Raw genomic sequence first — 230,686 nt, forward strand, 5'->3', positions numbered from 1 at the left:
CGGCTTTGCGTAGGTACGCATCCAGTTATACAAGGCTTTGGTGCTTATACCTAAACGCTCTGCGACATCTGCAACGGCATAACCGTGAACAGTAATTTGATTAACGGCTTCTTGTTTGAACTCTGCTGAATAGCGTGTGCCTTTAGCCATGGTTTTACCTTCTATAGTTAAGTTACATTTTTACCATAAAAAGTGTCGGGTATTCTCAGGCCTTACCATATAGAGGTACGTACTAACCTTAAACTGTCGTTCCTTACAGTGATTCGATCTGCTCGGAGCTGGAGAGCTGAATACCAAAGGGCAACCAAGAGGCCTGTTGTTGTAATTAGGAATAAAGAGATCTATGAAGCATTTAAACTTGGCGGCAAACCTAATGAAAAACTTCAAGAAGTTCTAAAAGCCTATTACAGCTAGTTTATTATGAAAGGAACGCACTATTTCTCTAAAGCTACCAGTTTAGTGGCATAGTTAATTTGGCCACCTAACAAGAGATGTTATGATTAACGAGACAGCTCATTTTTGGACAAAAAATTTGCCAGCGACTTTCCTAAATTAGCGATTCAAGCATAACTAAAGGTATGGGAAGTCGCTTAATTTGATACCTAATTTTGATGGTCTAGAACACTCCAAAAATTACGTAGTCTCTAAATTTAGTAGATTATTCAGACCATAGTTCTTGTAAATCAACATCTTCACTGTCTAGTTGCTTTTCTTCTCATCGACTTGCAACAATATTTGTAAGTCGAAAGCTGTAACCTTTATGACACAACTACCTGTAGGTAAATTAGAAATCATGCTTCTAGACATACTATCAAGAGTGCTAATCGTGTATTTGAGAAACAATAAATGTACTATAATTTTATGTCAAAAGAAGCCGAGTTTTTTTCTACCAAGCTATACTCCCCACTCAACATACTGAATAGCTTATTCCCACTCGGCACAAAACAAATTGGACCAGATTTTACATTTTTTGAGTTCCAGATTGGAGAGAAAGCAATAAATTCGTTGTCAAATACAGCCATAATTGTGGATGGCAGGGAATGGATATCTTTAAATTTTGACGCAGTAGAATACGTTCTGATACTTAACCTCGACATATCAAACTCTCCATCATCTGTTTTAGCTTTAAAATAATTAATCACTCCCTCTAGATTTGAATCAATGTTAGTCTGATAACTTTTGTGCCCAATAGAACTTCCTCTTTGATTTACTAATGGACTCTCATGTTCAAGAATTAGTATCTCAACATTAAACTTTGTGAACTTATGTTCATTCAGTGCAGAAAAAACATTTCGAATCATGACCTGCTCTGCACCGATAAATAAGAACTTAATTGTCTTAATTTCTGATGTATCCATATCATACACCATCTTTTCGATACCTAATGATGCCTTGTCGTATACAGTGACATAACTATTGAAACCAACCTGATTTTGAAGAACTCGCTGGAAGTTGTTTTCTAGTGACACTCTTTCCTTCTTTCGAACCATAAGCTCAATCATCATGGATACAGCGATGATGGCGAGAAGAGACGGTAGTCCATTTTCAATAATACTTTTTAGTACATCATCCCATGGCGTTTTCAAATAGAATACATTTGCTAAAAATAGGACTAAAGCAAGCCCAAAAGCCACAATTAGTGGTAGAAACTTCTTCAATTTACTCGTCTTTTCTCTCATAAACTATCCTTGTATATTTAAATCGCTAACATTTTATTAGTGTGCATGCACATTTACCTTGTTGGACCAGTAAAAACGCGCACAGTTAACTACCTGTATGCAAAGAACTTATCAGTATCCTTCTAAGTATACCATCTGGAAAAAAAATGCACATGCGCGTTGTCCAAACCTACTATTTCAAACCGCCACAAACTAATATATAGAGAATTAAACAAATAAATGATGAGCGCCAGCGTAAACGCGCAAAAAACTTCCACAGTATTCCGCGATATCAGCGGATTTCAAATAATTCTGTATAAATAAACACGATTCTGCCTCAAAACGAGTTAGGGTCGTTGCTCGTAATAATTCTGTGCAATCTGATTTGAACTAGTTTAACTAATGACTAAATGACGCTTGTAACCCCGCATTAGTTTTCCTTCTTCAGCACCACTTAAAAGTGGACTTTCGGATTAATAACAATTCCCTCGTGACTGTTAGATGCTCTTGAACTCAAATGTTTGTTGAGGTCGAAAGCTGCAGTGTGAAGTGTCAAATTGGGTATAAGCTATTACATTAAAAGCCATGCTGTGTGTTTAACACTGGAAATTTATCGATATCGACCGCGAACCTAACGTGGTCGAATAATTAGTACAGTTTGATTTTCTACCCTCTTTTGCCTATGCACAGCGGATTTCGTTAGATGAAGCAAACAGGCGCTTTCGTTATGTTCGAACTACGCTCTCGAAGCGGTTTCTGAGGTCGCTCCTCTGTGACTAAAAACACGGATTACATTTCGGTTGGCCCTAGCAGGGATCTGTTTTGCCATAGCTTGCATGCAGGCTGTTTGGAATAAGAATCGCTTGGCCATCATCTCATCAAGGAAGCTCCTCCATACAGGAGGAGACCGATTATCGATGTCGATAAGGCAGCATTGCTTTTGTCTGACTTATCGCAGCGTGAGTATTAAGCGTAGCTGTATTCATTCAAGCCACAGCGGGTGGATACAACTCAATAACTTGTAGGATTATTTAATTTTGTATATATTTTAGGTGTAATGTAATGAATTTAATAAAAATCTCGCGCAGAGTGGGTTCTAGGAAAAATTCTCATTTTAGTGAATCACCAAAGCTAGTCCGAATCTCACATTAAGTGAGTAACTCATTGAATCTCAAACAAAGAAAATCTCACCTTTGACGGTGTTTACCATATTGGTAAACGTCATTTGCGCCCTTGTTCTTCGTGCTAATTTGTAAGCTGTTTAAGACCAATACAAAACTAATTGTTTTAAATACTGCAGACAAAACGGTTTAGTCTCTAGCTAAAACACTAGCCGCTCAAAATGAGCGGCTAGTTTAAACACAGCAATAATCAATTGACTAAAACTAGCTGTTAGCTAGCAGCATTAGCTGAATGACCAGGGCGTTTAAGCCAAACACCGAGTAAAATGAAAGCCAGCAATACCAACGTTGTTGGCTCTGGTACTTGGGCTATCGCGGGTTGCCTTACCAGTAACGAACCAAGCATAGAACTGCTGTTGCTTTTAGAGCGAACCCGGTTGTTACTATTTAAACCTGCATCTACCCCGGAGAGGTCATCAAAATAACCTAAGGGAGTCCAAGCTTGCATGTAAACGCCATATCCAGTGTGGATATTACGGGTTACCATAGAATCATAAAATCCATCTGCAATGCCTACTTCTCCAATGCAGCTTAATCGAAGTTCATCCGAACACTCTAGATCTTCACCAAACAAAAACTGTGATACATCATAGTTAAGCCAAACGTCGTTAGTTAATTTAAGATCTACTCGATTATGGCCAAGTGTAGTATCTATGCCTAGGCCGCCTAGTTGGTCAATAAACCAGGTTGCACCTGCAAAATTGTCGTTAGAAAAACCAAGGTAGTTGCCACCCCACAACGAGTTAAGTAAGGTGGCCGTTTCTGCACGAGTGGCGTAGCGCCAATCATCTTGTTGCCATTGATTGCCAAAGCGATCAACCCATCCGCCATCGGCCTCAACGTATAAACGAGAATAACTTTGCGAGTAAGTAAGCGGCATCCATTCTAGCCCTTGCAGTGCGACTTGCTTACCATTGTTTAAGGTGTAATCTCCACTAATAAAGGTGGCGTTTGCAGTAAACGAGCTTGCTATTAAAACCAATGCAGACAGCATTTTAATAGATTTCATGCGATTCCCTTTTGATGCAAAATTGACTGGCACATGCCAGTTGACACAATTGTCAATTTGAAGCGGGATGCAATACAACGACCAATAGTTAAGGCTATGAAAACACGCCAGTTTAAAAAACGCCTTAAGCAGAGTTGTAAGGTAAGCTGACACAATACCCAAGCAAGTGCCCTTTTCTACTGGGCTAGCTAACTGCACTGCGTTTGATTTACAACAATACGATGTGGTTCATCTTTGGTTCGATAATTGTAGAACAGCGAAATTCCCCCGACTGGATGGTCGAGAAGCAATCTAAGTCAAAGGTCGTTTCATTTAAATAGGAAAAATCAACTCATGCCAGTAAATGATATTATCGGCATTAATTGTCGATATTTTCTGACATCGATAATGCCCCTTCTATCAAAGCCATTATTCTACTGAAATCTCGGTTGGCATTGTAATTTGATGTTTTAATGTTTTTGGTGTTGCTAAAAAGGGTTAGTAGTTCTGTACGCAAACCCTTCAATTTCACTCTCTTTAAGTCAGTATCAGCATCAGATTTGACGATAGGCGCAACTTGAGACTCTATACGCTTATACATTTCTCGCGTGTAACGCACTGCCGAATTGTTGAAATCATCCTTTTCATTCGATAATACGCTATATACATGGTCATACCCTGGACTCGCAACATCTTCAATGATAGCTCTAATTTGTTTCATTTCTGCTCGTATCACATCTAATGATAACTGGTCACGGCTATTTTCGATGTCAGGAAGTTGAGCTGGAGAATTAAGGGCGAGCAGCTTGACGATTGAGTTAACATTGCCGGGAGTCCCTTCAGCTATAAACGTAGCCTCTAAAGATTCTTTTAGGCTTTTTTGAGTAGCCAACACATCGTGGTACTTCATTTCTTTGCAGTATTCTAAGTACCTAAGAGGTGCAATATCAAAAATCTTTGGAGTACCCAATTCCTGAATCAATACAACCGGCTTGTCAAAGGCCTGCCTAATCCCCAACTCAAATAAAACATTTGGGTTTCGACTACTTAAGTCACAAATAGCCATGGGAGCCTCTATCAGCTGTTTCAATATCTCCAAATGGATAAGGTTGGTCTGCTTTACTTCATCTGCCCTTATAGGTTTGAACCCTGCGTTTATGCAGGCAGGTGAAATAATGTTGTCATATACATGTTTAAAGTGCCCGTCTGGATGACTTTCCACATCAGCGATGGGCATTATGATGAAACATTCTTTTTTATTATCGGTCATTTTTTGGATTTATCGCCTTTAAGAGCAGTGAGTTATAATTAAGAGCAGTGTAGTTGGCGCGTCACCAGTACTCTGTCAATAACCTCTAAAAAGAAGTTAAAATTAAAATGTCATGGTAAAAGCTGGCGGATAATCCTAAACCCATTTCAGCACCAAATTTTTTGTTAGCAACTTTTATTGTCTGGCCCGCAATTCTTGCTACGACAAACTCGGCAGTAAGATTGGACTATCTGCTTACCTCTATCTTTCATATTGCGAAAACCAAACAATTCTTCTATTTGCTTAAGATCTCCGTCAGCAATCTTTTTACAGCATGGGCATTCAGCATATAAAGTTGATGGCATATCGCATTCCTATTCAGGCTATAAGTAAAGTAACAATAATATCAGGATAAAGTTTCATCACCACAAGCCCGATCAATTTTTAAGCTAAAATGAACAAGCCCGCCTATGCGGGCTTTCTTACTTAAACAACCTATACGCTTTCTTGTAGCTGGATATGCGCTTGATGGTGAGTTTCTTCTCGGTGGTCTTGGCTTTCACCTTAAGCTCAAGCCTTAGCTTGAGCTTTTTAGTTTCAACTAGTCAACAACTAGCTAGCTTACTAACAAACACCCATTAGTTTATTAGCTTTCGCAAACACTCGCGCGCCTTTAACCCAAGTGGAGGAAATAGATAACGGTGAGCCATCTACGTCGCTAAGCAGAATAAAATCGGCATCGTAGCCTAGTTCTATCTTACCTTTGGTATCCCCTAGCCCTGCGGCTTTAGCTGGGTTTTCACTAACTAACTTCCAAGCATTGTACAAGGATAAGTTGTTGGTTTTTACTGCAGTAAAAGGTGCACTAAATAGGCTTGGATAGTGGTAGTCGCTACACAGTATGTCTACCACGCCATGCTCGATTGCTTCTTTAACGCTAATCGCCCCTACGTGAGAGCCACCGCGTACTAGATTGGGAGAACCCATTAGTACTGCGGCTCCCCCTTTTTGGCATTCTCTAGCGGCCAGTTCCGACATTGGGAACTCGGCAATAGAGACGCCTAAAGAAATAGACTTGGCTACTTCTTCTAAGGTTTCGTCATCGTGGGAGGCTAGCGAAATGCCTTGCTTGGCTGCTATTTCTGCTAAGGCTTGCGCCTGTTGCTCGCCTAATTCTCGATGTTGTTGAAGGTTTAACAAAAACTGATTAATGTCTTCTACCGACATGGACACACGCCTGCGCATACCCGCGAGGTAACGCTGAATTTTGCGCTCGTTGTTTAGTGGTGGTAAGTGGTCATTTAGCGACAAAAGATGAATACGGCCACTTAAGATCCAATCAACTAACTCTTCGTGCTTTTCTACGTTTACCTTCTCGTGGCGAATGTGGATGCGCGCTTGGCAGCTAAAGCGAGGCATTAAAGTCTCGAGTGTTTGCAGTAACTCCCGCACCGTATCGCGACTGCGAGGGCCTGGCTCAAAACCATCGGTAATGCTGTAATAAAAGGTGGTTATTCCACTTGCCACAAGGCTTGCGTCGTTAGCGGCTAAAGCTAGCTCTAAGGGGAAATGAGTTCCTGCTCTTGGCGCAATGTGGCGTTCAAAGGCGTCACCGTGTAAATCGATAACGCCGGGTAACAGGTATTGGCCATGTGCATCGATGTGTGTGGTGTGAGTATTTGCCGCCACTTGCCCTATTGCGCTTATCTTTCCATTTTGAATAGATACACAGGTAGGATCGCTCCAACCTTGTTCGCTTAACAACATGACGTTTTCGATAACTACGTTTTTATCATCCATTACTTTTTTCTATCTCAATTTCATTTACTTAGGGTCGCCAAGGCTTAGTTGCTTGGCGCTATGTATTTATTTACTTTGACGTAATAGTCGATTGCGGGTTGAGGAAGAAAACTGCTCTACGGCAAACACCAATACAAAAATCATTAACACGATCATTGCTGCTTGGTCGTAGCGAAACATTTCCATGGAAACCGCTAGCTCGGCGCCTATCCCGCCCGCGCCAACTAGGCCTAAAACCACCGACGAGCGCACCGCCTTTTCTAAAGAAAACAGACTAATGTTTATAAAACTAGGCATTGCGCCCGGTATTAAAACAACGGCGATTCGGTCGATGGGATTTGCGCCAATTGACGCTAATGCTTCAGATGGACCAGGGTCTACTTCTTCCATCGACTCGGCAAAAAAGCGGGCGCAAAAACCAATAGTGTCGACAATAATGGTTAAGGTGCCAGCGAATGGGCCTAAGCCTACAGAGGCAACAAAAAACAGAGCCCATGCTAAATCTGGAACGGTTCGAAAAAAGCTGACTACCGAGCGAGTAACATGGCGCACAATAGGATGCGGCGAAGCATTGCGCGCTGCCAAAATGGCAATAGGAATACTAAGCGCAATACCTATTACCGTACCTACAAGTGCCATTTGAAAGGTAACTAAAATGGCATTTGCCATTGGCCATGCACGATCGGTGGCCGGCGGGATCATTTCACCACCAATTGTTGCCATGTTAGGTAAGCCGGACAATAACTCGCTTATCGACAAGCCAGCATTAGAGGTAGACCACAGAAAGAACAGCACAAATAAAGCAAATAACACCTGGGTTATTATGCTGGGCCGTTCAAACCGCATCGGCGTGTCTGAGGTAGTTTGGCCATCAATTACGTTATTCATTAAGCCATTTTCTTTTTGCTTATCCATAAAATGCTCGCAAACTTTGTAGACTTTGCGTGTGGGTTGCACTGTCTAAAGACAACTTTCGCTCTTGCAAACCAAGAACTCGGTCGGCGTATTTAAGGGCATGTTCGATATTGTGGGAGACAAAAAACAAGGTTAGGCCTTGGTTTTTCACCAAGCCGTTAAACAGCTCCATGATCTCTTGCGCCGACTGAGGATCTAAGCTGGCGGTGGGTTCGTCGGCAAACAAAATAGAGGGTTGCTGCATTAACGCCCGTGCAACTGCTACGCGTTGAGATTGCCCGCCAGACAGTTGGTCGCAGCGTTTATTTGCAAGGTGAGCTAAACCAACTTGCTTAAGGCAATCCATTGCACGCTCTCGCGCTTCTTGTTTAGCTAGGCCTTGTAGCCAGTTTCTGGGGCCTTGGCTATAGGCTAAGTTGCCATGCAGCACATTACTTAAAGCAGACAAGCGAGGCACCAAACAGTGTTTTTGAAACACAAAACCCACTTTGTTTCTGGCTTTACTTAGGTGGCGACCTGACTTTTTATCTATGGTTTCGCCATCAAGAACAATTGAACCAGCATCGGGTTCGATTAATCTTAAACAACAGCGCAATAAGGTACTTTTGCCTGCCCCGTTGGAGCCGATAAGCGCAACCGACTGTGAAGCAAAAATGGAAAAGCTAACATCGGAAAAAATCGGAGTGCTACTGTTATCAAAGCTTTTGGTAAGCCCGCTCACTTGGAGCAGGCGCGAAATTGCCGATACACTAGCATCGGCTAGTGTAGTCGGCTCAGCGGCGTAATTGCTCATATAGACTAATCGCCAATAAAGTCTGAGTATTCTGGGTAACCGGCAGTGGCGTACATTGCTCGTACATAGTTGTAATCACTGTCTTTAATGCCAGTTAAAAAGCGCATGCCCGCGTACTTTTGGTTGTCTTCACCGGTTAAGATTGCCGCAACCAGTTCTTCTGAGTGTTCTACAAATGCCTTTTTCATGGTTTCTAGCATTTTGTCGTCTACATGGCTGCCGGCCATTAATACGTCGTTTGGTAAATCTGGCCCACGTGCAACAACGCGAAACTCTCCAGGTTGTAAGCCACCTTTTTCAATCTCTTTGTTACGTAGCGAGATAAACTTTAAGTGGTTGATTCCAATAGCCGCTACGTCACCCTTCTTCAATGACTCCCACAAAACTGGAACCTTGGTGTTAATCACATCTACGTCGTTTGCTGGGTTTAGGCCGGCATCTGCAAGTGCTTGGATAGGACCAAGGTGTTTAGAGGTAGAACCCACCGAACCTAAACCAATTTTGGTTCCTTTTAGAGACTCTGCGTTAGTGTATGGGCTGTCGGCCATAGTAATGATTACTGCAAAGTAATCTGGGCGAGAGAAACCGGCTACAATTTTAGCCTTTGAACGTTTTTGCATAACCACGTATTCGGCTGGGCCGGTAAGTACAAAGTCAACTTTATTGAAACGTAGCGCCTCTACCGCTGCCGTACGGTTAGTAACAGGTAAAAACTCGATGTCGTAACCTGTGGCTTTAGACAACGTTTCTTTAAAAGCTCCAAACTCACGCTGAAGCTCTTCAAGACCTACTAAATCTGTTACCGCTAGCTTTACTGTTTCTGCATTTGCTTGTGAGGCACACGCAAGAACTAAAGCGGCTACCATGCCTATTTTCTTAATCCAATTAAACATTTTAGTTCACCAAACTTTTTGTAATTTACAGGAATGTAAATCCCATAATTAACTTGAACTATTATGTTTTGATGCTTAAATAGTGAACAATTTATGACCTGTTGATTCAATTGATATTAAAATGAGAGAAGAACTTAGCGGGGATTAAATAGATTTGAGCTAGTTACTTTAGAGATTTTAATTAGGTCTATATCAAGCTTTCGTTTAATTATGCTTTAGGTCAATTAAAAGGCTTAAGCGCTATCATAACTTATATAATCGCCCTCACTACTGCTGAACGTAATTAGATTAAGCAGCTAAACGCTTAGCGCTAATACTTTATTGCTGGTGTTTAAATCTAAACAGTCGCAAGCAACATAGGGCGAGTAACGCCCTAGTTTGTTGCGACTGTATCAAAGGACATTTAGCAATTAGTAAGCATAACTAAAGCTTAATACGTGAATGCGGTTTTCTGTTACTCGGCCGTCAAAGTAAGAATACCTGCTAGTTTGTTCACTCATTGAATAATTTACCTCATGATTGCCGAGGTGACGGTATTCATAAGCGACGCCAAAGCGATGCCCATTATGTCTGGTTTTCTCTGCACCAATGCCTGCAGACCAGTTTTGAGAAATAGTTAGTTCTGGCACCATATCTTCTGTATCAAACATGGGTGAGTCATAACGCACTCCCGCTTGGTAAACCCAATCATTAGCTTGATAGGCCAAAGCTGTACCTACACTAAAAACGTTGTTTGCACCAAGTTCAGCGCTATTAAAGTCAGACCACATTTCAACGCCTGTCATAGCTTTAACAGTGAACTGATTACTTAAAGAATGGGAAATACCAAGATCTAAACGGCTAGGCCAAACAACACCAACATCAAGCGGGATGCTTTGGTCATTAGATACATCTAGATCAAGATGAGTATCTTGATGATCTACCCGATGTTTATAGTTTGCAGATATTAAGGTTTGCGGGTTTAGCTGATACATACCTGAGAATATAAAGCTGGCTGCAGTACTGGACACATCACCGTTCGCGTTTATATCGCCCAAATTCAAATCAACACTTGTCATTAGATGTTGCACAACTAATGCCCCACCCAAATGAAGCCTATCGTTTACTCGATATGCCGCAGCAAGATGCAAGTTTAGCGCTTCTTGGGACTCTAGGTTTATTATGCTTAAACCTGTTCGGCCGTTTTGATAGCCCATGCCCAAACCGCCATCGCCATGTAACGAGGCCGCAATTACCCATTGCTCATCTAAACGAGTTGCATAAGCCAAACTTGGCACAAAGGACTTATTCTCACCGTAAGTTGACAGCTGAAGCTCTGTGTTTGGGAATTGCCCAACATGTTTAGAATAAGCATCGAGATACTGTATGCCTAAAGAAAAGCTACTGTCTTCGATGTAAGACAAACCCGCTGGGCTGGTAATAGCCGCGCTTGCATCTTTGTTGTTGGTGGGGTTGCTAACGCCCGCCGAAGAGACACTGTCGAAGGTAGCTACTTCGTGCAGCAATATACCTCCGGCCATGGCGTGTGAGGCAAACATGCTAGATATGGCCAAAGCCAATAGATTTTTGTTCATTGAAAACCAAAATAAAAAATTTTGGCTAGTGTAATAAACCTAAAGTTTTAACCTTGCACTGTGAGTGCATAAATCGAAATTGCTTAATTAAGCTTATGCCTATGTAGCGTTAGTAGTTTGGCTAAGTCATTCGAACAAATTGCATGACATTTAATTGACTTAAAACATATTTAATTTGGATGGCACTTTATGTATTGCAGAATGGCCTAGAATTTCTTTAGGCCTAGTTTTACTGAACACTCTTTTCAGCAGCCTCTTACAACGTAATAGATATTTTTAGTAAGCCCTAAAAAGGACACTGTTATGAAAGAGCTTATCGTTTTAGCCGTACATGGAATGGGACAACGAAAACCTAACTTTGCCGATGGCTTAGAAGAAAAACTCACTGAGTATCTTGGCAACGATGTAATGAATAAAGTGTCGTTGCAGCGAGTAAAATATTACTCGGCATTACAAGCGCCACAAGACCAATTGATTAACGATATTTGGCAAACCTACCACAATCGATTTAGTACCCTATCAAACCTTGGTCGACGATTTTTTATGAACTCTTTTTCAGATGCTACAAGTTTGGAAGTAGCAGGACGCAGGCAAACCGACGACTACATGGAGATTATAAAAGCGGTACAAGCTGCCTTTTTTAAGGGTATGAACGAATGTGGTTTTAACACAAATGTTCCCGTAGTGATTATTTGCCATAGCCTTGGGGCACAAGTTATTTCTAACTACTTTTGGGATGCCCTAAATAGAAACGATGCCAAGGTATGGGACAAAAATCACAACGATTTTTTACAAAACATCGACGACGATAAGTTAGCCTATCTAAAGGGGAACCGAGTAAAACTGCTATTCACAACAGGATGCAATATTCCCCTATTTTTAGGCGGCTTACAAACACGAGAGTGTTTTACCAAGCCGAGCATCGAGTTTAGTTGGTTAAACTATTTTGATGGAGACGATTGGCTAGGCTGGCCGCTAAAAGAGCTTGGCCCCAGCTACCAATTTGTTATTGACCAATGCGTGAGTGTCGGCGGCCCCATTAGCGGCAATACACCGTGGAGCCATACTTTGTATTGGACAGATAAAGACGTTTATCGCGCCTTTGGCGATAGGATTAAAGGCTTTCTTGGAGCTTGAACATAGATTTACGAGGCTGCCATGTTTAACAGCCGTGCACTGTTTACGTATGTGCACGGCTTAACGACTAAAGCACTTGGGTTTTGCCATTGCTATCGTAAGAAATAACTGGCGTTAATAAGGGTTTATCCCTACCTAAGTATTTCGCCAATACAATTAGCAAAATAATTGTAGTTTTAGGAATTGCTTCGCTAAACAAACCGCTAAACCAACCTTGTACTTTAATGAATGACTTCATGGTAGCAATGAGCTCATCATTGGCTTGATTAACTAGCTTTATATAGGCTTTTGTGTCGTTCGTCTGAAGGTTTTCTATTTGCTGGCTTAGCTTCCGATAGATACCAATAAATGTTGATAAACGATGAGCATTAGCCAGTATGACTTTTACACGTTGCTGCAGTTGTTTGAAGGAAGATTGCGCGCTGCTGGGCGCAGAACTGGTTAAACTGGCATCGAGAAAAGCGTTTAGTTGGGCTTTACTCTGCTCTGCAACTTTACTTTCGTGGGCTATTTGCCCTCTTTCGTTGCCCGACAAGGTCATATTACAAAGTAACTCGATGGCACTGGCTTCAATGTCAGTTTCATTAGTTGCTGCCAGCGCATGGATATCGCTGGCATCTAAATTTAACTGGCATTCGATGATTGAACGAGACAAGCTCTGGCTTTGGTAAAGCAGATTAAATTGCTGTAAAGCTAATAAGTAACTAGTTTGGTCTATTAGTGGAAACGCAGTATTGCTTAACGGCGCTAAAAACTGTTCCATTTCTTTTGGGGTCATTACGCCTTTGTCTTCAAAGCTTAAACCAATACCGATGTTGGGGCTGGCGCCAAACTTTAAGGCTGCGAGTACATCGAATGCACTTACAAACTCTGCAGTCCTACTTTCTTTAAGCGTTTTTGATTGGTGTCTTATTACGCTTTCGCCATTTAATTCCAGTAGCTGACCGGTGTGGTCTACTTTTGCACTGGCGAATTTCTTGATAAGGCTTTGCTGAGAAAACTGGAAGTTGTCTCCTAGGTTAAGTTTAAGGCCAATTTCTTTTTTGATTTTGCTACTGCTAACTAACCAGCCTGATAAATCACTAACCTGACCATCACGCTCCATTAATTGCAGTGAGTCTAGATTTATAGGTTTGCCTAGAAGTAGATCTTGATACAAATCTTGGCATTCTGTAGCGCTGGCTTCTACTAGCTTAAAACTTAACATGGCTTGTTTGCCACTATCTTTACTACTAGAGCCGTAAACCGATAAGCCTAATTGTAATTCACCAGCCTTTTTAATGGCTTGGCTAAAGGTAGTACGTGCTTTGTTGTATTGTTCTAACCATCGAGTTACGCAGTCAGTTAAAGTTGAAGCTAACTGTTGCTTGTTTAAGTGATCTTTTAACTCTGTTTTAGCCTCTTTTAGTTGGTTAAGTGGGGTTAGTAAGGGCGCGACTTTACCCTGAGATTTGTCGGCAATATCGGCTATTTCTTCTACCAGCTTTTGTTTGCCTTTGATGCAGTTTTTTGTAAGTAAATCATCTAGTTTTAAGCGCTTTGATAAAGCAGGCGTTAGAAAGGTATTGTGTTGCAGGTACTCAGTTATTTTTTTCGAGGTTTCATCGGGTTTGCTCAACCACTCTAAAGGTTGGGTGGTTAGGGCTAGCTCCAACTTATCTTTTACCCTTGCTCCTAGCTGGTTTGCTAATCCATCACTGTCACCATCGGCCAACAATAAGGCGATGTCTTTCCAATCTTCTTCGCTAATTGCTTGAGCAAAATGCTCATCAATGTTTTTTAATAACCAGGTGCCAGGTTCTTTAAAACGTTCTAACAAAGTTTGTAGCTGTGCAGCCTCGCCCTCTAGTTTCTCTAGCGGCGCTGCTAAGTAGGTTTCTGCAACTTTGTCTAGGCCATGCAGTTCTATTAATGCATCTAAGCTAAGCCCAGCTTGTTTGGTGCTGTTGGTTAGTTGATAAAGTGCTATTTGAACGCCAATATCAGCCGGTTTTATTACCAACTTAAAGTCTCCGCTAAACGCGTAACTGGCTTTGAATGAAGCACCAGCACTAGCGTTAACTTTTACATCTAGTAATTTGTTGTTGCCAGATACACTCCAAACATGGCCCAACGTTGCTGTGGCGGAGGCAGATAGCGCTCTACTTTGTTGAATAACTACGCCCTGAATTGCATGGCTAGAATACTGCGCATTAATAACATTAGATAAGGACTCTAGAGAAAACAGCGGTAGCGCTTCTTTAGTTAATTGCCCTAGAAAGCGGATTAACTTTTGATCGTGGGCAACTGCACAAACTACTTTTACCTGCCATTTAAGTTGGCCTTCTGCGTTACTAGAGATGTTAAGCAATTTAACCGGCAGGTTTATGCTTACACCACTTTCTATTTGCAGCTGCTGGTCAATGGCAATCGTGGCCATATTGGCTTGCTTAAAATCGCTATATTGTTCTGCATCGCTCGGTAGCACTATATCGATAATTAAGTGCCCCCCTACTCGGCCTTTTATGGATAGCGCAGAGCCAAGGGGGACTTGCCATTCTTCAAGGTCTAAGGTTAGTGAAGGATCTGCCGAAACTTGATCGATAAAAGCAAAAAGGTTTTTTAGCTCAGCAGCATCAACACCAATCTTACTAAGAAGCTTTTTCGCACCTTTGTCTAATGCTTGCCAAGCTTTGGCGGTGCCTTGCTCAACAACGATACCTTCTACTTGGTCAACTTTCTCTACTAACTTGCCAAGCGCTTTATTGATGTCTAAATCTGTCATTTTGAATCCCTTCGATAAATAGACTATTTCGACCAATGCTGTTTATAAAAACAATAATAAGTTTAGTCCAGTTACTGTGTTTAAGTATTTGAATATTTTGCAAGATTAGGGAGGTTGTGCCGCTAAATCGTCACCTTATCCATCGTGTTTAACCATAGGTGTTGCTCGTTATCCGTAGCTTCACAAAAAGATAAATGAGTTTTGAGTCAACAAGGAATCGTGAAGGGCTTCACTTTCCTCACACTCTCTATCGATATACTTATCATTAAGGTTTTATACCTTACATGTACTTTTTCATTAGAAAAAAGACACTAAATCAATAGCTAAAGTGGGAAAATTGAATGAAGACTTTACCAATTATGGGCAAAGGCTTAGTAAGTCTTGCGTCTGTATTAATATTGAATGGCTGCTTGTCTGATGACGAAACGTTAAATTGCCCTGATACTCAAACGCCAAACGCGGAAGGTACAGCTTGCGTAAGCCTAGCCCCCTACTCCGTGCCCTTATATCTGAAAGGAAGTTTTAGTGGTTGGTCAGCTGAAGAGCAATTCCAACTTGTTTATGACAGCGACATATACCGTTTAGACAACACAGAGTTTGCTGCTGGAGTACACGAGTTTAAAGTGGCTGACGAAAACTGGACCTTGGAAACAACCTTTACCGCTGACATTGATCAGCTTACTCAACTTAGTGCTGATACAGAATATCCCCTTGTTACCGGCGAAGCTGCTGCCAATATGGCTTTGGTGTTAAATAGCGCAGGCATATACGATTTTGTACTTAAAGTAGGTGATGATTTAAGCAGTCCGGTATTTAGCTATAGCGAAGATATTCCGCCTTTAGCACAAAAGATCTATGTGCGTGGCGGCTTTAACGGCTGGACTAGCGACGATGAACTTAAATACTTAGGCGATAATAAATACCAGCTTACTAAACAAATTTCTCCGGGTAATCACGAATTCAAAATTGCCTATGCCGACTGGTCTAGTGAATGGGTGCTGGACGCTGATAACGCGGTTGTAGCGACGCTAGATGAGAGTTATACCCTTAGTGATGGCGGGCCTAACAGCAGCTTTTTTGTAACCAAAACCGGCTTTTACCAATTTAATATTGATGCTAGCCAACCCTCTGCTTTGATATTTACAGTTACCGAAACCGATGGCAGTGGTGATGTATCGATTGATCCTCATTTAGACCATGAGTTAAGCACTGAATTGGTTTATGACAATGTATTAGATGATGATACAAGCAAAGCTAAGTTCTCGGTTAAAACTGCCAGTGAAGAGCTCCGAGAATACGCCCAATCTACCACTCAAGACTTACGAGACCCAGGTAACAACTACGTTGTTTATAAAGAACTAGCTGACCATGCAAAGACACGCACAGGTAATATTGCCTTTGATGCCCTGTTTGCTTTGGCTATCGACGAGACAGTTCAAAATAGTGTTAGTGAGATTGTGGACGACAACTATAACGGTGGCGAAGCCATTGACTGTAATTGCTTTGAAACAGGTGCTAAATGGCATTATGTTTGGACACGAGACTTATCCTACGCAGCTAACCTAGGTTTAGCTTTAGTAGACCCGCAGCGAGTTCAAAATTCATTAGAATTTAAGCTTTCTCCTTATCGTGAAGGACTTAGTAAACCTAGTTTTGCTAAAGGATCTAATGATGGATTACAAATAGTCCAAGACACTGGCACCGGTGGCAGTTGGCCTATTAGTACCGATAGAGTAGCTTGGGCCTTAGGGGCCGAAAAACTGTTACACAATTTAACTGGAGATGCCCGTAGCACTTTTGTTGCTAAAGCTTATTCGGCCTTAGTAAATACCTTAGAAAATGACCGAGTAGCAGCATTTGATGAGCAAGATGGTTTGTACCGTGGTGAGCAGTCGTTCTTAGATTGGCGTGAACAAAGCTATGCAAGTTGGATAGTAAACGACATCGCTAGCTTGGGTAGCAGCAAGGCTTTATCTACCAACGTGTTGCATTATAAAGCAATGCGACTGACAGAATCTTTAGCGAACGAGCTAGGCAACAGCGCAGAAGCAGTAAAGTATCAATCTTGGGCCAATGCGTTAAAAATCGCCATCAACCAAGAATTTTGGCTAGCAGACAAAGGCTTGTACAGCAGTATTATTGCTGGACATCAAGATACTGCGCCGCTATATAAGTTTGATTGGTTAGGACAAGCATTAGCTGTAGAAAGCGGCATTGCCGACGAAACACGCGCTGCAAGTGTTGTGGCCAATTATCCGCATGGTGATTTAGGCGCACCGGTTATTTTCCCCCAACAACCAAATATCGCGATTTACCATAACCGAGCGGTTTGGCCATTTGTAACGGCTTATGGCTTAAAGGCAGCAATTGCAACTGATAATGTTGCGGTTGCTGACGCCGCTTACGATACCTTAATACGAGCAGCCTCACTCAACATTTCTAACATGGAAAACCTTGAGTGGTTAAGCTTAAAACCCAACTTATTGGATATTAATAATCCAAGTTTGTCTGGTCCGGTGATTAACTCCACCCGGCAGCTTTGGTCGGTTGGTGCATACCTAGGAATGGTAATAGACAGTGTATTTGGCGTGCATACTAGTGAAGACGGTTTAACCCTTAAACCCTTTATCACCAGTAAACTACGAAGAGATATGTTTGCCGACAGCAGTACCATTAATTTAGAAGGGCTAACCCTTCGTGGCCATACCATTAATCTGCAAATCAACTTGCCAACAGCAAGCCAAGATAGCGGCTATTACCCTGTGCAAACTGTCAGCTTAAACGGGGTAAACTCGGGTACGACGATAGATTGGAGTGCATTGGCAGACATCAATAACATCGTGATCAACCTTGCTGATCTTGATGCCGGGAGTAGCGATATCACAATGGTTAGCGCTGAGCCTTTAGATAGTGTAAACCCAGCAATATTCGCACCTATAGAGCCAATGATTGAACGGGTATTTTTAGATGATGGTTTGTTGGCTGTGGAGATCAGCGATAATCAAAACAATACTGCAAGCACTTACCGTATTTACCGAAATGGAGAAATGATAGCCAGTAACCAAGTCTTAGGAGAATACAAAGATAGTGTTTCCCCGCAGCAAGGTGTAGCAGCTTGTTATAGTGCCGAGGCTGTATTTACCAGCTCTGGCACTGTATCGCATCGCAGCGCGCCACTATGTTACGCAGCAAGCCAAGAGATTAACGTAGATGACGCCAGGCTGGTTAGCAACGTTGAAGTAAGCCCAGCTGATACAGAAATTACCCAGGCTTATTTAAGCCAATGGGGAAAGACTAACGACAGCTTAGCCCTTAGTAACCTGCAAGTTGCTGTAAATGGCCACTACAATATTCAGCTTAAGTATCACAATGACCACAATGCAATTAACTTAGGTGTGACCAATGCGGTGAAGTGGATGGTTATTACAAATAGCGATGCAGACATTGTTGCGCAAGGCGTTGTACAAATGCCACATGCCCGCACCGTTAATAACACTAAACCGTTAGTCTACTCTACACCTCTAGTTGCGGATCTTGAGGCTGGAACTTACAGCTTATCAGTGCACGATTTTTACAACATGAGCTACTTAAATGCCAATAGTACCTTTACCGATACGCGTGACAGTGCAACTAATTTGGTTGATATAGCTGCTATTAAGATAGAACCTACCTTTAACTAAACCATCTTAGCCAGCAGCTCTACTGCTGGCTTTTCTTTCCCCCATGAATCTTGCAAATGCACTGGCCAGGCGCTTCATCTCCTAATATCAACTAGAAGGCAACTTGCCACTAATTAAGCACTTAGAGTGTTTGAGTGAACTTTCCTAATGGCTTATTCGTTACACCTTACACGTGTACAAGACTCAACAACCAAGTTATTTACGGTGAGTGGCGTAAAGTTGCAGCACAACATAGGGGCGAATCGATGAATAAGTCACAGCTTCCACAAAAGGTTTGCCCGGTATGTATGCGTTTGTTTAGCTGGCGAAAAAAATGGCAACGCGATTGGGCTCAGGTTAAGTATTGTTCTAAACGCTGTGCTGGCAACAAACATCAAACTAAAAACGAGTACATCCATGACTTTACAGGCTAAAAAAAGCTATAAAACCTTACGTTTAATATTAGGAGACCAACTAAATGCCAGCCATAGTTGGTTTAAACAGCAAGATGAGCAAACGCTCTACCTAATTGCAGAGTTACACCAAGAAGCCTGCTATACAGTGCACCATAGACAAAAGATAGCCGCCTTTTTTGCCGCAATGCAGCAGTTTGCATTTGCTTTGCAGACCGCTGGTCATCAAGTTGCTCATTTAACTTTGGACGATACTAAGCCCTTTAAAGATTTGCCTGCACTACTAGACCACCTAATAGAAAGCTACAGTATTCAACGTTTTGAATATCAACTGCCTGACGAATATAGGTTAAGAGAACAGCTAGCAAACTTTAGTGAGTCTCAACCTTTAAGTTCTATTGCTTACAGCACTGAACACTTTTACTTGCCGGATGAGGAAATTGACAAATATTTTCAAGCGAGTAAAAGTCATCGTTTGGAAAACTTTTATCGAAAGTTGCGACGTCGTTTTGATGTACTGATGGACGAGGATGTACCGCTTGGCGGTAAATGGAATTATGACGCGAATAATCGAAATAAACTCAAAGCCGACGATTTAGCTCATGTTCCTGCGCCTTTGCTATTTTCAAATGACGTTACCAGCATTCTTGAAAGAATTGATAAACATAAGATAAGTACAATAGGGCACGCTGATACCCAACTACTTTGGCCAGTTAACCGAAAACAAGCGACTCAATTGCTAAGTTTTTTCTGCGAGCAGTGTTTACCTCGTTTTGGACAATTCCAAGACTCAATGACTGGTAAGTTGTCTCTGTTAGACAAAGATAATGGATGGAGCTTGTACCATTCGCGGATTTCTTTTGCCTTAAACGCAAAAATAATTAGTCCTCAATACGTAGTAAAAACGGCAATCGAAGCGTTTGAACGAAGCGAAGGCAGGATTGATATCAGCCAGATTGAAGGCTTTGTTCGTCAAATTATCGGCTGGCGCGAATTTATACGAGGTGTGTATTGGGCAAACATGCCCGAGTACGCATCGCTAAATGCTTTAGAGGCTAAACGACAGTTACCAAGTTGGTTTTGGACTGGCGACACTAAAATGAATTGTTTGCGGCATGCTATCAAGCAATCGCTAGACTACTCTTACGCCCACCATATACAACGCTTAATGGTTACAGGAAATTTTTGTTTATTGGCTGGCATTGACCCTACCCTTGTCGACGATTGGTATTTAGGGATCTATATCGACGCTATTGAATGGGTCGAAATGCCCAACACTCGTGGGATGAGTCAGTTTGCAGATGGTGGCATTGTTGGCTCTAAAGCCTATGCTGCGAGTGGTAACTATATTAACAAAATGAGTGATTACTGCTCCAACTGCATTTACAAGGTGAATAAAACCACTGAAGACGAAGCTTGCCCCTTAAACTCTTTGTATTGGCACTTTATGGACAAACATCAGCACAAGATGGGAAACAATCCAAGAACCAAAATGGTGTTTAGTTCCTGGCTTAAAAAGTCCGAACAGCAACGCGTAGCAGTGATTAACAAAGCTAAGCATTGCTTAGATGATATCGAAAACCTTTAAACTCATCGTTGTTGAGTTTAGCCAAGTCTAAGCTCGGGTATTCGATGAATGAGAAATTCAAATTTTGAACCGCGTACACGGCATCGATGCATTAATTCTGTTGGTCATTACATCGCTAATTAACAAACTAAATTATAGGTAGCTTGAACACCGGACTTTGTCAAACTGTTAACATTGACAGTAACCAAATCGACGAGTAAGTGCTTTAATTTACTTAACTAATCGTTACAACGACTAGTTCTCGCGTTCTGTTCAACTTGAGAGTGGTTGGCTATGGCCACTCCCAACCCTAAACATTTGGTTGAATATGTTTTGCCTTTGTATTGCCACTTTTATTAAGTGGCTTTTTTTTGATCTTATTTCTGTGATGCCCTCATTACGCCCCTGCAACTTCCGTTTTAGTTTATTTGTGTAAAATATTACTGTATAAGCCTGCTCTAATTATTTTTATTAGGGGGTACATTCATGTCTAAGTTCTTTTTTAAGGGTCGTATCGAGAAAAAACCAAAACATGAAAGCTTCGGCTTTAACACAAAGCGTGATGTAAAAATTGGAACTGAAGAAAACCCTTTGCCGTTGTTGGTAAGCACTGAAGACCGAAAAGAAGAACTTCAACTGCGTGCTGCTGAGTATGGGATTGCGGTAAACGTTACGGTAGATTCCAAAGCTGAAGAAAACACTGAGCAGTTAGAGCTATTGATCGCCAAGCCAGCAACCAAGGTAGTAGAAAAAACGCCTAAACGTAATGACCCGTGTAGTTGTGGAAGTGGTAAAAAGTTTAAAAAGTGTTGCGGCTAAGAAGGAAGCTTAAACTTCCTTCATTCAAAAACTACTTTAAGTTCTTCCAGTGAATCTCAATTTCGTTTTCATCACTGGTTACATACGCAGATTCTTCGGTAATAGTGACTGACATATCCATGGTGCGTTGAGTAAAGCTGGCTAATGTAACCATTTCATCCCAACTCAACTGCCATACTTCTGCGTCCAACAGGTTTATTTTATTCTCTGTTTGTTGCCACCAGGTATCGGATTTTGAATTAAAGCTATACACCTTGGCGCGTTTAGCCGATCTGCTTGCTTTCTTAATTCGCTCTGGGCTTGGTTCGCCAACATCAATCCACAGTAGGGTGTCACCTTCTAAAGATTTTTGCCAAATGTCGGGTTGCTCTACTTCACTAAGTCCTTTGGTAAACTCTAACTCTGCTTCTGCATTCAAACAAAAAGCCATTGTACGCGCCATCATCCGCTCTAGGGTTTCTGAAGGATGCTGAGCAATAGTGAGGTTAATGGTGTCGTAGTAATTGCGGTTTAAATCCGATAGAGATATTCGCAATTTATAAATAGTAGGTTTAAGTGCCAAAAGAAGGCCCTTCTCAAAAGTTATGCTAAGCAGTGAACTTAGCTGAATAATGCTGTGAGAATGCGCCTTTTAAGGATAAAACTCAATAAAAAACTTAGTCGGGGTAAGCGTTTCTTATTTCGAGGAATTCATCAAAGTCATTTACAAGAATATCAACCAGTTGCGGGTCAAAATGCTTGCCTTTTTGCTCGATAATGAATTGCTTGATTTCGTCATTACTCCACGGCTCTTTGTAAGAGCGTTTAGAGCCTAAGGCATCAAATACATCAGTGATGGCCATGATACGACCAACCAGAGGAATATCTTCTCCAGCCAGCTGACGGGGATATCCGCTACCGTCCCATTTCTCATGGTGACATAAAGAGATCTCTGCACCTAAACGCGCAATAATTTTATTTGAATCGGCCAATAAGTCATAACCCACTTGCGCGTGAGTTTGCATAATCTTCCATTCTTCGGCATCTAACTTGCCGGGCTTATGTAAGATCGACTCAGGAATCGCAATTTTGCCGAGATCATGTAGCGGCGCCGCGTGTTTAAACGCTTCTACAAACTCGGGGTCAAAATCGAGCTTTTTAGCCATTAACTCACAAATTAACGATACTCGTTTTACATGAGAACCGGTTTCTTTACTGCGTTGCTCAATGGCATCACCAATAATGAATATCAGCTCTTTTTGAGTATCTTGAATTTCTTCTTTAATGGTGAGGTTTTCGAAAGTAAGTGCAATGTTGGTGGCGAAAACTTCAAGTAAGCCTTTTTCGATATCGTCTAAGGGGTTTTCATGTTGCACATACAATAGGCTAACGCTGCGGCTATCTGTTGGATAAAAGCCTACATAACAATTTTCGGTAACCAACGTTTTCTTCTCGTCCAACGCACGCTTGAGTAATTGTTTTACATCTTCGGGGATTTTACTTTGGTCGAAATTATATTCGTTATGCTCATTGGTAACAAAGTCACCAGTAGCAGCTAGCACGTTAAAAGATTGATGGCGCAGTACATCTTCGGTAAGCGTTGTAATATACATGGCTGAGCTTTCTAATTGGAAAAGCTCTACTAGTTGTTTTAGCACCGCTGAACCAAAGTGGTACAAGGTTTTACTTTTAAGTACCAAGGATGTGGATTCTATTACCTGCATCAAGCCTTGACGGTGACGCTCAATAAACAAAATATCTCGGTAGGAGCGAATGGCCGAATAGGTAATGGTTTTTAACTTAGTGGCTGTTAACTCGGTTTTACTTTTGTAATCGTTGATATCGTAGTCTTTGATCACCGATTCTTCTGGTGCTTGGCCTGGTTGTCCAGTTCGCAAAATTAGACGTGTTGCATGATTTTCTTTTATTTCTCGAATCCACCTAACCAGTTCTAAACCTGCATGGTCGGTTTCCATTACTACGTCTACAAGTGCGATGGCAATATCGTTATGTTCTTCAAACATTCGTTGCGCTTCTTCAGCACTGTATGCTGATAAAAACTCGAGCTTATAACCATCAATCTCCACATCAGACAATACTAATCGTGTTACAGAATGAATTTCGGCTTCATCATCTATGACCAGTAACTTCCATGTTGGTCTGGTAACTTCTTCTGAAGGCTCGTCGATATCATCGATGAAAAGAAAGTCACTCATGCCCTGCTCCATTATTCTTAGTTACACTAAAATTAGAACAGCAACTGCATAATATCAAAGACTATTATGCAGTTGCTGAAGAAAACTTAGAAGCTAAGCGCGTTATTGCTTCGTTATTGCTTCGTTATTGATTCAAAAACTAGTAATAGTTCGATAAAATCGATTCAAACTCAATCACTTGAAATCTATGGAAAGTAGACTTACAAGCCAAAACATACTGCCTCCTGTAATCATTTTATCGATAGCGACTGCATTGCTTATTTGGCATTCATCTTTATCGGCGAATACTCAAGATATTATTTATTGGATGCCTTACGGTTTAGCTGCAATTACCGCAATGTTAGCGCTGCAATTTAACCGCCGACAACTTATTGCTGTGGTCATTGTAAACACCTTTAGCTACTGGATTATCGCCAGTTACCTTCAGCAACCACTAAGTATTCCGGAAGCAAAATTTGCTTTTACAGTGGTGTGTTTGTTCATCCCAATTAACTTGGTGTTGAATCAGTTCATTAATGAAAATGGCAGTACTACTCCGAGAGCAATCGCCATTTATGTATTTTTGTTAGTACAGATGGCGAGTATATCGCTAGCTCTTAACTTTTTTGTTGCCGACACTTCAGAGTTTATTACCGAATGGTTTGAGCCTAGACCTAGAGAAGGTTTAGTCATGAGCTTAGCTGCACTGGGCTTGTCTGTGGTTTGTATCGTGGCGGCTTTTTTTCGCTGGGCGTATAAGTCTACCAGTTTAACCATCGGGTTATTTTTTAGCTTTGTCGCAAGCCTATTCCCACTGATGTTTTTAGACCGTGAAGCTATCTCTTCGGTATTTTTCACCGCGTCTATGCTTATCATGCTTTATGCGGGATTTAGAGCTTCTCATGAACTGGCTTACCGCGATGAGTTAACCGGCTTACTTGGTAGACGGATGCTTTTTGAAAAACTTGCTGGTATGTCAAAAAATTACAGCCTAGCAATGGTAGACATTGATCACTTTAAAAAGTTTAACGACACTTATGGTCACGACGTTGGAGATGACGTGTTAGCTATGGTGGCATCTAAACTTGATCAAATTGAAGGTGGTGGCCAAGTATTTCGCTACGGCGGTGAAGAATTCACCGTACTATTTAAGGGTAAGAAGCTTGATCATGCTATTGCGTTTTTAGATGACATTCGTGAAATTATCTCGGAAACCCCATTTGCAATTAGAGATAAAACCAGCCGAGATAAGGGTGACAAAACCGCTCGAAACGAAGAAGCCAAACCTAAAAATACTGTTCAAATTACTGTAAGTATTGGTGTAGCAGAAAAAGCAAATCATCACGCCAATGCCGAAGAAGTGATAAAGGAAGCTGACAACGCGCTTTATAAAGCGAAGAACAAAGGCAGGAATATTGTTGTTGGTTAAACTAGAAACCAAAAAAGCTAAATAAAAAGGGTTAAACGATAAACGTTTAACCCTTTTTTTGTATCTAAACCAGTGCTTATACTACTGCGGCAATAGCAGCACAAAGCGCTTCCATGTTGTCTTTAGTCATACCAGCTACGCTAATACGACCAGAACCAACGATGTATACGCCATGTTCTTCTTTTAGGGTTTGTACTTGCTCTTTCGATAACCCGGAGAATGAGAACATACCGTTTTGGCGTTGAATAAAGCTGTAATCACCAGTTGCGCCTTTAGCGGCTAAAGTTGCTACGAACAAATCGCGCATTTCTTTAATACGGTCACGCATTTCAGCTACTTCTGCTACCCATTGCGCTTTTAACTCAGCATCTTGTAAAATCGTGGTTACTACCGCAGCACCATGTGATGGTGGGTTTGAGTAGTTCGCACGAATACCAGCTTTAACTTGGCTAAAAGCTGTTGCACCTTGCTCTTTATCAGCCGCAACTAAGGTAAATGCACCAACACGTTCGTTGTATAAACCAAAGTTCTTAGAGAAAGAACTAGCTACAAGTAGCTCTTTAATCTGTTTAGCGAAGATACGTAAACCTGCTGCATCTTCTTCAACGCCAGTCGCAAAACCTTGGTAAGCAAAATCAAACAAAGGCAGTGCTTTTTTAGCTGCAGTTAAGCTGGCTAGCTGTTCCCATTGTGCTTGAGTAGGGTCGATACCCGTTGGGTTGTGACAACAACCGTGGAATAGCACCAAGTCACCTTCAGCAACTTGCTCTAAAGACGTCACCATTGCGTCAAAGTCGAGGTCTTTAGTATCAGCATTGTAGTAGTCGTATGCTTTAACTTCTAAGCCAAGCGCTTTAAATATGTTGCCGTGGTTAGCCCACGTTGGGTTGCTTACCCAAACAGTGCGCACACCCAAATGGTTGTAAGCAAATTCAGCCGCGTTATGCAGAGCGCCGGTTCCACCAGGAGATTGAGCGGTAAATCCGCGTTGGCTAGCTACGATTTCACTGTCTTCACCAAAAAGTAACTTTTGAACTTCTTTACCGTAAGCCGGGTTACCTTCAATACTAAGGTAAGATTTGGTGGCTTCGTTTTCTAAAAGACGTTTTTCGGCGATTTTAACGGTAGCTAAAACCGGGGTTTGACCTGCTTCATTCTTGTAAATGCCAACACCAAGATTGATTTTGTTAGGACGGGCGTCAGCTTTAAAAGCTTCAGTTAATCCTAAGATTGGATCTGCGGGGGCTGCGGATACGCGCTCAAACATATTTTCCTCACTGCTAATTACATACCTGTATGGTGCGAAGATTACCTTAAGTCGCTAAACCTGTCTTTAGTCACAGAAAAAAATTTCGGGAAAATTTTGATTTAACGCATTAATTTGGATTAAGCCGCTATTTTTGGTAATTTTTAAGGTCTGTGATTCCACCGAAGAGTGCAATCAATTAAGATGCCTGTAAGGCTTATGAGAGAAACCACTATATGGATTTAAGTTTAGGTTTTATCGTAAAAAAATGGTTAGGCTCGCTACTGATGCCGCTTAACATTTCGTTGTTCTTTTTGTTGCTCTCTTTTTATTTCGGCATAACAAAACGTCCCTACCGCGCTGCAGCGACTTTAGTCCCTGCTTTGGCAATATTGTTGGTTACCAGCAACCCTTGGTGGGTAAATCAACAGTTGCTAGAAAATGAACGAGTATTAAAGGCGCCAAGTCAGCTTGTCGATAGTTTCGACTTTGTAGTGGTACTAGGCGGTGGTCATATTAGTGATCCAATGCTCTCGCCTACTGAGCAGCTTAGTCGCTCATCGTTTGCGCGTATCACAAAAGGGATTGAGTTAAGTTTAGTTAATCCCCAGAGCCGTTTAATTGTATCGGGCTATGGCGGTAGCGATCCAAACAGCAATGCTGAGCTTATGGAAAAAGTAGCAAGGCAAGCTAACATTCCTCCTGCCAACATTATTACCATTCCTAAAGCTAAAGATACCGAGCAAGAAGCTGCCGTGATTGCTACCTACATAGGACAACGCCCTACCGCGTTGGTGACTAGCGCTACTCATATGAAGCGTGCACTGCAACATTTCAACAAGTACTCAAGCAATATTAGCCCTGTACCTACTGATTACCTTGGAAAAGAAGTTCAAGGAGAACAAAGGCTTTATGAGTTTTTGCCCGATGCGCGCTTTATTCATAGGTACGATGCTTTATGGCACGAAAAACTTGGGATTTGGTGGCAAAAAATACGTACTTATTTTTCTTAATCGTTTGTTTTAGATCAGCAATTTACAGTTTTAGGCAGATAATTTCGCGGAAACACTACGTTTTTGTAATTTATTCACTATAATCGAGCCAATTTATTTAAAGGAGAGACGCACAATGAGAACACCTCTTGTAATGGGTAACTGGAAACTAAACGGTACTAAAGATTCTGTTACCGCATTAGTAAATGGCTTAATCGAACCAGCTAAAGCAGCTACTAACGTGCAAACTGCAATTTGCCCACCAGTAGTATTTTTAGGTCAAGTTGAAGCCTTAGTGGGTGATGCTCCAATCGCTTACGGTGCACAAGATGCAAGCGTAAACACCTCTGGTGCATTCACTGGTGAAAACTCTCCAGTAATGTTGAAAGAATTTGGTTGTACTTACAACCTAGTGGGCCACAGCGAGCGTCGTCAGTACCACAACGAAACTGATGCTGTAGTTGCTGCTAAATTCAAAGCGATTCAAGAAAATCAACTAGTACCTGTACTATGTATTGGTGAAACTCTTGAAGAAAACGAAGCAGGTAAAACAGAAGCTGTAGTTGAAACTCAACTTAAAGCTGTTATCGACCTTTGTGGTGTTGAAGCATTAGAAAATGCTGTTATCGCGTACGAGCCTGTTTGGGCTATCGGTACTGGTAAATCTGCTACTTCTGAGCAAGCTCAAGCTATTCACGCTCACATTCGTAGCTGGTTAGCAGCGCAAAGCGCAACTGTTGCTGAAAAAGTTCAAATTCTTTACGGTGGTAGTGTTAAAGCTGCTACGGCTAAAGAGCTTTTCTCTCAACCAGACATTGATGGCGCGCTAGTTGGCGGTGCTTCTCTAATGGCTGAAGAGTTTGGCTCGATTATCGCTGCAGCAAACTAAGATTAGTTCTATTAAAAAGCCGCTGTATATACAGCGGCTTTTTTTTATGCCTTTTGCAGCTAACTCATTTTTACCAGTTGCTCTTGCAGTTCATTTATTTCATCTCTTACCGCTGCAGCCTGTTCAAATTCTAACTCTTTTGCATGATTGATCATTTGCTTTTCTAGTTGCGCAATATTCTTCAACATTATTTCAGGCGTAAGTGCTGCGTACTTAGCTTTGGGCTCTGCCGCTTGAAGTACTTTACTCTTCCCAAAATTACTAATATCAACTACTTTCTTGTTGAGTTTTTGCGGAACTATACCGTTATCAAGGTTGAACTGATGCTGGATTTCTCTGCGTCGATTATTTTCACCAATTGCCCGTTCCATAGAGCCTGTGATCTTGTCGCCATAAAGAATCGCTTTACCTTGAGGATGACGCGCAGCCCGGCCAATGGTTTGAATTAAAGAGCGCTCTGAGCGAAGGAACCCTTCTTTGTCGGCATCGAGTATGGCTACCAGCGATACTTCAGGCATATCTAGGCCTTCTCGTAACAAGTTAATACCCACAAGCACGTCAAATACTCCCATACGCAAATCACGGATGATCTCTACCCTTTCTACGGTATCAATATCCGAGTGCAAATAACGCACTTTAACTTGATGCTCAGTGAGGTATTCGCTTAAATCTTCGGCCATTCTTTTGGTAAGCGTGGTCACCAATACCCGTTCATCGATTGCCGTGCGTATACGAATTTCTGACAACAAATCGTCGACTTGAGTATTTACTGGGCGAACCTCTATTTCTGGGTCTAATAAACCTGTTGGCCTAACTACTTGTTCAACAAACTCTTGGTTAGTTTTTTCTAACTCATAATTACTTGGCGTAGCTGATACAAATATGGTTTGTGGTGCGATTTGCTCAAACTCTTCAAACTTAAGAGGCCGATTATCCAAGGCAGAAGGTAAACGGAATCCGTAGTTAACCAAATTTTCTTTGCGCGAGCGGTCACCTTTATACATCGCGCCAATTTGAGGCACAGTTACGTGTGACTCATCAATGATAAGGATACCGTCGGCAGGTAAGTAATCTAATAATGTTGGTGGTGGCTCGCCTGGGGCGCGAGTTGATAAGTATCGAGAATAATTTTCGATACCTGAGCAATACCCTAGTTCGTTCATCATTTCGATATCGAACAATGTACGCTGGGAAATTCGCTGCTCTTCAATTAACTTGTTAGCATCTAACAGCTGCTTTTTGCGCTCGTTTAACTCTTCTTTTATTGAGGAGATAGCATTAAGAATAGTTTCTCGCGGCGTTACATAGTGGGTCTTAGGGAAAATAGTCACCCTTGCCATTACCGCCTCTTCTGCTCCAGTAAGTGGATCAAAGCTGCTAAGCCGTTCTACTTCGCCATCAAACAATTCAATTCTTACTGCATTCTTATCAGACTCTGCTGGAAATACGTCAATCACGTCTCCACGAACTCTGAAGGTAGAACGTTGGAAGGCAGCATCATTACGCGAATATTGTAATTCTGCCAGTCGGCGAAGAATGGCGCGTTGGTCAATCATATCGCCGACACTTAGGTGCAACATCATTTGTAAATAGGACTGAGGATCACCTAAACCGTAAATGGCCGATACCGAAGCTACCAATACTACGTCTCGTCGCTCCAATAAGGCCTTAGTCGCAGACAGCCGCATTTGTTCTATGTGAGAGTTAACTGATGCATCTTTCTCTATGAATGTGTCAGTGGTCGGCACATAGGCTTCAGGTTGATAGTAGTCATAGTAAGAAACAAAAAACTCTACCGCATTATTAGGGAAGAACTCTTTCATTTCGCTATAAAGCTGAGCGGCTAAGGTTTTGTTTGGCGCTAAAACTATAGTTGGCCGATTTTGCTCTGCGATCACATTCGCTACTGTAAATGTTTTTCCAGAACCGGTAACCCCTAGTAGCGTTTGATGAGCTAGCCCATCTTCTAAGCCTTCTATTAGACTTGAAATAGCCGTTGGCTGATCTCCAGCCGGTTTGTATTCCGATACTAGATCAAATGGTTTTTTCACTGCTCTACTACCAATCATCTGAAAGTTTTATCATTGGTCCATTCTACGCAAAACCTAGCGATAACAAAAAGGCGTATTAGTCTTGTACAGAAAATTAGCGTTGTTTAGCAGAGAATATCGCAAACAGAAAATCGATAGCAGATAACCCTAAATTGTGCACAGTAAGAAGATTGTAACGAAAAGTAATGCACAACACTTTTTTTGTAAAAGCAACAACTTTTTTTATAGGTTAAAAATTGTGCTTTTACACCAATAATTAAATAAGCCATTGAATAATAATGATTAAATGAAAAACAGATGTAGATCAAATTTAGGCTCGTGCTAGGTATCTAGTAGGCTGTAGCCCATAAGCGACTTTTAATGCACACAGTTATCCACAAAATCAGTGGATAAGTCACGCTAACTACCAGCACCAAAGGCTTTTACATATTGTGCATAATTATTAGGCAATCAAGCTTAGCTATAAAAAAATTTGTTTTTATGAATATTAATTATCTGCGCATTTTTTATACCAGCTGAACAAGTTTCGATCTGTAGTTTGCAACAACTGGATGTAAGTTGAGCAAACAAACAGAAATTGTCATTTTTGACGTAGAATTAGTTGACACTTATAGGGGCAATTATTACTATGCGCCCCGCACTTAAGCAAAGCGATTCCCCAATAGCTCAGTTGGTAGAGCGGTGGACTGTTAATCCATGTGTCGTTGGTTCAAGCCCAACTTGGGGAGCCAAATCTCCTTTGCTAAGTGATAAATCAAGATTCCCCAATAGCTCAGTTGGTAGAGCGGTGGACTGTTAATCCATGTGTCGTTGGTTCAAGCCCAACTTGGGGAGCCAATCTTGATTACAATAGGTCGATACCTTATATGATTCCCCAATAGCTCAGTTGGTAGAGCGGTGGACTGTTAATCCATGTGTCGTTGGTTCAAGCCCAACTTGGGGAGCCAATCATATAACTAGATATACCTTACGATTCCCCAATAGCTCAGTTGGTAGAGCGGTGGACTGTTAATCCATGTGTCGTTGGTTCAAGCCCAACTTGGGGAGCCACTCCTTTTATCTAGTAAGCCTTATAATTCCCCAGTAGCTCAGTTGGTAGAGCGGTGGACTGTTAATCCATGTGTCGTTGGTTCAAGCCCAACCTGGGGAGCCACATTTTTATCACTTCCTGTTATACCCTTTCCGATATTTGTTAATCACTAAATATATTACTTAATCCTAAGCATCTGATAGATAAGTCTAATGTTTGCATGTATCATTATTAGAGATCGCTGATTTATTAAACAGGTAGGATATGAAAGGCCTTAGAACATTTTTTGTTGTAAATGCTTTTTTATTTATCGCGCTATGGATTGCGCTGGTGGGTGTACATGTACAGTTGTTTAAACTTGATCTGGCCCGTGAAAATCAGCAGATAAACACCCTGCTCTCTCTGCAATTGACCAGAATTGACCAGCTCAATCAAGAGTATCTAGCGACTTTACGCGACCAACACCAACTTAGTTTTATCTCTACACAGTTAGCTGTTGATAATACTTTGGCATTGGTTGGTGCGCCGCAGCATTGGTTAGTTGACTTAGCCGAACCTAGTAAAACGTCAATGCAAACCATTGCAGTAGATAAGTTCCAAGTAAACTTTAAACCCTCATTTGAATTTGTTAGTGACGGATACTTGCGCCTCTACCTAACCATCGCAGCGCTTTGTGCAATGGGCTACATGTTAACCAGCCTTCTTTATATACGAGCTATGTCTCGGGTTAAAAGTAAGCTCAAAAAGCTGGTTAATGCGGATCGATTAGTTGATGAAAAGCCGGTGCTTGGTGCAGTTGGCGAGTTAATTAAGGATCAGAAACAGCAGTTTACTCAGCAAATCCGCCAACAAAAACATGCAATTCAACAACTAGAGAAGCAAGTTGCCCTAGACCCATTAACTGGCCAATTTAATCGACACTCGTTCCGCCAAAAAATGCAGGAAATGTTAAAGACAACACCCAAAGATACGGTTTTGTTTTTGGTTAGAGCTTCGCAACTTGAAGAAATCAATAAAGCACGTGGCCACCAAGCTGGCGATGACTATATTAGAGATATCGCAAAAATCATCGATGTTAATCGCAAAGATTATTCATCAAGCAGCTTATTTAGACTTTTGGGAGCCGAGTTTGCCCTGGTATTGCCTAAATTCCCGGCCAGCCGAGTTAGCCAAGTCGCTCAGGGACTAAAAAGCTCTCTAAACGAGTACAGCAACGGTAAGCAAATGCAAAGTGCAGCCTATACCGGCGTAACCGAGCTTAAAAGTGGTGACTCCATTGAACGAGTAATTGCTCGTGCTGATGCGGCCCTAGCTATTGCCCAAAGCCTATCTCCCAATGGTTGGGAAATAGTGCTCGAAGATGACGAAACGTTAGAAAGTAGTGAACTACAATGGCACTCAACTATTAGCTCGCTTATTAACAAAAATAACTTCCGCCTAGCTTCACAAGCCATTCAGTCGTTACATCGCACCATGCCGGCGTACCATGAAGTATTTATTCGCTTTTTAAGTGACAACAACCAGCAGCTTCCTACCGAAACAACCATGGTAATGGCACAGCGCCTGGGCATGATATTAGAGCTAGAAAAAGCAACAATTGGCTACATCTTGCATACCATCTCTGGACAAAACGCTGAATACCGCTGGGGGATAAACCTAAGTAAACTTATCTTAACTGACCCAGATTTTTGTTCTTGGCTAACCCAACAGCTACTTACCTACCCTAATTTAAAATCTCGGGTTGTTTTCGAGTTAGAAGAAGAAATTTTGGATATGCACTTGAGCAACGCCAGAAAGCTGTTTGAAGTACTTCGCCGAAACAGTTGCCACACTGCAATTTCAGATTTTGGTAACGGTATTGGCTCGTTTAAATTGTTTAAAGAGCTCAAGCCTAACTATGTGAAGATAAGTAGCGATTTAGTGCAAGCACTAGAAAGTGACAAAGCTAATCAGCAATTCGTGAGTATGCTGGTAGAGGTATCGCATCGTTTAGGTTGCCAAGTAATTGCTCAAGGTGTTGAAACCTTAGAGCAAAAACAGCTACTTGAATCTATGTATGTCGATAGCTTGCAGGGCTACTTAATCTCTCGCCCTGAGCTTATTGCTTAACTACTGCAGAGGTTGGCAGTGAATAATTTGATTACTACTGCCTCGCCATTGTAATTTAGGATCGGCCAGCTCTTGTTCAAATTTACCGTCAATTAAGGTATCAACTTGTTTAACAATTGCCTGCTGTTGCGGGTTTAATTCTTGAAGTTTATAGCCTGTCCACATCCAAATATCTTTGCCTTCGCACTCTTTTCTTACGCGCTCAACTAATCGTTGTACTGCGTCTAAGTTATTTGGATGCAATGGATCTCCACCGCTCAAGCTAAGCCCTTTACGTCGAATCCTAGAATCGTTCAAATCATCTATAATCTGTTGTTCTAAGTCATCGGTATACAGGTGGCCTGAATCACAGCGCCAAGATTTCTGGTTATAACAACCTCGACATTGGTGCTCGCAACCAGCAACAAACAAGGTACAGCGCGTACCTTGCCCGTTAACTACGTCGACCGAATGGTAACTCAAATAGTTCATTTACAGATGTTTCACTCGGCGTTTAACTTCTTCTTGCTTACCATAGTTAAATGGTCGAGCATCAGGGCTACCTAAATAGCCACATACTCGTCGAGTAACAGACACCTTACTAGACTCGGTATTACCACAAGAAGGACACTCAAAGCCTTTACTGGTGCAGTTAAACTCGCCAGTGAAGTCACATTCGTAACATTCGTCAATAGGCGTATTTGTACCGTAATACGGAACGCGACTATAGCTATAATCCCAAACATCTTCTAAGGCTTCAGTATTGTGCTGCATGTTTGGGTATTCACCGTAACAAATAAAGCCGCCGCTAGTTACTGAAGGGTAAGGCTGTTCAAAATCTATTTTGTCGAAGGGGTTTACCTTCTTTTCTACATCTAAGTGGAAACTATTGGTGTAATAACCTTTATCTGTTACACCCTCGATTACACCAAACTTTTTGGCGTCTAAACGGCAGAAGCGATCACATAGGTTTTCACTTGGGGTGCTGTATAAACTAAAGGCGTAACCACTTTCTTTTTCCCAACGTAAAGTGGCTTGTTTTAACGCAGTAACAATACCAATAGCTTTTTGTTGTAACTGTTTATTGTCGTAAACGTGTTCACCGTTTCCGTATAGCGCGTTCACAGTCTCATGCAAACCGATGTAACCCAAAGAAATTGACGCACGACCATTTTCGAAGATTTTAGATACGTCATCTTCGGCATTTAACCGAACGCCACAAGCGCCTTCCATGTATAGGATTGGAGCGACTTTGGCTTTAACGCCTTTAAGGCGAGAGATGCGGCTATCTAAACCATGTTTCGCAACACTTAAACGTTGTTCAAGTAGTTCGAAGAAACGTTGTTCATCACCTTTAGCTTCAATAGCAATGCGAGGTAAATTTAAGCTCACTACACCAAGGTTATTACGACCATCGTGAATGTCTTTACCTTCTTCTTGGTAGTGACCTAAGAAACTACGACAGCCCATAGGGGTTTTAAACGAACCTGTTACTTCAACAACTTTGTCGTAGTTTAAAATATCTGGGTACATGCGTTTTGATGCACATTCCAAAGCTAACTGCTTAATATCGTAACTTGGATCATCTTTCTTATGGTTTAAGCCGTCTTTAATGGCAAATACCAGCTTAGGGAATACTGCCGTTTTGGCATTTTTACCTAATCCGGCAATACGGTTCTCTAAGATTGAGCGCTGAATTAATCGCGAGGCCCAGCATGAGCCTAAGCCAAAACCAAAGGTAACAAATGGCGTTTGCCCATTCGCAGTGTGTAAGGTATTTACTTCATACTCTAAAGACTGGAATGCATCATGACATTCCTTTTCGGTTTGCGCTTTAGCGTAAGCTTCGGCGTCGGCTATTTGCCATTTTTTGGCAGTAGCTAAGTGTTTTTCATGGCTTTTAGTGACGTAAGGAGAAAGAATCTCGTCGATGCGGTTAATCGTCGTGCCACCATAAATATGGCTGGCTACTTGAGCGATGATCTGGGCTGTTACTGCAGTTGCTGTTGAAATTGATTTTGGGGTTTCAATTTCAGCGTTACCCATTTTAAATCCGCCGGTTAACATGCCTTCTAAGTCGATTAGCATGCAGTTAAACATTGGGAAAAATGGTGCGTAATCTAAATCGTGAAAATGAATTTCGCCAGTTTCGTGAGCTTTTACTACATCTCGCGGAAGCAAATGAGTTTTAGCGTAGTGTTTTGCCACAATACCCGCTAACAAATCGCGTTGAGTAGGAATAACCTTACTATCTTTATTCGCATTTTCGTTAAGTAACGCGGCATTGCTTTGTTCAACCAAACCACGGATCTCAGCATTTAACACGCTGCGCTTTTCACGAGCAACGTCGCGGTCGTGACGATATTCAATGTAAGCACGTGCTAAAGTCTTGTTATCACTTTCCATTAAGTAGTTTTCAACAGATGATTGAATATCGTTGATATCTACTTCAGGTAAGTTCAAAAACTGTTCTGTTACTTGTTGGGCAATTTGCAATGCAACTAGGTTGTCCTTAACACCTAAAGCTTCAGCTGCTTTTAGCACTGCATCAACAATCCGCTTTGCGTCGTAAGGTACACGGCTTCCGTCTCGTTTTATCACGACTGTTTTCACGATTTACGCTCCAATTTCACTCACTCATTAAATAAAAAACTGTGGAACCCGCGCCACTAAAGGCTTCTAACAAAGAAACGCTCAAAAAAGCATCCAATGTGATGGTTATCCATATATTGTGGTTAAGGATTTTAGATCCCACTAGATATAGTAGTCGAGAGATTTTAAGGATAAAGCAAATACAAATGATCGAGATCAATCGAAGGGTAAAAAGTAAATTTAACCGCTCAAAAATGATTCACAACTCACAGCAAATTTTTAGCGCCTTTTCCACATTGAAGTCACGGTTGTTATACGCACCACAAACAAGGATAATAGCGGCTCGTTCCGCTGCATCTTATTTAAATGACTGAATATTTGTTGTTATTAATCAGTACCGTACTGGTTAACAATTTTGTGCTGGTTAAGTTCTTGGGTTTATGCCCATTTATGGGTGTGTCCAGCAAAGTAGAAACCGCCATCGGCATGGCCTTAGCAACCACTTTTGTGCTTACCCTTGCGTCAATGAGCTCCTATTTAGTAGAACAATACATATTGTTGCCGCTAGATATTGTTTATCTGCGCACCATGAGTTTTATTTTGGTTATTGCCGTTGTGGTTCAGTTCACCGAGATGTTTGTGCAAAAAGCCAGCCCTGCACTGCACCGTGTATTAGGCATTTACCTGCCTCTTATCACCTCTAACTGTGCAGTATTAGGTGTGGCGCTACTAAACATTAATGAGCAGCATGATCTATTTGAATCAATTATCTATGGTTTTGGTGCAGCAGCTGGCTTCTCGCTAGTGTTAATTTTGTTCTCAGCAATGCGTGAACGCCTAGTGGTAGCAGATATCCCTCTACCTTTTAAAGGCGCGGCGATCGCCATGATCACAGCAGGGCTTATGTCTTTAGCCTTTGTCGGCTTTACTGGATTAATTAAGTAGTATGTTTAGATGTTAGAAGCACTTATTGCCATCACCCTTCTAGCCTTAGTATTTGGTGGAATACTGGGTTATGCAGCCATCAAATATAAAGTTGAAGGCAACCCCATTGCCGATCAAGTGGAAGCACTGCTACCTCAAACACAGTGCGGACAATGTGGTCATCCAGGTTGTCGGCCCTACGCTGAAGCCATCGCCAACGGCGAAGCAATAAACAAATGCCCACCAGGCGGAGAAGAGACTGTAGTAAAACTAGCGGAATTGCTAGGGGTTGAAGCGATCCCTCTGGATGAGTCAGCCGTAAAAGAAGATGACCGAAAGAAAGTGGCCTACATCGTCGAAGATGCGTGTATCGGTTGTACCAAATGCATTCAAGCTTGCCCTGTAGATGCCATTATGGGCGCAAATAAACATATGCATACGGTTATTACTAAAGAATGTACCGGATGCGAGCTATGTGTGGCCCCCTGCCCAACCGATTGTATTGAAATGCGCCCAATACCAACAACAACCAAAAACTGGGATTGGAAATTGAACCAAATAGATGTCGCAATCATCGAGGAACAAAAATAGATGGTGGCGTGGTTAGACAAAATTAAACAAGGTTTTACTTGGAACTACCAAGGTGGTGTCCACCCAGAAACCAATAAGCAGGATATCAACTGTGGTAAGCCTGAACTAATCAACTTGCCTAACGAGTTAAGCATACCTGTCCAACAGCATATTGGCAGCGCAGGCAAGCTACTAGTAGAAGTTGGCGATAAAGTGTTACGTGGACAAGCCTTAACCGAATCTCAATTCTTTCAAGCGCCACCAGTTCATGCGTCCCTTTCGGGTGAAATCATCGCGATTGAACCAAGAGTTTCTGCGCATGCTTCAGCCATTCCTGAATTAAGTGTCGTTATTCGCGTAGACAAAGAGCAACAAGACGCGCAATGGCCAAGCCCTCTGAGTGATGAAGAATTAAATCCCGAAGCGATTTGCCAACGCGTTCATTTATCGGGTATTTCCGGCATGGGCGGCGCTGGCTTCCCTACTGCTTTAAAAATTACTCCGCATAAACCTTTAGACGTACTGATTATAAATGGCGCAGAATGCGAGCCCTATATTTCGGCTGACGATTGCTTAATGCAGAACTATGCAGCGGAGATAATCGGTGGTGTCGCCTTACTACAAAAAGTACTCAAGCCAACGCTTACCATAGTTGCCGTCGAAGATGACAAACCCAAAGCCATTAAAGCGCTAGAAGCGGTTGGCAATCAAGATATCATCATTCGAAGCATCCCTACCAAATATCCCTCTGGTGGTGAAAAGCAACTTATCCAAGTTCTTACTGGAAAAGAAGTTAAAGCTAACCAGCTACCTATTGACCTAGGCATGCTGGTGCAAAATGTAGGCACTGCTTACGCAGTGTATCAAGCAGTAGAGCTAGGCGAACCGCTAATTTCTAGAGTAGTCACCCTTGCCGGAGATCTAGTCACCAGTCCTAGCAATTACTGGGTGCCGATTGGCACAGCAGTATGCGATGTGATCAACAAAAAGCTACAGGGTGAGCCTAACGCGCCAACCATTATGGGCGGTTCGATGATGGGCTTCATGCTACCCAGCAACCAAGCACCGGTGGTAAAAACAACTAACTGTCTGATTGTTAACAACCCCATGGCTGCTGAAAACGAATCACCGTGTATACGATGCGGTGAATGTGCTCAAGCCTGCCCAATGGGCTTATTACCTCAGCAGTTGTATTGGTACGCCAAAGGGGACGAATTAAATAAAGCGCGCGATTTTAACATAATGGACTGTATTGAATGTGGAGCCTGCGCCTTTGTTTGTCCAAGCGAAATCTCTTTGGTACAACACTACCGAACTGCAAAAGCTAAAATACGCAGCGAAGACATTGCACAAAAAGAAGCCGATATAGCCAAACAACGCTTCGATGCACGCCAAGCTCGTTTAGAAAAAGACAAATTAGAACGTAAAGCGAAACACCAACAAGCAGCTTTACGTAGACAAGCTCAAGCAGAAGACAGCGCTAAGCAAAATAAACCTGATCCTGTCGCAGCGGCCTTAGCAAGAGTCAAAAACAAACAAGCGGCTAGTCCAGCAGCAAAACAAGACGAGACTGGTGAATGGGTACCAGATAACCAAGCGGCTATCGCCGCTAGAGAAGCTCGTAAAGCTGAGCGAAGAGCTCAAAAAGAAGCTAATGAGACTAAAGCCAGCGCTAACCCGGCAGTCGCTGCGGCCATCGCACGGGCTAAAGCTAAAAAAGAAACAGATAACAGTGGGTCGATAAGCGAGTCTAAGCCTAGCGCAAACCCTGCAGTAGCAGCGGCTATCGCGCGTGCTAAAGCCAAAAAACGACAAAATCAAGATAACGAAACTACCGCTGAAGACAACACAGTTGAATCCAGTAATCCAGCTGTGGCTGCTGCCGTTGCTAGAGCTAAGGCGAAAAAAGCACAAGCTCAGCAACAATCGGAACCAACAACCGCCACTAATCCCGCCGTAGCCGCCGCTGTCGCACGGGCTAAAGCTAAAAAACTAGCTAGCCAAGAAGTAAGTGCGGTTCAAGCCAACAACAATCTAGATAAGCCTACGGCTAAATCGTCGGCAAATCCTGCTGTTGCCGCAGCAATAGCCAGAGCTAAAGCAAAAAAAGCCGCGCTAGCAGCCGACGCGTCTGTTGATGCTGGCAAGGCAAACGATCAGGATGATGAAGCTTTAAAGGCCCCTCTTGCTCGAGAGCAATCGGTTCAACAAAATACTCAAGATAGTACTACTAATAACAACAACGCTAAGGCTAAGGCCATCGCAGCAGCGGTTGCAAAAGCTAAGGCCAATAAGAAAGCGGAGGCCGTAGCTGAAGCTCCCGCAAGCCCAGAAAAGCCAGCCAAAAAAGTTAACCCTGCGGTCGCCGCAGCAGTTGCTCGCGCTAAAGCTAAAAAACTAGCAGAACAACAGCGCGAAGAGAAAGATACCAATGAATAGCACTAACATAAAAAGCTCACCTTTCGTTAGAAAGCCCTTAAAAACAAAAACATTGATGTTTTGGGTGATTCTTTGTCTTTTACCAGGTTTATTAGTTCAAAGCTTTCATTTTGGAATAGGCACCATAACCCAAGTATTGCTGGCATCTATGGTTGCGGTGCTAAGTGAAACCTTAGTGCTTATATTACGTAAGCGACCTGTTTGGCCAACCTTAAGTGATAACAGCGCGCTAGTTACTGGCATTTTGATTGGTTTGGCACTTCCAGCCTATGCTCCCTGGTGGATTGCGCTTATTGGCAGTTTCTTTGCAATTGTTGTAGTTAAGCATTTGTATGGGGGTCTTGGGCATAATATTTTTAACCCTGCTATGGCTGCCTACGTGCTTTTATTAGTGTCTTTCCCAGTAACGATGACAAGCTGGATGCCTCCACAAAGTCTGATAGTTGAAAACTTATCTAGCATCGATGGTTTATCGCTCATTTTTAGTGGGTTTACCGTAGACGGTTTTAGCATTAAACAAATTGCCAGCATCGATGGCCATACCATCGCCACACCGCTTGATGAGATGAAAACACAACTTACTTTAGGTTTTACATCCAATGAAATATCAAGCCATGAGATTTACAGTAGTTTTGCAGGGATTGGCTGGCAATGGATTAATTTAGCCTACTTAGCAGGAGGTCTTGCGCTTATCTACTTAAAGGTGATTCGCTGGCATATCCCCTTGGCATTTTTGACCGCCCTATTCGCTTTGAGCCTACTTTCTGCAGCCATCAATCCTGATCATTCAATTCCGGTGCTGCTGCAACTATTCTCCGGCGCTACCATGATTGGCGCATTTTTCATATTGACCGACCCGGTAAGCGCAGCAACGAGCAACCTAGGTAGGATTATTTACGCAAGCTTGGTTGCGTTATTGGTATTTGTTATTCGAAATTATGGCGGCTATCCAGACGCAATCGCCTTTGCTGTATTACTCGCTAATATGGCAGTGCCAATGATAGATCACTTCACCAAGCCCCGAGTTTATGGTTACGGCGAGGGAAATAGTAATGACAACTAAGCGCCAATCAATGACTAAAAACGCAGCGATGTTGGCCCTATTCGCCTTTGCATGCACCTTGTTAGTGGTTATCGTTAATTACTTTACAGAGCCAAGAATTGAACAACAGGTTAAAGCGCAACTGATTAGGTCAACTAATGAAGTCTTATCGGAAGAGGTAGCCAATAGTGCTTACCAGCAACGATGCATAGTAGTTAACGAGCCACAGTTTTTAGGTAACGATAAAGACCAAACCATCCGACTTATTGAATTAAACCAAGAAACAGCGGCTTACGTTTATCAAACCATTGCACCAGATGGTTACAGCGGAGAAATTCGCCTGCTAGTAGGTTTAAATGCAGACTCAACTATTAGCGGTGTGCGTGTTGTACAGCATAACGAAACACCAGGCTTAGGTGATAAAGTTGAAACTAGAAAATCAGATTGGATTTACCAGTTTAATGGACAACGTTTAATGGATGCCAAGGACCCTCGTTGGGCTGTAAAAAAAGACGGTGGTCAGTTTGACGCCTTTACTGGCGCTACTATCACGCCGCGTGCGGTTGTGAAAGCAGTAAAAAACGTGTTGATTTACCACGCCACAAATCAGCAAAGCATTAATGACAATGCGACAGATTGTTAAAGGAGTTATTTGATGAGCGAATATAAACAATTAGCTTGGCAAGGCCTTTGGAAAAACAATCCTGGTTTAGTTCAATTACTCGGCTTGTGCCCTCTTCTCGCGGTTACCTCGACGGTAACCAATGCTCTTGGTTTGGGTGTTGCCACCATGCTAGTACTGATAGCCTCAAACACCACAGTATCACTGATTCGTAAATGGGTGGCTAAAGAGATCCGCATTCCTGTATTTGTTATGGTTATTGCATCCTTTGTGACCTGCATACAACTGTTAATGAATGCCTATACCTACGGCTTGTACCAAAACCTAGGAATATTCATTCCTCTCATAGTGACCAACTGCATCATCATCGGTAGAGCCGAGGCATTTGCTGCACGTAACAGAGTTAAGCCAGCTGCGTTCGATGGATTAATGATGGGAATTGGTTTTGGTTTGGTACTTGTTGCAGTAGGCGCAATTAGAGAGCTTTTAGGAAATGGCAGCTTGTTTTACGGAATTGAACTGCTGTTAGGCGAATGGTCGTCTTTTTTATATGTTCAAATCGTAGATTTTAACGAACACTTTTTGGTTGCGATACTTCCGCCGGGTGCATTTTTGGTGATGGGATTTATCATCGCTCTTAAAAATGTCATAGATAACCGCGCTAAAACCAAACAAGCAGCGTCAGAAACCCTTTCAAACAATACTCAAAGCGCATGAATAAACAAAAAAGATTAGAAATTCTAACTCGACTTAGAGATAACAACCCACATCCAACTACAGAGCTAAACTTTTCTAGCCCTTTCGAGCTGCTTGCTGCTGTATTGTTATCTGCTCAGGCCACCGACGTATCGGTGAACAAAGCTACCGACAAGCTTTACCCAGTTGCTAATACCCCCCAAGCTATTTTTAACTTAGGGGTAGATGAGCTTAAAACTTACATAAAAACAATTGGCTTGTTTAACTCTAAAGCTGAGAACTTAATAAAAACCTGCAAGATCTTGATTGAACAACACGGTGGAGAGGTTCCAGAAAGCCGAGAAGCCTTAGAAGCATTGCCAGGCGTTGGCAGAAAAACAGCCAACGTAGTACTAAATACTGCCTTTGGCTGGCCAACTATCGCAGTAGATACACATATATTTCGGGTTTCTAACCGCACCAAATTCGCCATGGGGAAAAATGTTGATCTGGTCGAAGAGAAATTACTAAAGGTAGTGCCAAAGGAATTTAAAGTAGATGTGCACCACTGGCTAATTTTGCATGGCCGCTATACCTGTGTTGCACGAAAGCCTCGTTGCGGCTCGTGTATTATCGAAGACTTATGTGAATTTAAAGATAAAATCGATTAAGGAAAGAAGCTAGCTAATAGCTGCTATATATCAGTACCTTAGATAAATTGAGTAAAGCGAGTTTATTGGCATTTACAGCAATGCCAGCTGCGATTCTTAATAAAATGTAAATACTGATTCAATTGAATGCCCATTTATCAAAATAGCGAATCATAATAAGTTTGCTCTTAAGCAATTCGGGAACTCCGCTTGCAAAACCAGGAGAGCATAAATGAACAATGCAGCTGTAAACGTAAGCAGTCAATTAGAACAAGCCCAAGCTTTAACCCTACCCTCTAGACAACAAATGCTTGCACGTTCCCCTTCTGTAAACACCTTCTGGAATAGTAACCAACAACTACTAGTTAGTGCATGGAAAGAGTGGGAAACCTCAAGCAATGGCTCGTTACTTGAGGCTAGTGAAACTCTAATAGATGAAAAACTACAAAGCGCAGTAAACTCAGCTTGGGATGACCCATCAACGGAAAACCTAGTTAAAGATTTGTGGCAAGAAGCAGCCCCAGGTGTATACACCGCACAGTTTTTTAAGCCTGAAAAACTTATTGAATTACGCCACTACCTAGATGGCATAGCTACAGCAGGCATTCCTTTAAAGCCACCTTATGGAATAGTGCTAAATAGGCATGGGGCTATGCTTGACGAACGCTCTGAAGGCTACCTTGCTGCCCCTAGTTTTCAGGCGTTTTACCGCAAACTACTCGATAAGTATATGCGTCCAATCGCTCGCCTGTTGCTCCCTGAAGTATACGGATATGACAGCCAAACATTTGGTTTTTCTATTCAGTGGCAAGCAGGAATGGACACTTCATTAAGGCTTCATACCGACGCTTCATCGGTAACAATGAATATTAATATGAACTTGTCCGATGAAAAATTTACGGGCTCAGAAGTTGATTTTTATGATCCTAATACCGGAAGTATTAAAAGACTTTCTTTCGAACCGGGTACAGCAATGATTCATCGTAGCAACGTTGCGCATGTATCACAAGCAATACGAAGTGGTGAACGTACTAACATGGTGCTTTGGTTATATGGCGACCAAATGCAAACGCCGTATGCCAGCAAGCAACAAAATCCAGTTTCTGCTAGGGAGCGTTGGAGTATACCTTCAGGGGTGCGTGACAGAAGTGCGCTGTTCTAAAGATAAATGAAAAAGGTAGAGCAAGTTGCTCTACCTATGTTTTTATAGCAAGTCTTTGCCTAACGAGATAACCACTCTTCGGTTGCGTTCTCTGCCCATGGTGTTGTCGTTACGGGCAACGTGCCTGCGCTCACCATGTCCGGCTACCTCAATGACACTTTCATCTAACCCGCCAGACTTAAAGTAATCTTTAACCATGTTAGCGCGCTTTTCCGAAAGCTCTTGGTTAATCCACTTACCCCCATAACTGTCGGTGTAGGCATCAACCAACACTACATCTATCTCTGGGTCATGTTTTACGTAATCACCTATAAGTTGCAAACGTTTCTTGGAACGCGGGGTCAACTCATTGCTATTCGATTGATAGGTCAAAACTGTAAAGGCGATGTCGTCAAACGAGTACGGAAGTAAGCGCCCTACACATTTTAAAAAGTCGTTGTATTGGGTTTTAAAGTTGATCGAAGAGATGCCAACAGCTGTTGTATTGTTGCTAGCGTACCAGTCATTAAAGTAAAAAGTAGGTACGTTACCGTCTTCTAACTCACTCAGCATTTGCCACGCAGGCTGGGCATTTACGTAGCCATCAAATTGCTGATAAAAGGATAATTCGCTAATACGCTTAGAACTTGCACCTGGCTTCCATTTCGGCGGAACACTTCGTAATGAGACTTGGTGAGTTTCTGCGGAAATCCTGTACATATCCAAATAGAAATCTAGATTTACGTCTTTTGATGAGCGACTAATGAAACTCGCTACGCCAAAAGAGGGAATGAAATGATCCATTCTACATTCAATAGGCGTTTTATTTGACACAACCCAAGTTGAGTCGTCTAGCGATGCTGAATAATTGCGCACGTTTGCTTGAGCAGACATTGCGCTTAATGCCAAAGGCAGCAATAAGTAATGTTTCATTAGCAGAAATCCTCTCTTCTCCATAAATTATCGGCATCTAAGCGATAATCTTTAAAGCAAATTAGCGATTCTTTGCGGCTTTTGTAATAATGCGCGCTTCTAATATTAGTTACCCACATTATGACCATTACTGAACTCACGACCGAATTAATGTCTAGTCGATTTCGCGGCTACTATCCTGTAGTTATCGACATAGAAACAGCTGGCTTTAACGCTAAAACAGATGCGTTACTAGAAATTGCAGCTTGCTTGCTTAGCTTTAACGAACAAGGCGAACTTTATGTTCTAGAAAGCTTACAGTTTAACGTTGAGCCTTTTGAAGGCGCTAACCTAGAACAAGCCGCTTTAGAGTTTACCGGAATAGATCCTAATAACCCTTTGCGTGGCGCAGTAAGCGAAGACTTTGCGCTAAAAGAGATGTTTAAGCCAATACGTAAGGCATTAAAAGCTCATGGTTGTAACCGGGCTGTAATGGTGGCTCACAATGCTGCCTTTGATATGGGCTTTTTTAACGCAGCAGTAGAGCGTTGTAATATTAAGCGTAATCCTTTCCATCCTTTTGTGAGCTTTGATACTACCAGTATTAGTGCCCTAGCCTTAGGCCAAACTGTTTTAGCCAAGGCATGTAAAGAAGCTGGCTTAGAGTTCAGCAACGAAGAAGCACACTCAGCACTATACGACGCGCAAAAAACAGCAGAGCTGTTTTGCCTGATTGTTAACAAGTGGAAAAACCTAGGCGGTTGGCCCTTACCAAAACCAGATCAAGATGAGAACCAATAATCGATGATTGCTAATCCTGTTGTATTGTCGGTTTGCTTAATGTTGGTACTAAGTCTACTGCGTGTAAATGTAGTATTAGCTTTATCGATAAGTGGAATTATTGGCGGGCTTTTATCCGATTTAAGCTTGACGGAAACTATAGCCGCTTTTGAAGCCGGTTTAGGAGATGGCGCTAATATCGCTTTAAGTTATGCTCTGCTTGGTGCGTTTGCTGTAGCCATTGCCAGAAGCGGCTTAACCGATATGATTGCTAACAAGATTGTACGTTTAGTAAATTTGCATAAAGATCAGCACCTTTCTTTGGTGAAGTGGATGATGCTTGGCGCCATCATATTAATGGCAGTAAGCTCGCAAAACCTAGTTCCAGTACATATTGCCTTTATTCCAATATTAATTCCGCCCTTAATCGCTGTATTCAATCAACTAAACATGGATAGGCGAATCATTGCCTGCTGTATCACTTTTGGTTTAGTCACCACTTATATGTGGCTACCCTATGGCTTTGGCAGCATATTTTTAAACCAACTGTTACATGGCAATATTTTGTCGGCAGGCTTAACGATTGATAAAAGCCAGTTACCCATTGCTATGACAATACCAGCCCTAGGAATGGGGTTAGGTCTACTTACAGCCATATTTTTTTCTTATCGGCAGCCAAGAACTTACCAAACAACGATCAATACTAGTGAAAAACGCACAAGTCAAATACAGACTAGCCCCTTAAAAACCAGTTTGAATATCACCATTATAATCGTTGCCTTAGTGGTAAACGTTTATACTGAGTCGATCATTATGGGCGCTTTAACTGGCTTCCTGCTGCTCACTACCGCGTCAGGCTTAAAGCCCCAGAATAGCCAAGACTTGTTTGTTGAAGGCGTTAAATTAATGGCCTTAATTGGATTCATTATGATTGCAGCAAATGGTTTTGCTGGCGTAATGAAAGCTACTGGTGGTGTACCAGAACTAGTAAATAGTGCTCAAAGTATACTTGGTGATAACAAGGCCTTTGCTGCTGCAATGTTGTTGCTAATGGGATTACTAATTACTATGGGAATAGGTTCGTCATTTTCAACCATTCCCATTATTGCCGCTATATACGTTCCACTCGCTCTCTCGCTAGGTTTCTCCGAGTTAGCAACGGTTGCCTTGGTTGGAACATCTGCGGCGCTTGGAGATGCAGGCTCGCCAGCTTCAGACTCTACACTAGGCCCTACTGCCGGCTTAAATAGCGATGGCCAGCATGACCACATATGGGACACCGTTGTACCTACATTCTTGCACTTCAACCTACCACTGTTGGTTTTTGGTTGGATAGCAGCTATTGTTCTATAGAGCTAACAAACTGTTTTAATTACACATTGCACGTTAACACCGGAATACGAATTGACTGAATCAGCCCTAAGCATTGAAAAACTAAAACCTAACTTTTCGCTAGAGAACATAAACCCAACTAACGACATTCAGTGGTCGAGTTTATTACCTATAGCAAAAACTAGTTTTGACCACTTTACTCAAGCCAATAATCATCAACAAGTTATGGTTTGTCAGGCCCCTAGTTTCTTCAATTTGCATTCAGTACTCGCAGACTTTGCCAAAGACCTTAATATTGAGCAACAAGCTTACGTCTTAGTATTCAACCCTACCCAGCCACAGCGCCCTTATTGTGTTGAGCTTTCACAAAAAGCCCAACAAGCTTTTGAGCAAGCTATGTTGCAGATGGAAGATTTGCTAAACAAAGATTTTGGTTCAGAACTTTTAGCCAAAGAGATAGGTGAAGAATTAGCGTTTATGGAAGAGTCTCAATCCGACTCCCTTAGCAAAATTCTAAAAAGACTTAACCAAGCGCAGGTTCCTGAGCAAGTATTAAATCTTATCAAACAGCTATTTGAATACCTTGTTGAGTTGCCTTCTTTCACCTCGATTCAAAAGTTCTATAAAACTTGGCTTAGCAAGCCAACACTAAGTTATTGTCATGAATTTACTAGAGCAACTATTTTTGGCCAATATCTTGCCCAACCTACAGCTGATAGCACAGAGTTAGTGGAAGTAAATTTAGGGTCTATTCATCATTCAGCTTCCGGGATATTGGTGTTAAATGCCGAAGATATTCTTGCAGAAGCGAAGCTTTGGTTTGAACTAAAAGCTAGTTTAACTACCTCAATTTTTTCGTGGGATAAATTGCAAGGCGAAAAGCTAACTAGCCAACCTCAACATTTGTCGGTAACGACCAAGTTAGTACTTATTGGTAATGCCAATGCCATTGCCGATTTATATGAGCTCGACCCAAGTATAAAAAACCTAGGGCTATTAGAAACAGAACTGCCATTAGAAGTAGAAGCAAGCTCAACCAACATCAATTTGTATTTGAGCCACTTAAATGGTGAATTACATCAACGCGGCTTATCCAGCTTAACAACGGAACTTTACGAATGCGTTTTGAACTACGCAGCTAAACTTTGTGAGCATCAACAATATTTAAGTCTAGATGTACAAGAACTAATTGCCCTACTTCAGTCACTAGAGCTCAATCAGTTTGCAGCGAACAGTCAAGGCTTTACCCAAGCACTAAAACACTTAAACGATAACGTTAACAACCAACAAAAGTTTAGTGATCTATCCTATAGAGAAAGACAAACAAACATTTGTTTATGCGGTGAACAGGTTGGCCAAATAAATGGTTTATCGGTTATCGACTTCGCTGGCTTAGGTTTATCATTTGGTGAGCCCATCAGAATAACTGCAAATGTGTTTCAAGGTGACGGCGACTTTAACGATATAGAAAGAAAAGCAGAACTAGCAGGGAATGTTCACGCTAAATCAATGATGATCATTCATGGCTTTCTAAATCAATTGTTTGCCTCTGAGCATCATTTCCCTTATTCCGGCAACGTAGTATTTGAACAGTCTTATCATGAAATAGATGGTGACAGTGCTTCTCTCGCATCAGCCTTGGCTTTACTAAGCGCTATCTCAAAGCTTCCAATTCAGCAAAATACCGCAGTAACCGGCGCCTTAGATCAAAAAGGCAATGTATTAGCCGTAGGCGGCATAAACGAAAAGATCGAAGGTTATTTAAGGGTTACGCAACTTGTAAATACCAACCAGCCTATCCAGGTAGTAATACCGGAGGCTAACCTTAATCAACTGAATCTTTCGCAAGAGGTTTTAAACGCGGTTGAGCAAAAACAACTAAGCATTTTTGTTGTTTCTACCATTAGCCAAGCGGTGCCCTATTTGTTCAATCTGCCTGCTGGCGACCTACTCGATGAAGAAAGTGTTTACGGAAAAATCAACAAATTAATCAATCTACCAAACGATGAACCTGGTTTAATTCGCTGGCTTTTAAAGAAAGTATCTGACTTATTCAAGTTTTAGCGAAATTTTCGGACATCGGACTTGTTTAGCTTACACGTGTTAGCTAAAGTATCGGCAAATTTTTTAAAGGTATAATTCATGACTCAGGTTTCGCAAAAAGAACTAGGTAAAACTAGCTATGAACGCCAAGAATTGCTTGATTGCAGCCAAGGCCTTTTATTCGGTGAAGGAAACAGTAAGTTACCCGCACCAAACATGCTAATGATGGACCGCATTCTAAAAATCACCCACGAAGGTGGTGAGTTTGGCAACGGCGAAATCGTTGCTGAGTTAGATATTAACCCTGATTTATGGTTTTTTGATTGTCACTTCCCAGGTGACCCAGTAATGCCTGGCTGCTTAGGCTTAGACGCAATGTGGCAGCTTGTTGGATTTTTCTTAGGTTGGAGTGGCGGTCCGGGTAAGGGGCGAGCTTTGGGTGTTGGCGAAGTTAAATTCACTGGCCAAGTATTACCTACAGCTAAGAAAGTCACCTACCGCATTCAGATGAAGCGTGTAATTATGCGTAAATTAGTTATGGGTATTGCGGACGGCATTGTAGAGGTAGATGGTCGTCAGATTTACTCAGCAAATGATTTGAAAGTAGGTTTGTTTACCGACACATCAACTTTTTAGTATTCCTAATACGCTGATAGTAAAAAGCCCTATTTATAGGGCTTTTTTTATTTAGTTATTGTCTAATCCTGAAACGCGTTCTTCAACAGCCTCACGCCACCCACCGTACCAATGACCTCTTGCGTCTGCTCCACCATACGGACAGGTCTCTTTAGACCTTCCTGATAACCCTGCTTGATAACCTTTGGCATGCGCTCTTTCTAAACGATCGCGTTTTTGTCTTTTCATAGACTTCTTCCTCATCAAGATCAGAAAACAAATCAGGAGCCCACTTGGACTCCTGATCTACTATCGCTTATCGTTTTTAAAAAATCAAAAACTAAATTTTTAAGTATTCGCTAACTAATTGATATTTTTGTTGCACTAAAAAGACAATTTATCTTTTTATGAAACGCCTCACAAAAACAACAGGTAAGAGCAGTAAGCCTAACCACAAGCTAGAAGCCCCTTTACGCTCATACTTCACTTCTTCAATTTGTGGGCAAGTTGCTAAGTCATCGATATCTGTCACCGCAGGGTTTCTTACCAATTTAAGTAAAACCGCACGAGGATTTACTCCATTAATAAACTCTTCAGCACTTTCATAGTGATAACCGTTGGCAAATATTTCACCTTCATCATTAATATGAGTTGCAAACTCGAACCGGTACAGCGGTATCTGTGGCGTTCCGTCTTGCTCATAACAGGTTAATTGATTAAGCGTCCAGGTGTATGTCTTGTTACCTTCTAGGTAACGATTGTAATCTAATAAGATACCCGTTTGTCTACGTGTAGTACCATTATAAGCTGGCTGTTCTTCACTATCCCCATCTCGCCAACCTACGATTAAACCGCTATTATTGATATCGCTGAATTCGCTGTTAGCACCAGAAAATGGCTTGTTACGTAATGGCCAATTTACCTCTTGGTAGGTTGCTGAATTTTCATCACCATCATATACAAAACCTTCTACCGGACGGTTACGTGATTTAACTTCTACGTATCGCAAATTACCGACAATTAAGTTGGCGTCGTTTACTGAATTTGCCCAAGTATGGGATACGGAGTCTTCAAACTTGTCATTATCACCATCAATCCGAATATTTGGTATTTTATTTAGACTATAAGTACCATCACCATTGTCGGTATAGTAAGTAGCGCGGCCACGTGAACCGTTAGTGCTGTCATAGACATCATCTGAAGATATACCTACCAATATCTCGTTATTGGCATCTTTTACCAAGTTAAAATCTGGAGCATTGCCATAACGAGAACGAACGTAGCCTTCAACTAGTTGTTGCCCAACTACTTGCTCTCCATCTATTGCGTCTGTAATGTCCCATACCCATGCTTGAGTATCAAAACCTGAACAACGGTAGTAGTTTTCTCGGTTACCTGTTTGACACTCACCAAAGCTGTCGCTATTGGAATAACTGACACTACCTATGCCAATAACAAGGGTACGGCCATCTTTTTCGATAATTTGTAAGCCTGATGATAACCCACCTTTATCATCTTCTAGCTCGCCACTACTGTTAAAGGCTGTTGGTAGCAAAGTAACTTTAGCTTGGTCGCTTAAGCGCAAAGCAAACCCACGTTGAATAAAGTCCCTTGTATAATTTCCACCATCAGGATTGCTAAATGGCGCTGAGTCGTAGCCTACAGCCCAACCTAATTCACTATTGATATCATTCACTCGTGTATCAGTTGTGTAGTCACTGTTAGCAATATCATCGAAAATATAAAGTTTTTCGTTAATGGTATCCCAAGTAGGCAACGGCGGCAGGTTCTTGCCATCGGTATGCATCCCACTAATATTTCGATTGGCTAAGAAAGAGAGCACATTAGATTGGTACAAAACGGTTCTTTGTTCTCTTAAGCGTTTACGATAGGTATCGTAAAAACTATTATCTCCGTAGAAGAACAAGTCACATACTTCGCTAGCGTACTGGCAGCCATAGTCAAAAGTGGTTCTGTCGGAAAAGTCGTAAAAGCGAAAAGCACTTCTAAAAGTTTGAGCACTACCCGCTACATACTCCCCATCATTACTTGCGGCAGTAACAACTAGGTCACCATTAGCTTCGACAAGTCCGTTACTGGTTTCTAGTGGAATTTCTTCTATAAGATAATAGGATTCGGTTTGTGCTGCTTGAGCAAAGCTAGCAGACAATACTAAAGGCGCGAATGCCATTGCTAAAGAGCGTTTCATCATAGACTTCTTCATGAATTTTTTAGTTCTTCCAATTCTTCCCAGCGCATAAACAGGTCTTCTAAACTCTGCTCTGCTTTGGCTAAATCATTTAAAGTATTTTGAACGACGTCTTGTTCTAAATTAAAGAACTCAGGTTCATTTACTTTACTTTGTAATTCTTCTACTTGCGCCTCGGCAGCTTCCAATTTTTCGGGTAGCTGGTCAAGTTCCAGTTTCAATTTATATGACAACTTCTTCGATTGTTTTTGGGCTCGCTGACTAGAATCAGTTTTCTCAACAGCTTTTACAACAGGCGCTTTTTGCCGGTTTTCTATGTAATCTGCTACTTCAGAATATCCGCCTACATAGCTGTCTACATTACTGTTTCCATCAAAGAACCAAACATGACTTGCTGTATTGTCGATAAAGCTTCTGTCATGGCTAACCAATAACACTGTTCCTGGATATTGGCTTACCAACTCTTCTAGTAACTCCAGCGTTTCGACATCCAAATCGTTGGTTGGTTCATCTAAAACCAACAAATTGGCTGGTTTCAAGAATAATTTTGCCAACATGAGTCGATTTTTTTCGCCACCAGAAAGCGCTTTAACCGGAGTAAATGCGCGTTTAGGGTGAAATAAAAAGTCTTGTAGGTACCCCATCACATGGCGTTTATTACCGTTGATTTCAATTTCTTGTTTACCGCCAGCTAAATTATCTAGCAAGGTTTTTTCTGGGTCTAGCTCTTGGCGATACTGATCGAAATAAGCAACATTGAGATTAGTCCCTATTTTTAGCTTGCCTGAGCTTGGAGTTAACTGCTCAAGTAACAACTTGATAAGGGTTGATTTTCCACAGCCATTGCCTCCAACTAGCGCAATTTTGTCGCCTCGCATAACCAATAAGTCTAGCGGGGAGATAATAGGATAGGCATCGTCAGGGTAACCGAAACTTAGTTGCTCGGCTTCAAATACAATCTTTCCTGAACGCAAACCATCGTCGATTTGCATATTGGTAGTACCTTGGCGATTAACGCGTTCACTGCGTTCATTACGCATAGCTTTGAGCGCTCTAACTCGCCCTTCATTACGGGTTCTACGCGCTTTAATACCTTGACGAATCCAGGCCTCTTCTTCTGCCAAACGTTTGTCGAACAACGCATTTTGCTCTTCTTCAACACGTAGCCACTCTGCTTTACCATCTAAGTAGGCATCGTAGTTGCCGGGCCAGGAGGTAAGCACACCACGGTCTATGTCTACAATTCTGGTGGCGATTTTACGAATAAAAGCCCTATCGTGACTAATAAACACAATAGTGCCTTTAAAATTAAGCAAAAACTCTTCTAGCCATTTGATGGTATTAATATCCAAATGGTTAGTCGGTTCATCAAGCAGCAAAATATCTGGATCACCTGCCAACGCTTTTGCTAACGCAACTTTTCTTAGCCAACCACCGGAAAGGCCTTGCAAAGGAGCTTCTCCATCTAGCTTCATGGTTGTGAGAACTTGTTGAATTTCGTTATCAAATTTCCAGCCGTCTACAACATCTATCTCATGCTGTATTTGTTGCATACGTTTTAATTCGCGTTCACTGGAGTTTTCATTGATATTCGACGTTAAGTGGTGAAACTCGCTGAGCAATTTACCCATATGTGGTTTGCCTTCAGCGACGTAATCAAAAATACGTTGCTCACTCGCCTCAGGTGGATCTTGCTGTAATCGGGTGATGACAACGTCATTAACTAGTTGACGTTGGCCTGAGTCTAACTGAATAGCGCCTTCGATTACTTGCAACAAGGTACTCTTGCCAGCACCATTACGACCAACTAGACATACTCGTTCAGCTTTGTTTATTTGAACATTTGCTTTGTTTAACAGTGGCGTGTCGCCATATGCTAAAAAAGCGTCTTGTAAGTTTACTAACACGCACAACTCTCTATAAATTGTTCTAACTGGCTCGCGTCAAAAGGCCAGTTAATTCGTTGTTGACTGGGTTCGTGACACAACACAGGAATGCTATAACGGTATTGCTCGACTAAAGACTCGTCTTCGATTATGTCTTGTTCTTTTAGCTCATTAATATTGGGGTTAGCTAAAATTAACGCACGAGCATCCTCGCAAAGATGGCAACCATCAGTACTATATAAAACCCAAGTCATACCACTATTCCTTGTGTATCATCCAACAATTATGAATTTGTTTATTACGTTCAAAATCAGGCGATAAAGACTGACTTGAAATATTCTTAACTTTAAGCCCCAGCTTTGCTAAGGCTTCTATATCCATTTTGAATTGGCGTTTATTGTTTGAAAAAATCAACTGTCCACCCGGGTTAAGCAAGCGCGAAACCGAGCCTAGCAAATCAACGTGATCTTTTTGAATATCAAACACTTCATCCATCTTTTTTGAATTTGAAAAAGTAGGTGGATCAAGAAAAATCAAATCCCAACGTTGTGATATTTGTGTTTTTAGCCAAGCCATACAATCAGCACGAATAAACTCATGTTTGCTAATCGGAAGCTGGTTTAATCTAAAGTTGTCTTTTGCCCAGTTTAAATAGGTATTAGACATATCTACAGTTGTAACTTTAGAAGCCCCACCAAGTGCTGCATGAACCGAAGCTGAGCCGGTGTATGCGAAAAGATTGAGAACCTTTTTACTTTGGCTATGCTGTTGAATGTAATGCCGCATGTTCCGGTGATCTAAAAACAAACCAGTATCTAAATAATCGGTAAGATTAACGTAAAACTGAGCGCCATATTCTTGAACAACAAAGCGCTCTTTTTCGTCGCTATTACGTTCATATTGCTGGCGCCCTTTTTGTTGAGCACGTTGCTTAATTACTAACTTATCGTTAGCCACTAAGTCACTTTGTAAAAGCCCGGTTAGCAAATCCATTAAACGACGACGCGCTTTCGCGGGTTCAATACTCTTTGGAGCTCGATACTCTTGTACAATCACATAGTCGTCGTAGCAATCTACAGCCACATTGTATTCGGGTAAGTCTGCATCATATAAACGGTAACAAGTTATGTTGTCTCGCTTGATCCATTTCTGCAGCTTTTTCTTGTTTTTAAGCAATCGGTTTACAAAGTCTTCCGCATATTTACGTTGAGTCCCCTGCCCACCTTCGCCAATTTGGTAGATTTTCAGCACACAGTTAAGTGCACCATTTAAAAACTTATATTGCTTGTCACTACGCAGGCGCAGATAGTCGAGTAATTCTGGAGCAGCGGTAAACAGCGACAAACGCCAGCCAGGATAGTTTTCGCGTACGCTCGCACCAAAGGATAAGAATAAGCCGATAAGCTTAGTTAGCTCGCCGAGACGCTCACCATAAGGCGGATTGGACAAAATAAGTCCGGGCTCACTTGGCGCAGCCGGCAGATTCGCAGCATCATGAACATGTACTGAAATAATGTCACTAAGTCCAGCACGCTCGATGTTCGATTTAGCTAATGTAACCATGCGACGATCTATATCGTAGCCAATAAGACGCTGTTTACAATTTGCTAAGCCATATTGGGCTCTGGCTTTGGCATCGTTTCGAATGTCTTGCCAAGCAGAAGACGCAAAGTTGCGTAAGCGCTCAAACCCAAATTGTCGATTTAAACCAGGTGCGATGTCGGCGGCTTGCATAGCCGCTTCAATCAAAATTGTCCCGGAACCACACATTGGATCAATTAGATATTTTTCTTGCCAGTTACTACGAATCGCCAAGGCCGCAGCAAGGTTTTCTCTAACTGGTGCTTCACCTTGTTCTAAACGATAACCTCGTCGGTGGAGGGCTACGCCAGATAAATCAATTGAAATGGCTAAATGTTTACCCGCTAAACGAACCACTATTCGCGCGTCTTCGTCGGTTTTAGCCACATTGGGGCGAACGCCTTCCAGCTTATTAAATTGATCAACAATGGCATCTTTTACTTTAAGCGCACCAAACTGGCTATTGTCTATATAGTGGTTTGTTCCACTACAATGCACCGAGAACGTTTGATCTACACTAAAGTACTTATTCCAACGTACTGAATAGGCAGCTTCATATAGCTCATCAACGTTTTCTGCTTGAGTCTCTACTAAGCGCAACAATATGCGAGAGGCAACACGTGACCACATACAAATTTTGTAGGCGGTTGGCCAGTCACAACTAAAGCTAACACCGGCTACTGTTTGTTTGCAGTTTTCTGCACCCAGCGCGGTAATTTCATCTAAACATAAGCTTTCTAAACCTTTAGCGGTCGAAGCGAAAAAATCTGCCATTTCGATACTCTATTTATTTAACCCGTGGATTATACCTGTTTTGCTAAGGATCAGTAGTAAAAGCCTCATTCGGATAAATAATCGGCACTTGGATAATTAAAACAAATAATCTCTTGTATTATCACTACTCTGTGCGTACTATGCGCTCCGCAATAACGGACGCGGGATGGAGCAGTCTGGTAGCTCGTCGGGCTCATAACCCGAAGGTCGTTGGTTCAAATCCGGCTCCCGCAACCAATTCTTTATTTAAGAATTGCTTAGTTCGAATAGCTAAGCCAACTAACTATTCAAATCACTTAACTACTTTAGTTAAGACCGGACGCGGGATGGAGCAGTCTGGTAGCTCGTCGGGCTCATAACCCGAAGGTCGTTGGTTCAAATCCGGCTCCCGCAACCAATTCTTTACACTCTTCAAGCTAACAGCTGCTTAATCAGCAGCCAGCCCTTAGTTAAAATCCATACAAACCAATATTTTCTAGGTGAACCCTTGCCGGTTGTTTAAGCACGAACAGTGCTGCCTCGGCTAAATCACTTACTTGTAGCCACCCAGGCTTTATATCCGATTCACACTCAGGAGCAGGTACCTGTACCAAGCCTGGACACAAGCTATGTACTCTAATGCCGTGCTCTCTTACTTCTTCTTGTAATGCTGCTGCTAAACCGAGCACTGCGAATTTTGCTGCGCAGTAAGGTCCAGCATTGGCATAGCCATTTTTAGCTGCTTGCGAAGCAATATTAAGGATAAAGCCACCTTGATTAGATTTCATGCTTGGCAATACTGCTTGGCTCATTAAAAAAGTGCCTTTGGTACAAGTGTCTACAACCAAATCCCAGTCTTCTTCACTGCAGTGTTCAATAGTTTCGCCAACACCTAGTCCACTATTGTTTACCAAAATATCTACACGGCCAAACTGAGCTATTACGAAGTCTTTTAGCGCCTGTACTTGTTGTTTGATGCGGATGTCAGCAGCATAGCAATGAACGCTTAACTCATAATCATTTTTTAGCTTGCTTACCGTTTGCTCAAGTTTAGTTAAATCTCTCGAGCTAATGACAACTATAGCGCCCTGCTCCGCTAAGGCTTTTGCTATTGCCAAACCGATACCGCTGCCACCACCTGTTACTATTGCAACCTTTCCATTCACGCTTTCCATCTATTTACCTTTGTTCGGATTATTGAAGTGAGTATTCTGCAAGTTTACTGGACACAATCAACACTATAGTGCTAGTTTTATCGTACTTTGGTACGAAGCAAACAAGGGTATTCGATTGAACGATTTTTCCGATCGCCTAAAAGAATTAATGGGTGAACAAAGCGTTAGCGGCTTTGCCCGAAAAGTAGAACTAAACGAGAGCCTAATCAGGAAATACTTAAAAGGCTCAGAGCCAAGTCTGTCTAAAGCCAATCAAATTGCACAAAAAGCCAATTGTTCACTTGAATGGTTAGCTACCGGTGAAGGCTATCAATACCGAAAAGCAGAAGTAGTTGATATGGAAGCGCTTGAAAAAGCAGTTGAGCTTACCTTGGCGGCAGCTGAGCAGCACGATTTAAGCGTAGAAAATGAAAAAGTAATGAAGGTGATTGTGGCTACATATCAATACTTAAGAACAACACGTAAAAAAGATGGCTACTTTGATTTAGAAGAAGCAAAACCCTTTGTAAGATATGTGATGGGCTTATGTGGTTAAAAAAAGAAGGGTTGCCAAGGCAACTCTTCTTTTTGGTATTTACATTTAGAAGGTTTAAAACTCTTTGTAGTCGCGATACTTCACGTTAAAGAAGATAACGTACAATACCGGAACGATTAGCAAAGTAAGAACGGTCGCTACGCCTAAACCAAACATTACCACTGCAGCCATAGACTCGAAGAATACATCTGAGATCAACGGTGCTACGCCTAAAATGGTTGTTACTGCAGCCATACAAACCGGCCTAACCCTGCTTACGGTAGATTCAAATACAGCTTGGTAAACCTCTTTACCCGCAGCTATATCTGCACTGATTTGATCGAGTAATACAATGCCGTTTTTAAGCAGCATACCCGATAAACTTAACATTCCAAGCAGCGCCATAAAACCAAATGGCTTTCCTAGGAACAGCAAGCCAGAGGTAATTCCGATTAATGCTAAAGGTACACAACACCAAATCACTAATGGCTTTTTAACCGAATTAAACAGGAATACCGTAATCAAGAACATTATTAAATAGCCCATCGGTAAAGATGCAAATAAAGCTTCTTGTGCATCGCCCGAAGATTCGTATTCGCCGCCCCATTGCAACTCGTAACCAGGAGGTAAATCTAAAGCTTCTACCTGAGGTTTTACGATAGAAAACAATTCAGCTGGAAGGATGTCATATTCAAAGTCTGCGTCAGCAAATATGGTTAAGGTACGCTTTTTATCGCGGCGTTGAATAATAGGGTCTTCAAACTTAACGCTAAAGCCGTTCACAACTTGTTGAATAGGAATATAGCTATTTAAGGTTGGGCTCCAAATACGCAGGCTATCCAAAGAATCAATATCAACACGCTCTTCATCAGGCAAACGACCTACGATTGGCATTAAGTTTGTCCCTTCGCGGTATAGACCAAAGCTTAATCCGGCAAAAGCGAACTCCAGGGTTTGGTCAACATCAGACTTGTTGATACCTAAGCGCCTTGCCTGTGTTTCGTTAAAGTTAGGTTCTATGTATTTAACGCGGTCACGCCAGTCATGACGAACATTCACTGTGCCAGGAGTGTCATTGAAGATCTTCTGAATGTCTGCCGAAATTGAGCGCAATACATCAGGATCGGCCCCTAGTACGCGTGCTTCTATCTTGGCATCTGTTGAAGGTCCAATTTCTAAATTCTTGAACTTAAACTGCGCCTGAGGAAACTGCTGTTCAACCCCTTTACGTAGCGACGACATAGCTGCCGCTGCAGTTTCTGAAGTGGTTGTACGTACTGCTATTTGGGCAAATGCACCATAGTTTTTCTCTGGCGAGTAGGTCAACATAAAGCGTTGAAAGCCCTTGCCTACCGTCGATGACACAAATTCAACTGCGTTTGTATCTCGCGCCATTTGTTCCATCTCTGAAACCGCTTCTCGTGTTTCCCTAATGTCTGTACCTTCTGGCATCCAAACATCGATTAAGAATATCGGTGTAGAAGATGGCGGAAAGAATGATTGTTTTACATAACCAAAGCCCACAATGGACATAACAAAAAGTACAACAATTACAATTACGGTGGGCCATTTGAAGCGTAGACAAAAATCTAACAACACTTTGTAGGTATTAAAGAATGCGCCTTTGTAAGGGTCACTGTCTTCACCTTCAACTTGCTTATCGCCTTCTTTGCCAAAGAACAACTGGGCAAAAAATGGAGTAATAGTAATCGCGGTAATCCAAGACAAAAACAACGAGAACAACAACACGTAGAACAACGATGCCGCAAATTCACCGGTAGAATCTGGAGATAAACCAATTGGAGCAAAGGCGGTAATGGCGATAATCGTTGCGCCTAGCAACGGCCACATGGTTTGACCTACAATTTCTTGAGACGCCTTTAAGGTACTTAAACCTTTCTTACGCCCCATTAGTATGCCTTCGACAACAACAATGGCGTTGTCGACTAACATTCCAAGCGCGATGATTAATGCCCCAAGGGAAATCCGTTGTAGTTCAATCTCCGCTTGCTTCATTAAAATAAATGTTCCTAAGCAGGTTAAGAACAAAATTAGTCCAATCAGAATACCGCTTTTAAGCCCCATAAAGACTAAAAGCACAACCACCACAATCGCTACCGCTAAAATAAGGTTCCAAACAAAAGAGCTGACGGATTTATCAACTTCTTGAGGCTGGTTATACATTGAATCAATGGTCATACCGGCTGGACGTGCGTAGTCGATTTCTTGCAACTTAGCTTCAATCGCTTTACCTACTTCTACAACGTTAACTCCACTGGTAAACGACACGCCGATGTTGATGGCTTGGTTTTGATTAAAGCTAACCAAATTACTTGGAACTTCTTCGTAGCCACGGGTAATGGTAGCTACATCTTTTAAATAGATAAGCTTGTTACCTGTTGTTCCCGGAATAATCAGGTCACCGAGTTCTTCTACAGATTTAAACGAACCTGTTGGACGAAGGGTAAGCTGGTCTCCTGCAATTTTAATATTACCTGCTGAAGTAACCATGTTTTGTGAATTTAACAAACTAGTAATTAAAGCAGGATCAAGGTTAAAAGTTGCCATCTTTTGCACCGAGATTTCTATAAACACTTGCTCGGTTTGCGCGCCAGCTAAAGTTACTTTACCAACGCCAGGAACAAGTTCTATTTCTCGACGAACGTAATCAACATAATCTTGAATATCTTTGTAGGCGTAGTCTTCTCCAGACACCATATACATAATGCCGTATACATCACCAAAATCGTCATTAACTAATGGTGTAGATACGCCTGGCGGTAACTGAGGTGCCATATCACCTACTTTACGACGTAGCTCATCCCAGATTTGCGGTAGTTCGTCGGGACCATAAGTCCGCTTCATGGTAACCGTAATTTGCGACATACCTGGCGTGCTTAAAGACACGATGTCATCTACATAAGGTAACGCTTGGATGGCTTTTTCTACCGGGTAAGTCACTTCCTCTTCCACTTCAGTAGAGGTAGCCCCAGGATACATAGTAACAACCACAGCATCTTTAATAGTAAACGGTGGATCTTCTAACTGGCCTAAGCCGGTAAAGGACAAAATACCGCCAATGAGAAGGATAAGCGTAAACATCCAACTGATTATTGAGTTTTTTACGAAATAGCCTGCAATATTCATTGGTTATCCTTCTTTAACACTACTTTTTGACCTTCTACTAAACGATTTGCCCCTAAAGAAACAATGGTATCGCCATCTTCTAAGCCTTGTTCAATCTCTATCATATCGCCTGCTATGGTGCCGATAACGACCTCCTGCATTTCTACAGTTTGATCGTCTTTATAACGCCACACTACGGGACGTTGCTGACTAATCGTGGAACCATCGGGCATTATCACTGCCGCCAAAGGAACCAAGTGATCGCGATTATAGGTATAGGTCATATCTGCCAAATCAATAGAGACCTTAGCTTGCATACCTTCTAGCACTGCGTAATTGGGATCATAAGGAACCAGCATGGTGGCTATGTAACTCCTACTCGCGCTATTTTTCTCAAGGTTCAATTCGTAAGGTAAGCCTTTAAATTCTTTCTCGGGAAATGCTTCAAACCCTACGGCTATATCTATTTCAGAAATTCGCCTTTTACCAAGTTTTGCTACGGAAATAATCATATCCGGTAGTTCTACATCCACCTCAACGTAATCAACTTTATGCATACTGAGTACCGCTGAACCTGGCTGAACATTCACAAATGAATCTGCAAACACATCACCAACAACGCCATCAAACGGCGCTTTCAGCTCGGTGTAATCGAGCATCAGTTTGGCTTTTTTGTAATCTGCTGAGGCAACCAAGTATTCGGCGCGCATTTTGTCGTATTCGCTTTGTGATAATAGCTTTTGCTCAAGTAAGGCTTTTGCGCGTTCAAATTGTTGCTTAGTTAACGTTAATCTAGCTTGGCGGTCGTCAACCACAATTTGGTAATCGCGTTTGTCTAACTCTGCGAGTAAGTCACCTTTTTTGACTGGCTGTCCTTTTTTAACTGGAATGGTTTTAATTTCCCCGTCTACACGAAAAGACAAATCGACTAAATCATGCGCACGAGCAATACCATTAAAGTTTCGGTCTACCGAGTTTGAAGTTTCTGGTAGTTTGAATACATCGACAACTTGCGAAGATTCTTCTACTGCTTTGTCTGAACCACAACCCATTAACAGCGAGGCCAATAAACCACTTAAAAGTTTTTGTTTAAACTGCATTTTATAGTCCTCGTTCCTTAACCCACTTAACCGCAGGTTGCCCATCACTAAGCTCTGACGCGCCCGCAATAACAAGCCAATCACCATCATTTAAACCTGACGTAATAGCATCGTCTTCTAGCTCAACTTGGGTTTTAGTTACGGTTTGCTTTTGGTCATCCCAAACAAATACAAAGTTTTTACCATCTTCTTCAACTAAGCTGCCTGCTGGTGCGCGCACAAGTTTAGAGCGGCTCTGGCCTGTTGATTTAATTTGAACATTGGTTGCCATGCCAGGAAAAATATTAAGTTCTTCGGGAATAGGTAAAGTGACAACAATGGTATAACTACCTGTTGATGAGTCTGCGACTGTTGATAGCTCTTTTAACGCTGCTTGATACCACTGCTCTCGACCTTGGAACTGCACACTAATAATTGGTTGCGGCTCGCCTTTACGCCTAGCATCTTGAAAGTTTCCAATCAAACTTTCAGGTAGCTGAAAGTTTACGTCAACGGTGGACTCTGTTTGTAAACTTAGTACCTTTTGTTTTTCATAAACAAATTCAAATTGCTCAGCGTATTTGCTCGCTATTAAGCCATCGTAAGGCGCTAGAACTTGGGTATAGCTCAAATTAACTTCGGCTTTATCTAAAGCCGCTTGGCTGATGGTGTATTCACTTTTAGCTCGGTCGAAGTCGCTACGAGAAATAACACCCCGGTCAACCAGTTGATTTGCTCGGTCGAATAGAACCTTTGCGAGATAGTAATTCGCCTTAGCCACTTCTAACTCTTGGTTGTACATCGCAGGGTCTAATCTTGCTAAGGGCTGACCAGCTTTTACTGCATCGCCAGGCCTTACCAATATTTCGTCCAATCTGCCGGCGACTTGAAACGACAATATAGCTGTATCTGAGGCAAAGGTTTCTCCAGGTAACGTTCTTACCCGAGCGCCGTCGCCAATCTCTATTTGTTTTACCTTAACCGGTCTTAGATGGTTTACTGTTGATTCAATGGGGTCTTTATTACAGCCAACAAGCAAAAAACTGCTAAAAGCTATAACACTTAATACACTGGACGTTCTAAACGACATAGAGATCCCTAAGTTAATTTACCAATACTTATTCAACGTTAGACCTATAAAGGCTAATCATCAAAATATTTGAGCTAAATTAGACTACGAAATTCTATAAAGTTCAGATTGTTAGCAAATATCGTTATTTGCTTGTGGTGAGATCAATTTTTAGGCGAGAATTTCACTTAAATTGATTTAGATTTAACCATTACGGTAAGTCGAGAGCTACATACCAAATCAGATTTTTGGTGGATATCTATTTGCCATACATGCAAAGTTTTGCCTAGTTTTATTGGTGATGCAGTAGCGAGCACTTCACCGTGCCTAACAGCTTTTAAGTGATTGGCATTAATTTCGACGCCAACTACCATAGCGTCTTTGCCAACGACGCAATATGAAGCACAGCTGGCAAGGCTTTCTGCTAGCACCACGTTTGCGCCGCCATGCAATAAGCCCATTGGCTGTTTTACTTTGGCTGTAACAGGCATTTTAGCAACAAGATACTCTTCACCAATTTCAGTAAACTCGATATCAAGAAAGGCGAGCATATTGCCCTCGCCCATCTTATTCAATCCAGCCAAGCTCATTGGCATATTCCAAATACTCAAGGCAGTAAACTCAACAACACTTGTAACGGATGTTTTGGTTTTTCACCTTCTAAGCGTTTTACTTGGCTTCGGCAAGAATAGCCTGTAACCATACACCGCTCTGTTGGTAAGCTTGCCATTTTTTGCTTCCAGCTCAACTCATAAATAGCTTTCGAAGTGGCTAACTGCTTAGCATCATGTCCGTAAGTACCGGCCATACCGCAACAGCCTACAGCTACATCTTCTAACTTACCGCCAAAGCGATTGAACACTTGCTGCCACTGCTTAAATGCATCTGCTTTTAATGCTTTTTCAGTACAGTGACCGAATAGATACCAAGTATCCTTATCAGTCACTTGTTGGTTCTCAAATAAGCTTTCATCTAATGAATCGAGCCACTCTTGCACCACCAACACATTGAAATCACCTCTTGAATCGCCAAGCGCGTGTTGATACTCATCGCGGTAACAAAGTACTAAAGCAGGCTCGACCCCAACCATTTTTATACCTAGTTCGCTAACTTGGTTTAGAAACGCGGCACTTGTTTGCGCAGATTTATTAAACTTACCCAAAAAGCCTTTAATATGCTGCGGCTTACCATTAGGTTTAAACGGTAACAGCACAGGATTTAACCCTAACTTTTTCGCTAACTTAACAAAGTCTTCAACCAACTCTGCTTCGTAAAAACTGGTAAAAGGGTCTTGAACTACCAATACCGTTTTTTGTTTTTGTTCTTCGCTTAAACTTTGTAAAGCTTTGTAGTCATACTTGGTGGTCAAGCTTTCTGGCAACCGTTGCGCCAATGTAGGAAAGCTTAAAGTAGGAATATCGACCATGCCGATGGTTTTTTCTACCGCTATGCTTGCCCACTTCGGAGACATCGCGGCATTAAATAAACGCGGCGCTTTGGCCATTAAAGGCGCGTAACTCTCTACGTATGCCACAAAATAATCTTTAAGTGGTCGTAGGTAACGCCCATGGTAAACATTTAAAAAGCGAGAACGAAAAGTAGGGACATCTACTTTAATTGGACACCCTGTTGTACAAGCTTTGCACGCCAAACAAGTTTGCATCGCATCATATACTTCGTGGCTGTAGTCATACTCTCCTTTAGATTTAGCTATGCTATTTCTAATCTTGAGCAAAATACTGTCTGGAGAAATGAACCTAGAGTTTAGCTTTTGCTCTTGAGCTAGCGGATCAACTTTTAACGCTGCTAACTGGCGAAGCCATTCGCGCATTAAGCCAGCCCGGCCTTTTGGTGAGTATCTGCGGTCTCCGGTAGCTTTAAATGAAGGGCACATTGGACTGCTGGTATCATAGTTAAAGCAAAGTCCATTGCCATTACATTCCATGGCATTTTTAAAGCTGTCGCGTACCTCGATGGCTATTTCACGGTCATAAGCACCACGTTTTGTACCATCTACTGACACTAGTTGCTCTTCGCTATGTAAAGGCGTGCAAATCTTGCCCGGGTTTATTTGGTTGTAAGGATCGAAAGCAGCTTTAATTTTCCGAAGCTCAGTGAACAGTTCTTGACCAAAAAACTCAGGACCATATTCAGAACGGAAGCCCTTTCCGTGCTCGCCCCACATTAATCCTTTGTACTTGGCGGTAAGTGCTACCACTTGATCCGAGATCTCGCGCATAAGGATTTCTTGTTCAGGGTCGCACAAGTCTAAGGCTGGACGAACATGTAATACACCTGAGTCTACGTGGCCAAACATACCGTAATGCAAACCTTTACCATCAAGTAACTCTCTAAACTCTACGATAAAGTCAGCTAAGTTCTCTGGTGGTACACAGGTATCTTCGGCAAAGGCTACCGGCTTAGCACTACCTGCCGTATTGCCTAATAAACCAACTGCCTTCTTACGCATGTTGTAGATGGCATTAATGCTGGTTAAGTCATCACAACTTTGGAAACCAATAACACCTAGTTCGGTAACTCCCGTTTCCGATAAGATCTCAATAAGATTACTGATTTTTTGTTGTTGAATGGCTTCATCATTTTCGGCAAATTCAACAATGTTGATGCCCTGCATTTCTTGCTTGGGTACATCACTAATTAACTCTCTAACGCTGTCCCAAACAACGTCTTGTTGCGCGAGGCTAAGCACTTTTGAATCGATGGTTTCAACTGATAAGGCTTGCGCCGCAACTAGGCTAGGAGCATGGCGCAATGCCGACTGGAAAGAGTCGTATTTAACTGTGACTAAGGTTCTAAACTTGGGGATGGGGGTTAAGTCCAGTTTAGCCTCAGTGATAACCGCCAACGAACCTTCCGACCCACACAAGATACGGGTCAGATCCACACTATCTTCTTCAGGTAAATAGGCATTTTTTAGATCGTAGCCGGTTAAAAAGCGATTAAGTTTTGGGAACTTATCTTCGACAAGCGAGCGCATATCAACACAGGCGTGCTTAACTGCAGCATAAATATCAGTTAAGGACTCTCGCTGCTGATCTAAGTGATCAACCCTAACTGGGTCAGTGTCAATTTCTTCGCCACTAGCTAGTACGGCTTTTAAGCCAATAACATGATCGCTGGTTTTACCGTAAACCATCGAACCTTGACCAGAGGCATCGGTATTGATCATACCACCTAAGGTAGCGCGGTTACTGGTGGACAAATCAGGTGAAAAAAACAAACCATGCTCTTTTAACACGCTGTTGAGTTGGTCTTTTACGATGCCCGTTTCCACCCTAACCCAACGCTCTTCAACGTTAAGTTCAATGACATTATTCATAAACTTAGATAAATCGACAACGATACCTTCGGTTAAAGACTGGCCATTGGTTCCAGTACCGCCGCCCCGAGGGCTAAGTTTAATTGATTGGAAAGTTGAAGCGGACGCTAAACGGCAGATCTGCTTTATGTCGTTGCTTGTTTTTGGGAAAACGACTGCTTGTGGCAAATATTGATAAACAGAATTATCGGTAGCGACCGCTAAACGACTGGCATAAGAAGTTTGAATTTCACCAGAAAAAGCCGATTGTTCAAGCTTCGCTAGATAATCTAAATACAGAGCCTCAAGAGAATGCTGAGGGCTTAACTTAGGGATCATAAATCCGTTGTCCCACTCTAAGGTATTAAAAATTGGAAGGATTATATCACGGGATCTAGTGCTTCAATACGTCTTTGATTGTAACAATGTGTTGTACTGTATTTTGTTTACTAGCTAGCGTAAACGCAAAGTTAATGACCTGCATAACAGATTATAAGCTAGTGATGCATCGTGAAATTAGAATCACTAGCTTTATATTCTTATATCAGCCTATGTTTTTTTTCTGCTTGGACAATATCTGATTGAGTCATTCTTTTTACTAACAATACTGCTCGTTGACCAATTGCTACCTTGTCATTAGGAAATACAATGGCTTTAGGACCGTTACTAATAACTACTCGTTCACTACCCTCTTTGGCGAGCTCATAACCAGTTTGGTATTCAGTAAAGTTGGCTTGGCTTTGATTGAAGCTAAAGCAAAAATCGTCTTGATGCTTGTTAACCACATCACTCACTTCAAACAAGATAGCTTTGTTAGCTTCGAATTCTAATGAATTTAATTTGCTAGCACTAAGCAGTTGTTGCAGCGTAGAAACTAGTTGGTCTAGCTTACTTAAATCATTCTGACCAAAAGCATGAACTTTGCCTAGTTCAACGGTAAAAGCTACCGCATTGTATTTAGCACTTGAATGATAGCTAAATGTTGATGCTGGCTCGTTTGAAAAAAGTACACAGTCCACTCCACAAGATTGCAACAGCGCTAAACTCGATTTTTTCCATGGCTTACCTTGGGTAAAGGGATAAACGGCAAACTTTTCGTGTTTGGAACCTCTAATCGCAGTATGTAAATCTAAATGATAGGCGGGTAAATGCTGATAGCTTTGGTAGAAATTGTCTAAAAGTGTTTCTAATTGATTAGCCCGTTCTACTTCATAGCAGCGCTCGTAATTTTTATGCTTACCTATAAACAAACGATTTAAATTTACACTTAACTCTCTTTTAGCCTCGATCATCGCTGGAGGGTTACCAAGAATAACCAACAGAGGTTGGTCTAGTGTTATTTCCAAGGCAAAAATATCAGAAACTAGTCTATCTAAGCATTCAATGGGCGCGGTCTCGTTGCCATGTATTCCGGCAGACAACACAATTGCTCGACTAGATGTTGACTCTTTAGGTTCGAATTGCAGTACACCAGATGCTAACAACATCACCTTGGTATTATTGGCTAATTCAAAATCAAAGGGTTTGGCGTTTTGCGGAGAGTTTAAGGTGAACGCTAGCAGACCCTGTTGGATTAAAGCTGTTTTCGCCACATCTTGTCCTTAGATATCTTAGAAGTGGCCAATAGTATGCTAGTTTTTCACACATAAAAAAAGGGAGACATTGTCTCCCTTTTTTAGCTAAGAACTAAGGTTCTTAGTTAGGCATAACTTTTTCAAGTTTCCAGATACGATCTACGTAATCTTCAATAGAGCGGTCTGAGTTGAACTTACCTACTGAAGCAGAGTTGATGATAGCCATCTTAGCCCACTTCTTCTGGTCACGGTAAGCAACGTCTACTGCAGTGTACTGAGTAGTGAAAGACTCAAAGTCAGCCAATACTAGGTACGGGTCACCACCTTCTAGCAAGCTATGCTTGATTGAAGCTAGTTCACCAGGTGCGCCAGGAGTGAAGAAGTCTGTTTCTAACCAATCTAGAACAGCTTTCAGCTCAGGGTTACCGTAGTAGTAATCCCATGGGTTGTAACCAGCAGCCTTAAGGGCTTTAACTTCGTCACAATCCATACCGAAGATGAAGATGTTTTCGTCACCAACTTCTTCACGGATTTCTACGTTTGCGCCGTCCATAGTACCTAGTGTTAGGGCACCGTTTAGAGCAAACTTCATGTTACCAGTACCTGATGCTTCGTAACCTGCAGTAGAGATTTGCAGAGATACGTCACCGGCTGGGAATAGTTTCTCAGCTAGCGTTACACGGTAGTTAGGCATGAACACAACTTTAAGCTTGTCTTTAATACGTGGGTCGTTGTTCACTTTATCTGCAACTTTGTTGATTGCGTAGATAATGTCTTTAGCTAACTTGTAACCAGGAGCAGCTTTAGAACCGAAGATGAATACTTGTGGGCCCATATCGTAATCTGGGTTTTCAAGTAAACGACGGTAAAGTGCAAGGATGTGTAGAAGTGCTAAGTGCTGACGCTTGTACTCGTGTAGACGCTTAATTAGAACGTTGAACATTGCATCAGGGCTTACCTTGATACCACATAGCTCTTCGATCTTGTCAGCTAGTTCTACTTTCTTCTCGCGTTTTATCGCCATGAAGTTTTTCTGGAACTTAGCGTCGTCTGCAAATTTAGCAGCGCCTTTAAGCTCGTCTAGTTTTAGCGGCCAATCAGTACCAACGGTTTCGTTGTACATGTTAGCTAGCTGTTCGTTACATGCAAGCAACCAACGACGTGGAGTTACACCGTTTGTTACGTTAACGAAACGCTCAGGCCATAGTTCGTAGAACTCTGGGAATAAATCTTCTTTAACCAACTCTGAGTGCATTGCTGCAACACCGTTAGTTTTGAAACAAGTAACAACACATAAGAACGCCATGCGAACCATGCGAGTTTCACCTTCTTCAATAATAGAAAGGTGACGTTTCATTTCGTCGTTGCCAGGCCATTTAGCTTCAACTTCGTCTTCTAGGAAGCGACGGTTGATTTCGTAAATGATTTCTAGGTGACGTGGAAGTACTTTCTCGAACAAGTACACAGCCCATTTTTCTAGCGCTTCTGGCAATAGAGTGTGGTTAGTGTATGCGAAAGTTTCTTTACAGATAGCCCACGCGTCATCCCATACCAAGCCTTCTTCGTCGATAAGAATGCGCATCAACTCAGGAATAGCAACAGTTGGGTGAGTATCGTTCAACTGAATAACAGCTTGCTTAGAGAACTGAGAGAAATCACTGTGGTTACGCTTGTAACGACGAATGATGTCTTTTAGTGAACAAGCACAGAAGAAGTACTGTTGGATTAGACGAAGTTCTTTACCAGCTTCTGACTCATCGTTTGGATACAATACTTTAGATACAGCTTCAGCTTGAGATTTCTCAGATTGAGAATCGATGTAACCACCGGCATTGAAAACGTCCCAATCAAAGAAGTCAGCAGCTTTAGATTCCCACAAACGTAATACGTTTACAGTTTTAGCTTCGTAACCAACTACTGGGATATCCCATGGCACACCTTTGATTTGACGACCAGCATGCCAAACTTTGCGCATTTTGCCATCTTCGCCAAATACAGTTTCTACGTAACCGTATAGAGGAACTTCTTGAATTGATTCTGGACGGCAGATTTCCCAAGGGTTGCCGTATTCACGCCAGCTATCAGGACGTTCGATTTGACGACCGCCTTGAATTTCTTGACGGAATAGACCGTGCTCGTAGTGGATACCGTAACCTACCGCTGGGTAGTTAAGAGTAGCCAAAGAATCGATGAAACAAGCAGCTAGACGACCTAAACCACCGTTACCAAGCGCCATATCAGGCTCTTCGTCACAGATGTCGTTAACGTCTTTACCAAGATCTGCCAATGCATCACGTGCAGCGCCAAAAACGCCTACGTTGTGCATGTTGTTCACTGTTAAACGGCCCATCAAGAATTCAAGTGATAGGTAGTGAACTGCACGAGAATCTTTCTCAGCATTCGCTTTAGAGGTTTCAGTTAAGCGTTCGAAAACCAACTCGTTTACTGCTGCACAAGTGGCTTTCCACCAAGCTTGATTGTTAGCACGAGCTTCGTCAGTACCACAAGTACTACGAAGATGTTTAACGATAGCATCTTTAAACTGATCTTTTGATAACGCTACTGTGTTTGTTGCTTTTGCCTTTTTAGCGGCCATGTGAATTTCCTTTGTATCTAACCTTTGTGGTGACATCTTCCAACGTAGCATTCGATGGTTAACCGAACAACAAATGCTACAAAAGACTGTATGTGCTCAAAAATCCGAGCTCATGTTACCGATGCGGAACGATATTATATACGTTCTACATCACATTTAGGTAAAAAAGCCTCTCTCAAGACTAAATTTTTATGCATTTTTTGGAAAAAATGCTTTTTCACTCAAAGAACCGAAATGAAGTGTAAAGAAAACCCGCCAAAAGCCCAGCATTTGAAAATGCTTTCATAAGTAAATCGGAAGCAATCTTGATCGGAATCAATTAATACGGGGCTTTTGACTCAAATCGTTCAAATTATAGACCTATACCATTGTAATGCGCTTTTGTAACAAAACTATTACAGAACTTGCAATTTGAAGCAGTTGGCATACGTTTTCAGGCGGAATTTATGCACAAAAAAAGGGTATTTATTCAATACCCTTCAATCGGTGCTTATAGATTATAGACCAGCTTTTGCCAATGCTGCAGAAACAATGGTTTGAGCTTCTTGTTCAATTAAGGCTAGATGCTCTTCACCTTTGAAACTTTCCATGTAAATCTTATAGATAGCCTCAGTTCCCGACGGACGAGCAGCAAACCAACCATTCTCGGTAACCACTTTTAGTCCACCAATAGCGGCACCGTTACCTGGTGCAGCAGTTAACTTGGCGGTAATCGTTTCACCAGCTAGGGTTTCTGCTTCTACCATGGCTGGGTCTAGTGCGCTTAACACCGCTTTTTGTTCAATGCTGGCTGGTGCGTCGATACGTTTGTAGCAAGGCTCGCCAAACTGTTCAACAAACCCTTGATAGTGCTCGCCGGGATCTTTACCGGTAACAGCAATAATCTCTGCCGCGAGTAAGGCTAATATGATTCCGTCTTTGTCGGTACTCCAAACACCACCGTCTTTACGTAGGAATGAAGCGCCAGCACTTTCTTCACCACCGAAAGCAATGCTGCCATCGAATAAACCGTCTACAAACCATTTAAAACCAACTGGTACTTCTTTAAGTTCACGACCCAAGCTAGTTGCAACGCGGTCAACCATTGAGCTTGATACTAATGTTTTACCAATTGCAGCATCCGCTCCCCACTGGCTTCGATGCGAGTACAAATAGTTAATCGCTACAGCTAGGTAATGATTGGGGTTAAGTAAACCACTACTTTTAGTCACAATGCCATGGCGGTCGTAATCTGGATCATTAGCTACCGCTACATCGAACTTATCTTTTAGTGCGATAAGGCTTGCCATTGCATAGGGAGACGAGCAATCCATCCGAATTTTGCCGTCTTTATCCAAGGTCATAAACGAAAAGGTTGGATCAACACGGTCGTTAACTACTTCAATGTCTAAACCGTAGGTTTCAGCAATTACTGACCAATACGCGATACCACTACCGCCTAATGGATCAACGCCAATTTTTACTTTGGCTTTAGCAATCGCATCCATATCTAACACGTTTGCTAAGTCGTCAACATAAGGCTTAATGTAGTCAATAGCGACAATAGAAGGTTTTGCGATAGCATCGTCGTAACTAATGCGCTTAACTTCTTTTAAGCCATTAGCCAGAATTTCATTGGCACGGTCTTGAACTACCTTGGTTACATCACCATCAGCCGGACCACCGTTCGGTGGGTTGTATTTAAAGCCGCCATCTTCTGGTGGGTTGTGTGAAGGTGTAATTACTACACCGTCAGCTTGTTCTTTACCTAAACGGTTGTAAGCCAAAATGGCGTGAGAAATAACTGGCGTTGGCGTGTAACCCAGTCCTTCTTGATAGCGTACTTCCACTCCGTTTGCTGCAAATACCTCAATAGCTGAGCAAAAAGCTGGCTCTGATAACGCATGGGTATCTTTACCTATATATAAAGGACCAGTAGTTCCTTGAGCTAAACGATACTCTGCAATAGCTTGGCTTACTGCCAAAATATGGTTTTCGTTAAACGCTTTTTTGCTTGAGCTACCACGGTGGCCAGAAGTGCCGAATGCCACTTGCTGCTCTCGAACAGATACGTCAGGTTCTAATAGATAATAATCAGCCACTAAACGTGGAATGTTTGCAAGATGCTCAGCCTGAGCTGGCTTACCTGCTAAAGGGTGAATAGCCATTAATAGCTTCTCCGATGCTTAAGTTAAAGATAAAAAGTTAGACCGCTTCACATAAGCGTTCAATTTGAAATTCTTGTAAGCCCATTTCACTGGCAACGTGTTGGAGGATATGCCTTTTACGCGCAGTGTTGGTATTTGTGATCACCCAATAAGGACTGTTTGGAATAGCTTGAGGCTTGCTGGTTTTTCCAGAGGCCAATAATAAGTCTTTATCTTGCGAGAAGTATTCACGCTTACTTCCTTTTAATACACAAGCTTTAGCAAACCGCTCACCATCAATAGCATAAAGACCAGAAAGCAAAGATAAGAAACGTTTAGTAGAACTGCCCGCTTCCGATATTTCAGAAAAATTGAAATAATTTAGAGGGTCAATATCGGCCACATCAGTTTGCGCTAGCGAATCAGTGTTTACTGCTTCAACTACTAGCTCTTGCTCAACGTTGGCCTCTTCGTTACTTACAACTACATTTTCAGCCTGTGCTTGTTGTAATTCTTGGCCATCTACTTCCAGCAGTCGCCTAAGGATATCTGAGGCACTTTCACCAATGTGTTTAGTTTGGCTGGCAATGTATAAATACAAATCTTCTTCAATTTCTATCGTTTTCATCGTTTCTTTCTAGGATTGCAAAGCTCTTAACATAACTAATTATTATACATAGCAGCGTTAATAACTCACCAACAATCCGAGTTAGATCCTTCGAAAGGCTAATTAGTGAACAAAGAAATGCCTTTCAAATACTTGTAGTAATAGAGCTGCAAAGGCAGACTAACAATTTTGTGACATTTGCGGAGCAATATTGTTGGACCTACATTATAAAGAACAAGGGCAAGGCTACCCTATCCTGCTCATTCATGGGCTATTTGGCAGTTTGTCTAATTTAGGTTTATTAGCAAAGCACCTTACGGAACTATCATATCGAGTTATCAGTGTGGATACCTTGAATCACGGTTTGTCTCCTCGCTCAGATTCTATGGACTACCAACATCAAGCAAAAGCGATTAAAGCCTTATGTGACAAGCTTGATATTTCCCACTGCGCAATTGTTGGCCACTCCATGGGTGGCAAAATAGCTATGGCTACTGCGCAACTCTACCCTGATTTAGTTAACACTATTGTTGTTGCTGACATTGCTCCTGTAGCTTACCAACACAACCATGCTGCGGTTTTTTCAGGATTAAATAGCTTTGATCCTAAAGATATAAACTCGCGTTCTGAAGCAGAGCAACTGTTAGCGAAGCATATTCAAGAAGCCGGCGTACGCCAGTTTTTACTTAAGTCATTAACGAAGACAAACCAAGGCTGGCAATGGCTATTCGACGTAAAGCAACTAGCGCTCTGCTACAACAACATCATTGGTTGGAAAGAGTTTGGGCAATTTAAGCGTCCCTGTTTGTTTATAAAAGGCGAAAACTCAGACTATATTGTGAGTGAATATCAGCAAACTGTAGGTCAACAATTTCCTAAGGCCGAGCTCAAAATGATTGCTGGAACCGGACATTGGTTACACGCTGAAAAACCAGCTATTTTCAACCGTTTAACTGAGCAGTTTTTAGCCAAGCATATTTAACACCTTGTGACGCTTTATGGTATAGTGCGCGTCGAATTTTTATCTCAAGGATAGTGATGTTCGCAAAGCATATAGATCTTATAGAAAGCCTAGCGCTAAATATTGGCTTCGTTGTTCTATTTTTCTTTATCGGCATGGCTATTCAAGACGTATTAAAAAAAGGCAATGTACCTCCTTTCGGCCGCGCAATAGTATGGCTAGTATTGTTTTTGGGGTGTGCAGGCTTTATTGCAAAAGGGCTAATTCAGCTATCTTGGGAAGGCAGCGGCTTAGCTTAGACGGTTGTTTTATAATTAATGGCAAAACAAAATACAGATCGAACCACTATTGATCTATTCGCCAGTGAAAAAAGAGTTGGGCGACCAAGAACTAACCCTTTAGAGCGGAAAGATCAGTTAAAAACCAATAAGCGCAACCAGCTGAAACGCGATCGTGCAAATGGTCTTAAAAGAATCGAGTTGAAAGTAGAGCTAGCTCTCTTCGAACAGTTAAATCAATTGGCTACTGAGTCCGGCATAAGCCGCAGTGAGTTAATCGAAAAGATGCTAAACAAACAAGTTAGTCAATTTTCAACAAATCAATAGTTTGTATTACAGGTAACATTTATGGCGAGTGTAGGAATATTTTTTGGTAGCGACACCGGTAACACCGAAGCTGTTGCGCAAATGATTCAAAAAGAGCTAGGTAAAAAACTAGTTGAAGTAAAAGACATTGCCAAGTCTTCTAAAGAAGACATTGATGATTTTTCACTAATTCTATTGGGTATCCCCACCTGGTATTACGGTGAAGCTCAATGTGATTGGGATGACTTTTTCCCTGACCTAGAACAAATTGATTTTTCTGAGAAATTAGTAGCAATATTTGGTTGTGGTGACCAAGAAGACTACGCCGAGTACTTCTTAGACGCCATGGGCACTATCAACGACATTGTAGTAAATAAAGGCGCTACTGTTGTAGGTCATTGGCCAATAGAAGGCTACGACTTTGAAGAATCAAAAGCACTTGCAGATGACGCACACTTTGTAGGTTTAGGCATTGATGAAGATCGTCAGCCAGAGTTAACCCAAGAACGTGTAAAAGGCTGGTGTAAGCAAGTTTATGAAGAAATGTGCTTAGCTGAATTAGCTGACTAAAATTACTGGGCGAAAGCCCAGTTTTTGTATCTGGCCCTCGTATAGTTGGCCAAGTTTATGCTTAACTTGGTTCAGAGGGAGAGCAAATTGTTTAAATACTTATTATTAATTTTAATTGGGATATCTAGTGTAGCTAGAGCCGATGTTTGGTTTTATGAAGACCAACATGGTGTGATGCACTTTGCTCAAGAAAAGAAAGGCTCTAAATGGCGTTTATTAATGCGAACGCCTAAATCGCTAGATCCCCCAAAAGCTAAATCATTACCTCAACGTGCACCCAGTGAGCGCCCTTACCATCAATTAATTGTAGACAGCGCAAAACGTCATAAACTTGACCCTGCCTTGGTACACGCTGTTGTGGCAACTGAATCAAACTATAAACATGATGCAGTATCCCGTGCCGGTGCCATGGGTTTAATGCAGTTAATGCCGGCTACCGCTGAGCGTTTTTCTGTTACCGACCCTTTCATTCCAGAACAAAACATCGAAGCAGGTAGCCGCTATTTACGCTGGTTACTAGACGAGTTCGAATCACTGCAACTCGCGCTAGCGGCTTACAATTCAGGTGAAAATACAGTTAAACGTTATGGCTTTACTATTCCACCGTATAAAGAAACACAAAACTACGTGACCAAAGTTATAGAACGCTACAAGAAAAACTTAAGTCTGATTCAGTAATGCATTCAAGCGACTTGCTTCAACTCGGGGCGATACTGCCGTTTAAGTCGGATATATAGCTTACGTTTTATAACCGCAACAACTTTGCCCTTCTCGTCAAAAACCTCTGTTGACACTTCAGGCTCAAATTTCTCTCCAGAAGCTGCCGCGTTCAAAATGGTTTCAATGAATGCTTTATCTAATTGGAACTTTGCAAACACTTTTGTTCGGCCAGGCGTTACAAACTTAATCGAAGATTCACTGTCCCAAATATGGTATTTGTTGCCTAAAATTGCCATTAACATTAACGGATAAATAGGATCGGTCATCGCAAACATTGCTCCGCCAAATTGAGAGCGGTTAGCATTTTTATTCCACCATCGAAATGCTAATTGAACTTGGCAAAAGTGAAAATCCTTACTGAGCTGGGTGATCTTAATCCCAGAACCCCAAAATGGTGGCCAAAGATTAAGGACAGATCTCGCGACGGTTGCTCTTTTTAGTAAAATATCCATAAACTCAACTGGTCAGACATGTTAACGTTAGGTTAATAAATATTTAACTGTGCTACAAGTTTTCTTATCAAGCTTTCTGTTTGTCATGTAAATCCGTATACTACTGGGCAGTTATGGAATGAATAACAGCAAGGGAAAAAATTTCACCTATGTCTGATAATAATTTAGCTCTAAAAAAAGCGGGCCTTAAAGTGACCTTGCCAAGAATGAAAATTCTAGAGCTGCTGCAAACGCCTAATAACCAGCACATTAGTGCGGAAGACTTATACAAGCTCTTAATTGATCAAGGCGAAGAGATTGGGTTAGCAACAGTTTACCGCGTACTTAACCAGTTTGATGATGCTGGCATTGTTACTCGTCACCACTTTGAGGGCGGAAAGTCGGTATTTGAATTAAATAGCCAACATCACCACGATCACTTAGTGTGTTTAGACTGCGGCAAAGTGATTGAATTTAACGACGATATGATTGAACAAAGACAAAAAGATATCGCCGAAGAAAACAATATCAAACTGACTAACCATAGTTTGTACTTGTACGGCAACTGCACCAAAGCAGACTGCGAAAGCCGCGAAGATTAGTTTCTAAAAATACAGGTGATCTAATCACCTGTATTTACCTTCCCCTGTTTATTTAGCTGAATATCCCCAACGCGCTACTAAGTCATTTTCTATGCCTATATGGTCAAGAATCCGCGCAGTTACATGTTCTACTAAATCTTGAATGGTCTCTGGCTTATGATAAAAACCAGGATTAGCTGGCAGTATATCCACCCCCAACTTAGCTAACTTAAGCATGTTTTCTAAATGGATCGCCGAGAAAGGCATTTCTCTAGGCACCATTATCAACTTACCTTTCTCTTTGATTACAACATCGGCTGCTCGTTCAATAAGGTTATCTGAAAGCCCCATAGCAATAGAGGCTAACGTCCCCATACTACAAGGGCACACAACCATTGTTTTTGGAGCAGCAGATCCAGAAGCAACTGGTGAAAACCAATCATTTTTACCTGGTACAACAATTTGTCCGGGCTTAGCACTAAACCTCTCTTGCAAGAATGCTTGTGCTTTCTCTGGACTACTCGGCCACTGTTCATCTACTTCGGTAGCTAACACTACTTTTGCAGCACTAGAAACTAACAGGTGAATAGTAAACTGCTTTTTTAACAGTTGTTCTAATAAACACAGCGCATAAGGCGCGCCTGAAGCGCCAGTGATAGCTAAAGTAATCTCTTTATTATTCATGATTTTAATGATGATTATCTCGTTATTGAAAACTGTAACTCATTCGAGAAATCAAATTGTTTAACCTAGCAAACATACTTAAAGATGATTGTAGCGGTAATAAGTGTGCTAAGCGACTTGTTATGAACAATCAAGCATTTATAAATCTGTGACTATTTACTACAATTACTCAAAGGATTAATAAATCTAGGCCTATGTCTAAAACGGAAATACCCACTCAGTCCTTACAAGTCGGACATTACATCAGCCTTCCTCTAGGCTGGACAGCGCATCCATTCATGCGTAACAACTTTCTCATCAAAAATGATGAGCAGCTAACAGTTGTAAAATCCTTAGGGTTAGACCTCATAGAAGTAGTTCCTAGTAAGTCTAAAATAGCGACTCCTGAAGTTAACCTAAATGATGCTCTGGAAGAGGATAAAGCAGAAGTAGCAGAAGTAGACCCAGATCAAGCTTGGCTAGATGAGCTTAGGGATGGACAAAAACGGGCAAACAAAGCCTACTTACAAAATGCAGAAAACTTCCGTTTAGCCTTAACTAAGTTTACCAGCAAACCCGAAGAGGCTTATTACAGTATCTTTGAACAAGTGAACATTACATTACAAATGATGTTCAAATCATCGTCAGCTCATAGTGTTTATGTAAGCTTGGAGCCTAGTAGCGATGAAGACATTTTCTTTCATAGCGTAAATGTTGCTGTGCTCTCTATCTTAGTTGCCAAAAATCTTGGGTTTACCGAAAAAGAATGCCAACATTTGTGTATTGCAGCAATGATTCACGATATCGGTGAGTTGAAAGTACCTCAACAGATTCGTAGAAAACCAAACGAATGGACTCAAGCAGAGCAAAACTTCTATCAAACTCACCCCAAATTTAGCGCCGAGCTTATAAAAAAGGCCGGTTCTTTTCCTGAAGAAGTATTGCCAATAGTCGTTAATCACCATGAGCGCCTTGATGGTTCAGGCTACCCTCAGGGTTTAAAAGCTAAGGAACTAAGCAAAGCCACCCAACTTTTAGCGATTGTGGATGCGTTTGAACATTTGTGTGCCCCCTTGCCCAATCAAAAGCGTATGACTCCCCAAGAAGCCTTCGCTTCTCTCTACAAGAATGCCGAAACAAAATACAACAAGCTCTACTTAGAGCAACTGATGAATACATTGGGTATTTATCCGCCTGGCTCAATAGTGAGTTTATCGAATAACGGCTTCGCAATGGTGATGTCTAGTAATCCAAAAGAGAAGTTAAAACCAAGAGTATTGCTACTAGAGAAAGGTAAAAACTTTGCAAACGCAAATATTATGGATTTGACTAAAGAAGAACTGAAGATTAACAAAACCGTTAGATGGGAAGATGTGCCGGCAAGCTTAGTAAAAAACTTTGATCCTAAACTACGCTGTTGTTACTTTTTCGACCCTGAACAGTAAAACTTCATCAATTCTAAGCAATAAAAAAGCCCGATATTTCGGGCTTTTTTTGCATTTAAACGGTTGTTAACTATTGGTCTTCAGCATCCTTAACGCCTTTTACTTTTTCTCGTAAGCCTTGCAGCATTACATAGAAAACAGGCACTAAACAGGTACCAACAATAGTTGCAGCTATCATCCCCCCCATTACGGCGTAACCTAGAGAAATACGGCTAGCTGCACCAGCACCAGTCGCAATCACAAGAGGAATAACGCCAAGAATGAAAGAGAACGCAGTCATCAATACTGCTCGGAAGCGTAAGCGTGCAGCTTTAACAGCAGCGTCTCGAATGCTCATTCCGCCTTCACGTAATTGCTTAGCAAACTCCACAATAAGGATCGCGTTCTTACACGCCAAGCCTATCAACAATACTAAGCCTATTTGGGTATACAAGTTTACATCTGAACCCATGATCCAAATGTATACAAATGCACCTAAGATAGCGATTGGAACCGCCAGCATTACGGAAATAGGAACCGTCCAGCTTTCATACTGAGCAACTAAGAACAAGTAGGTAAATATTAGGGCCAAACTAAAAATAAATGGCGCTAAGTTACCTGCTTTAAGTTCTTGGTAAGTTTGACCCGACCACTCATAGGTATAACCTGCTGGGAAGGTGGTTTCAGCAATTCGTTTCACCGCATCAATGGCCTGGCCAGAACTAAACCCTGGTGCAGGGAAAGCGTTCATCTTAACGGCGCCATACAAGTTGAACTGATTGATATACTCAGGCCCTAACTTTGGCTCAACTTGAACTAAAGTGTTGAGAGGAACCATTTCATCAAACTTGTTTCGAATATAGAAACGAGCAATGTCTTGCTCTGAATTTCGAAATTCAGTTTCGGCTTGCATGTTTACCCGGAAAACTTTACCAAAGCGGTTGAAGTCATTCACATACATTGAACCTAACATAGTCTGTAAGGTCATGAAAATGCTGCTTAACTGCACTCCTTGAACCTTAGCTTTCTGTCGATCAACGTCTACGAACAATTGCGGTACATCTGCACGATAAGTACTAAATGCGGCAGCTAATTCAGGTGCACTACCCGCTTCAACAGCTGTAGCACGCATCACGCTTGCTAGACTAGCAGGGGTGCGACCTAGCGTGTCTTGAATAAAGAACTCTACACCCGCAACCGTACCAACCCCGGGGAGCGCAGGTAGCGAGAAGCCAACAGCTTGGGCTTCGTTGTAGCTGGCTAACACGCCATTGGCTCGCTGAACGATATTAGATTCGACTAAAGCTGGGTCTTTACGTTCATCCCAGTGAGATAGAATCACTACCATTAAGCCTGCATTTGAAGAAACAGCGCCAGAGATAATCGAATAGCCACTAGCTGAAATAACGTTAGTTACTCCTTCCAGTTCATTTAGCTCATCGACCATCCTTGAAACAACTTCTTTAGTACGGTTAATAGATGCACCATTTGGTAGCTGCACATCAATAAAGAAGGCTTTTTTATCTTCGGTTGGCACAAAGCCGGAAGGAAGTGAGGTAGCCAAGTAACCGGTAGCACCAATTAGCAACACATAAACGATGCCAACAATAGATAGCTTTCTTACCATGCCGGTAACAAAACCAGTGTATTTGCCGGTGGCTTTATCAAAGTGTTTGTTAAAAAAGGCATGAAAACCTTTTTCGTGTACTTTAGGTTTCTTCAATAAAGAAGCACATAAAGCAGGACTTAAGGTTAGTGCGTTAATTGACGAGATAAGCACCGAAATACAAATGGTGATAGAGAACTGAGCATACATTTGACCAGTAATACCAGGCATTACGGCGGTTGGTGCAAATACAGCTAGCAGCACCAAGGTCGTGGCAACAACTGGCCCAGTAACCTCTTGCATAGATTTAGTGGTCGCTTCAACAGCATTTAACCCTTCGTCTTGCATTAATCGCGTGGTGTTTTCTACCACAACAATGGCATCATCGACCACAATACCAATCGCAAGAATCAATGCGAATAAAGATACGGTGTTAATGCTCATGCCGGTTGCAAGCAAGAAAGCAAAAGTACCAACTAAAGATACCGGTATAGCAATAGCAGGAATCAAGGTTTGCCTTACATCTTGCAAGAAGATGTAAACAACAAAGATTACCAGAGCGATTGCGATAAGCAGTGTTTCAAGCATTTCGTCAATAGAAGTTTCAACGAACTCAGTAGTGTCGTACAACACTTTGTAGTCCATATCTTCTGGGAATTGTTCTTCTAAACGAGACAACTCCTCACGAACACCTTTTGCTACTTCTAACGCATTTGCGCCACTCGCTTGATAGATAAACAATAGCGCTGAGGCTTTGTTATCTAACATCGCTTCTGCGTCATAACTCGCAGCACCAAGCTCTATTCGTGAAATGTCCTTTAGATATACCGCACTGCCATCAGGGTTTGAACGAACAATGATTTCTTCAAACTCTTCAGGGTGACTTAAACGGCCTTTTGTAGACAAGGTGTACTGGAATTGTTGGTCGCGCGGAACTGGTGCAGCACCAATTCGACCTGCCGCAACTTGGATGTTTTGTTCTTGAATCGATGCAATAGCATCATCAACGGTAACACCTAAACTGGCCATGCGGTCTGGGTTTAACCAAATACGCATCGAATAGTCCATACCACCGATAATGCTTACTTTAGATACTCCGTTAACCCTAGCAAGGTTATCTTTAATATTGATCCCCATGTAGTTATTTAAGAACAGGTTATCTAGAGACTCATTAGGAGAAACAAGGTTAAGCATCATTAGAATACTTGGATCTTGTTTCTCTACTTTCACACCATTTCGTTGAACTTCGGAAGGGAGGCGAGGCATTGCTTGTTGGACACGGTTTTGTACGTTTACCTGTGCCATATCAACATTACTGCCCACTTCAAAAGTTACGTTGAGGCTATAACTACCATCATTCGCACCTTTTGATTCCATGTAGATCATGTTTTCTACACCGTTTACTTCGGCTTCAATAACCTTAGCTACGGTATCTGCAACGACCTCTGCACTGGCCCCTGGGTAACTAGTGGTTACCGAGACCATGGGCGGAGAAATATTCGGAAACTCTGCTACCGGCAATACCGGTATCGACAAAAAGCCAGCCAAGGTTAAAACAATTGAAATAACAAAGGCAAACTTGGGTCGATGAATAAAAAACTTACTAATCATCACCGACTCCTTAAGATTGGGTATCAGAGAATGGTTGAACAGTATCCATTTCGTGGTCTACTTCGGCGCCAACTCGGGCTTTTTGTAAACCTTCAGTGATAACCAAATCGCCTTTTTCTAAGCCTTTCTCTACTTCCCAGTCGATACCATAGCGCTGGCCAAGTTCAACATTTCGACGACCGACCATGTTCTTTTTATCAACCGTTAGCACATAACGACCTTGTTGGTCTTCTTGCACCGCACGTTGAGGGATTAACATCACCTCTTGCATCTCTGGCGATTCGATAATTACGGTGACATATAAGCCAGGAACGATGATGTGTTCTTTGTTCGGGAATTCGGCACGAATAGCTAAGGTACCTGTGGTGGCATCAACTCGGTTATCAACAAAATCCATTTTGCCGACTTCATCAAACATGGTGCCGTCAGGGAATTTAATTTTTACAGGGAAATCGCTAAGTTTAAAGGGAGTCGTAACAGACTTATGAGCACGTTGTGCCTCAATAAGCACTTTTTCCGGCAATTGGAAGTTAACCCAAACAGGCTCCATTTGAACAAGATCAGCTAGCTCGGTTTGATCAGGTGAAATCAAATCACCAGTAAAAACAGCCGCACGGCTAATACGGCCGGTAAACGGCGCATAAATTTTAGTGTAGCCAAGCTCAAGTTTTGCGTTATCTAATTCGGCATTCGCGCTTTGCAAGGATGCTGCAGTTTGCAATTTACGAGATAGTAAGTTGTCATAATCAGACTGGCTAATGAAGTTATCCTTAATAAGGCCTTCACCACGCTTAAAGTTTAAAACAGCTGTATCGTAGGCAGCTTTTGCTTGTGCAACTAGGGCTTTAGAAGCCTTAACTGCAGCATCATATTGCGCAGGGTCTATTTCAAACAATAAAGCGCCCTCCTCTACAATGCTACCTTCTTCGAAGTTGGTTTTTAACAAATTACCACGCACTTTAGATTTGATAGTGATATCTTGGGTTGCTTCAGTTCTGCCAACAAAATCATTACTTGGTGTTACTTCTTTCATTGCAACTTCAAGAACTTTCACATTGGCTTTAACAGCTGGGGGAGGTGGTGGTGCTGTGTCACACGCACTTAAAAACGAAAGTGAGGCAAGTGTTAGGCCCAAAGCCTTTGCCACACGAGCTACAACAGGTGTGCGGTTCATAAACATTCCTTGTATATTTTTGTGTACCGAGTAAACCATAACTAATCATAGTCCTAATGTGGAAGCATGAAAACTAAAGTACTTACTTTTAACCAACATTTTTCTAAATATTAAACAACAGCTTACTTTATGCTCAGAGTTGCTTTCCATTTCCTGAAAAAGCCTGATTTTGATACCATCTAAACCAAACTAAACTCTTTGGCTTAAACATGCAGTTTCAAAAGATTGACAAAACCATTTATCAACAACGTTCTCGCTATACCTATATCGGTATTTCTGGTTTGTTGATTTTGTTCACCTTGTTTTGGTCAAGCCTATTTATCGCGCTGTTTTCCAAGGGGCCCGATAATTTCTATCTCAACCTATTGGGCGTGGTAGCAGCAGTTGTTAGTATTGTCCCAGTGGTATTAACGCTGAAAGACAGAGAATGGTTTTATGAGGTCATGTATGTTTGGCGCTTAAAACAAGAACTCAACAAAATTAATCGCAAAATGGCAGCTTTAGTCAAAGCCATGAATAAAGGGGATGGAACGGCTTTTGAGATCGTTAAGTTTTCGTATTTGGGGAGTCGTCAAATTTGGGAGTTAGACGACAATACCCTTATGCTCAACGAGTTAACCATTTCTGAGAACAAACTTGAGCAGCAAGCAGCACAGTTTAATCTAAACATCGATGCCAACAACTACTCCACCAGCGCATTAGAAAAGTACTAAGTTCGCTTTACTGAACAATTTGAAAGCTAAAAATCAGGCTTTTAAATGAAGACAAGTATGACCGTCTACTAAGATCGGAGAAATGGCTTTATCTTCGGCAAAAGCCTTTTTAAGCGCCCCCTCAAGGACTAACTTGTCACCTATATTTGCCTGTTTATCAATTAGTTCTGCGGGATAAGCCCACAGATTGCAATTAACTACATGTTGTTGATCTGATTGATCAGTAGAAAGTTGCAACTTTAAATAGCTTTGATTGTTTATACTCTTTCGCAAAGAAGACTTTCCAACAATTTCACCAACCAAAGTAACTTTATTCCAATAGAGTTGAGAAGGTGCGCCAACAAAGCTCACTTGTTCAACCTCAATGGCACTAGAGATAGCTCCTTTACTGTCTTTTTGGTTCTTTAGGTGCCCATTGATCACCACACCATCGCCCGCTTTTGCATACTGTTTAATTCTTTCTGCCTGCTCTCCTCGAGCATTAAGCTGAAATACTTCTACTTGCTCCTTGCCACTTCCTTTAGGCTTTCGCTTGAACAACACTTCAAACTGGGTAATGGCAGTGCCATCACTAAAGTAGCGTAGGGTAATGTCCTTAGACACAACGTTGCCTAGAATCTCTACCGATGAGCGACAGATTACTTGCAAAAACTTTTCTCCACTTAAAGCCTTTAACGGCATTGTTTAGTAAACTTGTGCCACAGCAAAGTAGCAACAGAACGCCATTATGAAATACCCTTGCCGATTAGACAAATTCCTATCTAAAGCCGGGCACATATCACGAAGCGATGCTAAAAAGTATATCAAAAACAAACGTGTGACAGTGAATAGTCAAATTCAAACAAATGCACAATTTGCTATTGGTGAAAGTGACAAGGTTGGTTTAGATAGCAAAGAATTAAAGCTAATCGAACATCAGTATTTCATGTTAAATAAACCAATAGGCTATTTGAGCACTGAAGCTGAAGCTAACCACCCCAGCGCCATGTCCTTAATAGACTCTCCACTTAAAATACATGCTGCCGGACGCTTGGATGTAGACACATCAGGTTTATTGCTTTTGACCAGTGATGGCCAATGGTCACATAAAGTCACAAGCCCTAACAGCAAAAAGTTTAAGGATTACAGAGTTAGTCTTGCCGATGCGGTTAGCGACAATGACCTTCAGCTACTTGCAAAAGGCCTTTTGCTGCGAGGTGAAGATAAACCTACTCTCCCCGCCGTAACTAAACGTATCAATGAAAAGCAATTCATTCTGAGTATTAGTGAAGGGCGTTACCATCAGGTTAAGCGAATGTGCGCCGCGATAGGCAACAAAGTTATCGCCTTACACCGGGAGAAAATTGGTGACGTAATGCTAGATAATGAATTACAAGCTGGTGAGTATCGAGAGCTAGCTGAAACAGAAATAGCGAGCTTCAACTAATCCGTTTCCATCATAGATGCATACTCAACAACCTGGTTACGCCCGTTATTCTTAGCCGTGTATAGGGCCTTATCTGCCTGCTTGTATAGTTTAGCAAAGCTACTGTCTTTTTCGCTTTGAGTAATACCAAAACTACAAGTAAAACTAGGCACAGCTTTATCTTGATCGAAGGCCAGCCGCAGTCGTTCAGCCAAATTTATTGCCTGTGTAAGGTCGGTTTCGGGCAGCAACATAATAAACTCTTCTCCACCCCAACGGGCGAGTAAGTCAGTTTCTCGTTTTAACTTAGTAATCGTTTCAACTAAACGAATCAAACACAAATCACCGGTATCGTGGCCATATTGATCATTGAGCTGTTTGAAGTGGTCCACATCAATCATTAATATTGAAAACCGAGAACCATTGCGATCACTACGGCTCTGCTCTAGGAATACGCTGTCTTCAAAATGTCGACGATTTGCCGCACCGGTTAAAGGATCAGTATTGGCCAGCTGCATAAGCTTGTCTTCAAGCGTTTTTTGCGCGCTAATATCAATACTAGAGCAAACAAAGTTATGCAGTTTACCTTGCCAATAAACAGCCGTTACGGTCATTTGTTGAATAGTATTGAGGCCATTATTACCAAGTATAGAAACCTCTCCTAACCAACTGCCTTCTTCAGCAGCAATTTGAAGTACTTCATCAAATCCAGGATCAGATTGGCCAAAATCCGTAAGCTTAGTGCCAATCATTTGTTCCGCATCTACACCTACTTTTTTTGCTAAGTATTGATTCACCTGCATTACCTTCCCCGTTGGGTTAATAATAACTTGTGAAAACTCTCCTTCAAAAGCAGCTTCTCGCAGCGCGTTTAGTTCTTCAACAACTGCTTTTTCACGGCGAATCATCTCGGTTAAATAAGCGGCAAAGAAGCATCCAACAATTGATACCAAGTAGACAATTGCGATGAATATTAACCAGTGTCGGCTGTCTGTGGCTAAGTCTTTATAAGAGATATACAAGAAGGCGGTGTTAGGGTTCGAATCTTCGTATTCATCAAGTACTGAGGTAAACATTAAACCGCTGCCAACGTCATAGGGCGAAGCCGCGTCTCGATAAGGCTTGTCATCGAAATAGTCACTAAGTGACGAGTAATCTAGTTTGCCAACCAAATTCAGTAATTTTTTGGAGGTATCTTGGCTAAAGTCGCCTTCTATAACGATATCGTCGCTAGTTACAATAACTGCGCGCTCCACTAACATCGGGCGACCAACGAAGTGTACAGTTTGATTTATCGCCTGCTGATCGTACTCATTAACCATCCAACCCACCAGTTTTGACCACTTATCAAATACCGGTATATACAAAACATAGTAAGTTTGTTGGTTAGATTTGTCGTAGATAACCTTGGTAGATATAACTCCCTCGTCTCTCCATGAGAGGCCTTTAAAATAGTTTTTAATGATTGGGTTAATACCAGAGCTCCACTCTAAAGTGTGACCCTCTTTACTTTGGTTTAGAGCTAGGTCTACGCGCCCATCACGGTGAACGTAGTAAAAGTTGCCCTCCAAATTCACATCGCGAGCAATTCGCTGCCACTCGGTAGCGAGTGTGACCAGTGTTAACTCAGATTCATCATTAACGTAGTTAAGTAGGCCTAGCGTTCGGGTCAACAGAGACAGTCGTTGCGACAACAGGCTTATTAAATGCTTGTTAGCTGTCTTAAAACCACCAAAAGACAATTCAACTTCTTCAACTATTTGATGCTTTATGGTTTGGTAGCGGTGAGAAAGCACCGCAGCGAACAATAAGGTGACCAACAGCGCCCAAAAGCCTGCCTTTTTTTGCCAAGAAATGTTGTTTTTAAGAAAACGTGAATTCAATTGCGCACTTTAAAATCTATTTAGATACAAACTATTATTAAACAACTGAAGCGTTTTTGCTCTTTAAAACTGCTGTTAAAGTTAAAAAAGCAAAGGCTAAATCAAATAATGTGAAATTCAATATTCATACTTGAATGCTTGCCCTGCTGCTAGGATACTTAGCAAAAAACAAAAAGGTAAATACATGACTGATTTTCGCTTTCATCCACAAAGTCAGGTTATACAGCAGCAAGACAGCTATTTAATTACTCTCTATACCGCCATTAATCACAACTACCACAAAGTGTTTGTGCGAGTAGAACCAGACCACGAAGAATGGTTAATGGAAATGACTAAGCCGAGCATTGAAGGTAATTGGCTTAAGTGGCAAATCAACATTCCTGTTAGCCCGCACTCTCCGCTAACACTTTATTGCTTTAAGTTTTTAAGCAAAGATAACCAATGCTATTTGCATGCAGCGGGTGAATCTTCTCGTCTACCGCAAAAACATTTTCACTTTAGGATTAACAGCCAAGCTAAACCACCAGAGTGGGCGAAGCAGCAAGTTTTTTATCAGATATTCCCGGAACGCTTTGCTAATGGCAACCCAAGCCTAACGCCAAACAAAGACAATTACAGTTACCAAGAAGACGGTAGAAAAATTGTTCAAAAACAATGGGGAGAGCCGGTCGCTAAATCTCATTCAGGTACCGGCGCTACAGAGTTTTATGGCGGCGATTTAATTGGTATTGAACAGAAGCTAGATTACCTGCAAGAGCTGGGTATAACCGCGCTCTACCTTAACCCCATTTTTTGTTCTCCAAGTAACCATAAGTACGACTGTACCAACTACTTTAAGGTTGAACCCCACTTCGGTGGAGACGAGGCTTTAATAAGCCTATCAGAAAATATGAAAAGCCGTGGTATGAAGCTAATGCTAGATGCGGTAGTTAACCATACGTCTAATCAACATCACTGGATGGATTACTATCAGCAGCATCAAGGCGGCGCCTACCATAACCAAGATTCACTGTTTAAAGATTGGTATCACTTTGATGAAAGCGGCAACTATTGGTCATGGAAAGGCGTTGAAACCTTGCCCAAGCTAAACTTTGCCAACGTTGAGGTGCAACAAGCTATCTATGAAGGCGAGCAATCCGTACTAAAACACTGGTTAAAACCGCCCTTCTCTATTGACGCTTGGCGCTTTGATGTCATTCACATGCTTGGTGAACATAATAGCGCACAAAACAATGCCCATTACGTAGCTAAGTTTAGAGAGTCTATCAAGCAAACAAACAGCGAAGCCTACATGATAGGAGAACACTTTGCAGAAGCGACTCAATGGCTGCAAGGTGACCAAGAAGACGCAGCCATGAACTACTACGGTTTTAACCAACCCATAGTCGCGTTCTTGGCGGGAGTTGATGTTCCACGCTACGTGCCTCTTAAACTTAACGCAGCGGATTTAGCCACCTGGCTGGCCGAAGCGCGCGGTTCTATCCCCTTCGCCAATCAGTTAGCACAATACAACCTGTTGGATAGCCATGACACGCCGCGTTTTTCTCACTTAGTGAACGAAAGTGAAGAGCTTGCAAAAATTGCAGCTACCATGCTGCTTACATATATCGGTGTGCCATCAATTTACTACGGTGATGAAGTAGGCCTAACTGGCGCTAATGATCCAGACTGTCGCCGTTGTTTCCCTTGGGATGAGAAGCAATGGAAATACGCTTTGCTTAAGCATTACCAGCAACTAATTTCGCTGCGCAAACAGCGTAGTGAGTTACAGCAAGGTGACCTTATAAGCCTGCTTGAGAGTGACGACGTATGGGTGTTTATGCGTTGGCTTCCAGAGCAACATAGTATTGTGGTGATTAACCGAGGAGAGTCTCAAGAGCTAGAGTTAAACCTTGCCCACCTACAAGACAAGGTTCCTTACAAAGTATTTGATAGCAGCGAAGAGTTGGTCGCCGATTCAGATGGAAAATTGGCGCTTTCACTAGCTGCTCAATCTTCCATGGTATTAATTAGCCAATAGGCTTATTCCTCATACTGGCTATCTGTCAGTAATTTCGCATCTAAAGACTTGCTAGCGTTTACTTGCAAGTCTTTTAGTTGCTGAGCTTGCCTTACCAAGTTTCCTTTACCAGTGCTGAGTTTATTCATGGCATTTTGATAGCTATCGTTTGACCGTTGTAGTTGCTGGCCATGACTCTTTAAATCTTCCGTGAAGGCAACAAACTTATCGAATAACTTGCCTGCCCGTTGTGCGATCACTTGGGCATTTTGTTGTTGGTGCTCAGTTTTCCATAAGTTCTGAATTGTTCTAAGCGCCACCATCAAACTACTTGGACTTACCAGTAATATATTGGACTCTAGCGCAAAGTTAATTAGCGAAGGATCTTGTTCTAAGGCGCTAAGGTAAGCGCCTTCAATTGGGATGAATAACAATACATAATCTAAGGATGGTAGTTGATACAAAGTATGGTAATCCTTTTTGGATAAACCAATAATTTGCTGGCGTAAGCTTTTAGCATGCTCTTTTAACGCAGCTTGCTGAGCTTCACTATCTTCGCTGTTGTAATAACGCTCATAAGCAACTAGGTTTACTTTTGAGTCAACAATAACTGACTTATTGTCCGGCAGTTTCACTACAACATCGGGTTTAATGGTTTGACCATGTTGGTTAACCCCTACTACCTGAGTTTGATATTCGTGCCCTGCTCTAAGACCGGAAGACTGTAAAATTTGCTCTAGTATCAGCTCTCCCCAATCACCTTGTTGTTTATTATCGCCTTTTAACGCTTTAGTTAAGCGCACTGCGTCTTCACTAATCTGCTGATTAAGTGATTGCAAAGTAACAATTTGGTCTTTTAAAGAATGGCGCTGCTTGGCTTCGTTTTCGTAGCTTTGTTGGACCTGCTGCTTAAAACCATCCAGTTGCTGTTTTAAAGGCTGTAATACCGACTCAATACTCTGTTTACTTTGTTGTTGTAGTTCTAAGCCCTTCTCCGAAAATATTCGATTTGCTAACAGCTCAAACTGGTTGTTGACTCGCTCTTCGCTTTTTTCTAAATAGCTGATTCGTTCTTGTAGCGCAATGTCTTTTTGTTGCAATAAAGCACAGCGTTGCTGTTCACGTTGTAACAATTGCTGGCAGGTATCTAAGTCTTGTTTTAGCTCTCGCAGATGTTGCAGTTCGGTATGTAACTCGGCTAGTGAGATGTCTTTGTCGTGGTCTTGCTTCAGTAATTCTTGATTAGCTTGGTTTTGCTCTAGTAATTCAATTTCTAGTTGTTGTTTTACCAGCGCAAACTCATCGCTTTTTTTGGAAAAAGCTCTACCTTTTATGCTATTTACCAACAGGCTTACAATTAGCAAAAAAAGTAAGGAAAAAGTAATAGCAGCACTCATTTGGTTAAATTGAGAAAAAATAGTCTCTAAGTTCACAGTAAATCCATTGCGATTATGTTGAATTGCTCGTTATCATGCATCATACAGTATGCAGCTCGCCAATCTTAAAGCTGTAGTACATGTTTTAGCTTAAATTTAGGAAAATCATTAAGATGAGTATCTTTTCAGCTTTAAAGAAAATGTTCCAAGCTGCGCCAGTTACCCCCAAAAGCTATCCAGCGGAAGTTTACAATGAGTTCACCATTGCCCCTCAGCCACAATCTGCAAATGGGCAATACCGTGTGGCGGCTCAAATCAGTAAAACTGTAAATGGTGAATTGAAAGAGCACATGTTTATCCGCTCTGATACATGCGCTAGCTCAGACGACGCCGCCGAACTAGCCATGCACAAATGTAAAACGTTTATTGATCAAATGGGTGATCAAATTTTCGATTAAGCAACAGCGGTGCTAATCAAACAACCGGGTTAGCACCTGTTTTACCGCGTCAATATCAAACGGTTTGTCGACTAAAGCTGATACGCCGCTTTGCCTTACACCATCAAGCTTGGCGCAATTATTTTCAGACGTCACCATTAGAGCTGGGATCTCACAAAAGGTTGGATGTTGGCGCAACGCTTCAATTAATGCCGCCCCATCCATTATCGGCATGTTGTAATCAGTAATCACCAAATCTACTTGGTTGTTCACCATCAACGATAAAGCTTCCTGACCATTTTCTGCCAAAATCAGTTTAGTTAAACCAATGTTTTCTAATACTTTTGAAATATGACGGCGAGCCGTTTGGCTGTCATCTACAACCAGTACCGTTTTATCAGAAAAATCTAAGTTATCGATAACTTCACTATCTGGCTCTATATAACTAATGGTTGCTTGCAGCGCAGACAATAGGTGTGTGAATTCGAAAGGCTTAGGCAAAATAGCAATAACACCCGCTTGCTTAATTGCATCTAAGGTGTGGTGACAGGCTTCACTAGAAATCAGCATAAAGGCCACATCACGGCTTAAATCATTAGCTCGTAACTGTTGCACTAAATCGGTAGCAGTACCGTCGCTGAAATACATAGAGCTAACCACCAAATCTGGTGCAGTTTTAATTGCGAGGTCCAGGGCCTGTTGACAGTTCTCTGCCATTAAAAAATTATCAATACCCGCTTCATGCAATCGCGTACGAATGATGTTGCGTTGCATATTTGAAGGTTCTACTAATAAGATCGTAAGATCAGCTAACGACAGTGTATCCATAACATCCTGTTTCACTAACAATAGGAATGTCCATAGTACAGCTTTAAGCTATCCATTTTTATCGCTAATTTGCTAATCTAGCATTCTTACTTGAAAAACATGCTTTTAGTCACCAAATTAAGGCTAAACAACCAACGGAAAACGCTATGCAGCCCACAACGTCTGTTATCGATATTAGTTTTGAGAACGCCCAACAAGTGTTAATTGAAGGTTCAATGAACCTGCCAGTAGTGGTGCATTTTTGGTCGCCTTCTAGCCCTCAGTGCGAGCCACTGTTTTCTTTACTACAACAAATCCATCAACAAACTGGCGGAAGCTTTACTTTAGCTCGGGTTAATATGGATGAGTTAGCACCGCTTGCTCAGCAACTTGGTGTTGCACAAGCCCCAGCTGTAGTAATCCTAAAAGAAGGTCGCCCAGTTGATGGTTTTGCCGACATTCCTTCTCCAGAGCAAGTTACAGAAACCATTGTTCGTCATTTACCTGCACCCGAGGAGCAACTGTTAACTAAAGCTAAAGAGCTACTAGCAGAAGACCAATCGGTAGAAGCATTAAACGTGATACGTGAAGCTCATAACCTAGCCCCTCAACGTAACGACATTATCTTGGTATTGATTAGAGCCCTGCTTAATAACCAAATCGCTGACGAGGCCGAAACACTGTTAAACGGCTTGCCACTTGAAGACCAACAAGCCGATTTTCATGAGTTAAAAAGCCAGCTTGAGCTGTTAAAAGCAGCAGCCGAAAGCCCAGAAATTAAAGCGCTTGAAAGCAAACTGAACACAGCTGACGATAGCGCTGAGCTGCGCTTAAGCTTAGCCATTCAATATTCTCAAGCAGGTCGTAATCAAGAAGCTCTTGAACTGCTGCTAGCGATACTTCAAAAAGACTTAGAATGCCTAGACGGACAAATTAAAAAGAACTTCTTGGATATGTTAGCCACACTAAATGGCGACCCTTTATCATCTCAGTACCGCAGAAAGTACTTCAGCCTTTTGTACTAGCAGTAAAGCTAAAGCCTAATGCAAAAAAGCCAACATCGCTGATGTTGGCTTTTTTATTAAGTGCTATTTGGCTTACACTGCATCGACAGCTAACTTGTTAGCTTGCTCTGGGCTTTGTTGTTTTGCCAGCTCTAAGGTATTCGCATCTAAGCGATAGAAATGCATTACAAATACCAAGGAGATGAAAAACACGCCAGGGATAAAGGTGTACAGTAGGTTAATCCACGTAGTTGCCTGAGTTGATTGGAGCTCAGCACCACCAACATAGCCTGCACCAGCTAAAATCCACCCCACCATGGCGCCACCAATAGCGATGCCAGCTTTAATTGCAAACAGATTGGTAGAAAACACCATGCCGCTTAACGAACGACCGCTGCGTGATTTTTCATAATCAACCACATCGCTCATCATGCTCCATAGCAACGGTGTAGTGCTCATTTGCACAACGCTTAGCACTATCATTACAACAAACACTAACATCACATTGCTAGGATCGATAAAGAACATTGCAGCTGAGAGTATTCCAGAAATGCCAATCAGCACTTTATAGGTTTTAATCTTGTCAAAACGGCCAAGCACTGGCGAAGACGCCATTGCACCAACAATATTAGCCAGCATTCCTGCCACCATCATCATAGTGGCTAGATCGGCGCGCCCCATCACTGTGTTTACGTAGTACATGGTCGAAGCTGCTTTTAAAACAACGCCAGTGAGCAAAACAATATTTAGGATAAACAAAACCCGCCACTGGGTGTTTTTCCAAAGTAACTTCACATCACTAAAGGTAGAACCTTTTTTGCTTGGGCTCAGCTCAGCATTATGGTGCTCTTTGGTATTTGCGAAACAATAAAAGAACAACAACATTGCGCCAATACCCATCACAACCATCGCACCAAGATAGCCTTTTTGCTCATCACCTTGTCCGATGTATTGAACCAAGGGAAGAGCTACCAGAGCTACCACTAACCCCCCTGCGGTGCTTAAAGCAAAACGATAAGATTGCAAGGACACACGTTGTTTAGGATCATTGGTCATGGCATTTGCCATCGCACAATAAGGCACGTTAATGGCGGTATACATTAGTGTTAGCAGAATGTATGAAGCATAGGCATAAATAACCTTGCCAGTAGAACCCAAATCGGGAGTATAGAATGTCACCATACAGGCGATGCCAAACGGAATGGCCATCCATAAAATATAAGGTCTAAATTGACCATGCTTAGTCCGTGTTCTGTCTACTAACGAGCCCATTATTGGGTCGGTTATCGCATCGATAAAACGAACTAACAAAAACATGGTACCCATGTGTACCGGGGATAGGCCATATACGTCGGTGTAATAGTAAGCTAAGAAAAGCATCACCGTTTGCCAAACAAAATTACATCCCATGTCGCCCAAACCGTAGGCTACTTTTTCCTTAACCGTTAGGTTAATTGTGCTCATTTGATCTCCGAAATCATCTTATATTTTTCGGAAACAATTTTGGTTCAACAAGTTTATCCAGGCTATTATTTTATAGTTAACCTTATTTACGATATCCATCATATGCGACACAGCTCATAAGCAACATATATAACTAAATACTAAAACGTAATTTTGTAACAATTGGAATTAGTGAAATGTTAAACAACAATCAAACTTAGTGGGCTATTTGTAGACAATTAAACGTTAGTTTTTAACAGCGATTTAATGCTAACCAGGCTTTGTTTAGTGCTTGAAGGCAATGGAGTGAGTGGTTCTAGTGTTGATTCTAGATTTAGTACCTCTTGGTTAAGCTGTTCGATTAACTCATCATTGCTATTGCTAGCTGACTTATTGCCGTTAGCCATCGCACCACTAAAATAAGATACTAAAAACGGAACACAGTAGGTGAATAATAGCGCGCCCCACTTAGGGCTCGCACCGTTAACAATATCCCATTGGTTTATTAGGTTTAAGATCGAACCAACGATGACAGCAACAACTATAGCTCTTGCCATGATTTGTTTATTCATGATGATCCTTATCTATACATTGCAAACCAAACACATGGTTTATTCTAGGTAAAACTCGTAATAAACATCTAGTGCGCTATTTAAGCCAGAGAATGCCTCAATAAACAATTTGGGCAAGATCTCATATTTAATGGTTAGTTCGTTAACTGGGTCAAAAACTCCCATGCCATATCTTACTTGGACCCCAGGTAATACATAGGCACTCACTTCTACTTGAGTGGAGCTACCAGAACCAGCGGTACTTAGTGACAAATCATTTAAGCCAAGAGTATTACCTACATTACCCACTAGCCCTTCTGCTCTGCCGAGACCAGCACTAAGTAACATAGAAGACAAGGCATTGTCATCTTGCTCGCTATCACTTAATGCCCGCCCCCGTAGTAGGTAAGATAACATTTCATTTTGCGACATCGATGGCTCGGAAAACAAACTAACCTGAGGTGCATCGGCTAAACCAACAACTTGCACCCCAACGGTGACATCATCAGAAATGGTATCTGGATTACGTACTGCTTGAATATCAAGATAAGGTTGCTCTAAAGGACCAGTAAACATGATCCAACCTTTTTCGATAAGTAGATTTTGCCCGTAAGCTCTAAAGCGGCCATCGACCAACTCAATACGTCCATCTGCTAGCAAGGGCTCGCTAGGTTGTTGTTTTAAGTTTAAATGACCTTTTAAGTTAGTATTCAAGCCTAAGGCCTCTAGGGTAATCTCCTCGGCTAAAGTCACTGTTACATCAATCTTTGTACGCTGAGAAGCAACAGCTTCGCTTTGCTCTTCAATGACAATCGCATCCGAAGACTCTGAGACTGCTGACTCTGGCAAAGACTTAACTTTTATTGCGCCCTCTTCTACTGCTACCGTGCCGCCAATGTCGATAAGGTCATCGATTAACTTAATTTTAATATCAGGCGAAACAGCTAAGGTAGCATAAGGATCAACAATAACTGGAAGCAACTTGGCATTTATATCCAACTCACCCTCTAAGTTATTATTGGGCCACGCAAATTCGCCCTGCCATTGAGCAGTTCTTCCTTCACTATTAAATTTACCGGAGATATTGGCTTGCTGGTTGTCTAGCAAGATTTGCGTTTCTAGTTGCTCAATACTCAAGGGGACATCGGGACCAGATACATATCCTTCAGTTAGATTAATTTCTCCATCTAACTTAGGTGAAATTACCTGCCCTTTAACCACAACTTCACCGTCTATTCGACCCTCTAGGTTATCGAGAACAGTTACAAATGGAAGCAAAGGTGAGAGACGAATGTTGTCGATATCTAATTTGCCGTCTATTTGTCCTTCTTTATCAATTGAAGTTACTCCTGATGAACGTAAAGCACCTAACTCTTCTGACTTAAATAAGGCTTGCCACTGCAATGTCTCGCCTTCCAGATCAGCGTCTAGGCTTAATACTTGATAACTTAAGGTTACTTCATTGAGTTCGGTTTTTTGAATAACTGAACCAGGATTTAGATGTAAGTTTATTTTTGCTGTTTCTGGAACCCATTGACTAAACTGCGCGTTAACTTCTGCGGATGCTTGCCCCTGCAACTCGGTTCCTTCTGGCAGTAGGTGATTTAATACCAGAAAATCAAAGTCTTTTACCCGCAAGTCCATCTTACTATTGCCGTCAGTAGAAAATGGCGATAACAAACACAACTCACTGTCGTCGCGAGACCAGCAGTGCTCCCCAACACTTGCGACCGAGTCTTGATAAGCAAGATCGATTGGATTTGATAAGAACCAAGTGCCCAATTCTGCAGTTAAATCAGCTTTTAACAACTGACCTTGCCAAGAAGATAAGGTGCCTCCACCTGTTAAATCCAAATGTAGATTACGAGTAGATTGTTCAACCGCCAGATTAAGCGTTTGATTTTGATTTTTACTCACATACTTAAGCGTTGCTTCGTTTACTGTTTCACCAGCGACTTTAAGATTGGCTAGAGCAAGATTAAGCTGACCAGAAAAGCTTTCGTCTAAGCTCAGGTTTCCTTTACTGGTTACGGCATCAAGTGCTATTTGCTTGTTTGCAATCTGCTCGGCTTTAATTTGCCAATTGACTGTGGGCTGATTGAGCTCGCCCGTTACTTTAACTTGCGCTGTTGCTGCCCCACTTTCTAACCAAGGTAACTCTGCTAATTGAGTTGCTGTTAAATTGGCATTTACTGAAATGGTTTGTTCGTTTAACTGCACACTGCTATCAATTTGAGTATTTGCTAGAGCGATTAATGCATCAACTTGATTAGTTTGTTTTGCTAAGTCTCCACTTGCTGATGCCTGAATACTCAAAGGAAGCTTTAACCACTCACCTGTAATATCGGCGTTTTCTAGCGACCACACTTGGTCTTCGATGCTAGCAACAAGTTTTCCTTCTAAGTCCGGCAAAGCCATATCTTCGCCGAGATCTAGCCAATGACTAAGCTGCAAATTATCTATGTCTGCAATTAATTGGGCACTTAAGGTAGGCGCCCAAGCGGCAGCGCCGCTAAACTGAAATCCGCCAACCACCTTGCGGGTTGCCTCATTAAACTCAGTACCATTTATCTTTTTCTGATCGAGTAATTGATCTTCGCTGCTTTCATCTATGACTAGTTTCTCAAGTAATTCACCTTGAATGTCAAATGCTTGTAGCTCATTCAAGTCACCTTGTAATTGTGCGTTTAACCAAAGATCTTGAACACCGGTTAAGTCACTTTGCAGTTGTAATTGATAACCACTTAGGTCACCACTGGTGTTAAGACTTAGACTGGTCAACGTGAGCTGTTCATCAACCAAGGTAAACGCTTTGTTTAGGTCAGCTCTTAATTCAAAAGGCAGGTTTGTTTGTAGCCAAGCAATTTGGCTATCTAATTGGCTTTCAATCAATCCGGATGTGGTAATTTCAGCATTTAGCTCGTCACCATCGCCATTTAAGCGAAAGTTGGTGCGCAATTGTTGGTCAGCCAGTGGCATCTCCCAAGCGCCTTCTAGCAGAGATGCATACCGGTTTTGAAATGCCTGCTTACCACGAAGTTGCAGATTACCCCATGGGCTTTCTACGTATAAGTTCGCTAACTCTAGTTCTGCAAAACCCAAGACACCACGTAGTTTAGCTACAGGAAATTCTAGCTCTTGAGTATCAAGCTTTAGCTTACCTTCAGTTAATTGAAGATCGCCAACATCTACCCGATATGGCATGGTGATCTGTGGTACTTCGATGAGCAGTGGCAATAGTGGCTTAGATTCTTCACTGCTTGTCTTGGCTTGCTCTTCTTGCTCACTACCTGCTGGTAGCGCAACTTGCCAGTTGTTTAAATGCAACTGCTCTACTCGAATACTGTCTTCTGCCCAATGGGCTTGAATAAGCACTTTCTGCCAAGAAATATCTATCCCATCAATGATGATAGAAGCGTTACTCACATCAAGTAGATTAACCACAAATGGAAATGGAGGCTGCCAAGGGCCGGTGTTTTCATCTGGCTCAAGGGGTTCTGGCTCGCTTGTTGAAGCTTGGGCCAAGGCTTGCGTATCTATCTCAACAGTAAGCGTTGAGCTAACCAGCTTTTCGACACACAGTTTAGTTTGGCTAATACACACCCAGTCTAAAGCAAGTTCTAAATCATTTAACTCAACCAACAAGCCAGCTTGCTGCCAGCTCAGCTGTTGCGCCTTTATGCCCTTATACAAATTACCATCGGGCTCAATGATGCTTAGACCATCAACTAAGTCACTAAGCTTAGTTAATATCCATTGGGTACTTGGCGTAAACGATAACGCAAGTATCAAACAAAATAGCAAAGCGCTTATAGAAATTAGCGTGTATTTAACAGCCCGAAAAATCATAAATCAGGCCCTAGAGAAAAGTGAATACGCCACGGATCTGACTCATTTTGTAAGCCCTTCGCAACATCTAAACGTAGAGGGCCAATTAGCGTTAGCCAACGAATACCCATACCAACACCAACAGAAACGGGCTCAGAAAAATCATTAGTTGCGGTACCGGCATCTACGAAGGTAGCCCAGCGCCACTTTTCAGCAAATTGATAGTTATACTCCACACTGCCCACGGTGAGATATTTACCACCAATCAATTGGCCGTCGTCATTTTTTGGGCTAATGGTTTTATAATCATATCCTCGAATACTTTGGTCACCACCAGCAAAGAAACGCATAGATGCAGGTACATCGGTAATATCATCAACTAGAATGCCACCAAGATCGGCTCTAAGTAAGATGCGATGATTTTGGTAAGAGCGTAACCATTTACCCAAACCCGCTAAGCGCAACATTTCTACATCTGAACCCCAATAAGGATGACCCACTTCTAAGCTAGCTTGTAAGTTATCACCCCAATATGGGTCTAAACCACCACGGGTACGCAAACGAGCAAAGTTAGCACCGGGTAGCACCAAATCAGATACCGAATACTGATCAGCCTGGCGGTATTCTTCGTGTTGCCACTTTAAAAACAAAGAAGGCTTCCATTCGTTATCTAAACGCCATTGACGGGTGGTAGACAAAATAGTCTTTTCACTTTCGGTGTCATTGGTTTTTTCTCGAATATAACCGGTTTGAATATCCACGTAATCGTCAACTGGATTATCTATGGGGATCCGGTAAACAAACTGAGCGCTTTGCTTTGGCTCTGCGGCTTCAATCTCAAAAGTAATACTATGGCCATTTTCGTTCACCCACGGTCGGGTCCATTTTAACCTAACTCTAGGGCCAATATCGGTTGTGATACCACCACCCACCTCAAAGGTATCGCGCGGCTTTAATTGCAAACCAACCAGTAAATCAATTTCACCGTCATGTCGATTGCCAATATCCGGTCGTACAGAAATCACTTGGAAGTAGTCCGTTTCACCCAGTCGTTGGTTAAACTCGCCTACCTTTTGTGAATCGTAACGATCTTGCTTATTAAACTCAGCCAAATTAGCAAACATGGTTTGTGGTAATTCTGGATTTGTAAACACGATGTCGCCAAAACGGTAACGCTCGCCAGAGTCATAACTTAAATAAATGTCGGCGGTATTATTTACAATACTGATCTGAACTTCTGCTTTATGGTAAACCGCATCGAAGTAGCCATATCGAGAAGCTAGGCGGTCGAATTCTGATTTAAGGCTGTCGTAGGCTGCATGGGTAAAAACTTGTCCTTCTGCTAAGCCACTGCGAGCTATAGCGCCGGTATAACGACTGTCTTTAGTTGCTGCGCCAACAAAATCCAGTTCAAACTTGTTTACCCGCAGCCGCTCACCTAGCTCTACATCTACCAGGAACTTTTTTTCTGCGGTTTCTGTTATGGTAATTTCGCTTTGGTAATAGCCAAGGGCACGTAGAGCGCGTTTGGTTTGTTCACTACTGGCGCTGATAATACGGCGGGCACTACTGTTATCAGGAAAGGTTTGTGCTTCTAGGTAGACCTTTACATTATCTTTTGACTCCCCAGAAATGCCTTGGTAATCAAAATCTATCGCTGCTACCGAAGTGGTAAACAAAACAAGCAACACCGGCCACAAGCGAAAAAACAAATGCACTAATCCTTAGAAAATCCTTTAAGCGCTCAGTTTAATGTTTTTTTGTAAGTTTAAAACCAATTATCTGCTTAGGCTTTGTTAAATTGGTAAAAAATAACTAACTTGGAGATAAAATGACTAGAAACTGGCCAAAACCAATCATCGCCTTGGCTGGCTATAGTGGCAGCGGAAAAACCACCTTACTAAGCCAACTTATTCCTTTGCTAAAGGCACGGGGTTTAAGTGTTGCTGTTATAAAACATAGCCATCACGCAATAGAGTTAGATAAACCGGGTAAAGACAGCCATAAGTTTGCAGAGGCTGGCGCCGAACAGGTGATACTTTCCTGCCCTCATAAACGGTACCACTTTAGTCTTCAGCAGCAACATGACGACTTAAACGAACAGTTGTCTTGGATAAACTGGCAACTATGCGATTTAGTGATCGTTGAAGGCTATAGACATAGCGAAGTGGCAAAAATAGAAATTCATCGAAGCGATCTTGGTAAGCCTTTGCTGTTCCCAAATGACAAGCACGTCATCGCTGTGGCTAGCCCCGATAATCTTAATACAGACTTACCTTTGTTAGATTTAAATAAGCCTAAGCTAATCAGTGATTTCATATTAGCCTATACTAACAACGTAAAAATTGTGAAATAGAATCATAAGCTTATCGGTCTATAAACTATCACTACTGTTTAGAGAATAAAATATGAAACCAAATAAACTGATTGTTGTAGCAGTGCTTGCTGTTATTGTCGGTCTTATCCTATGGTTCGACTTAGGCCAATGGCTTAACTTCGAAACCATTAAGCAAAGCCAAGCTGATTTACAAAGCACTGTAGAAAATCACTTCTTAGTGTCTATTGTTGCTTATTTCTTTTTATATGTTTTTGTAACCGCATTTTCGATACCAGGCGCAGCCCTTCTTACTTTGCTGGCCGGCGCATTATTTGGTGTAGTGAACGGCGTAATAATGGTTTCTTTTGCCAGTACTATCGGCGCGAGCTTAGCGTTTATAGTAGCTCGCTACTTAGTTAGAGATAGCTTAGAACAGCGCTATGCCGACAAACTAAAGAGCATTAACAAAGGTATAGAAAAAGAAGGTGCTTTTTATCTTTTAAGTTTAAGGCTAATACCAGTCTTTCCTTTCTTTTTAATCAACCTTGTAATGGCATTAACCAAACTGCCTCTTAAAACCTTTTATTGGGTAAGCCAAATAGGCATGTTCCCCGCAACCGTAGTGTATGTAAACGCAGGCACCGAGTTAGCAAAGTTAGATAGCCTATCGGGAATATTGTCACCATCTCTACTTATCGCCTTCACCCTATTGGGTATTCTTCCTTACATAAGCAAGGCAATCTTAAATGGCATTAAACAACGCAAAGTCTACGCCCCCTACCAAAAGCCAAGTTCATTTGATAACAACATGTTGGTTATTGGAGCCGGTGCTGGTGGCTTAGTGAGTTCATACATCGCTGCGGCTGTTAAAGCAAAAGTCACCTTAGTTGAAAAGCACTTAATGGGCGGCGACTGTTTAAACACTGGTTGCGTACCCTCTAAAGCATTAATACGCAGCGCTAAGTTCGCCTATGAAGCGAGTAATGCAGAAAAATTTGGTTATGAGAAAGTTGATGCACAAGCAAATTTTGCCAAGGTAATGCAACGAGTACATGATGTTATTCAACAAGTTGAACCACATGACTCGGTAGAGCGTTATACCAAATTAGGAGTTAACTGCGTTCAAGGCACCGCAAAAATCATTAGCCCTTGGGAAGTAGAAATAGACGGTAAATCAGTGACTACCCAAAACATTGTAGTTGCTACTGGTGCTCGACCACTAGTCCCGGGCATCCCCGGTTTGCAAGAGGTCGAATATTTAACCTCTGATACGCTTTGGCAGCTTAAACAACTCCCAGAGAAGCTACTCGTGTTAGGTGGTGGTCCAATTGGCTGTGAATTAACCCAAAGTTTTGCCCGATTAGGTGCTGAAGTGACCCAAATAGAAATGGCCGACCACCTATTAATTCGAGAAGACCTAGAAGTTAGTAAGTTATTAGAAGAACAGTTTACCCACGAAGGCATCAATCTATTATTGGGTTGGAAAGCGGTTAGCTTTCATTATCAAAACGGCCAGCAAAGTGTAAAACTGATTAAAGGCGAGCAAGAAAAAGAAGTTGTTTTTGACAAAGTGATACTCGCATTAGGCCGTGTTGCAAATACTAAGGGCTTTGGATTAGAAGAGCTTGGTATTGAAAACTCAGAGCGCGGCACCATTGCGGTGAATGAACATTTGCAAACCAATTTCCCCAATATTTATGCTGTTGGCGATGTGGCTGGGCCTTATCAATTCACCCACTTTGCAGCTCATCAAGCTTGGTATGCCGCAGTAAACGCGCTATTTGGTCGATTCAAAAAATTTAAAGCCGATTACTCGGTAATTCCAGCAGCAACCTACACCTATCCCGAAGTTGCTCGTGTAGGTTTAAACGAGCAAGAAGCTAAGCAACAGGATATTGGTTACGAAGTGACTAAGTTTGAGCTAGAAGAACTAGACCGCGCAATTGCTGAAGGCGCAACTAAAGGCTTCATTAAAGTGCTTACCGTACCAGGAAAAGACAAAATACTTGGTGCAACCATTGTTGGTGAGCATGCTGGAGAATTATTAGCAGAGTTCACCTTAGCAATGAAGCATGGCTTAGGTTTAAACAAAATCTTAGGAACAATACATGCCTACCCAACCATGATGGAAGCAAACAAGTATGTAGCGGGTGAATGGAAGCGTAATCACGCTCCCGAGAAAATCCTATCCTATCTTGAGAAGTTCCACACTTGGACGAGAAAAGCGTAACTAATCTTATTGGTCAGGCTATTTCAGCCTGACCAATAAACAAACGTTCCTCAAAGATTTCAGGCTCAAGTGCTTCACTAAAATAGAACCCTTGGTAAACCGTACAACGACGGTACTTTAAGAACTCTAATTGATACTCAGTCTCCACACCTTCTGCAATAACTTCTAAGTCTAAGTTCTCAGCCATTGAGATAATGGTGGTAATAATGGCACATTCACTGCCACCACTTTGTAATTCGCTCACAAAGGATTTATCAATTTTTAAACAGTTAATTGGCAACTTGTTCAAATACGCCAGTGACGAATAGCCGGTACCAAAATCATCTACCGAGAAACGTACCCCAATATCACGCAGCGCTTGAATTTTCTCTACCGTGTCTTGCACGTTATCTACCAATACACCTTCTGTAATCTCTAACTCAATAAGTTTAGGGTCACAGCCAGCTTCTTGAATAATCGCTAGCGTTTCTTGCACAAAGGTATTGCGGTGGAACTGATTGGGGCTAACGTTTATTGATAAGGTTTTAAAGTTTTCTGGTAAACCTCGATCTTCCCAAGTCTTCAGGGTTTCACAGGCACTGCGCATAACCCATTGTCCTAGGGTGACAATTAAGCCTGTTTCCTCGGCAAGAGGAATAAACCGTCCAGGAGAAATCCACCCTAATTTGGTGTCGAACCAACGAAGCAGTGTTTCGGCGCCAACCATCTCAAAATTAGCGTTATAGCGAGGCTGAAAATATGCCACCATATCTTCGTTTTCTAGCGCTTCTCTCATCATTTTAGTTAACTGGTGACGCTCTTGAATTTCGTCTGCCATTTGATCAGAGAACACATGAACACTAGATCGTTCGTTATCTTTACCATGATAAAGTGCAATGTCTGCCTGGCGTAAAATCTCGGTAGCATTACTATCGTGATTAGGGAACAAGGCTACACCTGTGGTTAAGTTTAGCGATATTTGGTTACCTTTAATCACAAACTCTTTGTGAATAACCCGTCCTAAATGCTCTGCCATGTTGCTAGCAAGCTGCTTCGCTTCTTCGCGATCGGTAGATAAATTTGGCACTAATAAAGCGAATTCATCACCGCCAAGGCGGGCTACAGTTTCGGTACTGGTGCGCCCCTCACGCAAACGGTGAGCGATCAAACGAAGCAGTAAATCACCTGCAGCATGACCTAACATGTCATTTACGTTTTTAAAGTGGTCAATGTCGAGGTAAATCAACGCGCCAACTTTGTTAGATTTACGCCCTCTTTCGATTTCGAGGTCCAAGTTTTCAAGAAGCTTACGGCGATTAGACAATCGAGTAATGTCGTCATGAGAAGACTGAAAACGCACTAACTCTTGAGCTGAACGTACTTCGGAAATGTTTGTCTGAGTACTAATAACTCGTGAAGGTAGACCGCGTTCGCTACGCTCGACGACCATGCCTCGAGATAATACCCACAAATAGTGACCGTCTTTATGCTTAACCCGGTGCATTGACTCATACACTTTGTTTTTCTTTTTCAAATGCTTGCGCAATTCATTAAGGGTTTTGTCCAAGTCTTCCGGGTGGATCCTAGATTCCCACTCCTCAATCTTTTCACCTATTTCGCTATCTTGGTAACCCAACATCGCTTTCCACTGTGGCGAGTAATACACAGAGTTAGTGATTAAATTCCAGTCCCAAATGCCGTCACCAGAGCCACTTAGCGCAAATTGCCAGCGCTGTTCACTACGTTGCAGTTGGGCAAAGCTGCTATGAATACCATTGGCCATTTTACCAATTGCATGCTCTAAAGCACCGATTTCACCTTGGCTTTTGGCCGCAATATTGGCATTTCGATGAGTTTGAATTTGCTTAGTGCGCCCCACCAATTTGTTAATAGGTGCAACTAATAGTCGGTTAAGCATTAATACCAACAGCAGCATAGCCACCGACATGTAGATGAAGGTTTTAATCGCTTCATCGATAATCATCTCACGCTTTACTAACCAAGTATTTTGCAAGTTATAACTTACAAATATTGCGCCCTGCTCAGCTCTTCGCAGGCTGTCTTCTCGTGGTCCCATATCTAATGGTAGATACAAGTTTACTTGCCAATGTTCAGGTAATACTTGCGATACTGGTGAGCGCTTGTTCTTTACCTGATTAAATAGTTCGGTATTGAAATAATTAGCATTGTCTGCAGCAAACAGGCTCTTTTCTGCACGTTTATTAGATATTTGAACCAGACCTTGCGGATCAATAACCTGCAGTGAGTCCAATTGTTGATTTAAAGCTACAAGGGTTAGCTGTCGCTCAGCAATATCCCATTGATGACGAGATAAGCTGTCTGAAAGGCTTTGCTGAAGCTGATAGCCAATATGCAACAAACGCTGGCTAGCATGTTCAGCCATTTTATTACGTTGCTCATGCAGCGTACCTAACAATAATAAACTTTGAGCAATAACTAATAATACCAAGGCCAAAATAGGTATTACTACACTCAATGAAATCCGTTTAAACCTATACACCGTTCAACTCCAATAACCACTCGCTGGTAAAACTACGCGATAAATCAGGTGCTCGGTGGATCAATTCCAACTCAGCCATACGTTGCGCTTTTTCCTGCGCAAGCCCCAAAATAAAATTACCAGAGAAAAGTGCAATGCTTTGCTGAGCATTAAGCATTTGAATATTTCCGTAAGCTTGGCGAACTTCTTTACTGTAAAGCTGGGTTCGCTTAGCGATTAACTTGTAGCCTTCTCTTGAATGCTCCTCTAACCAAGTGTTGGCTTTATAGAAGTTTTTCAATAAATTTGAAATACCGTTTCGCTTTTTCTGTAAGACCTCAGTTCTTACCACCATTACGCGATAATACGGTTGGCCTTGTGCAGCGCTTTTATATAAAACGTTGGCAGATAGATTATCTACCAAACGGCTTTGAATTGGACCTGAGGTCATCACTGCACTTATTTCACCTTTGCGAAATAGTGCCAATTGCTCATCAAGTTTAGCTTCTACCAAGACAAAATCATCGGCGTTAACCTTGGTGTCTTGTAACCAGTCATCCATAACTAAAGAGGCTACCGATAGGCTCTCGTAGCCTATGCGTTCGCCTTTTAGTTGTTCGATATTCTTAATATCTTGGCGTGTGACTAATGCATCTCCACCGACACTTCTATCGATAATCGCAACTACAGTTAAATCTACTCGCTCGGATAATAAACTAATTGTTTCGGTTAGACTTAAGAAACCAGCATCCACCTGCCCACTTTTAAGAGCGTGCATGACATGGCTGGGAGTTGTTAGTTCATTTACGATATATGCATTAGAGCCTTCGAAAGAAAGCTGCTTAGACAGGAATATAGGTTCAAAGCCCAGCCAAGGAGACACGGCTACACGTAGAGCTTGGGTTTGGCTTTGACATGCGAGTAAGACACTACTAAAAAAAAGTAGTATTCCAATCTTACTTGCGTTGATTGATAAAAAGGTAAATTTCATATCCCTGATAGTTCTTAACTCTTCCTGAGCATACAACTAAAACTAGCCATCCATTCTGCTTGCGCCAGACGCAAAAAGAAAGCAAACAGTTTAAAAAATTATGAGGATATTACAAACTTAAAAGTTTACGCTCAAAAATTAAGCGCAAGATCAAAAAAGTGCCGACAAAGCGGCACTTTCATTAAAGTTTTTGGTCGATTGACCGAGCTTAACGTGCTCGTAATGCGGCAATGCGTTTTTCTAAAGGTGGGTGGCTTAAAAACAGCTCGCTCATTGCGCGTTTACCATTAATACCAAAGGCCATCATAGAGCCTTCCATTTCTGGCTCTCTACTTCCACCTAATCGCTGTAATGCATTAATCATTTTGTCTTTACCAACTAACTTGGCAGAGCCTTCATCAGCGCGGTACTCGCGTTGACGCGAAAACCACATAACAATAATGCTGGCCAAAATACCAAACACCATTTCAAGCACAAACACAGTTCCGATATAAGCAAAGGTGCCCATGCCTTGTCCGTTCTCATTATTGTTACTCATAGCAGAGCTAATAACGTTAGCGATGATTCGCGCTAAGAACATTACAAAGGTATTTACTACACCTTGAATTAGAGTAAGGGTAACCATGTCGCCATTAGCAATATGACTAACTTCGTGGGCTAGAACAGCTTCAACCTCATCGCGAGTCATGTTGTCTAACAAACCTGTGCTCACAGCCACTAAGGCATCATCTCGCTTAGCGCCAGTAGCAAATGCGTTCATATCTGGAGCATTGTAGATAGCAACTTCTGGCATACCAATACCTGCTGCTTTTGCCTGCCTTGCCACGGTATCAACCAACCATGCTTCGGTTTGGTTTCTCGGCGTTGTAATAACCTGAGCTCCGGTAGAACGCTTTGCCATCCACTTGGAAATAAGCAAAGAAATGATAGAGCCGCCGAAGCCAAAAATGGCACAGAAAATCAACAAGCCGCCCATGCTTTGGGTAGAGATCCCCAGAGCAGAAAACACTATGTTCATTACAATGCCTAGCACTAGAACAACAGCTAAGTTAGTGCCTAAAAACAACAATATACGTTTCATCGTCTTCCTCGATTATGATGGAATTACCCAATTACCATAATATATGGGGTTTAACTCACACTTTTCAATGGCTTAAATAGGGTAAATACGTTTAGATTTGGCTGACCAGAGCATCTATATCAAAGCATTCCGCTGCTAAGTTAGCGTTAAGGCTGGTGTTATAAGGAAGTTCAGCAATACAAGGAGCATCTATGGCACCTTGTAAATAGCTGATATTCAATTTTGATATATCTGAAGGCTCACTTAAATTATTAGCCACCCAAGCCACCACATTACAACCACTGGCGTTTATCGCTTCAGCGCTTAGCAAGGCATGGTTTAAACATCCAAGCTTCACTCCAACAACTAACACTACAGGTAAACCCTGCTCAGCTACCCAATCAGACATCATCAGCCCTTGTTCATTAAGTGGCACATGCCAACCCCCTGCTCCTTCAACCACAACAAAATCTGATTTACAAACTAAACGCTGTAACCCACTGGCCATTAACGCGCTATCAACTGGCTTTTTCTCAAGCTTTGCGGCGATATGGGGGGCTATAGCATGTTTTAGCATTACTGGATTTACTTCTGCATAGTCGAGTTCACTGGAGTTTACCTTCATTAATGCCAGCGCATCTTCATTGCCTTCTCCTGAATCAAACATTTCAGTTCCAGCTGCAATGGGCTTAAAACCATTAACAATTGAGAACTTGTTTTGTAGCGCTTTTACCAAGCCACAACTTACTACGGTTTTACCTACTTCCGTATCGGTGCCGGTGATAAAAACAGACTTAGTCATTAGTCAATACTCCATAACTCACTTTATAGGTGGCACTAATTTGCATGTTGTTGGTTGCTTGGCCGAACATTTCCTTATAGTTTCTAGCCATAGCCTTTAGTTGACCGCGATTTGTTGAATTTGGCTCTCCCCCAACCACATAGTTTGCGCCGATACCTTTTAAATCGGCCAACAACAAAAAGGCATGCTCGTACCAAAGAGTTCGTTGCTCATGATGAAACTTGGCATTGCTAAAACCGGCTTCGCTAGCCGCTTGTACAATATCATCCTGAGTTAGGAATCGGTTTACATGACGGTGGGAGTCGATGCTAGACCACGCTTGTTCAAGCTCCAATAAAGTACCTTGGCTGAGGGTAGAAAATAACAAAACGCCATTTGGCTTAAGTACTCTTCTAATTTCTTTTAATGCAACTGCAAGATCATTGCACCACTGCAAGGCTAAGCTTGAAAATACTAAATCTACACTATCGTCGGCTAAGCCTAAGTGTTCCGCATCACTAACCAACGCTGCACATGGCTGAGCATAGCGCTTTGCTTTAGTAGCCATTGCTAAAGACAAATCTAAGGCTACAACATGAGATGAATGAGCCTTTAGAGAACGAGAAAAATAGCCAGTGCCACAGCCTAAATCTATCGCTAGAGGATAAAGCTTATTAGGTAAGTAACTTAATAAGGTTTCGCCAATATTGCGTTGCAACTCGGCATAATCATTATAGGTATCAGCGGCTTTGGAGAAATGACGAGCAACCTGCTGTTTATCGATGACCATAGTTTTCTTTACTTACTTCATGAATCGCATTTATAAGATCAACAATATCTTGTGCTTGGTGATGACTACTTAAGGTTACCCGCAGCCTAGCGGTGTTTACCGGCACCGTAGGAGGACGAATTGCAGAGACCCAAAACCCTTTGCCTTGCAGCGACTCGGCCATCGCTAATGCTTTGTCGGCCTCACCGATAATAATCGGTTGAATAGCAGTATTTGAATCAGCAACTGCAATATTGTTTTCGATTGCTAACGATCTAAACAGTGCAATATTATCAGCTAACTGTTGCTGCAATTCTGGCTGCGTTTGCAGCACCCTAATAGCTTCGGTTACTGCGCAAGCTTGGGCTGCTGGCATCGCTGTTGAGTAGACATAGCTCTTGTCAAAATTAACCAAATATTCTTTAAGCGCTTGGTCACATAAAATAGTCGCACCAGAAACACCTAATGCTTTGCCAAAAGTTAGCATTTGAATTTGTACATCGCTAGGTGTCAGTTTTTGTTGGTCTGCAGAACCTCTTCCTTGATCACCTAGGCATCCCACACCGTGGGCATCATCAACCATTAACCATGCATTGTGTTGTTTACATAAATCACTGATGGGCTTTAAAGGTGCTTGATCACCGTCCATGCTAAAAACGCCTTCGGTGATCACTAAACAGTTTTCTCCTTGTTGACTTTCTAACCTTTTAGCAAGCTGACTTACTGAGTTATGTTGAAAACGGCTAAAGTTTGCGTCACACAATACGCCAGCTTCCATCAAGGAGGCATGGTTAAGTTTATCTTGGATCAGCACATCGTTTTTTTTGAGTAGTGCTTTAATAACACTCTGGTTAGCGGAAAAACCGCTGTTAAATAGCAATGCACTTTCACGCCCCTGCCATTCACAAAGTGTTTCTTCCAATTGGTAGTGCGCTTTTTGAAAACCGGTTACCAACGGTGAACCACCACTTCCCACACCATAACTCTCGGCACCTTTTATCCAAGCATCAATTACTCTTGGGTGGTGAGATAAACCGAGATAGTCATTACTTGAGAAATTCACAAACTGTTGGTTATCAATGTCAATCAAACGCCCTTGGGCGCTGGATTGACATCGGCGCTGGCGAAACAACTGTTGCTGTTTGCGCTTTTCTACTTGCTGTTTTACAAACTCAAATGCCATTTACGAGGCGTCGTAAAATTGTGAAGGGCTGTTTTTCTGCTGCTGTTTCACCAAGGTTTTGTAAAGATCTTCTTCTTGCTCTTCAGTACCATTTTTTAGCGCTGCTGGCTCGGGGCGAATACCTAGCTTTTTAAACAACTGCATGTCCTGGTTTTCATCAGGATTTGGCGTAGTAAGCAACTTACACCCGTAAAAAATAGAGTTAGCGCCAGCCATAAAACAGAGAGTTTGAACCTGTTCGTTCATTTCTTCACGTCCTGCCGATAAACGCACATGCGAGCGAGGCATCATGATACGAGCAACCGCTATGCAGCGAATAAACTCAAACTGATCCATATCATCAACATCTTCAAGTAAAGTACCCTTCACTTTTACCAGCATGTTAATGGGAACACTTTCTGGATGGCGAGGTAGATTAGCCAATTGAACCAATAAACCACTTCTGTCTGTAGCTGTCTCGCCCATGCCCATAATACCGCCCGAGCACACTTTCATACCTGCTGAGCGCACGTTATCTAGTGTATCTAAACGTTGGTCGTAAGTACGGGTGGTAATAATCTCTTGGTAATACTCGCGTGAAGTATCAAGGTTATGGTTGTAATAATCTAAACCTGCGTCGGCCAGTTCTTCAGCTTGCTGCTTCTCTAGCATGCCTAGGGTCATACAAGTTTCCATGCCCATTTCTTTCACGCCTTCCACCATTTTCACTAAGTACGGCATATCGCGCTGCTTAGGGTTTTTCCATGCTGCGCCCATACAAAAGCGAGTTGAACCGTTTGCTTTGGCTTTTTTGGCCTCGCTCAGTACATGTTCAACTTCTAATAGACGTTCTGTTTTAAGGTCAGTTTTATGGTGAGCACTTTGTGGGCAGTACTTACAATCCTCAGGACACGCGCCAGTTTTTATCGATAACAAGGTAGAAACTTGTACTTGGTTTGGATCAAAATTGGCGCGATGCGCACATTGAGCCTGAAACAATAAATCGTTAAATGGCAAAGCAAACAAATCGTTTACTTCCTGTACGGTCCAATCGTGGCGGAGTGCTTGAGTCATTTGAGAGGCTTTCTTTAGAAATAATAATCCGCTAGTCTAGCGACAGCCAAGCCGCTGTCAACTTTAAAAAACCAATAACTTTACCAATGGTTAAAAAATGAACATAGATTTAGATTACGACCAACAACATTTATGGCACCCTTATACGTCTTCTATTAAACCACTGCCCTGTTATCCAGTGAGCTCAGCTGATGGTTGCGAGATTGTTTTAGAAGATGGTACCCGACTCGTTGATGGCATGGCTTCTTGGTGGGCATGTATTCATGGTTATAAAGTGGCTGAGCTAGACCAGGCAGCCGCTCGCCAACTCGGCAACATGTCTCACGTAATGTTTGGCGGGCTCACTCACAAGCCAGCAGTAGAGCTGGCTAAAAAGCTAGTGGCGCTAACACCACCAAGTTTAGAGCAAGTGTTTATTAGTGATTCAGGCTCTGTTGCCGTTGAAGTTGCATTAAAAATGGCGCTGCAATTCTGGCACGCAAAAGGTGAAAAACGTGCCAAGTTTGCCACTATAAGAAACGGCTACCACGGCGACACCTTTGGCGCTATGTCGGTATGTGACCCAGATGGCGGTATGCACCAACTCTATCAAGGGTTCTTACCCGAGCATCTGTTTTGCGAAGCGCCGCAAACCCGTTTTGAGGAAACGTGGGATCCAGCAGACATCAAACCAATGCAGAAGATGCTCGAGCAACATCATCAGTCTATAGCGGCTGTGATTTTAGAACCGGTAGTTCAAGGTGCTGGCGGTATGCGTATTTACCACCCTCAATACCTTAAAGAACTACGAAAGCTGTGTGACCAATATCAGCTATTATTAATTGCCGATGAAATAGCTACTGGTTTTGGTCGCACCGGTAAATTATTCGCCTGTGAACACGCAGAGATAGAGCCAGACATACTTTGCCTAGGCAAAGGCTTAACGGGCGGCTACATGAGCCTTGCCGCGACCATCACCAGCAAATCTATTGCTAATACTATTTGTAGTGGAGAGGCTGGCGTATTCATGCATGGTCCAACGTTTATGGGTAACCCACTAGCATGCGCGGTGGCAAATGCCAGCATTGACCTGCTTATTGCATCAGGCTGGCAAACTAAGGTTGCGACGATTGAACAATCACTTAAGACACAACTTAAACAGTGCCTGAGCTTAGAATCCGTAATAGATGTTAGGGTATTAGGGGCCATTGGGGTGGTTGAGACAAAGCAGGCGGTGAATCTAGCAGACATTCAAGCGAAGTTTGTGGAACTTGGTGTATGGATAAGACCCTTTGGAAAACTAATTTACATCATGCCGCCCTATACCATTTCAGCAAGCCAGCTTCAAAAGTTAACTGATGCTATTTATAAGGTGCTGACTAGCCTCTAAAAAGCTTAAGGTAATAGAACAACAAAATAGCGATAACAATCACCGCTAACAGACCCATGTTCATTTTGAAATAGTCTGTTTTGCGGCGAGAGCGACTCCAGTTAACAAAAATGCCCGCTAAGGTAATGCCACAGCAGCCCCACAGCAAAAACACAAATACTTGCCTTAAATCTTCTATCCAGTGGTCTCTATATCCTTGCCCGTCGGTGGTTTGAAAAGCGCTGTAAGCTATCTCTGGTCTTGCATAATGATAAACCACCAAAGAACCAATAAACATTGTCCACGCTAACAATGAAATAATCACAAATAGCTTTTGAAGACCATCCGGCCCTTTTCGACGTTCTTTTCTATTTTGCCGCATTTACCCACTCACCTTTATTCCAACAAGCGTATTTCCTTAACATAAGTTATCGATTTCCGGAGTTTTATCAATTTTTACTTGAGTCTTTAGCCCTAAGAAGTAACATTGGTCACCTTACAATATTAGCACTATCAAATCGGAGCAGTTGTTTGCTATGACGCATTCTTCAGTGACAGACGTTTTGGGCGGAAAGTTCAGCGTTGGTCAACAAGTAACAATTAAGGGTTGGATCCGCACTCGTCGTGATTCAAAAGCAGGTCTTTCTTTCTTAGCCATTCACGACGGTTCATGTTTCGACGCCGTTCAAGCTGTGGCACCTAATACCCTAGCCAATTATGAGAATGATGTCGTTAAACTAACTGCCGGCTGTTCGGTTGTAGTAACTGGTGAAGTTGTTGAATCACCGGGTAAAGGCCAATCATTTGAAATTCAAGCTACAGAAGTTGAAGTGCTTGGTTGGGTAGAAAATCCAGACAGCTACCCAATGTCGGCAAAACGCCACAGCATCGAGTACTTACGTGAACACGCTCACTTACGCCCTCGTACAAATGTAATTGGCGCGGTAACCCGTGTACGTAACTGTTTATCACAAGCTATTCACCGCTTTTACCACGAACAAGGTTATGTTTGGGTAAGCACGCCAATTATTACCGGTAGTGATACCGAAGGCGCTGGTGAAATGTTCCGTGTATCTACACTAGACATGAACAACCTACCGCTAAGTGATAAAGGCGATATTGACTATCAACAAGACTTTTTTGGTAAAGAAACCTTCTTAACAGTATCTGGTCAGTTGAATGCTGAAACCTACGCTTGTGCCTTGTCTAAAGTGTATACCTTTGGTCCAACTTTCCGCGCCGAAAACTCAAACACTAGCCGTCACTTGGCTGAGTTTTGGATGGTTGAACCTGAAGTGGCCTTTGCTGACTTAGAAGACGTAGCAAAATTGGCAGAAGACATGTTGAAGTATGTATTCAAAGCGGTTCTTGATGAGCGTATGGACGACATGAACTTCTTTGCCCAACGTATCAACAAAGAAGCTATTAGCCGTTTAGAGAACTTTGTAAGTGCCGATTTTGCACAGGTAGACTATACCGATGCAATTCAAATCCTTAAGGATAGCGGCAAGAAGTTTGAGTACGACGTAGAATGGGGCATCGATATGTCTTCAGAGCACGAGCGTTACTTGGCAGAAGAACACTTTAAAGCGCCAGTGGTAGTTAAAAACTACCCTAAAGACATTAAGGCGTTTTACATGCGCCAGAATGACGACGGTAAAACTGTAGCAGCGATGGACGTTCTAGCACCAGGCATTGGCGAAATCATTGGCGGTAGCCAACGTGAAGAGCGTTTAGACGTGCTAGACGCCCGTTTACTAGAGCTAGACCTTAATAAAGATGACTACTCTTGGTACCGCGACCTGCGTCGTTACGGCACTGTACCGCACTCAGGCTTTGGTTTAGGTTTCGAGCGCTTAGTATCTTACGTAACTGGCGTAAGCAATATTCGTGACGTAATACCGTTCCCTCGCGCACCTAAAAATGCCGAATACTAATATTTAGTTAATCACTAAATATCGCTAAAAGCCTCAATCTATTTGAGGCTTTTTTATTTCTAGATCATCCTCACACTCGAACTCTTTGCTGCATATAGCTTAGCAATCAAAGCTATACAGCTTTGTATTCATCATCCATACTTAAGCCCATTACCACGGCGCGGCCGGGAAGTAGTTAAAAAGGATTTACATGAAAAAATTAAAAGTTGTAACCACTGAAGACGTATTACTTACCTTGTGTAACTCGGTAACCAATGTATTAAGCAAGGCTACCACCAGTGAAATTAAATATTCAGCCATGGTGCAAAAGATAAACAAGACTTGTTTAAAGCCTGATATTGGCTGTTTTGTTCTGTTTGATGGCGGTTTCTCTGGTTTAGTGGTTATTAACTTTACGGCCGATGCGGCCATGGAGATTTATCGCAATTACATGCTTCACATGGGGATCCCAGAATCGGAACTCGCACAACAACATACTGCCGACGAAGTGGGCAATGTGATGGGTGAATTAATGAATCAAATGGTGGGTTACTTTACGGGCGTTATCGGTAAAGAATTGCAAACCTCTCTCACTCAAAACCAACCCAAAATGCTGGCTTTAAACAAGCAAGTTTTAATCTCAATTGATACTAACTTGGACCGGCCTCAAGCTAGACGAGTAACCTTCACTACCGCTAAGAACAACATCTTCTATCTTGAACTAGCCATGGACAAAACTGAGTTCATTAAACTTCATGAGTTTGAAACAGAAGATGATGTTGATCCAGATGATCTTATCGAGCAAGCCGCTACACAGAAGAAAGCAGAGCAAGAGCCAAAAGACGTAGCACAAACCATTGATCAAGACTTACTTGACGAGCTAGGTATTTAAGCCAGTAACTGTTGAATATGCTCAAGGCTTGCTTGGGCATCTTTATAATTTAAACCTACTGAATGAAAGTGATTATCCTTCTCTAGCACTAAAGATGGGAAACCTTGAATAGGCAAGCTTCGAGCAAACTCAATTTCTTCGAGTAAATTGGCATTGAGTTTTTCACTGCTAATATCAGCCTTAAAGCTCTCTATTTCTATGTTTATTCCTTCAGCTAAATTAATTAATACAGATAGATCTGAAGGATTTTTTGCGTCTAAATAATAAGCCTGCTGAATAGCAATTATCATTGCTCTCTCAGCACCCTGTTGTTTTGCGGCAAGAACTGCTCGATTGGCTGGATATGTAGAACGCCTTGGGGTATTTAGTTCCCAAAACTGGTAATTGAATTGAGTCCCCAATTGATTGGCAATTTTCCGCCAAGTTTGCTGCAAAAAAGCCTGCATCTCTGTAGGCATTTCAAGATCTGAGTCGGGCGCTAAACCACCGAGTAAATACACCAACTCGATATTGCTAGGCAATATCTGCTCAAGTTCTAGCAATGTTGGCTTATAACCCCAGCACCAAGAGCACATAGGGTCATGAACGTAATACAGTCGGTTTTTAGCCATAAGTATTTACAACCACGTGACATAGTCTTTGAATGGTAATTCCCTTGGCTTCGCTACCTTAGTTTGTGGGCTACCTAGATAGAGAAAACCAACAATTGATTCATGTTCGGCTAAACCAAGTTCATGATTTACAATTGAGCTATACGCCATAGGCCCAGTTCGCCAAATACCATTATACCCTTGGGCATAGGCTGCCATTTGCATGGCATGCACAGCACAACCGGCCGACAGTACTTGTTCAATCTCAGGTACCTTTGAATGGGTTTTGGGTGAGGCAATGACAATAGTTATTAACGGAGCACGAAACGGCATGGTTTTCGCTTTTTCTGCATCGCCCTCTTCTGCTAGTGCTGCTTGTTCAAAAATTCCCGCAAGCTTTGATAGGCCTTCACCACTAACATGAATAAAACGCCAAGGACTTAAGCCTCCATGGTCAGGAGCTCTAAGGCCAGCGTTCCAAATGGTTTCCAGCTCTGCACCTTCTGGTGCTGGTGCAGCTAAACGCGCGCAAGAGTGACGATTTAGTAATAAATCTAAGGCTTTCATTGTTTTCCTTAACCACTTAAATATAGCGCCATTGTGCGCGAATTATGCTAAAAGTAAAGCCAAGTACCCGCAGGTTTAGGCGCTTTTGAAATGGTTTTAGAGCGGCATCAACATTTAAACAAAATACGTCAACAGCAACTCAAGCAGTTGCAAGATTGGGTAAAACAAAACCCCAAGCAAACAGCTGCTCTCGTTCAGCATTGGCTTAAGTTAAATAAGCGCCGCTAGTTCAGCACCTTGGCGAATAGCACGCTTGGCATCAAGCTCTGCTGCTACATCTGCTCCACCGATAAGGTGAGAGTTAACACCCAACGCTGTTAAATCATCATGCAAGGTTCTTAAGGGCTCTTGTCCAGCGCAAACCACCACATGGTCAACTTCAAGAATCGAGTCTTCACCGTTGACAGAAATATGTAGGCCTTGATCATCTACTTTTTTGTACTCAACGCCTGCTAGCATCTCTACTTGATTTTTCTTCAAGGTTTCTCGATGGATCCAGCCGGTAGTTTTACCCAAGTTTTTACCCACTTTACTGGCTTTACGTTGACATAAATACACCTTACGTAAAGCAGGATGATTGTTGTGCTCTTTTAATCCGCCGGCTTCTGCCATGCTGCTATCTATTCCCCAATTATCAAGCCAACGTCCAACATTGGTTGATAGCGAAGGCTTCTGCTCAACCAAAAACTCGGCAACATCGAAGCCTATTCCGCCTGCGCCAATAATCGCGACTCGCTCTCCTACTTCTTTATGGTCTCTTAATACATCCAAGTAGTTATAAACTTTATCGTGCTCAATGCCCTCTATCGGAGGGGTTCTTGGAGAAATACCGGTAGCTATTACGACTTCATCGGCGTTTAAGCCTGCTAACATTGGCGCATCAACCTTAGTTTCTAATTCAACCTTAATGTTTAGCTGTTTAATTCTATTGGCAAAATAGCGTAAGGTTTCGTAGAACTCTTCCTTGCCAGGAATCTGCTTGGCATAGTTAAATTGGCCACCTATCTGAGAACCTTGATCGTAGATGGTAACGGAATGACCACGCTCCGCAGCATAACAAGAAAATGCCAGTCCGGCAGGCCCTGCTCCCACAACAGCGATAGTTTTACTGCTTGAGTCTTTTTCGAAGGTAAGCTCTGTTTCATAACAGGCTTGCGGATTAACTAAGCAACTCGCTCGCTGTTGTTTAAAGACATGATCCAAACAAGCTTGGTTACAGCCAATACAGGTATTTATTAGAGCCGCTTGATTATTTTTGGCTTTTTCTACAAACATGGGATCAGCTAACAATGGCCTTGCCATGGAAACCATATCAGCTTGCCCTGACCGCAATATGTTCTCTGCTACATCGGGTGTATTAATTCGGTTTACTGCAACCATGGGGATACTAACGTGTTGCTTTATCTTTTCTGTTACCCAAGCAAAGGCTGCTCGTGGCACACTGGTGGCAATGGTTGGTACACGCGCTTCGTGCCAACCAATACCAGTATTTAGAATAGTTACCCCGGCTTGTTCAAGTGCTTTAGCTAGGGTGACAACTTCGTCATAAGTGCTGCCTTTTTCAACCAAATCTAACATCGACAGACGAAATACAATGATAAAATCGTCTCCAACGGCAGCGCGTGTTTTCTTAACAATTTCTAAGGGAAATTTAATACGATTTTGGTAACTGCCTCCCCAACCATCACTACGCTGGTTAGTGCGTGAGCAAATAAACTGATTAATTAGGTACCCTTCAGAGCCCATAATTTCGACACCATCGTAACCGGCTTTTTTAGCCAATTTTGCGCTGTTGGCAAAATCTTTAATGGTGTTTTTTATTTGCCGCTCGCTCATAGCTTTAGGTTTAAAGGGGGAAATGGGCGCTTTAAACTTACTAGCACTAACATTAAATGGATGGTAGCCGTATCGACCAGCATGCAATATTTGCAGGGCGATTTTTCCGCCCTCTTTATGCACCGCGTCGGTAATAGTGCGATGCTTTTTTACTTGCCAAGGAAAACTTAACTGGCAGCCGTTTGGCGCTAAGCGACCTCTAAAATTAGGGGCGATGCCACCGGTAACAATTAAACCTACTCCACCTTTTGCTCTTAGTGCATAAAAGGCGGCAAGTTTTTCGAAACCACCCTTCTCTTCTTCTAAACCAGTATGCATAGACCCCATTAAAACCCGGCTTTGCAATTGTGTAAAACCTAAGTCTAATGGCGCTAGTAAATGGGGGTACTTGGTCATCTGTGTAACCTCAATCCATGGTTAATGTTATGAAACTGTTAATAGAGTATACAAACCAAACCTTTGTTTCAAACATTTGTTTAAATATTTGCAGGTGCCTGTTTTATATGACTATGGTAACGTTTAGTTATTGTTGAGATTATTAAGTGACCCACAGTGTTTAAATTAATTAAGAACATATTTCGCTTTTTCTGGCGAACCTTAAACTTCATACGCTCTCTATTAGTTAATTTGTTTCTGTTGTTTATGGTTGTGATGGTCATCATTGCATTAAGCAGTGTTACTCAAGAACCCGTTGAACCGCCGAGTGCTGCACCTCTAAGGATTGTGTTAGATGGGCAGATAGTAGAACAGCGCCAACGTGTTAACCCGATGGCCGAGCTAAGTAACGAATTATTAGGTAATAACACAGAAAAAGAGATTGACCTGCACAATGTGGTTAAAGCTATTGATGAAGCCAGGATTGATAGCAACATTACCGGATTAGTGTTAGAGCTTGGTGCAATGCCAAATACCAGCCAAACTAAATTAGCAATTATTGGCAAAGCCTTAAAAAGATTTAAAGACAGCGACAAACCCATCATTGCTTATGCCGACTACTATGACCAGCACCAATACTATTTAGCCAGTTTTGCAGATCAGTTATTACTGAATCCAAAAGGCGCTGTGTTGATGCGTGGTATGAACTCACGTCGTTTGTTTTTTAAAGATGCCATCGACAAGTTAGATATCACCACCCACGTGTTTCGTGTAGGAACCCACAAATCGTTTGTTGAGCCTTACCTACGCAACGATATGTCTGATGAAGCAAAACAAGATTTAGCGCGTTGGATGGACCAATTGTGGTCAGCTTATCTAACTACCGTTGCTAACAACCGTCAACTATCGGTCAATCACCTTCTGCCTGAACCATCGGCTTTGCTAGCGCGATTAAAAACAGTAGATGGCAACGGGGCAAGATATGCTGAAAAATTTGGTTTAGTTGACCAGTTAACTACCCGCGCTCAGGCTAAACAAATATTAGTGGATACTTTTGGTGAAAATGACGAAGGTGATAGCTATCAAGCTCGCCATTATGCAGAATATCTGCAAAACGTTGCAGATGAACCTTCTAGTGAAAACAAAATCGCCCTCATAGTTGCCCAAGGCGCCATTGTTGGAGGCCGCGGACAAGAAAAGGTAATTGCAGCCGACACCGTATTAGCCCAGCTCAATCAAGTATTGGATGATGAGCAGATCAAAGCAGTAGTGATGCGCGTAGATAGCCCTGGTGGAAGCGCATTTGCCTCAGAGCTTATCCGTGAAAAATTACAGCAAATCCAAGAACAGGGAATTCCTGTAGTTGTTTCCATGGGCAGCGTAGCAGCTAGTGGTGGCTATTGGATATCATCAACTGCGGATCAAATTTTTGCTAGCCCCACAACCATTACTGGTTCTATAGGTATTTTTGGTATGTTTGCCACCTTAGAAAATGCCTTAGCCAAACTAGGCATAAGCAGCGATGGTTATGCAACCAGCCCACTGGCTGAGATTAGCCCGTTCCAGCCCTTACCAAAAGAGTTGGCCGAGATTATTCAACTTAATGTTGAACATGGATATCACGACTTTTTATCGCTAGTGTCTGCAGGACGAGACATTCCATTATCTGACATGGAAAAGATCGCCGAAGGACGAATTTGGACTGGCCAAGACGCGCTAAACAACGGCTTAGTTGACCAACTAGGGGATTTAAACGACGCAATTGATTACGCAGCGAGTATAAACGAGTTGGATTCTTACCAAGTAGAAACTTTAACCCCTCCGCTTAATCCAAGAGAGCGCTTAATTGCCCAATTCTTTGACAGTCAAATCAGTGCCGCGCTAGCTAATGCTGTTCCTAATTGGCAGTTGTTTAACCAAGTTGCTGAACAAGCGCCTGCAATAGACAAGTTTAGCGACCCACTTGGTCAATACAGCTTCTGTGCGGTATGTGAACAATTTTAAGCCAAACTAAATAAACAAAAACGGCTAATTACTTTAGACAAACATCAGACTATAATTTCACAAATTCTTTGAATTATAGTCTGATGAATCGAAAATCAATATATATTGCTTATACTGGCGGTACCATAGGCATGCAACGTAGCGAAAGAGGCTACGTGCCTGTTGCCGGTTTCATGCGCGATTGCCTAGAGGCGATGCCAGAGTTCAAACGCGATGAAATGCCCGAATTCACGGTACATGAGTTTTCTCCCCTAATAGATTCCGCAGATATGGATCCGCAGCATTGGCAATTAATTGCTGAGGATATACAAGCCAACTACGAAAAATACGATGGCTTTGTAGTGCTGCACGGCACCGACACTATGGCTTACACAGCATCAGCCCTATCCTTTATGCTGGAGAACTTAAGCAAACCGGTAATTGTTACTGGTTCGCAAATTCCACTTAGTGAATTGCGTTCAGATGGGCAAACCAACTTACTAAATGCCTTATACCTAGCGGCGTATTACCCAGTTCATGAAGTATGCTTATTCTTTAACAACAAGCTGTTAAGGGGAAACAGAAGCACTAAAGCGCATGCGGACGGTTTCGATGCCTTTATGTCGCCTAATTTCCCGCCGTTGTTAAAGGCTGGGATTGATATTGAAGTTATCACAGGGCAAGTTCGACCAACAGGGATTAGCGCTCTGCAAATAAGTCCCATTGTGCCGCAGCCTATAGGAGTGGTTAGCCTTTACCCTGGCATCTCAACTGAAGTTATTGGCAATTTGCTACTTCAACCTGTTAAGGCGTTAATACTGCTAAGTTACGGTGTAGGTAATGCTCCACAACATCAATCCATGTTAGAGCAATTACAAGAAGCCAGCGATAGAGGCATTATTGTTATTAACCTTAGCCAATGTTTAACCGGTAAAGTAAACATGGGCGGTTATGCTACTGGCAATGCGTTAGCGAAAGCTGGAGTGGTAAGTGGTGGCGATATGACTACCGAAGCAGCACTGGCCAAATTACATTACTTGCTAAGTAAGAACCTACCTAGCCAGCGAATTCGTGAGTTACTTTGCCAAGACATTCGAGGCGAAATCTCTATTTAACTGTCATTCTGAGGAACACTAATAATAGTTTGGTCCTCTTTGTACTGACGTTTCAACTCTTGTTTGGATTTCATGACTAACCCACCATCAGTTCCCACGGTAAAATGTTGGGGCTGATGGTTATGTTTAGACTGATACAAGATAACCATTTGCTGGGTATGATCTCGTTGCTCATCAGTTACTGGCTTGCCATCAGGCCAGCGACCAGTTTCAACCGCCGTTAGCATATTCTGGTAAATCTCAGGGCTAATTGCAGCTAACAATTTATCTACATCCATTTATCACTCCTATAATGTTATGGGAACACTAACAAACCGACACAACACTGCCAAGCTATATTCTGACCACTTAACTTAACTGGGCAAATTAGGAGAAGCTATATGGAAAATATTTGTGGTAATCTTACCCCAATAAAGCATTGTTTAAATTGAATTCAGGGAAATGATTTGTCTTTAGTAAAGCCATTTGGCTATAGCTTTTTTTTAGCACTACCTCTAGTACTAAGTGGTTGCGATTCGGGATTTGATTTATTCGGCTTTGGTAGCCGCTCTGTTAAAAGTATTTGTAAAAATAACCCAGAATTGTGCGAAGACTTAAATCGCGATGGCTGGTGTAAAAAAGAGCGCAATGGGGTAATCATTAGCCGCTTCAATGAAATGAATGAAGCGAGTGAAATAAACCAATACCAGCTCATTAAAAACTACCGAGACTATAATTTTTGCATAGAGCTAGCAGCCAGCATTGAACCTAAATACGACAAGTCTCGTAAAACTCAACGAGTAATCGGCCTACTAACTTCACTTGAAGAGCTCGAGCGCCTAGAAGCAGAAACTAAAGAGTCTAACTACCCATTTTTGTCTATGTATCACTGGACACAGTTTCGCGATCAAGCAGCTGGAGAACGCTTTCTTGCGCTTGAGGGAACAGATCAACTTAATCACCCCGATTTACAGTGGACATTAGCTATTTACTACAGTGGCAAAGACGCTAAAAAGACTATCAACATCCTGCAAAATTCCTTTAAGTTGTTTGGTGAGGAAGAAACAATACCTGCCAAATATGCAGAAGCGATTACCTCCCAATACATGACCCTAAAAGATTACCGACATGCCTATTTGTGGGCTCAAGTTGCGGCCTTATTCGAAGATCATAGCAAGCAAGACTACTCCGGTCTTAACCACAAGTTAAAGCTTTCAGAAGAACAGCAGAAAGTATTGAAGGAAGAAGCCGGTATCATCTTTAAGCAAATAGAAAAAAGACAATACCGTTTATAGTTGCGAGTTTACTCAGCAGTAAAATCTAGAGCGACTGAATTAATACAGTAGCGCTCTCCTGTCTCGGTAGGGCCATCGTTAAATACATGGCCCAAATGCGCATCACACTGGCTACAGCGCACTTCGATCCGCTCCATATTCTGACTTTGGTCTCTTACAAAAGTAACGACTCTACTCTCTGCAATCTTATCAAAACTCGGCCAGCCACAACCTGAATCAAACTTTGATTCAGAGTTAAATAGCGCCTGATTGCAGCAAATACAATGATAGACACCTTGCTGTTTATTGTGTAGCAAAGTCCCAGAAAATGGACGTTCTGTGGCTCCCTTTCGAGTTACTTGGTAAGCCATTTCACCTAACAAGGCATGCCATTCTTGCTCGTCTTTTACAATCTTACTCACGATTTTACTTGTTCCAACAATAACATTGATTTTGCTTTAAGTTTGACACTACTTACGCCCCGAAGTTTCTTTTCGAATATGGCTTGCTCATTTGCGGTATCCATTTGCTGACACCAAATTGATTTACCCTCGGCTGTTGGGATCACAAAGTCAATTTCATGAGAACTGGCATTTATAATCCATAACCAACGCTCTTTGGATTCTCGAAGGTTTCTTACTTCAACTGCCACAGCCCAACCGTGCGATTGATGCCAGTCTTCTTGGTGCATATTTTCACCATCGTGACGATACCAACGCACTCCATGTAATTGTGAATGGCATTTCTCGTAACTGTCATTTTCCAGCTGCAAATAATGAAAAACACGAGAACGTTTGCGCAGTGCCATAAGTTGCTGACAAAAGTTTAGGAACTGTTGTTGATCACGGTCCAAACTCCAATCAAACCAGCTTATTTCATTGTTTTGACAGTACGCGTTGTTATTGCCTTGCTGAGTTCGGCTAAGTTCATCACCACCAAGAAAATGCGGTACACCTTGAGATAACATTAGCGTTGCGAGTAAATTGCGCTTTTGTTTACGACGTAAGGCCAAAACCTTTTTGTCTTTAGTTCGCCCTTCTTCACCATAGTTGGCTGAAATATTATGGCCGTGGCCATCGCGGTTCTCTTCACCATTTGCATGGTTATGACGTTGCTCATAGCTAACTAAGTCTTCTAAAGTGAAACCATCGTGATAACAAATATAGTTAACGCTAGTATGAATACTTCTGCGGCTGGCTAAAAACAGATCACGCGACCCCATAATACGAGTCGCCATTTCGCCCAATAAGCCATGCTCACCTTTCCAGAAGCCACGGCTGGTATCCCTAAATCGATCATTACACTCCATCCAGCGTTCAGGGAAGTGACCTAATTGATAACCATTAGGGCCGATGTCCCAAGGTTCTGCGATCATCTTCGCCTGAGACAATATAGGATCTTGAGCCACCGCTTTAAAAAATGCAGCTTGACTGGTGTAATGGTTATTCTCGCGGCCAAGGCTAACTGCTAAATCGAAACGAAAGCCGTCTACCTGCATCTCATCAACCCAATAGCGCAAGCTATCAAGCACTAGTCTCAAACTAACCGGGTGATCTAAACTAACGCTGTTACCACAACCGGTATTGTTGGCGTAACGGCTATAGTCTGGGCTATCTCCAATCTGTTCAAATAGGTAGTAATGTTTGTTATCTAAACCTCTGTAACACAAGGTTGGGCCATCATCACCAGACTCTGCAGTGTGGTTAAACACCACATCCAAAATCACCTCAATCCCATTTCTATGCAGCTCACGCACCATGGTTTTGAACTCAATCAAGGCATTTGATTTAGCATAACGCGGCTCTGGCGCCATAAATAATATTGGGTTATACCCCCAATAGTTACTTAAACCTAAGCCTTTTAATCTGGGTTCAGACATAAACGCAGCTGTAGGTAACAACTGAACAGAGGTAATACCTAAATCTTTTAGGTGCTTAATACTAGCGCTATCAGATACACCTAAATAGCTACCACGGTGTTGCTCTGTGACTTGGGTATTTAACTTACTAAACCCTCTAACATGAGTTTCGTATAACACCATATCTTGGCGATCTACATTAGGTTTAGTCACACCTTGCCAATCAAATAGATCATCACAAACAATACACTTAGGTATTAAGTCTGCATTATCTTCTTGGTAAGCTTTGCTATCCCATATTAGTGGACGAGAAATGGCTTTTGCGTAAGGGTCTAAAATGAGTTTTCTAGGATCGAACCAATTGCCGTGCTCGGGTTGATAAGCACCAAAAACACGATAGCCGTAATATTGATTGGCCTTGATACCCTTCACATAACCAAAACGGATACCGCCTTGCTTACCAGGTAAGACTAGGCGCGCAACTTCATTTTCATGTTCGTCGAATAAGCACAGCTCGATATGCTTCGCATCGCCGGCATGAATGGCAAAATTACAACCATTTTCGTCGAGAGTAGCGCCGAGAGGATAGTCCCTTCCAGGGGAAACCTGAAAATGACTCAGGCTAAAAGGTAAAGGCTTTAATTGACTTCTTGTAGACATGCAAACCTTATTACCCCCTCGCTCCAGCGAGGGGGTATAAACAATGTATTTAATCTACTTTGATTAAATACAATGTTGATAGCGGTGGCAAGTTTAAAATCACAGAATTTTCGCGACCGTGGCTAGCAACGGATTCAGATTGGAATTCAATTCCTGCATCGTAGTTGCCGCCCCAGTACATTTCTGAATCTGAGTTCAAAATGATGCGGTAACGACCTTGCTCTGGCACAGCCAAACGGTAGTTATCACGAGGAACTGGGGTAAAGTTACTCACAACAATTACTTTTTGTTGACTATTTAAGGCATTACGCTGGAATACCAACACACTTTTTTCCCAATCGTCGTGATCAATCCACTCAAAACCTTGATTGTCATAATCACCTTCAAACATCGCTGGGTGCTCGCGATACACTTTGTTTAGCTGTTTAACTAACTCTTGCTGCCCTTTGTGTTTAGGATATTCCAGTACATTCCACTCAAGGCTTGAATCGTGATTCCACTCGCTAGCTTGTGCAATCTCGTTACCCATAAAGTTTAGTTTTTTACCCGGATGCGCATACATAAATGCAGTGTAAGCACGCAGGTTAGCGGCTTGTTGCCATTCATCACCCGGCATTTTCCCTAGCAATGAGCCCTTACCGTGAACGACTTCATCATGTGAAATAGGCAATACAAAGTTCTCGTCATAGTTATAAACCATGGCGAAGGTAATTTCGTTGTGGTGATACTTTCTAAATGCAGGATCTTTTTGCATATAAGTTAAAGAGTCATGCATCCAACCCATATTCCACTTAAATCCAAAGCCTAAGCCGCCGGTAAATGTAGGGCGAGAAACACCCGCAAATGCCGTTGATTCTTCTGCTATGGTCATAGCATGTGGGTACTGGCGATAAACTTCTTCGTTGAACCATTTTAGTAAGCTAATAGCTTCGTAATTATGATTCCCACCATCTACATTTGGTACCCACTCGCCTTCTTCTCGTGAGTAATCCCAGTAAAGCATTGATGCTACTGCATCTACTCGCAAACCATCTACATGGAATTTATCTAACCAGATTAGAGCACTGGCAACTAAGAATTGGCGTACGGTATCGCGGCCAAAGTCATAGATGTATGAATTCCAATCGTTGTGCCAACCACGGCGTGGGTCTTCATATTCGTATAAATGCGTGCCATCAAATTGGGCTAATCCGTGAGAGTCACTTGGGAAGTGCGCAGGAACCCAATCAACAATAACACCAATACCATTTTGGTGGCATTGGTCGACTAAGAATTTAAAGTCATCCGGATTGCCAAATCTGCTCGTTGGAGCGAACAAACCGATAGGCTGGTAACCCCAAGAACCATCGAATGGGAACTCGGAAATAGGCAATACTTCAATGTGAGTGTAACCCATCTCTTTGACGTACTGGACCAACTCAACAGCTAGTTCACGATAGCTCAAATAGTTGTTGCCGGTGGCCTCAACTTTGCGGCGCCAAGAACCAAGATGCACTTCATATATGCTCATTGGTTGGTGACGCTTATCGTTATTTTGAGAGCGTATCCACTCTTCGTCATTCCACTGATATTGGTCATGGTCCCAAACCACAGAGGCAAATGACGGGTACTGCTCAGAGCTAAAACCTACAGGATCAGTTTTATGTGGCAGCGAGTGACCATGACGATCTTTTAATTCGTACTTGTACTTGGTACCAGAATCTAATCCTGGAACAAACAGCACCCAATGGCCATCTAGTGAACGCTGCATAGGCAGGCGACGACCATCCCAATGGTTAAAATCGCCAATTAAACTCACACTTGAAGCACTAGGCGCATACACACCAAAACGAACCCCCTTTACTTGAACGCCGTCCACTTCAATGGTTTTAACTTGTGCACCTAACACCTGGTAAAGGTTTTGCGGCGCGTGAGTCATTGTGGCTAAGCCATCATAAGCTAGGTCGGTAAATTGATAAGGGTCTACTACGGTTAGTTTGCTGTCTGTATATTCAACTTCTAACTGGTAAGCAAAGTGCTCTTCAGCATCAAACACTAATTCGAAAAGGCCTTGAGGAGATAACTGGCCCATAGTTCCCAAAACTTCGCCATTTAGCGACATCACAGTTATCGCTTTTGCATCAGGTTGCCAAGCCCTTAACACCAAGCCTTTACCTTTGGCTTTTGCGTTTAAACCCAGAGCATTAAATGGCTCACTTAAACGCACGCTGGACAATTGTTGAACTAATTTAGAAACCTGAGAAGACAAAGATTGTTTCATTATGTACTTACCTTAACGTCCTGAGAATAAGGGGATTTGGTCATTAATGCTTAGGTTAGCGCAACTCTTCGAGCTTTTCTCAATTAATCAGTAGTAAAGTGAGATAGAAAACATTTTCATAGGCAAAAAAAAGCGCTCCGAAGAGCGCTTGTTTATAAATGCATCAAATTTACTTGCTAGCTTTGTTACGAGCGTCTGTTAATGAATACATTAAGTGCTGTACATCGTGGTTGTTAAACAAGTCACTTAGGTTCCAAGTTAACTTACGACGCCAGTTTGGATATTCGCTTGAAGTACCAGGTACGTTAACTGGCTTGTCCATTTCCATCCAGTCTTCTAACTGAACAGATAACAAGTTACAGCTACCTTTTGCCATGTGTACTTGGATACCGTAGTTAAGGCCTTTATCCATGCCTACCCAGTTAACATCACGAGAGATGTAATCTGGAATACTTTGGTGACCGTGCAAGGTATCTAACAGCTTTTGTTTGTTCTCATGACGATCTTGGTAAAGGCTTTGTAGCACTTCCTCGTCTGGATAAATGCCTAGCTCACGACCTAGTGCCAAATCATCACAATGCCAGAAACCGCGTAAGGTTGGCATATCGTGAGTGGTTACCGCAGACATTGCCTGCTCAGGGTAATGCGCAGGTGAAATAAAGCCACCATCTTCAGCTTGCTCGAAGAAGAAAATACGGTAAGAGTGAACACCGTTTTCTTGCAGAACTTCAAAGATGCCGTCTGGAACAGTACCTAAGTCTTCACCAATGATTAAACACTGGTTACGGTGACTTTCAAGTGCCAAAATTCCTAGCAAATCTTGAATTGGGTAGTAAAGGTAAGCACCTTTATCCGCTGAATCTTCAACAGGAACTAGCCATAAGCGCAATAGAGCCATTGCGTGATCGATACGTAAAGAACCACATGAGCGCATGTTAGAACGGAATAAGTCAACCATTGGCTGGTATTGCTGTTCTTCTAGCACTGCCGGGTCCATTGGAGGCAAGCCCCATTTTTGACCAAGTGGGCCAAGAATATCTGGTGGAGCGCCAACACTTGCATCTAGAGAATACAAATCGCCATTTGCCCAAATTTCAACACTACCTTCACTTACACCTACAGCTAAATCTCGGTAAAGGCCCATAGCCATACCCGATTCTTTAGCCACTGCATCTACTGCTGCTAATTGCTCGTCGGCAATCCACTGCAACCATAAGTAGAAATCTACAGCTTCTTGGTTAGCTTTTACCCATTCAGCAACCGCTGGTAGGTGGTACTCTTTGTACTCGTCAGGCCATGCCGGCCAGCCCCAGGCGTTACCAATGCTATCGTACAAGTGAGCTTGTAGTGCATCGTAAGTAGCTTGAGCTTGTAAGCTTTCGCCGCCTTCTTTTATAAATGTACGGAAAGCGTTCGCGCGCTTGGTGCGACCTTTCTGAATAGTTTGGAACTGCTTGAATACCAGTTTAAGAGCTTCAAGTTTTGCTTCAGTTACACCGGTGTAGTCTACCCACTCGCTGCTGCGTAATTGCTCCAAACGGTTTTGGAAAGCAGCGCTAGCAACCAAGGCTGCAGCATCTGACTCAGCAAATTCGTTGATAGCTTCAACGTCAATATAAACAACGTTTAACCAACGGCGTGAAGAAGGGCTATATGGGCTAGCTGCTTCTGGGTTAGCCGGGTATAGCGAGTGAATCGGATTTAGACCAACAAAATCGCCACCGCGCTCGGCAATGTTTTTAACTAAAACCTGTAAGTCTGAGAAGTCGCCGATACCCCAGTTAGTTTCTGTACGCAGGCAGTAAAGCTGTACACTTGGGCCCCATACTTTTTTGCCGTTAGCAATTTGTGGCTGAATGTAAGCAGCTTTAGGTGCAACGATGTAGCGCGTTTCAGCTAAAACTTTACGGCCGCCTTTAACTGAAATGCTTAAAGTGTGGTAACCAATAGGTAACTCTAGGCTTAAGTTAACGATGTAAGCTTGGTACTCAACATCATTAATAGCGTGAGCTTCGATTAACTCGCCATCTACAGGCGTAATCTGCCCTTTGAATTCTTCACCCTGCTCTGTTTTCAACTTCCAAGTGAATGCTTTATTAGCTAACTCGATAGGAACACGGATCTCTAATGGATATTCAGAAGCTACACGTACTACCTTTACTACTGGCATAACTTTTTGCCAGTAATTTAGTACATCTTCTTCATAGCGCTGTGCTAGTTGCTCTGCATCGTCTACAGGGTAACCTAACGCTCTTAGCAGTTTCGATTTGCTTTCAGGTACGACTTGCGCCGGATTTCCCCAAGCATCTACGTAGCTGGTTTCAATGCCGCGAAGCTTTACCAACTGTTCAATGATTTGATCTGACATAACATTTCCCGAGTTATTGCTTTTATCTAACTAATTATTGTTTTTTTAGCGCGTGTATTGTACTCATCCTAACGCTCGATTTATCGATCTAGCACAAATTTCGCTAAATTAATTTTATCTGAGATTGAGTGATATTGATTGTTTTTTTTTACTTCTAAGCTAATACTTCTTCCTGCAAATGTTAGCTTGCTCATTTTTAAACCATTAATTGATATCGCGCAAATTAATTGGCGATTGAACTTGACCAATTTTAAAAATGTTGTAAGTTTACAACCAATTTCTACATCTGTTAACACTTGGAACATTAGGTATCACTATGACAATTAAAGTTGGTATTAACGGTTTTGGCCGTATTGGACGTTTCGTATTCCGTGCTTCTGTTGAGCGCAGCGACATTGAAGTAGTAGGCATCAACGACTTAATCGACGTTGAATACATGGCTTACATGCTTAAGTATGACTCAACTCACGGTCGCTTCAACGGCAGCGTAGAAGTAGTTGACGGTAACTTGGTAGTAAACGGTAACGTTGTACGCGTTACTGCTGAGCGTAACCCAGAAGACCTTAAGTGGGACGCAATTAGTGTAGATGTAGTTGCTGAAGCAACTGGTATCTTCCTAACTGACGAGACTGCTCGTAAGCACATCACTGCTGGCGCGAAAAAAGTAGTTTTAACTGGTCCTTCTAAAGACGCTACTCCTATGTTCGTAATGGGCGTAAACCAAGAGTCTTACGCTGGTCAAGACATCGTTTCTAACGCTTCTTGTACTACTAACTGTTTAGCGCCTATCGCTAAAGTACTAAACGATAAGTGGGGCATTGAATCTGGTCTTATGACTACTGTTCACGCTACTACTGCTACTCAGAAAACTGTTGACGGTCCTTCTGCTAAAGACTGGCGCGGTGGTCGTGGTGCTTCTCAAAACATCATCCCTTCTTCAACTGGTGCTGCTAAAGCTGTAGGTGTTGTACTTCCTGAGCTAAACGGCAAACTAACTGGTATGGCTTTCCGCGTACCTACTGCTAACGTTTCTGTAGTTGACCTAACAGTTAACCTAAAAGAAGCTGCTAGCTACGAAGAAATCTGTGCTGCTATGAAAGCTGCTTCTGCAGGCGAAATGGCTGGCGTACTTGGTTACACTGAAGATCAAGTTGTTTCTCAAGACTTCATCGGCGAAACTCAAACTTCTGTATTCGATGCAAAAGCTGGTGTAGCTCTAACTGACAAATTCGTTAAAGTTGTATCTTGGTACGACAACGAAATCGGTTACTCAAACAAAGTTCTAGACCTAATCGCTCACATCTCTAAATAAGATATGTAGCTTTTAGCTAGAATAATAAAGCGACCTTTGGGTCGCTTTTTTTATAGGTAAAAATCATGATCTTAGAAAAGCTTAAACTAAAAGTTGTTAAGCAAATTGATAACGCGGTGTTTGAAGTAAGCAATGCCGAAGGCATGGTATTTTATTGGATTGATCACCCCAAAGCGAAAGCACTCATCGCTCAGCAAGGCGCTCATCTTGTCTCTTACCGCCCTAACCCAGGTGAAGAAACCCTTTGGTTAAGCGATGATAGTCTGTTTACCCGAGAGAAAGCCATTAGAGGCGGAGTCCCTATCTGTTGGCCACGCTTTGGCAACCTAGGTGATGACAGCCTTCCGAAACACGGCTTTGCTAGAACAAGCCTTTGGTCTTTAGATGAAACCAATACCAGCGAGGATAGCTGCTCAATTCGTTTGAGCCTAAATCAAAGCGCTACTCCAGGCATTGCATTAACTTGCTTGTTTACCTTTACAGATAATCTTTGTTTAGACTTAATCACCGAGAACAACAGTGACGATAATTTTGAGTTCACAGGGGCCTTGCACAGTTATTTCATTACAGATGTAAAAAAACTACACATCGGATCACTTGGCGCCCAATATTTTGATGCCTTAACCCAAAAAGTTGCAGTTGAATCAGCTGGTTTTAAACTTAGTGAAGAGACGGATCGTATTTATTTGCAGTCAGCAGATAGCAATTTAATCAGTAATGGTGAGCGTTCATTAACCATTCATCACAGCGGTAATGACAGCGTAGTTGTTTGGAATCCAGGTGAGCAATTAGCTAACCAAATGGATGATGTTAGCGACTATCGCCAGTTTATCTGTGTTGAAACGGCTATCACTCAATCCCCAGTCTGTTTAGCGCCTAAGCAATCTCACTGCTTACAACAGATTATTTCTTAACAAAAAAGCCCTAGGCATTACACCTAGAGCTTTTAGTTTCAAACCGTTAAGAATTACACTTTAGTAATGCCAAACACTTGGTTCTCTTGCTCTTGCACACGGATGAAAGTGGTGCGTTTAGTCAGCTCTTTAAGCTCAGACGCGCCAACGTAAGTACATGCTGAACGAACACCACCAAGAATATCCTGAACGGTAAGTTGTACACTGCCTTTATAAGGTAGCAGCACCGTTTTGCCTTCAGAAGCACGATATTCGGCTACACCACCAGTGTGTTTGTCCATAGCTGTTTGAGAGCTCATTCCATAGAATTTCATGAACTTATTGCCATTTTCTTCTACAACTTCGCCGCCATTTTCTTCGTGCGCTGCTAACATGCCACCGAGCATAACAAAGTCAGCTCCACCGCCAAATGCTTTAGCTACATCACCAGCCTGCGTACAACCGCCATCACCGACAATTTGACCACCAAGACCATGTGCGGCGTCTGCACATTCGATAATGGCAGATAGTTGTGGGTAACCTACCCCAGTTTTAACGCGCGTTGTACAAACACTGCCAGGGCCGATGCCTACTTTTACAATGTCCGCACCACTAAGAATTAGTTCTTCAACCATTTCACCGGTAACTACATTACCAGCCACAATAACTTTATCAGAAAAAGTTTCGCGCATTTTACGCACATAACCAACAAAGTGTTCTGAGTAACCATTAGCAACATCTACACAAATAAATTGTAAGTTACTATTCAGCGCTAAAATCTGCTTGGTTTTTTCAAAATCTGCGTCTGAAGTACCACAGCTCACCATCAGATACTTAATTTTATCGGCTGACATGCTGGCTAAAAACTGCGACCACTGTTCGATAGTGTAGTGTTTATGAACTGCTGTCATCATTCGGTGCTCGGCCAATGCTTTTGCTAAACCAAATGTCCCAACTGTATCCATATTAGCAGCAATAACAGGCACACCTCCCCATTGACTACCAGTATGTTTAAAGGTAAACTTCCGATCTAGTACAACCTGAGAACGGCTCTTTAAGGTAGAGCGCTTGGGTTTGATTAAAACGTCTTTAAAACCCAGCTTTATATCTGTTTCAACTCTCATCTACTTCTCTGCTAGTTATTAGGCACAAAACCCAAAAAGTATAGCAAATCTTTATTGATGATAAAAACATTAATACGCCTTTTGTGCGCAAAGTTTAGATACAAAAAAGCCTGCAACTTGTGCAGGCTTTTTTGGAGATAAGCTGTTAGGCGTTACCCTTAACCTTTATTTGGTTAGTCTTGGCAAAACCTAGCATTCGATTTAGCGGCACTAAAGCCTTATCGATTAAGGCTTCATCAACAAATACTTCTTTGCCACTAGCATCAATTAGTGCCTCTTCTATTGCCTTCAAGCCGTTCATGGCCATCCATGGGCAATGTGCACAAGAGCGACAAGTGGCACCGTTACCACCTGTTGGCGCTTCGATCATTTCTTTATCCGGACAAGCTTGCTGCATCTTATAGAAGATACCTTTATCGGTAGCAACAATAAGCTTCTGGTTTGGCAACGTTTTGGCTGCGGCAATAAGCTGGCTGGTTGAACCAACAGCATCTGCAATATCTACAACGCTTTCTGGTGACTCTGGGTGAACCAACACTGCTGCATCAGGGTATTGCTGCTTAAGTTGCTTTAAGGCTTTTGCTTTGAACTCATCATGCACGATACAAGCGCCCTGCCACAACAACATATCAGCGCCTGTTTGTTTGGCAACATAACCACCTAAGTGTTTATCCGGAGCCCAAATAATTTTGTGCCCTTCAGCATCTAAGTGCTCAACCACATCTACCGCAATGCTAGAGGTAACCACCCAATCGGCACGCGCCTTAACAGCAGCAGAGGTATTGGCGTATACCACTACAGTATGATCTGGATGAGCATCACAAAACTCAGCAAACTCTTTTTCTGGGCAACCTAAATCCAGTGAACATGTCGCCTCTAGAGTTGGCATAATGACTTTTTTTTCTGGTGTTAGGATCTTGGCCGTTTCACCCATAAAGCGCACGCCAGCCACTAACAATGTTTTAGCTGGGTGATTATTACCAAAACGAGCCATCTCTAAAGAATCGGCAACACAGCCGCCAGTTTCTTCAGCCAAGGCTTGGATCTCAGGGTCTGTATAATAATGAGCAACCAACACCGCGTCCTGCTCTATAAGCAATTGCTTAATGCGTTCTTTGTGCGCTGCGCGCTGCTCAGCATTAAGTGGAACAGGCTTAGGAGGAAATGGGTAAATTGATTCGTTAAAATATTCGAGCTGTTGCATAACTACATCTGAGATAAAAATAGTCCGAGTATTATACACGGCGATGTTAGCTAATGGCAGCTATTGGACTAAAGAATTAGTCTAGTTCTTGGAGATAAACCTTAAGAAGTGGTGGGTTGTGAAGGATTTGAACCTTCGACCAATTGATTAAAAGTCAACTGCTCTACCAACTGAGCTAACAACCCTTAGATAGTAGTAGCAACAACAGCAATGGTGGGTTGTGAAGGATTTGAACCTTCGACCACTTGATTAAAAGTCAACTGCTCTACCAACTGAGCTAACAACCCGTAACTGTTAATGCATATTTTGAAACGAAGAAATGGTGGGTTGTGAAGGATTTGACCCTTCGACCAATTGATTAAAAGTCAACTGCTCTACCAACTGAGCTAACAACCCGTTACTGTTAATGCATATTTTGAAACGAAGAAATGGTGGGTTGTGAAGGATTTGAACCTTCGACCAATTGATTAAAAGTCAACTGCTCTACCAACTGAGCTAACAACCCATAACGTTTCAAAATAGTGGTGGGTCGTGAAGGATTTGAACCTTCGACCAATTGATTAAAAGTCAACTGCTCTACCAACTGAGCTAACGACCCACTAAAAGTGGTAATAGAAGTGGTGGGTTGTGAAGGATTTGAACCTTCGACCAATTGATTAAAAGTCAACTGCTCTACCAACTGAGCTAACAACCCATAAATTCTATTACAGCGAAGTATCAAAGTGGTGGGTTGTGAAGGATTTGAACCTTCGACCAATTGATTAAAAGTCAACTGCTCTACCAACTGAGCTAACAACCCGTAACTTTTCAAAATAGTGGTGGGTCGTGAAGGATTTGAACCTTCGACCAATTGATTAAAAGTCAACTGCTCTACCAACTGAGCTAACAACCCATAAATTCTATTACAGCGAAGTATCAAAGTGGTGGGTTGTGAAGGATTTGAACCTTCGACCAATTGATTAAAAGTCAACTGCTCTACCAACTGAGCTAACAACCCGCTCTGAACTTCTGTTAAATCCGCTTCAATTTGCTTGTGCAATTGGCCTGACTCAACGGCGGCCTATGATACGGATTTAAGACTGTTGTGCAACAGTAATTTGAATCTTTTTTTCTAAGCGTTCAGCAAATAAGCAACCAGCTTCTTGTTTGTACAGAATTTTGAATTTACTGAACTTTATTTGCTAAAACTTAGGCTACAACTTAGCTAAACGCGTTTGCGCCAAACCCGCAGCTGCTGTGTTTGGATGCTCTTTAACTACCCGAGTAAACAGCGATTTTGCTTCAGCATTGTTATTTTGAAACTGGGCAATGATACCTAATTTTAACAATGACTCAGCCACCTTATTAGAATCGGGATAATCGTTAACAACTTTATTAAACTGTTCAGACGCCTGATCTCGCTGTCCACGAGTATATTGTAGCTGGCCTAGCCAATAATGCGCATTTGGTGCGTAACTAGATTTTGGATAATCCTTGATGAAGCTCTGAAATGCAGGAATAGCTGCATCGTAGTCTTTATCTTGCATCACTAATGCAACAGCCGCATCGTAGGCTTGGTCTTCACCCGCTGCAACAGGAGCGGCCTCAGTGGCAGCTTTAGCAGTAATTGGTGAAGCTTGCAGTTGGGCAAAGCGACGATCTAACTCTTGATATATTTCACGCTGACGTTCGATCAGCTGCTCTATCTGATAATTACTTTGTTCTAACTGCCCTACCATTGTCGACATGCTATCCGACATATCTTCAACCTGGTTTTGTAAGTCTAATTGAACCTGGTTACGCGCCTGTAACATACGTTCTAAACGCTCTATGCGCTGCTCCATAGTAAGATTACTTGAAGACAGAGCCACAGAGTTGTTTGCAACGGTGTTAGCGGAGCTTGCACCCGCTTCTTCTACTGGCGCAGCGGCGTGGATTTGGGCTGAAAATAAAACGGCTACAGAAGTAGCCGTAATCATATTAAGTTTCATAAATTACTCTACACAATCAAGCGTATTAATAAACTAACACAGCGCGACGATTCTTAGCCATAGCTGCGTCGGTATGAGAGTTATCTACTGGCTTTTCTTCACCGTAGCTAACAATAGAAATCTGCGACGCCAACACACCTAAACTTTGAAGGTACTTTGATACAGCTTTACCACGACGCTCACCCAAAGCGATGTTGTACTCAGGCGTGCCTTTTTCATCGGTATGGCCTTCGATAAGTACCGTAACTGATGGGTTGTCACGTAAGTAACTCGCATGCGCTTCTAAAATTTCTGCAAACTCATCACGAATGTCTGAACGGTCGAATTCGAAGTAAACCACTTGGCTTTGACGAAGCTCAGCGGCTTTCTGGCGCTCTTCTTCTTCAGCACTTAGTACTGGGTCTACTGCACCCACTTCAACACCGCTATTTGTTTGGCCTTCGCCAGTGGTGCTATCTTCAATAACAACACCGCCTGCTTTATCTTGCTCGCTCACATCACTATCGCTGGTGTTGTTTGAACTACAAGCGGCTAAGCCTGCAAACGCTAGTCCTAAAAATACGGTTTTTACTACTCTTTCGAATTGCATTATGGATTCCTTATGATCACATAGTTTTTGTTAGTTTAAGAAGGGTGACCAAGCAGGGGCTCTTACACTGCCCTCTTTAGCTGGTAAAGTCGCTTTAAATCTTCCATCCATGGATACCAATGCTAAAACTTGGCGCCCACCTGCTACCGTGCTGTACATAATCATACTGCCATTGGGTGCAATAGTAGGAGACTCGTCCAGTTGAGTCCTAGTCAATACTTGCACGTAGCCAGTATCAAAATCTTGTCGAGCAATTCGGTATTGCCCATTAACTCTGCTAACCATCACCAAGGCCGAACCATCGGGAGTGACTGAGCCACCTAAGTTCATTTCGCCTTCCCAGGTTACTCGGTTAACTTTATTGGTATCGATATTCACTTTGTAAATTTGTGGTTTACCACCGCGCTCCGAAGAGAATAACAGCTCACTGTTACCATTTGGCAACCACGTTGGCTCGGTATCAATACGGCGATTTTTGGTAATGCGTTGTAACTTTTTAGTTTCTACATCTATAACGTAAATATCAGGCTGGCCATCTTTAGACAATACTAAAGCGATGCGCTTGCCGTCTGGAGACCACTCTGGAGCGCCGTTAATCCCAGTAAACGAAGTTAACTTAGTTCGTTGCGACGTATAGATATCTTGTATGTAAATCTCTGCGGTGCGATTTTCAAAACTTACGTATGCTAACTGACGACCATCTGGTGACCAAGAAGGCGACATTAGTGGCTCTTGCGAACGCAGCAAGGTTTTTTCATTATGCCCATCGTAGTCTGCAATTCTTAATTGATAAGGATAATTGGCTTCGTTATTAACCACTACATAAGCGATACGGGTTAAAAATGCGCCACGCTCGCCAGTTAAAGCTTGATAAACACCGTCAGAGATTAAGTGCGCCATTTGTCGAAGCTGAGCTTTTGCAACGCTTTTAAAACGATCTAAAAGAATATGGTCTTGGCTAGTAACTAACTGACCATCTTTAAGCTCTTGTTTATTACCGGCAGTGACTTGTCCACGTAATACATCAACAAGCGAATAGCTAACTTTATATTTACCGCCTTCTAAAGCTTCTACATTGCCAAGCAACACAGCCTCAACCCCTAAAGCAGCCCAAGCTTCATAATCTACTTGCTCTGCAGTTTGAGGGGTTTGCGGCATTTCGCTAATCGCAACAGGGTTAAATTTCCCTGAACGGCGCAAATCATCTGCCACTACTTTAGCTAAATCTAGCGGAACGTTTCCATGTCCCTTCCAAACAAACGGTACAACGCCCACTGGCCTTGCACTGTCTACGCCTTCCGTGATTACAATTTCTAGGTTAGCTTGAGCAACATTCATAAATGCAAACAAAAAGCCCACACTCACTAAGAATTTTTTCATCATCACAGCTATTCCGGTTTAAGAGTTAAAGTAATATTTTTCATTTTTTCAAATACATCAGGATCTTTTGAAACAGGTAATGATACTGCTTTTTTGATTGCTCTACGTGCAGACTCACAAACAGCAGCATCCCCTTTACCATCGCCAATACTGGTAACAAAACCGCTTGAAGCCAAGGTTAATTGTATTTGACACTGTTTACCAAGCATACTTGGTTCTATTAACCAATTTCGTTGAATAGTCGACATAATCAACGCGCGATATTTATCTACTTCACCCAGTACTTGTCGTTGGTGACGTGCATTAGCTTCAGCGGCCATTTCGGCTTGCATTAAGCGCTCAAACTCAGCTTCTTGGCGAGCAACTTCCGCCTGTCGCTTCCGTTCCGCTTCAGCCTTAGCGGCTTTTTCTTTGGCGATACGGGCTTCTTCTTCTTTACGCTTACGTGTTTCTTCAGCTTTGCGTGCAGCCTCTTCGGCTTTCTTAGCCGCTTCTTCTGCTTTACGTTGCTCTTCAAGCTTACGTACTCGCTCTGCTTCTGCAGCTACTGCTGCAGCTTCAGCGACTTTACGTTGTTCTTCTTTCTTTTTCCTTTCAGCTTCGGCTTTAGCCGCTTTTTGCTGCTCTAGCTTTTGTTTTTCTTGCGCCCGACGAGCTTGTTCATCGGCTTTGCGCTTCGCATCTTCTTTTTGGCGTTTTTCAAGTTCAAGTTGCTTAATGCGCTTTTCTTCGGCTAAACGTTTTTTACGCGCCTGCTCAGCTTCTTTTTCAACTCTTTCTATTCGCTGTTTTTCTTGGTCTGCTTTATCTTTTTGTTGTTGCTTAATCCGCTCAACTTGCTGGCTAACCTGATTAATATCTACTGCAGTGGCGTTGATAATTGGAGCACTAGGGGTGGGTGTTAACTTTACGCGCTCAAAATCTACCGACCACACCAGGGCTACAAATAGCACTGCATGCAACAGTATTGAAATAACGATAGATAAGCTAAAAGGCGACTTCAATGCTATTCCTATTTTAACTTTCGTCTGGCTGAGTCATTAAACCCACAGACGGTACGCCAGCACTTTGCAGCAACACCATCAGGTTAATTACTTGCTCATAGCGAACATTTTTATCACCACGCACCACCACGGGTAAATTAGGGTCTAATTGTAAATGAGCCATCACAACAGCTTGTAGATCATCTCCAGAAAGAGACTGGTTTGCAGAGCCATCATCTTCACCGGTATCGAGGAAGTACTGGCCACTTTCGGTTACCGTAGCAACTAAAGGCGGCTTACTGTCTTCTGGCATTGCTTCAGCACTGGCCTGTGGAAGATCGACCTTCACACCTTGGGTTATTAGCGGCGCTGTTACCATAAAAATAATCAGCAATACCAACATCACATCGATGTAAGGTACAACGTTAATTTCGGCAACTAAACGTCGTTTAGGACGTTGATAATGATTCACGCTAGCTCCTCTTAATTACTACCGCTGTGTGTTTGGCGATGTAAAATGCTAGAGAACTCTTCCATGAAGTTAGCGTAGCCGTGTTCAAGTTTAGCTACGCCCGTAGAAAAACGGTTAAAGGCAATAACTGCCGGAATAGCTGCAAATAAGCCCATTGCTGTCGCGATAAGTGCTTCTGCAATACCTGGAGCTACCATGTTCAAACTTGCTTGTTGAACTTCACCCAGTGCGATAAAGGCATTCATAATACCCCACACCGTACCAAATAGGCCGATATATGGGCTAATCGAACCAATGGTTGCGAGCATGGGCAACTGATTTTCTAGTGATTCAACCTCACGCGATAACGATACCCGCATGCTACGATAAGTACCATCCATTACTGCATCGGCGCTGCGACCACTGGTTTTATGTAGGCGCACATACTCGCGAAAACCAGAGTGAAAGATTTGTTCCATTCCCTGCAGGTGGTCAGCTCGGGCGTTACTCTCTTGGTAAAGCTTATTAAGATCTACACCCGACCAGAATTTTTGTTCAAAAGCGTCGCTGGCTGTTTTGGCCGCTTTTAATACGCGATTACGGTTAATAATCATGGCCCATGAATAAACAGACATACTCACTAACAACAGCATTACAAACTTAACTAATAGGCTCGCCTGCCAAAACAAGCCGATAAATGACATATCAGAGTGCACCGAGTAAATCCTCTTTTAACGTTTCAGGAATGGCCGTGGCCTTCATTGATGACAATGTGACACAAGCTACAGTAACCATTCCCTGGGCGATGACTTGTTGATCAGCATTTCTAATGGTTTGTTCAAATACCAAACTGGCTCTTTTCATTTTATTGATGGTGGTTTCTACCGAGAGCATTTGGTTGAATAAAGCAGGAAGTTTGTAATCGATATTTAGCGAACGCACAACAAAACACAAATCTTGTTTCATTAATACATCTTGATCATAGCCAAGCTCGCGCAACCATTCTGTGCGGCCTCGTTCGAAGTACTTAATATGGTTGGCGTGATAAACCACCCCGCCAGCATCGGTATCTTCGTAATAAACCCGAACAGCTAAAACCGACATTACACCTATCCCAAATATATAATTACAAATTACTATACACAGGCTAGTGCCCAAGGTTAAGACTCTAAACACTTAATTTAGATAATTGACAAAGAAAATTGGAATAACGGCTTAAAATTAAACACTTTAAGCTCATTTTTTGGCTATGCTGTCGTTATTAAACGACAGCATTTTTATCGTTTAGGAAGGTCTAAACCGAGGTGTAAATAGGCTTTATCACTGGCAATGCGCCCACGAGGAGTACGTTGCAAAAAGCCTTGTTGAATCAAGAAAGGTTCTAATACATCTTCTATGGTTTCTTTATCTTCACCTATTGCAGCTGCTAGGTTGTCTAAACCCACCGGGCCACCAGCAAAAGTTTCGGTAATGGCTTTAAGTAGCTTGGTATCCATGTAATCGAAGCCAGCACTGTCTACGCTAAGTAAATCGAGTGCTTGTGCAGCAACTTGTTGAGTGACTTTGCCATCAAATTTAACATCGGCATAATCACGAACTCGGCGTAATAAGCGATTTGCAATTCGAGGCGTTCCTCGAGAACGTTTAGCTACTTCCCACGCCCCTTCGCCATCTAAGTCTAAGTTGAGATAATGAGCACTTCGTTTAACGATATCGGATAAGTCTTTAGTATTGTAAAACTCTAGACGCTGTACGATTCCAAACCTGTCTCGCAGAGGAGAGGTTAGCATTCCTGCTCGAGTGGTTGCACCAATCAAGGTAAAAGGCGGTAAGTCCAACTTAATCGAACGCGCTGCTGGTCCTTCGCCGATCATAATATCCAGCTGATAATCTTCCATTGCTGGATATAACACTTCTTCAACTACAGCACTTAAGCGGTGAATTTCGTCGATGAATAATACGTCGCCAGGCTCTAAGTTGGTTAACAGCGCCGCTAAGTCACCGGCTTTTTCTAACACCGGGCCAGAGGTAGTTTTGATATTTACCTCTAACTCGTTAGCCACAATATTAGCCAAGGTGGTTTTACCTAAACCAGGCGGGCCGAAAATGAGCAAATGATCTAAAGCATCATCGCGACGACGAGCAGCTTCAATGAAAATTTCTAACTGCTCTACAACCGCGTCTTGACCGGTGTAATCCTCTAGCTTTTTGGGTCGAATCGCTCGATCCACACTCTCTTCTTCAGTTACTGGTGTGGCTGCTACCAAACGGTCAGCTTCAATCATCTAAATTACCTTTGTTACAGTGCCGCTTTTAAGGCTTCTCTAATCAGCTCTTCACTACTCATGCCGCTGGTCCATACTTGTTTAACCAACTTGTCGGCTTGATTACCTTTATAACCCAAAGACTCTAGTGCAGCGATTGCTTCATCTCTTGGATCTACGCTTGCTTGTAAAGGTAAATCGCCATGGCTGCTTAGGCTATCACTAATTGGCGTTTCTGGAAGTTCTACATTCCAGTTTTTCAAGCGGTCTTTCATTTCTACCAATAAACGCTCTGCGGTCTTTTTACCAATGCCCGGCACTTTCACAAGGCTTGATAGGTCTTCATGTTTAACTGCAAACACGAACTGCTCACAACTTAGACCAGATAAAATAGCTAATGCTACTTTAGGGCCAATGCCATTTACTTTTATCAACTCTCTAAACAAAGAGCGTGAAGCTTTATCATGAAAGCCATAAAGCAGTTGCGCATCTTCTCGTACGATGAAGTGAGTCAACAAGCGTACCGACTCGCCCAGCTCAGGTAGCTGATAAAAGCAATTCATAGGTAGTTGAATTTCGTAGCCTACTCCAGCCACATCAATTAAAACAAAGGGGGGGACTTTTTCTTCTAAGATACCTTTAATGGTAGCGATCACTGCATAAACTCCTAAACTAACTGCGCTTAGCTTAACTCAAAGACTGGATATATATCCAGTCTTTGAGTTAAAAGTTTACGTAGCACCAACTAAGCCCTGCTAGGTTCTCGTCTTCAGTATTAAGCCTTATTCATGTTGCAGTGATTTGTGTTTATGCACCAAGTTCCAATCGGCTAATACCGCATAAGCTGCCGGAATAATAAATAACACCATCATAGTGGACGCAATAATGCCAAATACTATCGACACCACAATTGGTTGCACAACTTGAGCTTGTAAGCTGGTTTCTAACAATAAAGGCAACAAACCCGCAGCTGTAGTTAAAGAGGTTAAAAACACTGCCCTAAAGCGCTCTTTACTTGCATTCACTACTGCTTGATAAACATCGTCGCCCTCATCTAAATGATAACGGATATACTGCACCAGCAATATTGAATCATTAGTTACAATACCCGCTAGGGAGATAAACCCTAGTATTGAGGGCATGCTTAGGTTGTGCCCCAATAAAAAATGCCCCCACAATACCCCAATTAGGGCCATAGGAATCACCGTAAGTACCACTACCGGTTCTAAGTAACTTCTGAACTGAAAACTTAAAATAGCGAACACACCAAATATGCCAATAGCGAAGCTTTTGCTTAAGGAAGCCCCTACTTTCGCGCTTTCTTTAGCTTCACCTTCAAAATCTACCCGTAAGCCTGGGAATTGTTTTTGAAGCTCAGGCAAAAAGCTTTTTTGTACTAGTTGCATCACCTCGTTGGTATTGGCGACTCGGGTATCAACATCTGCCATTACTGTCACGGTGCGTAAACTGTTAATTCGTTGAATGCGTACATAAGCGCGCTGGTATTCAATGTTTGCAATAGACGATAACGGCACTTGCTGTCCATCGGCTAACACAATTGGAAAATTCGCTAAGGCTTGCAAGCTTCCGGACTGTTGCTTGTTAAGCCTTACGTCTATTTGCATATTTTCTGGGCCAATTTGAAACTCGTCAGCAATGACTCCTTGGTATGAAGCGCGCAACTGCTCAGCAACCATTTGGCCATTCACCATAAATGACTCTGCACCACCTCGAAGAGATATAACCACTTCTTCTTTGCCAGGTCGCATATCATCTAAAATGCTATTCACACCCTGAAACTTGCCCAAATAAGCTTGTAGTTCAACAGAAGCTGATTTTAATGTATCTAGATTAGAGTGCTGCAAACGAACTTCAATCGCCCGCCCTGCCGGACCCATTGTCGGTTGAGTAAACGCCAACGCTAAAGGTAAAGCTTGCTCGCCAACTTGCTCGCGCCAAGCCGCAATAAAATCTTCGATATAACTATTGCGAACTTCTGCAGAGAGTAAATCAAGGCGCACTGTAGCTACATGCGGGCCCGACTCGCCAGCATCGGCATTAAAGTTATATTGCGCGGTTATATCGTGAATAAGCGTCTGAGGTTCGTTGTTATCTTGGGTGAACCGTTCTCCAACTTGTTGCGCTGCATTTACGATTTCAGTAACTAACGCCTCCGTTTGGCTCAAACTCGACCCAGGAGGAAGGATGATTCTTGCCTCTGCAATATCGCCATCCAACTCGGGAAAGGCGGTAAATTTAACTAGACCACTAATCACCAATGAAAAAGATAACAGCAATAAACCAAACGTTGCTCCAAGCGAAACGTAACGCCATTTAACTACATAGGCGACTGCCGGAACTAGCTTATTAAGCCGGAAGTTTTCGAAAGCATTTAAAAATTGTGCTTTAAACCCGCTAGTAGGCCGTTCAATTCCTTTGTGCTGCAAAGTATGACGAAGGTGATTAGGCAAAATTAAAAATGCTTCTACCAAACTAATGCATAGCACCAATAATAAGGCCATGGGAACCACGCTTAACACGGCCCCCATTTGACCGTCTAACCACATCAAGCTTCCCAGTACAAAAATGGTGGTGAAGAACGACGAGATAACCCCGGGTGCGGCTTTTTTAACGCCTTTTACTACTGCTTGGTCAGCACTTAATCCACGCTCTAAATGCGCGGCAATGGATTCGGCAATAACAATCGCATCATCCATCATGATACCAATGGCCATAAGCAAGCCCACTAGCGTCATGATGTTGATTGACAGTCCAAACACCGACATTAAAAACAACCCGCCCATAAAGGCTACCGGTAAGCCTGCTGCAATCCAAAATGAGTAACGCAGCGAGAAAAACAACCACATGCTTAAAAAGACCAAGATAATCCCTTGCCATCCGTTTTTGAGCATCATGTTTAAACGATCGCTCAATAGAGAAGACATATCATTGGTAAGGGTTAAGCTCACTCCTTCCGGCGTAACAAGCCGCTGGTCATCAACAAACTGCTGAACAGACTGCTTAATTCTCAAAGCATCATCTGCTTTGTTTTTGCTGATTTTAAGTACCGCTGATGGAAGGTTGTTAAAGAGGATTTTTTCTTCGTCTAACTCAAATCTATCACTAATAGTGGCAATATCACCAAGGTACACCACGCTGCCATTGTTATCTGAGGCGATCACAGTTTTAGCCAGCGCTACAGGGTCTCGTTTACGCTGGTCAAAACGAATTAACAAGTTTTTATCGGTAAGCTCAATAGTGCCGGCCGGCAAATTTATGTTTTGCTGGCTAATGGTACTAGCTACATCATTCACGCTAAGGTTTAACCTGCGCAGCGCAGTATGGTCTAGCTCAACGCGTAGCTGATGATCCGAAAATCCACTCACGCTTACCATCGCCACGCCGTAATCAACCTTTAGGATATGTTTAAGCTCTTCTGCGTAAGCTTTTAAATCAGGCCAAGATGCTGGCGCACTTATTGCGATATCGACGACTGGCTCGGCCCAATCCATTTCTTTTACTACGGGCGGTTCAATTTGCTCTGGGAAATCCTTAATTGCATTTATTTCGGTTTGAATATCAACCAGCATTCGCCCTACATCGGCATTACCATCAAGCTTTACAACTAACGAGCCAAGGCCTTCAACAGCTTCACAGCGGGTTTCTTCAATACTTGATAAACCATCAACTGCGTCTTCCATTCGCATACATAAACTTTCTTCCACTTCACTAGGTGACGCACCAGGGTACACCACCGTTGCAATAATGAAGGGATTGGTAAACTCGGGAAAGGTTTCACGCTTTAAGGTACTAAGACTAGTTAAGCCGAGAAGTATAAAACTCACCATTACAAGGTTTGCTAGAGTGGGATGGCGAATAAAATAATTAAGCATTCGTCGCGTCCTCTAATCGCAAACTCATTCCCTCTACGGCAGGGATCAGGTCATTAAGAATTAGCTTCTGTCCACTGCTAATCTCACCACTGATAGCCACTCCTTGTTCAGTTCTAAACAACACAGTAATAGGGATTATGCGAAGTTTCTCTTGATCATCCATGAGGTAAATACTGCTGCCATGCAAAGCACGTTCAGGCACCACATAGTGCTGTTGCGGATAACCCTTAATGGTTGCTTGCACATACATACCTTTAGTAAGCGGGATTTGCTGGGCTAAATCCATTTCTGCAATATTTTGTGCAACTTCTAAAAACATACCAACTGTGGCTTGCTCTACACTCACCGACTCAGCAACACGAGTGACCGTAGCGGGCCAACGATACTCAATACCAGATGCCACCAAACTCACAGATGCTTCAAACTCCAACTCATCAATTGAAGGTAAACCCAAAGCATTTTGATAGTGCTGAACGCTGCTAACCAAATGACGCATGTCGTTTAACGACAGCTGCACATCGGCTACCATTACATCCAGTTTCTGCGCCACTACCATTACCGATTGCAAGTTAACAACTTGCTCAGTTTCAATATTTACTTCTGCAATTTTGGCATCGAAAGGTAGCACGATTTCTGTTTTACTCAGTTGCCGTTGTGCATCTTCTAGTTTGGCCTCTTCCACCGCGAGTTGTGCCTCGGCAACGCGTCTATCATCGGGGATAAGCTGTAGGGCATTCTCAAGCTCTTGAACCACGTTGTTTTGAATGAGTACGTTTTGTTTTTGATTTTCTAACTCTGAGCTGGAAATAAGATTTTGCGCTTTAAGCTTTTGCTTACGTTTATACTCTTCATCCACCAACAAAGCTCGCTGACGTTCGATATCTAAGCTCACTTTAAGATTGGTTTCTTCTTGGTTTAGTCGAGCCAATTGAGTTTTACTGGCGTTTAAGTTGGCCTCTGCTTGAACCAGTTTTAGGCTGTATTCAAGCGGGTCAATTTTAAGCAACAAGGTTCCTTTAGGAAGAAACCGCCCCTCTTCTAACAAGGGATGACGATAAACCAAACTGCCGGTTACTTCCGCTACGGCTTCCCAGCTGGTTTTAGGCTCTACTCTTCCGTAAGCCACCGCTATAGGAGCAGCAGCTTGCTGCTCTAAACCCACCACCTCAACTAAACGGGAAGACTGGTGCTGAGCGTTTACCGGTGCAACTTCCTTTGTAGCAATAGCCAAGACCAGAAAAAATACCCCAATGGCAATGCCAGGAAAAATCAACCAAGGTTTATTGAGTTGCATTACTATGTTCCTTAGGTTTAAACAATCCACGCTCAAGCAACTGAACGTTATGATCTGCAAGTTTTAAAAATTTTTGTTTCGACAATTCAATTTGATTGGCTTCCAATAAACGCTCAGGCATCAAAAATGGAAACACCATTAAACTCAAAAAACTAATCTGTGCCATCTCAGGGTCTACACCATCTAAAAGTGACTTATTTTTTAACAATTTCTGGAATAACTCCCTGCTTTTAAAACGCCCCAAACTGCCAATCATCAGGTTTAGTTGCTGAGCGCTTTCGTGTTCTTTAGGTAAGCCGGACAATTTGTATATCAGCTTCGGGAAGTAAGGATTGTCCACCATGGTGGTGTAATAAGCGCGCATCACCTTAGCTAAGTCACTGACTTCGGTGTGTTGTTTCCCATGCTTAAGGGTACTAAATACAGGGTCAGATACATTCTTTAGCATTTCACCAAAAAGCTGCGCTTTAGAGCCGAAGTAATACCTAATAAGTGCCGCGTCTACTTCGGCTTGGTTTGCCACCATGCGTATCGATACTTTGTCGTAGTCGTGTTTTACAAACAGCTGAGTGGCAGCCTCTAATAATTTTTTCCTAGCGTGGCTATCACCTTTAGGTCGCCCTACAGGATTCTTTTTAGTCATGGCTTATTGGTTTATTCATCATGTGTAGAATAAATAATAAAACATAAACGCGCGTTCTGCGCCAAGTAAAATTCTTCGCATCTTTACTTTCAATGAATTTCCTTTAATTCGCACAGTTAAAGGCTTATTACTGTTCATCTGGCCCCTGCAAAATATTAGATAAATATCAGTACCATATTTGGCTATAGCTAACTCGCATCTAGAACATAAGTAACTATGAACTTAAGCATTTTTAAGCAACAATGAGGCTTACGAAATAGTTGGCTTGAATGGAGTTATCATGGCTGTTAGCGGCGAGTTGAAGATTGGCTTAGCCTTGGGTAGCGGAGCAGCAAGAGGCTGGTCTCACCTAGGGGTAATAATGGCCTTGCAAGATATGGGGATCCGCCCACATATTGTATCTGGTTGCTCAATCGGTGCCTTAGTCGGAGCAGCATATGCTTGCCAACGAATAGACAAACTCAACGAGTGGGCCTTAAGCCTTTCTAGCTGGCAAGTTTTCAATTTGATGGACTTCTCACTTTACCGTGGCGGATTGCTCACCGGGGAAAAGGTATTTAACGCTGCAGAAAAATACATTGGTAGCGACAGCATAGAGCAATTAACGATTCCATTTGGCGCAGTGGCAACTGAGCTTGAGACCGGCAAGGAAGTTTGGTTGCAAAAAGGCAGTGTACGAGACGCTGTTCGCGCATCATGTGCCATGCCGGGATTAATGGCCCCCTATCGTTTAAAAGATCAATGGCTGGTAGATGGTGCAGTGGTTAATCCAGTTCCAGTATCGTTGTGCCGAGCTTTGGGCGCCGACATCGTTATTGCGGTAAATCTTAATAATGATAAATCTCGAATTGCGCTAACCGACCATCCCTTAGAAATAAACGAGCAAAACAACAATGCTAACGAGCAACCATTTTGGCGCTTGTTAGGTGGCGGCAAAGATTTTCTTAATTCCATGTTAAGTAACCTCAAGCAGCCAAACAATAATCGCTCCCCCGGCATGATAGGCGTAATGTCTACCTCGATTAATATTATGCAGGAGCGGTTAACCCGCACCCGTATGGCAGGCGATCCACCAGATATATTGCTGTCTCCGAAATTAGGGGATATTGGCATCATGGATTTCCACCGTGCCGAAGAAGCTATTGCCGAAGGCAAACGAGTGACAGAACTGATGCGACCACAAATCGAGGAAGAGTTATTTTATCGCTAAATTAGCTTTTAAGCTCGATGAATAATATCAATTAAAATAATCATTATTATTGATATGAAACCAGATAATCTCATTAGATCAATGAATTAAAATAGTTTTGTGAATTTATCTCGCAACTAAATCCACATGCATGCAATCCTTGCTCGGCGTATACTTAAGCCTGATGTTGAGGATTTAATATGTTAGAAAAACTAAAACCGCTCAGTAAAGCAGATGTACTATGCCTAGTTACCTGCTTAGTAATCCTTACGCCTCTCATAAACGGTCCTGGCGCTCTAGTTATTGGAGCTTGTTTCGCAAGTTTTGGATTAATACCTAAAACCATTGATATTGCTATTTTAACCAAGCGTCTATTAGCTATCTCGGTGGTCGGTTTAGGTTTTGGTATTTCTATTACCCAAGCTATTGAATACACGCAACACGGTTTTGGTTTAATTGTAGGCTCTATCGCTTTTACCCTATTTGTTGGCTTAGTTGCCGCTAAATTAGTGGGTATGGAGAAAAAGACCGGCTATTTAATCTCGGTGGGAACTGCAATTTGCGGCGGCAGCGCTATTGCCGCAGTAGCACCTGCGATTAAGGCAAATAGTAAACAAATCTCCTTAGCCTTAGCGACCGTGTTCATTTTGAATGCTTGTGGTTTGTTCTTATTCCCATTGCTGGGCCACGTATTAGAGTTAAGCCAAAACCAATTTGGTTATTGGGCAGCCATTGCTATTCACGATACTTCGTCTGTTGTAGGCGCTGCTGCAGCGTACGGCGATGAAGCCCTTAGCGTTGCCACTACGGTTAAACTAGCCAGAGCGTTATGGATAATCCCTGTAGCCTTAATGAGCTCGATAATATTCAAAGAAAAAGACGGTAAGGTTTCAATTCCCTACTTCATTTTTTTCTATATTTTGGCAATGCTTATCAGCAACTATGTACCGATGTTTGAGGCTGTCTACAAAGGCTTATTTGAGATGTCTAAACAGTTGTTGGGAGTGTGTTTATTTTTAATCGGCTATGGCTTAACGGCAAAAAACTTACAACAAGCAGGCAGTAAACCATTATTGCTTGGATTAGGCCTATGGACCTGTATAGCAGTTAGCTCACTAGCTATCATTAAACTTTTCTACTAACCGGCAAGCTAAACCTGCATGAGCAATGCTAATGGTTAGATTTACGCTGTTTGCCCACTAACGATGTACCTAGCATTACCAGTACCGCCAAAAAGGCGGTAGCTTCGAATACTGCTCGGATCAAATCATTACTAAACCAAGCAATAAGTAGACTTAGAACAATAATCGCTAACAAAATTTTACGTAACATCAGCACCCTCCAGTTGGCAAAACTGTAACCAACATTTGTGCTTCTGCAAATTCAGTTTGTCTATAAGCTAGCGCTGCTGCTTATAAAGAATGATTGTTGAGGCGAATAATAATTAGACATACATCACATTTTTGTTAGAATCGTCCGCGGTCACAATACTTACGGCAGGCACAATGTTTCAAACTTTGTTCTATAGAATACTTTTTCCGTTCATCATCGCGTTGTTGGTGATGATATTAGCAATATTGCAAATGCAAAAAGTAACTTTGGCAAAGTTTTACGACAAAGAATTGAGCTTTTCCGATTACCTAAACTGGTTTTCAACTCATCCAGCTAACACCGTAGACGTATTGTCGGTATTGCGAGCCCAGCAACCCAACCACCATGGCGGTACGACGCAGGATTGGTGCCCAAGTGTTAATTCTGAAGATGGTTTTGTTAGCATTAGCTATTTAGATGACAAACCCGTTTGTTGTAGCTTAGGCCAAGGTCAACGCTACGTTTACTACAAAGAAGATGAGCAGTTTATTACCTTACTCTGTGGACGATGGCCAAGAACTGAAGTAGTGAATGTGAGTAAGAAAGGGATCCGCGCGGTGCAATCTTACCGCAGTGCGGCAGGCTCCTAATTTACTCCGCTTTGTTTACAGCACTTTAGTGCTCATCAAAATAGTCTTTATTGCGAATGTATTTACGCATGTAGTGATAAGTAAACGGTAATAGCAACCAACTCACCAAAGACTTACTTAACCGATACCAGGTTGGCGTATTCTCATAAATTCTTTCATCGTGTAACCATAGCATTCTACCTACATGCCAATAGACAAATGGCAAGGGGGGCAAAAAGGTTACTATGTCTAAGTCACAGCAAATTCGGTAAGTTTTACGATGCAATTTGTAGTGCTTCTTAAAGTTCCATAAGCCTGTTGCTGGTTGGCCAAAGGTTACGACCCGTTTTACCTTTTTGGGATATTGCCGCTCTAATCTATCCGCCACCAATACTGCCATACAACCACCAGAGGAATGCCCCGTAAGCGATATGCGCTTTCCTTGTGCCATCAGTGGCAATAATATTGCCTCAAGACGCTGGTATACGGTGTACTGGTTTTTGCTCCGATTAGGATCGCAACTTAACTGTTCCAACAGCTGCAAATAGCCCCAATGAACATGATAATGGCTCTCTCCTGCTTGATATTTGCGTGGAACAAAAGCAAGGTTAACCAGCCAATCAAATATGTTCATTGACCCTCGAAAAACAACAATCACTTCATCTTTGTTCTCTTTCCATAATACCCGGGTTGTTGACCGACCCCAGCGATCAAACACGTCTTGATACAAATACTTATCAAGCTGCTCAGTCATGCCTTGCATAGCCGACGGATAAGCCAATCGACAAAGCACCGCATAACGTTCGTATTGGTAACGTTTTAGTTTTTTTAACTTAGCGATGGGTTCTTGAATTAGCGGTTGGTTCAAACAAAGCTACCTAAGGCGTTTTGGTTGTATATTGAAACATAGTGTTCACAATTTAATATGACACTTTAATGAAACAGCACCAACACCGCTATTGTGCGTAGAACTTTAACCAATATTGCTGAGCCTTAACGTGGTTAGGAACTACCTTGTTAAAGATATAAACATTGCCAACTTGCTGAACCACAAAAAAATTGTGTGCAATTACGCCTGTTGTATCATTTAACTCTAGCCTTCCCCATCCCCCGCTAAACGCGGAAAGGCTGGAAAAATGCAATTCAAGGTCTTTCACCTTACAATTCGCGCTAGAGCTGGGCACTAACACGCGATAAGCTAAGTCTTTCCATAGTTTGTCTTGGCTTAACACATTGATTTGTTGCTGTATGCTGGCGTTCCAAGCAAGCTCTAAAGTTATTAGTCGCCCTCTTAATAGTTGAAGGTTATCGTAAACACAGGCATTGCTTGCAGGTAGACTTATTTGCAAGGCATCAGCTTGCTCATTAACACTTGCCTTTGTTATTGGCATAAGTTCAAGTTGTTTGGCCGCTTCTACTCGAAAAGTAAGCTTGGGGTAAGTCCCTTCTATCACTTCTATCGCTAGCTGATTAGCTATAGCTGAGTATGAAAACAAGCCTAAACAAAATAACCACTTACCCATAACTACCATTCCTTAACTTATCCAAGCGATAGTTCATCGACTTTAAGATTAGCAGCTTAATGCATTAAGCCATTGCTGAATCTGCTTCACTGTCCATAGCGGTGCATCTAAGGGTAGATCATGCCCTGCGGTAGGATGCTGTTTAAAATCTGCTTGCCAGCGCTTAGCGAGTTGTTCACTGCAACTGCAATCAACTAATTTATCTCTACGGCTATTTAGGATCAGCATTGCTTGGTTAGGCTTATTAGGCGCTTTAAAAGCTGCAGCCGCTTTAAGTTGCAAAAAAGCATTTTTTAGGCTTACCGGATACTGCTTTGCCCAGCTAACCCAAGCGCACAAAACTTGCTGGTGCTGTTGCTGGAAGTTAGTGGTTAAGCTCATGATTTTACGTTGTCGAGAAACCGTAGACTGAGTGAGAATAGCGCTTAGCAAAGAGGGATAAATACGCCAATTTAAACGACGATAAAACGGTGAAAACGCTGCGTTAGAAGAGTTAATTAAAATCAGCGAGTTAACTTCATGACTAAATTTATTTGCCCAATCTACAGCCAACATTCCCCCTAGTGAAATGGCAACGATATCTACACAATCAATGTCTACATTTTGTAGTCGAAGTTGAATTCGCAAACTTTGCCGCATTTGGCTAATGCTGTCTGCGCTTTTTAAGCGATATAAGTGGCCATTACCGGGGACGTTAAAACTAACAATTGTACGCTCAGGAAAGGCCTGCTGCAGGAGTTCTCGAAATTGTCCCCAATGGCGTTTCTCTCGTATTAACCCTCTAACCAAAACAATTGGTCGTTGACTATTAGTCATGAATACCACTTCTTTATTGCTGCTTTCTTGTCTAAGTCTAATTGAGGATCATTAAGGAAGCTTTGCCATGAATGGCAGGCATCCATTAAAAACTCCATTAATATTAGATGCCGTCTTAGCACTCGCTCTACTCGGTGTGGCTTCATGGGGTGATACAAACCTAAACTGTTAAACAGCTGAAGTGGATTTTTCTTTAACCAACGCCAAGAACCCATCTCCAAGGTAAGAGGAATAAACGTACCCGGATAAGCTAAGGACTGTTCGTAGCAATAATCCCAAAGATCACCTTGACAAACATAATGTTTAGTTTGTGGTTCAAACAGGTAGTTTTGATGCGGAAAGCCACTAAAAAAGGCTTTTCGAAGCCGATAAACCACACCAAGATCATCAATAGGCTGTGATACCGAGTTTGCATAGGGAAACCAAATCCGGTCACTGTGGCCAAAGCCGCTATGACAATCTAGTACCAAACTAAAAGGCCGAGGGAACAAGTTGGTTTGAGCGAATTTAACTAAGGCCTGATTTTCCATTTCCATTGCTTGGCCGCTTTTGCCTCTAAACCATGGTAAATGTGGACTGATTCGCTGCCCACCAACCATAAAGCTAGCGCCGTCAGTAGCAATACTTGGCGAGTTTCGCATTAAATCTACGCCATTAGCGTTAGCTCTTCGCTGCATAACCATGCCACTAGGGTTTACGATAGGCACAAAACCAAGGTAGCAGTTATTGAGGAGGTGCTGAAGTTGTGTGTCCCAATCAAGCCGGTTTAGCAGGCTGGCTAAAAAAGACAGCACTACTTGACTACCAATACGTTCAACACCGTGAACCCCACCTACAAACAATACTCCAGGTTTATCAATAGAGGCATTACCCAGGCTAATTGCATGAACAGGATAAGAATCATTAGGGGTGCCGTTAACTTCACACAGTAACTCTACTTTAAGCTTATTTGGAAACAGCTGAAGAATGTTAAGCAGCTGATCCATCTCCGGGAATTCACTCTGGCCTTGCATCGCGTCCTCGCTTGCTATAATTGGCAAGTTACATCTAGCAAAATGCCATGACAGGTTTATTACTAGCTCGCTATGTAATCTTAATAGTATTTTGGAAGTAGTTGATTTTGCGACAAAGCTGGGCTTCGGTTACACTGCAACAACGTGCTTATAAGGACTTCACATGCCAGTAAACGACAAGCTAGATTTTTCATCAGTTTTAGCCACTGCAGTTCACGATATGAAAAATTCGCTGTGTATGCTGACTCAGTCAACAGAATCCATCGCCTTACGCTCTAAACAAATGGGCAGAGAAGACAGTGAAGAACTGTCGCGCTTGCATTACGAAGTGTCACGCTTAAACGGAAGCTTGATGCAGTTATTGGCGCTTTATCGTTTCGAAAAAGAACAAATGCCAATGACCATTGAAGAGCAGTACCTAGAAGACTTACTCAACGATATTTATTACAAGAACCAAACCTTCATCGAACAAGCAGAAATGAAGGTTGAAATAGATGTGGAACCTTCACTAAGTTGGTACTTTGATGGCGTACTGGTGGACTACCTACTTAATGATATTGTGGTGAATGCACTTCGCTATTCAAAAAAACAAATTAAAATATCTGCAAAACAAGCCGATAACTATTTATGCATCCAAATTGATGATGATGGTGATGGATTTCCCCAGGACATTATCGACTTGGCAAATATAGAAGTAGCTTCGCAAATAAATTTTGTTAAAAATCGTAGCGGTTTAGGTTTATTTTTCGCAAAATTGATCGCTAAAGCACATATAAATTCGGGCAAGGAAGGTAAAATAAAACTAGAAAATGGCAGTTCTTTAGGTGGTAGCCGTTTTAGTTTATATCTCCCGTAGCACAAACACTTAGGATATTTTTTCGGTTTAAGTATGGTATTTACCTTAGTATTGCTTGGCATAGGCGCGTTGTTGTTTTTAGTCATCGCCTACAACATGGTTCAACAATTTAAACAGAAGCAAGAAACCGAACGCCGTTTAGCAATTGCCAAGCAAAAGGCAATTATTAACGAAACGGAAGAGTTGCTACTGCATTCCTCTATTTTGCCTTACAGCAAAGAATTGGTAGAGCTGCTGCATAAACGTATGTTAGAAGCCCTCAATCAAATTAGAACCACTGATCCTAGCGTTAAAGGCTTAAATAACCGTATTCGCGCAACCAAAGGTCAACTAAGCCAAATAAAAAATGCAGGCGACATCAGTGACAGTGCTTTTAGAGCCCCTGATACTGATAAAGATGCTCTGCAAATGCTGCAGATCATTAAAAAAATTCGTGCGGTAGTACGCTCAGAACATGCAAAAGGTCGTTTAAACACTCAAGTGTTTGTACTAGAAGACCGACGCTTAGAGCTAATGCAGCTAAAAGTGAACATCGAAAACGCCCTTAAACGCGCTGTAGAAGCCCAAGCGCTGCGCCAATGGGGCACGGCTCGCCAATTGCTTAATAAAGGAATATCAGCCTTGAGCAATATTTCTGACCGCGATGCCTACCTAGAACAAAAACTACAAGACATGCGCCGGATGAACCAAGAAATGAGCGACAAGCTTAAATCCGACAGCAAACAAGAAGCAGAAAACTTAGCAGAAAAAGAAACTGACGAGTTAGATGTATTGTTTCAACCCAAGAAAAAGTGGTAATACTTCCCCACCTCATCGTAATCGCTTTGAATTAGCAGCCTAACTCAGAAAGTTAGACCTGCAGCTCAAAGCTATGCGAAAATATCGCTAACTAAATAAATAAAGCAAACACAACATGCGTAAAACACTTGAGCAGATTTCTAGTGACCCTTTCCATGGGGTTTACTTCATAGGTACCACTCCCCCTAAACAAAATACCGATATCGAAAAAGTCAGCGACATTGCAGATAAATTGCTGTCTCGTTTAGATGAAATTGAGTATGACGGCCTAATTGTTTACGACATTCAAGATGAAAGCAGCCGCATCGACAAGCCTCGCCCATTTCCTTTCATGCAAACACATGATCCGCGTATGTACGCGCAACTGCTAATGCATAAAAGTGAACGCTCGGTAATTACTTACAAAAGTGTCTCTCAACGAAACGAACAAGATTTTGTAAATTGGTTAAAAGAAGCATGGCACCAGTTTGAAATTCGCGACTTGGTGTTAGTAGGCAGCCCTGCGGCAACCAATGATATTCAATTAAGTTTGGCCGATGCCTACAAAGCAATCGCAAGTCATGCACCAGAGTTTTATTTAGGTGGAGTAACCATCGCTGAGCGGCACGCCAAGAAAGGTGATGAACATGCTAGGTTAATCCATAAAACACACCAAGGCTGCCAGTACTTTGTGACTCAGGCGGTATATAACGCTCAAGCTACTATCGATATGCTAACCCGTTATGCCCATGAGTGTGCAGCGAACCAGCAAAAGCCACAGCGGATCATTCTTACCTTTTCACCCTGTGGTAGTGCTAAAACCCTAGAGTTTATTGAATGGTTGGGAATATCGGTACCTGAAGCAACCAGTCTGCGTATTCTCAATGCTGACAAACCGCTAAAAGAATCAATCCTAATTTGTTACAACAACTTAGTGCAGATACTAGAAGCCGTTTTACCGCTTGGGATCCCCTTAGGGCTAAACATAGAAAGCCTTACCAACCGTAAAGAAGAAATTGATGCCGCTATTTTGCTGTATAAGCTACTAAAAGCCACCATGGACAAAAAGCTGGCTCAGTTGCAATTAAACAGCTAATCATCGAAAAATAGCCAATAAAAAAGGAAGCTTTCGCTTCCTTTTTTTGGTTCTATCTACTTACGCCTTTTTCTTGGCTTTAGGCTTTTTGCGCTTATCTTCAATGGTCCATTTACCATCGCTAAAGTACGCTCTCCAACCAGTAGGTTTACCGTCGACTTCAGTGCTTAAGTATTGCTCTTTAGTCTTACGGCTGTATCGAACCAAAGATTTAACCCCATCTGGATCTTCTGTTGGTCCATCAGCTAAATAGTAAAACTTCTCTGGCAATCTATCTCTAAAGCGCTTCAATTCTTCCACTAATGGCGCACGTGTCTCTCGTGAGCGTGGGAAGTTACTTGCGGCCATAAAGATACCGGATGCGCCATCGCGTAATACAAAGTAGGCATCACTATTTACACAGGGTAGTTCAGGCAAATGAACGGGATCTTCACGTGGTGGAGCCACTTCACCGTTTTTCAAAATCTTACGGGTATTGCTACAATCTTCACCTGTACAAGCCATGTACTTGCCAAATCGTCCAGTGCGTAACTGCATGTCGCTGCCACATTTTTCACACTCAACGATAGGCCCGTCGTAGCCTTTAATCTTAAAGCTACCTTGCTCAACCACATAACCTTCACAATCTGGGTTGTTACCACACACGTGTAGCTTACGGGTCTCATCAATAAGGTAACTGTCCATGGCAGTACCACAAACTGGGCAACGCTCTTTAGCTCGAAGAGCCTCTGTTTCTTGCTCTTCTGCATCAGCGGCAACCGCTTCCTCACCAGGAATAAGGTTGATAGTGCACTTACAACGCTCTTTTGGTGGCAATGCATAACCAGAACAACCTAAGAATACACCGGTGCTGGCGGTGCGGATGCCCATAGGACGACCACAATCGGGACACTCAATATTAGTTAGAACAGGAGTATTGCTGCGCATCCCCTTTTCGTCATCGTCGGCAACGGTTAGTTGCTTCTTAAAGTTTTTATAGAACTCGTTAAGTGTTTGTTTCCACTCAATACTGCCATCAGCAACTTCATCAAGACGTTCTTCCATCTCTGCTGTGAAGTCGTAATTCATTAAATCTTGGAAGCTTTCAGTTAAGCGTTCGGCAACAATCTCACCCATTTTTTCAGCGTAAAAACGACGACCTTCGGTGCGTACATATCCACGATCTTGAATGGTTGAAATAATTGACGCATAGGTCGACGGGCGACCAATGCCGCGCTTCTCTAGCTCTCTAACTAATGATGCTTCGTTGAAACGCGCTGGTGGCTTAGTAAAGTGTTGCTTAGGATCAAGCTCAACCAAGTTGAGTTTGTCACCTTGGCTCACCGCTGGTAACACACCATCATCGGCTTTACTGGCCTTGCCTACCGGCTGAACCTTTGTCCAACCATCGAAACGCAAAATCTTGCCTTTAGCACGTAATTCGAATTGAGCAGCACTCACTGTAACGGTGGTAGCATCGTATTGCGCATCAGTCATTTGACAGGCTACAAATTGACGCCAAATCAAATCGTATAACCTAGCAGCATCAGCATCTACACCGGCCAATTGAGTACTGGTTACATTCACATCCGAAGGTCGAATTGCTTCGTGCGCTTCTTGGGCACCTTCTTTACTTGAATAACGTAAAGGGTTGTCTGGTAGATACTTATCACCAAAATTATCGCCGATATAGCCTCTAGCAGCCTCTACAGCGTCGTTACTCAAGTTTGTTGAGTCAGTACGCATATAGGTGATGTAGCCTGCTTCATAGAGCCTTTGAGCTAACATCATGGTGCGTTTAACGCCAAAACTTAAACGGGTGCTAGCTGCTTGCTGCAACGTAGAGGTAATATAAGGTGCTTTTGGCTTTGAGCGTGTCGGTTTATCTTCACGTTTGACAACTTGATAATCGGCGCTTTTTAAAGTCGCAACTGCCGCTTCTGATTGTTGCTTATTAACCGGTTTAAAGGCCTGACCATTTTCTTTAGCAACTTCTAAGCGAAAGCCTTCGCCTAATTGTGTGGCTAGATCAGCATGAATATCCCAGTACTCTTCTGGTACAAAGGCTTTAATTTCACGCTCTTTTTCTACGACCAGACGAACCGCTACCGATTGAACTCGTCCAGCAGACAATCCACGAGCAATTTTTTTCCAAAGCAGTGGCGATACCATGTAACCCACAACTCGGTCTAAGAATCGACGAGCTTGCTGAGCATTCACTCGCGCCATGTTTAATTCGCTTGGCTGCGAGAACGCGTCTTTAATTGCTGACTTAGTAATCTCGTTAAATACTACTCGCTTAAAACGACTGTCATCGCCGCCAATAATTTCTTTTAAGTGCCAAGCAATGGCCTCTCCTTCGCGGTCCAAATCGGTTGCGAGATAGATGGTGTCGGCATTTTCGGCAAGCGTTTTAAGCTCGTTTACTACTTTCTCTTTGCCAGGCAGAATTTGGTAATTGGCTTTCCAATCTTTCTCGGGATCCACACCCATTCGAGCTACTAGCGCTTTTTTGTCTTTAGCCTTTTTTATTTTGGCTTTTTCTTCTGCGCTTAATCCTTTGGTTGAAACAGGCGCAGCTTTCTTTTTATTGGTTGCACTTCCACTGCTAGGCAGATCACGAATATGACCGACACTTGATTTCACCACATATTGGCGACCCAAGTACTTGTTAATCGTTTTTGCTTTAGCTGGTGACTCTACAATTACCAGAGATTTGCTCATATTTTTCTTTTTACCATTGTGTCCACCAACTTGGCCTATTGACGGAAAGTAATAGATATTCGTTCTTTTTTATATTGCTCGAGACTTAGCATAGGTCAATAACTTTTTTGCATCTTTGGTTTATTGGGCGAATAATTAAGCACTCGACCACCAAGATACAAACTGATAACATCTGAAAATCCCAGTAAAGCGTAGTGTTATACGCTTGATTTTCTTTTTCTGCCAATATAAATAACCATTGGTGTCAAATTTTTCAATAAAAGATAACTCATTTTTTAAGTGAGCGTAGTAAAAGGAAGACTATGAAACATTTTGAAGTCAACTTCGACGGCTTAGTTGGCCCAACCCACAATTATGCGGGTCTTTCATTTGGCAACGTTGCCTCTTTATCCAATGCCCAAAATGCCTCAAATCCCAAAGAAGCCGCCAAACAAGGCTTATTAAAAATGAAAGCCTTGCACGACCTAGGGCTTACTCAAGGCGTGTTGGCTCCACAACAACGTCCCGATCTCAATCTTCTTCGTCGTATCGGTTTTACCGGTAACGATAGTCAAGTTTTACAACAAGCGGCAAAAAATGCGCCAGATGCCCTACTCGCTAGTTATTCGGCATCAAGCATGTGGACTGCTAATGCAGCCACCGTATCGCCTAGCGCAGACACCGAAAATGGCAAAGTACATTTCACCCCAGCAAACTTAACTAATAAGCTGCATCGCTCTATTGAGCCACAAGTTACCGGTAATATTTTGAAGGCGGTATTTTCCGATAGTAAATATTTTGAACACCATCAACATTTGCCAGAAAACGACTACTATGGCGACGAAGGTGCGGCTAACCATACCCGATTGTGTTCAAATTACGGCGAAGCTGGCTTAGAACTATTTGTTTATGGCCGCTCAGCTGCAGATGCCAGTGTAATTGCTCCTAAAAAGTTTCCTGCAAGGCAAACTCTAGAAGCAAGCCAAGCCGTAGCTCGCTTACATGGTTTAGACCAAGATACCGCGATTTTCATCCAGCAAAACCCTGGAGTAATTGACCAAGGGGTTTTCCATAACGATGTGATTGCGGTGGGCAACCAAAATGTGCTGTTTTATCATCAACAAGCTTTTTTAAACACTCAGCAACAACTTCAGCATATTCAGCAGCGTTTCGGCGATAATAAGCTACATTTCATAGAAGTTGGCGACAATGAGGTGAGTGTTTCAGAAGCAGTTAAAACCTATTTATTTAATACCCAGATCGTTACCACTGCACCAGGTGAAATGGCAATTATTGCGCCAACAAACTGTCAAGAATCGGCCCAAGTGAGTACTTATTTAGAAGACTTAGTAAGCCGAAATACTCCGATTAAGCAAGTGCATTACTTTGATGTTAAGCAGAGTATGAGCAACGGTGGTGGCCCAGCTTGCTTGCGCTTACGAGTGGCGCTAAACGACATGGAATTAGCTGCAGTAAACCAGCACACTATCATGAATGAACAACTATTTAGCACGCTAAACCAGTGGGTTGATAAGCACTACAGAGATAGCTTGGTTTTTGATGATTTACGTGACCCTCAGCTAATCACCGAAGTGAATACCGCATTGGATGAGCTAACCCAAATCTTACACTTAGGTTCTGTTTACCCTTTCCAACAAGCTTAACTGAGCAGATAAAAAAAGCCTGACTAAGGTCAGGCTTTTCCATTGCTGTTTGTTAGTTTGATATTACTTGGTCCAATCCCAAGATTGAGACTGCATAATTTTCATTACGCCACGCTCTACTCCAATGCTTGCCGCTTGGCTGAGCTTTTCGGCTAATTTCTTCTTGGTATGGTATTTGAACTGGATAACTTGTTTTTCATCAAACTGCTGCATCAAGTAATCGTCACTGGTAGATACTTCATCAACCAATTCCAAAGCAAATGCTTGAGTGCCGTACCAATGCTCACCAGTGGCTACTTTTGCAATATCCAATTGCGGTCGAAACTCTTGAACAAACTCTTTAAATAGAACGTGAGTCTCTTCTAGCTCAGATTGAAACTTCTTGCGTGCTTCATCGGTGTTTTCGCCAAACATAGTCAGAGTGCGTTTAAACTCACCGGCAGTTACCTGTTCAAAATCGATGTCGTTTTTCTTTAATACTTTATTAAAGTTTGGCAACTGCGCAATCACGCCAATTGAACCAACGATGGAAAACGGCGCTGCGATAATCTTATCAGCGATACAAGCCATCATATAACCACCACTTGCGGCAACTTTATCAACTGCGATAGTAAGTGTGATGCCTTTTGCTTTAATCCGTTTTAACTGAGAAGCCGCTAAACCATATCCGTGAACCATGCCGCCGCCGCTTTCTAAACGAACTAATACTTCATCTTCTGGCTTCGCAGCGATAAGTACCGCAGAAACTTCTTCACGTAAACTGGCTACTTCTTTAGCGTCGATGCTGCCTTTAAAGTCGATAACAAACAATCGTGGTTTAGTTTGTTCTTCGCCTTTTTTCTTCTCTTCTTTTTGTTGTTGCTTTAGTTGCTTCTTATGCTGTTTAAGTTGCTCTTTGCTCATGAGGTTATGATTAAGCTTTTCCTCAACCTCGTTGTGTTGCTCACTTAAATCAGTGACTTCAAGCTCGCCACTTTTGTGTTTAGTCTTAGAAGAAGCGGCAATCACAACCACAACTACAGCAATAATAGCGATAACAATCGTTAAGGCCTTCGCAAAAAACAATCCAAACTCAATCAAAAAATCCAAACTTCTGCCCTCATATTTTCGAGCTGCTATTAGTACCATAGCTTGCACACCGAACCAAGTAACAAAAAAGGCCTGCGCGATGCAGGCCTTAGAACCGATAACTTAGTGCTTATTGAGCCGGGGCGATAACCGAACTATCACTCACCACAACACTAGCATTTCCAGCATCAGCACTTACTGCATAACTAACAAACTGGGTTTGCATTTCAACCGTAGCAGCCAAACTAGCCGCAGGCGAAATCAGTGAGCTATGAGAACCCTGGCTAAAGCGCACCGCATAACTACCTGCTGAGGTAACTTCGGTACCCTCTAGACCCATTGAAGCAATCAGCGGCTCGGTGCCAACTAAGGGCAACGTTGCAAGGCTATTTGGAATAACTTGATCTCTGCTACCTTCACTACCGTCACCCACAATCTCATGCACTAGTACTGGCATAGCAAAACCAGATTGCGCGTAGTTAAGTGGATCTACTCCATCTACCACTGTTTGCGCTAACGACCCAAAAATTGACGCAAATGCAGGATAATTAGAGTCGATCACCAGCTGTGCTGCTTCTGGGTAAGTGGCTTGATATACCGCAAACTGCTCTAAGGCTGTTGCTGTGTCATTGTCTTCAAAGCCAAGGCCAGCAGCAACCAGCGCTAAGTAACCAGGATTAGATTTTAAACCTGCTTCTACGATAGGACCAAAACTAGGTGAGTACTGGAACACTCCAGCTAAACCGCCAGCAGGTGCGCTAAGCGAAACACTTTGTAGGCTGTAATCAATGTCAAAACCGCTTACGTTTACTGTATCAGCTACCGATGCTGGACCAACACCTACAATTGCACCTAGTGACTGACCAGCATAATGTACTTTACTGCCGTCAAGTTCAGCAGGCGCGCCAGCAGCTTGTAAGGCAGCTCGCACCGCGAGTAAATCGGCTGTTGATTGACGTAGGTTTTCTCGAATGCTTAAAAAGCTACCCAAGTTAGCGAATACTTGAGGATCGTCATTGGCACTGATTTCCGCATTACCATCACCGGTCAAATCCAAACCTCGACTACCGTGATAAGGCAAATCCATAGCCAAAACTGCGTAACCTTGGGCTGCATAGCTAGCAGCAATAGCCGCTGCGGTTTCTTTAACCGACCCAATACCATGTTGGAAGATCACTACTGGCCAGCCTTCGGCTGGCATGGCATTGCCAGTTAAGGTTTCGTCAGGTAAATAAATATCTAAGTCTAAAAACGCGGTGCTTTTAGTTTCTGGAACAGGGTTATAAGCCGTAAGATGGCGATGTGAGTCAACTGGCATCGCTTCACCGTCTTGCATATAGGTAAGTCCAGCTAAATCTGCCTGAGCAAGCATTTGACCAGCGGTTGTTGTATCACCGCCTGCCACTAAACCACCAAATGTAGCAACGTCAAAACCTTTTGCGCCGGCCTGGGCCCAAAAACTTGTTGCACTGCCTTGATCAGCAAAATCCGCATTGGTTTGCAGCAATTGCAAAATAGCTACCGGGCTATCTGTCTTAGCTTGTGCCCATTTATTTACATCCGCACCAGTAAGATCAGGATTATCAAGGTCTGATAAATAGTAAGGCACTGCCAAGGTAGACTTAAAGTATTTAGCTGCCACAAAGCCTGGTTGGCTAGTACCAAGAGCAGCATTGGCTACGTCTTGCGCTGTAGTGCCCGTATCAACAAGAGCACTCATTGGCAATAGGTTGTTTAGTGCCATACCACCATAAATCTGTTGCAGAGTCGTTAACACACTTCCTACCGATTGAGTGGTAAACACTGCTGAATAACTTACATTTGCAGTTACGCCTTCAGCGGCCAACAAGCCATTATTAAACGCTGTTAAGCCTTTCAGGCTTTGCAACGTAGCATCATCGTCAGCAGTGATTGGAGAACTCAATAACTGGTAGGCCTCACCGGCGGCAACACCTCGACCATTTTCATCTAATAGTTGATCGGTTATTGCCACCATATAAGACGTAGCAGGAGCAAACGGTACTAAAGGAGTTACAATTAAGCTGCCATCACTAAAGGTAGCAATGTAGTCTTCACCGTAAACAAGCTGCTCATCAACGCGGCAAGTTTGCCCTGCCACAAAACTGCCACCATTTTCGGTAACGTCAGCACAAGTATCTGTAAAACCGGAAGCGCGTACTTTGTATAACAACACGCCAGCTGGGAAAGAACTTGCATCTAACTTTGTATCAATTTCTTCATTGTATTCAGCGTCATCATCGCCGTAGGCTAAAGGAATTGAAAACGGCACACTGGTTTGCCAACCGTCTAAGGCTCCTAATACGTTGGTGATATCTTGATACTGCTGAGTAAGCGCAATAGCGGCTTCACTTGGTAGGTTAATCGTCCCGTCTAAGCTACCGTTAAACAACAAGTTATTTGGTGTAGATACATCACCAGTAAGAGGATTGAAGCGAATTTTTACTGAGTTTGGCTCATTTGGCGTGATATCATTACCAAAATCAAATGGCGAGTTGCTACTACCACAACCCGCTATAGTAACTGATGCAAATAGAGTGACTGCTGTAGCTATTCGGGACAGACGCATATTAGCTAATTCCTTTTTTTATAGTATGTTTCTTCAAAGAAACCTTAAACATTTGTTTACATTTTTGCAACAGGTCTAACCAGGCGTTAAACACTTGTTTAATTGTTAATCAAATATTTGTGCACCAACGCACATCTACAGGAACGAAAAATGAGCACGGAAACCTCTCCTCAACACTTCCAAGCAGCCAGTGACGAGCTACAAAACAAGGTCATCTTAGTAACCGGTGCGGGCGACGGCATTGGCCGCCAAGCCGCTCTATCCTTTGCACAATGCGGTGCAACAGTGATCTTGCTAGGAAGAACAGTTAAAAAGCTTGAAGCTGTATATGATGAAATTGAAGCCTTGGGCGCACCACAACCAGCCATTATTCCCCTTGATTTAAAAGGTGCGACTCAACAAAACTATCTTGATATGGCGGCCACCATCGAAAACCAATTTGGCAGATTAGATGGCGCCCTTCTTAATGCGGCGCATTTGGGGGTGTTAAGCCAATACGTGCAAATAGAAGAAGATCTTTGGGATCAACTTATGCAGGTAAATGTAAAATCACAGTTCTTACTTAGCCAAGCTTTAGTTCCGTTAATGCTTAAAAGTGACCATGCCTCATTAGTTTTTACTTCTTCAAGTGTCGGTAAAAAAGGCCGCGCTTATTGGGGTGGTTATTCGGTATCTAAATTTGCGATAGAAGGTATGTCGCAGGTCATTTCAGACGAATTTGATAAAACCGGTTTACGCAGTAATTGTATAAATCCAGGTGCAACCCGTACTTTAATGCGCGCAACAGCCTACCCCGGCGAAGATCCAAAAACACTAAAAACCCCGCTCGATATTATGCCTAATTACTTATACCTAATGAGTGACGCTAGCATTGGGGTAACAGGCACTAGCTTAGATGCGCAACCTAAGTAACTAGTTAGGATAGCGAACGATGAGCAAGCCATTTCGCGCCAAAAGCACCTTAGAGCAGTGGCGAATTTTTCAGGCCGTTGTGGATTATGGTGGCTACGCACAAGCCGCCAGTCAGTTAAACAAAAGCCAATCCTCACTGAACCACGCTGTCAGTAAGTTACAAAATTTACTTGGCATTCAGCTGCTTGAAGTGAAAGGTCGCAAAGCCTACTTAACCCCAATGGGCGAAGTAATGCTAAGACGCAGTAAATTGCTTAGCCAAAATATCCAAGAGCTAGAATTACTCGCTGCAAGTCTAGAGCAAGGTTGGGAACCACAATTAAGCTTAGCTTGTGAAATCATTCAGCCTCAGGCTCCTGTTATTAAAGCACTTAAAGCCTTTTTACCGGAAAGCAGAGGCACTCGAGTCGAAGTTATTGATACCGTAGTAAGTGGCGCTGATGATGCAATAGCTGAAGGTGAATTTGACTTGGTGATCACAGCTCACTTGCCTAAGGGTGTTTTGGGTGAACGCCTCGGTGTTGTCACCTTAGTTCCAGTTGTTCATCGCAATCATCCTTTGGCTAAAATGCCACAGCCTGTCTCGATAGACGAAGTGATACAACACGTCCAACTAGTGATCCGTGATACAGGTAAAAACCCTCAACAAGATAGAGGTTGGTTACGCGCCGAACAGCGCTGGACATTTAGTAGTTTTCATCGCGTAGTAGAAGTACTTAAGCAGGGTTTAGGCTTTGCATGGCTGCCGCTACATATCGCTCAACCGCATTTCGAAGATGACAGTCTGGTTGAACTTAATGTAAGTGGCGGTGCGGCCAAGTCATTGGTTACCTACCTAGTAGTGCCACGCCCAGAACTGCTAGGCCCAGCCGGCCAGCATTTTTCAAAGCTGCTGATTCAACATTGTAAAACGCTACGTTAAGGAAGGTAGATGTTACTAAATTGCGATATGGGAGAAAGTTTCGGCGTATGGGAAATGGGGGTTGATGAGCAGCTCATGCCCCATATTGATCTCGCTAATATTGCTTGTGGTGGGCATGCTTCTGATCCCAATGTAATGAGTCGTACCTTAGCGCTAGCCAAGCAACATGCTGTCACAATAGGCGCGCATCCAAGTTACGCAGACATAGCTGGCTTTGGCCGGCGTTCTATTCCATATCAAGCTGATGAGCTCACCCACCTACTGCTCACGCAAATAGGCGCTTTAGATGCTTTATGCCAGTTTCATGAGCTTAACTTAAGTTATGTAAAACCACATGGCGCTTTATATAACGACATGCATAAACAGCCGGCAATATTCGAAGCAGTATGCAAAGCGCTAGCCGGCCTCAATAAGGCTCCTCAGCTAATGGTACATGCCACCCAATGCCATGGCTTTATCAGCGAACTAGCAGAAAAATACCAACTATCGCTAATTAAAGAAGCCTTTTGTGATAGACGCTACTTAAGTGATGGGAGTTTACAAGCACGCAGTCAAACTGGAGCGGTACTCTCCACTAAAGAGCACATATTAGAACAAGTAGATTTGTTACTCACGCAACAAAGCTTACGCTGCGCTGACGGCAGCTTATTGGGTGTAGAGGCCGATACCCTGTGTGTTCATGGCGACAATCAAGCAGCCGTTAAGCTGGTGCAAGCCATCAAGCAGCAAATCCAACGCTCAAAGAAAGACTAGTCAGTATGTACTGCATCGACTATGTTAACGAGGATAGTGTACTAGTAAGCAGCCAATCAGCAGTCCACTGCCAAGCACTGCCTGATTTAGCAAATTTTCTGAAACACCAGCTTACTAACATCACTGATATTATCGTGGCCAGCGATACTTTACTTTGCATCGGCAATAGCCAAACGCAGTTCGAATCGATAAGCATTGCAGTTCAGCAGTTTGAAGTGCAATTAAGTAAACGTACTAGTCACCAAGTATTTGATATTCCAGTTTGCTATGCAGAACAGTTAGCGCCCGATTTAACAGCAGTCGCTCAGCAACTACAGCTCAGTGTTAATCAAGTTATTGAGCTGCATAAACAAAGTGTTTATAAAGTAAAGATGATTGGCTTTATGCCTGGCTTTACTTACTTAAGCGGACTAAACCCGCAACTAAAACTGCCTCGCAAGTCCACTCCCGTAAGCAAAGTACCAGCTGGCAGCCTAGCAATTGCCGAAGAGATGAGCGCAGTATATCCCAGCGATAGCCCTGGTGGCTGGCACATCATTGGCCAAAGCCCCATAAAGCTATTTGATAAACACCTCGATCCTATGTGCCCGTTAACGGTAGGTGATCAAGTGCGTTTTATAGAGCTCAGTTATGAAGAATTTCTCAGCTACGGAGACAGCAGTGACTAAAGCAGCCTCACTCACGGTACTTCGTAGCGGTCCGCAGATGTTAGTTGTTGATCAAGGGCGTATTTGCTTTCAGCACATTGGCGTTAGCCCAGGTGGTCCAGCAGACAAGCATGCCTTTAACTGGGCTAACCGCTTGTTAGCAAATCCCGTTAATAGCCCTGCCCTAGAAATCACTTTTGGTGGCGCTAAGCTACATTTTGAGCAAGCCTGTAAGATTGCGGTATGTGGCGCAGCAGTACCGCTTAGCGTGGAGATAAATCAAGCAAACAACAAACCAATTGCCACCTGGCAAAGTATTCATGTGGAAGCCGGTCAAACTTTACACATAGGTCCTAGTCGCTCAGGACTTAGAGCATATTTGGCAATACAAGGTGGCTTTTTACTCGACAGCGAGCTAAATAGTGTAAGCAGTTCACCGAAGCAAGCCTTAGGCCCCTTTAACGGGGGGGCTTTAAAGCAAAATGACAAACTCCCTTATCCTATAAAAAGTGCTAAACAGCTTGCCTCCACTCCAGTGCAACAAACACCGTATCAGTTTATTCCAAACTATAAAGAACACTTAAAACTCGCGCTTATTCCAGGTTATCAATTCCACGCATTTAGTCCGCAACAACGGCAGCAAATTTTGCAACAGGAATATCAACTCAGCGAGTTAAGCGACCGCATGGGGGTGAGATTAAAAGGCATAGCTATAGACAATGCTCCTCAAGCTAAAGAATCAGAGGCAATAGCTTTAGGCGCTGTGCAAATCCCACCCAATGGCTTGCCGATAATTCTGTCTGTTGATAGGCAAACCATTGGTGGTTACCCCAAACTGGGTTGTGTCTCTCGGCTAGACTTGTTTGCTTTAAATCAGCGGCATCCAAAGCAAAGCATAAGCTTTTACTTAAGCAGTGCTGAGGAACAACGACAGCGCTGGCTAGCCTTTGAAAACTTCTTCAACTAAGCCAGCTAAGAGGCTAAGAGGCTAAGAGGCTAAATCCATTATGAGCAGTTCACCAGCTAAACCTAAGCGACTAAGGGACTTAAAAGGCTTTGGTCCACGCAGCGAAGAAATATTGGCAGAGGTAGATATTCACTCCGTCGAAGACTTTATGGCCATCGATCCCTACCAACTCTACGGGCGTTTAAAAGCCCAAGTAAAAGGCACTGGTTTAAACTCTATCTACGCGATAATTGGCGCAAGAGAAGATCGCCATTGGCAAGAGATTAAACAACAGCATAAAACTGAGATTTTGTTCAAGCTAGACGAACTAGGACTAGCACCTAAGTAAGCAGAAGTTAGAGTGCTAACCAATAGCGCAAACTATTTACTATATGATCAACGTCGCTTAAACCGTTAAGCCGTTCTAAGGTTTCTAAAGCCATTATTGGCGAGTCAGTAACCACCCCATTTACCCGTAAATAATAAAGTCGCTCAACGTCTGCAGCATTGTTAACTGTCCAAACATGTACTTCTTGGCCACGCTGCTGGGCGCTAAAAAGTCGCCAAGCGTTCACCCATTGCTGGTTCACAATCAACATATCAACATTTTGTTGAACCGCCGACTCACCAAAACTGGCTGCAGCAATAAAGGCAGTGCTAATCCTATTTGCCAACTCGGTACCGCTTATTTGCAGCTTTAGTTCTTCAAGCAGCTCAATGTCTAAACTACTTATGATGACCGGGTATGGATATTCTTTTAAAGACTCTAATAGCGCCGGAACCAAGGCTAAAGAATTGTTGTAGCGTTTAAGTTCAATGTTTAAGGTAATCTTGTTGGCGCTCTTTTCTAACCAGTAAGGTAAGGCCTGCGGTTGGCTAAACCCTGCGTCCACAAAGGCCTGTTGAATTTGTGCAAATGAGCTTTCTGGCACCACCAAATTACTTCCCGTTAAACGGCGTAAATCGCGATCGTGAACCACAGCAATTTGACCATCAGCGGTTAACTGCACATCAATCTCGGTCACCGGCAGTTCCAGGTTTATCGACTTTTGTAAACCTTCTAAACTGTTTTCTAAAGCCAACCAGCCTCCAGCCCGATGCCCCATCACCAGCATTGAGCTTGGCTCGCTAAAACGCTGACTAAAGGCGCCAATTTCCTCTTTCATTTCACTAGCGCCCAACAACAAAACAGCAATAAACATCAGCCGCAAGCCTAAGTGAACGCGGTGATTTTCATTAAGAACCTTTTGGTGCTGTTTGCTTACGCTTTCTTTGTGTTGTTTTAGCAATACCTTAAATAGGTAGAACTGAATACTTGCGTACAGCCAAGTGTCTAAAAAGCTAAGAACAGAGCCACCCGCCAGCACTGTTGCACTGAAAAGAAATAATACTAAGGGAGTGACGTCTTCAGGCGCCCACCAATTTAAACTAATGCGAAGTAACCAAATAAAGCCAGCGATCACCGCAATAAATACAGAGGTTCGTAATGCAAACCAAGCAAGGTTCAAACACAAAATTAACTTGCGTTGGCCAATGCTTAATTGGGTGGAATCCTTGAGTTGAGCAAGCAGCGGCTTTTTCTGCAACATGCAAAATGGCAAGGCAAACCACCAGTTAAGCCATTTAGCACCAAGCCAAACAGCCAAGGGTAAGCCGCCGATACTTAAGGCGGCAAAATAAAACCAAAGCTGATTTCGTTGCTGGTCTAGATAATAGTTAATGTCCCAGTCGGCTAACATTAAGCCAAACAACCAACGGCCAATAAACAAAAGCGTACAGCTGATGCTAATCAGCAAGGCAGATTGCAAGAACGCTAACCTAGCGATTGTCCAAGCACGATTAACCAGTAAACGAATAGCCTGCGACACCGAACGTTTGTTCACTTCGTGCTGCGCAAGCAACAAGGTTAAAGCCCCCTGCTGCAAGAAGAAGTTGAATAAGGCCATCGCGACTAGCCATATAGCGAACAAGTAGCCGCTGGGCGATAAGAAGAAAGCCAATAGTTCTTGATTGGCAACTCCCTTTAGCCCATACCAAGACATCAACGCTTCACTCACCACTATCGACAAAGGCGCAAATATGGCGAGCCAGCTAGCTTGCACTAATAGATAAGCCCCAAACATGGCTATGCCGCGATTTTTTAATGAGCAAGCTAAGTAATAAACAAAATGGCGAATACGATGCAATAAGTTTGGCAACATATTAATTACGCTCTAGAGCTAAGGCCATGGAGCTCACTTCTCGTTGAGAAACTTGGGCACGTTGCAGTTCTAATTGTGGATCCTTATCAGCAGCCATTGCTAAAGCATAACGAGTATCAAACTGGCTTAACAAAGGCTCCGAGGCGGCACTATGAAAATGCTTAATTCCCTGCTTTTTTAGCATAGCTAAGTTGTGAGCACGAACGCCCCCAGCCACTATCCATTCGATATTTTGATGTTGTTGCTGTAAGGCTATTAGCAATGATAATCCCTGCTCGATGTAATTCTGTTGTCCTGAACTCAACACCCTATTTATGCCTAATTCGCTAAGTTGCGTTGCTGCAACTGTAGGATTAGCGGTGCAATCAAAAGCGCGATGAAAAGTGCTAGCTAAATTAGTAGAGGCTGCAATAAGTCGCTTGCAGGCATCAAGATCAACCGTTGCTTGGTGAGTTAACGCACCAAACACCACGCCATTAAACCCTAGCTGCTTTACTAACTTAATGTCTTCGACCATTTGTTGTAGTTCACTGTGGCTATAACAAAAGTCTCCACCACGTGGGCGAATCATTACCACAATGTCAATTTTTGGCAGATATCGGCGGGCTTGCAGCAGTGTGCCGTAACTCGGTGTAGTACCTCCATCACGCTGCCCTGCGCATAACTCTATGCGCGTAGCACCACCTTTGATGGCACTAATAATGTCATTTTCACTATAACAACAAATTTCCAGCGTATAACCAGAAAAGTCTGAAGAAACCAAACAGCTAACCACTTAAAAAAATACTAGCTTGATTATAACGGATTATTGTTTAGCAACGAGTCACTATGCGAAACATAAACGGCGCTTTGTTTAACTAGATCAAAAATAATCAGCCAAAATAACTGTGCTTTTACTCTAACGCCAGTCACTTTTGCCCCTGAATAGATTAACAACAAGAAAAATCGAAGGTTTTCCAGCTCACAACTTAGTCGCCCAAACAAGCGTTTTACTAAATAACTGTGTATATTGGCTAAGTTATTCTAAGGAAAGAAGACATTTTCGGGTGAAACAATGACACGATTTTCTCTATATTTGTTGACTGCTGCACTAGCGATCAACGCAAATTTGGCGCATAGCAATGAATACTTATTTGTAGGCACTGGCAACGTAAGTGGTGTTTACTACCCAACTGGCAATGCATTATGCCGACTTCTTGAACAAAGCAACGAACACCGAAAATTAAGTTGTACTGCCGAAAGCTCGGGTGGTTCTAGTGATAACATAGAAGCGTTAAAAGCCGGCGACATTGATTTAGCCATTGTTCAATCAGACGTTCATTGGCAAGCCTACCAAGGTGCTGGTGAATTCACTGAACAAGGTGCTTATAGTGAATTACGCTCACTGCTCTCACTCTACTCAGAAGCCTTAACTGTATTGGTTAACGCCGATCTAAATGTTAGCCAAATTGATGAGCTTAAAGGCCATGCGCTAAACCTTGGTCCGGTGGGTTCTGGTCAATATTCCACCATGCAGGTGGTTATGCAGCAGTTAAACTGGCAAGAGTCTGACTTCTCTAAAATTACCAACCTTAAACCAGACGAGCAAAGTCGCGCTCTTTGTGGGAAGAAAACCGATGCCATTATTTATGTTGTTGGCCACCCAAATACCTCGATTACCCGTGCTACCACTATGTGTGAGTCAAACTTATTGAGTTTGTCGAAAAAGACCATTATGGCGCTGGCAGAAAAGTACGAATACTTCTCCCCAGTTACCATTAAAGGTGGTACCTACCACGGAAATCCAAACGATGTATCGTCAATTGGCGTAAGTGCAACGCTAGTGGCCGATAAACAACTCTCGGAGCAAACGGTATATAACTTTGTTGCAGCTATATTTGAAAACTTGAATACCCTGCGCTCTCTGCACCCGGCTCTTTCGGAGCTGAACGTAGAGCAAATGATCAATACCAACTTAAGTGCACCACTTCACCCTGGCGCGCTACGTTATTATCGTGAACAAGGTTGGGTAAACTAAGCCTTAGTTATCCCAGCATGCTCCGATATCTGGCTAAGTGGCAAGTCCAACTTGTCACATAGCCTATCTAATTCATTGTCTACGACCTGATTCCAGTCTTCGCATTGACCTTGCCAACCAAGGCTTTCTAGCCAGTCTTGGCACACCTTTCTATTAGTAAACAAATCATGCAGATAAGAGCCTTGAACATTATTTAGCTGCCACCCCGTTGCTTGTTCAACAAAGCTATCTAGCTGAACTGAACACTGGGTTTGCCCATGATGAATTTCATAACAAGCTATTGTTTCATCGCAGTAGTTAATGTTTCGTTGAATTGTCGTTTTTACATTTGAATAAACAGTGGTTAGTGGCAGTAATGCTAATCCATCAAACGTTTCACCTTCTACAGAACTTGGATCTAGGTTTCGTTCACCCAAAATCTGTAAACCACCACAAATGCCCGTTACCCGAACGCCTTGTTTAGCCGCCTTAATAATTTGTTTGTCTAAACCTGTTTTTGCTAAATGCTTTCGGCTAGCTGCAACGTGTTTAGAACCAGGTAAGATAATGGCGTCAAAATGGCTTAGGTCCTGGTTGTCACGCATTGGCACAACATTAACCCCGGGTTGATACACCAAAGGGTCAAACTCATCTAGGTTGCTGGCATAGGGATAAACAATTAAGGCAATGTTCAAACAATTGGCTTGCCAAACGCTTCGATGAAAAAAGTTGTCTTCTTCAGGTAATTGATGCTCAGTCCATGGGATCACTGCCACTATCGGTATGCCGGTTTTTTCTTCTAACCACACATTGGCATCGTGTAATAAAGCCTGTTCACCTCGAAACTTGTTTAGCACAAACCCTTTAACAAGGCTCTGCTCTTCTGCACTTAAACACATCCATGTTCCTAGTAGATGTGCGTAAGCTCCGCCCCGGTCGATATCAGCAATAAGATAAACCGATGCCTTACAATGCAAGGCTACTTCCATATTTACGATATCACTTTTACGCAAGTTAACTTCAGCAGGACTTCCAGCTCCTTCAATAACAAGTTGAGAAAAACCCTGTTGCAAGCGAGCCAAGCTCGCGGTTACGGCAGGCCAAAGTACAGATTTTCGTTGGTGCCAATCTTTTGCTAACAGCTCATGGCTTACCTCACCATTCACCACCACCTGAGCGCCTTTTTCGCTATGTGGTTTTAACAACACCGGGTTCATATCTATGCTAGGTGTTTGCTTTGCAGCTATCGCCTGTAGATATTGGGCGCGGCCAATTTCTCCGCCTTCTTGAGTCACCGCGGCATTGTTACTCATATTTTGTGCTTTAAACGGCGCAACGTTGCTACCAAGGTTGGTTAAATGGCGACAAACCAGTGCGCATACCAAGGATTTACCCGCATCGCTGGTGCAGCCCATAAACATGATTGGAGATTGGTTCTTGGTAGTGTTTTGCATTAGTTATCGTTGTTCACTAGCAAACAGGCTAATACATCGCGCCAAGTCACAAGGCCCAGCAACTTATTGTGCTCATCAATCACCGGCAAACAGCTAATGCCTTTATCCACTAAGTTACGACCGGCATCGCTAATGCTGGTATTGGCGTCACAACACAAAGGCTGGCGAGTCATAACATGATGAACTCGCTGGGTTAAGGTATGCACGTCACGTTGGCTTTCAGCTGCTTTTCCCAAATAAGGGCTGAGTGAGGCTAACAAATCTGATTCAGTAAGAACGCCAACCACAGCGTCTTCATCATCAAGTACCACTAAGTGATGAAAACTCACATTATCAAAAATGTCTTTTATATCGAATAGCCGCTGATCCATGCCTACGGTAACAACTCGAGTTTGCATAATATCTTTGATATTCAAGTGATTCTCCAATCTGTTGGGCTTAATTCCATTATAAACATAAGCCACTTTAATTGGTGGCTTAGTTATTACAAACTATAGAAAATTTCATCTACATCCGTACACTAGGCTTGTAATCAATAAGAGTTAACTAAGATGGCTTACCAAATAATTCCCGTTACTCCATTTCAACAAAATTGCACCCTTATCTGGTGTGATAAAAGCAAACAAGCTGCGATTGTCGATCCGGGCGGTGATCCTCAATTGATTCAAGCAGCGGTAGAGAAAGCTGGCGTGGAGGTCACCAAAATCTTACTCACCCATGGCCACCTAGACCACGTAGGCGCTAGCAGCATTATTCAGCAGCGCTACCAAGTACCGCTGATTGGTCCACATAAAGATGATGATTTCTGGATCAGCAAAATGGCAATGCAATGCCAAATGTTCGGCTTTCCTGAGGTTGCCAGCTTTACCCCTGACCGATGGTTAGAGCATGGTGATGTGATTGAAATTGGTGAATTAAAGTTAGAAGTACGCCATTGCCCTGGCCATACGCCTGGTCACGTGGTGTTTGTCGATCACGACAATCAATTGGCTATTGTGGGAGACGTATTGTTTAACGGTTCGATTGGACGAACAGATTTCCCCAAAGGCGATCACCCTACTCTGATCAACGCCATCAAAACTCAGCTTTATACGCTGGATGATGCCTATCAGTTTTTACCTGGACATGGTCCCATGTCGAGCATTGGGCACGAAAAAGAATTTAACGGTTACACCCGTTAACAAAAAGGGCACCTTACTAGGTGCCTTTTTTATAACTGGATATTATTCCGTTTAGCCAAGTATTTTGCTTCTGTCTCTATACAACAAATAAGCGCAACTTAACCACACTCCTATAGCCATAAAGAACAGTGGGTACTCTCTGGGACAACCATCCTGTAAGCAGCTTAAATCGGTGTAAGGAAATAGCCCAAGCGGGGTAAAAATGTGAAAGAATATCGCGCCAGACATAACCCCTAAGCCAATCAATGCGCCATAGAAACGAGTAGCTTTACGCAAAATTAAAATGCTGGCCACTAACTCTGCTAATCCAATCACTGTTTCACCGTATTGGCCAAACAGATCGCCAATAAGATTAAGTCCTAAACCATCTCGTAACCACTGTCCAACGGTATCAAATATGTACACCGTAATATCTGCTGGGCTGCCAAACCAACCAGCAAACTTAAAGAACAGGGATTGTAAAAATACAAAGGCGACGTAAATAGATAGAATGAGTGGGATGTGCTTTTTCAAAGCTAACTCCATGATTTAGGATCTTGTTTAAGCGTAGTCGAATTAAGCACCTTAGTGCTTATTCTTGCCAATCAGAGACCTACCTTCACTAGCTTCCATTTCAGCAAAGCCCAACTATTTTTCAATAGTTGGGCAAATGTATATATCATTCAGCAGTTTTAACTAGTCATTGCTTGCTGGGAAAGTAGCAATTAATAACTCAGGCTCTGGTTGTTTCTTGCTAGAAAAACGCTCGCGTAAAGTTTGGAACAACACAAAAAACGCTGGAACAAACAAACAGCCAAGCACCGTAGCTGCCAGCATTCCACCAAACGACGCCATACCAATTGCTTGCATCGCCGCAGCCCCAGCTGAAGATGCTAGCATTAACGGCACTACTCCTAGTATGAAGGAGAATGCTGTCATCAACACTGCACGAAAACGCAATTTAGCTGCTGCAACGCCAGCTTCTACAATGCTATAACCTTTTTGTTCTCGTAATTGCTTAGCAAACTCCACAATAAGAATAGCGTTACGGCTTGCCATACCTATAAGCAGCATAATGGCGATTTGCGAGTACAGGTTGATGGTTGTGCCGCTAAGTAAAACCGCTGACAAAACACCAAATACCGCAGTGGGCACTGCTAGCAAAATAGCTAATGGCGTTAACCAAGATTCATACTGAGCAACCAAAAACAAGTAAGTGAATAACATGGCAAAAGCAAACGCAATGAGGCTAGCGTTACCTGCTTGCTGTTCTTGTAAGGTTAAACCGGTCCATTCATAACTAAACCCTGTAGGTAAAACCTCAATAGCAAGCTGTTCCATTGCCGCAATGGCTTGACCTGAGCTGTACCCTGGCATGGTAATACCATTAATTGTGGTGCTGCCTGATACGTTGTAGCGAACCAAAGAACTAGGGTTAAGCACCGTACGAACCGATACCAAGTTGCTTAATCGCACCATCTCGCCTTGGCTAGAGCGAACATAAAGATTCGATAAATCATCGATTTGTTGTCTAGAGTCTGCTTCGGCCTGCAGCATTACTCGGTAGTTTCTTCCACCTTTAGTAAAGTCGTTAATGTAACTTCCACCGTATTGCACGTTAAGGGTATTTACTATGTCACCAAACGCAACACCCATAGCAGCAGCCCGCTCTTCGTTAATATCGAGGTACAAATTAGGCATACTGATGCTAAAAGTAGAAAAGGCCGAGGCAATCTCTTCACGCTGATTAGCTTTTTCGAGTAACTGTTCGAGTACCTCAGCAGTTTTTTCTGGGCCCTTGCCCATTTCATCTTTAAGCACAAATTCAAAACCATTTACCATACCTAGCGCAGGAATGGCCGGTAAGCCAAATGCAAAACCCACACCTTCCGGTAAAGCATCAATGGCAGCTTGTACTCGTGCAATAACCAGATCTTGATGTTGTTGCTTATCTGAACGCTGGTCCCAGTGTTTTAGACTGAACACCAACAAAGCAGAGTTTGAGTTACTCGACTCGTTTAATAAGTTGTAACCAGCGGCAGAAAACGCCATCTCAATATCGGGATCATCTGCTAATGACTCCACCAATAACTTAGTCATGTCGCGCGTGCGATTAAGCGCAGCCCCTTCCGGCAAATCAACCACCGCAAAAAAGGTTCCTTGGTCTTCATCGGGTAAGAAGCCACCGGGTAAACTAGCACCTAAATAAGCGCTAGCCCCCAAAAACACCGAGAACAACAACACCGCAATACCTACTCGACGACACAACACGGCTACGCCTTTACCAAACATATCGGTAAAACGTTCAAAGCCGCGGTTAAATGCTTGAAAGAAACGGTTTGGTTTAAGGTCTCGATTCATTAACATCACGCATAGTGCTGGCGTTAAGGTCATCGCAACCAAGGTGGAGATAACTACAGAAACTGAAATGGCGATGCCAAACTCAGCATAAATAATCCCCACCATGCCTGGCATCACAAGCGTTGGACCAAACACCGCTAACAGCACAGCAGCTGCAGCAATACATGGACCAATCACTTCCTTCATGGCTATTTCTACACACTCTTTCACTGGTTTTGTGGTTTCGTGCAGCAAGCGCTCCACGTTTTCAATCACCACGATGGCAGCGTCAACCACCACACCTATCGCTAACACTAAACCAAATAAGCTAATGGTATTAATGGTTGAACCAAATGCTTTCATCACTGCAAACGTTGCTATAAGAGAAACGGGAATGGCAATCGCAGGAATTAATGTAGCTTGCCAAGTTTGCAAGAATAAATAGGTCACCAAGGTAACTAAGATTAATGCAATAACCAGTGTTTCTTGTACGTTATAGATGGAAACATCGATAAATTCGGTAGCATCATAAGGCAAGGAAAACACCATGCCATTTGGCAAACTTTGCTCAAGTTTAGCCATTGCGGCTCGTACATCCTCGGCTACTTGCATGGCGTTGGCAGTTGGATCTTGGTAGATCATCATAGCAACCGACTCTTGGTTGTTTAGATAGGTATCGACCAAATACTTTTGCGCGCCCAGCTCAATACGAGCAACATCTTTTAAGCGTACTAAAGTGCCATCGGGATAGGCTTTAACTCGAATGTTACCAAAGGCCTGCTCGTTGGCTAATCGTCCTCGAACTTGCACAGTATATTGCCAATCATTATTTCCGGTTACCGGCTCGGCGCCTACACTACCCGCGCCACGCACAGCATTTTGATCGGCAATAGCAGCAGAGATGTCATTAACAGTTAAATCTAAGGCCTGTAAACGCTCTGGCTCAAGCCATACTCGCATGGCATATTCTTTTTCACCTAGGGGCGTTACTTTACTTACGCCTTTAATTCTGGATAAAGTTTCTCGCACAATGCCAGTTAAGTAATAGCTTAACTCCAAGGTGTCGTGAGCACCGGTCTGAGAGTTTAGGCTTGCAATCATTAGCATCGAAGGGCTCAGCTTTTCTACATAAATACCACTGCGCTTAACCTCATCGGGTAGTAAGGGCTGAGCCGCATTTACCCGATTTTGTACCAAGGTAGCCGCTCTGTCTGCGTCAAAACCAGTCTCAAAGGTTACGTTCAAGTTGTATGAACCGTCATTGGAAGAAGTTGATTTCATGTAAATCATTCCTTCAACCCCGTTCACTTCTTTCTCTATTACCGAGGCAACGGTATCGTTCACAACACTAGAATTAGCGCCGTTGTATTGGGTGAATACGTTGATCATAGGCGGTGCAACATCGGGATACTGCCCTACCGGCATAGTGTAAGCCGCTAAGGCGCCTAACACGCTCATGATCACCGATAGAACGATGGCGGTTTTAGGGCGCGAAATAAAGAACTTAACCATACTAACCTCGCTGTCTTACTAGGCTGCCATCACTTAGCTTTTGCTGGCCTCTAGAGACCACAACATTGCCATCTTCTAAGCCCGTTAATACTTCAGTTTGATTACCCAACTGAACGCCCAACTCTACTGGCTGTAATTTTGCCTTGCCTCCGCTTACCTTATAGACAGCAGGCCCATTAGCGGTTTGCACTAATGCTCTGCTGGGGATCACAATCGCTTGTTTCACTTCACGCAATACCACTTCTACAAATTGGCCAACAAATACACTGTCGTCATTGGCAAATTTAAAACCTACTGCTAGTGCGCCAGTAGCCGGGTTAATTTGATTGTCGATAAAATCAAGTTCACCAGATAATGGGTATTTGCTGCCATCTAAAAATCTCGCCAACACTTCAAACTGGGAGCTACCATCGCGGTATTGCTGAATAGCTTTTAGAACTGTTTTCTCATCAATACTCACAGTGACTTTAAAGTTACTGTCATCAACGATAGAAGCTAACACCTGGCCTACCCCAACCGTATCACCCGGGCTAAATTGAGTTTGGCTAATACGCCCAGAACGCGTAGCTTTAATCTCGGTTCTGCTTAACAAAAGCTCTGCATCGTCTACTTGCTTAGCAATGGCTTTAAGGCTGGCTTGATTAACCAAAAACTTGGTTTCGATATCTTCTAGTTCCTGCTTGGAGATGGCATCGCCTAGTTGCTTAGCGCGTTGTAGGCTTTTAAGTGCAGAATTGTATTTGGCCGAAACGTTAACCAAATTAGCTTGCAAACTGGCTAGGTTAAGCTCAAATTCCAGAGGGTCTAGACTAAATAATAATTGGCCTTGTTCGACAAAATCCCCAGCTTGAAAATGCTTATCAAGTAAGGTTGAGGTAACTCTGGATATCACCCTCACTTCTTCATTTGCCAATACTGTGGTTGTGTACACTTCTTCAAAGGTAAGTTGCTGTTGAGCAGCGCTGGCGAGATCTACGGCGACAGTAGCAGTGGTTTGACTTGGCTTAGCGTCTGATGTGTTAGATGTTTCGCAAGCACTGATAAATACACTGGCCAATAACAAACTAACTAGTCTTATTTTCATGTTTTGCCCTTATTCGTTGTTTTGTCCTTAGCGTTTTTGCAATTGGTTAGTCATCCTTGTTTGCTTATGGTAAACCGCTATCGTTAACAACTAGAATTAGCACCTATTAGTTTTGCTTAAAGCTTTTTCCCTAACCAATGGCCAGTCAATACCACCGCGTGAAACAACAAAAAAAGGAGCCAATAGGCTCCTTAGGATTCAAAAATGGTTTATGCCGCTTGGCAAAGCTCAGATTTAGCAGATTGCTTTTGTTTGTTATCCAAGGCTGCACTTAAACGGGTTAGCAATAAGGCGCCAACAACAATCAATGCTCCAGCCCAAGGAGTATGTTCTACCCCAGCATTGGCAACTATCATTCCGCCGCCCCAAGCGCCTATAGCAATGCCTACGTTAAACGCGGCAATGTTTAAACCGGAGGCTACATCCACCGCATTGGGCGTATATTGCTCGGCTAACTTCACCACATAAACCTGTAAGCCTGGCACATTGCCAAAGGCAAAAGCCCCCCACACTAGAATGGTTAAAACAGCGGTAATAGGGTTAACCGCGGTAAAGTTGAATACCAACAGTACTGAGGCTAAACCTAAGAATATCCAGCTTAGTGCTTTAGTTGGGCCTAAACGGTCAGCCATTTTTCCACCCCAAATGTTACCAAAAGCGACCGACACTCCATACACCAACATAATCAAGCTAATAGCGCTGGCGTTAAATCCACTTACGTCCTGCAAGATAGACGCTAAAAAGGTAAACGCAGTAAACGAACCACCGTAACCTATAGCTGTTATTGCATATACCAACAGCAATCGAGGCTCTGTTAATACTTTGACCTGCTCTGATATTTTGGTGGCAGGCGCTTGCTTCAAATTACTAGGCACCAAAACAGCGCTGCCAATAAGTGCAATTAAGCCCAAAATCGCTACTACCAAAAATGTGGTTTCCCAACCAAAATGTTGGCCAATGTAGGTACCCAAAGGCACACCAGTAACAAGCGCTACCGTTAGACCGGTAAACATAATGGCTATAGCGCTAGCGGCTTTTTGTTTTGCTACTAAACCCGTTGCGATGGTCGAACCTATAGAAAAGAACACGCCATGGGCTAAACCTGTAAGAATTCGCGCACCCACTAGGGTTTCATAACTCGGAGCCTGCCAAGCTAATAAATTGCCCGCGACAAATAAACTCATCACCGCAAGCAGCACTTGTTTGCGTGGCCACTTGCCAGTTAATGCGGTTAACACAGGGGCACCAACCGCAACACCTAAGGCATACAAGCTCACTAACAATCCAGCAGAAGGTAAAGAAACCGCTAAGTCTTGGGCCATAGTAGGAATCAACCCCACTATCACAAACTCGGTGGTTCCAATGGCAAAGGCACTTAAAGTAAGTGCAAATAAAGCTAAAGGCATAACAGTAATCTCTCGTCATCGATTAGGTTGTTGCGCCGTGCAACAGTTGATGGCAAGCATTATTAGTTAATTAGCTTTTGTCAAAAATGGCAGTATCAACAAAATACTTTTGTAGAAAATGTAAGTAAAAAAGCGATAAATCTAAGAAAACTTTTGTAATAAACACTAGTATTAAGCATTCACTTTTGTTGATTTCTTCGCAAAGAGTTGCTGATGTTTAACCTAAAAAATCGTTCTGATGATCTTGAAATTTTGTTGGCTGTAGTTGATAGCGGAGGCTTCTCAGCTGCCGCAGATGCCTTAGATATACAAGTCGCTAAGGTATCTAGAGCGGTTAGCAAAATAGAAAAGCAACTAGGCATTACTATTCTTAACCGAACCACCAGACGGGTGGTACAAACCGACGAAGGCCGTCAGTTTATAGAAGCAGTACGAATTGGATTAAGCCAAATTCAACAAGCTGAAGAAGATATTATTAGTAAGGGTGAATTGCCTCAAGGTAGGCTGCGAGTTGATGCGGCAAGCCCGTTTGTCATTCATCAACTGGTTCCCCTAATAAATGATTTTAAACTCGCCTTCCCTAATATAGAACTAGAGCTAAATACCAACGACGGCTTTGTAGACTTACTGGAGAAGAAAACCGATTTAGCGATCCGCATAGGTACATTAGCAGACTCCACCCTGCACGCTCGGCCCATCGGCGTGAGTAATTTGTATATTGTCGCCTCTCCAGCTTATCTCGAAAAACGTGGCGCGCCCCTGCACGTTGCGCAATTACACGAACATGAGTTAATCGGCTTTAGCGGAGCTAAGGTGCTAAACCATTGGCCATTAAAAGGGTTTAAATCGATGAAACCTGCTATTACTGCTAGTAGCGGAGAAACCATTCGCCAATTAGCGTTAAGTGGCAACGGCATTGCGTGTTTGTCGGGATTTATGGTTAAACACGATATCGAACAAGGAACGCTAATGAGTTTGTTCCCGGCCTTGTTGATGGAAGAAACTAATCAGCGACAAATTAATGCTGTGTACTACCGTTCATCTAAAGTCGCCCGACGTATCACCGCGTTCATTGATTTTATTAAACCTCGATTAAACTTGTAAGTTACGGCTTGACTTGGAGCTAGCTCCAAGGTCTAGGCTTGTGACTTAGCCTTAGATTAATGGAGTGATCAATGGAACAAACAAGATACCAACGTGGCTTTGATAAGCTAAGCGAAATAGACGGCGAAGCAGGCCACAATGTGATCAATAGCCTCGCCAGTATTTGCCCAGATCTGGCCAAATTCATCATAGAGTTTCCCTTTGGCGACATATACAGCCGCGAGGATCTAGATCTTAAATCACGAGAGATAGCAACGGTATCAGCACTAACCGCAATGGGCAATTGTGCCCCCCAATTGGCGGTACATATTCACGGCGCACTTAATGTAGGCTGTAGCCCAAAAGAGGTGACTGAAGTGATTTTGCAAATGGCAGTATATGCAGGGTTTCCAGCTGCTATTAACGGCATGTTAGTCGCAAAACAAGTTTTTGAAGAGCGTGGGATCATTACTCCTTAATAAGCATTTTTTACAACAGTTTTAGGTACTGTTTTGGAGTGATTTTGCCAATGGTTTTACACTCTCGTGTCATATGAGCTTGGTCGGAAAAGCCCTGATTAACAGCAAGCGCAGCCAGCTCTATATCTGGCTGCGTTTTTAAGGCCATAAAAGTATTTTTTACTCTCATGGTTCGCTGCCATTGTTTAGGCGTCATGCCGGTTAACGCTTTAAACTGGCGTTCTAGTTGCCGCTGGCTAAGCGCTAATTCATCAGACACCAAACCTATCTCTTGAGCATGTTCTACCAACTCAATGGCGTCTTTAAACAATTGTGGTGGGCAATTATGTATGCCTAGATGCTGTTGTAACCACTTATACATTAATACTATCCGTGCATTATGGCCGCTAGTTGTCATTAAGCTTTGATGTAGTTGCTGCAATTTTTTCAGCAATGAAGCGTCGATATCCTCGGCGTCACGTTTAACTAGTTTGCCAAAGAACCCAACACTTACACCAGGATTAAAGCGAAAGCCCGCTAGCTGGGTATCCGCTGACAAGGTGATGCTTCGCGCAGTGATGTTCACTGGTAACACAATCACCCCAGAAGAATAAGACTTACCTTCAAGCCTTATTGGTGGGCCTAAGTTAAACAGCACCCCGCTACAGCCGTCGGCATGCAGCCAACGGGTAAGCGGTGCTCGCTGCTGCGCCTCAACGGAAGCAGACCACAGGCCTTGTATGGCTTGAGCTAGCTGTCCTTTTGGCTTAAATAAACTAAACAGAAACTGCTGCTCTAGCTGGTGGATAATTTGCTTAGCTGGGTTTATAACTGCCTACCTCGGGTTTAAAGGTGATTGCAATTCTATTCCAACTGTTGATGGCATTAATTGCAATGCTTAAATCCACCAATGCCTTTGCGCCAAAGGCGTCTAGCGCTTTTTGGTAAAGCTCATCGTCTAAGCCTGTACATGCCGTTAAGCGTTCGGCACATTCTAAAGCCAGCCGTTCATTTACCGAGTAATACGGGGCTTCTCGCCATGCACTTAAGCTAATTAAACGCTGCCAACTTTCGCCTGCACTCTCAGCATCTTTACTATGCATATCAATACAAAATGCGCATTGGTTAATTTGTGATACCCGCAACTTAACCAGCTCTAATAGCTTCATGCCAAGCGCCTGCTGCTCTGAAAACTGGCTTTTTAGATACTCTTCTTGCTCGAACAAAATCTGCATAGCCTTTGGTGCTTCTGCAAAGTAATTAACTTTAGTCATGCTTAACCTCTCTTCAATAATGAAAAGCCAGCTTAATTAAACCTTGCTTCCAATTATTGAAGATTTTCGACATCACACAACCGTATTGCGTTTGCTATTAGGTAAACTTAAAGGTGCTAATTGGCTATATTTTAGACTTCACCGCAAAATTGTCTCACTACCTATTAGCAGCGAGACAATCACCATGAAAACTTATAAAACAGCCTTACTATCTGCGTTTATTTGCACCTTAATGCTTAGCCAAACTGCTAGTGCACATATCGTAGAAATCGACATCTACAAAGATGGTATTGAATATGAGTGCCTACAAGATACGGATACAGGCAAAATCTTTAACTGCGAGCGTGATTAAGATGAACAGATATCAATTAGCCATTATTGGCCTGCTAGTATCAACCAGCGCTTTTGCCAACATTGAAAACTTAGCTGAACATTGGCAAGTAGCTAGCAACAACAACGCCGCTGTATTAAGCCAAGATCAAGGTTACATCGCAGAGTTTAGTTTCGCTGATGGCGGCGTCATTATATCTAGCACCATTAATGGCAGTTGCACCAGCACCCAACAGCAACATCATGTGGCCGGTAAATTGGTCACTTTTGAGTTAAAGCAACACAATAAGCACTGTTCATTAATCCCTAAAAAGATTAAAGATAAAGCGATTGTTAACTCCTCGTTTAACCGCTTAAAAACAGTGAGCTTTAACAATGCTAGCTTTACCACTAAAGGCTTCCATGATGCGTTAATCCAAGCTGAAAAAATCCGCTTCACTGGCAAAAATAGTTAAACAGAGCCAATCGCAAACCTGCTCGAGCAACTGCATTTTAACTACCTTAAATTCCGGTAAATAGGACTGCATGTTTTGCTCTGGGCTGGGTGGTAAAACGTGGCCCTGAACAACTACTGGATTTCGGTAACCTTCGAGCTGGTATTGGCCTTGTACATCAGCACTAGACCACATCCAAAACAGTTCACCTTGGCAGCTTTCGAACAAAGAAGTTTCGAAGCCGTATACCCAGTAACCCTGCATCGTTTGATTAGGGTATTGCGCAGCGCGATTTGAGCAAGAAAATAGGCTTACCAAGAGAAACGTGGCCAAAACCACTCGAAATACAATAGTCACCCTACTTCTCTCCTTTTTCTCTACCTTACACCTATGCAGTGTCGCCGCAGCATAGTTTAAATCATTAACAAGCTTGTTGATAAGCCTTTAAAAACACTGGTTAAATATCAAACTTCCCATGCAAACCAACTGCATATTTTCAAATGAATCAACAATGGCAGGTAGTATAAATATCGAACAATAAAATCACTCAGCCATTAGTGGATACACTGTTGGCTTTATCGCCACCACTATCAATAAGATGCATTTAAATAATATGAAACAATGAGTTAAAAGAATGACAAATCCGACCAGTATAGCGCACGACTTTTAGTTAAATCCTGCCATGAAACAACATCAGTACAATTTTTGAGCTGCCGCACAAATCACCAAAGCAAGTATTTATTCATCCTCTCGAAATAAATATTGATCAACCAATTGTGATCAACCTCTAAATTTTGGATAACCAATAATGCTATTTATTTGCCTACCAACCCGATTATTGGTCAACCTATTGGCGTTATTTAGGGAAACCAATTAACCACAAGGAGGACGGTATTTCTTGAATCGCTTAACCAAGGGAGTGGCAACAAGTGGTCAGTATCAAAAATAGCGCAATCATATTATTTAAGCTCAACAGCTTAAGTACTTGGCTGCTATCAAGTACTACCAAGTAAACCACTTCATTCGTTTAAGCACAGAACAACTTATTAAGGGAACCAAAATTGGTATACCAAATTTTGAGCATATCGCGTTTAGATAATCGAGAAGTAACAAACGCAAATAAATAACTAGGATATAAACATAGGAAGTTTTATGACTATCAAGGCAAAGAAAATGGCTCCGCTCTGCTTTGCTGTCAGTTCAATACTGAGCATAGGTGTATGTTCAGCAGCAGCTGGCGAAGCAATACGCGTAGAGGCCGAAGATTTCGTGATGATTGGCGGAACCTTCGATGACGGCCAAATTGCAGCAGTAAGCACCTATACAGTAAATGGTGCGACTGCAATAAACTTTGTAAACAAAGGCGACTACCTAGACTATCAGGTAAATATCGCTGAAGCCGGTACCTACAACATCGAATACTTAATTGGCACCGATATAGCAAACGGTGCAGAAATTGAAGTATTAGTAAAAAGTGGTGCCGCTTGGGTTTCTCAAGGAAGAACGACTGTGCCAGCAGCTGGCTGGGACAATTTTCAATTACTCGCCCCTACTCATACGGTACAGCTACCTAGTGGCCAGGTGGATATTCGAATAGCTGCCTCTGGCGCCAATGACTGGCAATGGAACTTAGACTACTTCACGCTGCAAAAAGTTGGCGATGAACCGGTAGATCCTGAACCGCCAGTGGTGTTGCCACCAGCAGCACTGATTACCCAAGCCACCAGCTTTACTGGTAGTGGTGGTACTTTTGCCGATGGTCAACCTTCTCCTGTAAGTACTTATACAGCTAATGGTGTAAGTGCGATTAATTACATTAACAAGGGCGACTACGTAGATTACGACCTAAACATTGCAGAGTCTGGTGATTACAGCATTGAATACTTAATTGCTACAGCGCTAGATGCAGGCGTAGAAATTGAAGTATTGCTAAATATCGGTAACGGTTGGGCGTCTGTAGGTAAGTCTTCGGTAGCTGCAGGTGGCTGGGACAATTTCCAGTCTCTCAAACCAAGTTATTTATTGTCGATTCCTAGTGGTTCAGTGCAATTGCGCTTAAATGCTTCAGGAACCAATGACTGGCAGTGGAACCTAGCCAGCTTCGCCTTATTACGTGAAGGTGATTATACGGAGCCAACTGACCCTACAGACCCAACCGATCCAACGGACCCAACTGATCCCACGGACCCAACCGATCCTACAGACCCAACCGATCCGCCTGTAGTGATACCACCAGGCAATGGCACCGACCCTGTTGAAGTAGAAGGCAGCTTTACCTTAGAAGCAGAAAACTACCAAGCAGTAGGTGGCGAAGTAGGTATTTATGATATCGATAACGGTAAAGCCGTTAATTACTTTAACTCTGGCGATTACTTAGAGTTTTACGTCAAACTTGAAACCGGTGGTTTATACAACGCCAGTTACCGAGTTGCCACAGGCACTTTAAGTGATACAGCGGTGGGCCTAATGCTTACTGATCACAATGGCCAATTAGCAGTTAAAAATGTAACAACCGTTAATAGTGTTGGCGGCGACTGGGACGTGTTCTACACCCAACCAGGCAATGGTAGATTCAACATCTTTAGTGGCACTAACACTATCCGTATTTACGGCGCTGGTTCAGCTGACTTTCAGTTCAACATCGATAGTATTAGCTTTAGCCGTGTAGGCAATGTTGACCTAGCTATCGACGGTGACAATGACGGTGTTCCCGACGTAGATGACCTTTGTGCTAGCAGCCCTAGTGACGAAGTTGCAGATGCAAACGGTTGTACGCCATCACAAAAAGACAGCGACGAAGACGGCATCAATGATCGCATAGATCAATGCCCTAACACACCACCAGGCGCCTTTGTAGATGACATTGGCTGTACTAGCACTGGCGGTGACGACGATGATTTTGATGGAGTACCAAACACCATTGATCAATGTCCAAACACACCATTTGGTCAAAATGTAACACCAACAGGTTGTCCCGTTGCAGGCAGTGATGCCGACGAAGATGGCGTAGCCGACAGTGTGGATATTTGCCCCAATACACCTATCGACGAGTTTGCTAACGCAGAAGGTTGCTCAAGTTCGCAACTAAGCAACGGCGAAACTGTATCAGTAAGTGTAAACGCCAATATCATGCATGAAGTGAACGGTGTATCTGACTTTGGCCGTAGCCGCCATATGACAATGCACAGTACCATCTTTGAGCAAGATTGGAATGGCCACAGTGACCGTTTGAACTACATCCTAAATACGCTAGACGTATACATGGGCCGTGACAACGGAACAGCAACTTGGCGCTTCAAAGAAACCGCTCAAGATCCAAATGTAGCTAATACGCCAGATATGGACTGGATGGTTAATCGCGGTAAAGTACTGCGCGAAGATTACGCTAACAACGAGTTCTACAAGCGTTTCTCACCAGAAAAAACCGAGTTAATTGCAGGTACTAACCCGCACCCTACCTACCCCACCTTAAGCTGGTACGACAACGGTATGACGTCTACCGGTTGGCAGCCAAAAACTATTGAGACCTCAGCAAAATGGATGGGTCATTACCTAGCCAACTACTACGCTAACTCTCAAAACGGAAACGTTGGTGAGCCGATGCCTAAGTTCTGGGAAGTAATTAACGAACCCGACATGTTGATGAAAACCGGTCAGTTCATGGTTACCAACCAAGAAGACATTTGGCGCTACCACTCTTTGGTTGCTCAAGAAATCAGACAAGCACTGGGTGACGAAGCACCGATGATTGGCGGTATGACCTGGGGTCAACACGACTTCTATCGCCGTGATGGTATCTCCCGTCACCAAGACGACTACCTATGTGCTTGGGTAGACGAAGAAGCCTGTGCAATGTTCACCGAAGCAATGCAAACCACAGTAGACGATACTCGCGAAAGCGATTGGTATCAGTGGGATGTTATGTGGCGTGGCTTTATGGAAGAAGCGGGTGCAGATATGGACTTCTACGCTGTACATATCTACGACTGGCCAAGTAAAGACCTAAATGGACAAGCAGGTACGGTTCGCCGTGGCGGCCATGTGCAAGCCATGTTAGACATGATGGAGTGGTCTGACGTTAACCTTGGTGGTTTAGAAAACCGTAAACCAATTGTTATGTCTGAGTACGGCGCTGTACAAGGTGCTTGGGACGAACTTCCTCACGAAGAACGTTACGACATCGAGAACTTAAAAGCCTTTAACGGCATGTTAATGCAGTTCTTACAACGTCCAGACTACGTGATTAAGTCTATGCCGTTTACGCCAGCGAAACCATTGTGGGGCTACAAGCCTGCGGGTTGTGGTTACGATGCAACAGTTAACTGTACAGCACCTTACCACTACTCAATGATAATGGAGTCAGAGCTAAACAACGGTGATTGGCAGTGGTCTTCTTACATTAAGTTCTTTGAACTTTGGGCAGACGTAGATGGAACACGTGTTGACGCTCACTCAAGCGATCCTGATGTTCAAGTTAATGCTTATGTAGACGGAAAAGAGTTGTTTGTAATCATCAACAACCTAGAAGATTACGACACGACCGTTAACCTAAACGTTGCAGGTTTAACTGGCCTAAATGTTAGCAATGTTGAACTACGTCAAATGTACTTTGACGGTGTAGAGCATACCAAGCTTGAACGCCGCCATAAGAAACAGCTTCCTTCTAGCCTAACCTTAGCAGCTGATGGAACCGCAGTTCTACGCTACACCTTAAGCAACAACGTTGCCGTTAACCAAAAAGTAACTGAACACAAATACTTTGGCGAAAGTGTTAGTGGCGGCTCGGTACCACATCGCATAAGCGTAAATGGTGGTGCTAAAACCGTTAAGGTTAACAACCTTGTAGTACCTAATGGCGCTGCAGAAGCAATGCTACGGTTAACTGTAGCCTTGTTCCCAGACCAAGATGATAAAGAAGGCGGATTGCTTACTATTAACTCACTAACGGTTAATGGTAACGACGTAACTACACCTATCGATTGGCGCGGCCCAGCTAAGTACTCTTCTGACCGTTACTTTGCAACGTTAGAAATTCCTGTACCGGTAGAGTACCTCTCTACCAACAACACCGTAGATGTTGATTTCAAACATAACGGTGAGCTAACGGTTGCCAGCATAGTGGTTTGGGACTTCTCCGCCCCGCCACAACGCTAATGCCTTAGCAATTTCTTGGCCCTAGCACCAAGACCGTAAGCAAAAGCGCCACTTCCCCTGAGTGGCGCTTTTTTTAAATCGTTATTTACACAGCCAAAGTACTTATTTCTCTTTATTAGATTAGCGCTTACAATAAAAATATAAGGATATCTCATGAACGCTTTACGCCTAAACAGCTGCAATTCCGCACTCGTTAAACTGGGTTATACGAGTTTGCTGGCACTTAGCCTAAATATGCCATTAGCCCACGCGTGGCAATGGGGTGACGCCACCGATAACACCACCTACCAAAACTTAAAGTCTCAGGCACAAACTGCTCGAAATCAGCTTATTCAAACCATTGCCCAAGCAGAGCAACAAGGCCACAACACCGACTATGCCAAGGTGTCTAAGGCGGTAGTAGATCTGTTCCTAAAATACGCTGAGTTTGACCGACAAAATCCACAAATCATTCAAGCCAAAGTAGATGCCATATGGTGGAACGAATATATACCGAGTAACTACTCGCAAAATATTCCCTTTGAAGAACTAAAAGACAGCATTACCGTTGCAGAGCGTGCCGTACAAGAACTACAAGCTCAAATGAATGGCAGTTTAGTATTGCAAGCTCCTACCGACTTTAGCAGCGGCCCCGTTAAGCTTAGTGGCGATAAATTTACCATTAACAACCAAGTTGTTTATCCCAGTAGCTTTAATTGGTTACCTAGCGAGAACAACTACATCGATGCTTTTGGCAGAATTGGCGGTGACTATTACCCAGTATCAGAACTTAAAGAAAGTGGCGGTTTACATAACTGGGCAGTAAACAGTGCTGTAGAGAGCTTACAGTCGCAAAATGCCAAATACATGGATCCTAAGGTATTTTTCCTTGGATACAATACGAGCGCTTGGCAGAAAGAAGCAGCACCAGAAGCTTTTGAAACCGGCCGCTATTTTGTTCCCTTTGATATCGACAACAGCAGTATCCGCAGTTGGTACCAACAACTCATGCAGCACTATATTCCTGCTACTAAGGGACATGCTGGTGAAGGCGAAAGAATCCACTTACTGGCTAACGAACCACATTTTGCAACACGCGAAGGCGGTTGGTATGCAGACAAGGGGGTATCAAATAGCACTAAACAAAAATACCAAAACTGGTTACAACAGCAATACAACAATATTAGCGATTTAAACCAAGCATACGGCACCCAGTATAGTAATTTTGCCCAAGCTAAAGATGGCTTAACTATCCCTATTGCCAAATCGTTACAAGGTGGACCCATTTGGTACGACTGGTGCAAATTCAACATGGCACGTGTTACCGAATGGTTTAGTTTTTTAAAACGCAACGTTCAACAACACGATCCACAAGCCAAAGTAACCATTAAATTGTTGGGTTGGATTATGAGCTCTGAGTGGCGTGATCACGGCATCGATATTGAAGCATTGGCTAAGTTACAAGATGTCATGGGGTCTGACTTTAGTATGGGCCCTCGAGATTTAGTCAACTTTAGAAATAAAGAGTTTGAATTTAGAGAGCGTTACAGCATCGAATGGGTAGAACAGTCGAGAGGCTTAGATTTCTACCGTAGCATTGCGCCTAACAAGCCCTTTTACGACTCCGAATGGCATGGTTTATCTGCCGAATGGCAACACTTTGATATGGACCCAAACTACGTACGTGCAGGCCTGTGGTTAGGGCATACCCACGGTATGAAAATGAACACCGCTTGGGTGTGGGGACGTAAAGAAAACGGAGATCCTAGCACTGTAAACTCGATTTTTGTTTCAGAGCCAACCACGCAACCTCTAGTAATGGATGCCTACGGCCGTACCATGAAAGAACTAAATGCCCACGCTGAAAGCTTCAGCCATTTAGTCGATTACAATACCACCTTCCGCATTTTTTATTCCGAAGATTCAGCCATTCAAGATAGCGGCTACATTGATAAACTCACTAAAGTCTATGAAGCGTTAAAAATGCTGAATGTAGACGTCGGGTTTATTACTGCTTCTGAGCTAAATACCTTAAGCAGCGATAAGGTGGTAGTTGTCCCACCTACTCCCTACCTAAGCTATTGGGCCTACAAAGCTTTGCAGGATCATGCGGCAAAGAAAATATTGGTAAATCGTCAAGACTCCTTTGTTAAAAACCAACATGGTAAACCACGTAATCAGCCCCAAATGGCTTCTTACGCCGACATAACTTTAGGCGGTGTATTTGATATGGCCGACGAGTTGGCAAGCAATGTAAAATCTTTAGCAGCACCTCGTAGGGTAGACTTTCAAATTACAGATATGCAAAACCAAGCGGCTTATGGTGTGTTTGTTAGGCAGTTTACCGACGATAGTGGCGATACCATCCTATCCATCATTAATGTTAGTAAAGACAAGCGTAAACTCAGTTTAGATTTGTCCCACCAAGTAAAAGACCTAATCACCGGCAACATGCATGCTCAACAATTTGAGCTAGAGCCCTACGACGTATTTCTAGTAAAAACCAGTCAGCAAGCTAACACTGAAAACAGCCTAAGTGGCATTACCGTGCCTTCTACAATAGATGCCGGACAGCAAGTCTCAGTTGCTGTTAATTACTCCGCTACCAACACCCAAGACTTACAACTACATTTAGTGAGTCGCACCACCTGGACAACCGTTGCCAAGCAGCAAAAAGTGGTTCATTCCGCCAGCAATCAAGACACCTGGTTTGGCTTTGAAGTACCAGGCGATCTTCCCAGCGGCGATTATGAGTTTAGAGCGATGCTAATTCCAGAAGGTGAAACATGGCGTGAAGCTCACGACATTATTAACCATCGCATCGTGGTAAATGCCAAGCAAAACGGTAATGCGGTACCGGCAAGTTGGACCAACCTCGAACTCGCCCACAGCGGTCGCTGTTTCGATCTTGCCAATGGCAACACTGCAAATGGCGCGATCTATCACCAATGGGATTGTAATACTGGCAACCTAAATCAACGTTTTAAGTTTATTCCAGCAGATGATGGTTGGTACCTAATTCAGTCGCAACGCAGCGAAAAGTGCGTTGATTTAAACAATGGCTCCACGTCCGATGGTGCGACGGTTCACCAATGGTCGTGCATGCCCAATAATCAGAATCAACATTGGAAGATTAACCCCAAAGACAATGGTAATTTTGAGTTAATCGCAAGGAAAAGTGATAAATGCCTAGACGCAGAAGGCAAATCAACCGCTAATGGAACTCGTCTATTGCAGTGGGCTTGTTACAACGGCGACAATCAACAGTTCACTTTCAAATAGGTGCTAAAAATATAAAGCTCGCACACGCTGCGAGCTTTATACATTTACATAAGTCTAATCAGCTTTATGGTAGGCAGAGATAATCGTTGTGCTTGCTACAGAACTAACAAAATACTGATCTTTAACTAGCTGATAATTTGGGTCGGCAAAAAAACTGTCCTTATTTTCTTCGCTACTAAAGTTAATGGTGAAAACGCGATTAATGTTACTTTGTTCAAGCGAATCTAGCTGCTCGGTCTTGAGCACCTCCGACACTTTAAAGTCATAAACAAAGTGCCCTTGATAATCAGCCAATATTGGCTTCATTGCAGCTCGATACTCTGCGTACTTAGCATCATCTATTACTTGCAAACCCACTAATATTTCGTAAGACATACACCTCTCCAAAGCTTAGCTAAAACCAACAATGTAATCTATTAATCTGTTATCTACTCTACACCCAGCTTTTAGCAATCGCCAAGCTTAAGCGCCAACAAAACTTTACTATTTAGTAAGCCTCAAATATGTAATACAAATTCGCTAATTTGATGTAAAATCTAGTTTTATCTTAGTAGTATTCAAGATGCCTCGCTTATCACCCGTTACACTGCTCACGCTGTTAGGCGTGTTTTTAGTGGCCCTTAATTTAAGAGCACCGTTTACCAGCTTAGCCCCAGTGCTAGAGCAAATTATGGAAAGCCTTTCACTGTCTGCTGCTCAGGCGGGGTTTGTGACTGCGCTTCCGTTAATATCCTTGGCGGTTTTTTCATCTTTAGCGCCTAAATTAGCGCAAAACCTTGGCTTAGAAAAAGCTTTGGTAATTTCGCTATTTTGCGTGGCGCTTGGTGTAACGGTTCGCTCGATGGGTTTAGTTTCGCCCTTATATTTGGGCACTGTAGTAATGGGCGCAGGCATCGCTTTTGGTAATGTACTATTGCCAGCGGTAGTTAAAAAGTTCTTCCCAGAGCGTATTTCTGAGGTTTCATCGCTGTACATTTTTGTAATGGGGGTGGGTTCAACCTTGGCGGCAAGTGTGATGGTGCCCCTGTCGCAACAAGCGCCAGAACAGCTATTTGGTTGGCAATTTGCGCTAGCCTTTAACCTTATCTTTCCCTTAGCCGCCCTATTATTCTGGCTACCAAAACTTACAACCAAATCGAGACAGCAGCACCAAGCAGAGCAACATAGCGAATCTGTGTCCATTACTTCACTGCTGCGTTTACCGGTAGCTTGGTTTGTTACCTTAGCGCTTGGCATCAACTCTTTTACCTTTTACGCCTTTGCTGGATGGCTACCGAAAATACTGAATGATGTTGGCTACAGCGAATTAGATGCTGGTTATATATATGGATTTTTGCAGTTTTCTACCATGGTGCCAGGCCTGGTGCTTATGCCCATTTTGGCCAAGCTAAGAAACCATACTTTGCTAATAACACTGTGTGCATCTAGCGTAGTATTTAGTTTGCTGGGGATGATATTAGCACCCGGTTTAGCCATATTATGGGTAGGATTATTCGGCCTAAGCAACTGCGCTACGTTTATTGTAGCGCTAAGTTTTATTGGCCATAAAACAACAAATACTCAACAAGCAGCCGCACTGTCGGGCATGTCGCAAAGCTTTGGTTATGCTTTAGCGGCCACCGGTCCTTCGCTTATAGGTTTTATCCATACCTCAACAGGGACTTGGAGCTTACCACTCTTAATAATTGCTCTGTTTGGCGTGGCTTGTACGGTATTCTGCGCGCTAGCAGCAAAAGGTAAGCGACTACGGGTAAATGACCATAACTAGTCGACGCTAAATTTTCCAAGATATTCAATTCATGAGCTTTCCAAATATTGGAATACTGGTACTTTATCGTTACAAACTTTAGAAACAGCAGTTGATAATCTGATCTCACCAAACATTCTTAACCACTTGGTGCGAACTATGAAAAAATCTATATTAACTGTTGTTACACTCGCGTTGCTCTCAACGCATGCTTTAGCCGACATGAAAGCTGGCGATAAGTTAGATTATTACCAACCACAACGAGCAGCCCACCAAAACGGCGCAGAGCTTATCGACTTAAGTGGCCAAAGCGCAGAAGCCTTAGCACAAACACTCGCTAAGTTTGACCGCCTAACGCCGGATGCCGAAGTACTCACGCTAGCTAAAAATGCAGTAGCAAACAACCAAGCAATAGCCCCTAAATATGCCGCTATGATGGAGCGCCAAGCAGAAATTCGAGGAGTAGAAGTACACGAGTTATATGCCGCAGCATTGCAAATGGACTGGTCAGTAAACAAGTCGATTATGCAGGCCAGCACTAAGCAAACTCTTTCTGACGCAGCCACTAAAATGCGCGGTTGCACAACACTTGCCTTTGCAGATACCGGCATTGTTGCGCAAAACAATGACCTAGGGATCGACCACTTACTTAACTACCCTACCCGTGTGATCAAGACCGACGATACTATCTTTATACCCACCGACGGGAGTCATTTTCAAGGAATGGGTAAACACGTTGGCGTGGTGCTAAATATTATGGGCGAGCCTAGCGGCACCACTGCAGATATAAACACCAAAAATATTGTAACTATAGATGCTGTGTTTGCAGCGATTACTTCATCAACCAGTGTTGAAGATGCCTTTAACAAACTTAAGCATTACACCACACCGGTAGCCATGAACTTTACCGTTGCTGATGATTCTGGCGACCATGGCGCTATAGAAATGTCGGTAGATGCTACTGTTCTAGTACGTGGAGACGGTGGCATTGGCTACGCTAACCACAATGCAAAAATGAAACAAACAATGCTTGAAACCATGAGCATGACAGAGGCAAACGAAACTTTTGTCGATAGCTTTGCTCGCGAACAAGCAGCGCAAAACTTCGTAGACTTTAGTAAAGAAAAAACAGTGCAAGGGATGAAATACATTCTTAAGCAAAAGCCAATCAACATTACCCTTTACGACAAAGACTTTGTTACTGTTGAATCAATGATTTTTGATACTAAGCAAGGCTGTGCTTACGTGTCGGGCGATAACCCGCTATTTAGCGAATACACTAAAGTGTGTTTTTAACCCAGCCTAAACAAAAAAACCAGCGGCTAAAGTCGCTGGTTTTTATTTCGTTAAGTGCATAACGCTAATCGAGCACAAAATGGGTTGCGCAAATAAGCCATATAAAGTTTTCGTGGCGCTTTACCTCTTATGCCTGGTGGCTCTTCGATTCCAGTTCCACCATTAGCAAGCCCCACCGCGTGCCACGTATCCACCATCTCTGGGTTGCTAGCTAAAAACCCCACTGTCATCCCATTGCCATTAGTGGCGTCTTCACCATTAATTGGCTTAGTTAAGCCCAACACTCCCGATGCAGTGGCATACATACAGCGACCTTTAGCATCCATCACACCTTCGTTATACCCAAGCACTTGCATAATCTGGTCATAAAATGCTTTTGAACGTGCTAAATCGTTGGTACCAATCATTACGTGGCTAAACATACTTTGCCCTTTAGTTTATAAAACAAACTGCAATCAGCTTAAAATTCCAAGCAACCAAGATATAGAATGATCTTGCTGTTTACTCTCTATTATTCGCAAACCGCTACTAAATCACTCAACTAAAACTAACTACCTTGCACAAACAACTAGTCTTCTTCAACCGCTTTAAACTTAACAATTATTTCTGCCACCAGCTCTTCTGGAAACAAAGACTTCGACAAATACTGTCGACCACCTGTTTTAGCCACCAAAATAATGCCAAGCTCTGTTTCAATTACCGTCTCTACATTGTCCCAAGCTAGGCTGGTTTTGGTGTAAGGATTTTGTGTCTCTATGCCTTCATTGTTAATACTAAGTTTTATCTCACTATTAGCGCTGCGCCCCCACATTTGTCGAGTTAGCCACCACGCTCGTTTAAAGCGAATATGAATTAACTCTAATACCGCCAAACCAATTAGCATACTACCCGCAACTTTGGGTTGTTCGGTAAACATCAACAGTGCTAAGCCTACTAATAGCAGTAAGGCAGGAAACCACTTCTTTATAGTGGACTTCTTTTCAAAGGGCGATGTTTGGTCAAAACATTCGGCGAGGTATTGGCGTGACAGCGTAAACTGCGTTTTAAAAGCTTGCATAACAACACTTAATAATTGGGAGGAGGATTAACACCAAGGCGAATATAGCCTATCGGGTGTTGGCTTACAAAATAGCCTGGCTAAAAATTAGCTCGAGCATTTTACTTAAGTTAACTGTAAAGCTGTAGTAAAAGCTTAGTTTTCTAGTGTTGCGAATAGCGCTTGTACATCGCTGACAGCAACCGGTCTAACTACTCGTGCCACTTCCTTACCCGATTCAAGCAGTATAAGTGTTGGCCAAAACTTAACCTGAAATGCTCGCCCTAAGCGCTTACCTTTGCCGTCAAACACCTTAATGTGTGGCAAATTTTTTGAAGATAACACCGACTCAACCGCACTGGCAGCGGCTTTACAATGGCCACACCAAGACGCACCAAACTCTAATACTGCATATCCACTTAATGCTGCTAAATCCTCGCTGCTAGGCGCTTCTTCTTGGTACTCTGGGTTAAAACCTATCTTGCTTGCTTTCATCGTAGTTCCTCCAAATCGCCTAAGCTTACTCACTAGTTAAAGCTCACATGGCCACGTAAAAATCTACATTACATCAACACTAAAGCACAAATAGATAAGCCAAGCTCATTCCACAGCACATAGAAAGGCAAACCTTTGCATATCTTTACATTAGTTTACCTAAACAGAAACCTAAACAACGTAAAATAGCTATTCATTTTTAAGCTCGATGGACTCCCATGTACTTACGTTATGTTTTACCGCCAGTTCTCATTATTTGCATGATCGCTCTAATAGTGGTCAATCAGCAGTCTACAAATGGCAACCCAGCGCGTAGCCTTGCCCCCACTTTGGTAACAACAGAGCAAGTGCAACAACATAGCCTAGCTCAAAACCTGAGCTTAATTGGCACCTTAGATGCCGAACAGTCGGTGGCTATTGCTGCAGAAGTCAGCGGCAAAATTAATCAAATCAATGTGCGTTCTAATCAACGAGTTCAAGCAGGCGACGTATTAGTTAAGCTAAACGACTTAAAAGCCAGTGCAGCATTAGCCGAAGCAAGAGCCTACTTGGCCGACGAGCAACGCAAACTGTATGAATTTGAACAACTGTTAAAACGTAAGGCGGTTTCACAAACCAGTTTTGATGCGCAACTGGCCAGCGTAACTATTGCTAAAGCACGATTACAGTCAGCGCAATCAGAGTTTGATGATCACACCCTTACCGCGCCTTTTACTGGGGTTACTGGTTTAATCAACATCAGTAACGGTGAACTGATTAACGCAAATCAATCGCTACTCAGCTTAGACAACCTATCAAGCCTACAACTCGACCTAAATGTGCCCGACCAGTATTTGTCTCTATTATCCAAAGGCATGCATATACAAGCCACAACCCCCGCTTGGCCGCAGCAGATCTTTGAAGGCACCATCGACGCCATAGACCCGCGAGTAGACAGCAACACCCTTAACCTCACTGTGCGAGTTAACTTCGACAACACCAGTAAACAATTAAAACCAGGCATGATGATGCGCGCTAAGCTCACCTTGCCAGCAGCCACCCAAGCAATGATCCCAGTGCAGGCTATTGAATATTCTGGCACCAAACGGTTTGTATATGTGGTAGGAGAAAACAATATTGCTCATCGCACCGAAGTCCAGCTAGGTGCGCGTATTAATAACTACGTACTAATCGACCAAGGTTTAGCATTAAACGACAACATCGTAGTACAAGGCCTGGTGAATATTCGCGACGGCGCTCGGATTAAACAAGTAGACACCAAAGTCGCTAAGTCGAAACAACTCGCCGATGAAAAAGCCACTCAGGAGCCAATTTAATGCTGCTGTCTGACATTTCGGTAAAACGCCCTGTTGTTGCCATTGTATTAAGCTTGTTGCTGTGTGTTTTTGGTATTGCTTCGTTTAGCCAATTGGCTGTGCGAGAAATGCCAGATGTAGAAAACCCAGTTGTTACCATTAGCACCCGCTACGAGGGCGTGTCTGCCACCATAATCGACAGCCAAATAACCTCGGTAATTGAAGACCAATTATCGGGTATTAGTGGTATTGATCAAATTGATTCCGTGTCCCGAAATGGTATGTCGCGGGTAACCGTAACATTTTTACTGGGTTGGTCCTTAACCGAGGGTGTAAGCGATGTGCGTGATGCCGTAGAGCGAGCCAAGCGTAGTTTGCCCGATGATATTACTGATCCAGTTGTGTCTAAAGATAACGGAAGTGGCGAAGCTTCTATCTATATCAACCTAAACTCTAATAAGATGGATCGCACCGAACTAACCGACTACGCAGAGCGCGTATTGGTAGATCGTTTTAACCTTATTAGCGGAGTAAGCTCGGTAGAACTTACCGGTGCATTATACAAAGTAATGTATGTAAAACTCGACCCCACCTTAATGGCCGGCCGACAAGTTACTCCTAGCGACATTGTTACTGCATTAAAAAGCGAAAACCTCGAGTTACCCGGCGGTGAAATAAGAAACGATACCACGGTGATGTCGGTACGCACCGAGCGACTCTATGCCGAGCCTGAAGATTTTGACTACCTGCGAATTCGAACCAGTGAAGACGGCACTCACGTTTATCTAAAAGATGTGGCCAGTGTATTTGTTGGTGCCGAAAACGAAAACTCCACCTTTAAAAGTGATGGCATCTTAAACCTAAGCTTAGGCATTGTTACGCAATTGGATGCTAACCCACTTAATGTAGCCACCATGGTTGCAAACGAGGTTGAGCGTTTACAACGTTTCGTACCCGAGGGCACCGAGCTAAAAGTAGATTACGATGCTACGGTGTTCATCGACCAAGCCATCGACGAGGTTTACCAAACCTTAATGATCACCGGTGGCCTAGTAGTGTTAGTGCTATATATTTTCCTAGGTCAAGCGCGAGTAACCATTATTCCTGCGATTACCGTACCGGTATCGCTAATTGCCACCTTTATCGCCGCACAAAGCTTCGGTTTTTCCATCAACCTAATTACCTTAATGGCGCTTATTCTTGCTATTGGCTTAGTAGTGGATGATGCAATTGTGGTAGTAGAAAATATTTACCACCACATCGAACAAGGCACCCCGCCCTTATTAGCCGCTTATCGCGGTACCCGTGAAGTTGGTTTTGCCGTTATTGCTACCACTCTGGTTTTGGTTATGGTGTTTTTGCCCATTGCCTACATGGACGGCATGGTAGGTAAAATGTTTACCGAGTTTTCGGTATTGCTATCGGTAGCCGTTATTTTTTCTTCGTTTATTGCACTAACTCTTACCCCCGTGCTCAGCAGTAAACTGTTGCGCCACAATGCTAAACCTAGCCGTATAAGCAAAATGATGGACGCAGCGTTCGCAAAACTGATCCCTGCTTATCAAACTCTGCTAAACAAAATTATCGCGACTCGCACAGCTGGGCCTACCGCCATTGTATTGTGTGTGCTGGGCAGTGTTGCATTTATGCAAGCTATACCCTCGCAACTAGCGCCGGTTGAAGACAGAGGTGTGGTATTCATCATGATCAAGGGTGCCGAAGGTACTAGCTACGATCGTATGACCACCAACATGGACCAAGTCGAGCAGCAAATTATGCCCTTGGTTGGCAATGGTGTGATTAAGTCATTTAACATGCAAACGCCAGCCTTTGGTGGCCGCGCCGGCGACAATACCGCCTTTATCATTGTTCAACTAGAAGACTGGGCAGAACGCGAACAAAACGCTGGTGACGTGGTTAACCTGCTGCGTAAAACACTGTCTAACATCGCTGACATTTCTATTCGACCCATGCAGCCAGGCTTTAGAGGAAAATCAAACGACCCTATTCAATTTGTATTGGCGGGTTCAAGCTTTGAAGAGCTAAACCATTGGGGCCAAGTAGTTATGCAAGCCGCCGAAGCACACCCTGCGATTAGTACGGTAGATATTAACTATTCGGAAAAAACCCCAGAGCTTATTGTAAAAATTGACCGCCAACGCGCCGCCGAGTTGGGCGTAAGTGTTAGCGATATTTCCGACACATTAGAGGTAATGTTAGGAGGCCGCAGCGAAACAACCTTTGTAGACCGAGGCGAAGAGTACGACGTTTACCTGCGTGGAGGCGAAGAAGGCTTTAACAGCGCCAGCGATTTAAGCAAAATTTACCTACGCGCAGCAAACGGTAGCTTGGTAACGCTAGATAGCGTAACCCAACTAGAAGAAATAGCCTCTGCCAGCCGACTAAGCCGCCTAGACAAACAGCGAGCGGTGACTGTTTCGGGTACGCTTAATCAAGGCCACACTCTGGGAGAAGCACTAGACTACCTAGAACAGTTCGCCATTGAGCAGCTGCCTAGCGACATATCTATTGCCTACAGCGGAGAATCTAAAGACTACAAAGAAAATCAAAGCAGTACCTTTATTATTTTCTGCTTAGCCATATTAGTTGCCTATTTAGTGCTTGCCGCCCAATTTGAAAGCTTTATCAACCCAATGGTGGTGATGCTTACCGTGCCGATGGGAATATTTGGTGGCCTAGCAGGCATGTATTTAATGGGCGAAAGCCTCAATATTTACAGCCAAATTGCCATGATCATGCTTATTGGTATGGTAACCAAAAATGGCATTCTCATTGTTGAGTACGCCAACCAACTTCGTGACCGAGGTATTGAGTTTAACCAAGCAATTGTGCAAGCAGCATCAAGGCGCTTACGCCCAATTACCATGACAGCCTTTACCACGGTAGCTGGTGCAATCCCCTTAATTATCTCTACTGGCGCGGGAGCAGAAAGCCGAATATCAGTAGGTACGGTAGTGTTGTTCGGAATGGCCTTTGCCTCGATTGTAAGCTTACTGGTGATACCAGCAATGTATCAGCTATTAGCACGCTCAACTCACTCTCCAGGCCATGTTGGCGAGCAACTTAATCAGCAAATCGCTGCCGACAAACAAACCACTAAGGCTTAAACCCTAAAGCCTAGAACCAAGAAACAAAAAGGCCAAAGCAAAGTTGCTTTGGCCTTTTAGTCACTGCGCTTTCAGCTTCTTTAAAAGCATGTTTAGCTTGTTATCTGTTTGGCTTAAGCACCTCTAAAGATCTTTTTCAATTCATGCCCTTTTGCAAGTTCATCAACTAACTTATCAAGGTAGCGAACTTGTTGAGTAATCGGATTTTCAATTTCTTCCACTTTATAGCCACAAATCTTGCCGGTTATTAACTTTGCATTTGGGTTAATAGTGGCGTCAGCGAAGAACGCTTTGAATGTGGCAGAGCCATTAATATGCTTTTGAAGAACAGCCTCGCTATAGCCGGTAAGCCAGCTAATAACCTGATTAAGTTCGTTACTTGTACGCGCTTTCTTCTCAACCTTGGTAAGGTAAAGAGGATAGATTTTTGAAAAGACCATGTTGGCTATTTGCTCGTCTTGCTCTTGTGTAGATTTCATTTTTAACCTTGTAATTTCGCCCAAAGTAACGGAAAGCTTATACCTTAGATATCGGCCTCAGCTGCCCACTTAATCGCTCTTTCTAAGCGGTCATTACCCCAAAAAAGCTCGCTACCGACATAAAAAGAAGGCGCACCAAAAATTCCACACTCAATCGCCTCTTCGGTTTGTTCTCTCAGCATTAACTTAGCCTCTTCAGTCACCGCTTCCCTCATCACTAAGGAAACATCTGCCCCAACAGCACTAAGACAAGGTTCGATTACGCTTGGAGATGAGATATCTTGGTTAAGCTCAAAATTAGCAGAGTAAGCTAACCTTACGAATTTCGGAACCCAAGGTGCATCAGAAAATCTAGTTGTAACGCGGGCAGCTAGCAAACCATTTTGCGGGAATGTTTTGGGGCGGCTAAACGGAAGATTGGAATCACTACAAATTCTCGCCATATCTTTCCACATGTATTCACCTTTAGCGGGATAGACATTAAAAGGTGAATCATTCATACCCTGCTTATTGAAGACTGCACCCAACAGAAAAGGCCGCCACACAATAGTTACATTGTTATCGGCCGCCACAGACTCAATACGCATTGCCGCAGGATAGGAGTATGTACTAGCATAATCAAACCAAAACTCAATGTTCACTAAGCACTCCTCTAGAGGCTAAACACCTTGTTAAGCCAATGACTTAAGCGAATACTACTTATTGTTTTCTTTATCCGACAGATACTTAGTAATCAATTGGGGAATATGTAATCCTGTCTTACGAACAAGATACCAATCTATAGCAGCCAGAATAACCAAACCTATTATCATTCCCATTTTCAATCCCCCATGCACATTGAAATACAAATCTATCAAATGGTTAAGAAATATACTTTGAGCCTAAATACACTATTGATGTTAGATCTGGATAACTACCTTTGTTCTGTAACGCCTCAAGCAGCGGCGCGCGTTAGCGCGTCCAGCCACGAAGTGGCGTTACTGCCTTGACTTGTTATGAGTTTTGCTTGGCACTTACTACAACTCCAAGCTCTCTTTGACTTCAATGATTAACTCCGCGATTTTCATATCATGCTCCGCTGCTGCAGACAGGCCCATGCTTTCAGTTGAAACGATCCCTAGATACTTTGCTATTGGCTCTGGCGATTTAGATTCCATTGAATTTGCAAAAACTCTTGGTAAGTAGGATTGATACTCATCCCTTGCCCAGTCACTACCCGAAACACCAATTGGGTCCCATTTATAGAAGAGAATCTCATCGATTCTCTTATAAAGCTCTAGTTGATCTGGTGGTAGTTTCTTTCCCATCGCTTACTTATAACGCCCAAATAAGCGGTGAAGCAAGTTGGACTGTGTTTTGCGCTTTTGCATTTGCAAAACACGGGCTGACTTGCTGAATCCGGCGAACTCGTGAGCGAATTTAATTTGCTTGTTAGGCATTTTTTTGCTGATCTTGCTTGTCGTTATTCGTTAGTTCTTCTGAGGCCTTAATTATTTCTGCAGCTTTTAGCAATGTTGCTCGATCTTCCTGCTCGCCCTTAAGCGTATTGTTAAAAGCTAAAAGCATAAGAGACTCTAATTCATCTAGCAGGTAGTAATACGCTTCAGGCGACACTTTTTCAACATACTCTTTTTGGTGAGGTAGCGCGGCAATAATCACCTTCTTAAGATTCTTACTTTCGATAAAATCGGGATAATTTAGGCCTTTTTTAAGCATATGAAACCTTAAAACTGCGTGGCCTAAGATGGCTGTATACGCGGAAAAATATGCCCACGCAACTGGCGATATGAATGGCCTCACTTTATTAGAGTTCTTAGTATCTACAGAGGTTAGATCCACGTTTGATCCTATCATCTCAAACATTTCTCTAGCTCTCGCATCTTCGGATGCGGCCTTGACAGCACTATCAAATTTTATGATTGACATACTTTGGGCTGCACCTTTTGCGATTGATAAATCAATAACTTGAGACCAAAGAACTTCAATTGCATGGACTTGTTTTTCAAAAAGTGCAGCTTGGCGCTGCGAGATTCCACTTAAGGCGGTGGTTTTAAGTGACTCCAGCTGCAGTTCTTTTGAGCGCAAGTCAGCTTTTAAGGCTTCTTGCTTATTGGTTAAATCAGCCTTTAAATTAGCCAACTTTTCATCATATTCATGTCGAACAGCGTTAGTAAGGCGCGAAGTGATTAGACTTCTCGCTAACCACAGAACGCCCGCCAGAATGGTTGTTGTTGATATTGCAGGAATCCAATCCATCAAATACTCCATAGTTGTGCCTAACGTTTTTCGGTTGCGGTGAGGTTACGAATCCGCAACCTGTGTTTGTTAAGTGCTTTACCAAGGTGGTGGATTTTCTTCATAGCCAAATCTAGTTTTCACCTTTCCTTGTTCAAATATAATGAAACATGACTTCCAATCTTCGCCGCGATCCTTCATTTCTCTATGTAAATCATCAAATAAGAAATGTATTTTATGATCCTCGATTGAGCAATCTTCATGAAGCCCTTCATCATCGTGAAAAGTTAAGCTGCATTCCTTCATTCCAAGACCATCCCATCTCAAACATGAGTATTCAAATCTCAGATAATCAAAACCTTTCGAAGACAGGTCAGAATCAATTATTTCAAAAATCTTTTGTAGCAATTCAACGCTATTTTGATCCATATAAGCACTTAACATCTTATTAAAAGGAAAAATTCCTTGTTTAAACAAGGAATTTTTCCTTTTATCACACATTTATTGGATTGAAGATTATCACTAAACCCTATTCAATTCAGTAAACTAGCCAACACATTGATAAAAAACTCATGACGAAAGTATGCAAGCTGCTGGGGAAAGAAGGAAAGTAAAAAGCACTGGGGGAATGCCCAGTGCTTTTTTGTTGGTTGAGCGTTTTAACTACTGCTTATTACAAGCTAGCCATGTACGCTCGCCAGCTGCCAAATTCGCTAACATCTTTGGCCGTGGTCGTTGCGTAGCCTTCGCAAATAAAACTGTTTACCCAGCTTCCATCGGCTAACTCAATTTTGCCTAAACCTAAAGGGTGCGGAATGCCTTGCAAAAAACTACCAAGGTGTTGTTTGGGTAAGCGCCATACTTCTACTTCTATCGCTACGCCATGTTCTTCATCACGAATCATACCGGGGCGCGCTGGTGGCCCACCAGCCAAGGCATATAACTTGTAGACGCTGGCGCTTTTGGTAGCTTTAACTAATTGCCCTGCCCGCTCGGTAAGCTGAAAGTTAAGGGGTAAACCTGACAAGTGAGCACCACACACTGCAAGCTCCATGTAATCATCTTCTATGCTTTCTGGGGTTTGCAGTGCCGGTAACGCTTGTTTGCTTGCACCTAGGTTAAAGCCATTATCTTGTTGGACAAGCGCAGCCATGCTGAGGATCTTTCTGTCGCAATAAGCATCGCTAAACAGGGTTATACCAAAGCTTTGAGTATTACCTTGCTGGTTTTGGTAAAAACCGGCAGGTACCGATATCGCGCTGTAGTCCAGCAAGTTCATAAAGTTGGTGTAGTAGCCCATATTGGAGTTAAGTTGAATGGGATCTTCTTGTAATTGGGCAATGCTATAACTACTGCCCGCTGTTGGGGTAACAATTGCATCTACTTGTTTAACTAGCTCGTCACAGCCCACTTTATAGGCTTGCAGTTGATAGAAGGCCTTAAAGGCATCCACCGCATTGTGCTTTGTAGCGCCGCCAATAATGGTTTGAATAACCTGTAAACATTGGCTCGGGCCGTTTTCAAAAAACTCTTGAATAGCGGCATAACGCTCGGCCACCCATGGGCCTTCGTAAAGCAATTTAGCGGCTGATAGGAATGGTTCAAAATCAATTTCTACTAACTCTGCGCCTAAACGCTCTAGCTGCTTAAGGCTTTGCTCGAACAGTTTTTCTGTTTCTGGGTTATCAAAAAACGCTAGGTTACTAGCTTTGGGTACACCAATTTTGAGTGAAGTTAACTCCTGCAAAGGCTGATAGTTCTGGCTTTGATTAGCTTGTTGGTTTGGCCTTGCGTAGCAATCATCGGCATCGTACTGGCCAGCTACGTCCAGCAGCAAGTTTAAATCATCACTGGTATGGGCAAACAAGGTGACACAATCTAAGCTTTTACAAGCTGGGACTACGCCGCTGCAACTAAGCAAACCTTTGGTGGCTTTTAAGCCAAGAATATTATTAAGCGCTGCCGGCACTCGGCCAGAGCCTGCGGTGTCAGTCCCCAAAGAGAAACATACTTGGCCCAACGCAACACTTACCGCACTGCCTGAGCTAGAGCCACCAGAAATCATGCTTGGATCAAAGCTGTTTTTAACTGCTCCCCAAGGGCTGCGAGTACCCACTAAACCTGTAGCAAACTGGTCTAAGTTAGTTTTACCCAAAGGCACCGCACCAGCTGCAATAAGTTGTTTCACCACAAAGGCGCTGTCACTGGGTTGGTAGCTGTATTCCTTACAGCCTGCGGTAGTTGGCAAGGCGGCTAAATCAATATTGTCTTTAATCGCAAACGGCACACCATATAAAGGTAACTCAGCAATATCTTGCTGCTCTAGCGCGGCTAAATAGTCGGCTAATTGTTGCTCACTTATGGTAGATATCCAGCAGTTGTTAATGTCGCTTTTCACTGCTGCTAACTGCTGCTCTAAATATTGCTTAGCGCTAAACTGTTTGCTTAGGTAAGCTTCGCGCAACTGCGAAATAGTGTAGGTACTTGTTGTCATGTTATTCGGTCTCCATAACCATTAGGCGCTGCCCTGCGTGAACTTGGGAACCTTGAATTTGGTTCAACTGTTTTATTACTCCGTTTGAAGGCGCAGTCACTTCTAGTTCCATTTTCATTGCTTCTAACACTGCCACCACCTGGCCAGATTTAACGCTTTGCCCCGGCTCTACCATTACTTGCCAAAGGTTGCCAGCTACGTGGCTTTCTATCGCCAGTTCTGAGTCTGCTAAAGCGTCTTCACTAGCGCTTTGTTGGCTTTGCTCTTCTACCGAGAAGTGAGCTTGGCCGCTTTCTTCCCAGCGTTGGCGCTCGGCTTCGAAGGCTTGTTGTTGTTTAAGCTTAAAAGCTTGAATGCTCTCTTGTTGCTCATCTAACAGTGCTTGATAGCCTTTTAAGCTGAACTCGGTTTGCTCAATTTTTAGCGGGTAATCTCCACGTGGGAAATCTTTACGAATTTGCTTAAGCTCATCCGCACTCACTGGGTAAAATTTAATTTGATCAAAAAAGCGCAATAACCAAGGTTTAGTAAACTCAGTTGTGCTGCGGTAGCGATTCCACATCTGCAAAGTGCGGCCTACAAACTGATAACCACCCGGCCCTTCCATGCCATACACACATAAATAAGCGCCGCCAATGCCTACAGCATTTTCTGGTGTCCAGGTACGTGCTGGGTTGTATTTAGTGGTGACTAAACGATGGCGAGGATCGATAGGAGTAGCAACTGGTGCGCCTAAGTACACATCGCCTAAGCCCATCACTAAATAGTTAGCGTTAAACACAATGCCTTTCACTTGTTCAACGGTGCCTAGGCCGTTAATGCGGCGAATAAACTCGATGTTATCGGGGCACCATGGCGCATCTTTACGCACGACGTCGTTATACTTTTGAATCGCTAAGCGAGTGGCTTCGTCGTCCCAAGATAGCGGTAGATGCACAACTCGTGCTGGTACACTAAGTTGGTCAATATCACCAAGGCTTGCTTCTGCTTGCTCTAGTATTGCCAATAAACGATCTAGCGGCAGCTCTAGGTTGTTGTAGTGAACCTGCAGTGAACGAATACCAGGAGTAAGCTCTTCTACGCCGAAAATGTTTTGCGCTTGCAAGTTGAGCATTAAGGCATGCACTCTAAAGCGCAGCGCAATGTCTAAACGCTGAGGACCATACTCAATCAGCAAATAGTCTTCACCCGCTGGGCGATATACCACCTTTTCACCATAAACATCACTGGCTAAGGTTTTTACAATTGGCGTGGTAATGGGCGCTGCGCTAATTTCGCTATTGTAGGCGTTGCCTAGCGATAAGCTTGCTAATTGCTCTCGCTCTGCCTGCTCTGCTTGCTTAATGCTTACAGGAATAAAGTTGATTTCATCGCCCGCTTTAAGCTGTCCCATTTTCCATAGGTCGGCTTTAATAATGGTTGCTGGGCAAACAAAGCCGCCTAAGCTTGGGCCATCTGGGCCAAGGATAACTGGCATATCGCCAGTAAAATCGATACTGCCTACAGCGTAAGCGTTATCGTGAATGTTAGATGGGTGCAAACCCGCTTCGCCGCCATCACTACGTGCCCACTCAGGCTTTGGCCCAATAAGGCGCACGCCGGTTCGGCTAGAATTGAAATGCACTTTCCAAGTTGCTGCAAAAAACTGCTCGATGTCTTGGTCGGTAAAAAAGTCTGGCGCACCATGCGGGCCGTAGATAACGTGAATATTCCACTGTTGAGTAATTTGCGGCTTTTGCTGTAACTCTCGGCCTAGTAAGAAATCGTCAATGGCTTTGACTTGCTTAGCATCTGGCAGTTGCAATACATCACCGGTTCTTAGCGCACGCCCTGCGTGGCCGCCAAACTGACCTAAAGTGAAGGTAGATTTACTGCCTAAATACTCAGGACATTGAATGCCGCCACCTACCGCTAAATAGGCGCGAGCACCAGCATCGCTCACTTTGCCTAATGCCAAGCTTTGGCCGGCGCTTACTTTAAATACTTGCCACATCGCGCGGCTTTGGCCATCTAAGTTAATCTCTATATCTGCGCCACCTATTGCTACCAAGCTGTCTTGATTGAACTTGAGCGTTGGCCCTTGCAGGGTAATCTCTAAGCCAGCTGCATCACTTGGATTACCTAATAGCTGATTAAGTAACTGAAAGCTTTGCGCATCCATTGGCCCTGATGGTGGAACGCCTATATCCCAGTAGCCCTTTCGTGCCGGGTAATCTTGAATAGTAGTTTGTGTGCCGGCGCTTAGTACATCCATAGTACTTGGGCGGTAAGCAAAACTGTTTAAGCTTGAAGTAAGCAAGGTGCCTTGCTCTAAGGCAGGTAAAGTTAGCAACTGTTTAAGGTAGGCTAAGTTATGCTCAATACCATACACTTGGCAAGCTTGCAGCGCCTTGGCTAAACCAGCAATGGCAGAGTCTCGATCTGCTGCGTGGTATTGCACTTTAGCCAGCATCGGATCGAAAAACGGTGAGACTTCTACCCCACTTTCTATCCAATGGTCGATACGTAGTTGGTCAGCTGTTGGCAAACCCAGTTCTGCTTCGGTTGGCCATGCTACATGGCTAAGTAAGCCAGCGTTTGGTTGGAAATCTTTGTTAGGATCTTCGGCATATAAACGGACTTGAATAGCGTGGCCAGAAGCCTGTAAATTGCTGGCTTTATCAACCAATGGATACGTTTGTTGAGAGAACTGTGCATAGCCAAGCTCTACCATCCATTGCACTAAATCGACGCCAAACACCATCTCGGTTACGCCGTGTTCCACCTGTAAACGGGTATTCACTTCTAAAAAGTAAAAAGCTTGGCTTTGCTGATCAAATACAAACTCCACGGTACCTGCACTGCGGTAATTGACACTTTCGGTAAGCTGCTTAGCGGTTTGTTGTAATTGCTGGCGAATAGCTGGGCTTAAGTTGGGAGCTGGGGTTTCTTCAATCACTTTTTGATTACGGCGCTGCGCTGAACAATCACGCTCGCCTAAGGTTAATACCTCACCAGCACCATTACCAAATACTTGCACTTCGATGTGGCGTGCTTGGGTAATAAACTTCTCGAGGAATAAGCCCGCATTGCTAAAGTTGTTTTCGCTAAGGCGTTTTACGCTATCAAAAGCTTGGCTTAATTGCTCTGCGGTGTCGCAACGTTGCATACCAATACCGCCGCCACCTGCAGTGCTTTTTAGCATAACCGGGTAACCCAGTTGTTCGGCGCAGCTTAATGCTTGTTGTTGATCTTCTAATAGTCCGCTGCCCGGTAATAAAGGTACTTGCGCTTGTTCGGCTAACTCACGAGCACAATGTTTAAGGCCAAAGGCATTCATTTGCTCTGCTGTTGGGCCCAAAAATACTAAACCTTGTTGCTCACAACGTTTGGCAAAGTCTTGGTTTTCACTTAAAAAACCATAACCAGGATGAATGGCTTGCGCGCCAGTTTGTTTGGCAATAGCAAATATTTTGTCGATGTTTAGGTAAGTTTGACTAGCTGAACCTTCACCCAAGCTATAGGCTTCGCTGGCTTGGCTAATGTGCAGGCTGTCTGCGTCGGCGTCGCTGTAAATAGCCACGCTGGCAATATTCATTTTGTTAAGGGTTCGAATGATCCGGCAAGCTATCGCGCCACGGTTGGCTATCAATACTTTATCGAACATAGTGTCACCTGAGAGCTGCGGGTCGTCCCGGCTAATAACAAGGCGTGTTTAGGGTCGTCCCTAGCCTTAATCTAAAGAGTTATTACTTGTGCTTAAGCTGCATCCCAAATCAACATTTCTACTGGGGTTGGGTTGTAGCCATTACAAGGGTTGTTTAACTGCGGGCAGTTAGACATTAGAACAATCACGTCCATCTCGGCGCGCATTTCTACATATTTTCCAGCACCGCTAATGCCGTCTTCAAAGGTTAAACCACCGGCTGCGGTAATTGGCACGTTCATAAAGAAGTTAATGTTGTGGGTAATGTCGCGCTTGGTTAAGCCGTACTGTTCGTTCTCGGCAACCGCTAACAACCAACTATCACGACAAGCGTGCATGCATTTTTTATCCAGAGAATAACGCACTGTGTTGCTTTCGGTGGCACAGGCGCCGCCTAAGGTATCGTGGCGACCACAGGTATCGGCAGTAATGGTGAGCATTTCGCGACCTAGGTTGGATAACAGCTTTGTGCCAGCGGTTAAGTAAACATTGCCTTGTTCACGAATGGTATCCATTGCACTGTATCGCTCGCTGGGATCGGCTGCACTATAAAACAATGTGTCTGCAGCTTGGTTACCTTCTAAGTCCAAAATTCGCAGCGTTTGACCCGCTTTTAGCTCCTGCATGTAGTAGTCTCCAGCTGGAACCACTTCTCGCTGGCTGGCTTGTTCTGCTTGTAAATCACTTTCTTTGATCATGAATATTATTCCTTGTTTAGCGCTTACAACTAAGCTTCACAACAAGTGCTAGCTTGGCTAACACAGCGGTAGCGTTCGGTATTTTCGAAGCCACGACCATTCTCTGGTCTAAAGTTTCGACAGTAGTCGTCTTCGCTCACGGGATCAGCTTCCACCATCGCAACTTCAACACCATGGTTGGGATATTCACTAGCAGGGTTCATTGGATGTGGGCAAGTTGTCATCAGCACTAAGGTGTCCATTTCAAAACGCAGTTCGATAACATCTCCTGCTTTACTGGCGTTTTGCTCAAACTGCAAATTGCCTTCTGCATCGGCGGCTACTTTACTAAACAGGTTAATGTTAGCTGCCATATCTCGCTTGCCTAAACCATATTTAGCTAATTCAACCAGCATGGCGTCGTAGCCATTTTGTAGCCACAAGTTACCTTGAGTTTGATAGCTGCGCTCGCCCCATTTCTCGGCGACCTTTTGTTTGTTTGCTAAGCCACCTACGCTGTCTATCCAGCCGGTATCGTCACGGGTAATCGAGCAAAACACTCGCCCCATATCGGAATACAAACAATTACCTTTGGTTAGTTTAAAGGTGTGCTGACATTTAAGGGTATCGGGCGCGTTATAACGCTCTAACAAATCCTTCGGGTTATAAAACAATAGGCTCACGTTAGAAGCCCCTTCTGGGTTGGTAAAACGCAAGGTTTTACCTGCAGGTACAGTGACCGACCAATGCGCGGCACCATTTATCACTTCTTGATAAATAGGTTCTTGGGAAATAGTAGAGTTCATAGATTGTCCTTATTAGGCCACCGACTTATCAATAATCGGCTTCATCTCTTCACTAAAGCGAGCAGCATCGCTGTCTTTGCTAATAGGAATATCGAAGGTGACTTGCGCGCCAAAGCGCTCGGGGTGCTGTGCATCATGACGATGCTTGTCAAACACCCATAGGCGGTTGCCTAAGCTAAAACCTTCTGAGAGATCGTGGGTAATCATAAAAATGGTAAGTTTGTGCTCTTGCCACAACTGATGAACTAGCTTGTGCATGTCTTTACGAATGCCGGGGTCAAGCGCGCCAAAGGGTTCGTCTAGTAGCAATATCTTTGGCTTTTTCATCAAGGCTTGAGCAATTGCCAAGCGTTGCTGCATACCGCCAGACATCTCAGTCGGGTATTTATGCGCGGCTTCTGTTAAACCTACTTTATCTAACATTGCCATTGCTTGGCTGTAAGCCTGTTGCTTGGCTTTACCAAATAGACTCGCAAGCACTGGCGCTTTAGCAAATACATCACTTAGCATAACGTTTTGTACAGCCGTTAAGTGGGGAAACACGGAGTACTTTTGAAACACAATGCCACGCTCTGGCCCTGGTTCATTAGGTAACGGTTCGCCATTTAACAAAAGCTTGCCACGGCTGGCAGTTTCATTTCCCAATAGCAAGTTGAGAAAAGTAGATTTACCGCAGCCAGAGGCGCCTACAATGCTAACAAACTCGCCTTCTTCAACACTTAGGTTTAAGCGCTCTAGCACTACGTTGTCGCCGTACTCTTTCCAAACGTCTATGGCTTGAATGATTGGAGTGCTCATTATGCGTCTCCTTGTGTTTTGTGATACCAAGAAAAAGCATGCACCGACAACTTGCGCAGCAGCCAATCCATTACAAAGGCCAATACACTAATCCACAGCACGTAAGGTAAAATTACGTCCATCGCCAAATAACGGCGAATAAGGAAGATGCGATAACCCAAGCCCTCTGTGGCAGCAATTGCCTCTGCAGCAATCAAAAATAGCCAAGCACTGCCCAAGGTTAAACGAACCGCTTCGATTAGCTTTGGCAGAATTTGCGGAATAACTACTGCAATAATGGTTTGCCAGCTAGACGCACCTAAAGTTTGCGCTTTTAAGATCTGTTCATTAGGCAACGCATCGGTGCGCAGCTGCAGGTCTCTAATCATAATTGGGCAGATCCCAATGATGATCAGCATCACTTTAGATAACTCCCCCAAGCCAAACACAATGAACAAGATAGGCAAAATTGCCATGGGTGGAATGAGCGAGATGGCAGTAACCAATGGCGATAAAGGTGCACGTACAAATGGCACCATGCCATTAGCAACACCCACCATTAAGGCCACTAAGGCGCTGATCCCCACCCCAAGTGCCAAGCGAGTTAAGCTAGCAAGCGTATCTGCCAGCATTAAGTACTCACCGCTGCGTTTGCTAGGCTCAAACGCCATGCGGTTAATTGCTTCCACAAAACTCGACATAGCAGGCAATAACTTATCGTTTGGATTGTCTGCTAAACGCGCCTGTGATGCAGCCATGTATAAAGCAATTAGCAGCAAAAACGGTAGTAGGCCCAACATCAGCCGCACGAAGCGGCTAGGTTTTTTATTAATTATGCGAGTCATAGGCAGAGCCTTATAGTTTGCCTTCGGCAGCCATATCCATGTACTCGGCTGTAAAGCGAAGTTTTACGTTACTTGAATCGCCATAAACACCTGATGGAGTTTCGATGCCGATAAAGCTAGCATCAGGTGCGCCTTCACCTAACAAACCGTGATGGTGCGAAAACTCGGCTACTTTTGCCATGGTGCTTTTTAGGGTTGCGCTATTGGTAAAATCAACAGCTTCTTGAGGTTGGTAGAACATTTTTGTAGACGCCAATTGCGCATCGTAACCGGCCAAATCGGTACCTGAGGCTTCAGCCATAAATGCACGAGCTTTCATTGCTGATTCATCATCACCCGACATAGTGGCCATAATCTCGTACCAAGCGCCAGTTAAAGCTTTACCTAGCTTAGGATCTTGCTTAAGCGTATCGGTATTAACTACTAGCAAGTCGATGATCTCACCTGGGATCTTAGATGAGTCGAACACCATGTTGGTATCTGGCATTGCCACAATCTCGCTGAGTAGCGGATTCCAAGTGGTAACAGCTGTTACATCTTTGGTAGTGAATGCAGCAACTAGATCGGCGTCGGAGGTGTTTTCAACTTTGATATCACGCTCTTTTAAGTCTACTGACTCTAAGGCGCGAGCTAACAAATAATGCGAAACACTTAACTCTACTAAGTTAACTTTTTCGCCTTTTATGTCAGCAAGGCTTTTATCACCTTTAAGTACTACACCATCGTTACCATTTGAGAAGTCGCCAACAATTAGCGCTGTTGAATCCACGCCACTGGCTGCAGGAATAGTTAGTGCGTCCATGTTGGTCATTACTGTGGCATCAAAGCCACCGGCGGTGTATTGGTTAATTGACTCGATGTAGTCGTTCACCTGCACTACTTCGATATTGATATCGTATTTGTCGGCCCACTTATCAACAATGCCTGAGGCTGCACCATAGTCCCACGGCATCCAACCAACATAGATAGTCCAAGCGAGTTTATAAGTAGGTTTATCGGCGGCTTGGGCAGATACAACACTAAGCGCACTTGCGCTAACGATGGTGGCTGCTACTGCCAGGGTACGGAGTGGAGATTTAATTAGATTTATCATGGTCACCTCAATGTGGTTATGCACTTTAAAATAAAAACATGAGAGACGTATTTATTGTCATCTCCCGGGCTTTTATCCCTCCGTGTAACCTCTATGAGGTTGACAACTCTCGGTCCAGACACTGCGTTGCAGCCGGAACCCTAGATGTCTATTGCAAATTTTAAGCGGCTCTTGATGAGGCAGAGCCATACATCTCTCATGTCGCAAGTATTAGGTAGCAATGGATATGCCAACGCTAACGCATCCCTCTATCTAGGTATAAATCACTAAATGAAGCCCCAGTAATTGCCACCCAAAGGCACCATAACGGTGCAAACATGTGATTTTTGCACCAAAACTTAATAAAACAAGGGCGTGTTATGACATGTGAGAAGAAAACAATATTGTGGCTACAATATAAAGATAAGCAACGAGCAATCTACCGCGATGCTTCAAAGGCTTATATTCATCAACAACTTAAGTTAACAAGTGAAACTAGCGAGCCTTAAGTAAATCACTTATTGCTTTTAGCTATACCTATTTGATTTTTTATATTTATACTCGAATAACTAATTACATTAGCGTGATGAATTAAGCGTTCTTGATTGGCACTCAGCAAAAAGGAGTTATGCATGAGTAGTATTTTTTCCCCTGCCGTTTATTTAAGTGACAGAGTAGGTTTTAAATACAAGTTCATAATGTGGACTTGCTTGTTTTTAATGCCAATCGTTTATGGTTTTGGGTCAATAATCCTCACCATGAATAAAGAAATAACATTTACCGGGAATGAGTTAGCAGGATATGAGATTGTTAACCAACTGCCCGGTATCTCCAACTCGGTAGTGAGGCACCAGCATCTAAACACGCTAAGAACGATGGGCGCAGATTACGACAAAGATGAACTCAGCTCTATTCAGCAAGATTTAAATAGCACTCTGCAACAACTAAGCTCGCAACTTTCTGGCGATAATAAAACGTCGATGGAGCAAGCTCAACAGAGCTGGCAGGCCCTAGCAGAAAGTAAAAGTTCTTTAGGTAAGCTGCTCATAGAACATGAAGCCTTTCTTAGACAAATTAGAGCCATCACCTATAGCGTAGCCGCGAATAGTGGATTAACTAGAGATCCTGAAGTCAGCAGTTATTACCTAATAGACATAGCTACCGCCCGTTTACCTATATTACAAAGCAACATAGCTAGGCTAAGAGATAAAGGAGGCGACATTGCTGACTTTGGCATTCTCGACGCTGAGGGTAATGCTGATCTTCAGTTTAGAACCGATAATGCCATCGAAGTGCTTAATGATATGGATAAAGCCTTGGCACAACTGGTATCTTACGATAAACAGTTTGAAACTAAACTGGGTAAACAAGCCCAGCAAACTACCGAAAGCATAAAGCAAATAGTTAATTTGATTCGCGATGAAATTCTTAAAGACCAACAAGTTAAAACCAATACCGATACTGTTTTTCAGCTTGCGAATAACAGCTTAAGTCAAATCGAAGATTTTACCGCTGCCTCGCTTAGCTACTTTGGCGAAGGGTTAGGTAAGCGTAAAGCCAGTGCAGAACAAAAACGAGCCGTGATGCTGTTTGCCCTACTCGGGGTGCTACTAGTATGTTGCTATTTCATGATTGGTGCTTATCTATCCATTAGACGCACCGTAAAACAAATTCGCTATGTAGCAGGTAGGGTTAATCAAGGCGATCTAAGCCAAGATTTAACGGTATATGGTTCTGACGAACTTGCTGACATTGCCCATGACTATAAAACCACCTTAGAAGCCTTACGATCGTTGTTAGAACAAGTTAAAAGCGGCTCCGAAGAAATGTTAATTGCTACCCAACAAATTGATGGAAAATCGCAAGAGGTGAGAGATGCAATTAATCAGCAACAACTAGAAACGCAGCAAGTAGCTACTGCAGTTGCTGAGATGAATGCCACTGTTAACAACATGGCTGAAGATGCGAATAAAGCTGCAGACTCTACCCTAGCCTCCCAACAAGCAGTTGTTAATGGTCAAACGATTGTCAGCGAAACCATTTCAACGATTGGTTTAATAAATGAAGAAGTACTTACCACCTCTACCTCACTCAATCAGCTACAAGAGCAAACAAGCGCAATAGGTGGAGTTATCGATGTCATTAGAAACATCGCTGAACAAACCAATCTTTTAGCATTAAACGCAGCTATTGAAGCGGCTCGGGCCGGAGAACAAGGTCGTGGCTTTGCGGTTGTTGCTGATGAAGTGAGAACCCTTGCCAATAGAACCCAAACCTCAACCGATGAAATTCAGAAAATGATTGAAGGTTTACAATCTGGATCGTCGAGTTCAGTTAATGCCATGGCAAATGCTAGCAGCCGCGCACTTAGCGGTGTTGAACAAGCCGAAGAAGCCGGTGGCTCTTTTACCAATATTACTCAACGTGTAGACGAAGTTGTTGATTTGAACACAAACATCGCCAGCGCGATTGAAGAGCAAAGTAAAGTAATGGACGAAGTGGAACTCAATATTGTACAAATATCTGATGGTGCCAATGCTGCACTGCTTCTTGCAGATGAAGCGAGCCAAGCCAGTGGCAGCATTGGACAAGAAGTAGATAAGCTGCAGCAGATAGTTAATAAGTATCAACTTTAAGCCAAGCTAAGTAACTCTATGAATAGAGCAAGGCAATGCGGCATGTGAATTCACATGCCGCCAATTTTTCTAGCAGTATGGCTGATCAATTAAGTGCATTAGTTTTGTTCAAACAAAAAAGCCAGTAGCGTTAGCTACTGGCTTTTTTAATTGGTGCCCGGGGCCGGACTTGAACCGGCACGTCCTTTCAGACGAGGGATTTTAAATCCCTTGTGTCTACCAATTTCACCACCCGGGCAAAACTCTTCTTTGTAATGGAGGCGGGTCCCGGAGTCGAACCGAGGTCCACGGATTTGCAATCCGCTGCATAGCCACTCTGCCAACCCGCCAAACAGCGTTACAAATTTTGGAGCGGCACATCGGGTTCGAACCGATGACCTCAACCTTGGCAAGGTTGCGCTCTACCAACTGAGCTAGTGCCGCTTTATTCTTTATCACTATTTAGTGCAAGTGAGCTAACAACTAGGTTGCGCTACTCTTTATACTCACACTGAGCTAGTGCCGCTTTATTCTTTAAACAAATTGGTGCCCGGGGCCGGACTTGAACCGGCACGTCCTTTCAGACGAGGGATTTTAAATCCCTTGTGTCTACCAATTTCACCACCCGGGCGACACGTTTTGCTGTTAACTAGGAGCTAGCCCCTGAAAACGAGTTGTACTTTAACGTATTACAGAAATGAGTCAACGGATTTTTTAAGGGAGTTGATTCAAGTGCTTAAAAAGCGATCTAGGCGCTGCCTTTTCACACCATTCCTGTAATCACACAGCAAAAATAAGCAGCCTTTGCACACGACCAAAGTAAAACAGATATCGATAAACAAATGATTTGATGCGCTGATTAATTGCAACGATGACAGTAGCTGACAAGATGAGGAAAAACTTGGGAAGCTTGGAATATAGAATGGATAGAAGAGTTGGTGCCCGGGGCCGGACTTGAACCGGCACGTCCTTTCAGACGAGGGATTTTAAATCCCTTGTGTCTACCAATTTCACCACCCGGGCGACACAAATTTATAGTATGGAGGCGGGTCCCGGAGTCGAACCGAGGTCCACGGATTTGCAATCCGCTGCATAGCCACTCTGCCAACCCGCCATACTATGTGTGTTAAATTGGAGCGGCACATCGGGTTCGAACCGATGACCTCAACCTTGGCAAGGTTGCGCTCTACCAACTGAGCTAGTGCCGCTTCATCTGCTTTACTTGCTAGTATGAATTAATAGACAACTTAGGTTGCGCTACTTTTTATATCCACTCTGAGCTAGTGCTGCTTTTTGCTTATTACCTAAGTAACTCGCCTTTAACACTTCAGCGTTGCCGCCGAATGTGCTGTGCATTTTAGCGACCTAAATCTTTACGTCAACTGTCTTTTAATAAGTTTCTTACTGTTCGTTGGATTTTTAGGCTAAAGCTACGATTTATTAATCATTTTGCTTTAATTCTGGCCATGCCAGCATTAAATAACTCACCATTGACCAAAGCGTAAGAACAGTTGCCACATAAAATAGTACGTAACTGCCTTGTGTAACTAAAGGGTCTATTTGTGCGGTTAAGCCGGTAATAGCTGCCATTTGAGCAGCTGTTTTATATTTTCCTATCCAAGATACCGCAACGCTTGAACGCTTACCAAGTTCTGCCATCCACTCTCGTAGCGCGGAAATAATAATTTCGCGGGATATCATGATAACCGCGGGAACAGTAATCCAAAAAGTCTGATAATGCTCTACCAATACCACTAAGGCTGCAACTACCATAGCCTTATCGGCCACTGGATCGAGAAATGCACCAAAAGGTGTGGTTTGCCCTAGGCGTCGCGCTAAGTATCCATCTAAATAATCTGTAGCAGCCGCTAAGCCAAAGATAAATGCAGCGGCCAACATGCCCCACTCTACGGGAAGGTAAAAAGCTATTAAGAAAAACGGAATTAATACAATTCTAAACGCGGTTAGTATATTTGGAATATTTATCATTATTTTTCATTTATAAAACTACTGCCGCTATGTTGCCTAATCTTGCCTAGTGATGCAACGAATCATAAATTTTTTGCGCTAAAGTAGGGCTAATTCCGGGAACTTTTTTAATTTCGTCAACACTAGCGCTTTTGAGCTGTTGCATTCCACCTAAATGCGTTAGTAATGCTTGACGCCGTTTTGCTCCTACTCCATCAATATCTTCCAACACACTAGTCTTGCGCGCTTTGTCTCGGCGATTACGATGACCGGTTATCGCAAAGCGATGGCTTTCGTCTCGAATATGTTGAATAAGATGCAATGCAGCGGAATCACTAGGTAAGTGAATTTCTGTCATCGCTTTACCAATCAGCAGTGTCTCTAAGCCTGGTTTGCGGGTTGTGCCTTTAGCGACTCCCACCAACAAAGGCATGGGATCTAGATTTAGTGGCTCAATGCTAGCAAAAGCTGCAGATAGCTGCCCTTTACCACCATCAATAAACAATACATCGGGGATCTTTTCAGCTAACTGGGCCTTTTGGTAACGACGAGTTAATGCCTGCGCCATTGCGGCATAGTCATCGCCACCGGTAATGCCGTCGATGTTAAAGCGACGATACTCAGATTTGTTTGGCCCTTGCCTATCAAACACCACGCATGAAGCCACCGTGCGCTCGCCTTGGGTATGGCTGATATCAAAACATTCCATGCGTTTAATTGGCTGTTCTTGTTTGAGCAGCGCTTCAAGTTCAGTGACGCGATGATGAATGGTGGCTTCTTGGTTTAGTTTGGTTAACAGGGCATTTTCTGCATTGGTATTTGCTAACGCAACAAACCGAAGCTTCTCTCCACGTTTAGGTTGAGAAAGCTTCACTTTGCAATCAAGTTCACTTTCGATTGCTGCTTCTATCTCTGGCCAATCGCCTTCGATATCAGGCAACAGCACTTCATTGGGTTGGTTGCCCTTACGTTGTTCAGACAGGTAATACTGCATCACAAAGCTGCGCAGTACTTCAGGTAAATCAGCCTGTTTAGGCACTTTAGGGTAATACGAACGACTACCGAGTACTTGGCCATCACGGATCAGCAGCAAATGGATAACGGCAATGCCATTTCTAAAAGCAAAACCCAATACGTCACTATGCTCGGTATTGCCACTCACAAACTGTTGCTCTTGAACCTTACGTAAAGCTTGAATTTGGTCTCTAAAACCCGCGGCGGCTTCAAAATCTAAGCTATCGCTAGCCTTGGTCATTTTTTCGGCTAGTTGATTAATTACCTGTTGGCTTTTGCCTTTTAGGAACATGCTGGCAAGGTCTACTTGTTGCTGGTAGTCCTCATCACTAATCAAATTCACACATGGGCCGGAACAACGCTTAAGTTGATATTGCAAACAAGGACGTTGCCGATTGGCATATTCACTATCGCTACACTGGCGAATAGGAAACAATTTCTGCATCAGATGCAGGCTTTCTCTTACCGCATTGCCATTAGGGTAAGGGCCAAAGTAATCACCTTTATTGCGTTTAGCGCCGCGGTGCATCGATATCCGCGGATGCTTGTGTTTACTAAGTAAAATGTAGGGATAAGACTTATCGTCACGCAGCAACACATTGTATTTAGGCAGGTGTTTTTTGATCAGGTTGTGTTCAAGAATCAGCGCTTCGGTTTCGGTGTGGGTAACCGTGACCTCAACCTTGGCGATGTTTGAAACCAGCGCGCGGGTTTTATTGCTATCTACGTTTTTACGAAAATAGCTGCTTAAACGCTTTTTTAGCGATTTAGCTTTACCTACATAGATTACTTCATTAGCGGCGTTATACATCATGTATATGCCGCTAGCTTCGGTGACTTGGCTTAGAAATGCCTTACTATCAAATGGAGCGCTATCTTCGAGCAAAATTACAGCTTGTCTGTGTCTATCATGCCGTGGCGAATGGCTAAATGAGTTAACTCTACATCACCGCTAATGTTCAACTTGCTAAACAAGCGGTAACGGTAAGAATTGACCGTTTTGGGGCTTAGGCTGAGCTGGTCAGAAATATCGGTAACCTTTTCGCCTTTGGTAATCATTAGCATTATCTGCAACTCTCGTTCAGATAAGCTTTGAAATGGATTGTCTTCTGCCGGATTAAACTGACTCAAAGCCATTTGCTGAGCGATCTCGGGTGACAGATAACGCTGCCCTACGTTAACCGCACGAATAGCTTGTAGCATTTCATCTGGGCCGGCACTTTTGGTTAAGTAACCACATGCGCCTGCTTGCATTACCTTGGTAGGAAATGGGTTTTCAGTATGAATAGTTAACACGATAATCTTAGCATCTGGATCGTAACGCAAAATCTTGCGGGTAGCCTCTAAGCCACCAATTCCAGGCATATTCATATCCATTAAGATTACGTTGGCTTGGTTGCTTCTGCACCATTGAACGGCTTTCTCTCCGCTCTCGGCTTCACCAACCACTTTAAATCCTCGAACGTCTTCTAAAATGCGACGGATCCCTGTACGCACTAGCTCATGATCGTCAACCAGAAATACGTTTATCAAGCGTTTTCTCCGCTGTAACTAAAACATCAATCTACTAATTGGGCGGGTTGCCAGACCTTGCATCGTCTGCGCAGCAAACTTTATATCCCATCAGGATAATAATTTAAAGGCTTAAGCGATATAAGTTTAGAGTAGAACTGAGATTATTGGCAGTTTGCGCAATAAACTGGCAATTTATCCACATTGGATGCGAGGTAGTGCAGAAACGAAAAACGCCAGCGTAATGCTGGCGTTTTTCTGAATAATGGCGGAGGAGGAGAGATTTGAACTCTCGAAGGGCTATTAACCCTTGCCGGTTTTCAAGACCGGTGCATTCGACCACTCTGCCACCCCTCCGCAGCAACGGGGCGCATATTACCTAGCATTTTTCAGCTTGTAAACCGTCATCTTTGAATTTTTTGGAAATGTCTAACAATTGACTAAATGCTAGGCAAATTTTGGCTATAAAAAAGCCCAGCATAAGCCGGGCTTTTTAGCAGTTTGTCGCTAACTTACTTAGGTAAGTAGCTCTTACCCATTAAGAAGGTATCAACGGCTTGTGCTGCACCACGACCTTCGTTGATTGCCCAAACAATCAAACTTTGACCACGACGCGCATCACCAGCTGCAAACACACCTTTCACATTTGTAGCGTATTCACCGTAGGTTGCTTTAGCATTTGAACGAGCGTCTTTTTCAACACCTAGTTCGTCAATAATACCTGCTTCTGGACCCATGAAGCCCATAGCTAGCAATACTAAGTCAGCTTTGATGACTTCTTCACTGCCTTTTACTGGCTCAGGAATCATTTGGCCGTTAGCGTTTTTCGTCCAGTTGATCTTGGTAGTGTGAACTTCTGTCACGTTACCTTGCTCATCACCCACCATTTTCTGGGTCATAACTAGGTAACGACGCGGATCTTCACCTTGAATGGCAATCGCTTCATCTTGACCGTAGTCACGCTTTAAGGTGCGCTTAAATTCTGGCCAAGGGTTGTCTTGAGCACGTTCTTGCGGAGGCTGAGGCATAATCTCAAGCTGCATTACGTTCTTACAACCGTGACGTAGTGAAGTACCCACACAGTCAGTACCTGTATCACCACCACCAATAACTACAACGTGCTTATCTTTAGCGCTAATGTAGCGGCCGTCTTCTAGGTTGCTATCTAGCAAGCTCTTAGTATTTTTACCTAAGAACTCCATCGCAAAATGAACGCCGTTTAACTGGCGACCTTCTACAGGCAGGTCACGTGGAACCGTTGCGCCAGTGGCTAGCAATAATGCATCGAAGTCTTCGTTCAAACGGTTAATAGAAATGTCTTTACCCACTTCTACTGAGGTTTTAAATACGATGCCTTCTTCACGCATGATTTCGATACGACGCTCAACGATCTCTTTTTGCAGCTTCATGTTCGGAATACCGTACATTAATAAGCCACCAACTCGGTCAGCACGTTCAAACACTGTTACTTTATGACCAGCAGAATTTAACTGAGCAGCTGCTGCTAAACCTGCAGGACCAGAGCCTACAATGGCGACTGTTTTGCCGCTGCGTTTAGCTGGAATGTTAGGTTTAACCCAACCTTCCTTAAATGCACGCTCGATAATGTTAACTTCTTGGCTCTTAATGGTTACTGGTGGAGCATTAATACCTAGTACACAAGAGTCTTCACATGGAGCTGGACATACGCGCCCAGTAAACTCCGGGAAGTTATTGGTTTTGTGTAAACGGTCTATCGCATCCTTCCAGCGACCACGGTATACCAAGTCATTCCACTCTGGAATCAAGTTGTTAATTGGACACCCAGCTACGCGTGGTGCGTAGTCTGAGTCACCAGAATGACAAAAAGGAATACCACAATCCATACAGCGAGAAGCTTGGTCTTTAACCGCTTCTTCGCTCATAGGCGTTTTAACTTCTAGCCAATCTATCAAACGCTCTGCTGGGTCGCGGTCTGTCGATAGCTTCCTGTCTATTTCCATAAATCCCGTTGGATTTGCCATGTCTCTCTCCTAAACCGCTTCAGCTTTTTGTTTGGCTTGTTCAGCCTTGGCTTTTTTCGCTTGCGCTACGCTATCAAGGTGCATATCGAATGCAGCTACCGCTACATCGTAATCCGTTTCATGCTCACCCGTAGCTTTAGCTTCTTTCATGTAGTTCTGCATACGCTCGTAGTCGGTAGGCATTACACGAACAAACATGCTAAGTGCGTTATCCCAATCAGCTAGCAATTCTTTTGCTACATCAGAGCCAGTTTGCTCTAGGTGATTTTCGATTAATGCTTTTAGCTCGGCTGCTTCAGCTGCGTCTTCAACGCCGCCTAGCTTAACCATTTCCATGTTACAACGTGAGGCAAATTGCTTGTTACGGTCTAATACGTACGCTACACCACCAGACATACCAGCTGCGAAGTTACGACCCGTTTCACCAAGAATTACCGCTTTACCACCAGTCATATATTCACAACCGTGGTCACCTACGCCTTCAACAATGGCTGTTACACCAGAGTTACGAACACAGAAACGCTCGCCAGCTATACCGCGAATATAAGCTTCACCAGAAGTACCACCAAAGAAGGCTACGTTACCTACAATGATGTTTTTGCGTGCTTCGAACGGTGCGCTTGCATCTGGGTAAACCACTAATTTGGCGCCAGATAAGCCTTTACCGAAGTAATCGTTGGCATCGCCTTCAAGTTCAAACTTAATACCTTTAGCGGCAAAAGTACCAAAGCTTTGACCTGCACTACCGTTGAATTTCACTTTAATCGTGTCTTCTGGTAGGCCTTCAGCGCCATAACGCTTAGATATTTCGTTCGACAACATAGTACCAACACTACGGTTAGTGTTGATGATCTCAGATTTTAGAGATACTTCTTCGCCGCTCTCAAGCGCCTTAGCGGCATCTTTGATTAACTGGCGATCCACGATGTCGTGAATTAAGTGTTTTTGCTCTTGGCTGCAGTAAAGTGTTTCGTTACCACTGTCATCAGCTTTGTAAAGGATTGGAGATAAATCCACGCCTTTGTATTTCCAGTGATCAACGTCGGTACGTGGTGTTAGACACTGGCTTTGACCTACCATCTCATTAATTGAGCGGAAGCCTAGTTCAGCCATAATTTCACGTAAACCTTCAACCATCATCTTGAAGAAGTTAACAACGTGGTCAACTTGACCTGCGTAACGCTCACGCAAACGACGGTCCTGAGTAGCAATACCCACTGGACAAGTGTTCAAGTGACACTTACGCATCATGGTACAACCTTCAACTACTAGGGCAGCAGTTGCTACGCCCCATTCTTCAGCACCTAGCAAAGTTGCTACGGCTAAATCACGTGGTGTTTTAAGTTGACCATCGGCCTGTACAGTAATACGGCTACGTAGTTTATTTTGAATTAGCGTTTGATGCGTTTCTGCTAGACCTAGCTCCCACGGCAGACCCGCGTGTTTAATTGAGCTAAGTGGAGAAGCACCAGTACCACCGTCATAACCTGCAATAAGTACTACGTCGGCGTAACCTTTACATACACCAGAAGCAATTGTACCTACACCCGCTTCTGATACTAACTTAACGTTAATACGTGCATCGCGGTTAGCATTTTTCAAATCGTAGATTAGCTGGGCTAAATCTTCGATTGAGTAGATGTCGTGGTGTGGAGGTGGTGAAATTAGACCAACACCTGGCGTTGAGCCACGAGTTTTACCGATCCAAGCATCAACTTTATCACCTGGTAACTGACCACCCTCGCCTGGTTTAGCACCCTGCGCCATCTTGATCTGTAGTTCTTCAGCATTTGCCAAGTAATGGCTAGTTACACCAAAGCGACCAGAAGCAACCTGTTTGATCTTAGAGATCATTGAGTCGCCATTTTCCATAGGCTTAAAGCGAATTGGGTCTTCACCGCCCTCACCAGAGTTACTCTTACCACCAATGCGGTTCATAGCAATTGCTAGTGTGGTATGTGCTTCCCAAGAAATAGAACCAAAGCTCATTGCACCAGTAGCAAAACGCTTAAGAATTGTTTCTGCTGATTCAACTTCGCTTAGTGGTACACTTTCACGGTCTGATTTAAACTTCAGTAAACCACGTAGCGTGAACGCTTCTTTAGCTTGGTTATCTACGTTTGCAGCATATTCTTTAAACACTTTGTAGTCGTTAGTCGACGAAGCATTTTGTAGCAAACGAATCGTTGTTGGGTTAAATAGGTGACGTTCACCGTCTTTACGCCAAGCGTATTCACCACCTGTTTTCAGGATTAGATCACTGAATGGGTTGTCGTCTGCTGGGAAACCTTCACGGTGACGGTTTAGTGCTTCTGTAGCGATGCCGTCTAAGCTTAAACCTTCGATACGGGTCACTGTACCGGTGAAGTATTTTTTCACTACTTCAGAGTTAATACCTAGCGCTTCAAAGATTTGAGCACCTTGGTAAGACTGAAGTGTAGAAATACCCATCTTCGAGAAGATTTTTAGCAAGCCGCTATTCACTGCTTTAGTGTAGCGCTCAACAACTTCATCGTTACTTAGGCTGCTTTCGATAATTGCTTGGTCGCGCATATCAAGAAGCGTTTCAATTGCTAGGTATGGGTTAACAGCTGCTGCGCCATAACCTAATACAGTTGCTAAATGGTGGGTTTCGCGAATATCGCCAGACTCAACAATTAGGTCTGCGTGAGCACGAATGCCTTCACGAATTAAGTAGTGGTGAACTGCTGCTGTAGCAAGTACTGACGGTACTGCTGCGTGGTCACTATCTACTTTGCGGTCACTCAAGATTAGAATTGAGAAACCATCATCTACCGCATCTTTAGCGTGACGACAAATACGCTCAAGCGCTTTTTCTAACTCATTTTCTGCACCAGAGGCGTGGAAAGTAGTATGAATAGTCGCAGCTTGGAAGTGGTTGTGATCAATGCTACGTAGCTTAGCTAACTGGTCGTTAGTTAATACTGGTTGCTTAATCTCAACTTTACGACAATGCAGCGGCGTTTCTTCAAGTAAGTTTAAGTCCGCCCCTACGTATGTGCGTAGTGACATTACCATTTCTTCACGAATTGGGTCGATTGGCGGGTTAGTTACCTGGGCAAACAACTGTTTAAAGTAATGCGATAAGTGCGGGTTTTTATCAGATAAAATCGCTAGCGGCGTATCTGTTCCCATTGCACCAAGTGGTTCTTTAGAAGTACCAACCATCGGCTTTAATACCGCGTTAATATCTTCTTGGCTGTAGCCAAATGCTTTTTGACGTTTCTCTAGGCTGTGCTGCGTAGCAAAACGGTCGTAACCTTCTGGTAATGGAAGATCATCTAAAACAATCTTGTTTTCTTCTACCCATTTGCCATAAGGCTGGCTAGAACACACTGTGTGTTTAACTTCATCATCAGCAACAATGCGGCCTTGTTCTAGGTCGGCAATGAAGATTTTACCTGGTTGCAAGCGTCCTTTTTGAACCACTTTAGATTGATCTACAACCAACGCACCAGTTTCAGAGCCCATTACCACTAAACCATCATCGGTTACTAAGTAACGAGAAGGACGTAAGCCGTTACGGTCAAGTGTTGCGCCAATTACTTTACCGTCGGTAAATGAAATTGAAGCTGGGCCATCCCATGGTTCCATGATGCAAGAGTAGTACTCGTAGAAGGCACGCTTCACCGGGTCCATGTCATCTTGAGTTTGCCATGCTTCTGGCACAACCATCATCATTACTTGTTCAAGCGGACGACCACTTAATACAAGTAGCTCTACACACATGTCTAGGTTTGCAGAGTCTGAGCGAGAGATATCACAAACTGGATTGATCATATCCAGTTCTTCTTTGCTGAAGTTTACACTCGCAAGCAAAGACTCACGTGCGCGCATCCAGTTTACGTTACCTTTAACAGTGTTAATTTCACCATTATGTGCAATGTAACGGAACGGCTGTGCTAAGCGCCATGCTGGGAATGTGTTAGTAGAAAAACGCGAGTGGAACATGGCAATTGCCGAAACCACACGAGAGTCTTGTAGGTCTAAGTAATACTTGCGTACTTGAGCCGTAGTTAACTGCCCCTTGTAC

At 42.9% G+C, this 230,686-nt stretch carries 184 protein-coding genes, 24 tRNA genes and 1 riboswitch (1 of these 209 cut by a window edge); of the genes, 77 read left to right on the forward strand and 131 right to left on the reverse strand.

Going from position 1 to position 230,686, the window contains the following annotated elements; genetic code table 11:
• The 9 genes from ACYFDN_RS03870 to ACYFDN_RS03910 all read right to left on the reverse strand — a co-directional run.
• A partial coding sequence (locus ACYFDN_RS03870; protein ID WP_483510473.1) for a transposase occupies window positions 1-150 on the reverse strand: 150 nt, incomplete at its 3' end.
• Window positions 151-851: 701 nt separating this feature from the next.
• A complete protein-coding gene (locus tag ACYFDN_RS03875; RefSeq protein ID WP_483510049.1) occupies window positions 852-1,679 on the reverse strand; it encodes a hypothetical protein in 828 nt (275 codons plus the stop codon).
• Between the two features lie 1,371 nt (window positions 1,680-3,050).
• Complete coding sequence (locus ACYFDN_RS03880) at window positions 3,051-3,848, reverse strand: PEP-CTERM sorting domain-containing protein (RefSeq protein WP_483510050.1); 798 nt, start codon at window positions 3,846-3,848, stop codon at window positions 3,051-3,053.
• 358 nt (window positions 3,849-4,206) lie between these two features.
• Window positions 4,207-5,097, reverse strand: a complete 891-nt coding sequence (locus ACYFDN_RS03885) for a hypothetical protein (protein ID WP_483510051.1) — start codon at window positions 5,095-5,097, stop codon at window positions 4,207-4,209.
• A gap of 603 nt (window positions 5,098-5,700) precedes the next feature.
• A complete protein-coding gene (locus tag ACYFDN_RS03890) occupies window positions 5,701-6,876 on the reverse strand; it encodes an alpha-D-ribose 1-methylphosphonate 5-triphosphate diphosphatase (RefSeq protein WP_483510052.1) in 1,176 nt (391 codons plus the stop codon).
• Window positions 6,877-6,942: 66 nt separating this feature from the next.
• Complete coding sequence (phnE, locus tag ACYFDN_RS03895; RefSeq protein ID WP_483510053.1) at window positions 6,943-7,791, reverse strand: phosphonate ABC transporter, permease protein PhnE; 849 nt, start codon at window positions 7,789-7,791, stop codon at window positions 6,943-6,945.
• Entirely contained in the window at window positions 7,784-8,584 is an 801-nt protein-coding gene (locus ACYFDN_RS03900) for a phosphonate ABC transporter ATP-binding protein (protein ID WP_483510054.1), read from the reverse strand. Before ACYFDN_RS03900 ends, phnE begins: the two co-directional genes overlap by 8 nt.
• A 5-nt stretch (window positions 8,585-8,589) precedes the next feature.
• Window positions 8,590-9,477, reverse strand: a complete 888-nt coding sequence (locus tag ACYFDN_RS03905; protein WP_016401469.1) for a phosphate/phosphite/phosphonate ABC transporter substrate-binding protein — start codon at window positions 9,475-9,477, stop codon at window positions 8,590-8,592.
• Window positions 9,478-9,887: 410 nt separating this feature from the next.
• Window positions 9,888-11,051, reverse strand: coding sequence for an OmpP1/FadL family transporter (locus tag ACYFDN_RS03910; protein ID WP_483510055.1), 1,164 nt, complete (start codon window positions 11,049-11,051; stop codon window positions 9,888-9,890).
• A gap of 303 nt (window positions 11,052-11,354) precedes the next feature.
• Here ACYFDN_RS03910 and ACYFDN_RS03915 point away from each other — a divergent pair, with 303 nt between their 5' ends.
• Window positions 11,355-12,188 (forward strand): hypothetical protein, encoded by an 834-nt coding sequence (locus ACYFDN_RS03915; protein ID WP_016401467.1) that lies wholly within the window; start codon window positions 11,355-11,357, stop codon window positions 12,186-12,188.
• A 67-nt stretch (window positions 12,189-12,255) separates the two neighbouring features.
• Here ACYFDN_RS03915 and ACYFDN_RS03920 read toward each other — a convergent pair whose 3' ends face one another.
• Window positions 12,256-14,952 (reverse strand): hypothetical protein, encoded by a 2,697-nt coding sequence (locus tag ACYFDN_RS03920; protein ID WP_483510056.1) that lies wholly within the window; start codon window positions 14,950-14,952, stop codon window positions 12,256-12,258.
• 341 nt (window positions 14,953-15,293) lie between these two features.
• Between ACYFDN_RS03920 and ACYFDN_RS03925 the strand changes: the two genes are divergently transcribed.
• The 4 genes from ACYFDN_RS03925 to ACYFDN_RS03940 all read left to right on the forward strand — a co-directional run bounded on the left by ACYFDN_RS03925 (window position 15,294) and on the right by ACYFDN_RS03940 (window position 21,410).
• The gene (locus tag ACYFDN_RS03925; protein ID WP_483510057.1) at window positions 15,294-18,632 is read left to right on the forward strand and encodes an alpha-L-rhamnosidase-related protein; all 3,339 of its coding nucleotides are present in this window, start codon (window positions 15,294-15,296) and stop codon (window positions 18,630-18,632) included.
• Between the two features lie 245 nt (window positions 18,633-18,877).
• Window positions 18,878-19,045: a DUF2256 domain-containing protein gene (locus ACYFDN_RS03930; RefSeq protein ID WP_483510058.1), complete on the forward strand. Its 168-nt coding sequence runs from the start codon at window positions 18,878-18,880 to the stop codon at window positions 19,043-19,045.
• Entirely contained in the window at window positions 19,029-20,612 is a 1,584-nt protein-coding gene (locus tag ACYFDN_RS03935) for a cryptochrome/photolyase family protein (protein ID WP_483510059.1), read from the forward strand. Before ACYFDN_RS03930 ends, ACYFDN_RS03935 begins: the two co-directional genes overlap by 17 nt.
• A 465-nt stretch (window positions 20,613-21,077) precedes the next feature.
• On the forward strand, window positions 21,078-21,410 hold the full coding sequence (locus tag ACYFDN_RS03940; protein WP_483510060.1) for a PBPRA1643 family SWIM/SEC-C metal-binding motif protein: 333 nt from the start codon (window positions 21,078-21,080) through the stop codon (window positions 21,408-21,410).
• Window positions 21,411-21,441: 31 nt separating this feature from the next.
• Here the strand turns inward: ACYFDN_RS03940 and ACYFDN_RS03945 are convergent, their stop codons facing one another.
• The gene (locus ACYFDN_RS03945) at window positions 21,442-21,972 is read right to left on the reverse strand and encodes a YaeQ family protein (protein WP_152784922.1); all 531 of its coding nucleotides are present in this window, start codon (window positions 21,970-21,972) and stop codon (window positions 21,442-21,444) included.
• 94 nt (window positions 21,973-22,066) lie between these two features.
• The gene (locus tag ACYFDN_RS03950; RefSeq protein WP_483510061.1) at window positions 22,067-23,605 is read right to left on the reverse strand and encodes a DUF3369 domain-containing protein; all 1,539 of its coding nucleotides are present in this window, start codon (window positions 23,603-23,605) and stop codon (window positions 22,067-22,069) included.
• A gap of 187 nt (window positions 23,606-23,792) precedes the next feature.
• On the opposite strand from ACYFDN_RS03950, the gene ACYFDN_RS03955 reads away from it, so the two are divergent.
• Window positions 23,793-25,013: a GGDEF domain-containing protein gene (locus ACYFDN_RS03955; protein ID WP_483510062.1), complete on the forward strand. Its 1,221-nt coding sequence runs from the start codon at window positions 23,793-23,795 to the stop codon at window positions 25,011-25,013.
• A 76-nt stretch (window positions 25,014-25,089) separates the two neighbouring features.
• Here ACYFDN_RS03955 and ACYFDN_RS03960 read toward each other — a convergent pair whose 3' ends face one another.
• Window positions 25,090-26,280: an amino acid aminotransferase gene (locus tag ACYFDN_RS03960; protein ID WP_483510063.1), complete on the reverse strand. Its 1,191-nt coding sequence runs from the start codon at window positions 26,278-26,280 to the stop codon at window positions 25,090-25,092.
• Between the two features lie 215 nt (window positions 26,281-26,495).
• Between ACYFDN_RS03960 and ACYFDN_RS03965 the strand changes: the two genes are divergently transcribed.
• Window positions 26,496-27,272: an ElyC/SanA/YdcF family protein gene (locus tag ACYFDN_RS03965; protein ID WP_016401457.1), complete on the forward strand. Its 777-nt coding sequence runs from the start codon at window positions 26,496-26,498 to the stop codon at window positions 27,270-27,272.
• A 115-nt stretch (window positions 27,273-27,387) separates the two neighbouring features.
• On the forward strand, window positions 27,388-28,140 hold the full coding sequence (gene tpiA / locus ACYFDN_RS03970; protein WP_483510064.1) for a triose-phosphate isomerase: 753 nt from the start codon (window positions 27,388-27,390) through the stop codon (window positions 28,138-28,140).
• A gap of 59 nt (window positions 28,141-28,199) precedes the next feature.
• Here tpiA and uvrB read toward each other — a convergent pair whose 3' ends face one another.
• A complete protein-coding gene (gene uvrB / locus ACYFDN_RS03975; protein ID WP_406611399.1) occupies window positions 28,200-30,209 on the reverse strand; it encodes an excinuclease ABC subunit UvrB in 2,010 nt (669 codons plus the stop codon).
• A gap of 637 nt (window positions 30,210-30,846) precedes the next feature.
• Between uvrB and ACYFDN_RS03980 the strand changes: the two genes are divergently transcribed.
• From ACYFDN_RS03980 to ACYFDN_RS04005, 6 genes are all read left to right on the forward strand, one after another.
• Window positions 30,847-30,922: transfer RNA gene (locus ACYFDN_RS03980), tRNA-Asn, on the forward strand.
• Between the two features lie 30 nt (window positions 30,923-30,952).
• A tRNA-Asn gene (locus ACYFDN_RS03985) sits at window positions 30,953-31,028 on the forward strand.
• 34 nt (window positions 31,029-31,062) lie between these two features.
• A tRNA-Asn gene (locus tag ACYFDN_RS03990) sits at window positions 31,063-31,138 on the forward strand.
• A 27-nt stretch (window positions 31,139-31,165) separates the two neighbouring features.
• Window positions 31,166-31,241, forward strand: a tRNA-Asn gene (locus ACYFDN_RS03995).
• Between the two features lie 27 nt (window positions 31,242-31,268).
• Window positions 31,269-31,344: transfer RNA gene (locus ACYFDN_RS04000), tRNA-Asn, on the forward strand.
• 141 nt (window positions 31,345-31,485) lie between these two features.
• Entirely contained in the window at window positions 31,486-33,330 is a 1,845-nt protein-coding gene (locus ACYFDN_RS04005) for an EAL domain-containing protein (RefSeq protein WP_483510065.1), read from the forward strand.
• On the opposite strand, the gene nrdG is transcribed toward ACYFDN_RS04005, so the two are convergent.
• Entirely contained in the window at window positions 33,331-33,801 is a 471-nt protein-coding gene (nrdG, locus tag ACYFDN_RS04010) for an anaerobic ribonucleoside-triphosphate reductase-activating protein (RefSeq protein WP_483510066.1), read from the reverse strand.
• Window positions 33,802-35,922, reverse strand: coding sequence for an anaerobic ribonucleoside-triphosphate reductase (gene nrdD, locus ACYFDN_RS04015; RefSeq protein ID WP_483510067.1), 2,121 nt, complete (start codon window positions 35,920-35,922; stop codon window positions 33,802-33,804).
• Between the two features lie 345 nt (window positions 35,923-36,267).
• On the opposite strand from nrdD, the gene rsxA reads away from it, so the two are divergent.
• From rsxA to ACYFDN_RS04055, 8 genes are all read left to right on the forward strand, one after another.
• Entirely contained in the window at window positions 36,268-36,846 is a 579-nt protein-coding gene (rsxA, locus tag ACYFDN_RS04020) for an electron transport complex subunit RsxA (RefSeq protein ID WP_016401451.1), read from the forward strand.
• A gap of 9 nt (window positions 36,847-36,855) precedes the next feature.
• Window positions 36,856-37,416, forward strand: coding sequence for an electron transport complex subunit RsxB (rsxB, locus tag ACYFDN_RS04025; protein ID WP_016401450.1), 561 nt, complete (start codon window positions 36,856-36,858; stop codon window positions 37,414-37,416).
• A complete protein-coding gene (rsxC, locus tag ACYFDN_RS04030; RefSeq protein ID WP_483510068.1) occupies window positions 37,417-39,834 on the forward strand; it encodes an electron transport complex subunit RsxC in 2,418 nt (805 codons plus the stop codon). It abuts the gene before it with no gap.
• Window positions 39,827-40,897: an electron transport complex subunit RsxD gene (gene rsxD, locus ACYFDN_RS04035; RefSeq protein ID WP_483510069.1), complete on the forward strand. Its 1,071-nt coding sequence runs from the start codon at window positions 39,827-39,829 to the stop codon at window positions 40,895-40,897. The genes rsxC and rsxD overlap by 8 nt, the downstream gene beginning before the upstream one ends.
• Window positions 40,887-41,519 (forward strand): electron transport complex subunit RsxG, encoded by a 633-nt coding sequence (gene rsxG / locus ACYFDN_RS04040; RefSeq protein ID WP_483510070.1) that lies wholly within the window; start codon window positions 40,887-40,889, stop codon window positions 41,517-41,519. Before rsxD ends, rsxG begins: the two co-directional genes overlap by 11 nt.
• Window positions 41,520-41,531: 12 nt before the next feature.
• The gene (locus ACYFDN_RS04045; protein WP_483510071.1) at window positions 41,532-42,215 is read left to right on the forward strand and encodes an electron transport complex subunit E; all 684 of its coding nucleotides are present in this window, start codon (window positions 41,532-41,534) and stop codon (window positions 42,213-42,215) included.
• A complete protein-coding gene (nth, locus tag ACYFDN_RS04050) occupies window positions 42,212-42,844 on the forward strand; it encodes an endonuclease III (protein WP_483510072.1) in 633 nt (210 codons plus the stop codon). Before ACYFDN_RS04045 ends, nth begins: the two co-directional genes overlap by 4 nt.
• Before the next feature lie 211 nt (window positions 42,845-43,055).
• A complete protein-coding gene (locus tag ACYFDN_RS04055) occupies window positions 43,056-43,985 on the forward strand; it encodes a 2OG-Fe(II) oxygenase (protein WP_483510073.1) in 930 nt (309 codons plus the stop codon).
• A gap of 42 nt (window positions 43,986-44,027) precedes the next feature.
• Here the strand turns inward: ACYFDN_RS04055 and ACYFDN_RS04060 are convergent, their stop codons facing one another.
• Complete coding sequence (locus ACYFDN_RS04060) at window positions 44,028-44,897, reverse strand: flagellar protein MotY (RefSeq protein ID WP_152784953.1); 870 nt, start codon at window positions 44,895-44,897, stop codon at window positions 44,028-44,030.
• A gap of 120 nt (window positions 44,898-45,017) precedes the next feature.
• On the opposite strand from ACYFDN_RS04060, the gene rnt reads away from it, so the two are divergent.
• The 4 genes from rnt to fabA all read left to right on the forward strand — a co-directional run bounded on the left by rnt (window position 45,018) and on the right by fabA (window position 49,667).
• Entirely contained in the window at window positions 45,018-45,677 is a 660-nt protein-coding gene (rnt, locus tag ACYFDN_RS04065) for a ribonuclease T (protein ID WP_472590946.1), read from the forward strand.
• Window positions 45,678-45,680: 3 nt separating this feature from the next.
• Window positions 45,681-47,009 (forward strand): Na+/H+ antiporter family protein, encoded by a 1,329-nt coding sequence (locus ACYFDN_RS04070; protein ID WP_483510074.1) that lies wholly within the window; start codon window positions 45,681-45,683, stop codon window positions 47,007-47,009.
• A 51-nt stretch (window positions 47,010-47,060) separates the two neighbouring features.
• Window positions 47,061-49,052 (forward strand): AAA family ATPase, encoded by a 1,992-nt coding sequence (locus ACYFDN_RS04075; protein ID WP_483510075.1) that lies wholly within the window; start codon window positions 47,061-47,063, stop codon window positions 49,050-49,052.
• 78 nt (window positions 49,053-49,130) lie between these two features.
• Entirely contained in the window at window positions 49,131-49,667 is a 537-nt protein-coding gene (gene fabA, locus ACYFDN_RS04080) for a bifunctional 3-hydroxydecanoyl-ACP dehydratase/trans-2-decenoyl-ACP isomerase (protein WP_016401438.1), read from the forward strand.
• 51 nt (window positions 49,668-49,718) lie between these two features.
• Here the strand turns inward: fabA and rmf are convergent, their stop codons facing one another.
• From rmf to rlmKL, 5 genes are all read right to left on the reverse strand, one after another.
• Window positions 49,719-49,895 (reverse strand): ribosome modulation factor, encoded by a 177-nt coding sequence (rmf, locus tag ACYFDN_RS04085; RefSeq protein ID WP_084681792.1) that lies wholly within the window; start codon window positions 49,893-49,895, stop codon window positions 49,719-49,721.
• A 148-nt stretch (window positions 49,896-50,043) separates the two neighbouring features.
• Window positions 50,044-51,870: a DUF3466 family protein gene (locus ACYFDN_RS04090; protein ID WP_483510076.1), complete on the reverse strand. Its 1,827-nt coding sequence runs from the start codon at window positions 51,868-51,870 to the stop codon at window positions 50,044-50,046.
• Window positions 51,867-53,762, reverse strand: coding sequence for an ATP-binding cassette ATPase Uup (uup, locus tag ACYFDN_RS04095; RefSeq protein ID WP_483510077.1), 1,896 nt, complete (start codon window positions 53,760-53,762; stop codon window positions 51,867-51,869). Before uup ends, ACYFDN_RS04090 begins: the two co-directional genes overlap by 4 nt.
• A complete protein-coding gene (locus tag ACYFDN_RS04100) occupies window positions 53,756-53,995 on the reverse strand; it encodes a glutaredoxin family protein (protein ID WP_016401435.1) in 240 nt (79 codons plus the stop codon). The genes uup and ACYFDN_RS04100 overlap by 7 nt, the downstream gene beginning before the upstream one ends.
• Window positions 53,996-53,999: 4 nt before the next feature.
• Window positions 54,000-56,096 carry a bifunctional 23S rRNA (guanine(2069)-N(7))-methyltransferase RlmK/23S rRNA (guanine(2445)-N(2))-methyltransferase RlmL gene (rlmKL, locus tag ACYFDN_RS04105; RefSeq protein ID WP_483510078.1) on the reverse strand — a complete coding sequence of 699 codons (2,097 nt, stop codon included), beginning with the start codon at window positions 56,094-56,096 and terminating at the stop codon, window positions 54,000-54,002.
• Window positions 56,097-56,256: 160 nt separating this feature from the next.
• On the opposite strand from rlmKL, the gene ACYFDN_RS04110 reads away from it, so the two are divergent.
• Together ACYFDN_RS04110 and ACYFDN_RS04115 are read left to right on the forward strand one after the other, a co-directional pair.
• A tRNA-Met gene (locus ACYFDN_RS04110) sits at window positions 56,257-56,333 on the forward strand.
• A gap of 83 nt (window positions 56,334-56,416) precedes the next feature.
• Window positions 56,417-56,493 (forward strand) — tRNA-Met (locus tag ACYFDN_RS04115).
• 52 nt (window positions 56,494-56,545) lie between these two features.
• Here ACYFDN_RS04115 and ACYFDN_RS04120 read toward each other — a convergent pair.
• A complete protein-coding gene (locus ACYFDN_RS04120) occupies window positions 56,546-57,250 on the reverse strand; it encodes an SDR family oxidoreductase (protein WP_483510079.1) in 705 nt (234 codons plus the stop codon).
• A gap of 115 nt (window positions 57,251-57,365) precedes the next feature.
• Between ACYFDN_RS04120 and ACYFDN_RS04125 the strand changes: the two genes are divergently transcribed.
• Window positions 57,366-57,785, forward strand: a complete 420-nt coding sequence (locus tag ACYFDN_RS04125) for an XRE family transcriptional regulator (protein WP_472590939.1) — start codon at window positions 57,366-57,368, stop codon at window positions 57,783-57,785.
• A 54-nt stretch (window positions 57,786-57,839) separates the two neighbouring features.
• Here ACYFDN_RS04125 and ACYFDN_RS04130 read toward each other — a convergent pair whose 3' ends face one another.
• From ACYFDN_RS04130 to seqA, 9 genes are all read right to left on the reverse strand, one after another.
• Window positions 57,840-60,911 carry an efflux RND transporter permease subunit gene (locus ACYFDN_RS04130; RefSeq protein ID WP_338621323.1) on the reverse strand — a complete coding sequence of 1,024 codons (3,072 nt, stop codon included), beginning with the start codon at window positions 60,909-60,911 and terminating at the stop codon, window positions 57,840-57,842.
• Complete coding sequence (locus tag ACYFDN_RS04135; protein ID WP_152784972.1) at window positions 60,908-61,990, reverse strand: efflux RND transporter periplasmic adaptor subunit; 1,083 nt, start codon at window positions 61,988-61,990, stop codon at window positions 60,908-60,910. The genes ACYFDN_RS04130 and ACYFDN_RS04135 overlap by 4 nt, the downstream gene beginning before the upstream one ends.
• 1 nt (window position 61,991) lies before the next feature.
• Entirely contained in the window at window positions 61,992-63,059 is a 1,068-nt protein-coding gene (locus tag ACYFDN_RS04140) for an efflux RND transporter periplasmic adaptor subunit (protein ID WP_483510080.1), read from the reverse strand.
• A gap of 167 nt (window positions 63,060-63,226) precedes the next feature.
• Complete coding sequence (locus ACYFDN_RS04145) at window positions 63,227-63,628, reverse strand: hotdog fold thioesterase (protein ID WP_483510081.1); 402 nt, start codon at window positions 63,626-63,628, stop codon at window positions 63,227-63,229.
• Window positions 63,629-63,645: 17 nt separating this feature from the next.
• A complete protein-coding gene (gene ydiJ, locus ACYFDN_RS04150) occupies window positions 63,646-66,696 on the reverse strand; it encodes a D-2-hydroxyglutarate dehydrogenase YdiJ (protein ID WP_483510082.1) in 3,051 nt (1,016 codons plus the stop codon).
• 200 nt (window positions 66,697-66,896) lie between these two features.
• Window positions 66,897-67,949 (reverse strand): succinylglutamate desuccinylase, encoded by a 1,053-nt coding sequence (gene astE / locus ACYFDN_RS04155; protein ID WP_483510083.1) that lies wholly within the window; start codon window positions 67,947-67,949, stop codon window positions 66,897-66,899.
• Between the two features lie 103 nt (window positions 67,950-68,052).
• Entirely contained in the window at window positions 68,053-70,527 is a 2,475-nt protein-coding gene (locus ACYFDN_RS04160; RefSeq protein WP_016403234.1) for a glycogen/starch/alpha-glucan phosphorylase, read from the reverse strand.
• 497 nt (window positions 70,528-71,024) lie between these two features.
• Complete coding sequence (gene pgm, locus ACYFDN_RS04165) at window positions 71,025-72,674, reverse strand: phosphoglucomutase (alpha-D-glucose-1,6-bisphosphate-dependent) (protein WP_483510084.1); 1,650 nt, start codon at window positions 72,672-72,674, stop codon at window positions 71,025-71,027.
• Between the two features lie 37 nt (window positions 72,675-72,711).
• The gene (gene seqA / locus ACYFDN_RS04170; RefSeq protein ID WP_016403236.1) at window positions 72,712-73,281 is read right to left on the reverse strand and encodes a replication initiation negative regulator SeqA; all 570 of its coding nucleotides are present in this window, start codon (window positions 73,279-73,281) and stop codon (window positions 72,712-72,714) included.
• 190 nt (window positions 73,282-73,471) lie between these two features.
• Here seqA and ACYFDN_RS04175 point away from each other — a divergent pair, with 190 nt between their 5' ends.
• The 5 genes from ACYFDN_RS04175 (at window position 73,472) to ACYFDN_RS04195 (ending at window position 76,053) form a co-directional block, all read left to right on the forward strand.
• Window positions 73,472-74,242 carry an alpha/beta fold hydrolase gene (locus tag ACYFDN_RS04175; protein ID WP_483510085.1) on the forward strand — a complete coding sequence of 257 codons (771 nt, stop codon included), beginning with the start codon at window positions 73,472-73,474 and terminating at the stop codon, window positions 74,240-74,242.
• 56 nt (window positions 74,243-74,298) lie between these two features.
• Complete coding sequence (locus ACYFDN_RS04180; protein ID WP_016403238.1) at window positions 74,299-74,520, forward strand: DUF2788 domain-containing protein; 222 nt, start codon at window positions 74,299-74,301, stop codon at window positions 74,518-74,520.
• A gap of 18 nt (window positions 74,521-74,538) precedes the next feature.
• Window positions 74,539-74,826, forward strand: a complete 288-nt coding sequence (gene ybfE, locus ACYFDN_RS04185; RefSeq protein WP_016403239.1) for a LexA regulated protein — start codon at window positions 74,539-74,541, stop codon at window positions 74,824-74,826.
• A gap of 21 nt (window positions 74,827-74,847) precedes the next feature.
• Window positions 74,848-75,375: a flavodoxin FldA gene (fldA, locus tag ACYFDN_RS04190; protein WP_016403240.1), complete on the forward strand. Its 528-nt coding sequence runs from the start codon at window positions 74,848-74,850 to the stop codon at window positions 75,373-75,375.
• Between the two features lie 87 nt (window positions 75,376-75,462).
• Window positions 75,463-76,053, forward strand: a complete 591-nt coding sequence (locus tag ACYFDN_RS04195; protein WP_152784980.1) for a lytic transglycosylase domain-containing protein — start codon at window positions 75,463-75,465, stop codon at window positions 76,051-76,053.
• A gap of 5 nt (window positions 76,054-76,058) precedes the next feature.
• Here ACYFDN_RS04195 and ACYFDN_RS04200 read toward each other — a convergent pair whose 3' ends face one another.
• Window positions 76,059-76,547: a DUF4442 domain-containing protein gene (locus ACYFDN_RS04200; RefSeq protein ID WP_483510086.1), complete on the reverse strand. Its 489-nt coding sequence runs from the start codon at window positions 76,545-76,547 to the stop codon at window positions 76,059-76,061.
• A gap of 149 nt (window positions 76,548-76,696) precedes the next feature.
• On the opposite strand from ACYFDN_RS04200, the gene fur reads away from it, so the two are divergent.
• On the forward strand, window positions 76,697-77,128 hold the full coding sequence (fur, locus tag ACYFDN_RS04205; RefSeq protein ID WP_016403243.1) for a ferric iron uptake transcriptional regulator: 432 nt from the start codon (window positions 76,697-76,699) through the stop codon (window positions 77,126-77,128).
• 48 nt (window positions 77,129-77,176) lie between these two features.
• Here fur and ACYFDN_RS04210 read toward each other — a convergent pair whose 3' ends face one another.
• On the reverse strand, window positions 77,177-77,791 hold the full coding sequence (locus ACYFDN_RS04210; protein ID WP_483510087.1) for a flavin prenyltransferase UbiX: 615 nt from the start codon (window positions 77,789-77,791) through the stop codon (window positions 77,177-77,179).
• Between the two features lie 194 nt (window positions 77,792-77,985).
• On the opposite strand from ACYFDN_RS04210, the gene ACYFDN_RS04215 reads away from it, so the two are divergent.
• Window positions 77,986-79,215 (forward strand): HD-GYP domain-containing protein, encoded by a 1,230-nt coding sequence (locus tag ACYFDN_RS04215; protein ID WP_483510088.1) that lies wholly within the window; start codon window positions 77,986-77,988, stop codon window positions 79,213-79,215.
• A gap of 70 nt (window positions 79,216-79,285) precedes the next feature.
• Here the strand turns inward: ACYFDN_RS04215 and ACYFDN_RS04220 are convergent, their stop codons facing one another.
• Window positions 79,286-82,411 carry an efflux RND transporter permease subunit gene (locus ACYFDN_RS04220; RefSeq protein ID WP_152784988.1) on the reverse strand — a complete coding sequence of 1,042 codons (3,126 nt, stop codon included), beginning with the start codon at window positions 82,409-82,411 and terminating at the stop codon, window positions 79,286-79,288.
• 10 nt (window positions 82,412-82,421) lie between these two features.
• Window positions 82,422-83,585: an efflux RND transporter periplasmic adaptor subunit gene (locus ACYFDN_RS04225; RefSeq protein ID WP_338621333.1), complete on the reverse strand. Its 1,164-nt coding sequence runs from the start codon at window positions 83,583-83,585 to the stop codon at window positions 82,422-82,424.
• A 209-nt stretch (window positions 83,586-83,794) separates the two neighbouring features.
• Here ACYFDN_RS04225 and ACYFDN_RS04230 point away from each other — a divergent pair, with 209 nt between their 5' ends.
• Window positions 83,795-84,298 (forward strand): DUF3087 family protein, encoded by a 504-nt coding sequence (locus ACYFDN_RS04230; protein WP_483510089.1) that lies wholly within the window; start codon window positions 83,795-83,797, stop codon window positions 84,296-84,298.
• A gap of 33 nt (window positions 84,299-84,331) precedes the next feature.
• Here ACYFDN_RS04230 and ACYFDN_RS04235 read toward each other — a convergent pair whose 3' ends face one another.
• On the reverse strand, window positions 84,332-84,946 hold the full coding sequence (locus ACYFDN_RS04235; protein WP_483510090.1) for a single-stranded DNA-binding protein: 615 nt from the start codon (window positions 84,944-84,946) through the stop codon (window positions 84,332-84,334).
• Between the two features lie 79 nt (window positions 84,947-85,025).
• On the opposite strand from ACYFDN_RS04235, the gene ACYFDN_RS04240 reads away from it, so the two are divergent.
• Window positions 85,026-85,724, forward strand: coding sequence for a pseudouridine synthase (locus tag ACYFDN_RS04240; protein WP_483510091.1), 699 nt, complete (start codon window positions 85,026-85,028; stop codon window positions 85,722-85,724).
• Here ACYFDN_RS04240 and ACYFDN_RS04245 read toward each other — a convergent pair.
• A complete protein-coding gene (locus ACYFDN_RS04245) occupies window positions 85,721-87,586 on the reverse strand; it encodes a sensor domain-containing diguanylate cyclase (protein ID WP_483510092.1) in 1,866 nt (621 codons plus the stop codon). The genes ACYFDN_RS04240 and ACYFDN_RS04245 overlap by 4 nt on opposite strands.
• Window positions 87,587-87,770: 184 nt before the next feature.
• On the opposite strand from ACYFDN_RS04245, the gene malZ reads away from it, so the two are divergent.
• Window positions 87,771-89,606 (forward strand): maltodextrin glucosidase, encoded by a 1,836-nt coding sequence (malZ, locus tag ACYFDN_RS04250; protein ID WP_483510093.1) that lies wholly within the window; start codon window positions 87,771-87,773, stop codon window positions 89,604-89,606.
• Window positions 89,607-89,608: 2 nt separating this feature from the next.
• Here malZ and ACYFDN_RS04255 read toward each other — a convergent pair whose 3' ends face one another.
• On the reverse strand, window positions 89,609-91,018 hold the full coding sequence (locus ACYFDN_RS04255; RefSeq protein WP_483510094.1) for a DNA recombination protein RmuC: 1,410 nt from the start codon (window positions 91,016-91,018) through the stop codon (window positions 89,609-89,611).
• Window positions 91,019-91,134: 116 nt separating this feature from the next.
• Here ACYFDN_RS04255 and ACYFDN_RS04260 point away from each other — a divergent pair, with 116 nt between their 5' ends.
• Window positions 91,135-91,419: an HlyU family transcriptional regulator gene (locus tag ACYFDN_RS04260; RefSeq protein WP_016403255.1), complete on the forward strand. Its 285-nt coding sequence runs from the start codon at window positions 91,135-91,137 to the stop codon at window positions 91,417-91,419.
• 12 nt (window positions 91,420-91,431) lie between these two features.
• On the opposite strand, the gene ACYFDN_RS04265 is transcribed toward ACYFDN_RS04260, so the two are convergent.
• Window positions 91,432-92,226, reverse strand: coding sequence for a response regulator (locus ACYFDN_RS04265; RefSeq protein WP_040307528.1), 795 nt, complete (start codon window positions 92,224-92,226; stop codon window positions 91,432-91,434).
• Window positions 92,227-92,372: 146 nt separating this feature from the next.
• Here ACYFDN_RS04265 and ACYFDN_RS04270 point away from each other — a divergent pair, with 146 nt between their 5' ends.
• Window positions 92,373-93,230 (forward strand): tetratricopeptide repeat protein, encoded by an 858-nt coding sequence (locus ACYFDN_RS04270; protein WP_483510095.1) that lies wholly within the window; start codon window positions 92,373-92,375, stop codon window positions 93,228-93,230.
• A 72-nt stretch (window positions 93,231-93,302) separates the two neighbouring features.
• Here the strand turns inward: ACYFDN_RS04270 and ACYFDN_RS04275 are convergent, their stop codons facing one another.
• The 4 genes from ACYFDN_RS04275 to tamA form a co-directional block, all read right to left on the reverse strand.
• Window positions 93,303-94,673 carry a glycoside-pentoside-hexuronide (GPH):cation symporter gene (locus ACYFDN_RS04275; protein ID WP_483510096.1) on the reverse strand — a complete coding sequence of 457 codons (1,371 nt, stop codon included), beginning with the start codon at window positions 94,671-94,673 and terminating at the stop codon, window positions 93,303-93,305.
• A 218-nt stretch (window positions 94,674-94,891) separates the two neighbouring features.
• Window positions 94,892-95,224 carry a nitrate/nitrite transporter NrtS gene (gene nrtS, locus ACYFDN_RS04280; RefSeq protein WP_483510097.1) on the reverse strand — a complete coding sequence of 111 codons (333 nt, stop codon included), beginning with the start codon at window positions 95,222-95,224 and terminating at the stop codon, window positions 94,892-94,894.
• A 39-nt stretch (window positions 95,225-95,263) separates the two neighbouring features.
• Window positions 95,264-99,052: an autotransporter assembly complex protein TamB gene (tamB, locus tag ACYFDN_RS04285; RefSeq protein WP_483510098.1), complete on the reverse strand. Its 3,789-nt coding sequence runs from the start codon at window positions 99,050-99,052 to the stop codon at window positions 95,264-95,266.
• Complete coding sequence (gene tamA, locus ACYFDN_RS04290; protein WP_483510099.1) at window positions 99,049-100,743, reverse strand: autotransporter assembly complex protein TamA; 1,695 nt, start codon at window positions 100,741-100,743, stop codon at window positions 99,049-99,051. The genes tamB and tamA overlap by 4 nt, the downstream gene beginning before the upstream one ends.
• A gap of 119 nt (window positions 100,744-100,862) precedes the next feature.
• Between tamA and mobB the strand changes: the two genes are divergently transcribed.
• Both mobB and ACYFDN_RS04300 read left to right on the forward strand, forming a co-directional pair.
• Window positions 100,863-101,387: a molybdopterin-guanine dinucleotide biosynthesis protein B gene (gene mobB / locus ACYFDN_RS04295; protein ID WP_483510100.1), complete on the forward strand. Its 525-nt coding sequence runs from the start codon at window positions 100,863-100,865 to the stop codon at window positions 101,385-101,387.
• Window positions 101,388-101,439: 52 nt separating this feature from the next.
• Complete coding sequence (locus ACYFDN_RS04300; protein ID WP_483510101.1) at window positions 101,440-103,578, forward strand: FAD-dependent oxidoreductase; 2,139 nt, start codon at window positions 101,440-101,442, stop codon at window positions 103,576-103,578.
• Window positions 103,579-103,591: 13 nt separating this feature from the next.
• Here ACYFDN_RS04300 and ACYFDN_RS04305 read toward each other — a convergent pair whose 3' ends face one another.
• The 7 genes from ACYFDN_RS04305 to bioB form a co-directional block, all read right to left on the reverse strand.
• On the reverse strand, window positions 103,592-106,054 hold the full coding sequence (locus tag ACYFDN_RS04305; protein WP_016403264.1) for a putative bifunctional diguanylate cyclase/phosphodiesterase: 2,463 nt from the start codon (window positions 106,052-106,054) through the stop codon (window positions 103,592-103,594).
• 16 nt (window positions 106,055-106,070) lie between these two features.
• Window positions 106,071-107,048 (reverse strand): ABC transporter substrate-binding protein, encoded by a 978-nt coding sequence (locus tag ACYFDN_RS04310; protein ID WP_152785016.1) that lies wholly within the window; start codon window positions 107,046-107,048, stop codon window positions 106,071-106,073.
• Between the two features lie 208 nt (window positions 107,049-107,256).
• Entirely contained in the window at window positions 107,257-108,129 is an 873-nt protein-coding gene (gene htpX / locus ACYFDN_RS04315) for a protease HtpX (RefSeq protein ID WP_338621346.1), read from the reverse strand.
• Between the two features lie 91 nt (window positions 108,130-108,220).
• Window positions 108,221-108,910: a dethiobiotin synthase gene (gene bioD / locus ACYFDN_RS04320; protein ID WP_338621347.1), complete on the reverse strand. Its 690-nt coding sequence runs from the start codon at window positions 108,908-108,910 to the stop codon at window positions 108,221-108,223.
• Window positions 108,903-109,679, reverse strand: coding sequence for a malonyl-ACP O-methyltransferase BioC (gene bioC / locus ACYFDN_RS04325; RefSeq protein WP_483510102.1), 777 nt, complete (start codon window positions 109,677-109,679; stop codon window positions 108,903-108,905). Before bioC ends, bioD begins: the two co-directional genes overlap by 8 nt.
• Entirely contained in the window at window positions 109,666-110,841 is a 1,176-nt protein-coding gene (gene bioF, locus ACYFDN_RS04330; protein ID WP_483510103.1) for an 8-amino-7-oxononanoate synthase, read from the reverse strand. The genes bioC and bioF overlap by 14 nt, the downstream gene beginning before the upstream one ends.
• Window positions 110,842-111,894, reverse strand: a complete 1,053-nt coding sequence (gene bioB / locus ACYFDN_RS04335) for a biotin synthase BioB (RefSeq protein ID WP_483510104.1) — start codon at window positions 111,892-111,894, stop codon at window positions 110,842-110,844.
• Window positions 111,895-111,991: 97 nt separating this feature from the next.
• On the opposite strand from bioB, the gene bioA reads away from it, so the two are divergent.
• Window positions 111,992-113,263, forward strand: a complete 1,272-nt coding sequence (gene bioA, locus ACYFDN_RS04340; RefSeq protein ID WP_483510105.1) for an adenosylmethionine--8-amino-7-oxononanoate transaminase — start codon at window positions 111,992-111,994, stop codon at window positions 113,261-113,263.
• Here the strand turns inward: bioA and ACYFDN_RS04345 are convergent.
• Window positions 113,253-113,624, reverse strand: coding sequence for a hypothetical protein (locus ACYFDN_RS04345; RefSeq protein WP_016403274.1), 372 nt, complete (start codon window positions 113,622-113,624; stop codon window positions 113,253-113,255). The genes bioA and ACYFDN_RS04345 overlap by 11 nt on opposite strands.
• A gap of 154 nt (window positions 113,625-113,778) precedes the next feature.
• Between ACYFDN_RS04345 and asnS the strand changes: the two genes are divergently transcribed.
• Together asnS and ACYFDN_RS04355 are read left to right on the forward strand one after the other, a co-directional pair.
• Window positions 113,779-115,179: an asparagine--tRNA ligase gene (asnS, locus tag ACYFDN_RS04350; protein WP_483510106.1), complete on the forward strand. Its 1,401-nt coding sequence runs from the start codon at window positions 113,779-113,781 to the stop codon at window positions 115,177-115,179.
• A 190-nt stretch (window positions 115,180-115,369) separates the two neighbouring features.
• Window positions 115,370-116,050 carry a DUF3334 family protein gene (locus tag ACYFDN_RS04355; RefSeq protein ID WP_016403276.1) on the forward strand — a complete coding sequence of 227 codons (681 nt, stop codon included), beginning with the start codon at window positions 115,370-115,372 and terminating at the stop codon, window positions 116,048-116,050.
• Here the strand turns inward: ACYFDN_RS04355 and ACYFDN_RS04360 are convergent.
• The 3 genes from ACYFDN_RS04360 to ACYFDN_RS04370 form a co-directional block, all read right to left on the reverse strand.
• The gene (locus ACYFDN_RS04360; RefSeq protein ID WP_483510107.1) at window positions 116,047-116,661 is read right to left on the reverse strand and encodes a DsbA family protein; all 615 of its coding nucleotides are present in this window, start codon (window positions 116,659-116,661) and stop codon (window positions 116,047-116,049) included. The two genes, ACYFDN_RS04355 and ACYFDN_RS04360, sit on opposite strands and share 4 nt — an antisense overlap.
• A gap of 6 nt (window positions 116,662-116,667) precedes the next feature.
• Complete coding sequence (locus tag ACYFDN_RS04365; RefSeq protein WP_016403278.1) at window positions 116,668-117,207, reverse strand: NAD(P)H nitroreductase; 540 nt, start codon at window positions 117,205-117,207, stop codon at window positions 116,668-116,670.
• Between the two features lie 210 nt (window positions 117,208-117,417).
• Complete coding sequence (locus ACYFDN_RS04370; RefSeq protein WP_483510108.1) at window positions 117,418-119,439, reverse strand: oxidoreductase; 2,022 nt, start codon at window positions 119,437-119,439, stop codon at window positions 117,418-117,420.
• Window positions 119,440-119,595: 156 nt separating this feature from the next.
• Between ACYFDN_RS04370 and sppA the strand changes: the two genes are divergently transcribed.
• Window positions 119,596-121,422 (forward strand): signal peptide peptidase SppA, encoded by a 1,827-nt coding sequence (sppA, locus tag ACYFDN_RS04375; protein ID WP_483510109.1) that lies wholly within the window; start codon window positions 119,596-119,598, stop codon window positions 121,420-121,422.
• Window positions 121,423-121,505: 83 nt separating this feature from the next.
• Complete coding sequence (gene ansA, locus ACYFDN_RS04380) at window positions 121,506-122,516, forward strand: asparaginase (RefSeq protein WP_152782837.1); 1,011 nt, start codon at window positions 121,506-121,508, stop codon at window positions 122,514-122,516.
• Here ansA and ACYFDN_RS04385 read toward each other — a convergent pair.
• The gene (locus tag ACYFDN_RS04385) at window positions 122,513-122,794 is read right to left on the reverse strand and encodes a YeaC family protein (RefSeq protein ID WP_483510110.1); all 282 of its coding nucleotides are present in this window, start codon (window positions 122,792-122,794) and stop codon (window positions 122,513-122,515) included. The two genes, ansA and ACYFDN_RS04385, sit on opposite strands and share 4 nt — an antisense overlap.
• A 168-nt stretch (window positions 122,795-122,962) precedes the next feature.
• On the opposite strand from ACYFDN_RS04385, the gene ACYFDN_RS04390 reads away from it, so the two are divergent.
• Window positions 122,963-123,790 (forward strand): DUF2989 domain-containing protein, encoded by an 828-nt coding sequence (locus tag ACYFDN_RS04390; RefSeq protein WP_016403284.1) that lies wholly within the window; start codon window positions 122,963-122,965, stop codon window positions 123,788-123,790.
• 8 nt (window positions 123,791-123,798) lie between these two features.
• On the opposite strand, the gene msrB is transcribed toward ACYFDN_RS04390, so the two are convergent.
• The 4 genes from msrB to malQ form a co-directional block, all read right to left on the reverse strand.
• Window positions 123,799-124,191: a peptide-methionine (R)-S-oxide reductase MsrB gene (gene msrB, locus ACYFDN_RS04395; RefSeq protein ID WP_483510111.1), complete on the reverse strand. Its 393-nt coding sequence runs from the start codon at window positions 124,189-124,191 to the stop codon at window positions 123,799-123,801.
• Window positions 124,188-126,287, reverse strand: coding sequence for a glycogen debranching protein GlgX (glgX, locus tag ACYFDN_RS04400; protein ID WP_483510112.1), 2,100 nt, complete (start codon window positions 126,285-126,287; stop codon window positions 124,188-124,190). The genes msrB and glgX overlap by 4 nt, the downstream gene beginning before the upstream one ends.
• Before the next feature lie 49 nt (window positions 126,288-126,336).
• Window positions 126,337-128,547, reverse strand: coding sequence for a 1,4-alpha-glucan branching protein GlgB (gene glgB / locus ACYFDN_RS04405; RefSeq protein WP_483510113.1), 2,211 nt, complete (start codon window positions 128,545-128,547; stop codon window positions 126,337-126,339).
• 169 nt (window positions 128,548-128,716) lie between these two features.
• Entirely contained in the window at window positions 128,717-130,915 is a 2,199-nt protein-coding gene (gene malQ / locus ACYFDN_RS04410) for a 4-alpha-glucanotransferase (protein WP_483510114.1), read from the reverse strand.
• 316 nt (window positions 130,916-131,231) lie between these two features.
• Here malQ and gap point away from each other — a divergent pair, with 316 nt between their 5' ends.
• Together gap and ACYFDN_RS04420 are read left to right on the forward strand one after the other, a co-directional pair.
• Window positions 131,232-132,227, forward strand: coding sequence for a type I glyceraldehyde-3-phosphate dehydrogenase (gap, locus tag ACYFDN_RS04415; RefSeq protein WP_016403289.1), 996 nt, complete (start codon window positions 131,232-131,234; stop codon window positions 132,225-132,227).
• A gap of 65 nt (window positions 132,228-132,292) precedes the next feature.
• The gene (locus tag ACYFDN_RS04420) at window positions 132,293-133,141 is read left to right on the forward strand and encodes a D-hexose-6-phosphate mutarotase (RefSeq protein ID WP_483510115.1); all 849 of its coding nucleotides are present in this window, start codon (window positions 132,293-132,295) and stop codon (window positions 133,139-133,141) included.
• Between the two features lie 53 nt (window positions 133,142-133,194).
• Here ACYFDN_RS04420 and ACYFDN_RS04425 read toward each other — a convergent pair whose 3' ends face one another.
• The 23 genes from ACYFDN_RS04425 to ACYFDN_RS04535 form a co-directional block, all read right to left on the reverse strand.
• On the reverse strand, window positions 133,195-134,244 hold the full coding sequence (locus ACYFDN_RS04425; RefSeq protein ID WP_483510116.1) for a GMP reductase: 1,050 nt from the start codon (window positions 134,242-134,244) through the stop codon (window positions 133,195-133,197).
• 145 nt (window positions 134,245-134,389) lie between these two features.
• Entirely contained in the window at window positions 134,390-135,448 is a 1,059-nt protein-coding gene (gene nadA, locus ACYFDN_RS04430) for a quinolinate synthase NadA (protein WP_483510117.1), read from the reverse strand.
• Between the two features lie 109 nt (window positions 135,449-135,557).
• Window positions 135,558-135,633 (reverse strand) — tRNA-Lys (locus tag ACYFDN_RS04435).
• A 26-nt stretch (window positions 135,634-135,659) separates the two neighbouring features.
• A tRNA-Lys gene (locus tag ACYFDN_RS04440) sits at window positions 135,660-135,735 on the reverse strand.
• 33 nt (window positions 135,736-135,768) lie between these two features.
• A tRNA-Lys gene (locus ACYFDN_RS04445) sits at window positions 135,769-135,844 on the reverse strand.
• 33 nt (window positions 135,845-135,877) lie between these two features.
• Window positions 135,878-135,953, reverse strand: a tRNA-Lys gene (locus ACYFDN_RS04450).
• A 17-nt stretch (window positions 135,954-135,970) separates the two neighbouring features.
• Window positions 135,971-136,046: transfer RNA gene (locus ACYFDN_RS04455), tRNA-Lys, on the reverse strand.
• A gap of 20 nt (window positions 136,047-136,066) precedes the next feature.
• Window positions 136,067-136,142, reverse strand: a tRNA-Lys gene (locus ACYFDN_RS04460).
• Between the two features lie 29 nt (window positions 136,143-136,171).
• A tRNA-Lys gene (locus ACYFDN_RS04465) sits at window positions 136,172-136,247 on the reverse strand.
• Window positions 136,248-136,264: 17 nt separating this feature from the next.
• A tRNA-Lys gene (locus tag ACYFDN_RS04470) sits at window positions 136,265-136,340 on the reverse strand.
• Between the two features lie 29 nt (window positions 136,341-136,369).
• Window positions 136,370-136,445, reverse strand: a tRNA-Lys gene (locus ACYFDN_RS04475).
• Window positions 136,446-136,641: 196 nt separating this feature from the next.
• Complete coding sequence (gene ybgF, locus ACYFDN_RS04480) at window positions 136,642-137,418, reverse strand: tol-pal system protein YbgF (RefSeq protein ID WP_016403007.1); 777 nt, start codon at window positions 137,416-137,418, stop codon at window positions 136,642-136,644.
• 25 nt (window positions 137,419-137,443) lie between these two features.
• The gene (pal, locus tag ACYFDN_RS04485) at window positions 137,444-138,007 is read right to left on the reverse strand and encodes a peptidoglycan-associated lipoprotein Pal (RefSeq protein WP_483510118.1); all 564 of its coding nucleotides are present in this window, start codon (window positions 138,005-138,007) and stop codon (window positions 137,444-137,446) included.
• A 30-nt stretch (window positions 138,008-138,037) separates the two neighbouring features.
• Window positions 138,038-139,387 (reverse strand): Tol-Pal system beta propeller repeat protein TolB, encoded by a 1,350-nt coding sequence (gene tolB / locus ACYFDN_RS04490; protein WP_371923310.1) that lies wholly within the window; start codon window positions 139,385-139,387, stop codon window positions 138,038-138,040.
• Between the two features lie 8 nt (window positions 139,388-139,395).
• Complete coding sequence (gene tolA / locus ACYFDN_RS04495) at window positions 139,396-140,391, reverse strand: cell envelope integrity protein TolA (protein ID WP_483510119.1); 996 nt, start codon at window positions 140,389-140,391, stop codon at window positions 139,396-139,398.
• A gap of 13 nt (window positions 140,392-140,404) precedes the next feature.
• Window positions 140,405-140,842, reverse strand: a complete 438-nt coding sequence (gene tolR, locus ACYFDN_RS04500) for a protein TolR (protein ID WP_338621365.1) — start codon at window positions 140,840-140,842, stop codon at window positions 140,405-140,407.
• 11 nt (window positions 140,843-140,853) lie between these two features.
• Window positions 140,854-141,537: a protein TolQ gene (gene tolQ / locus ACYFDN_RS04505; protein ID WP_016403012.1), complete on the reverse strand. Its 684-nt coding sequence runs from the start codon at window positions 141,535-141,537 to the stop codon at window positions 140,854-140,856.
• Window positions 141,527-141,925, reverse strand: coding sequence for a tol-pal system-associated acyl-CoA thioesterase (gene ybgC, locus ACYFDN_RS04510; RefSeq protein ID WP_220718022.1), 399 nt, complete (start codon window positions 141,923-141,925; stop codon window positions 141,527-141,529). Before ybgC ends, tolQ begins: the two co-directional genes overlap by 11 nt.
• Window positions 141,926-142,098: 173 nt before the next feature.
• A complete protein-coding gene (gene ruvB, locus ACYFDN_RS04515; RefSeq protein WP_016403014.1) occupies window positions 142,099-143,106 on the reverse strand; it encodes a Holliday junction branch migration DNA helicase RuvB in 1,008 nt (335 codons plus the stop codon).
• A gap of 14 nt (window positions 143,107-143,120) precedes the next feature.
• Complete coding sequence (gene ruvA, locus ACYFDN_RS04520; protein ID WP_249483117.1) at window positions 143,121-143,741, reverse strand: Holliday junction branch migration protein RuvA; 621 nt, start codon at window positions 143,739-143,741, stop codon at window positions 143,121-143,123.
• A gap of 126 nt (window positions 143,742-143,867) precedes the next feature.
• Window positions 143,868-146,978, reverse strand: a complete 3,111-nt coding sequence (locus ACYFDN_RS04525; RefSeq protein ID WP_483510120.1) for an efflux RND transporter permease subunit — start codon at window positions 146,976-146,978, stop codon at window positions 143,868-143,870.
• Window positions 146,971-148,272: an efflux RND transporter periplasmic adaptor subunit gene (locus tag ACYFDN_RS04530; RefSeq protein WP_483510121.1), complete on the reverse strand. Its 1,302-nt coding sequence runs from the start codon at window positions 148,270-148,272 to the stop codon at window positions 146,971-146,973. The genes ACYFDN_RS04525 and ACYFDN_RS04530 overlap by 8 nt, the downstream gene beginning before the upstream one ends.
• Entirely contained in the window at window positions 148,259-148,915 is a 657-nt protein-coding gene (locus ACYFDN_RS04535) for a TetR/AcrR family transcriptional regulator (protein ID WP_483510122.1), read from the reverse strand. The genes ACYFDN_RS04530 and ACYFDN_RS04535 overlap by 14 nt, the downstream gene beginning before the upstream one ends.
• A 280-nt stretch (window positions 148,916-149,195) precedes the next feature.
• On the opposite strand from ACYFDN_RS04535, the gene rssA reads away from it, so the two are divergent.
• Window positions 149,196-150,125, forward strand: coding sequence for a patatin-like phospholipase RssA (rssA, locus tag ACYFDN_RS04540; protein ID WP_483510123.1), 930 nt, complete (start codon window positions 149,196-149,198; stop codon window positions 150,123-150,125).
• Between the two features lie 179 nt (window positions 150,126-150,304).
• On the forward strand, window positions 150,305-151,246 hold the full coding sequence (locus ACYFDN_RS04545; RefSeq protein WP_483510124.1) for a YeiH family protein: 942 nt from the start codon (window positions 150,305-150,307) through the stop codon (window positions 151,244-151,246).
• Between the two features lie 28 nt (window positions 151,247-151,274).
• Here ACYFDN_RS04545 and ACYFDN_RS04550 read toward each other — a convergent pair whose 3' ends face one another.
• On the reverse strand, window positions 151,275-151,436 hold the full coding sequence (locus tag ACYFDN_RS04550) for a hypothetical protein (protein ID WP_483510125.1): 162 nt from the start codon (window positions 151,434-151,436) through the stop codon (window positions 151,275-151,277).
• Between the two features lie 251 nt (window positions 151,437-151,687).
• On the opposite strand from ACYFDN_RS04550, the gene ACYFDN_RS04555 reads away from it, so the two are divergent.
• Window positions 151,688-152,065: a hypothetical protein gene (locus ACYFDN_RS04555; protein WP_016403023.1), complete on the forward strand. Its 378-nt coding sequence runs from the start codon at window positions 151,688-151,690 to the stop codon at window positions 152,063-152,065.
• Window positions 152,066-152,090: 25 nt separating this feature from the next.
• On the opposite strand, the gene ACYFDN_RS04560 is transcribed toward ACYFDN_RS04555, so the two are convergent.
• From ACYFDN_RS04560 to ACYFDN_RS04575, 4 genes are all read right to left on the reverse strand, one after another.
• Complete coding sequence (locus ACYFDN_RS04560) at window positions 152,091-152,912, reverse strand: lipase family protein (protein ID WP_152782745.1); 822 nt, start codon at window positions 152,910-152,912, stop codon at window positions 152,091-152,093.
• Between the two features lie 88 nt (window positions 152,913-153,000).
• A complete protein-coding gene (locus ACYFDN_RS04565; RefSeq protein WP_483510126.1) occupies window positions 153,001-153,567 on the reverse strand; it encodes a hypothetical protein in 567 nt (188 codons plus the stop codon).
• A gap of 48 nt (window positions 153,568-153,615) precedes the next feature.
• A complete protein-coding gene (locus ACYFDN_RS04570) occupies window positions 153,616-154,383 on the reverse strand; it encodes an alpha/beta fold hydrolase (RefSeq protein ID WP_483510127.1) in 768 nt (255 codons plus the stop codon).
• On the reverse strand, window positions 154,380-155,396 hold the full coding sequence (locus tag ACYFDN_RS04575) for a DUF2817 domain-containing protein (protein ID WP_483510128.1): 1,017 nt from the start codon (window positions 155,394-155,396) through the stop codon (window positions 154,380-154,382). Before ACYFDN_RS04575 ends, ACYFDN_RS04570 begins: the two co-directional genes overlap by 4 nt.
• A 163-nt stretch (window positions 155,397-155,559) precedes the next feature.
• Here ACYFDN_RS04575 and ACYFDN_RS04580 point away from each other — a divergent pair, with 163 nt between their 5' ends.
• The 3 genes from ACYFDN_RS04580 (at window position 155,560) to ACYFDN_RS04590 (ending at window position 158,125) form a co-directional block, all read left to right on the forward strand.
• Window positions 155,560-156,252: a sensor histidine kinase gene (locus ACYFDN_RS04580; protein ID WP_016403028.1), complete on the forward strand. Its 693-nt coding sequence runs from the start codon at window positions 155,560-155,562 to the stop codon at window positions 156,250-156,252.
• Window positions 156,253-156,285: 33 nt separating this feature from the next.
• The gene (locus ACYFDN_RS04585; protein ID WP_016403029.1) at window positions 156,286-157,050 is read left to right on the forward strand and encodes a hypothetical protein; all 765 of its coding nucleotides are present in this window, start codon (window positions 156,286-156,288) and stop codon (window positions 157,048-157,050) included.
• Between the two features lie 115 nt (window positions 157,051-157,165).
• Complete coding sequence (locus ACYFDN_RS04590) at window positions 157,166-158,125, forward strand: methylenetetrahydrofolate reductase (RefSeq protein ID WP_483510129.1); 960 nt, start codon at window positions 157,166-157,168, stop codon at window positions 158,123-158,125.
• Window positions 158,126-158,185: 60 nt separating this feature from the next.
• Here ACYFDN_RS04590 and topA read toward each other — a convergent pair whose 3' ends face one another.
• Window positions 158,186-160,828, reverse strand: a complete 2,643-nt coding sequence (gene topA, locus ACYFDN_RS04595; protein ID WP_221077481.1) for a type I DNA topoisomerase — start codon at window positions 160,826-160,828, stop codon at window positions 158,186-158,188.
• A gap of 302 nt (window positions 160,829-161,130) precedes the next feature.
• On the opposite strand from topA, the gene astB reads away from it, so the two are divergent.
• Window positions 161,131-162,471 carry an N-succinylarginine dihydrolase gene (gene astB, locus ACYFDN_RS04600; protein WP_483510130.1) on the forward strand — a complete coding sequence of 447 codons (1,341 nt, stop codon included), beginning with the start codon at window positions 161,131-161,133 and terminating at the stop codon, window positions 162,469-162,471.
• Window positions 162,472-162,534: 63 nt separating this feature from the next.
• On the opposite strand, the gene sohB is transcribed toward astB, so the two are convergent.
• Window positions 162,535-163,560, reverse strand: a complete 1,026-nt coding sequence (gene sohB, locus ACYFDN_RS04605) for a protease SohB (RefSeq protein WP_472590886.1) — start codon at window positions 163,558-163,560, stop codon at window positions 162,535-162,537.
• 109 nt (window positions 163,561-163,669) lie between these two features.
• Window positions 163,670-166,126 carry a VolA/Pla-1 family phospholipase gene (locus ACYFDN_RS04610; protein ID WP_483510131.1) on the reverse strand — a complete coding sequence of 819 codons (2,457 nt, stop codon included), beginning with the start codon at window positions 166,124-166,126 and terminating at the stop codon, window positions 163,670-163,672.
• A 150-nt stretch (window positions 166,127-166,276) separates the two neighbouring features.
• Here ACYFDN_RS04610 and ACYFDN_RS04615 point away from each other — a divergent pair, with 150 nt between their 5' ends.
• Genes ACYFDN_RS04615 through ACYFDN_RS04640 form a run of 6 tightly spaced genes read left to right on the forward strand, consistent with a single transcriptional unit; the run spans window position 166,277 to window position 170,655 of the window.
• On the forward strand, window positions 166,277-167,038 hold the full coding sequence (locus ACYFDN_RS04615; RefSeq protein ID WP_483510132.1) for a YciK family oxidoreductase: 762 nt from the start codon (window positions 166,277-166,279) through the stop codon (window positions 167,036-167,038).
• A gap of 19 nt (window positions 167,039-167,057) precedes the next feature.
• Window positions 167,058-167,960, forward strand: coding sequence for a LysR family transcriptional regulator (locus ACYFDN_RS04620; protein WP_016403038.1), 903 nt, complete (start codon window positions 167,058-167,060; stop codon window positions 167,958-167,960).
• Window positions 167,961-167,969: 9 nt separating this feature from the next.
• Window positions 167,970-168,713 carry a 5-oxoprolinase subunit PxpA gene (locus ACYFDN_RS04625; protein WP_221077032.1) on the forward strand — a complete coding sequence of 248 codons (744 nt, stop codon included), beginning with the start codon at window positions 167,970-167,972 and terminating at the stop codon, window positions 168,711-168,713.
• Window positions 168,714-168,718: 5 nt separating this feature from the next.
• Window positions 168,719-169,381: a 5-oxoprolinase subunit B family protein gene (locus tag ACYFDN_RS04630; protein ID WP_338621380.1), complete on the forward strand. Its 663-nt coding sequence runs from the start codon at window positions 168,719-168,721 to the stop codon at window positions 169,379-169,381.
• Entirely contained in the window at window positions 169,374-170,327 is a 954-nt protein-coding gene (locus tag ACYFDN_RS04635; protein WP_483510133.1) for a 5-oxoprolinase subunit C family protein, read from the forward strand. Before ACYFDN_RS04630 ends, ACYFDN_RS04635 begins: the two co-directional genes overlap by 8 nt.
• A 40-nt stretch (window positions 170,328-170,367) precedes the next feature.
• Window positions 170,368-170,655: a TfoX/Sxy family DNA transformation protein gene (locus ACYFDN_RS04640; protein ID WP_016403042.1), complete on the forward strand. Its 288-nt coding sequence runs from the start codon at window positions 170,368-170,370 to the stop codon at window positions 170,653-170,655.
• Window positions 170,656-170,662: 7 nt separating this feature from the next.
• Here the strand turns inward: ACYFDN_RS04640 and ACYFDN_RS04645 are convergent, their stop codons facing one another.
• Together ACYFDN_RS04645 and ACYFDN_RS04650 are read right to left on the reverse strand one after the other, a co-directional pair.
• Window positions 170,663-172,507 carry a glycerophosphodiester phosphodiesterase gene (locus ACYFDN_RS04645; protein ID WP_483510134.1) on the reverse strand — a complete coding sequence of 615 codons (1,845 nt, stop codon included), beginning with the start codon at window positions 172,505-172,507 and terminating at the stop codon, window positions 170,663-170,665.
• A gap of 1 nt (window position 172,508) precedes the next feature.
• Window positions 172,509-173,270 carry a copper homeostasis protein CutC gene (locus tag ACYFDN_RS04650; protein ID WP_483510135.1) on the reverse strand — a complete coding sequence of 254 codons (762 nt, stop codon included), beginning with the start codon at window positions 173,268-173,270 and terminating at the stop codon, window positions 172,509-172,511.
• 291 nt (window positions 173,271-173,561) lie between these two features.
• On the opposite strand from ACYFDN_RS04650, the gene ACYFDN_RS04655 reads away from it, so the two are divergent.
• Window positions 173,562-174,524, forward strand: coding sequence for a TAXI family TRAP transporter solute-binding subunit (locus ACYFDN_RS04655; protein ID WP_016403046.1), 963 nt, complete (start codon window positions 173,562-173,564; stop codon window positions 174,522-174,524).
• Here ACYFDN_RS04655 and ACYFDN_RS04660 read toward each other — a convergent pair.
• Window positions 174,521-175,957 carry a cobyric acid synthase gene (locus ACYFDN_RS04660; RefSeq protein WP_483510136.1) on the reverse strand — a complete coding sequence of 479 codons (1,437 nt, stop codon included), beginning with the start codon at window positions 175,955-175,957 and terminating at the stop codon, window positions 174,521-174,523. The two genes, ACYFDN_RS04655 and ACYFDN_RS04660, sit on opposite strands and share 4 nt — an antisense overlap.
• Complete coding sequence (locus ACYFDN_RS04665) at window positions 175,957-176,373, reverse strand: CBS domain-containing protein (protein WP_246611975.1); 417 nt, start codon at window positions 176,371-176,373, stop codon at window positions 175,957-175,959. Before ACYFDN_RS04665 ends, ACYFDN_RS04660 begins: the two co-directional genes overlap by 1 nt.
• Before the next feature lie 135 nt (window positions 176,374-176,508).
• On the opposite strand from ACYFDN_RS04665, the gene ACYFDN_RS04670 reads away from it, so the two are divergent.
• Window positions 176,509-177,138, forward strand: coding sequence for an MBL fold metallo-hydrolase (locus ACYFDN_RS04670; RefSeq protein ID WP_483510137.1), 630 nt, complete (start codon window positions 176,509-176,511; stop codon window positions 177,136-177,138).
• 51 nt (window positions 177,139-177,189) lie between these two features.
• Here ACYFDN_RS04670 and ACYFDN_RS04675 read toward each other — a convergent pair whose 3' ends face one another.
• The 4 genes from ACYFDN_RS04675 to ACYFDN_RS04690 all read right to left on the reverse strand — a co-directional run bounded on the left by ACYFDN_RS04675 (window position 177,190) and on the right by ACYFDN_RS04690 (window position 183,459).
• Complete coding sequence (locus ACYFDN_RS04675; RefSeq protein ID WP_016403050.1) at window positions 177,190-177,651, reverse strand: hypothetical protein; 462 nt, start codon at window positions 177,649-177,651, stop codon at window positions 177,190-177,192.
• A gap of 162 nt (window positions 177,652-177,813) precedes the next feature.
• Window positions 177,814-180,969, reverse strand: coding sequence for an efflux RND transporter permease subunit (locus tag ACYFDN_RS04680; protein ID WP_483510138.1), 3,156 nt, complete (start codon window positions 180,967-180,969; stop codon window positions 177,814-177,816).
• Between the two features lies 1 nt (window position 180,970).
• The gene (locus ACYFDN_RS04685) at window positions 180,971-182,053 is read right to left on the reverse strand and encodes an efflux RND transporter periplasmic adaptor subunit (protein WP_483510139.1); all 1,083 of its coding nucleotides are present in this window, start codon (window positions 182,051-182,053) and stop codon (window positions 180,971-180,973) included.
• 209 nt (window positions 182,054-182,262) lie between these two features.
• Entirely contained in the window at window positions 182,263-183,459 is a 1,197-nt protein-coding gene (locus tag ACYFDN_RS04690) for an MFS transporter (protein ID WP_483510140.1), read from the reverse strand.
• 213 nt (window positions 183,460-183,672) lie between these two features.
• Between ACYFDN_RS04690 and ACYFDN_RS04695 the strand changes: the two genes are divergently transcribed.
• Both ACYFDN_RS04695 and ACYFDN_RS04700 read left to right on the forward strand, forming a co-directional pair.
• A complete protein-coding gene (locus ACYFDN_RS04695) occupies window positions 183,673-184,563 on the forward strand; it encodes a LysR substrate-binding domain-containing protein (protein WP_483510141.1) in 891 nt (296 codons plus the stop codon).
• A gap of 71 nt (window positions 184,564-184,634) precedes the next feature.
• On the forward strand, window positions 184,635-185,021 hold the full coding sequence (locus tag ACYFDN_RS04700; protein WP_483510142.1) for a carboxymuconolactone decarboxylase family protein: 387 nt from the start codon (window positions 184,635-184,637) through the stop codon (window positions 185,019-185,021).
• A gap of 10 nt (window positions 185,022-185,031) precedes the next feature.
• Here the strand turns inward: ACYFDN_RS04700 and ACYFDN_RS04705 are convergent, their stop codons facing one another.
• Complete coding sequence (locus ACYFDN_RS04705) at window positions 185,032-185,829, reverse strand: helix-turn-helix domain-containing protein (protein ID WP_483510475.1); 798 nt, start codon at window positions 185,827-185,829, stop codon at window positions 185,032-185,034.
• Window positions 185,816-186,274, reverse strand: coding sequence for a carboxymuconolactone decarboxylase family protein (locus tag ACYFDN_RS04710; protein ID WP_483510143.1), 459 nt, complete (start codon window positions 186,272-186,274; stop codon window positions 185,816-185,818). Before ACYFDN_RS04710 ends, ACYFDN_RS04705 begins: the two co-directional genes overlap by 14 nt.
• Before the next feature lie 184 nt (window positions 186,275-186,458).
• On the opposite strand from ACYFDN_RS04710, the gene ACYFDN_RS04715 reads away from it, so the two are divergent.
• Both ACYFDN_RS04715 and ACYFDN_RS04720 read left to right on the forward strand, forming a co-directional pair.
• Complete coding sequence (locus ACYFDN_RS04715; protein ID WP_016403059.1) at window positions 186,459-186,626, forward strand: hypothetical protein; 168 nt, start codon at window positions 186,459-186,461, stop codon at window positions 186,624-186,626.
• A 1-nt stretch (window position 186,627) separates the two neighbouring features.
• A complete protein-coding gene (locus ACYFDN_RS04720) occupies window positions 186,628-187,059 on the forward strand; it encodes a hypothetical protein (RefSeq protein WP_221077016.1) in 432 nt (143 codons plus the stop codon).
• Here ACYFDN_RS04720 and ACYFDN_RS04725 read toward each other — a convergent pair.
• Complete coding sequence (locus ACYFDN_RS04725) at window positions 187,015-187,395, reverse strand: hypothetical protein (protein WP_483510144.1); 381 nt, start codon at window positions 187,393-187,395, stop codon at window positions 187,015-187,017. The genes ACYFDN_RS04720 and ACYFDN_RS04725 overlap by 45 nt on opposite strands.
• A gap of 795 nt (window positions 187,396-188,190) precedes the next feature.
• Here ACYFDN_RS04725 and ACYFDN_RS04730 point away from each other — a divergent pair.
• On the forward strand, window positions 188,191-192,192 hold the full coding sequence (locus ACYFDN_RS04730; RefSeq protein WP_483510145.1) for a carbohydrate-binding protein: 4,002 nt from the start codon (window positions 188,191-188,193) through the stop codon (window positions 192,190-192,192).
• A 153-nt stretch (window positions 192,193-192,345) separates the two neighbouring features.
• Window positions 192,346-195,453, forward strand: coding sequence for an RICIN domain-containing protein (locus tag ACYFDN_RS04735; RefSeq protein WP_483510146.1), 3,108 nt, complete (start codon window positions 192,346-192,348; stop codon window positions 195,451-195,453).
• 54 nt (window positions 195,454-195,507) lie between these two features.
• Here ACYFDN_RS04735 and ACYFDN_RS04740 read toward each other — a convergent pair whose 3' ends face one another.
• Window positions 195,508-195,828, reverse strand: a complete 321-nt coding sequence (locus ACYFDN_RS04740; protein ID WP_221077012.1) for a DUF1330 domain-containing protein — start codon at window positions 195,826-195,828, stop codon at window positions 195,508-195,510.
• A gap of 187 nt (window positions 195,829-196,015) precedes the next feature.
• Here ACYFDN_RS04740 and ACYFDN_RS04745 point away from each other — a divergent pair, with 187 nt between their 5' ends.
• Together ACYFDN_RS04745 and ACYFDN_RS04750 are read left to right on the forward strand one after the other, a co-directional pair.
• The gene (locus ACYFDN_RS04745) at window positions 196,016-197,221 is read left to right on the forward strand and encodes an MFS transporter (protein WP_483510147.1); all 1,206 of its coding nucleotides are present in this window, start codon (window positions 196,016-196,018) and stop codon (window positions 197,219-197,221) included.
• 138 nt (window positions 197,222-197,359) lie between these two features.
• The gene (locus ACYFDN_RS04750; RefSeq protein ID WP_483510148.1) at window positions 197,360-198,496 is read left to right on the forward strand and encodes a C45 family peptidase; all 1,137 of its coding nucleotides are present in this window, start codon (window positions 197,360-197,362) and stop codon (window positions 198,494-198,496) included.
• A gap of 50 nt (window positions 198,497-198,546) precedes the next feature.
• On the opposite strand, the gene ACYFDN_RS04755 is transcribed toward ACYFDN_RS04750, so the two are convergent.
• From ACYFDN_RS04755 to ACYFDN_RS04765, 3 genes are all read right to left on the reverse strand, one after another.
• Window positions 198,547-198,918 (reverse strand): VOC family protein, encoded by a 372-nt coding sequence (locus ACYFDN_RS04755; protein WP_483510149.1) that lies wholly within the window; start codon window positions 198,916-198,918, stop codon window positions 198,547-198,549.
• 146 nt (window positions 198,919-199,064) lie between these two features.
• Window positions 199,065-199,553, reverse strand: coding sequence for a YcxB family protein (locus ACYFDN_RS04760; protein WP_483510150.1), 489 nt, complete (start codon window positions 199,551-199,553; stop codon window positions 199,065-199,067).
• 135 nt (window positions 199,554-199,688) lie between these two features.
• Window positions 199,689-200,027 carry a thioredoxin family protein gene (locus ACYFDN_RS04765; protein ID WP_483510151.1) on the reverse strand — a complete coding sequence of 113 codons (339 nt, stop codon included), beginning with the start codon at window positions 200,025-200,027 and terminating at the stop codon, window positions 199,689-199,691.
• Window positions 200,028-200,245: 218 nt separating this feature from the next.
• Here ACYFDN_RS04765 and ACYFDN_RS04770 point away from each other — a divergent pair, with 218 nt between their 5' ends.
• Window positions 200,246-201,343, forward strand: a complete 1,098-nt coding sequence (locus ACYFDN_RS04770; protein ID WP_483510152.1) for an efflux RND transporter periplasmic adaptor subunit — start codon at window positions 200,246-200,248, stop codon at window positions 201,341-201,343.
• Complete coding sequence (locus tag ACYFDN_RS04775; RefSeq protein WP_483510153.1) at window positions 201,343-204,450, forward strand: efflux RND transporter permease subunit; 3,108 nt, start codon at window positions 201,343-201,345, stop codon at window positions 204,448-204,450. The genes ACYFDN_RS04770 and ACYFDN_RS04775 overlap by 1 nt, the downstream gene beginning before the upstream one ends.
• A 113-nt stretch (window positions 204,451-204,563) precedes the next feature.
• On the opposite strand, the gene ACYFDN_RS04780 is transcribed toward ACYFDN_RS04775, so the two are convergent.
• The 12 genes from ACYFDN_RS04780 to ACYFDN_RS04835 all read right to left on the reverse strand — a co-directional run bounded on the left by ACYFDN_RS04780 (window position 204,564) and on the right by ACYFDN_RS04835 (window position 217,541).
• Window positions 204,564-204,929, reverse strand: a complete 366-nt coding sequence (locus ACYFDN_RS04780; RefSeq protein WP_483510154.1) for a DUF2200 domain-containing protein — start codon at window positions 204,927-204,929, stop codon at window positions 204,564-204,566.
• Window positions 204,930-204,973: 44 nt separating this feature from the next.
• On the reverse strand, window positions 204,974-205,570 hold the full coding sequence (locus tag ACYFDN_RS04785; protein WP_483510155.1) for a DsbA family protein: 597 nt from the start codon (window positions 205,568-205,570) through the stop codon (window positions 204,974-204,976).
• A gap of 375 nt (window positions 205,571-205,945) precedes the next feature.
• Entirely contained in the window at window positions 205,946-206,236 is a 291-nt protein-coding gene (locus tag ACYFDN_RS04790) for a hypothetical protein (RefSeq protein WP_483510156.1), read from the reverse strand.
• A gap of 124 nt (window positions 206,237-206,360) precedes the next feature.
• Window positions 206,361-207,185, reverse strand: coding sequence for a hypothetical protein (locus ACYFDN_RS04795; protein WP_483510157.1), 825 nt, complete (start codon window positions 207,183-207,185; stop codon window positions 206,361-206,363).
• Window positions 207,186-207,263: 78 nt separating this feature from the next.
• Window positions 207,264-207,641 carry a hypothetical protein gene (locus ACYFDN_RS04800; RefSeq protein WP_483510158.1) on the reverse strand — a complete coding sequence of 126 codons (378 nt, stop codon included), beginning with the start codon at window positions 207,639-207,641 and terminating at the stop codon, window positions 207,264-207,266.
• A 196-nt stretch (window positions 207,642-207,837) separates the two neighbouring features.
• On the reverse strand, window positions 207,838-209,658 hold the full coding sequence (gene atzF, locus ACYFDN_RS04805) for an allophanate hydrolase (protein WP_483510159.1): 1,821 nt from the start codon (window positions 209,656-209,658) through the stop codon (window positions 207,838-207,840).
• Window position 209,659: 1 nt separating this feature from the next.
• On the reverse strand, window positions 209,660-213,304 hold the full coding sequence (gene uca / locus ACYFDN_RS04810; protein ID WP_483510160.1) for an urea carboxylase: 3,645 nt from the start codon (window positions 213,302-213,304) through the stop codon (window positions 209,660-209,662).
• 92 nt (window positions 213,305-213,396) lie between these two features.
• Window positions 213,397-214,041: an urea amidolyase associated protein UAAP2 gene (locus ACYFDN_RS04815; RefSeq protein ID WP_221076999.1), complete on the reverse strand. Its 645-nt coding sequence runs from the start codon at window positions 214,039-214,041 to the stop codon at window positions 213,397-213,399.
• Window positions 214,042-214,070: 29 nt separating this feature from the next.
• Window positions 214,071-214,826 carry an urea amidolyase associated protein UAAP1 gene (locus tag ACYFDN_RS04820; RefSeq protein ID WP_472590851.1) on the reverse strand — a complete coding sequence of 252 codons (756 nt, stop codon included), beginning with the start codon at window positions 214,824-214,826 and terminating at the stop codon, window positions 214,071-214,073.
• Window positions 214,827-214,838: 12 nt separating this feature from the next.
• Window positions 214,839-215,624 (reverse strand): ABC transporter ATP-binding protein, encoded by a 786-nt coding sequence (locus ACYFDN_RS04825; protein ID WP_016403083.1) that lies wholly within the window; start codon window positions 215,622-215,624, stop codon window positions 214,839-214,841.
• Entirely contained in the window at window positions 215,624-216,448 is an 825-nt protein-coding gene (locus tag ACYFDN_RS04830; protein ID WP_040307480.1) for an ABC transporter permease, read from the reverse strand. Before ACYFDN_RS04830 ends, ACYFDN_RS04825 begins: the two co-directional genes overlap by 1 nt.
• Before the next feature lie 10 nt (window positions 216,449-216,458).
• Complete coding sequence (locus ACYFDN_RS04835; protein WP_483510161.1) at window positions 216,459-217,541, reverse strand: putative urea ABC transporter substrate-binding protein; 1,083 nt, start codon at window positions 217,539-217,541, stop codon at window positions 216,459-216,461.
• A 59-nt stretch (window positions 217,542-217,600) separates the two neighbouring features.
• Window positions 217,601-217,696: riboswitch (guanidine-I (ykkC/yxkD leader) on the reverse strand.
• Window positions 217,697-218,152: 456 nt separating this feature from the next.
• On the opposite strand from ACYFDN_RS04835, the gene ACYFDN_RS04840 reads away from it, so the two are divergent.
• Window positions 218,153-220,156 carry a methyl-accepting chemotaxis protein gene (locus ACYFDN_RS04840; RefSeq protein ID WP_483510162.1) on the forward strand — a complete coding sequence of 668 codons (2,004 nt, stop codon included), beginning with the start codon at window positions 218,153-218,155 and terminating at the stop codon, window positions 220,154-220,156.
• Window positions 220,157-220,307: 151 nt separating this feature from the next.
• On the opposite strand, the gene ACYFDN_RS04845 is transcribed toward ACYFDN_RS04840, so the two are convergent.
• The 13 genes from ACYFDN_RS04845 to gltB form a co-directional block, all read right to left on the reverse strand.
• Window positions 220,308-220,394 (reverse strand) — tRNA-Leu (locus ACYFDN_RS04845).
• 17 nt (window positions 220,395-220,411) lie between these two features.
• Window positions 220,412-220,485 (reverse strand) — tRNA-Cys (locus ACYFDN_RS04850).
• 18 nt (window positions 220,486-220,503) lie between these two features.
• Window positions 220,504-220,579 (reverse strand) — tRNA-Gly (locus ACYFDN_RS04855).
• Window positions 220,580-220,679: 100 nt separating this feature from the next.
• Window positions 220,680-220,766 (reverse strand) — tRNA-Leu (locus ACYFDN_RS04860).
• 305 nt (window positions 220,767-221,071) lie between these two features.
• Window positions 221,072-221,158: transfer RNA gene (locus ACYFDN_RS04865), tRNA-Leu, on the reverse strand.
• Between the two features lie 17 nt (window positions 221,159-221,175).
• Window positions 221,176-221,249, reverse strand: a tRNA-Cys gene (locus tag ACYFDN_RS04870).
• Window positions 221,250-221,267: 18 nt separating this feature from the next.
• Window positions 221,268-221,343 (reverse strand) — tRNA-Gly (locus ACYFDN_RS04875).
• Between the two features lie 232 nt (window positions 221,344-221,575).
• Window positions 221,576-222,127 (reverse strand): CDP-diacylglycerol--glycerol-3-phosphate 3-phosphatidyltransferase, encoded by a 552-nt coding sequence (gene pgsA / locus ACYFDN_RS04880; RefSeq protein ID WP_483510476.1) that lies wholly within the window; start codon window positions 222,125-222,127, stop codon window positions 221,576-221,578.
• A 43-nt stretch (window positions 222,128-222,170) separates the two neighbouring features.
• Entirely contained in the window at window positions 222,171-224,003 is a 1,833-nt protein-coding gene (uvrC, locus tag ACYFDN_RS04885) for an excinuclease ABC subunit UvrC (protein WP_483510163.1), read from the reverse strand.
• 2 nt (window positions 224,004-224,005) lie between these two features.
• Window positions 224,006-224,650 (reverse strand): UvrY/SirA/GacA family response regulator transcription factor, encoded by a 645-nt coding sequence (uvrY, locus tag ACYFDN_RS04890; protein ID WP_016401014.1) that lies wholly within the window; start codon window positions 224,648-224,650, stop codon window positions 224,006-224,008.
• 245 nt (window positions 224,651-224,895) lie between these two features.
• A tRNA-Ser gene (locus tag ACYFDN_RS04895) sits at window positions 224,896-224,986 on the reverse strand.
• A 155-nt stretch (window positions 224,987-225,141) separates the two neighbouring features.
• A complete protein-coding gene (locus ACYFDN_RS04900; RefSeq protein WP_152782604.1) occupies window positions 225,142-226,632 on the reverse strand; it encodes a glutamate synthase subunit beta in 1,491 nt (496 codons plus the stop codon).
• Between the two features lie 9 nt (window positions 226,633-226,641).
• A protein-coding gene (gene gltB, locus ACYFDN_RS04905; protein WP_152782602.1) for a glutamate synthase large subunit crosses the window boundary here: on the reverse strand, window positions 226,642-230,686 show its 3' portion. 602 nt of this gene lie beyond the right edge of the window; 4,045 of the gene's 4,647 nt are visible here — the last part of the coding sequence; its start codon lies off the right edge, out of view — the gene reads right to left on this strand; its stop codon occupies window positions 226,642-226,644.

It is taken from the genome of Agarivorans sp. D1326, from assembly GCF_056958115.1.

Excerpts from the sequence above, each read along its gene's own strand:
- ACYFDN_RS03960 (WP_483510063.1), bottom strand. The coding sequence starts at position 26,280 with ATGTTTGAGCGCGTATCCGCAGCCCCCGCAGATCCAATCTTAGGATTA.
- ACYFDN_RS04730 (WP_483510145.1), top strand. The coding sequence starts at position 188,191 with ATGACTATCAAGGCAAAGAAAATGGCTCCGCTCTGCTTTGCTGTCAGT.
- ACYFDN_RS04590 (WP_483510129.1), top strand. The coding sequence starts at position 157,166 with ATGCGTAAAACACTTGAGCAGATTTCTAGTGACCCTTTCCATGGGGTT.
- ACYFDN_RS04525 (WP_483510120.1), bottom strand. The coding sequence starts at position 146,978 with ATGCTTAATTATTTTATTCGCCATCCCACTCTAGCAAACCTTGTAATG.
- ACYFDN_RS04830 (WP_040307480.1), bottom strand. The coding sequence starts at position 216,448 with ATGACTCGCATAATTAATAAAAAACCTAGCCGCTTCGTGCGGCTGATG.
- bioF (WP_483510103.1), bottom strand. The coding sequence starts at position 110,841 with ATGGCATTTGAGTTTGTAAAACAGCAAGTAGAAAAGCGCAAACAGCAA.
- ACYFDN_RS04545 (WP_483510124.1), top strand. The coding sequence starts at position 150,305 with ATGTTAGAAAAACTAAAACCGCTCAGTAAAGCAGATGTACTATGCCTA.
- ACYFDN_RS04135 (WP_152784972.1), bottom strand. The coding sequence starts at position 61,990 with ATGCAGTTTAAACAAAAACTTTTAAGTGGTTTATTGGCCTCGCTGTTA.
- ACYFDN_RS04755 (WP_483510149.1), bottom strand. The coding sequence starts at position 198,918 with ATGTTTAGCCACGTAATGATTGGTACCAACGATTTAGCACGTTCAAAA.
- ACYFDN_RS04090 (WP_483510076.1), bottom strand. The coding sequence starts at position 51,870 with ATGAAGAAGTCTATGATGAAACGCTCTTTAGCAATGGCATTCGCGCCT.
- gap (WP_016403289.1), top strand. The coding sequence starts at position 131,232 with ATGACAATTAAAGTTGGTATTAACGGTTTTGGCCGTATTGGACGTTTC.
- ACYFDN_RS04535 (WP_483510122.1), bottom strand. The coding sequence starts at position 148,915 with ATGACTAAAAAGAATCCTGTAGGGCGACCTAAAGGTGATAGCCACGCT.
- glgX (WP_483510112.1), bottom strand. The coding sequence starts at position 126,287 with ATGTCTACAAGAAGTCAATTAAAGCCTTTACCTTTTAGCCTGAGTCAT.
- rnt (WP_472590946.1), top strand. The coding sequence starts at position 45,018 with ATGACCATTACTGAACTCACGACCGAATTAATGTCTAGTCGATTTCGC.
- astB (WP_483510130.1), top strand. The coding sequence starts at position 161,131 with ATGAAACATTTTGAAGTCAACTTCGACGGCTTAGTTGGCCCAACCCAC.
- ansA (WP_152782837.1), top strand. The coding sequence starts at position 121,506 with ATGAATCGAAAATCAATATATATTGCTTATACTGGCGGTACCATAGGC.
- ACYFDN_RS04700 (WP_483510142.1), top strand. The coding sequence starts at position 184,635 with ATGGAACAAACAAGATACCAACGTGGCTTTGATAAGCTAAGCGAAATA.
- ACYFDN_RS04230 (WP_483510089.1), top strand. The coding sequence starts at position 83,795 with ATGCAGTTTCAAAAGATTGACAAAACCATTTATCAACAACGTTCTCGC.
- ACYFDN_RS04780 (WP_483510154.1), bottom strand. The coding sequence starts at position 204,929 with ATGAAATCTACACAAGAGCAAGACGAGCAAATAGCCAACATGGTCTTT.
- ACYFDN_RS04300 (WP_483510101.1), top strand. The coding sequence starts at position 101,440 with ATGAAACCAAATAAACTGATTGTTGTAGCAGTGCTTGCTGTTATTGTC.
- ACYFDN_RS04795 (WP_483510157.1), bottom strand. The coding sequence starts at position 207,185 with ATGGATTGGATTCCTGCAATATCAACAACAACCATTCTGGCGGGCGTT.
- fldA (WP_016403240.1), top strand. The coding sequence starts at position 74,848 with ATGGCGAGTGTAGGAATATTTTTTGGTAGCGACACCGGTAACACCGAA.
- ACYFDN_RS04220 (WP_152784988.1), bottom strand. The coding sequence starts at position 82,411 with ATGATTAGTAAGTTTTTTATTCATCGACCCAAGTTTGCCTTTGTTATT.
- ACYFDN_RS04815 (WP_221076999.1), bottom strand. The coding sequence starts at position 214,041 with ATGATCAAAGAAAGTGATTTACAAGCAGAACAAGCCAGCCAGCGAGAA.
- ACYFDN_RS04370 (WP_483510108.1), bottom strand. The coding sequence starts at position 119,439 with ATGACCAAGTACCCCCATTTACTAGCGCCATTAGACTTAGGTTTTACA.
- ACYFDN_RS04715 (WP_016403059.1), top strand. The coding sequence starts at position 186,459 with ATGAAAACTTATAAAACAGCCTTACTATCTGCGTTTATTTGCACCTTA.
- ACYFDN_RS04710 (WP_483510143.1), bottom strand. The coding sequence starts at position 186,274 with ATGACTAAAGTTAATTACTTTGCAGAAGCACCAAAGGCTATGCAGATT.
- ACYFDN_RS04425 (WP_483510116.1), bottom strand. The coding sequence starts at position 134,244 with ATGAGAGTTGAAACAGATATAAAGCTGGGTTTTAAAGACGTTTTAATC.
- rlmKL (WP_483510078.1), bottom strand. The coding sequence starts at position 56,096 with ATGGCAGATTTTTTCGCTTCGACCGCTAAAGGTTTAGAAAGCTTATGT.
- ACYFDN_RS03935 (WP_483510059.1), top strand. The coding sequence starts at position 19,029 with ATGACTTTACAGGCTAAAAAAAGCTATAAAACCTTACGTTTAATATTA.
- mobB (WP_483510100.1), top strand. The coding sequence starts at position 100,863 with ATGACTAGAAACTGGCCAAAACCAATCATCGCCTTGGCTGGCTATAGT.
- ACYFDN_RS03875 (WP_483510049.1), bottom strand. The coding sequence starts at position 1,679 with ATGAGAGAAAAGACGAGTAAATTGAAGAAGTTTCTACCACTAATTGTG.
- glgB (WP_483510113.1), bottom strand. The coding sequence starts at position 128,547 with ATGAAACAATCTTTGTCTTCTCAGGTTTCTAAATTAGTTCAACAATTG.
- ACYFDN_RS04580 (WP_016403028.1), top strand. The coding sequence starts at position 155,560 with ATGCCAGTAAACGACAAGCTAGATTTTTCATCAGTTTTAGCCACTGCA.
- rsxC (WP_483510068.1), top strand. The coding sequence starts at position 37,417 with ATGGTGGCGTGGTTAGACAAAATTAAACAAGGTTTTACTTGGAACTAC.
- rsxG (WP_483510070.1), top strand. The coding sequence starts at position 40,887 with ATGACAACTAAGCGCCAATCAATGACTAAAAACGCAGCGATGTTGGCC.
- ACYFDN_RS04140 (WP_483510080.1), bottom strand. The coding sequence starts at position 63,059 with ATGTCGTTTAGAACGTCCAGTGTATTAAGTGTTATAGCTTTTAGCAGT.
- tpiA (WP_483510064.1), top strand. The coding sequence starts at position 27,388 with ATGAGAACACCTCTTGTAATGGGTAACTGGAAACTAAACGGTACTAAA.
- uca (WP_483510160.1), bottom strand. The coding sequence starts at position 213,304 with ATGTTCGATAAAGTATTGATAGCCAACCGTGGCGCGATAGCTTGCCGG.
- ACYFDN_RS04060 (WP_152784953.1), bottom strand. The coding sequence starts at position 44,897 with ATGAAACATTACTTATTGCTGCCTTTGGCATTAAGCGCAATGTCTGCT.
- rmf (WP_084681792.1), bottom strand. The coding sequence starts at position 49,895 with ATGAAAAGACAAAAACGCGATCGTTTAGAAAGAGCGCATGCCAAAGGT.
- ACYFDN_RS03920 (WP_483510056.1), bottom strand. The coding sequence starts at position 14,952 with ATGACAGATTTAGACATCAATAAAGCGCTTGGCAAGTTAGTAGAGAAA.
- ACYFDN_RS04735 (WP_483510146.1), top strand. The coding sequence starts at position 192,346 with ATGAACGCTTTACGCCTAAACAGCTGCAATTCCGCACTCGTTAAACTG.
- ACYFDN_RS04740 (WP_221077012.1), bottom strand. The coding sequence starts at position 195,828 with ATGTCTTACGAAATATTAGTGGGTTTGCAAGTAATAGATGATGCTAAG.
- ACYFDN_RS03965 (WP_016401457.1), top strand. The coding sequence starts at position 26,496 with ATGGATTTAAGTTTAGGTTTTATCGTAAAAAAATGGTTAGGCTCGCTA.
- ybgC (WP_220718022.1), bottom strand. The coding sequence starts at position 141,925 with ATGTCGGTTTTAGCTGTTCGGGTTTATTACGAAGATACCGATGCTGGC.
- ACYFDN_RS04760 (WP_483510150.1), bottom strand. The coding sequence starts at position 199,553 with ATGCAAGCTTTTAAAACGCAGTTTACGCTGTCACGCCAATACCTCGCC.
- ACYFDN_RS04745 (WP_483510147.1), top strand. The coding sequence starts at position 196,016 with ATGCCTCGCTTATCACCCGTTACACTGCTCACGCTGTTAGGCGTGTTT.
- ACYFDN_RS04610 (WP_483510131.1), bottom strand. The coding sequence starts at position 166,126 with ATGCGTCTGTCCCGAATAGCTACAGCAGTCACTCTATTTGCATCAGTT.
- ACYFDN_RS04260 (WP_016403255.1), top strand. The coding sequence starts at position 91,135 with ATGAGTATCTTTTCAGCTTTAAAGAAAATGTTCCAAGCTGCGCCAGTT.
- ACYFDN_RS04840 (WP_483510162.1), top strand. The coding sequence starts at position 218,153 with ATGAGTAGTATTTTTTCCCCTGCCGTTTATTTAAGTGACAGAGTAGGT.
- ACYFDN_RS04045 (WP_483510071.1), top strand. The coding sequence starts at position 41,532 with ATGAGCGAATATAAACAATTAGCTTGGCAAGGCCTTTGGAAAAACAAT.
- ACYFDN_RS04720 (WP_221077016.1), top strand. The coding sequence starts at position 186,628 with ATGAACAGATATCAATTAGCCATTATTGGCCTGCTAGTATCAACCAGC.
- tolB (WP_371923310.1), bottom strand. The coding sequence starts at position 139,387 with ATGAAAAAATTCTTAGTGAGTGTGGGCTTTTTGTTTGCATTTATGAAT.
- bioB (WP_483510104.1), bottom strand. The coding sequence starts at position 111,894 with ATGACTCAAGCACTCCGCCACGATTGGACCGTACAGGAAGTAAACGAT.
- rsxD (WP_483510069.1), top strand. The coding sequence starts at position 39,827 with ATGAATAGCACTAACATAAAAAGCTCACCTTTCGTTAGAAAGCCCTTA.
- ACYFDN_RS04160 (WP_016403234.1), bottom strand. The coding sequence starts at position 70,527 with ATGGCCGCTAAAAAGGCAAAAGCAACAAACACAGTAGCGTTATCAAAA.
- ACYFDN_RS04225 (WP_338621333.1), bottom strand. The coding sequence starts at position 83,585 with ATGAACCGCACACCTGTTGTAGCTCGTGTGGCAAAGGCTTTGGGCCTA.
- ACYFDN_RS04215 (WP_483510088.1), top strand. The coding sequence starts at position 77,986 with ATGTCTAAAACGGAAATACCCACTCAGTCCTTACAAGTCGGACATTAC.
- ACYFDN_RS04070 (WP_483510074.1), top strand. The coding sequence starts at position 45,681 with ATGATTGCTAATCCTGTTGTATTGTCGGTTTGCTTAATGTTGGTACTA.
- ACYFDN_RS04620 (WP_016403038.1), top strand. The coding sequence starts at position 167,058 with ATGAGCAAGCCATTTCGCGCCAAAAGCACCTTAGAGCAGTGGCGAATT.
- ACYFDN_RS04345 (WP_016403274.1), bottom strand. The coding sequence starts at position 113,624 with ATGCGGCAAAATAGAAAAGAACGTCGAAAAGGGCCGGATGGTCTTCAA.
- ACYFDN_RS04825 (WP_016403083.1), bottom strand. The coding sequence starts at position 215,624 with ATGAGCACTCCAATCATTCAAGCCATAGACGTTTGGAAAGAGTACGGC.
- ACYFDN_RS04310 (WP_152785016.1), bottom strand. The coding sequence starts at position 107,048 with ATGAAATTTACCTTTTTATCAATCAACGCAAGTAAGATTGGAATACTA.
- nth (WP_483510072.1), top strand. The coding sequence starts at position 42,212 with ATGAATAAACAAAAAAGATTAGAAATTCTAACTCGACTTAGAGATAAC.
- ACYFDN_RS03890 (WP_483510052.1), bottom strand. The coding sequence starts at position 6,876 with ATGGATGATAAAAACGTAGTTATCGAAAACGTCATGTTGTTAAGCGAA.
- ACYFDN_RS04570 (WP_483510127.1), bottom strand. The coding sequence starts at position 154,383 with ATGACTAATAGTCAACGACCAATTGTTTTGGTTAGAGGGTTAATACGA.
- ACYFDN_RS04565 (WP_483510126.1), bottom strand. The coding sequence starts at position 153,567 with ATGGGTAAGTGGTTATTTTGTTTAGGCTTGTTTTCATACTCAGCTATA.
- ACYFDN_RS04360 (WP_483510107.1), bottom strand. The coding sequence starts at position 116,661 with ATGGCTAAAAACCGACTGTATTACGTTCATGACCCTATGTGCTCTTGG.
- ACYFDN_RS03955 (WP_483510062.1), top strand. The coding sequence starts at position 23,793 with ATGGAAAGTAGACTTACAAGCCAAAACATACTGCCTCCTGTAATCATT.
- ACYFDN_RS04210 (WP_483510087.1), bottom strand. The coding sequence starts at position 77,791 with ATGAATAATAAAGAGATTACTTTAGCTATCACTGGCGCTTCAGGCGCG.
- ACYFDN_RS03915 (WP_016401467.1), top strand. The coding sequence starts at position 11,355 with ATGAAAGAGCTTATCGTTTTAGCCGTACATGGAATGGGACAACGAAAA.
- ACYFDN_RS04555 (WP_016403023.1), top strand. The coding sequence starts at position 151,688 with ATGCAAAAAGTAACTTTGGCAAAGTTTTACGACAAAGAATTGAGCTTT.
- ACYFDN_RS04240 (WP_483510091.1), top strand. The coding sequence starts at position 85,026 with ATGAAATACCCTTGCCGATTAGACAAATTCCTATCTAAAGCCGGGCAC.
- ACYFDN_RS04680 (WP_483510138.1), bottom strand. The coding sequence starts at position 180,969 with ATGGTTAAGTTCTTTATTTCGCGCCCTAAAACCGCCATCGTTCTATCG.
- ACYFDN_RS04575 (WP_483510128.1), bottom strand. The coding sequence starts at position 155,396 with ATGCAAGGCCAGAGTGAATTCCCGGAGATGGATCAGCTGCTTAACATT.
- ybgF (WP_016403007.1), bottom strand. The coding sequence starts at position 137,418 with ATGAAACTTAATATGATTACGGCTACTTCTGTAGCCGTTTTATTTTCA.
- ACYFDN_RS04900 (WP_152782604.1), bottom strand. The coding sequence starts at position 226,632 with ATGGCAAATCCAACGGGATTTATGGAAATAGACAGGAAGCTATCGACA.
- ACYFDN_RS04660 (WP_483510136.1), bottom strand. The coding sequence starts at position 175,957 with ATGCAAAACACTACCAAGAACCAATCTCCAATCATGTTTATGGGCTGC.
- ACYFDN_RS04690 (WP_483510140.1), bottom strand. The coding sequence starts at position 183,459 with ATGCCTTTAGCTTTATTTGCACTTACTTTAAGTGCCTTTGCCATTGGA.
- atzF (WP_483510159.1), bottom strand. The coding sequence starts at position 209,658 with ATGACAACAAGTACCTACACTATTTCGCAGTTGCGCGAAGCTTACCTA.
- ACYFDN_RS04640 (WP_016403042.1), top strand. The coding sequence starts at position 170,368 with ATGAGCAGTTCACCAGCTAAACCTAAGCGACTAAGGGACTTAAAAGGC.
- ACYFDN_RS03880 (WP_483510050.1), bottom strand. The coding sequence starts at position 3,848 with ATGAAATCTATTAAAATGCTGTCTGCATTGGTTTTAATAGCAAGCTCG.
- ACYFDN_RS04265 (WP_040307528.1), bottom strand. The coding sequence starts at position 92,226 with ATGGATACACTGTCGTTAGCTGATCTTACGATCTTATTAGTAGAACCT.
- ACYFDN_RS04200 (WP_483510086.1), bottom strand. The coding sequence starts at position 76,547 with ATGGATATTTTACTAAAAAGAGCAACCGTCGCGAGATCTGTCCTTAAT.
- pgm (WP_483510084.1), bottom strand. The coding sequence starts at position 72,674 with ATGGCTATTCACCCTTTAGCAGGTAAGCCAGCTCAGGCTGAGCATCTT.
- ACYFDN_RS03940 (WP_483510060.1), top strand. The coding sequence starts at position 21,078 with ATGTCTAAGTTCTTTTTTAAGGGTCGTATCGAGAAAAAACCAAAACAT.
- ACYFDN_RS04130 (WP_338621323.1), bottom strand. The coding sequence starts at position 60,911 with ATGAATATTGCAGGCTATTTCGTAAAAAACTCAATAATCAGTTGGATG.
- ACYFDN_RS04790 (WP_483510156.1), bottom strand. The coding sequence starts at position 206,236 with ATGGGAAAGAAACTACCACCAGATCAACTAGAGCTTTATAAGAGAATC.
- ACYFDN_RS04585 (WP_016403029.1), top strand. The coding sequence starts at position 156,286 with ATGGTATTTACCTTAGTATTGCTTGGCATAGGCGCGTTGTTGTTTTTA.
- ACYFDN_RS04100 (WP_016401435.1), bottom strand. The coding sequence starts at position 53,995 with ATGACTTGGGTTTTATATAGTACTGATGGTTGCCATCTTTGCGAGGAT.
- ACYFDN_RS04055 (WP_483510073.1), top strand. The coding sequence starts at position 43,056 with ATGAACAATGCAGCTGTAAACGTAAGCAGTCAATTAGAACAAGCCCAA.
- rssA (WP_483510123.1), top strand. The coding sequence starts at position 149,196 with ATGGCTGTTAGCGGCGAGTTGAAGATTGGCTTAGCCTTGGGTAGCGGA.
- ACYFDN_RS04180 (WP_016403238.1), top strand. The coding sequence starts at position 74,299 with ATGTTCGCAAAGCATATAGATCTTATAGAAAGCCTAGCGCTAAATATT.
- htpX (WP_338621346.1), bottom strand. The coding sequence starts at position 108,129 with ATGAAACGTATATTGTTGTTTTTAGGCACTAACTTAGCTGTTGTTCTA.
- asnS (WP_483510106.1), top strand. The coding sequence starts at position 113,779 with ATGACGCATTCTTCAGTGACAGACGTTTTGGGCGGAAAGTTCAGCGTT.
- uvrB (WP_406611399.1), bottom strand. The coding sequence starts at position 30,209 with ATGATTGGTAGTAGAGCAGTGAAAAAACCATTTGATCTAGTATCGGAA.
- fur (WP_016403243.1), top strand. The coding sequence starts at position 76,697 with ATGTCTGATAATAATTTAGCTCTAAAAAAAGCGGGCCTTAAAGTGACC.
- ACYFDN_RS04145 (WP_483510081.1), bottom strand. The coding sequence starts at position 63,628 with ATGAGCTTGGCTGGATTGAATAAGATGGGCGAGGGCAATATGCTCGCC.
- ACYFDN_RS03930 (WP_483510058.1), top strand. The coding sequence starts at position 18,878 with ATGAATAAGTCACAGCTTCCACAAAAGGTTTGCCCGGTATGTATGCGT.
- rsxB (WP_016401450.1), top strand. The coding sequence starts at position 36,856 with ATGTTAGAAGCACTTATTGCCATCACCCTTCTAGCCTTAGTATTTGGT.
- ACYFDN_RS04750 (WP_483510148.1), top strand. The coding sequence starts at position 197,360 with ATGAAAAAATCTATATTAACTGTTGTTACACTCGCGTTGCTCTCAACG.
- nrdG (WP_483510066.1), bottom strand. The coding sequence starts at position 33,801 with ATGAACTATTTGAGTTACCATTCGGTCGACGTAGTTAACGGGCAAGGT.
- bioA (WP_483510105.1), top strand. The coding sequence starts at position 111,992 with ATGAACATAGATTTAGATTACGACCAACAACATTTATGGCACCCTTAT.
- ACYFDN_RS03925 (WP_483510057.1), top strand. The coding sequence starts at position 15,294 with ATGAAGACTTTACCAATTATGGGCAAAGGCTTAGTAAGTCTTGCGTCT.
- ACYFDN_RS04655 (WP_016403046.1), top strand. The coding sequence starts at position 173,562 with ATGACACGATTTTCTCTATATTTGTTGACTGCTGCACTAGCGATCAAC.
- ACYFDN_RS04385 (WP_483510110.1), bottom strand. The coding sequence starts at position 122,794 with ATGGATGTAGATAAATTGTTAGCTGCAATTAGCCCTGAGATTTACCAG.
- ydiJ (WP_483510082.1), bottom strand. The coding sequence starts at position 66,696 with ATGATCCCTAAGTTAAGCCCTCAGCATTCTCTTGAGGCTCTGTATTTA.
- ACYFDN_RS04630 (WP_338621380.1), top strand. The coding sequence starts at position 168,719 with ATGTACTGCATCGACTATGTTAACGAGGATAGTGTACTAGTAAGCAGC.
- ACYFDN_RS04695 (WP_483510141.1), top strand. The coding sequence starts at position 183,673 with ATGTTTAACCTAAAAAATCGTTCTGATGATCTTGAAATTTTGTTGGCT.
- ACYFDN_RS04550 (WP_483510125.1), bottom strand. The coding sequence starts at position 151,436 with ATGTTACGTAAAATTTTGTTAGCGATTATTGTTCTAAGTCTACTTATT.
- nadA (WP_483510117.1), bottom strand. The coding sequence starts at position 135,448 with ATGCAACAGCTCGAATATTTTAACGAATCAATTTACCCATTTCCTCCT.
- ACYFDN_RS04775 (WP_483510153.1), top strand. The coding sequence starts at position 201,343 with ATGCTGCTGTCTGACATTTCGGTAAAACGCCCTGTTGTTGCCATTGTA.
- ACYFDN_RS04275 (WP_483510096.1), bottom strand. The coding sequence starts at position 94,673 with ATGAGCACAATTAACCTAACGGTTAAGGAAAAAGTAGCCTACGGTTTG.
- topA (WP_221077481.1), bottom strand. The coding sequence starts at position 160,828 with ATGAGCAAATCTCTGGTAATTGTAGAGTCACCAGCTAAAGCAAAAACG.
- ACYFDN_RS04615 (WP_483510132.1), top strand. The coding sequence starts at position 166,277 with ATGAGCACGGAAACCTCTCCTCAACACTTCCAAGCAGCCAGTGACGAG.
- ACYFDN_RS04120 (WP_483510079.1), bottom strand. The coding sequence starts at position 57,250 with ATGGAAAGCGTGAATGGAAAGGTTGCAATAGTAACAGGTGGTGGCAGC.
- ACYFDN_RS03900 (WP_483510054.1), bottom strand. The coding sequence starts at position 8,584 with ATGAGCAATTACGCCGCTGAGCCGACTACACTAGCCGATGCTAGTGTA.
- phnE (WP_483510053.1), bottom strand. The coding sequence starts at position 7,791 with ATGGATAAGCAAAAAGAAAATGGCTTAATGAATAACGTAATTGATGGC.
- ybfE (WP_016403239.1), top strand. The coding sequence starts at position 74,539 with ATGGCAAAACAAAATACAGATCGAACCACTATTGATCTATTCGCCAGT.
- ACYFDN_RS04005 (WP_483510065.1), top strand. The coding sequence starts at position 31,486 with ATGAAAGGCCTTAGAACATTTTTTGTTGTAAATGCTTTTTTATTTATC.
- ACYFDN_RS03950 (WP_483510061.1), bottom strand. The coding sequence starts at position 23,605 with ATGAGTGACTTTCTTTTCATCGATGATATCGACGAGCCTTCAGAAGAA.
- ACYFDN_RS04625 (WP_221077032.1), top strand. The coding sequence starts at position 167,970 with ATGTTACTAAATTGCGATATGGGAGAAAGTTTCGGCGTATGGGAAATG.
- ACYFDN_RS03905 (WP_016401469.1), bottom strand. The coding sequence starts at position 9,477 with ATGTTTAATTGGATTAAGAAAATAGGCATGGTAGCCGCTTTAGTTCTT.
- ruvB (WP_016403014.1), bottom strand. The coding sequence starts at position 143,106 with ATGATTGAAGCTGACCGTTTGGTAGCAGCCACACCAGTAACTGAAGAA.
- nrtS (WP_483510097.1), bottom strand. The coding sequence starts at position 95,224 with ATGAATAAACAAATCATGGCAAGAGCTATAGTTGTTGCTGTCATCGTT.
- malQ (WP_483510114.1), bottom strand. The coding sequence starts at position 130,915 with ATGTCAGATCAAATCATTGAACAGTTGGTAAAGCTTCGCGGCATTGAA.
- ACYFDN_RS04355 (WP_016403276.1), top strand. The coding sequence starts at position 115,370 with ATGAAAAAATTAAAAGTTGTAACCACTGAAGACGTATTACTTACCTTG.
- ACYFDN_RS04770 (WP_483510152.1), top strand. The coding sequence starts at position 200,246 with ATGTACTTACGTTATGTTTTACCGCCAGTTCTCATTATTTGCATGATC.
- ACYFDN_RS04670 (WP_483510137.1), top strand. The coding sequence starts at position 176,509 with ATGGCTTACCAAATAATTCCCGTTACTCCATTTCAACAAAATTGCACC.
- ACYFDN_RS03885 (WP_483510051.1), bottom strand. The coding sequence starts at position 5,097 with ATGACCGATAATAAAAAAGAATGTTTCATCATAATGCCCATCGCTGAT.
- bioD (WP_338621347.1), bottom strand. The coding sequence starts at position 108,910 with ATGACTAAGTCTGTTTTTATCACCGGCACCGATACGGAAGTAGGTAAA.
- pal (WP_483510118.1), bottom strand. The coding sequence starts at position 138,007 with ATGCAATTCGAAAGAGTAGTAAAAACCGTATTTTTAGGACTAGCGTTT.
- ACYFDN_RS04365 (WP_016403278.1), bottom strand. The coding sequence starts at position 117,207 with ATGAAAGCCTTAGATTTATTACTAAATCGTCACTCTTGCGCGCGTTTA.
- ACYFDN_RS03910 (WP_483510055.1), bottom strand. The coding sequence starts at position 11,051 with ATGAACAAAAATCTATTGGCTTTGGCCATATCTAGCATGTTTGCCTCA.
- ACYFDN_RS04420 (WP_483510115.1), top strand. The coding sequence starts at position 132,293 with ATGATCTTAGAAAAGCTTAAACTAAAAGTTGTTAAGCAAATTGATAAC.
- rsxA (WP_016401451.1), top strand. The coding sequence starts at position 36,268 with ATGACTGAATATTTGTTGTTATTAATCAGTACCGTACTGGTTAACAAT.
- bioC (WP_483510102.1), bottom strand. The coding sequence starts at position 109,679 with ATGGTCATCGATAAACAGCAGGTTGCTCGTCATTTCTCCAAAGCCGCT.
- ACYFDN_RS04765 (WP_483510151.1), bottom strand. The coding sequence starts at position 200,027 with ATGAAAGCAAGCAAGATAGGTTTTAACCCAGAGTACCAAGAAGAAGCG.
- ACYFDN_RS04835 (WP_483510161.1), bottom strand. The coding sequence starts at position 217,541 with ATGATAAATCTAATTAAATCTCCACTCCGTACCCTGGCAGTAGCAGCC.
- ACYFDN_RS04270 (WP_483510095.1), top strand. The coding sequence starts at position 92,373 with ATGCAGCCCACAACGTCTGTTATCGATATTAGTTTTGAGAACGCCCAA.
- ACYFDN_RS04685 (WP_483510139.1), bottom strand. The coding sequence starts at position 182,053 with ATGAAAATAAGACTAGTTAGTTTGTTATTGGCCAGTGTATTTATCAGT.
- ACYFDN_RS04820 (WP_472590851.1), bottom strand. The coding sequence starts at position 214,826 with ATGAACTCTACTATTTCCCAAGAACCTATTTATCAAGAAGTGATAAAT.
- tamB (WP_483510098.1), bottom strand. The coding sequence starts at position 99,052 with ATGATTTTTCGGGCTGTTAAATACACGCTAATTTCTATAAGCGCTTTG.
- seqA (WP_016403236.1), bottom strand. The coding sequence starts at position 73,281 with ATGAAAACGATAGAAATTGAAGAAGATTTGTATTTATACATTGCCAGC.
- ACYFDN_RS04645 (WP_483510134.1), bottom strand. The coding sequence starts at position 172,507 with ATGTTGCCAAACTTATTGCATCGTATTCGCCATTTTGTTTATTACTTA.
- ACYFDN_RS04530 (WP_483510121.1), bottom strand. The coding sequence starts at position 148,272 with ATGCAACTCAATAAACCTTGGTTGATTTTTCCTGGCATTGCCATTGGG.
- fabA (WP_016401438.1), top strand. The coding sequence starts at position 49,131 with ATGACTCAGGTTTCGCAAAAAGAACTAGGTAAAACTAGCTATGAACGC.
- malZ (WP_483510093.1), top strand. The coding sequence starts at position 87,771 with ATGACTGATTTTCGCTTTCATCCACAAAGTCAGGTTATACAGCAGCAA.